This is a genomic window from Arcicella lustrica (assembly GCF_034930985.1).
GTDB classification, from domain to species: domain Bacteria; phylum Bacteroidota; class Bacteroidia; order Cytophagales; family Spirosomataceae; genus Arcicella; species Arcicella lustrica.
On the sequence record NZ_JAYGIM010000009.1, the window covers coordinates 57,672 to 288,357 of the forward strand.

At 34.0% G+C, this 230,686-nt stretch carries 191 protein-coding genes and 1 tRNA gene (2 of these 192 only partly in view); 101 read left to right on the forward strand and 91 right to left on the reverse strand.

Features of this window, described 5'->3' with window-relative positions:
* The 3 genes from VB798_RS12410 to VB798_RS12420 all read left to right on the forward strand — a co-directional run.
* Positions 1–2,236 carry the 3' portion of a hypothetical protein gene (locus tag VB798_RS12410; RefSeq protein WP_323258787.1) on the forward strand. It extends 416 nt beyond the left edge of the window, so the window shows 2,236 of its 2,652 coding nt (coding positions 417–2,652); its start codon lies beyond the left edge, outside the window; the stop codon is at positions 2,234–2,236.
* Position 2,237: 1 nt separating this feature from the next.
* Positions 2,238–3,641, forward strand: coding sequence for an MBOAT family O-acyltransferase (locus VB798_RS12415; protein WP_323258788.1), 1,404 nt, complete (start codon positions 2,238–2,240; stop codon positions 3,639–3,641).
* 176 nt (positions 3,642–3,817) lie between these two features.
* Complete coding sequence (locus tag VB798_RS12420; protein ID WP_323258789.1) at positions 3,818–4,858, forward strand: hypothetical protein; 1,041 nt, start codon at positions 3,818–3,820, stop codon at positions 4,856–4,858.
* Between the two features lie 56 nt (positions 4,859–4,914).
* Here the strand turns inward: VB798_RS12420 and VB798_RS12425 are convergent, their stop codons facing one another.
* Together VB798_RS12425 and VB798_RS12430 are read right to left on the reverse strand one after the other, a co-directional pair.
* A complete protein-coding gene (locus VB798_RS12425; protein ID WP_323258790.1) occupies positions 4,915–5,499 on the reverse strand; it encodes a carboxymuconolactone decarboxylase family protein in 585 nt (194 codons plus the stop codon).
* A 67-nt stretch (positions 5,500–5,566) separates the two neighbouring features.
* On the reverse strand, positions 5,567–6,109 hold the full coding sequence (locus tag VB798_RS12430; RefSeq protein ID WP_309922808.1) for a peroxiredoxin: 543 nt from the start codon (positions 6,107–6,109) through the stop codon (positions 5,567–5,569).
* Positions 6,110–6,303: 194 nt separating this feature from the next.
* On the opposite strand from VB798_RS12430, the gene VB798_RS12435 reads away from it, so the two are divergent.
* On the forward strand, positions 6,304–7,242 hold the full coding sequence (locus tag VB798_RS12435) for a hydrogen peroxide-inducible genes activator (protein ID WP_323258791.1): 939 nt from the start codon (positions 6,304–6,306) through the stop codon (positions 7,240–7,242).
* 228 nt (positions 7,243–7,470) lie between these two features.
* Positions 7,471–9,102 carry a M1 family metallopeptidase gene (locus VB798_RS12440; RefSeq protein ID WP_323258792.1) on the forward strand — a complete coding sequence of 544 codons (1,632 nt, stop codon included), beginning with the start codon at positions 7,471–7,473 and terminating at the stop codon, positions 9,100–9,102.
* Positions 9,103–9,141: 39 nt separating this feature from the next.
* On the opposite strand, the gene VB798_RS12445 is transcribed toward VB798_RS12440, so the two are convergent.
* The 4 genes from VB798_RS12445 to yidD all read right to left on the reverse strand — a co-directional run bounded on the left by VB798_RS12445 (position 9,142) and on the right by yidD (position 13,765).
* Complete coding sequence (locus tag VB798_RS12445; RefSeq protein ID WP_323258793.1) at positions 9,142–9,756, reverse strand: HPP family protein; 615 nt, start codon at positions 9,754–9,756, stop codon at positions 9,142–9,144.
* Positions 9,757–10,015: 259 nt separating this feature from the next.
* A complete protein-coding gene (locus tag VB798_RS12450; RefSeq protein WP_323258794.1) occupies positions 10,016–10,795 on the reverse strand; it encodes a hypothetical protein in 780 nt (259 codons plus the stop codon).
* A gap of 134 nt (positions 10,796–10,929) precedes the next feature.
* Complete coding sequence (locus VB798_RS12455; protein WP_323258795.1) at positions 10,930–13,452, reverse strand: M14 family metallopeptidase; 2,523 nt, start codon at positions 13,450–13,452, stop codon at positions 10,930–10,932.
* Between the two features lie 61 nt (positions 13,453–13,513).
* Complete coding sequence (gene yidD / locus VB798_RS12460) at positions 13,514–13,765, reverse strand: membrane protein insertion efficiency factor YidD (RefSeq protein WP_323258796.1); 252 nt, start codon at positions 13,763–13,765, stop codon at positions 13,514–13,516.
* 162 nt (positions 13,766–13,927) lie between these two features.
* Here yidD and VB798_RS12465 point away from each other — a divergent pair, with 162 nt between their 5' ends.
* From VB798_RS12465 to VB798_RS12480, 4 genes are all read left to right on the forward strand, one after another.
* A complete protein-coding gene (locus tag VB798_RS12465) occupies positions 13,928–15,277 on the forward strand; it encodes an FAD-binding protein (protein WP_323258797.1) in 1,350 nt (449 codons plus the stop codon).
* 276 nt (positions 15,278–15,553) lie between these two features.
* Positions 15,554–17,074: a DUF4394 domain-containing protein gene (locus tag VB798_RS12470; RefSeq protein ID WP_323258798.1), complete on the forward strand. Its 1,521-nt coding sequence runs from the start codon at positions 15,554–15,556 to the stop codon at positions 17,072–17,074.
* Positions 17,075–17,618: 544 nt separating this feature from the next.
* Complete coding sequence (locus tag VB798_RS12475; protein ID WP_323258799.1) at positions 17,619–17,741, forward strand: PD-(D/E)XK nuclease family transposase; 123 nt, start codon at positions 17,619–17,621, stop codon at positions 17,739–17,741.
* Positions 17,742–17,817: 76 nt separating this feature from the next.
* Entirely contained in the window at positions 17,818–18,399 is a 582-nt protein-coding gene (locus VB798_RS12480; protein WP_323258800.1) for an Rpn family recombination-promoting nuclease/putative transposase, read from the forward strand.
* A gap of 66 nt (positions 18,400–18,465) precedes the next feature.
* Here VB798_RS12480 and VB798_RS12485 read toward each other — a convergent pair whose 3' ends face one another.
* A complete protein-coding gene (locus tag VB798_RS12485) occupies positions 18,466–20,859 on the reverse strand; it encodes an alpha-L-rhamnosidase-related protein (protein WP_323258801.1) in 2,394 nt (797 codons plus the stop codon).
* Between the two features lie 212 nt (positions 20,860–21,071).
* Here VB798_RS12485 and VB798_RS12490 point away from each other — a divergent pair, with 212 nt between their 5' ends.
* Positions 21,072–22,169, forward strand: coding sequence for a Fic family protein (locus tag VB798_RS12490; RefSeq protein WP_323258802.1), 1,098 nt, complete (start codon positions 21,072–21,074; stop codon positions 22,167–22,169).
* 78 nt (positions 22,170–22,247) lie between these two features.
* On the opposite strand, the gene VB798_RS12495 is transcribed toward VB798_RS12490, so the two are convergent.
* Both VB798_RS12495 and VB798_RS12500 read right to left on the reverse strand, forming a co-directional pair.
* Positions 22,248–23,552, reverse strand: coding sequence for an amidohydrolase family protein (locus tag VB798_RS12495; protein WP_323258803.1), 1,305 nt, complete (start codon positions 23,550–23,552; stop codon positions 22,248–22,250).
* A 114-nt stretch (positions 23,553–23,666) separates the two neighbouring features.
* On the reverse strand, positions 23,667–26,735 hold the full coding sequence (locus tag VB798_RS12500; protein WP_323258804.1) for an amidohydrolase family protein: 3,069 nt from the start codon (positions 26,733–26,735) through the stop codon (positions 23,667–23,669).
* A gap of 306 nt (positions 26,736–27,041) precedes the next feature.
* Here VB798_RS12500 and VB798_RS12505 point away from each other — a divergent pair, with 306 nt between their 5' ends.
* The 4 genes from VB798_RS12505 to VB798_RS12520 all read left to right on the forward strand — a co-directional run bounded on the left by VB798_RS12505 (position 27,042) and on the right by VB798_RS12520 (position 32,929).
* Positions 27,042–27,623 (forward strand): RNA polymerase sigma factor, encoded by a 582-nt coding sequence (locus tag VB798_RS12505; RefSeq protein ID WP_323258805.1) that lies wholly within the window; start codon positions 27,042–27,044, stop codon positions 27,621–27,623.
* 207 nt (positions 27,624–27,830) lie between these two features.
* A complete protein-coding gene (locus VB798_RS12510) occupies positions 27,831–28,058 on the forward strand; it encodes a hypothetical protein (RefSeq protein ID WP_323258806.1) in 228 nt (75 codons plus the stop codon).
* A gap of 34 nt (positions 28,059–28,092) precedes the next feature.
* Entirely contained in the window at positions 28,093–31,173 is a 3,081-nt protein-coding gene (locus tag VB798_RS12515) for a SusC/RagA family TonB-linked outer membrane protein (RefSeq protein WP_323258807.1), read from the forward strand.
* A 73-nt stretch (positions 31,174–31,246) separates the two neighbouring features.
* Positions 31,247–32,929, forward strand: coding sequence for a RagB/SusD family nutrient uptake outer membrane protein (locus tag VB798_RS12520; protein ID WP_323258808.1), 1,683 nt, complete (start codon positions 31,247–31,249; stop codon positions 32,927–32,929).
* Between the two features lie 85 nt (positions 32,930–33,014).
* On the opposite strand, the gene nspC is transcribed toward VB798_RS12520, so the two are convergent.
* Together nspC and VB798_RS12530 are read right to left on the reverse strand one after the other, a co-directional pair.
* Positions 33,015–34,151 (reverse strand): carboxynorspermidine decarboxylase, encoded by a 1,137-nt coding sequence (nspC, locus tag VB798_RS12525; RefSeq protein WP_323258809.1) that lies wholly within the window; start codon positions 34,149–34,151, stop codon positions 33,015–33,017.
* 149 nt (positions 34,152–34,300) lie between these two features.
* On the reverse strand, positions 34,301–35,515 hold the full coding sequence (locus VB798_RS12530) for a saccharopine dehydrogenase family protein (protein ID WP_323258810.1): 1,215 nt from the start codon (positions 35,513–35,515) through the stop codon (positions 34,301–34,303).
* A 370-nt stretch (positions 35,516–35,885) separates the two neighbouring features.
* On the opposite strand from VB798_RS12530, the gene VB798_RS12535 reads away from it, so the two are divergent.
* Together VB798_RS12535 and VB798_RS12540 are read left to right on the forward strand one after the other, a co-directional pair.
* Positions 35,886–37,010: a hypothetical protein gene (locus VB798_RS12535; protein ID WP_323258811.1), complete on the forward strand. Its 1,125-nt coding sequence runs from the start codon at positions 35,886–35,888 to the stop codon at positions 37,008–37,010.
* A gap of 35 nt (positions 37,011–37,045) precedes the next feature.
* Entirely contained in the window at positions 37,046–37,975 is a 930-nt protein-coding gene (locus tag VB798_RS12540; RefSeq protein WP_323258812.1) for an AEC family transporter, read from the forward strand.
* Here VB798_RS12540 and VB798_RS12545 read toward each other — a convergent pair.
* The 4 genes from VB798_RS12545 to VB798_RS12560 form a co-directional block, all read right to left on the reverse strand.
* A complete protein-coding gene (locus VB798_RS12545) occupies positions 37,972–38,526 on the reverse strand; it encodes a C40 family peptidase (protein WP_323258813.1) in 555 nt (184 codons plus the stop codon). The two genes, VB798_RS12540 and VB798_RS12545, sit on opposite strands and share 4 nt — an antisense overlap.
* Before the next feature lie 23 nt (positions 38,527–38,549).
* Positions 38,550–39,077: a DinB family protein gene (locus tag VB798_RS12550; protein ID WP_323258814.1), complete on the reverse strand. Its 528-nt coding sequence runs from the start codon at positions 39,075–39,077 to the stop codon at positions 38,550–38,552.
* A 163-nt stretch (positions 39,078–39,240) separates the two neighbouring features.
* Positions 39,241–41,358 (reverse strand): Tex family protein, encoded by a 2,118-nt coding sequence (locus VB798_RS12555; RefSeq protein WP_323258815.1) that lies wholly within the window; start codon positions 41,356–41,358, stop codon positions 39,241–39,243.
* Positions 41,359–41,507: 149 nt separating this feature from the next.
* Entirely contained in the window at positions 41,508–41,963 is a 456-nt protein-coding gene (locus tag VB798_RS12560) for a GNAT family N-acetyltransferase (protein WP_323258816.1), read from the reverse strand.
* An 82-nt stretch (positions 41,964–42,045) separates the two neighbouring features.
* On the opposite strand from VB798_RS12560, the gene VB798_RS12565 reads away from it, so the two are divergent.
* The 5 genes from VB798_RS12565 (at position 42,046) to nhaD (ending at position 49,384) form a co-directional block, all read left to right on the forward strand.
* Positions 42,046–43,653, forward strand: coding sequence for an ABC transporter substrate-binding protein (locus VB798_RS12565; RefSeq protein ID WP_323258817.1), 1,608 nt, complete (start codon positions 42,046–42,048; stop codon positions 43,651–43,653).
* 260 nt (positions 43,654–43,913) lie between these two features.
* Positions 43,914–45,197: a glutamate-1-semialdehyde 2,1-aminomutase gene (hemL, locus tag VB798_RS12570; RefSeq protein WP_323258818.1), complete on the forward strand. Its 1,284-nt coding sequence runs from the start codon at positions 43,914–43,916 to the stop codon at positions 45,195–45,197.
* A 475-nt stretch (positions 45,198–45,672) separates the two neighbouring features.
* Positions 45,673–46,365: a response regulator transcription factor gene (locus tag VB798_RS12575; RefSeq protein ID WP_323258819.1), complete on the forward strand. Its 693-nt coding sequence runs from the start codon at positions 45,673–45,675 to the stop codon at positions 46,363–46,365.
* Between the two features lie 93 nt (positions 46,366–46,458).
* Positions 46,459–47,826: a HAMP domain-containing sensor histidine kinase gene (locus tag VB798_RS12580; RefSeq protein ID WP_323258820.1), complete on the forward strand. Its 1,368-nt coding sequence runs from the start codon at positions 46,459–46,461 to the stop codon at positions 47,824–47,826.
* A 280-nt stretch (positions 47,827–48,106) separates the two neighbouring features.
* The gene (gene nhaD, locus VB798_RS12585) at positions 48,107–49,384 is read left to right on the forward strand and encodes a sodium:proton antiporter NhaD (RefSeq protein ID WP_323258821.1); all 1,278 of its coding nucleotides are present in this window, start codon (positions 48,107–48,109) and stop codon (positions 49,382–49,384) included.
* 42 nt (positions 49,385–49,426) lie between these two features.
* On the opposite strand, the gene VB798_RS12590 is transcribed toward nhaD, so the two are convergent.
* The 5 genes from VB798_RS12590 to VB798_RS12610 all read right to left on the reverse strand — a co-directional run bounded on the left by VB798_RS12590 (position 49,427) and on the right by VB798_RS12610 (position 55,944).
* Entirely contained in the window at positions 49,427–50,452 is a 1,026-nt protein-coding gene (locus tag VB798_RS12590; protein WP_323258822.1) for a sensor histidine kinase, read from the reverse strand.
* Positions 50,453–50,507: 55 nt separating this feature from the next.
* Entirely contained in the window at positions 50,508–53,432 is a 2,925-nt protein-coding gene (locus VB798_RS12595) for a BamA/TamA family outer membrane protein (RefSeq protein WP_323258823.1), read from the reverse strand.
* A gap of 74 nt (positions 53,433–53,506) precedes the next feature.
* Positions 53,507–54,274 carry a hypothetical protein gene (locus VB798_RS12600; RefSeq protein WP_323258824.1) on the reverse strand — a complete coding sequence of 256 codons (768 nt, stop codon included), beginning with the start codon at positions 54,272–54,274 and terminating at the stop codon, positions 53,507–53,509.
* A gap of 42 nt (positions 54,275–54,316) precedes the next feature.
* A complete protein-coding gene (locus VB798_RS12605) occupies positions 54,317–55,372 on the reverse strand; it encodes an AMP-binding protein (RefSeq protein ID WP_323258825.1) in 1,056 nt (351 codons plus the stop codon).
* A gap of 77 nt (positions 55,373–55,449) precedes the next feature.
* Positions 55,450–55,944, reverse strand: coding sequence for a QcrA and Rieske domain-containing protein (locus tag VB798_RS12610; RefSeq protein ID WP_323258826.1), 495 nt, complete (start codon positions 55,942–55,944; stop codon positions 55,450–55,452).
* Positions 55,945–56,336: 392 nt separating this feature from the next.
* Between VB798_RS12610 and VB798_RS12615 the strand changes: the two genes are divergently transcribed.
* From VB798_RS12615 to VB798_RS12635, 5 genes are all read left to right on the forward strand, one after another.
* Positions 56,337–56,789, forward strand: a complete 453-nt coding sequence (locus tag VB798_RS12615; RefSeq protein ID WP_323258827.1) for a DUF2452 domain-containing protein — start codon at positions 56,337–56,339, stop codon at positions 56,787–56,789.
* Positions 56,790–56,874: 85 nt separating this feature from the next.
* Positions 56,875–57,687: a 1,4-dihydroxy-2-naphthoyl-CoA synthase gene (gene menB / locus VB798_RS12620; protein WP_262887511.1), complete on the forward strand. Its 813-nt coding sequence runs from the start codon at positions 56,875–56,877 to the stop codon at positions 57,685–57,687.
* Positions 57,688–57,814: 127 nt separating this feature from the next.
* Positions 57,815–58,222, forward strand: coding sequence for an EVE domain-containing protein (locus VB798_RS12625; RefSeq protein ID WP_323258828.1), 408 nt, complete (start codon positions 57,815–57,817; stop codon positions 58,220–58,222).
* A 27-nt stretch (positions 58,223–58,249) separates the two neighbouring features.
* Complete coding sequence (locus VB798_RS12630) at positions 58,250–59,848, forward strand: hypothetical protein (RefSeq protein WP_323258829.1); 1,599 nt, start codon at positions 58,250–58,252, stop codon at positions 59,846–59,848.
* Between the two features lie 97 nt (positions 59,849–59,945).
* Complete coding sequence (locus VB798_RS12635; protein WP_323258830.1) at positions 59,946–60,842, forward strand: class I SAM-dependent methyltransferase; 897 nt, start codon at positions 59,946–59,948, stop codon at positions 60,840–60,842.
* A gap of 217 nt (positions 60,843–61,059) precedes the next feature.
* Here the strand turns inward: VB798_RS12635 and VB798_RS12640 are convergent, their stop codons facing one another.
* The 7 genes from VB798_RS12640 to VB798_RS12670 all read right to left on the reverse strand — a co-directional run bounded on the left by VB798_RS12640 (position 61,060) and on the right by VB798_RS12670 (position 71,157).
* Positions 61,060–64,137: an efflux RND transporter permease subunit gene (locus VB798_RS12640; protein ID WP_323258831.1), complete on the reverse strand. Its 3,078-nt coding sequence runs from the start codon at positions 64,135–64,137 to the stop codon at positions 61,060–61,062.
* A gap of 12 nt (positions 64,138–64,149) precedes the next feature.
* Complete coding sequence (locus VB798_RS12645) at positions 64,150–65,241, reverse strand: efflux RND transporter periplasmic adaptor subunit (RefSeq protein WP_323258832.1); 1,092 nt, start codon at positions 65,239–65,241, stop codon at positions 64,150–64,152.
* 47 nt (positions 65,242–65,288) lie between these two features.
* The gene (locus VB798_RS12650) at positions 65,289–66,542 is read right to left on the reverse strand and encodes a TolC family protein (RefSeq protein WP_323258833.1); all 1,254 of its coding nucleotides are present in this window, start codon (positions 66,540–66,542) and stop codon (positions 65,289–65,291) included.
* 169 nt (positions 66,543–66,711) lie between these two features.
* Positions 66,712–67,083 (reverse strand): hypothetical protein, encoded by a 372-nt coding sequence (locus VB798_RS12655; protein WP_323258834.1) that lies wholly within the window; start codon positions 67,081–67,083, stop codon positions 66,712–66,714.
* A gap of 48 nt (positions 67,084–67,131) precedes the next feature.
* The gene (gene infC, locus VB798_RS12660) at positions 67,132–67,692 is read right to left on the reverse strand and encodes a translation initiation factor IF-3 (protein ID WP_184136626.1); all 561 of its coding nucleotides are present in this window, start codon (positions 67,690–67,692) and stop codon (positions 67,132–67,134) included.
* 177 nt (positions 67,693–67,869) lie between these two features.
* Positions 67,870–69,816 carry a threonine--tRNA ligase gene (thrS, locus tag VB798_RS12665; RefSeq protein ID WP_323258835.1) on the reverse strand — a complete coding sequence of 649 codons (1,947 nt, stop codon included), beginning with the start codon at positions 69,814–69,816 and terminating at the stop codon, positions 67,870–67,872.
* A gap of 168 nt (positions 69,817–69,984) precedes the next feature.
* On the reverse strand, positions 69,985–71,157 hold the full coding sequence (locus VB798_RS12670) for a tetratricopeptide repeat protein (RefSeq protein WP_323258836.1): 1,173 nt from the start codon (positions 71,155–71,157) through the stop codon (positions 69,985–69,987).
* A gap of 175 nt (positions 71,158–71,332) precedes the next feature.
* On the opposite strand from VB798_RS12670, the gene rpmI reads away from it, so the two are divergent.
* Both rpmI and rplT read left to right on the forward strand, forming a co-directional pair.
* A complete protein-coding gene (gene rpmI / locus VB798_RS12675) occupies positions 71,333–71,527 on the forward strand; it encodes a 50S ribosomal protein L35 (RefSeq protein WP_323258837.1) in 195 nt (64 codons plus the stop codon).
* Positions 71,528–71,647: 120 nt separating this feature from the next.
* Positions 71,648–71,992, forward strand: a complete 345-nt coding sequence (gene rplT / locus VB798_RS12680; protein WP_184136617.1) for a 50S ribosomal protein L20 — start codon at positions 71,648–71,650, stop codon at positions 71,990–71,992.
* A gap of 40 nt (positions 71,993–72,032) precedes the next feature.
* Here rplT and VB798_RS12685 read toward each other — a convergent pair whose 3' ends face one another.
* Positions 72,033–72,422, reverse strand: coding sequence for a nuclease A inhibitor family protein (locus VB798_RS12685; protein WP_323258838.1), 390 nt, complete (start codon positions 72,420–72,422; stop codon positions 72,033–72,035).
* A gap of 149 nt (positions 72,423–72,571) precedes the next feature.
* On the opposite strand from VB798_RS12685, the gene VB798_RS12690 reads away from it, so the two are divergent.
* The 3 genes from VB798_RS12690 (at position 72,572) to VB798_RS12700 (ending at position 75,519) form a co-directional block, all read left to right on the forward strand.
* Positions 72,572–73,099 carry a DUF937 domain-containing protein gene (locus VB798_RS12690; protein WP_323258839.1) on the forward strand — a complete coding sequence of 176 codons (528 nt, stop codon included), beginning with the start codon at positions 72,572–72,574 and terminating at the stop codon, positions 73,097–73,099.
* 54 nt (positions 73,100–73,153) lie between these two features.
* Positions 73,154–74,302: a cysteine desulfurase family protein gene (locus VB798_RS12695; RefSeq protein ID WP_323258840.1), complete on the forward strand. Its 1,149-nt coding sequence runs from the start codon at positions 73,154–73,156 to the stop codon at positions 74,300–74,302.
* Between the two features lie 104 nt (positions 74,303–74,406).
* A complete protein-coding gene (locus VB798_RS12700) occupies positions 74,407–75,519 on the forward strand; it encodes an XdhC family protein (protein ID WP_323258841.1) in 1,113 nt (370 codons plus the stop codon).
* A 75-nt stretch (positions 75,520–75,594) separates the two neighbouring features.
* Here VB798_RS12700 and VB798_RS12705 read toward each other — a convergent pair whose 3' ends face one another.
* The 3 genes from VB798_RS12705 to VB798_RS12715 form a co-directional block, all read right to left on the reverse strand.
* A complete protein-coding gene (locus VB798_RS12705; protein ID WP_323258842.1) occupies positions 75,595–76,587 on the reverse strand; it encodes a hypothetical protein in 993 nt (330 codons plus the stop codon).
* Positions 76,588–76,643: 56 nt separating this feature from the next.
* Positions 76,644–77,216: a hypothetical protein gene (locus tag VB798_RS12710; protein WP_323258844.1), complete on the reverse strand. Its 573-nt coding sequence runs from the start codon at positions 77,214–77,216 to the stop codon at positions 76,644–76,646.
* 156 nt (positions 77,217–77,372) lie between these two features.
* Positions 77,373–77,729, reverse strand: coding sequence for a winged helix-turn-helix transcriptional regulator (locus tag VB798_RS12715; RefSeq protein WP_323258846.1), 357 nt, complete (start codon positions 77,727–77,729; stop codon positions 77,373–77,375).
* Between the two features lie 104 nt (positions 77,730–77,833).
* Between VB798_RS12715 and VB798_RS12720 the strand changes: the two genes are divergently transcribed.
* The gene (locus VB798_RS12720; RefSeq protein WP_323258848.1) at positions 77,834–78,466 is read left to right on the forward strand and encodes a nitroreductase family protein; all 633 of its coding nucleotides are present in this window, start codon (positions 77,834–77,836) and stop codon (positions 78,464–78,466) included.
* A gap of 1,503 nt (positions 78,467–79,969) precedes the next feature.
* Complete coding sequence (locus VB798_RS12725) at positions 79,970–80,704, forward strand: hypothetical protein (RefSeq protein WP_323258850.1); 735 nt, start codon at positions 79,970–79,972, stop codon at positions 80,702–80,704.
* Positions 80,705–81,355: 651 nt separating this feature from the next.
* Here the strand turns inward: VB798_RS12725 and VB798_RS12730 are convergent.
* Entirely contained in the window at positions 81,356–83,581 is a 2,226-nt protein-coding gene (locus tag VB798_RS12730; protein WP_323258852.1) for a sodium-translocating pyrophosphatase, read from the reverse strand.
* A gap of 307 nt (positions 83,582–83,888) precedes the next feature.
* Between VB798_RS12730 and leuC the strand changes: the two genes are divergently transcribed.
* The 7 genes from leuC to VB798_RS12765 all read left to right on the forward strand — a co-directional run bounded on the left by leuC (position 83,889) and on the right by VB798_RS12765 (position 92,277).
* The gene (gene leuC, locus VB798_RS12735) at positions 83,889–85,286 is read left to right on the forward strand and encodes a 3-isopropylmalate dehydratase large subunit (RefSeq protein WP_323258854.1); all 1,398 of its coding nucleotides are present in this window, start codon (positions 83,889–83,891) and stop codon (positions 85,284–85,286) included.
* A gap of 135 nt (positions 85,287–85,421) precedes the next feature.
* Entirely contained in the window at positions 85,422–85,781 is a 360-nt protein-coding gene (locus VB798_RS12740; protein WP_323258856.1) for a four helix bundle protein, read from the forward strand.
* 73 nt (positions 85,782–85,854) lie between these two features.
* Entirely contained in the window at positions 85,855–86,451 is a 597-nt protein-coding gene (leuD, locus tag VB798_RS12745; RefSeq protein ID WP_323258859.1) for a 3-isopropylmalate dehydratase small subunit, read from the forward strand.
* 201 nt (positions 86,452–86,652) lie between these two features.
* Complete coding sequence (locus VB798_RS12750; RefSeq protein ID WP_323258860.1) at positions 86,653–88,146, forward strand: alpha-isopropylmalate synthase regulatory domain-containing protein; 1,494 nt, start codon at positions 86,653–86,655, stop codon at positions 88,144–88,146.
* A gap of 242 nt (positions 88,147–88,388) precedes the next feature.
* Positions 88,389–89,450: a 3-isopropylmalate dehydrogenase gene (gene leuB, locus VB798_RS12755; RefSeq protein ID WP_323258862.1), complete on the forward strand. Its 1,062-nt coding sequence runs from the start codon at positions 88,389–88,391 to the stop codon at positions 89,448–89,450.
* A gap of 175 nt (positions 89,451–89,625) precedes the next feature.
* Complete coding sequence (locus tag VB798_RS12760) at positions 89,626–91,047, forward strand: DUF1800 domain-containing protein (RefSeq protein ID WP_323258864.1); 1,422 nt, start codon at positions 89,626–89,628, stop codon at positions 91,045–91,047.
* Positions 91,048–91,074: 27 nt separating this feature from the next.
* Entirely contained in the window at positions 91,075–92,277 is a 1,203-nt protein-coding gene (locus VB798_RS12765; protein WP_323258866.1) for a DUF1501 domain-containing protein, read from the forward strand.
* Between the two features lie 37 nt (positions 92,278–92,314).
* Here the strand turns inward: VB798_RS12765 and VB798_RS12770 are convergent, their stop codons facing one another.
* The gene (locus tag VB798_RS12770) at positions 92,315–92,749 is read right to left on the reverse strand and encodes a KTSC domain-containing protein (protein WP_323258869.1); all 435 of its coding nucleotides are present in this window, start codon (positions 92,747–92,749) and stop codon (positions 92,315–92,317) included.
* A 299-nt stretch (positions 92,750–93,048) separates the two neighbouring features.
* Between VB798_RS12770 and VB798_RS12775 the strand changes: the two genes are divergently transcribed.
* The gene (locus VB798_RS12775) at positions 93,049–93,657 is read left to right on the forward strand and encodes a porin family protein (protein ID WP_323258871.1); all 609 of its coding nucleotides are present in this window, start codon (positions 93,049–93,051) and stop codon (positions 93,655–93,657) included.
* Between the two features lie 71 nt (positions 93,658–93,728).
* On the opposite strand, the gene VB798_RS12780 is transcribed toward VB798_RS12775, so the two are convergent.
* From VB798_RS12780 to dnaK, 5 genes are all read right to left on the reverse strand, one after another.
* On the reverse strand, positions 93,729–94,451 hold the full coding sequence (locus VB798_RS12780) for a DUF3667 domain-containing protein (protein ID WP_323258873.1): 723 nt from the start codon (positions 94,449–94,451) through the stop codon (positions 93,729–93,731).
* Between the two features lie 140 nt (positions 94,452–94,591).
* Entirely contained in the window at positions 94,592–95,467 is an 876-nt protein-coding gene (locus tag VB798_RS12785) for an Rpn family recombination-promoting nuclease/putative transposase (protein ID WP_323258875.1), read from the reverse strand.
* A gap of 619 nt (positions 95,468–96,086) precedes the next feature.
* Entirely contained in the window at positions 96,087–96,899 is an 813-nt protein-coding gene (locus VB798_RS12790; RefSeq protein ID WP_323258877.1) for an RpnC/YadD family protein, read from the reverse strand.
* 454 nt (positions 96,900–97,353) lie between these two features.
* A complete protein-coding gene (locus VB798_RS12795; protein WP_323258879.1) occupies positions 97,354–98,130 on the reverse strand; it encodes a hypothetical protein in 777 nt (258 codons plus the stop codon).
* Between the two features lie 186 nt (positions 98,131–98,316).
* On the reverse strand, positions 98,317–100,224 hold the full coding sequence (gene dnaK, locus VB798_RS12800; RefSeq protein WP_323258881.1) for a molecular chaperone DnaK: 1,908 nt from the start codon (positions 100,222–100,224) through the stop codon (positions 98,317–98,319).
* Positions 100,225–100,513: 289 nt separating this feature from the next.
* On the opposite strand from dnaK, the gene VB798_RS12805 reads away from it, so the two are divergent.
* Entirely contained in the window at positions 100,514–101,431 is a 918-nt protein-coding gene (locus tag VB798_RS12805; protein WP_323258883.1) for a D-2-hydroxyacid dehydrogenase, read from the forward strand.
* A gap of 66 nt (positions 101,432–101,497) precedes the next feature.
* Here VB798_RS12805 and VB798_RS12810 read toward each other — a convergent pair whose 3' ends face one another.
* Positions 101,498–102,403, reverse strand: a complete 906-nt coding sequence (locus VB798_RS12810; protein WP_323258885.1) for a universal stress protein — start codon at positions 102,401–102,403, stop codon at positions 101,498–101,500.
* Between the two features lie 89 nt (positions 102,404–102,492).
* The gene (locus VB798_RS12815; RefSeq protein ID WP_323258887.1) at positions 102,493–103,419 is read right to left on the reverse strand and encodes a universal stress protein; all 927 of its coding nucleotides are present in this window, start codon (positions 103,417–103,419) and stop codon (positions 102,493–102,495) included.
* 367 nt (positions 103,420–103,786) lie between these two features.
* Between VB798_RS12815 and VB798_RS12820 the strand changes: the two genes are divergently transcribed.
* Complete coding sequence (locus VB798_RS12820; protein WP_323258889.1) at positions 103,787–105,082, forward strand: DUF3300 domain-containing protein; 1,296 nt, start codon at positions 103,787–103,789, stop codon at positions 105,080–105,082.
* A gap of 52 nt (positions 105,083–105,134) precedes the next feature.
* Here the strand turns inward: VB798_RS12820 and VB798_RS12825 are convergent, their stop codons facing one another.
* From VB798_RS12825 to VB798_RS12835, 3 genes are all read right to left on the reverse strand, one after another.
* Entirely contained in the window at positions 105,135–106,160 is a 1,026-nt protein-coding gene (locus VB798_RS12825) for a sialidase family protein (RefSeq protein ID WP_323258891.1), read from the reverse strand.
* A gap of 269 nt (positions 106,161–106,429) precedes the next feature.
* Positions 106,430–107,926: an alpha-L-fucosidase gene (locus tag VB798_RS12830; protein WP_323258893.1), complete on the reverse strand. Its 1,497-nt coding sequence runs from the start codon at positions 107,924–107,926 to the stop codon at positions 106,430–106,432.
* Between the two features lie 7 nt (positions 107,927–107,933).
* Entirely contained in the window at positions 107,934–109,361 is a 1,428-nt protein-coding gene (locus VB798_RS12835) for an alpha-L-fucosidase (protein WP_323258895.1), read from the reverse strand.
* Positions 109,362–109,650: 289 nt separating this feature from the next.
* On the opposite strand from VB798_RS12835, the gene VB798_RS12840 reads away from it, so the two are divergent.
* Positions 109,651–110,769, forward strand: coding sequence for a LysM peptidoglycan-binding domain-containing protein (locus VB798_RS12840; protein ID WP_323258896.1), 1,119 nt, complete (start codon positions 109,651–109,653; stop codon positions 110,767–110,769).
* A gap of 64 nt (positions 110,770–110,833) precedes the next feature.
* Positions 110,834–111,706: an Rpn family recombination-promoting nuclease/putative transposase gene (locus tag VB798_RS12845; protein WP_323258898.1), complete on the forward strand. Its 873-nt coding sequence runs from the start codon at positions 110,834–110,836 to the stop codon at positions 111,704–111,706.
* A gap of 14 nt (positions 111,707–111,720) precedes the next feature.
* On the opposite strand, the gene VB798_RS12850 is transcribed toward VB798_RS12845, so the two are convergent.
* Genes VB798_RS12850 through VB798_RS12865 form a run of 4 tightly spaced genes read right to left on the reverse strand, consistent with a single transcriptional unit; the run spans position 111,721 to position 114,523 of the window.
* Positions 111,721–112,992 (reverse strand): Y-family DNA polymerase, encoded by a 1,272-nt coding sequence (locus tag VB798_RS12850; protein ID WP_323258900.1) that lies wholly within the window; start codon positions 112,990–112,992, stop codon positions 111,721–111,723.
* Positions 112,993–112,995: 3 nt separating this feature from the next.
* A complete protein-coding gene (locus VB798_RS12855; RefSeq protein ID WP_323258902.1) occupies positions 112,996–113,445 on the reverse strand; it encodes a LexA family protein in 450 nt (149 codons plus the stop codon).
* 12 nt (positions 113,446–113,457) lie between these two features.
* The gene (locus VB798_RS12860; RefSeq protein WP_323258904.1) at positions 113,458–113,946 is read right to left on the reverse strand and encodes a GNAT family N-acetyltransferase; all 489 of its coding nucleotides are present in this window, start codon (positions 113,944–113,946) and stop codon (positions 113,458–113,460) included.
* Position 113,947: 1 nt separating this feature from the next.
* Positions 113,948–114,523: a 1-acyl-sn-glycerol-3-phosphate acyltransferase gene (locus VB798_RS12865; RefSeq protein ID WP_323258906.1), complete on the reverse strand. Its 576-nt coding sequence runs from the start codon at positions 114,521–114,523 to the stop codon at positions 113,948–113,950.
* A 178-nt stretch (positions 114,524–114,701) separates the two neighbouring features.
* Here VB798_RS12865 and surE point away from each other — a divergent pair, with 178 nt between their 5' ends.
* Positions 114,702–115,469, forward strand: a complete 768-nt coding sequence (surE, locus tag VB798_RS12870) for a 5'/3'-nucleotidase SurE (RefSeq protein WP_323258908.1) — start codon at positions 114,702–114,704, stop codon at positions 115,467–115,469.
* A gap of 37 nt (positions 115,470–115,506) precedes the next feature.
* Positions 115,507–117,045, forward strand: a complete 1,539-nt coding sequence (locus VB798_RS12875) for a GH3 family domain-containing protein (RefSeq protein WP_323258910.1) — start codon at positions 115,507–115,509, stop codon at positions 117,043–117,045.
* A gap of 96 nt (positions 117,046–117,141) precedes the next feature.
* On the opposite strand, the gene VB798_RS12880 is transcribed toward VB798_RS12875, so the two are convergent.
* Both VB798_RS12880 and VB798_RS12885 read right to left on the reverse strand, forming a co-directional pair.
* Positions 117,142–117,753 (reverse strand): LysE family translocator, encoded by a 612-nt coding sequence (locus VB798_RS12880; RefSeq protein ID WP_323258912.1) that lies wholly within the window; start codon positions 117,751–117,753, stop codon positions 117,142–117,144.
* 4 nt (positions 117,754–117,757) lie between these two features.
* The gene (locus VB798_RS12885) at positions 117,758–118,306 is read right to left on the reverse strand and encodes an NUDIX hydrolase (protein WP_323258914.1); all 549 of its coding nucleotides are present in this window, start codon (positions 118,304–118,306) and stop codon (positions 117,758–117,760) included.
* Positions 118,307–118,379: 73 nt separating this feature from the next.
* Here VB798_RS12885 and VB798_RS12890 point away from each other — a divergent pair, with 73 nt between their 5' ends.
* From VB798_RS12890 to VB798_RS12915, 6 genes are all read left to right on the forward strand, one after another.
* A complete protein-coding gene (locus VB798_RS12890; protein ID WP_323258916.1) occupies positions 118,380–119,366 on the forward strand; it encodes a cation diffusion facilitator family transporter in 987 nt (328 codons plus the stop codon).
* Between the two features lie 55 nt (positions 119,367–119,421).
* Positions 119,422–120,177, forward strand: a complete 756-nt coding sequence (locus tag VB798_RS12895; RefSeq protein ID WP_323258918.1) for an alpha/beta fold hydrolase — start codon at positions 119,422–119,424, stop codon at positions 120,175–120,177.
* A 131-nt stretch (positions 120,178–120,308) separates the two neighbouring features.
* Entirely contained in the window at positions 120,309–120,989 is a 681-nt protein-coding gene (locus VB798_RS12900; RefSeq protein ID WP_323258920.1) for a response regulator, read from the forward strand.
* A complete protein-coding gene (locus VB798_RS12905) occupies positions 120,989–122,368 on the forward strand; it encodes a sensor histidine kinase (RefSeq protein ID WP_323258922.1) in 1,380 nt (459 codons plus the stop codon). Before VB798_RS12900 ends, VB798_RS12905 begins: the two co-directional genes overlap by 1 nt.
* 99 nt (positions 122,369–122,467) lie before the next feature.
* Positions 122,468–123,409, forward strand: a complete 942-nt coding sequence (locus VB798_RS12910; protein ID WP_323258924.1) for a hypothetical protein — start codon at positions 122,468–122,470, stop codon at positions 123,407–123,409.
* A gap of 122 nt (positions 123,410–123,531) precedes the next feature.
* The gene (locus tag VB798_RS12915) at positions 123,532–124,692 is read left to right on the forward strand and encodes an endonuclease/exonuclease/phosphatase family protein (protein WP_323258926.1); all 1,161 of its coding nucleotides are present in this window, start codon (positions 123,532–123,534) and stop codon (positions 124,690–124,692) included.
* Position 124,693: 1 nt separating this feature from the next.
* On the opposite strand, the gene VB798_RS12920 is transcribed toward VB798_RS12915, so the two are convergent.
* Positions 124,694–125,377 (reverse strand): DUF2461 domain-containing protein, encoded by a 684-nt coding sequence (locus VB798_RS12920; RefSeq protein ID WP_323258928.1) that lies wholly within the window; start codon positions 125,375–125,377, stop codon positions 124,694–124,696.
* Between the two features lie 171 nt (positions 125,378–125,548).
* Between VB798_RS12920 and trpS the strand changes: the two genes are divergently transcribed.
* The 3 genes from trpS to VB798_RS12935 are packed head-to-tail and all read left to right on the forward strand — an operon-like array spanning position 125,549 to position 127,517.
* On the forward strand, positions 125,549–126,520 hold the full coding sequence (trpS, locus tag VB798_RS12925; RefSeq protein WP_323258930.1) for a tryptophan--tRNA ligase: 972 nt from the start codon (positions 125,549–125,551) through the stop codon (positions 126,518–126,520).
* Between the two features lie 18 nt (positions 126,521–126,538).
* The gene (locus VB798_RS12930; protein WP_323258932.1) at positions 126,539–127,099 is read left to right on the forward strand and encodes a phosphatase PAP2 family protein; all 561 of its coding nucleotides are present in this window, start codon (positions 126,539–126,541) and stop codon (positions 127,097–127,099) included.
* Positions 127,086–127,517 carry a DUF2147 domain-containing protein gene (locus VB798_RS12935; protein ID WP_323258934.1) on the forward strand — a complete coding sequence of 144 codons (432 nt, stop codon included), beginning with the start codon at positions 127,086–127,088 and terminating at the stop codon, positions 127,515–127,517. The genes VB798_RS12930 and VB798_RS12935 overlap by 14 nt, the downstream gene beginning before the upstream one ends.
* A gap of 47 nt (positions 127,518–127,564) precedes the next feature.
* Here VB798_RS12935 and VB798_RS12940 read toward each other — a convergent pair whose 3' ends face one another.
* On the reverse strand, positions 127,565–128,587 hold the full coding sequence (locus VB798_RS12940) for an acyl-CoA reductase (protein ID WP_323258935.1): 1,023 nt from the start codon (positions 128,585–128,587) through the stop codon (positions 127,565–127,567).
* Positions 128,588–128,777: 190 nt separating this feature from the next.
* Between VB798_RS12940 and VB798_RS12945 the strand changes: the two genes are divergently transcribed.
* The 4 genes from VB798_RS12945 to VB798_RS12960 all read left to right on the forward strand — a co-directional run bounded on the left by VB798_RS12945 (position 128,778) and on the right by VB798_RS12960 (position 132,497).
* Positions 128,778–129,125 carry a 4Fe-4S dicluster domain-containing protein gene (locus VB798_RS12945; RefSeq protein ID WP_184137806.1) on the forward strand — a complete coding sequence of 116 codons (348 nt, stop codon included), beginning with the start codon at positions 128,778–128,780 and terminating at the stop codon, positions 129,123–129,125.
* Positions 129,126–129,454: 329 nt separating this feature from the next.
* Positions 129,455–130,582, forward strand: a complete 1,128-nt coding sequence (locus VB798_RS12950) for a porin (RefSeq protein ID WP_323258937.1) — start codon at positions 129,455–129,457, stop codon at positions 130,580–130,582.
* 97 nt (positions 130,583–130,679) lie between these two features.
* Positions 130,680–132,017: an ammonium transporter gene (locus VB798_RS12955; protein ID WP_323258939.1), complete on the forward strand. Its 1,338-nt coding sequence runs from the start codon at positions 130,680–130,682 to the stop codon at positions 132,015–132,017.
* A 270-nt stretch (positions 132,018–132,287) separates the two neighbouring features.
* Entirely contained in the window at positions 132,288–132,497 is a 210-nt protein-coding gene (locus VB798_RS12960; RefSeq protein ID WP_323258941.1) for a hypothetical protein, read from the forward strand.
* 31 nt (positions 132,498–132,528) lie between these two features.
* Here VB798_RS12960 and VB798_RS12965 read toward each other — a convergent pair whose 3' ends face one another.
* The 7 genes from VB798_RS12965 to VB798_RS12995 form a co-directional block, all read right to left on the reverse strand.
* On the reverse strand, positions 132,529–133,551 hold the full coding sequence (locus VB798_RS12965; RefSeq protein ID WP_323258943.1) for a hypothetical protein: 1,023 nt from the start codon (positions 133,549–133,551) through the stop codon (positions 132,529–132,531).
* A 17-nt stretch (positions 133,552–133,568) separates the two neighbouring features.
* Positions 133,569–134,300, reverse strand: coding sequence for a GREB1-related protein (locus tag VB798_RS12970; RefSeq protein WP_323258946.1), 732 nt, complete (start codon positions 134,298–134,300; stop codon positions 133,569–133,571).
* Positions 134,291–134,827: a ParB N-terminal domain-containing protein gene (locus tag VB798_RS12975; RefSeq protein WP_323258948.1), complete on the reverse strand. Its 537-nt coding sequence runs from the start codon at positions 134,825–134,827 to the stop codon at positions 134,291–134,293. The genes VB798_RS12970 and VB798_RS12975 overlap by 10 nt, the downstream gene beginning before the upstream one ends.
* A gap of 99 nt (positions 134,828–134,926) precedes the next feature.
* Positions 134,927–135,820, reverse strand: coding sequence for a hypothetical protein (locus VB798_RS12980; RefSeq protein WP_323258950.1), 894 nt, complete (start codon positions 135,818–135,820; stop codon positions 134,927–134,929).
* A gap of 137 nt (positions 135,821–135,957) precedes the next feature.
* A complete protein-coding gene (locus VB798_RS12985) occupies positions 135,958–136,134 on the reverse strand; it encodes a hypothetical protein (protein ID WP_323258952.1) in 177 nt (58 codons plus the stop codon).
* Entirely contained in the window at positions 136,118–136,420 is a 303-nt protein-coding gene (locus VB798_RS12990) for a hypothetical protein (RefSeq protein WP_323258954.1), read from the reverse strand. The genes VB798_RS12985 and VB798_RS12990 overlap by 17 nt, the downstream gene beginning before the upstream one ends.
* Positions 136,421–136,455: 35 nt before the next feature.
* Entirely contained in the window at positions 136,456–136,827 is a 372-nt protein-coding gene (locus tag VB798_RS12995; protein WP_323258956.1) for a hypothetical protein, read from the reverse strand.
* 322 nt (positions 136,828–137,149) lie between these two features.
* Here VB798_RS12995 and VB798_RS13000 point away from each other — a divergent pair, with 322 nt between their 5' ends.
* Entirely contained in the window at positions 137,150–138,028 is an 879-nt protein-coding gene (locus VB798_RS13000; protein ID WP_323258958.1) for an exonuclease domain-containing protein, read from the forward strand.
* A 71-nt stretch (positions 138,029–138,099) separates the two neighbouring features.
* On the opposite strand, the gene VB798_RS13005 is transcribed toward VB798_RS13000, so the two are convergent.
* Positions 138,100–140,367: an aconitate hydratase gene (locus tag VB798_RS13005; RefSeq protein ID WP_323258960.1), complete on the reverse strand. Its 2,268-nt coding sequence runs from the start codon at positions 140,365–140,367 to the stop codon at positions 138,100–138,102.
* 441 nt (positions 140,368–140,808) lie between these two features.
* Here VB798_RS13005 and VB798_RS13010 point away from each other — a divergent pair, with 441 nt between their 5' ends.
* The 6 genes from VB798_RS13010 (at position 140,809) to VB798_RS13035 (ending at position 150,004) form a co-directional block, all read left to right on the forward strand.
* A complete protein-coding gene (locus VB798_RS13010; protein WP_323258962.1) occupies positions 140,809–143,580 on the forward strand; it encodes a bifunctional aconitate hydratase 2/2-methylisocitrate dehydratase in 2,772 nt (923 codons plus the stop codon).
* Positions 143,581–143,940: 360 nt separating this feature from the next.
* Positions 143,941–146,436 carry a type I DNA topoisomerase gene (topA, locus tag VB798_RS13015; protein ID WP_323258964.1) on the forward strand — a complete coding sequence of 832 codons (2,496 nt, stop codon included), beginning with the start codon at positions 143,941–143,943 and terminating at the stop codon, positions 146,434–146,436.
* A gap of 143 nt (positions 146,437–146,579) precedes the next feature.
* A complete protein-coding gene (locus tag VB798_RS13020) occupies positions 146,580–147,278 on the forward strand; it encodes an SIR2 family NAD-dependent protein deacylase (protein WP_323258966.1) in 699 nt (232 codons plus the stop codon).
* An 87-nt stretch (positions 147,279–147,365) separates the two neighbouring features.
* Positions 147,366–148,247 (forward strand): tetrahydrofolate dehydrogenase/cyclohydrolase catalytic domain-containing protein, encoded by an 882-nt coding sequence (locus tag VB798_RS13025; RefSeq protein WP_323258968.1) that lies wholly within the window; start codon positions 147,366–147,368, stop codon positions 148,245–148,247.
* Positions 148,248–148,416: 169 nt separating this feature from the next.
* Positions 148,417–149,358 carry a ribose-phosphate pyrophosphokinase gene (locus VB798_RS13030; RefSeq protein ID WP_323258971.1) on the forward strand — a complete coding sequence of 314 codons (942 nt, stop codon included), beginning with the start codon at positions 148,417–148,419 and terminating at the stop codon, positions 149,356–149,358.
* Positions 149,359–149,437: 79 nt separating this feature from the next.
* A complete protein-coding gene (locus tag VB798_RS13035; protein ID WP_323258973.1) occupies positions 149,438–150,004 on the forward strand; it encodes a 50S ribosomal protein L25/general stress protein Ctc in 567 nt (188 codons plus the stop codon).
* 79 nt (positions 150,005–150,083) lie between these two features.
* On the opposite strand, the gene VB798_RS13040 is transcribed toward VB798_RS13035, so the two are convergent.
* The 4 genes from VB798_RS13040 to VB798_RS13055 all read right to left on the reverse strand — a co-directional run bounded on the left by VB798_RS13040 (position 150,084) and on the right by VB798_RS13055 (position 154,793).
* Positions 150,084–150,944, reverse strand: coding sequence for a nucleoside phosphorylase (locus VB798_RS13040; RefSeq protein WP_323258975.1), 861 nt, complete (start codon positions 150,942–150,944; stop codon positions 150,084–150,086).
* Positions 150,945–151,029: 85 nt separating this feature from the next.
* Entirely contained in the window at positions 151,030–152,010 is a 981-nt protein-coding gene (gene trhO / locus VB798_RS13045) for an oxygen-dependent tRNA uridine(34) hydroxylase TrhO (RefSeq protein WP_323258978.1), read from the reverse strand.
* A 279-nt stretch (positions 152,011–152,289) separates the two neighbouring features.
* Complete coding sequence (gene mtaB, locus VB798_RS13050) at positions 152,290–153,615, reverse strand: tRNA (N(6)-L-threonylcarbamoyladenosine(37)-C(2))-methylthiotransferase MtaB (protein ID WP_323258980.1); 1,326 nt, start codon at positions 153,613–153,615, stop codon at positions 152,290–152,292.
* 152 nt (positions 153,616–153,767) lie between these two features.
* The gene (locus VB798_RS13055) at positions 153,768–154,793 is read right to left on the reverse strand and encodes a glutamine synthetase beta-grasp domain-containing protein (protein WP_323258982.1); all 1,026 of its coding nucleotides are present in this window, start codon (positions 154,791–154,793) and stop codon (positions 153,768–153,770) included.
* A 548-nt stretch (positions 154,794–155,341) separates the two neighbouring features.
* On the opposite strand from VB798_RS13055, the gene VB798_RS13060 reads away from it, so the two are divergent.
* The 6 genes from VB798_RS13060 (at position 155,342) to VB798_RS13085 (ending at position 161,462) form a co-directional block, all read left to right on the forward strand.
* The gene (locus tag VB798_RS13060) at positions 155,342–157,546 is read left to right on the forward strand and encodes a glutamine synthetase III family protein (protein ID WP_323258984.1); all 2,205 of its coding nucleotides are present in this window, start codon (positions 155,342–155,344) and stop codon (positions 157,544–157,546) included.
* An 88-nt stretch (positions 157,547–157,634) separates the two neighbouring features.
* Entirely contained in the window at positions 157,635–158,198 is a 564-nt protein-coding gene (locus VB798_RS13065) for a hypothetical protein (RefSeq protein WP_323258986.1), read from the forward strand.
* Between the two features lie 11 nt (positions 158,199–158,209).
* Positions 158,210–159,103 (forward strand): CPBP family intramembrane glutamic endopeptidase, encoded by an 894-nt coding sequence (locus tag VB798_RS13070; protein WP_323258988.1) that lies wholly within the window; start codon positions 158,210–158,212, stop codon positions 159,101–159,103.
* Between the two features lie 28 nt (positions 159,104–159,131).
* On the forward strand, positions 159,132–159,833 hold the full coding sequence (locus VB798_RS13075) for a 16S rRNA (uracil(1498)-N(3))-methyltransferase (protein WP_323258990.1): 702 nt from the start codon (positions 159,132–159,134) through the stop codon (positions 159,831–159,833).
* Positions 159,834–159,864: 31 nt separating this feature from the next.
* A complete protein-coding gene (locus VB798_RS13080) occupies positions 159,865–160,542 on the forward strand; it encodes a DUF4159 domain-containing protein (RefSeq protein ID WP_323258992.1) in 678 nt (225 codons plus the stop codon).
* 155 nt (positions 160,543–160,697) lie between these two features.
* On the forward strand, positions 160,698–161,462 hold the full coding sequence (locus tag VB798_RS13085; RefSeq protein ID WP_323258994.1) for an acyl-CoA desaturase: 765 nt from the start codon (positions 160,698–160,700) through the stop codon (positions 161,460–161,462).
* Positions 161,463–161,603: 141 nt separating this feature from the next.
* Here the strand turns inward: VB798_RS13085 and VB798_RS13090 are convergent, their stop codons facing one another.
* Positions 161,604–162,902, reverse strand: a complete 1,299-nt coding sequence (locus VB798_RS13090) for a dihydrolipoamide acetyltransferase family protein (protein ID WP_323258996.1) — start codon at positions 162,900–162,902, stop codon at positions 161,604–161,606.
* A complete protein-coding gene (locus tag VB798_RS13095; protein ID WP_323258997.1) occupies positions 162,893–164,131 on the reverse strand; it encodes a competence/damage-inducible protein A in 1,239 nt (412 codons plus the stop codon). The genes VB798_RS13090 and VB798_RS13095 overlap by 10 nt, the downstream gene beginning before the upstream one ends.
* Before the next feature lie 150 nt (positions 164,132–164,281).
* Between VB798_RS13095 and VB798_RS13100 the strand changes: the two genes are divergently transcribed.
* The 4 genes from VB798_RS13100 (at position 164,282) to VB798_RS13115 (ending at position 169,763) form a co-directional block, all read left to right on the forward strand.
* A complete protein-coding gene (locus VB798_RS13100; RefSeq protein ID WP_323258999.1) occupies positions 164,282–165,004 on the forward strand; it encodes a DUF4197 domain-containing protein in 723 nt (240 codons plus the stop codon).
* 169 nt (positions 165,005–165,173) lie between these two features.
* Positions 165,174–165,521: a gliding motility protein GldC gene (gene gldC / locus VB798_RS13105; RefSeq protein WP_323259002.1), complete on the forward strand. Its 348-nt coding sequence runs from the start codon at positions 165,174–165,176 to the stop codon at positions 165,519–165,521.
* Between the two features lie 87 nt (positions 165,522–165,608).
* Positions 165,609–166,637 (forward strand): thioredoxin family protein, encoded by a 1,029-nt coding sequence (locus VB798_RS13110; protein WP_323259005.1) that lies wholly within the window; start codon positions 165,609–165,611, stop codon positions 166,635–166,637.
* Between the two features lie 213 nt (positions 166,638–166,850).
* A complete protein-coding gene (locus tag VB798_RS13115; RefSeq protein WP_323259007.1) occupies positions 166,851–169,763 on the forward strand; it encodes a leucine-rich repeat domain-containing protein in 2,913 nt (970 codons plus the stop codon).
* 38 nt (positions 169,764–169,801) lie between these two features.
* Here VB798_RS13115 and VB798_RS13120 read toward each other — a convergent pair whose 3' ends face one another.
* From VB798_RS13120 to VB798_RS13140, 5 genes are all read right to left on the reverse strand, one after another.
* Positions 169,802–170,422 (reverse strand): fibronectin type III domain-containing protein, encoded by a 621-nt coding sequence (locus VB798_RS13120; protein ID WP_323259009.1) that lies wholly within the window; start codon positions 170,420–170,422, stop codon positions 169,802–169,804.
* Between the two features lie 883 nt (positions 170,423–171,305).
* Entirely contained in the window at positions 171,306–171,944 is a 639-nt protein-coding gene (locus VB798_RS13125; protein WP_323259011.1) for a hypothetical protein, read from the reverse strand.
* 168 nt (positions 171,945–172,112) lie between these two features.
* Positions 172,113–172,751, reverse strand: coding sequence for a hypothetical protein (locus tag VB798_RS13130; RefSeq protein ID WP_323259012.1), 639 nt, complete (start codon positions 172,749–172,751; stop codon positions 172,113–172,115).
* A gap of 29 nt (positions 172,752–172,780) precedes the next feature.
* Positions 172,781–173,662: a hypothetical protein gene (locus VB798_RS13135; protein ID WP_323259014.1), complete on the reverse strand. Its 882-nt coding sequence runs from the start codon at positions 173,660–173,662 to the stop codon at positions 172,781–172,783.
* A 274-nt stretch (positions 173,663–173,936) separates the two neighbouring features.
* Complete coding sequence (locus tag VB798_RS13140) at positions 173,937–174,869, reverse strand: hypothetical protein (RefSeq protein ID WP_323259016.1); 933 nt, start codon at positions 174,867–174,869, stop codon at positions 173,937–173,939.
* Positions 174,870–175,555: 686 nt separating this feature from the next.
* On the opposite strand from VB798_RS13140, the gene VB798_RS13145 reads away from it, so the two are divergent.
* Positions 175,556–176,206 (forward strand): PAS domain S-box protein, encoded by a 651-nt coding sequence (locus VB798_RS13145; protein ID WP_323259018.1) that lies wholly within the window; start codon positions 175,556–175,558, stop codon positions 176,204–176,206.
* A 163-nt stretch (positions 176,207–176,369) separates the two neighbouring features.
* On the opposite strand, the gene VB798_RS13150 is transcribed toward VB798_RS13145, so the two are convergent.
* Entirely contained in the window at positions 176,370–179,018 is a 2,649-nt protein-coding gene (locus tag VB798_RS13150; RefSeq protein ID WP_323259020.1) for a glycoside hydrolase family 2 protein, read from the reverse strand.
* 432 nt (positions 179,019–179,450) lie between these two features.
* Here VB798_RS13150 and VB798_RS13155 point away from each other — a divergent pair, with 432 nt between their 5' ends.
* Together VB798_RS13155 and VB798_RS13160 are read left to right on the forward strand one after the other, a co-directional pair.
* A complete protein-coding gene (locus VB798_RS13155) occupies positions 179,451–181,943 on the forward strand; it encodes a PIG-L family deacetylase (protein WP_323259021.1) in 2,493 nt (830 codons plus the stop codon).
* Positions 181,944–182,026: 83 nt separating this feature from the next.
* The gene (locus VB798_RS13160; RefSeq protein WP_323259023.1) at positions 182,027–182,461 is read left to right on the forward strand and encodes a CHRD domain-containing protein; all 435 of its coding nucleotides are present in this window, start codon (positions 182,027–182,029) and stop codon (positions 182,459–182,461) included.
* A gap of 162 nt (positions 182,462–182,623) precedes the next feature.
* On the opposite strand, the gene VB798_RS13165 is transcribed toward VB798_RS13160, so the two are convergent.
* A complete protein-coding gene (locus VB798_RS13165; RefSeq protein WP_323259025.1) occupies positions 182,624–185,254 on the reverse strand; it encodes a DUF5686 and carboxypeptidase regulatory-like domain-containing protein in 2,631 nt (876 codons plus the stop codon).
* A gap of 169 nt (positions 185,255–185,423) precedes the next feature.
* On the opposite strand from VB798_RS13165, the gene VB798_RS13170 reads away from it, so the two are divergent.
* A complete protein-coding gene (locus VB798_RS13170) occupies positions 185,424–186,368 on the forward strand; it encodes a glucosaminidase domain-containing protein (RefSeq protein WP_323259027.1) in 945 nt (314 codons plus the stop codon).
* 5 nt (positions 186,369–186,373) lie between these two features.
* Here VB798_RS13170 and VB798_RS13175 read toward each other — a convergent pair whose 3' ends face one another.
* Positions 186,374–187,180, reverse strand: a complete 807-nt coding sequence (locus VB798_RS13175; RefSeq protein WP_323259029.1) for an alpha/beta hydrolase — start codon at positions 187,178–187,180, stop codon at positions 186,374–186,376.
* Positions 187,181–187,440: 260 nt separating this feature from the next.
* Here VB798_RS13175 and VB798_RS13180 point away from each other — a divergent pair, with 260 nt between their 5' ends.
* The 6 genes from VB798_RS13180 (at position 187,441) to VB798_RS13205 (ending at position 193,963) form a co-directional block, all read left to right on the forward strand.
* Entirely contained in the window at positions 187,441–188,145 is a 705-nt protein-coding gene (locus tag VB798_RS13180) for an esterase family protein (RefSeq protein ID WP_323259031.1), read from the forward strand.
* A 74-nt stretch (positions 188,146–188,219) separates the two neighbouring features.
* On the forward strand, positions 188,220–189,203 hold the full coding sequence (locus tag VB798_RS13185) for an ATP-grasp domain-containing protein (RefSeq protein WP_323259033.1): 984 nt from the start codon (positions 188,220–188,222) through the stop codon (positions 189,201–189,203).
* A 58-nt stretch (positions 189,204–189,261) separates the two neighbouring features.
* Positions 189,262–190,359: a carboxylate-amine ligase gene (locus VB798_RS13190; protein ID WP_323259035.1), complete on the forward strand. Its 1,098-nt coding sequence runs from the start codon at positions 189,262–189,264 to the stop codon at positions 190,357–190,359.
* A gap of 139 nt (positions 190,360–190,498) precedes the next feature.
* Positions 190,499–191,371, forward strand: coding sequence for a type 1 glutamine amidotransferase (locus VB798_RS13195; protein WP_323259037.1), 873 nt, complete (start codon positions 190,499–190,501; stop codon positions 191,369–191,371).
* Between the two features lie 23 nt (positions 191,372–191,394).
* Positions 191,395–192,591, forward strand: a complete 1,197-nt coding sequence (locus VB798_RS13200) for a hypothetical protein (RefSeq protein ID WP_323259039.1) — start codon at positions 191,395–191,397, stop codon at positions 192,589–192,591.
* Between the two features lie 142 nt (positions 192,592–192,733).
* Positions 192,734–193,963 carry an exo-beta-N-acetylmuramidase NamZ family protein gene (locus VB798_RS13205; RefSeq protein ID WP_323259041.1) on the forward strand — a complete coding sequence of 410 codons (1,230 nt, stop codon included), beginning with the start codon at positions 192,734–192,736 and terminating at the stop codon, positions 193,961–193,963.
* Between the two features lie 4 nt (positions 193,964–193,967).
* On the opposite strand, the gene VB798_RS13210 is transcribed toward VB798_RS13205, so the two are convergent.
* The 8 genes from VB798_RS13210 to VB798_RS13245 form a co-directional block, all read right to left on the reverse strand.
* Positions 193,968–194,519 (reverse strand): tetratricopeptide repeat protein, encoded by a 552-nt coding sequence (locus VB798_RS13210; protein ID WP_323259043.1) that lies wholly within the window; start codon positions 194,517–194,519, stop codon positions 193,968–193,970.
* A 5-nt stretch (positions 194,520–194,524) separates the two neighbouring features.
* Positions 194,525–194,878: an MmcQ/YjbR family DNA-binding protein gene (locus VB798_RS13215; RefSeq protein WP_323259045.1), complete on the reverse strand. Its 354-nt coding sequence runs from the start codon at positions 194,876–194,878 to the stop codon at positions 194,525–194,527.
* A gap of 81 nt (positions 194,879–194,959) precedes the next feature.
* Positions 194,960–195,148 carry a DUF6728 family protein gene (locus tag VB798_RS13220; RefSeq protein ID WP_323259047.1) on the reverse strand — a complete coding sequence of 63 codons (189 nt, stop codon included), beginning with the start codon at positions 195,146–195,148 and terminating at the stop codon, positions 194,960–194,962.
* A 119-nt stretch (positions 195,149–195,267) separates the two neighbouring features.
* Entirely contained in the window at positions 195,268–197,319 is a 2,052-nt protein-coding gene (gene ispG / locus VB798_RS13225; RefSeq protein WP_323259049.1) for a (E)-4-hydroxy-3-methylbut-2-enyl-diphosphate synthase, read from the reverse strand.
* Between the two features lie 145 nt (positions 197,320–197,464).
* Positions 197,465–197,785, reverse strand: coding sequence for a nucleotidyltransferase family protein (locus tag VB798_RS13230; protein WP_323259051.1), 321 nt, complete (start codon positions 197,783–197,785; stop codon positions 197,465–197,467).
* A gap of 37 nt (positions 197,786–197,822) precedes the next feature.
* A complete protein-coding gene (locus VB798_RS13235) occupies positions 197,823–198,236 on the reverse strand; it encodes a nucleotidyltransferase substrate binding protein (RefSeq protein WP_323259052.1) in 414 nt (137 codons plus the stop codon).
* Positions 198,237–198,424: 188 nt separating this feature from the next.
* A complete protein-coding gene (gene folE / locus VB798_RS13240) occupies positions 198,425–199,129 on the reverse strand; it encodes a GTP cyclohydrolase I FolE (protein ID WP_323259054.1) in 705 nt (234 codons plus the stop codon).
* On the reverse strand, positions 199,089–199,505 hold the full coding sequence (locus VB798_RS13245; protein WP_407654160.1) for a 6-pyruvoyl trahydropterin synthase family protein: 417 nt from the start codon (positions 199,503–199,505) through the stop codon (positions 199,089–199,091). Before VB798_RS13245 ends, folE begins: the two co-directional genes overlap by 41 nt.
* Positions 199,506–199,969: 464 nt before the next feature.
* On the opposite strand from VB798_RS13245, the gene VB798_RS13250 reads away from it, so the two are divergent.
* The 7 genes from VB798_RS13250 to VB798_RS13280 all read left to right on the forward strand — a co-directional run bounded on the left by VB798_RS13250 (position 199,970) and on the right by VB798_RS13280 (position 208,970).
* Positions 199,970–201,322, forward strand: a complete 1,353-nt coding sequence (locus VB798_RS13250) for a Gfo/Idh/MocA family protein (RefSeq protein ID WP_323259058.1) — start codon at positions 199,970–199,972, stop codon at positions 201,320–201,322.
* A 394-nt stretch (positions 201,323–201,716) separates the two neighbouring features.
* Complete coding sequence (locus VB798_RS13255; protein WP_323259060.1) at positions 201,717–202,793, forward strand: GHMP family kinase ATP-binding protein; 1,077 nt, start codon at positions 201,717–201,719, stop codon at positions 202,791–202,793.
* Between the two features lie 27 nt (positions 202,794–202,820).
* Entirely contained in the window at positions 202,821–203,681 is an 861-nt protein-coding gene (locus VB798_RS13260) for a sugar phosphate nucleotidyltransferase (protein WP_323259062.1), read from the forward strand.
* Between the two features lie 507 nt (positions 203,682–204,188).
* The gene (locus VB798_RS13265) at positions 204,189–204,485 is read left to right on the forward strand and encodes a hypothetical protein (RefSeq protein ID WP_323259064.1); all 297 of its coding nucleotides are present in this window, start codon (positions 204,189–204,191) and stop codon (positions 204,483–204,485) included.
* Entirely contained in the window at positions 204,485–204,709 is a 225-nt protein-coding gene (locus VB798_RS13270; protein WP_323259066.1) for a hypothetical protein, read from the forward strand. Before VB798_RS13265 ends, VB798_RS13270 begins: the two co-directional genes overlap by 1 nt.
* Positions 204,710–204,973: 264 nt before the next feature.
* Positions 204,974–205,846 carry a carboxypeptidase-like regulatory domain-containing protein gene (locus VB798_RS13275; RefSeq protein WP_323259068.1) on the forward strand — a complete coding sequence of 291 codons (873 nt, stop codon included), beginning with the start codon at positions 204,974–204,976 and terminating at the stop codon, positions 205,844–205,846.
* A gap of 427 nt (positions 205,847–206,273) precedes the next feature.
* Positions 206,274–208,970 (forward strand): SIR2 family protein, encoded by a 2,697-nt coding sequence (locus tag VB798_RS13280; protein ID WP_323259070.1) that lies wholly within the window; start codon positions 206,274–206,276, stop codon positions 208,968–208,970.
* 699 nt (positions 208,971–209,669) lie between these two features.
* Here VB798_RS13280 and VB798_RS13285 read toward each other — a convergent pair.
* Entirely contained in the window at positions 209,670–211,172 is a 1,503-nt protein-coding gene (locus VB798_RS13285; RefSeq protein ID WP_323259072.1) for a S10 family peptidase, read from the reverse strand.
* 127 nt (positions 211,173–211,299) lie between these two features.
* Here VB798_RS13285 and VB798_RS13290 point away from each other — a divergent pair, with 127 nt between their 5' ends.
* Positions 211,300–212,490 (forward strand): aspartate aminotransferase family protein, encoded by a 1,191-nt coding sequence (locus VB798_RS13290; protein WP_323259155.1) that lies wholly within the window; start codon positions 211,300–211,302, stop codon positions 212,488–212,490.
* Between the two features lie 279 nt (positions 212,491–212,769).
* Here VB798_RS13290 and trxA read toward each other — a convergent pair whose 3' ends face one another.
* From trxA to VB798_RS13315, 5 genes are all read right to left on the reverse strand, one after another.
* Positions 212,770–213,093: a thioredoxin gene (gene trxA / locus VB798_RS13295; RefSeq protein WP_309916624.1), complete on the reverse strand. Its 324-nt coding sequence runs from the start codon at positions 213,091–213,093 to the stop codon at positions 212,770–212,772.
* Between the two features lie 135 nt (positions 213,094–213,228).
* The gene (locus tag VB798_RS13300; protein ID WP_323259074.1) at positions 213,229–214,377 is read right to left on the reverse strand and encodes a hypothetical protein; all 1,149 of its coding nucleotides are present in this window, start codon (positions 214,375–214,377) and stop codon (positions 213,229–213,231) included.
* Positions 214,378–214,475: 98 nt separating this feature from the next.
* Entirely contained in the window at positions 214,476–218,048 is a 3,573-nt protein-coding gene (gene dnaE / locus VB798_RS13305; RefSeq protein WP_323259076.1) for a DNA polymerase III subunit alpha, read from the reverse strand.
* Positions 218,049–218,132: 84 nt separating this feature from the next.
* Entirely contained in the window at positions 218,133–219,089 is a 957-nt protein-coding gene (locus tag VB798_RS13310) for an SPFH domain-containing protein (RefSeq protein WP_323259078.1), read from the reverse strand.
* 124 nt (positions 219,090–219,213) lie between these two features.
* Positions 219,214–219,915, reverse strand: coding sequence for an SDR family NAD(P)-dependent oxidoreductase (locus VB798_RS13315; RefSeq protein WP_323259080.1), 702 nt, complete (start codon positions 219,913–219,915; stop codon positions 219,214–219,216).
* An 880-nt stretch (positions 219,916–220,795) separates the two neighbouring features.
* On the opposite strand from VB798_RS13315, the gene VB798_RS13320 reads away from it, so the two are divergent.
* Positions 220,796–221,707, forward strand: coding sequence for a carboxypeptidase-like regulatory domain-containing protein (locus tag VB798_RS13320; RefSeq protein WP_323259082.1), 912 nt, complete (start codon positions 220,796–220,798; stop codon positions 221,705–221,707).
* A gap of 228 nt (positions 221,708–221,935) precedes the next feature.
* Here the strand turns inward: VB798_RS13320 and VB798_RS13325 are convergent, their stop codons facing one another.
* Both VB798_RS13325 and VB798_RS13330 read right to left on the reverse strand, forming a co-directional pair.
* Complete coding sequence (locus VB798_RS13325) at positions 221,936–223,438, reverse strand: succinate CoA transferase (protein WP_323259084.1); 1,503 nt, start codon at positions 223,436–223,438, stop codon at positions 221,936–221,938.
* A 130-nt stretch (positions 223,439–223,568) separates the two neighbouring features.
* A complete protein-coding gene (locus VB798_RS13330; protein WP_323259086.1) occupies positions 223,569–224,540 on the reverse strand; it encodes a glycoside hydrolase family 43 protein in 972 nt (323 codons plus the stop codon).
* A gap of 181 nt (positions 224,541–224,721) precedes the next feature.
* Between VB798_RS13330 and VB798_RS13335 the strand changes: the two genes are divergently transcribed.
* The 4 genes from VB798_RS13335 (at position 224,722) to VB798_RS13350 (ending at position 228,694) form a co-directional block, all read left to right on the forward strand.
* Complete coding sequence (locus VB798_RS13335; RefSeq protein WP_323259088.1) at positions 224,722–225,492, forward strand: SGNH/GDSL hydrolase family protein; 771 nt, start codon at positions 224,722–224,724, stop codon at positions 225,490–225,492.
* A 153-nt stretch (positions 225,493–225,645) separates the two neighbouring features.
* Entirely contained in the window at positions 225,646–226,311 is a 666-nt protein-coding gene (locus tag VB798_RS13340; RefSeq protein WP_323259090.1) for a deoxynucleoside kinase, read from the forward strand.
* A 154-nt stretch (positions 226,312–226,465) separates the two neighbouring features.
* On the forward strand, positions 226,466–226,834 hold the full coding sequence (locus VB798_RS13345; protein WP_323259157.1) for a BlaI/MecI/CopY family transcriptional regulator: 369 nt from the start codon (positions 226,466–226,468) through the stop codon (positions 226,832–226,834).
* 42 nt (positions 226,835–226,876) lie between these two features.
* The gene (locus VB798_RS13350) at positions 226,877–228,694 is read left to right on the forward strand and encodes a M56 family metallopeptidase (protein WP_323259092.1); all 1,818 of its coding nucleotides are present in this window, start codon (positions 226,877–226,879) and stop codon (positions 228,692–228,694) included.
* A 57-nt stretch (positions 228,695–228,751) separates the two neighbouring features.
* Here the strand turns inward: VB798_RS13350 and VB798_RS13355 are convergent.
* Positions 228,752–228,835: transfer RNA gene (locus VB798_RS13355), tRNA-Leu, on the reverse strand.
* Between the two features lie 139 nt (positions 228,836–228,974).
* Here VB798_RS13355 and VB798_RS13360 point away from each other — a divergent pair.
* Entirely contained in the window at positions 228,975–229,373 is a 399-nt protein-coding gene (locus tag VB798_RS13360; RefSeq protein WP_323259093.1) for a DUF3127 domain-containing protein, read from the forward strand.
* Positions 229,374–229,430: 57 nt separating this feature from the next.
* On the opposite strand, the gene VB798_RS13365 is transcribed toward VB798_RS13360, so the two are convergent.
* On the reverse strand, positions 229,431–230,686 hold the 3' portion of the coding sequence (locus VB798_RS13365; RefSeq protein WP_323259095.1) for an ABC1 kinase family protein. 73 nt of this gene lie beyond the right edge of the window; 1,256 of the gene's 1,329 nt are visible here — the last part of the coding sequence; its start codon lies off the right edge, out of view; the stop codon is at positions 229,431–229,433.

A 230,686-nucleotide genomic window follows, 5' to 3' on the forward strand; every position in this document is an offset into this window, starting at 1 on the left:
TACCACTCGTGGACAAAGAATTGCTGAAGTAATAGATAATTCTACCAAATCGATTTTGTCTTTTTTTATTCAGAACGATATTATCATTTTTAGCTCTTCAAGTATTTTAATAGAAGAGGCAATTTTACCGAGTGAAAATTCATGGATTAATGAAATTTCAGCTACACTTACTCCGCAAACTGATTCAACAATCACTGCAACTCATTTCAACAAACAAGCGATTGCTAGATTTATCAATAAAATTTCAGTTGATAAAAGTAAAATTGCCAAGCAGTTTGTCAATTTACTCTCCGATAATTTTACGGGTTTTCAGGCAGATGAATCTGTTGTTAAGGCGTTTGGCTTGCTGAAAGATGCCCATATTTTTGAAGGACAAAGTCCCAAAAAGCTGGAAAATTTAAGTATGATTCCTAATACTTCTTCTTTTTTACTGCACATTCCTTTTGATAATACTGCCAAACTTGAAGAAAGTCTCCAACAATATTTCTCTAAAAATAAGGAGTTAAATGTTTTAAGAAATACAGTAAAAGCTGCTTTCAAGTTGAATTTTAGTGATATTTATCAAAATCTTGAAGGCGAAATTCTTTTAACAGGTTTTGACGAAGGCGATGAAACTTTCAACGGCAAAGCATTAATTTTAAGAAATAAATTACTCTTCGATATTTTAAAAAAGACTTCTATGGAAGTTTCTAAAGAAAAAAATGCCAATGTTGTAAGTGTTGAATATGGCGGTTATACTATTAAATCTTTAGGAATTAGAGAATTTCCGACGATGCTTTTTGGCGAATATTTTGCTGGATTTGAAGAATGTTATTTTACTGAATATAAAAACTATTTAATCATCACAAATAGTTTGTCGGCAATGCAAAGCTATTTATTGGCAATAAGTAAAGGAGATGTTTGGAGTAATTCTGCCAAAAATCAAGCATTGGCTAAAAAGGCTAAAGCTTCAAATTTAGCCTTAATTTCAGAAACGAATCGTGCTTTATTAGGCTTTAAAAAATCTTTAGTGAATGCTTGGGCAAATAAATTTACGGAGAATGAAAGCCAGTTGAACCGTATTACATTAAGTATTTTTGAAATACTTCAAGGCAAAACTGAACTTAGGTTGTTTAAGAATATCTCTTTGGTAGAATCTTCAAAGAAGTATTCAAATAAATGGATAAAACTGGTAAGTATTCAGGTTGATTCTTCTTCAAAACCTTTTTACTTTACCAATCCTTCAACCAAAAAACAAGAAACTTTTGTCCAAGGAACTGATAATCAAATTCACTATGTGAAAGCTGGTAAAAAAGTTTGGTCGTATCAATTATCGGGAAGAATTGTGGGTGAGATTAAAAATGTTAAAATTTTACCAAATAATCAGCAACAATTGTTGATAGCAAGTGCCAATAAAGTTTATATTCTTAGCAAGAATACTCAAGGATTTGAGGTGAAAACGATTCCAAATAACACGGGATTAGCCATTCATGATTTTATTATTTTTGATGCTGAGAATGATAAAAAGCAAAATCTGACACTTTTTTCTTCTAATTCAGCTTCCTTCAAAATTGATAAAACGTCGCTAACTTTAAGTGTACATTTTAAGCCAAAAAATGGTGCTCCACACATTTTACCGATTACAACTGTCATCATCAAAGGAGTTGAATATGCAATTTTGCTAAATAAAAAGGGAAAACTGACTTTACAAGATGCGAGTGGAAATGTGGCAAATGGTTTCCCGATTACACTAAATCGTACTTTTAATGACCCTGCTTTATTGGAAGGTTCAAATGAAAGAATTCATATCAAATTACTTAGTGAAAATGGTGAATTATTTTCTGTGAACTTATCAGGTAAAATCGTTGAAAAGAAACAATTATTACGTCCAAATTTTGAAAGCAAATTTTTCCTTTGTGCCGACCAACGCAATACTGATTGGGTAATTATGCGAAGTGATGGCAAGGATGTGACAGTAATTGATAAATCAGAAAGAGAAATGTTTACGATTAAAGAGGAAACATTTGGCGTAAAACGTTTGAAATATTATAATTTGGGAGTTGGGGGTAAGTATTTTGCTTTGACGAACAGTTATACTACTTATCGCTTTTTCGATGAAAATGGAAGTTATGTTGGCGGAATGCCAATAATTTCAACCTATCATCCAGTGCTTACTTATTCAGAATCGTATCAAAAATTAATCATTGACATCACAACGCCTGCTGCTTTAGAAAATTGGTCGGTGAAACTTCGTTAATATGCTTTTTAATTCTATTCATTTTTTAATCTTCTTTATCATTGTTACGCTTGGCTATTGGTCTTTGGGTTGGAATGGTCGCTGGCGATTATTACTTTTTGCAAGTTGCTATTTCTACATGGTTTTTATGCCAATCTATATTTTAATACTGTTTTTTACGATTGTCATTGATTATTTTGCTGGAATTTATATAGAACAATCAAAAGGTTCGAACAGAAAATTATTGTTGATAGTTAGTTTAATATCAAATATTGGTATTCTTGGGATTTTCAAATATTATAACTTCTTCAATACCAATATCTCTCATCTTTTGCATCTGATTGATGTTAGAAACCCAGCTCCATACCTCAAGATTTTACTACCAATTGGGCTTTCTTTCCATACTTTTCAGGCGATGAGTTATACTATTGAAGTATATCGTGGAAATCAAAAAGCAGAACGCCATTTTGGGATTTATGCACTTTATGTGATGTTTTACCCGCAATTGGTTGCTGGACCTATCGAAAGACCACAAAATGTTATTCATCAATTTTATGAAAAACATCAATTCAATTGGGAGAAAGCCAAAAGTGGATTGATGATGATGGCCTGGGGTTTATTTAAGAAAGTAGTGATTGCTGATAGATTGGCGATGGTTGTCGATTCGGCTTATAATAATCCTTCCGAAAAAAACGGATTGTCGCTTTTAGTGGCTACTTTTTTCTATACTTTTCAGATTTACTGTGACTTTTCTGGTTATTCAGAAATCGCTTTAGGTTCGGCTAGAGTAATGGGTTTTGAATTGATGGAAAATTTTAAAAGTCCTTATTTTTCAAAATCAATTTCTGAATTTTGGCGTAGATGGCACATTTCACTTTCTACGTGGTTTCGTGACTATTTGTACATTCCTTTGGGTGGAAATAGAGTATCAGAATGGCGAAGATATTTTAACCAATTTATCGTTTTCATGGTCAGTGGTTTGTGGCATGGCGCTCAGTGGACGTTCGTAATTTGGGGTTCATTGCATGGTTTTTACTTGATTGTTGCTGCCGCTAGAAATAAGTATTTTCCAAAATTGACTTTACCCGACAATACTTTAGGAAAAGCGATTAATCTTATTTCAACTTTTATTTTAGTGATGTTGGCTTGGGTATTTTTCAGAGCGAAAGATACCAGAGATGCTTTGTTGATTTTAAGAAAAATATCATTCTTTTCAATCAACGATTCGCTAGAATCACCACTGAATAATATCGAAATACTATTTTCATTGGGATTGATAGGATTATTACTTTGGAAAGAATTAAAATGTTTTTATATCAATACCGAAAGTAATGTTAGATTTTACAGTTTAATCTCTTTGGTAATGATTTTAGTGTATTTCTTTGGAGTATTCAACACAAATAATTTTATCTATTTTCAATTTTAAATAGGCTTTCAGAAATCGGATTTCAGCTTTCGGATGTCTGATTTTGGATTTCAGACTTCTGATGATATAAGAAATAAAACTAAAATCTGACATCCAAAAACCAATAATTTGGACTGAATATCTCCAAATGTTTAAGACCAAAATCAGAAATCCTAAATCCGACATCACATAGTTTTATGTTAAAAAGTGCATTAAAATATACAGTTTTACTTCTTGCCATTTTCTTATGGTTGCAAGCTTACTTTCCTGTTATTTACTTCAATTCCAAATTATTTCCTGACGATTATCGTTTTGGAGATTTGTACCGCCTTTCATATTTACCTCAGTTTAAAGAGAGTACTACCGCTTGTTATGAAGAAGTAAAATCGTTAAAGAATGATACTTCTAATGTCAATTTGTACATCATTGGGGATAGTTTTGCAGAAGAGGCGAGAGTCAATAAAACCGATTTTAATGCCAGTAAATATCTTTATACACACTGGGCAAACGATGCCTATATTCAATTAGATGGTACAAAAAGGAATATTCTGATTTTAGAATCGGTAGAAAGAGCAGCCAAAGAACACCTTTCTGAAGATGTGGATAATTTTAGCATTGAAAAACCAGTAATTAATACAGAAAACCCAAACCTTACTTTTCGTAAAAAGATTGTTCAAGGATGGGAAAAAATCAGTCCAGTATTATTTCCACCCGGAACAGAAGAACGACTAGAACATACGCTTTTCAATTACGATTTTTTTCTATGGTTTAGAGAATTAAAAGCGAAAATGAATTTAATTTTATTTGATAGAATTGAGCCAAAAGTGATTCTTTCAAAAGATAAAAAGCATTTATATTACATGGAGGAAGCCGACAGCACGCATGGACGTTCAGCTTTTTTCCCAGTTACCGATGCACTGATTGATACTTTTGTTACTCATGCAAATAGGAGTAGAGAAAAGTATTTAAAAGCAGGCTTTGATGAAGTTTACCTGTCAATTATTCCGAATAAAGTAAGTGTACAATCGCCAGATTTAGGAAAATATAATCATTTAATTGAGCGAATTCAAACTCATCCAGCCTTAGAAGTGCCGATAATTGATACTTATGATATTTTCAAGAAGACACCAGAAAAGTATTACTTAAAAAGCGATACACATTGGAATTGTACTGGAAGAAATGTTTGGTTAAATATTATTAATCAGCAGATTATCGCTAAAAATAGTCAGAAAAAATAAAGAGTCAAACTTTCGTCTGACTCCCATTTAGCGGTTATATAAAGTGGTTATAGCGATTACAATAAAGTAATAAAGCTCTTGATAACGGCTCCTAATCGAACGGCATCAAATATACGCTGTTCGCTAGCACCATGTGATTTTACTGAGGCTTCGTGTGAAGTAACACACATTTCACAACCATTAATCGCTGAAATGACTAAGCTCAATAATTCAAAGAATTCTTTGCCAAGCACAGGATTCATCATGATTGACATCCTAACGCCCGCAGGAATATTGTTATAAGATTCCTTATCCATAAAATGGCGGAAACGGTACAATACATTGTTTGCATTCATCAAAGACACACAAGAAGCAACTTCTAACAGTTCTTTTTCTTCAGCACCTTTACTTTTTGCAAGCTCTTCCAATGCGCTAACCAAAGTACTTGATTTCTCGTTGATAGCTACAGATAAAGCTAACAAGATTGCTTCTTTTTCTTTCAAAGTTTGCGCTTTCAAAGCATTAGAAACATTGATTTTAAGATCTTTGATATAACGGTGGTCGGCTGCATTTAAGCGATCAAGGAATAGACTTTCAAATGTTGAAGGAAGATTTACTTCTGCCAACAAATTATTTTTAGTTTCACTAACTGTTCCGAACATGATTTTTATTTGGGGAGATGAAAATTAAGAGGCTTTATTTAATCAATAAAGCCTCTTAATCAGGAAATTAAACTGATAAAGTTTCTTCGCCTTGTTTCCAGTTACAAGGACAAAGTTCGTCTGTTTGAAGTGCATCCAAAACTCTTAATACTTCGTCAACGTTACGACCAACTGATAAATCGTTAGCACATACCCAACGGATAATTCCTTGTGGGTCAACAATATAAGTAACACGGTAAGCGATTTTTTCGTTTGCTTCTAAAATACCCAATTCTTCAGCTAAAGATTTAGAAGTATCAGCTAACATTGGGAATTTTAATCCACGAAGATCATCGTGATTGTTTCTCCAAGCTAAGTGAACAAATTCAGAGTCAGTAGAAGCACCGATTAAGATAGCATCACGGTCAGAGAAATCATCATATTTTGCATTGAAAGCAGCAATTTCTGTAGGACAAACAAAAGTAAAATCTTTTGGCCACCAGAACATTACTAACCATTTGTCAGCATTTTTGTGGTCTTCAGAAGTAATATCATAAAATTCTTTGCCTTTTTCAAGAGATACTACTGCTGTTTTTTGGAATTTTGGAAATGTTGAACCTAATGATAACATGATTTTGTTGTTTTCTGTTTAAATTAAATATTGAAATTGTACAATTTTTATTTCTTTTTGAATGAAATTAAGTATTACTGTATTTGAAAAGTAATATTTATTTTTCTTTTACAAAGTTGCTCACTAATCTCTTTGTAAACAAATTGATAATATTGATATTTACATAGAGATTCTTTATAACTTCTTTTAAAAACATGACTATTACCCAATTAGAATATGTAATTGCCGTTGAAAATCATAGAAACTTTGTACAAGCAGCGGACAGTTGTTTTGTGACTCAACCTACTTTGAGTATGCAAATCCAAAAACTAGAGGATGAACTTGGCGTAAAAATCTTTGATAGAAGTCGCCAGCCAGTAGTAACCACTCAAATTGGTTTAGAAATTATTCAACAGGCACGCATTACTATTGCTGAATTTTATAAAATTAAAGATGCCGTAAATTCAGGGAAACATGATGTAACTGGTGAAGTTCGTTTGGGCGTTATTCCTACGATTGCACCGTATTTATTACCACTTTTTCTGGCTAGCTTTCTCGAAAAATATCCAAATGTTGAGCTGAAAATTAAGGAGTTAACGACAGATAGAATTGTTCATGGTTTAAAAAATGATGATTTTGATTTGGGCTTGATTGCTACGCCACTTCAACAACCCAATATTGTGGAATATCCTATTTTTTATGAAGAATTAGTGTTGTATGTCTCTAAAGAAAATGCGATTTATCAGAAAAAATATGCACTTTCAGAAGACATTAATCCTAAAGAATTATGGCTTTTAGAAGAAGGGCATTGTTTGCGCTCGCAAATTGAGAATCTTTGTGAATTAAAACGAAAATCTATTGGGAGAAATCAATTTGAATATCAGGCTGGAAGTTTAGAAACACTTCGAAAAATGGTTGAAAGAAACCAAGGGATTACGATTTTACCTGAATTAGCCACGATGGATTTTGACGAAGATAGATTAAACTTAATTCGTCATTTTAAATCGCCAGCTCCTGTGAGAGAAGTAAGTTTAGTCGCTCACAAAAATTTTGCAAAAATGGGTATTTTAAAAGCGTTAAAAGAAAGTATCCTTGAAGCAATTCCTAAAGAATTAACAGTTGAAAAGAAAAGAAATATAATTGAAGTTGCTTAGATTTACGACTCAAAGACTTTAGGATTTGAGGACTTTAAGATTACTTTTAAGTAGTAAGGTACTTATTTGAATTTCACAAATCATGATACTTTGGTCATTAATTTGCTACTTTTAGTTTTAAATCTCTATGAATTAATCGTGTAAACTATCAATCTAGAAATCCTTTAATCTTAAAGTCCTTTAGTCTCAAAATCCTAAAGTCTCAAAAAAATCAATAAACTAAAAACAATGAAATTTATCATCACATTATGCTTGTGTATCCAAAGTTTTTTTGGAGTATCACAGCTATTCCAACCTAAAAAAGCTTACACTCGTCAAGACACACTTCGTGGAAGTATTACACCAGAAAGAGCTTGGTGGAATCTACAGTATTATCATCTTAGCGTTAAAATTCAACCGAATGATAGCACTATTTCTGGTAATAATTTGATTACTTATAAAGTATTGAAGCCAGCCCAAACAATACAAATTGACTTGCAAAATCCTATGCAAATCACGAAAGTTGAGCAAGATGGACAATCGTTAAATTATAAAAGAGATGGCAATGCTTTTTTTGTTGAGTTACAAAAGAAACAAGTAGTAGGCAAAACAGAGTCTATCAAAGTATTTTATGAAGGAAAGCCAAGAATCGCCCGTCGCCCGCCTTGGGATGGAGGTTTTTCTTGGAAAAAAGATTCAGAAGGGAATTGGTTTATCACTACTTCTTGCCAAGGTTTGGGAGCAAGTGTTTGGTGGCCTTGTAAAGACCACATGTACGATGAAGCCGACAGTATGCTCATTTCGATTACTGTTCCTAAAAAATTGCAAGATATTTCAAACGGCAGATTATTGAGAGTAATTGATAATCCAGATGATACTCGTACTTTCGATTGGTTTGTTTCAAATCCAATCAATAATTATGGCGTTAATATTAACATTGGTAATTATGTACATTTTTCAGAAAAGTATAAAGGTTTAAAAGGCGATTTAGATTGCAATTATTATGTGTTGCCAGAGGATTTAGAAAAGGCTAAAGTGCAGTTCAAACAAGTACCAATGATGTTGAAAGCCTTCGAACATTGGTTTGGTCCTTATCCATTTTATGAAGATGGTTATAAGTTAGTACAAGTATCGTATTTGGGAATGGAACATCAAAGCTCTGTTACTTATGGCAACAAATTTGCCAATGGTTATTTAGGAAGAGATTTATCCGGAACAGGTTGGGGTTTGAAATGGGATTTTATTATTGTTCATGAGTCAGGTCATGAGTGGTTTGCTAATAATATTACCGACAAAGACATTGCCGATATGTGGATTCATGAAAGTTTCACCAATTATTCTGAAAGTCTTTTTACGGAGTATCATTTTGGAAAAGAAGCAGGAGCAGCTTATGTGAGAGGTTGTAGAAAACTTATTGGCAATCAAGAACCAATTATTGGTGATTATGAAGTGAATGAAAGTGGTTCTGGAGATATGTATTACAAAGGTGGAAATATGTTACATACTATTCGTCAGATTATTGATAATGATGAAAAATGGAGACAAATTTTAGTCGGACTCAATAAGGTTTTTTATCATCAAACCGTTGATACGAAACAAATAGAGAATTACATCAGCAAAAAAGCAGGAATTAATTTAAGTAAAGTATTCGACCAATATCTCAGAAATACTAAAATTCCTACATTAGAATATAAAGTAGAAAATGGAGGAATTACTTATCGTTGGACGACCTGTATCGATGGTTTCAGTATGCCAATAAAGATTGAAAATGCCAAAGGGAAATATCAATTCATTCAACCAAGTACAGAATGGAAAAGCCTTAAAGGTGTCACAGAACTAAAGATTGATGAAAACTTTTATGTAAATGTGAAAAAAGATTAAAATAAAAATCCCGTCCAATTTCTTGGGCGGGATTTTTATTTACTCAAAACTTTTCTGCTTTCTAACCTTTTTAATAAACATTCTTTTTAAAGAATTGGTAAACCTTTCGTCAGTAGGATACTTTCTGTTTGGTGTCATATTATTAAAAATAATAGCAACTACAAAGAGTATTAATGAGCCACTGAGAACAGGAGTTAGAACATAAAAATAGCCCAAGCTTTTAATTTGTTCTGAACCAATTACAGCAAGTAAAGCTGTTGCACCGCCGGGAGGATGTAAGGTTTTGGTTACTTGCATCAAAACAATTGATAATGAAACTGCCAAAGGGGCTGTTAACCAAAGGATGTTAGGTAGTAATTGATTAATCGTAACACCAATAATTGCAGAAATAAAAGGTCCGCCGATAAGGTTTCTTGGTTGTGCCAATGGACTTTGAATTGCTCCAAAAATTAATACACTAGATGCACCAAAAGAACCAATTAGAAAGATGTTGTCGTGAGCTGTTAGTTGAAAAGTTTGTAAGAATGAAATGAGACCAATTCCGAGAAAAGCACCAAGAAATGACCAAAAGTTTTCTTGGTAATCTACTAAGGTTTCTCTGTAAATAATGTACCTTGAAATTCTTAAATTTCGTTTTAATTTTTGTCTAACCATTCGTCTGCTCTTAATTTTTAGCCTAAGAAAGCTGATTTAGTTAATTGTCTTATGAGTTTTGTTTCTTTAATTGATTCAAAATTAGTACAAAATTTAATATTTGTGAGTATTTGTACTTAATGTTACACAGAATAAAGTATGTTTAAATATTGATTAGTTGAATTGGTCTCTGTCAGCTTTTAAAAACTATTTTTGTTTACACTAAACTCTCCTGACTATAATGATTGGGTTTGATATTTAGAAGCAAATACATAACTGACTACAAAATTTGCCATAGTTTAAAGCTGTGATATTCCATTAAGAAAACTTTATCGAAACTTGGATCTATATTAATTTCGTAGAGAGAGCCGTCATATTCTAATTTATCACCAATCACGATTAACAACCACTGTATTTCACATTTTGACTTCTTTTTATAATCAGTTACTTTAGTTATTTTCCTACGAATTGCTTCTTCCAACTTGGATTTTTCTAGTGTTTCAATGTAGTAACTGGGACTGTAGTGGAATGAGGTTTCATTAAATATCTCATATCTAATATCTTGAATATAAGTAGGCTTAAAATCTAATGTTTCTTTACTAATATAGTTGAAAATATAATTAGAAATTTCTTCAATTTTTTTTGGTTGTTCTGACTTAGTAAAATTAAGACTGTTATTGACAAATTGGAAATTAACTATGTATTTCAAATCTGGATGTTTTGAAATAAAATGTTGGGCAGCTTTATCCAATAACGATTGAATAGATTCTTCGATTTCTTTACCACTATTCATAAGTCTCTCATGTTCAAGTCCAATGAAATAATTTCCACAAGATATTATGAAATCGGGGCTTTCCCTTTGACAAATTAATGAATATTGATTACCGAATTCTTTCTCATTAAGAAGAGAAAGAAAAGTTTTAACATGGCTGAGTTCAACAGAATGTTTTTTTAGGAGATTATCACTTTTTATGGTTGGAGAGATTTTCTTTATTTTTTCTCTTCTAGCAATAAAATCACTAATGTGTTTCTTTAATTCTTCCATATTGATTGTTTTCATATTTATCTATTTAAAGTTTAATACAATTTTTGTACTTTGGTAAAGATACATTTATCTATGATAGTTTTGGACAAACCAAAAGAGCCTTTATTCGTGAAGAATAAAGGCTCTTTTGATAAATAATCTAACAGATTTTAATTTCCTACTACAAACACTGCATTTCCAAATAACAATTTACCATTTTGCCAGAAACCTCTGAAAATTGGGTCATTTGCTAAGTAAACGATTTGCCCACGACCTAAATCTTGTGTTCCAAAAATCAATGAGTTTTTAAGTTTATCTTGTGCTTTTGCACCAGCATAACCCGCTACTAAATCTTTGGTTTTGGTTACGCCAACATTCCAGCCATCAGCAAGGTATTGGAAGTCTGTCGTTTCAAGCACCAAACTATAATATGTTTTATCATATCCAAAAGCTAAAGGATGCGTATTATCCATCGAAAGTTTGTAAATACTTCCAGGTGTTTCTTCTGAAACTGATTCTCTTTCAGCATTGGCATAAACTTTTAATTTAGGCGCTTCATTTTCCTTTTCTTTATCTTTTTTCTTGTCTTCTTCTTTATGCTTTAATTCAAATCCATCTTTGCCAGCCAAAGCATTTAAAGCACCTTGAACTGCTATTAATTTACCACCAGCACGAACCCAGTCTTTTACTTTTGCAAGGGTTTTATCATCTAAAATTTTATTGTATCTGCCATCTACTAAAATCAATACATCAAATTTTGATAAATCAACTGTTCCTAAAGTATTCTCGCCAATGATGGTAGTAGGATATTCAATTTGCTTATCAAAGAAATGCCAAGTACCGCCAAAAGAAGTTGGAGAAACACCATCGCCTGAAACAATTGCTACTTTCGGAGCATCTAAATAAGCTACATTGTCTGAACCAAAATCAGAACCTTTGGTTGACATACCCGTTGAAACGGAATAAAGATTTACTTGTAGTCTTTCTGCTTCTGCACGTACAATTTTATCAAATGAATCGCCTAAACGCTCATTGCCTGAACGAGTAATTACAAGTGTACCTTCATTGTAAGTTTGATTTTCAATTTCGAAAGCTTTAGCTGCTGAACGTACTTTAATGCCTTTTTTCAGTAATGAAGCCAATAATTTCAATTCACTGAAAGCTTGCCATTTTACCAAATAAGCATAAGGTTTTTCAACTTTAGCAGAGGCTGGAGTAAACTGTGGTTTTGGTGCTGGCGTGATTTTATCTTTTACCGCAAAAGCACTTAAACCATAAGCATAAGGTAACGACCATGAAGTAATATCATACGTCACAGAATCTTCTACCATCGTTTTAGGTTCTAGCAAAATCTTCAAGAAAGTAGAACGTGGTTGGAAAAGGTTAATCACAATATCGTCTGGGTCGATGCTAAAACCTACATTTTTATCATCTTGATAACTATAACCTGCGGCTACTAAGCCTTTTCCTGCAATACCATATTGGAAATTTTCACGGTCAAGGAAATTTAAAAATTCACGGGTTCTACTTTCATTGCCTTTTGTTTTGAAAACGAACGATTTGTATTGTCCAACTGGACTTTTCTGCGCATTTTCAAAGAACTTAATAAATTCTGTTACTGCTTTATCTGCATTGGCAGAAACAGCTTCCAAACAAGCAAATGAAGTACTGAAATGGTGGTCAATTCTTTGTTTTAGCGTAAGTGTATCGCCATCTCTTTTAGTGATTCCTAAACCACCTCTTCCGCCACCGCCTTGCTCGTATGTCATACCGAAAGCACCGTTGTAAGTCGGATAAGTATCGCCATAAGAAGGATAAAGTAAATCAAAACGTTCTTTAGAGAAATATAACCAACCATTTTTATCGAAATCACGTTTGTTGTAATCGCCAAGAATTTTCTGGAATTCTCTTTGCCAGCCAGTAATATCTTCATGATATGGTTTAGCAGAAGGAGCGAAGTAATATGGATTTTCTACACCTTGCTCATGAAAATCTGCATGAAGATGAGGCATCCATTGACGATACATCGCTAATCTTTCTTGTGATTCTTTTTGTGTTTGCCAAGCCCAGTCACGGTTCAAATCAAATAAATAATGGTTGAAACGTCCACCTGGCCAAGGTTCGCTGTGTTCAATTGCAGCAGGATTGGGATTATAAACCGCACCCACTTTTTGATTATAAAAGTTTACATAACGGTCATATCCATCTGGATTAATACTTGGGTCAAGTATCACAACCGTATTCGCCAAAATAGCTTTTGAACGCTCGTTAGAAGCATTCATTAATTCATATAAAGTAAATGGAGAAGTACTTGTTCCGCAAGATTCATTTCCGTGAACATTGTAACTCAACCAAGCAATAGCAGGTTGTTTTTTAGTAGGTTTTCCTTCTAATAAACCAATTGATTTTAAATTATTCGTTCTGATTTCCTCTAATTGAGCAAAATTTTCTGGCGAAGCCAAGATGGCAATCATCAACGGGCGCCCTTCATTGGTTGAACCGTATTGAATTAATTTTACTTGGTTTGGATTCTGACGAGCCACATATTCGTAATAACTCACTACTTGGTGATGTCTAAGGAAACGTTCGCCTTTTTTGAAGTTAAGGAACTCTTCGGGAGATTGTAGCTTACTTTGTGCTGATGCACAGATACTTAACAGCAAAAATGCGTGAAGTAATAGATTTTTGAGCATGATTTTAAGGTTTGATGAATGGATTCAAACCAAAAATAGAAAGAAAAAGCTTCCTAAAAAATCAAATATCCTTTTTTTCGCAACAAGATTTATGTGGTACAGGGTCATGACCACTACCGCCCCAAGGATGGCAAGAAGCAAAACGTTTCATTCCTAAACGAAAGCCTTTCCAAAATCCCCAAATCTGAATAGCTTCTATCATATACTGCGAACAAGTAGGAGTATAGCGACAAGCATTCGGAAAATATGGCGAAATAATTCCTTGATATACTCGTACTAAAATGATAAGAATTTTACTGGGAAGATTGGTCATTGTTGTATTCTTTTCTCAAAGGTAACAAGCTCATTTAAAATAATAATCAGCGATTTGAAAATCATTAAAATGTTGATTTGATTACTTCTTAAATTTATGAAGAAGAATTATAAATAAGTTTTAAATTGCTTTAGTATCCAAAACAAATCAAAACTTATTACTATGAAAAAAAGAACATTTTTAAAAACAACATCAATGTTGGTGGGTGGCGTCGTACTTTCACGATTTGTTGCTTGCCAAACAAAACCCAAAACGAATTTGAAAAACTGGGCAGAAAATTTAGAATACAGTGCTGAAAACGTTTATTATCCTAAAACAGTTGAAGAAGTACAAGAAATTGTAAAGAAATGCGATAGCCTAAAAGCATTAGGTTCTCGCCATTCATTCAATACAATTGCTGATAGTGAAGAAAATCAAATTTCACTGAGAGATTTTAATAAAGTAGTTTCGCTTGATAAAAAAGCCAATACTGTAATGGTAGAAGGAGGGATTAAATACGGAGAATTAGCCCCTTATTTAGAAGAAAACGGCTATGCACTTCATAATTTAGCATCCTTACCACATATTTCTGTGGTGGGTGCTTGTGCTACTGCTACACATGGTTCTGGTGTGAAAAATGGAAATTTATCAACTGCTGTTGTTGCTTTTGAATTTGTCAATGCAGCTGGTGAGCTGGTAAATTTATCCAAAGAAAAAGACGGCGAAAAATTCAATGGAGCTGTTGTTGGTTTGGGTGCTTTTGGTGTGGTGACTAAAATTACTTTGGCACTTCAACCTAGTTTCAAAATGAAGCAAGTGGTTTATCGAAATTTGCCTATGAGCGCCCTAGAAAAGAATTTTGAGACCATCATGTCTAGCGGTTATAGCGTTAGTTTATTTACTGATTGGAAAAATAAAAATATCAACGAAGTTTGGGTGAAAAGTAAAGTGGAAGAAGGTGATACTACTGAAATACCAACTGAATTATTTGGAGCGAAATTAGCCACTCAAAATCTTCACCCAATAGAAGAAATCTCTGCTGAAAACTGTACCGAACAATTAGGCATTCCGAGTGTTTGGTATGAAAGGATGCCACATTTTAAAATGGGCTTTACACCAAGTGCTGGTAAAGAATTGCAATCAGAATACTTTGTTCCTATCGAACACGCTTACGAGGCTATGATGGCGATTGAAAAACTGCATGAAAAAGTTAGTCCGCATATTTTTATTTCAGAAATCCGTGCGATTCAAGCAGATGATTTTTGGATGAGTCCTTGTTATAAAAAAACTTGTGTTGCTTTGCACACTACTTGGAAACAAGAAGTAGAAACGGTCATGAGTATTCTCCCGCTTTTTGAGGAAGCCTTAGCACCATTTAATGCTCGTCCGCACTGGGCAAAACTTTTTACGATGGAAGCATCAGTTTTGCATAGTAGCATCGAAAAACTGAATGACTTTAAAACTTTGGTAAAAGAATACGACCCAGATGGTAAATTCCAAAATGAATTCTTGAAGAAAAATATTTTTTCATAAGTGATTTTACGATAAAGCTGTTTAAACTTTCCTGATTTTACTATTAGCTGGTGAATTAATTCACCAGCTAATAGTAAAATCCATTATCTCAAAAGCTTGTTCCAATAAAAAAGCTTCCAATCCATTCAACCCCGAAAAGATTACTTTTGGGGTTTTGTTTTTTATGCTTATTCAATCCTCAATACACTTTATTCTCATTTTCTTTCATCGCTACAAAACCAAAAGAGAACTACTCACGTATATCTGCTAAAATTTCCACATAAAACTATTAGCGATATGCACACAAATAAACTTAAACTGTTTTTAACAGCCTCCGCCTTTGTTGTAGGGTTTGGACTGTCTTCTTGCAAAGACGATGAAGTAACCATGCCAACAGTTATCAAACCAGACCAAACTTTCTATGTACTAGCAGATGGTAAACAGTTGATGAAAATCAATACCATGAACGCTGAAATGGCAAGTAGTACGACTACCATCACTGGTTTGATGACAAACGATGCCTTATTATCCATCGATTTCAGACCAGCTACTGGCGAATTGTATGGAGTAAGTGCGATGAATAGAATTTATGTTATCAATCAAGAAACTGGAGTGGCTAGAGTAATAGGCACAACTGCTTTAAACCCAATTGTGAATGGTTCTGCCGTTGCTTTGGACTTTAATCCAACGGTTGATAGAATCAGATTAGTAACTAACACGGGTCAAAACTTACGTTTACATCCAGAAACGGGTGCGGTGGCAGCGACTGATGGAAGTATCAATGGCGGAGCAAGTCCAGTCATTGAATCGGTTGCATATACCAATAATTTTGCGGGAGCAAGCTCAACTGTTTTGTATGATATTGATGCCAAATCGGATAAACTATACAAACAAGACCCACCTAACAACGGAACTTTAGTAGAGGTTGGAAATCTAGGTATTGATATTACTGCTTCGGCGGGTTTTGATATTAATCCTGCTGGTGATGTTGCCCTGACAGCGGTGATGGTTTCAGGAAAATGGGAATTGCATCAAGTAGATATTACGACTGGTAAATTAACAAAATTAGGAAATTTACCTGCTGGCAACATCAATGGTTTGGCGATTCCAACGGCACCAGTTGCTTATGCGGTTGATGAAAGTAATAATTTATTAATCTTTAATTACTTGAATATTGGCACACCAGTTTCTAAAGCGATTACTGGTTTACAAATGGGTGAAACCGTTTTAGGCATAGATTTTCGTCCTGCAACGGGTCAATTATTTGCTTTGGGTAGTTCTAGTAGATTATATGTATTGAATACTTCGTCGGGTGTGGCAGCAGTGGTCGGTTCAGCACCATTTGCTACTACTTTAACAGGTACTTCTTTTGGTTTTGACTTTAATCCAACCGTTGATAGAATTCGTTGTATCAGTAATACTGGTCAGAATCTACGTTTACATCCTGAAACAGGTGTTATTGCTGCCGTAGATGGTGCTTTGAATCCGGGAATGCCTTCGGTTACGGCTTCGGCTTATACCAATAATTTTGCAGGAGCAACCTCAACAATTCTGTTCAATATTGATAGCATGACTGATAAATTATACAAGCAAGATCCACCAAATAATGGAACTTTGGTAGAAGTTGGGGCTTTAGGTATTAATGTTGAAACGGTTGGAGGTTTTGACATTAGTAGCCGAGGAGGTATGGCTTATGCAGCCTTGAAAGTAGGAGAGAAGTCTGCGATTTATACTATCAATATCACAACAGGTGCTGCTACGAAATTAGCTGATTTGCCCAATACCGTTCGTGCTTTTACAGTGGGCACGGGATTTTAATAGTTGATTTAATTCCTTATTTGCTAAAACCCAAGAAGAAATTTCTTCTTGGGTTTTTTGTTTTGTTCACAACCGCCTAAATCTATTTGCGGTTTTCTTCATATTTATACGGGAAATTGCGTGAAAAAGATGCGCCAACCTATCTCTGAGATAGGATGTCCTATCTTTTTCACGCAAAAAACCGCAAAAAAGACAGCTTGACCTATCTCAGAGATAGCTCGTTCTATCAATAGGATAGGTTTTCCTATCTCAGAGATGAGTTGATGGATGTTTTAGATGGATTTGCCTGTCTTTGGGATGGAATGGTGGGGGAGTTCTATGAATTGCTCCGACTAGAGTATTCCCCTGAAATTTTTATTAATTCAGTTTGAAACTGAATTTGAAAAAGGCTCTTGACTCAGTTTTGGAGAGATTAGTCTTTGATTAGTTGTTGATTTTCGGGAGTGTTAATGTTACTGAGTTTTTATATGATTTACCTTTAATGAATAAAAAATTAATCTATCAATTTTCCAAAAATTGTATATTTGTTTAAAAATACACACAAATGGCAGAGTTTGTAGAGAAGTATATCAATCCCTTTACCGATTATGGTTTTAAGAAATTGTTTGGCGAAGAGTTGAACAAGGATTTGTTATTGGATTTTCTGAACGAATTATTAAAAGAATAACAAGGACAAATCAAGGAACTAACTTACCTAAAAACCGAACATTTAGGTTTGACTGAACTAGATAGAAAAGCAATTTTTGATTTGTAAACAAGCTAAAAGAGCAGATTGGAATTATGAATTAAAAGCTGTTTATACCATCGCAATTCTTGATTTTGTATTTGAAGCCGATAAAAATGAACCTGATAAGTTTAGGTACGATGTAAAGTTAAAAGACATAGAAACCAATAAAATATTCTATGATAAGTTGACTTTCATTTACTTAGAAATGCCAAAGTTCAAGAAAACAATAGAGCAGTTAGAAACAAGGTTTGATAAGTGGCTTTATGTAATAAGTAATCTGAACAAATTGGATAGAATCCCTGATAGTTTAAGAGAACAAATCTTTGAGAAAGTGTTTGAAACAGCAGAAATAGCCAAATTCACGCCTGCTCAAATATTGTCTTATGAAGATAGTTTGAAATATTACAGAGATTTAAAAAATTCATTAGATACTGCGAGAGAAGAAGGCGAAACAGAAGGAATATTGAAAGGAAAATTAGAAGGCAAAATAGAAGGGAAGATAGAAGTTGCCCAAAATATGCTTGCTATGGGAATGCCGATGGAGACGATTATTCAAGTAACTGGTCTTTCAGAAGAGGAGATTAAGCGTTTGGCATAGCTTATACTGTGACAACTTTTTAAAAGTTGCCACAGTTTCTCAAAAAGTTGACAAAGCTAAAAAAAACTACTCTACATCAACATTTTGTAAGCCACCTTTCAAGGCAATACTTTTTCCATTCCAAACAAATCTTCCTGAAAGGTTAGGAGGAATGCTTACTTCTCCAGAAATACCTGTTTTCCCTTTGCGTTTTAGCTTTACTGTAATTTCTCCAGATGGATGTGGTACTTTTCCTGATACGTTTTCTAAATCGCCTAAGGCTGGTTGAATACGTACTTCTTCAAAGCCCGGAGCATCTGGCATAATCCCACAAATGGTCGATAAAAAATCATAATTGGGTGATGCCGACCAAGCGTGACAGTCTGAACGAGTAGGGTCTGTTTGTTCTGCAAAAGTACTTAAACCAATATTTAACATATCTCGCCAAGGTGATAATGTACTGTAATATAGGGAAGCATTTCCCGATTTCTTCAAGGCTTGTGTTAGATAAAAACGGAAGTAAAATGTGGCTTGGGTCAGACTTTGGTCATTCAAAATCTTATCCATAACTGCTTTTTCGTTGGCTCTTGGTACGGCATTGGCAAGTATCGCAAAAATATTAGCATGCTGACTAAATGCCTTTTTGTCGGGAGTGTCGGCTACTTCGTTTTTACTTTCATCCAAACATTGTTCGTAACTAGATTTTGAGAGTAAATCTGCCAAAGTACGGTAATAAATAGCTTTATCTTTGTCGCCATAAGTTTCAAAAATAGCGGCAGCTTGTCGCAAAGTATAAGCGTATTGGAAAGTAATGATAGACGAATTTCCATCCGTTGCACCGTCAGGAACACCACCAATGTCTGAGATTGGATTCCATTTCCAAGGCTTTGCCCAATCTACAAAAGACCACCATCTCATTGCACCCAACATATTTTTTTGTGGGTCAATTTTTCTTTCGTACCAACCTAATACTTTTTCAATATTGGGTAGAAGTGATTTAACAAAAGCATCATCTTTGCGGTGCATCCAATAATCGTAAGTCATAGAAACCCAAAACAAAGAGAAAGTAGGAATGATTTGAAGCGTATTGCAAGGGTAACGACTTTGCGTTAAGCCTTCAGAAGTCATTGAATTATCATAATCTGTCAAGGCTTTGCGCATCAAGCGGTCATCACCCGAAACATATAATGAAATTAATGCCTGAATTCTGGTATCGCCAGTATATTGTAACTGTTCGTAATAAGGGCAATCGAAATAACTTTCGCCTGCACATAAACGAGCCGTTTGCCAGCCTACTTTCCAAATATTTTGTAAACTTGGGTCGTTACTTGAGAAATTGCCTTTTTCTTCAAAAGGATATCCCGTCTTGATACCATAAAAATCATTGATTGTTAAAGCTTCTTCCTTGGTTTCAATCGTGATTTCTATGTAGCGATAAGTTCTAAACCAAAGCGGTCTGAAACCTCTTTTAGCTTGTCCATCTGGACGAAATATATCTTGAATGCCAATAATATGTTTTCCTTCAATCTCATTTCTATTACCTTTTACCCATTTGTCATCAATCAACGCTTCGGCATAGATAAAGCTAATTTTCGCATCTTTCCCTCCGCTGACAATTATTTCTGGATATGCTACTGTTTCAAAAGTTTGGTCGAGTAAAATAGTAGTTTTACTATTGGCAGGAATGGTTAAAGTACCTTTTCCTTTTAACCAATTATCATTGATTGTTAAAGCTTTAGAATTTTCATATCGTCTGATGCTATTGATATTTTGATGAATTTCTTCCATTTGCGGAATTGTTCTAGGCACTAAATACCATTCAGCTCCTGTACCTGTTCCTGAAATATAACCATGTTCTAAAGTACGTGCATTTGTCCACTGACTATCATCAAATGATGGTTTTTCCCAGTCGGTAGGAAATTTACTAGCTTCTACTTCTTCGCCAGCGCCTACCACAATATAAGTACGAAGTTTCCTGCCATCTACTGGCAAAGGTTTATAAGCTTGATTTTGAAGCACTTTCCATGTTTTGTTGGTATTTACAAGGCTTTCCAGTTCTGTATTCCCTTGCATAATAAAGCCCGTTTTATTACTCATCTGAGCAGCAGGCATATATTCTCCAAAATTCCAAACGACGGCAGCAATGGTGTTTTTACCTTGATTCAAATACTTTGCAATATCATAAGTTTCAAAATTCCAGTGCATTAAATCGCTCCGAGCTGGTCCAGTTCCGATAAAATTTCCATTAACTAAAAGTCTGTAACGATTATCACCAGAAACATTGATGATAAACTGTTCAGGCTTTTGAGCTAATTCAAAATTTTTACGGAAATGAAATACTCCAAAATCTTTCAGATTTACATTTTGTGGAGCAATCCAATCAGCTTGCCAACGCTGTGTTAAAACCTTTTGACTTGCCTGTTGTGCTGAAAGTGGAAGAGAGAAAATTAAAGAAAGGAGCAAGGCTTGAAGTACTTTCATTGTTGTTTTTGATTGATTGTGGATAATAAAACGAAAATACAGATTTAGCTCAGTATTTCTTACATGTTCTCACCTGCTGAGGAATAAATAGCAAAAATCCTTGATTGTCAAAAGACAAATAATTTTACAAGTCTTGCTATGAGCGATAAAAAAAGCTTTTATAACTCATGAAATATAGTATTTTTGAGTTATAAAAATAAAACTTATCGCTCATGCGTTGGATTTGGCAAGATAAAAATTGGGCTCATTTTGAATATGACCCATCAAAGCTACTCATTTATGAGTTAGCATTTGAGCGTAATATAGGCAAAATATGGGGAGTAATTCAGCATATTGAAGCCGAAGGATTAGAAAATTTAAAGGTCGAAATTTTATCACAAGAAGCTGTTTCTACGTCAAGTATTGAGGGAGAAATATTAAATAGAGAATCTGTTCAAAGCTCTATTAGAAAGCACTTAGGCTTGAAAAGTGATTTTCGACAAGTACCGCCTAATGCTGCTGGGGTAGCTGAAATGATGGTGGATTTGTATGTAAATTATGACAAAACGCTCAACCATGAAATGCTTTTTGAATGGCATAAAATGTTAATGAATGGGAGACGTGATATAGAAACTATTGGTAGCTATCGGACACATGAAGAACCGATGCAAATTGTTTCAGGAAATTTATCTGCTCCACGAGTGTTTTATGAAGCACCGCCTTCTGGACAAGTAAAGACTGAAATGGATACTTTCTTGAATTGGTATCAGGAGAATTTAACTAATAATCAAAAAGTTTCAACCTTGATTTTTGCAGGGATTACGCATTTATATTTTGAAATAATTCACCCTTTTGAAGATGGAAATGGACGTATCGGCAGAGCTTTGGTAGATAAAGCGATTTCGCAACGAATGGGTAAGCCAGCACTTACTTCGTTTGCTAAAGTAATCGATTCACAAAAGAAAGCCTATTACCAAGCGATACAATCCTGTAATCATCAATTGAACATAGATGCTTATTTAACTTATTTTGCAGAATTGACGTTGCAAGCACAAGATTATACCATACGAATGGTTAGTTTTCTGATTTTTAAAACAAAGTTTTTTAATCAGTATAAAGACGTGTTGAATGAAAGACAAACGAAAGTTATATTAAGGATATTTGAAGCAGGAATTGAAGGATTCAAAGGTGGATTAAGTGCCAGTAATTATAAAACTATTTCTGGTGCATCCAACGCAACTGTTACTCGTGATTTACAAGAATTAGTAAATATGAAAGCGCTTACTAAGACTGGAACATTGAAGAGTACACGATATTGGTTGAATCAATGATAGGGTAAGTTTGGAAAGTATTAAAAAATAAAGGCTCTTTCTATCATCAGAAAGAGCCTTTATTAGCATTAAGAAATACTACTTTGTACCATATTTCTCAGCATATTTTTTGTACAAACGTTTTTGTTTGTCGTCCAAATCTACCTTGCGACCTTGGATGAAAGCTTGTTCTACTTTCGCAGTACGCATATCCAATACATCACCAGCAGAAACTATCAAAGTAGCGTGTTTGCCTACTTCTAAAGTACCAACATATTTATCAATACCTAAGATTTTTGCATTGTTGGCAGTGATTAATTTTAAAGCATCTTCTTTATCCATTCCGTGACCAGCAACCGTTCCTGCTACGAAAGGTAAATTACGAGTTCTCCAGTTTAAGCCAATATAAGCTAAGCCAACTAAAACACCTTTTTGCTGTAATAATTGTGGCAATTTGTAAGGTAAATCAGTATCGTCATCAACTTTGTTTGGCAAACGGTGCGTTGTGCCAACGATAACTGGAACATTGTTTTCTTTCAAGAAATCAGCTGCTAATAATGATTCTTCACCACCAATGATTACGATTTTCTTTACTCCTTTGGCTTTAGCAAATTGAACAGCTTCGATGATTTCTTTTCCATAATCAGCAGAAATGTAAAGATTTTTTGAACCATCAAAAAGTCCTTTCATGGCTTCCAATTTCACATTAATTACCGCTGGATTTTTTACTTGCGAATATGCAATGGCATCATCAAAAGTTTTGTCTATTTCTCTTAATAATTCATCTCTTTTATCATTTCTTTTAGTCGTTGCTGTGAAAGAAGCAAAATCAAATTCACGTTTGAAATAGCCAATCCAATTGATATGAACGCCATCGTCTTTTTTCAATACTGCATCTTCCCAGTTCCAACCATCCAATTGCATGATTGATGACATACCAGTGATAATATCACCTTGTGGAGTAGCTTGCGTCAACAAAATACCGTTACTTCTTACTGTTGGAATCAATTCTGAATCTGTATTATAAGCAATCAAAGCACGAACGTGTGGGTTGAATGGTCCAATTTCAGCTTGGTCGTCAGTAGCACGAACAGCTTCAATTTCAACCATACCTAATTGGTTAGCGGGTGAAATTAAACCCGGATAAACGCTTTTGCCAGCTACATCAATTACTTCTGTATTCGCTTTGTTGAAAGTAGTATTTGCATCACCAACAGCGGTAATAATTCCTTTGTCAAAAACGATTACTCCGTTCTGAATTACTTTTCCTGAGGCAGTATGAATTGTTGCACCCGTCAAAGCAATGGCTTTGGTTTGTGGTGAGCCTGCTGCCTGATTTTGAGCAAACATTGTATTCGCCAGCAATAGGAATACAAGGCTGTATATGTATTTTATGTTTTTCATTGTATGTTCTTTTGAAAAAATGTTTTAAGTCAGTCTATGAGTTCATGAGTTTAAAGTTGATGAGTAAATGTAATGCGATAAATTATTCATTCGCCATTCACTCAATCACAACTATTAATCATGGTCATGACCTTCAGATTGAGATACACCAGTTTCTTTATAAGCACCAGTTTCCTCAGTTAGGTCACCTTCAGAATTACAAACGAATAATCTTGGTCTTCTAACTTCTGGTTTTACCGTAGCAGCACCGCCCGCTTTAGCATTCAACATTTTTTGAGTAATACGATTACGTTCAGCAGCAATTTTTAAACGTAATTCTTTGTCTTTCTCAAGGTCGAAATAAGTAGCACCGTCTATAATTACTTTTTCAGGTTTAGCGTAAACTGAAAGCGGATTATTATTCCATAACACTACGTCTGCATCTTTTCCAACTTTGATACTTCCCAAACGATTATCTAAATGCAACATTTTTGCTGGATTTAAAGTAACCATTTTCCAAGCTTGTTCTTCTGTCATACCGCCATACATTACTGTTTTGGCAGCTTCTTGGTTCAAACGACGAGCCATTTCTGCATCATCAGAGTTGATAGAAGTATTTACGCCAACTTTCGTCATCAATGCTGCATTGAATGGAATCGCTTCTTTTACTTCCATTTTATAAGCCCACCAGTCAGAGAAAGTAGAAGCATTTGCGCCGTGCTCTTTCATTTTATCCGCTACTTTATAACCTTCCAAAATGTGCGTGAAAGTATTTACTTTAAAGCCCAATGAATCGGCAACTTTCAATAACATATTGATTTCAGATTGAACATAAGAGTGACAAGTAATGAATCTTTTCTTGTTCAAAATTTCTACTAAAGCATCCAATTCTAAATCACGTTTTACTGGTGCTAATGCAGGATTTGCCGCCGCTTCTTTTGTTGCTTTTTCATATTCTTTTGCTCTTAAGAAAGCATCCATCATGATTTGCTCAACACCCATTCTAGTTTGTGGAAAACGGATTCTAGCACGGTCACCCCAGTTAGCTTGTTTTACGTTTTCACCCAAAGCGAATTTGATAAAACCATCTGCATTTGGAATTTTTAATGCATCTGGAGCTTCGCCCCATTTCAATTTGATGATGGCTGATTGTCCACCGATTGAGTTTGCCGAGCCGTGTAATAATTGCGAAGAAGTAACACCACCCGCTAATTGACGATAAATGTTAACGTCTTCTGAATTCACAACGTCTTCCATTCTTACTTCAGAAGTAACAGATTGTGTACCTTCGTTTACTGATAACAAAGCAATGTGTGAGTGTTCATCAAAAATACCGTTGGTTAAATGTTTACCGGTTCCGTCGATTACTTTTGCACCGCTTTCCGAAAGATTTTTACCTACTTTCGCAATTTTACCATTTTGTAAAAGCACGTCAGTATTAGCGATGATACCATCTTTTTCGTTTGTCCAAACCGTCGCATTTTTTACTAAAATCGTTTCAACTTTTGGCTTTTCTTCTGTTCCGTAGCTAGTGAAAGGATATGATAATTTTCCGATTTCTGGAATTACTTTTTTCGCAGTGTCAACTTTGGCAGGTGTTTCTTTCATCGCTTCTTTGAAAGTAGCAGTGAAAACAATCGCTTGTCCGTTGGCATCTAAACCATCACCTTTAAAATTCTTTCCATCAAAGTATGTACTGATACGAGTATCGCCTTTGTCTTTTTTAGGATCAAGTTTAAAGCTTAGAGTAAAGTTTTCGCCAATTCTAGTCACTTTAGGACTTACTTTGATAGAATCTGTTACCACAATTTGAAAATCTGGTTTTTCAACTTTACCAGTAACATTCAATTTCAAGCCAGTTTTGCTACCAACAGTCAAATCATAATTTGCACGAACATCAACAACGTTCATGTTTGAAATCACATAACGTTTTCCTTTTACCCAGTTTTCAAAAATTACGTTTCCATCTTTGAAAAGATTATCAGAAGTAATCAAGAAATTCGCTAACATTCCCACTTTTAATGAACCTACTAAATTATCAACTTTCATTAATTGTGCTGGCGTAGAAGTAATGGCTGCTAAAGCAATTTTTTCATCTAAACCATATTCAATCGCTTTACGAAGATTTGCCATAAAATCTGCTTTCGATTTTAAGTTAGCACTTGTAAAAGCGAAATTCACACCTGCTTTTGATAATAAAGAAGCATTGGCTGGTGCCATTTCCCAATGTTTCATTTCTGCTAAAGAAACTACAGAAGCATCGTAAGGATCTTCAACATCTGGTGTAGTTGGGAAATTCAAAGGTAAAATTAAAGTAGCACCTGTTGCTTTTACTTCATCAAGACGTTGGTACTCATCGCCCATGCCTTTGATGATATATTGAACGCCAAATTCTTTAGCGATTTTGTTAGCACGAAGAATTCCTAATTTATCACCCACTTCAAATACTTGTGGAATACCTTGGTTGGCATTAAAAGCATCTAATGAAATATTAAACTCAACTTTGTTTTTTGATTTTTTGAACCAATCTGCATCATAATAAGTCTGGCGAATTAATGCCACAGAACCCATCATAGAATTTGGATAGTCTTGCGTAGATGTTCCTTTTGAAAAAGAGTAATGAGCAGAGACTTTACTTTTCAATAAAGCATCTTGGTCACGACCATCGCCCAATGCCAATAAAGTAGAAGTACCTCTCACGATTCCGTCTTGCACGTGGCTAATTGCAGCGCCAAATCCAGCTTTACGAAATTCATCTGCAGCAGTTGGGTTGATAGTGAAAAGACTTGCCGCATCTACTTCTGGTAAAATTGCTTGGTTCCAGTTGTAAGCACCTTTTTTCTTAGACTCAAATTGTGGGTCGGCTCTGAAACCTCTTCCACCTTCACTTTTATTTTCGGGTAAACCATAATTTGAATAAGCTTCTACTAAAGAAGGATAAATTCTTTTTCCTTTTAAATCAGTAACGGTAGTTCCTGTAGGAATGCTGATGCCTTTGCCAACTGCTTCAATGACTGAACCACGAATTAATAATGTTGCACCTTCAAGCGTAGTGTTGGCATCCACAACAATCGTTGCATTGGTGAAAGCATAAAGATTAGGTCTTTCGTCCTGAACGCCATTGCGAGGGGAAAATTGGGTTTGCGCATGAACTATTGACCCCAACAGTAATATGTTAATAAGGGTAATAAAAAGTTTTTTCATGTTTTGTTGATTTTTGTGAGTGTGATAAATAATAAGGTCTAAAAATAGAGTCAAAATTAGAAATATCCTATTTCACTTTTATTTTTTCGCTCAAAGAAGCCATTGTAATGATTACTGGTTTGTAAAAGTGATAATTCATAAAGAGTTTCTTTCAGAAATTAACTGATTAGTACTCTTTTTTAAAAAAGTTTTGCTGTAAACGTTTCCGTAAACGTTTACGGAAAAATATTCAAAAAAAACCTTGAAAAGTGATATTTATTTGATATATCTTTAAGAGAAAATTATACAGATACTCTTATTTTATCTATGATAACTACAAAAAAAATAATCGACGAGGTTGCATTATGGAATGAATTTAGAGCAGGAGACCATGCTGCTTTTTCTTCAATTTATCATAACTATGTTAGTTTATTGTACAATTACAGTACAAGTATTACCGCAGATAGAGAATTGATTAAAGATTGCTTGCACGACTTATTTGTAGAATTGTGGAAAAATCATCGGAATTTAGGTGAAACAACTTCTATTCGTTATTACTTGATGGCTTCTATCAAAAGAAAATTGGTACGTCATTTAGAAACTCAACAACGCCATTTCCAGCATCAAGAGGCATATTATCTTGAAAATCCTGATTTTATTACTTCGCACGAAAACCGTTTGGTTGCTTTTGAAGAGGAACAATCTTTTAGTGATACTTTGACGGAATCATTCAAGTATTTGACAAAACGTCAGCGTGAAGCAATTTCACTGAAGTTTTTTCATGATATGGATACTGACCAGATTTCTAGTAAGATGAGTATTAACCCGCAGTCGGTTTATAACCTTATTTTTGGAGCATTAAAAATTTTAAAAGAACATATTTCCTTAGAAAGACTCACAATTGCATGATATAAATTTACTTTTTGTATTCAGAGCCAAAATCACCCGATTTTGGCTCTTTTTTTTGTCTAAATATTAGATTAGTACATTTTTTAAAAAATATATTAATAAATGAGTAGAAACTGTATTTGACCCGTCTTTTGCTGATAATTACAAGTTTTACTTAAAATATTTATAAAATTGTTTGAGCAGCGATTCACAAAGTACAAAGATTTTATGTCTGAAGATTTTATGTCAGACAGTTGCTTTATTGAATGGGTAAAATCAGAAAATCAGTTAGTCGAAAATAATTTTTGGCAAGCATTTTTGAAAAAATACCCTGAAAAGCAAGAAGAAATCGAAATAGCAAAATTTATTCTAAACAGTCATGAAAAGAATATTTTGCCTGAAAATGAAGTAGAATCACTCTGGAGACGTATCAATTTAACCATTTCAATAATTTAACTATCACAATTAAATCAATCAAAAACACATGGGTATGAAATCTCTACTTAAATTAAAAAGTAATGTAGGTTGGGCAATTTGTTTGTTGCTTTTATCTATCACATTCACTGGTTTTGGTCAGGATCGATCAGTAACTGGTAAAATCACTTCTGCCGACGACGGGCAAGGTATTCCGGGTGTTACGGTTGCTGTAAAAGGAACAAACAGAGGAACTACTACAGATGCAAATGGTAGCTACAAAATTGCGGTAGGTACAAATTCAACTTTGATTTTCTCTGCAATCGGTTTCAATACGCAAGAAGTAGCAGTTAGTAATCGCTCAATTATTGATATCAAACTTTCTACTGACATTAAATCAATTGATGAGGTAGTAGTAGTTGGTTATGGTACGCAAAAGAAAAGCCAATTAACTGGTGCTATTTCACAAGTGTCTGCTAAACAAATTTCTGAAATGCCAATTACCAACTTAGGTCAGGCATTACAAGGAAGAACTGCTGGGGTTGACGTTTCCCAATCAGGTTCAAAACCAGGAACAACGCCAAAAATCTTGATTCGTGGTCGTCGTTCATTCAACGCTGGAAATGACCCTTTGTATGTAGTAGATGGTATTCCATTATCTGCTGGTTATGAAGATATGAACCCAAATGATATTCAATCAATTGAAGTATTGAAAGATGCAACTGCAACCGCTATTTATGGTGCTAGAGGTGCAAATGGTGTGGTTTTGGTAACGACAAAAAGAGGTGGTGTTAAAGGTAAAACTACTGTAACGTATGATATGTACGTTGGTCAGTCGGAAGCTTTAAATAAAATGACTCTTTTCAATGGTCCTGAATTTGCTGAATATGTAAGAGAAGCTTATCGTTCAACAGGTATTTATAAAAATGCTGCTGGTGTCATTGTACCAACTGGGCAATCAGATCCTGACGTCGACTCGAAAATAGCCGTATTGGGTGGAGATATTAACGTTAAGGAAGGTATCGCTCAAGGAAGAAGTACAGATTACCAAGATTTAATTCTTAAAAAAGGTTTCCAACAAAACCATACAATTGGTATTCAAGGTGGTAACGATAGAACTCAATTCTATATTTCTGCTGGTTATTTCTTGGATAAAGGGATTACTGAAGGTTTGGATTATACAAGAACAACATTACGTGCTAACATTGACCATGAAATTAACAAATGGTTGAAAATTGGCTTGTCGTCTTACATGATGTTCAGTGATAGAAATGGTGAAAACTTGAACCCTTACAGTTTCACAATTCAACAAAACCCATTAGGTGCTGCTTACAAAGCTGATGGAAGTATCAACTTTACTCCAACAAACGATGCTTTATTGACAAACCCTTTGGCTGAAATTGTTCCGGGTGCTCAGGTAGATAATACAAAAAAATACAGAATTTTCAACAGTATTTATACAGAAGTGAAAATCATGGATGGTTTGAAATACCGTGTTAATTTTGGACCAGATTTTACATTATCTCGTTGGGGTAGATTCATTGGAGCACAAACTAACGCTAGAAAAGGTGGTGATGCACAAGCAAGTAACGAAAACCGTTTTGGATTCAACTGGACGCTTGAGAATATCTTGAACTATTCAAAATCTTATGGAAAACATAATTTGAATGTTACTTTACTTCAGTCTATTCAAAAAGATCGTTTTGAAATTTATGGTGCAAACGTACAAGGTGTTCCTGCTGAAACACAACAATTCTATAACTTAGGTAATGCAAGTACTGTAGTAGGTGTGGGTAGTAGTTTAGTTGATTGGACGATTAACTCTTACATGGGGCGTGTCAATTATGATTACAACGATAAATATTTAGTGACTGTTACAATGCGCCGTGATGGTTCTAGCCGTTTTGGTTTGAACTCTAAATATGGTAATTTCCCAGGAATTGCTTTAGGTTGGAATATGAGTAATGAGGATTTCATGAAAGATATTCAGTGGTTAGATTTACTTAAAGTAAGAGCAGGCTATGGTGCAGTAGGTAACCAAGGGGTGTCTCCATATCAAACTCAAGGTTTGTTAAGCAGAACATCTTATGCTTGGGATAATTCAGGTGCTTTCGGATATCGTCCAAATACAATTGGTAACCCAGATTTAAGATGGGAAAGTTCGGCTACTACTAACGTAGGTTTTGATTTTAGTTTCTGGAAAGGTAAAGTACAAGGTTCTTTGGAATTATACCAAACAAACACAACCGATTTATTATTATCTGACCAATTACCGGGTTCAATCGGTTTTGGAGCTGTAACACGTAACGTGGGTGAAACTAGAAACAGAGGTATTGAATTAGGGCTTACAACTGTGAATATCAATACTGGAAGCGGTTTTAAATGGACAACTGATTTCCAATTTACTAGAAATAAAGAGGCAATCGTTTCGCTTTATAATGGTGCAATAGATGATATTGGTAACAAATGGTTCATTGGTCAACCATTGAACTCATTCTTTGACTACAAAAAAGCAGGTATCTGGCAAATAAGCGAAGCTGAACAAGCTGCTAAATATTATCCGGGTGACAAAGGAAATGCTTTGGGTGCAGGTGTTGGTCAAATCAAAGTGCAAGATACTGATGGTAATGGTGTAATTAACGCATCAGATAGAGTACTTCTTGGTTCTGATGTTCCAGACTTTTCAGCAGGTTTAACTAACCGCTTTACTTATAAGAATTTCGACTTATCGTTCTTCTTCTTTGGTCGCTTCGGACAAATGATTGTAAGTGGTTTCCACCAAAACAACAACGCTTTGGCTGGTCGTTACCAACAAATCAAAGTAGATTACTGGACGCCAAATAACCCAGGTGCGGAGTATCCTCGTCCATTCAGCACACAAGAGTTCCCTCAATATAACACTACTTTAATGTACTTCGACGGTTCATTTATCAAGTTAAGAAACATCAACTTTGGTTATACTTTCAAAGATGGCGTTGCGAAGAAATTAGGCATGGAATCATTGAGACTTTTCTCTAGTATTCAACAACCATTTATTTGGTCGAAATTTATTTCGAAATACAATGGTGTTGACCCAGAAACATCTGGAACTTCAGTAAACAACGGTATTACACCAGCAACAAAAGTGTTTACTGTAGGTATCAACGCTAAATTTTAAGCAAAAAGATGAGGTACAAAAAGTGCCTAGAAACTGTAGCTAAAAAAGTATCAAACATTAAATGAAAAAAAAGATGAATATCAAATATAAAATATTTAAACATGCAAGAATCTTAGGTATTGCCACTTTAATGCTAACTGGGCAATCGTGTTCTGATTTATTGGATGAAAAAGTGATTTCAGGTATTGGTAACGATTATATCAATACTCCTAAAGGTTTTGAAGATGCAGTAAATGCGGCTTATTCAACACTCAGATATTATTATGGTACACAGCAAGGCTTAACCATGACTGAGTACGGTACTGATATTTACGCAACTGGTGCAGATGGTGGTTATAAAGGTTTCCACTTTTATGATACACAGCTTAACCCAACGGTTGACTATCTAGCTAATACTTGGGATGAGCTTTATCGTGGTGTTAACACTTGTAATGCAATTATTGGAAGAGCACCAGCTGCAACAGTAACTGATGCTATTAAAAAAGTAAGAGTAGCTGAAGCTAAGTTTTTGAGAGGACATTACTACTTTATTTTGTTCCAACAGTGGGGTGGTGTTGACTTGAGATTGACAGAAACCTTGAGCCCGACTAAAGTAACAAAAAGAGCAACAGAGGCTGAAATGTATAATGCAATTATTAAAGATTTAACAGAAGCAATTGCAGATTTACCAAATTCGTCAACTCAGTACGGAAGAGCTACTAAGCCTGCGGCTGAAATGGCATTAGCCAAAGTTTATTTAGCAAAAGCATATTCTTCACAAAAAGCTGCTGACGATTTTTCTAAAGCTGCTACTTTGTGTACTAGCGTAGTAAATAATTATGGCTTTAAATTGTTAGATGATTTTGCAAGTGTATTTGATGAAAATAATCAGAAAAATTCTGAAATCGTTTTTGCTGTACAATATACTTCAGATCTTTTAACAAATTTAACAAACAATACAGGTTCAGTAAATGGTGGTAACAACCTACATTTATTCTATGGTATGCAGTATGACGTACAAGCAGGTATGCAACGTGATATCGTGAATGGTCGTCCATTTAAGCGTTTACGTCCTACTACTTATTGTACCGATGTAGTGTTTGGTGAAAGAGTAAACGATTCACGCTATAAGAAAACGTTTAAAGATACTTGGTATTCGAACAAACCGGGAACGTACAATACTGCATTTGATGATTCTAAGACGAGTGTAACTTTTGCATCAGGCGATACAGCAATTTTTATTCCGGGATATGAAATGTCTAAAGCAGATAGAGCTAAGAAGAAATACCAAGTTTTAGTACCAAGTAAATACTCTGAAGCTTTATTCCCAACTTTGCGTAAGTTTTTCGATACAAAACGTCCTGATATGACTTATGAATCTGGTAGCCGTGATTACTTTGTTTTCAGATTAGCGGATACTTATTTGATGTTGGCTGAAGCGCAGTTAGGAGCAGGTAATAAACAAGCTGCAACAGATGCAATCAATATGGTGCGTCGTCGTGCTGCTTGGCCTGGAAAACAAAGTGCTATGGAAGTAACATCTAACGATATGACTTTTGATTTGGTTGTAGAAGAAAGAGCTAGAGAGTTAGTAGGAGAGCAAACTCGTTGGATGGATTTGAAACGTTGGGGTAATCTTGTTGAGCGTGTTCAAAAATACAATCCACAAGCTGCTGCAAACGTGAAAGCTTCAAACTTGGTTCGTCCAATTCCTCAAACTCAAATTGACCGTTCAGAGGGTGGAAATGCAGGTTTTTCTCAGAATCCTGGCTATTAATTTTTGAATTGAATCTACGTAAAAAAACCTGATGTGAAAGCATCAGGTTTTTTTATTGATTTCAGCGATTGAAAGTATATTACTCCTAACTCAATCTATCTTTGAAACTTTCATAACCAAAAGATTTTACCAAATCAAAAGTATCATCTTCTCGCCAAATGCCAATTGAAGGTAAATTTACACCATTAAAGGTTGTCGTTTTTACCATCGTATAATGTATCATATCATCAAAAACGATTGAATCTCCAATTTTTAAAGGCTCATCAAATGAGTAATCTCCATAAAAATCACCCGCCAAACAAGTCATCCCACCAAAACGATAAGTATGTTTCCCCGCTACTGGCTCTTGATGCGCACCTAAAATTTTTGGTTTATAAGGCATTTCTAAAGTATCAGGCATGTGAGCAGCAAAACTTACATCTAAAATTGCCACATTAATCCCTTGAGAATCAATAATATCAAGGACTGTAGAAGTTAAGTAACCTGTTCTCCAACCCACCGCTGAACCCGGCTCTAAAATAATTTTCAGATTCGGAAATCTACTTTTTAATCCTTTTAATACTGAAATTAAATGTTCAGGCTCGTAGTCAGCACGAGTAATCAAATGTCCTCCACCTAAATTCAGCCATTTAGCTTGTTTTAATAAATCGCCGAAACGCTCTTCGATTGCTTTCAAAGTACGCTCCAAAGTATAAGAATCGTTTTCGCATAAAGTATGCGAATGCAATCCTTCAATACCTTCTGGTAAAGTATCTCCTAACTGATTACGAGTAATTCCCAATCGAGAACCCGCAATACATGGATTATACATATCTGTTTCTACTTCTGAATATTGAGGATTGATACGAAGTCCGCAACTAATACCGTTTGCGATTGATTTTTCTTTGAATTTTTCAAATTGATTCAAAGAGTTAAAAGAAATATGTGATGAGTAAGAAAGTAATTCATCAAATTCTTTATCCAAATAAGCAGGTGAATATACATGAGCTTTAGAACCCATTTCTTCAAAAGCTAAACGGGCTTCATGCAGAGAACTTGAGGTTGCCCCAGCCAAATACTGACGAACCATTGGAAAAGTAGAGAACATCGAAAAGCCTTTTAAAGCACAGATGATTTCGATGCCAGCTTGCTGCTGAACATATTGTAATAGCTCTAAATTTTTACGTAATAACCTATCTTCTAATACATAACAAGGAGAAGGTATTTGTGAGAAATCAATCATATTAAATTGAAATTGATTATCAGGAAAGTAATTTACTTGCCGTTGATTGTATAATTCTTAATTATTAAAATTGCCCGCATTTTTCAACACGGGCAATGGATTTTATCATTTTGATGTAATTATAAATTCTTTCAAAAACTTGAGGATTACTAATACTCATGCGGAAGTGTTCCGTTGATTTCTTCGTTCCAAGGCAAACCATGAATATTCAACATCGCCATGAATGGATCTGGATTTAATTCTTCACAATTCCAAACGCCTGGTTTCATCCATTCTCCTGTAATCATCATCATTGCCCCAATCATTGCTGGTACACCTGTTGTATAACTTACGCCTTGTGCTTGTACTTCTTTCCAACAATCTTGGTGTTTACAGTTGTTCCAAACGTAATATGTTTTTTCAACACCATCTTTGATACCTTTGATTTGGCAACCGATTGAAGTTTCGCCAGTGTAGTTTTCTCCTAAAGAACCCGGTTCTGGAAGTACAGCTTTTAAAAATTCAAGTGGTACAATATCAACTCCTTGGAATTTAATTGGAGCAATTGAAGTCATACCAACATTTTCCAATACTTGTAAGTGAGTAATATATTGTTGACCGAAAGTCATCCAGAATCTAGCACGCTTCAATGTAGGGAAGTTTTTAACCAACGATTCTAATTCTTCGTGATATAACACATAAGATTCTTTTGGTCCAATTCCTGGATATTCAATTGGTTTATGGATTGACATAGCGTCAATCTCAACCCATTCGCCATTTTCCCAATAACGACCTTTTTGAGTAATCTCACGAATGTTGATTTCAGGGTTGAAGTTGGTAGCAAAAGCTTTTCCGTGGTCACCAGCATTACAGTCTATAATATCCAAATAGTGCATTTCATCGAAATGGTGTTTATTGGCATAAGCTGTATAAACTTGGGTAACACCTGGATCGAATCCGCAACCTAATAAAGCCATCAACCCTGCTTCTTTAAAGCGTTCTTGATAAGCCCATTGCCATGAATATTCAAATTTAGCAACATCTTTAGGCTCATAATTAGCAGTATCCATATAATGTACTCCTGTTTCCAAACAAGCATCCATAATGGTTAAATCTTGATATGGAAGAGCCACATTGATAACCATAAAAGGTTTTACTTGATTAATCAAAGCAACCAATTCTGGCACATTATCAGCATCTACTTGCGCAGTTTCTACTTTGGTTGGTAAACCTATTTTAGCACATTCTTCAGCAATAGCATCACATTTACGTTTTGTACGGCTTGCTAAAACTACTTCAGAAAATACTTCTGGATTCATGGCACATTTCTTTACTACTACATTTCCTACGCCACCTGCACCAATAATTAAAACTTTCTTACCCATTATTTTTTGATGTTATCTGTTAGATGTTATTCGTAAATACGTTAATGTACTCACGCCAAACAAGAATATATCTGCAAAATTAGTTAAAGCTGAGAAATTATAGGAGATATATAGATTAAATTTGTATTGAGTCATTGCATTTGTATGAATTGCCCTGTAACATTTAAATGTTAATGTTTGGTAAAAAGGGTTGTTTCTAACTAAAAAAGTTTATTTTTGTTAAGAATAGCCTATGTTAGGATTAAAAGTTTTGTACGTGTAAGTTTTTATTTTCTTGATTTTTGTGATTAGAAATTTTAACCTCCTCTACAATATGCTTCCAAATATCAGCATCCTCTTTACTAAATTTAATTATTTTGTCATTAAATATTTGCAAAATAAATACTGGTATGTAGTTATTTGCGTACTGATTTTTCTAGTTTTTTCTTTTATATATTTTCCAGAAATTATCAGGAAAAGGATTAGTAATGATTGGACAAGTATTGACATTTCGGTGCAACAATTTGTTAATAATAAAATAGAAAAACCTTTACAACCCACTTTGGATTTTCCTCCTGAAGACCATTTTCGAAAGCGAGATCTTAGAATTACTCCATATTTGTTGGCAAATGTATTTAGTTTAAATTCTCTTCGATTATTTTATCTTCAGATTTTATTGCTTCCTGTATTTATTTGGTTTTCAATCAAAATAATTAATCGAGTCTCCAAAAATGCAGCCATAAGTTTCTGGGGAACCATTGCGCTACTGTTTTCTTATGTTGGGAATTCGTTTAATTATGATACGCTTTTTTACGATTCTTACGCCTACCTTGGTTTGGTGATTGCCCTGTATTTTTATAAAAGTTCAATAAGTATTGTATTTTTATTAGCAAGCTATTTTGTTGATGAAAGAAGTATCGCTCCCTCTTTGATTATTCCCTTATTTGCTGGATTGACTACTTTTTCTTTGGCTCAAACAACACAAGATTTCAAAACTACTTTCTATAAATTATTTAGCCACAACAAATCATTTTGGACAGTTTTTATCAGTGTGTTGATTTATATTTTTATCAGAATTCTATTTTACAAAAATTATCATTTAGATACGCCCATCGGAAAAGATAGTGGTGTTTCATTAGGATTAGGCTTTATCCATCGCACAAAAATTCCCTTTGCTATTTTCTCTTCATTAAAATTAAATTTATTACTTATTTTATCTACGTCTTTTTACTTAATCAAAAAGAAATATTACATAGTAGCACTTTGGTTTATTGGAATTTTTGTGGCTTGTTTTTTAGTAGGAACAGCCGTGGAAGATGTTACAAGAAGTTTGTCTTATACTTTTTTACTTGTTTTTGTGGTCTATTTATTGGTCGGACAAACGAATGAAAAAGTGAGTAGGTTTATTTATTTCATTGCTTTGGTAAATATTTTAACGCCAACTTATTCATTATTGTCTAGTTTGTATAGAATAGAAGCTTTCAGTTGGTTTGTTCATTTTTCACAGAAATATTAATTCATTAAATACACTTTATTTTCTTTCTTATTTCCATGAATCAAACCAATACCGTTTTTATTACTGCTTTGAGTATCATTTTGGTCGGATATTTTTTGAAGCGCCAAAATATTGTTTCTGAAAAAGAAGGAAAAATTATTTCTAAATTATTAATGCACACTACTTTTCCAGCGTTGATGTTTTTAACGATGAAACGTGTGCATTTTGAATTTAACCTCTTGTTATTACCTGTTATTTCTTTTTGTTTTTCATTGCTTACAATGTTTACTGCTGCAAAATTATTCAAAAATCAATCGCAGAAAATGAAGGCAATTTTGATTATGGGAAGCGGAGGTTTTAATCTTGGGCTTTTTGCTTATCCGTTGATTGAAGGCATTTGGGGACAAGCTGGAATGGTATATGCTGCCATGTTTGATTTTGGAAATTCTTTTGCCGTTTTTGGCTTAGTATATGGCACAGGGGTATTTATGTCGGATAAAAATGAAGGTGTAAGTATTTCACAAAATGCCCAAAAAGCTATCTTGAAAATATTTACTTTATTGCCTTTTCAAGCCATACTTTTGGGTGTTTTTGTAAACTTAGTAAAAATAGAAATTCCCACGATTGTGATTGATGTAATAGACGTGATGGCAAGAGGAAATAAAGTGATTGTATTATTAATCATGGGAATTTATTTGAATATTTCTACTTCTGGAGAGATACTCAAAAAGGTTTCTAAAGTACTTTTAATTCGTTACTTCTGGGGATTTTTGTTAGGTTTTGCTTTCTTTTATTTTCTGCCTGTAGAGCAATTGTACAGAAATGTGTTGTTAATTGTGCTCATTATACCAGTTGGAATGACGATTTTACCTTTTTCTGACGAGCTAAATTATGATACCAAAATCGCAGGAATGTTGGTAAACGTTTCAATGCTGATAAGTTTTGCAATGATGTGGGCTTTGGTGATTGGGTTGAATTTAGCTTAAAACGGCCTACTTGCCTTGGCAAAACAACTCATCCAATATTTACTGTAAAGATTATCTTCTCTGATACCTTTTGAAGAGGAGGAGTGAATAAACATTACTTCTGTTTTGCTTCTCAATTCTGTGATTAGTCCAGCGTGATTAATATTACTTACGTTTCCTTTATTGGTTACGAAAAAAACCCAATCACCAGGGCGAAGGTCATCAATTGATATTTCTTTACCAAAATCTGATTGCTGATAGGAAATTCTAGGAATTTTAAAACCAAATTGATTATAAACACAAAATAACAAACCTGAACAATCCATCCCATTTCTATCTGTTCCCCCAGCTCGATAAGGAACACCTGTATAGCTTCTTGCGGTTGAAATTAGATTGTTGATTGTTTTAGCATTATAAGTTTTAGATGTATTTGTTTCAGGCACTGATTTTGGACGAGTAACCACAACGTTATTATCTTCTTTTTTACGAAATAATTTACAAGAATCTAACAATACAACTACACCAATTAGTACAGAAAAACGATAAAAAGTATTCAAATGGTTTTGTTTCATAAGGAATCAATAATATAAATTTGTTAAAGCTGAATTGTTCCGTTTTGAGCATTTTTTAACATTTTTACGGTAACATAAAGTTGACCAGTATGGCGTTGCGTATGTTCTGCAGCATGAAAAAGTAAGCCTAAAACATTTGTTGGTATTCGTTTTCTTCCAATTCCTCTTGCTTCCAACAATGTTTTTTCGTCTATATTTTTTAACTGTGTCAATGCCTTGTTCACTTGATTGTTAAAACGTGTAAGTAATGACTTTACGTTTACATTGTATTGATTTTTTACTGATTCTAATTGTAATAAATCTAATTGTTCTTCGCTCAACATTTGGTCGTTGGCATAAGTAAAAAGTCTATCTAACACACCTGCTAAATGCTGTAAATGAAAAGCCACAGAAGCACAACCCGCAGGAGACTCCCAAAGTAATTCTTCAGGAAAATCAATCATCATCAGATTTACTTCTTCACGAGCCTGCAAAATTGCATGAGCCACAGGTTGTAATAATGGAGCCAATCCAGCAATTGGTCCACGCATCCATACTTCTAGGTTGTTCATTTTTTGGGGGATTTTTGAAAGAGTAGCAAGATGCAAGATTAAAGATACAAGATGCAAAAGTCAGGATTAATAAAAGCGAGTTAAGTAAGTCGTTTTTATTATTTTTCCAACATCTCTTTTTCTTGCTTCTTCTGTCTTGAATCTTGCTTCTTAAAACCAAATACTAAACTGCCTTCATACTCAAAGCAATTCTTTTTCTGGCGATATCAACTTCCATTACTCTAACTTGTACTTGTTGTTGTAATTTCACAACCTGATTTGGGTCGGAAACGTATTGGTTGGCTAATTGGGAAATATGAACCAAACCATCTTGTTTTACGCCAACATCCACAAAACAACCAAAAGCAGTAATGTTCGTAACGATACCTGGAAGTACCATTCCTTCATATAAATCTTCTACTTTCTTCACATTTGCATCAAATTCAAAAGCTGTTAATTGTTCACGTGGGTCACGAGAAGGCTTTTCTAATTCTTTTAAAATGTCTTGAAGTGTCAGTAAACCAATTTTGTCGTTGGCATAAGCATTCAGATTTAATTGTTTCCTAAGTTCTGCTGAACTCATTAAATCTTTCACAGAACACTTCAAATCCTTTGCCATTTTTTCAACAATTGGATAGGTTTCTGGGTGAACTGCTGAATTATCCAAAGGATTTTCTGCATTATGAATTCTCAAGAAACCAGCACATTGTTCAAATGCTTTTTCACCTAAACGAGCTACTTTTTTAATTTGCTGACGAGATTTAAACTCCCCATTTTCTTGACGATACTTCACAATATTCGCTGCTAAAGATGGTCCCAATCCAGCAACATAACTCAATAAATGTTTTGAAGCGGTGTTCAAATTTACGCCAACGGCATTCACACAACTTTCAACGACTGTATCCAATGTTCCTTTCAGCATCGATTGGTCAACATCGTGTTGATATTGCCCAACGCCAATTGATTTTGGGTCGATTTTTACTAATTCTGCCAAAGGGTCCATCAATCTTCTTCCAATAGAAACTGCTCCACGAACGGTTACATCTTTATCTGGAAATTCTTCACGAGCGATAGGAGAGGCGGAGTAAATGGAAGCGCCTTGTTCTGAAACTACAAATATTTGTGGTACTTTTTTGAAAGCTAATTTCTTGACAAAATCTTCAGTTTCCCTTCCTGCTGTACCATTTCCAATCGCAATAGCATCAATTTGATACTTTTCTGCAATTGTTAAAACAGTATTTTGTGCTTCAATAGACTTGTCGAAAGGATAAATGACTGTATCATGCAATAAATTTCCTTGTGCATCTAATACAACAGTTTTGCAACCAGTACGATAACCGGGGTCGATAGCCAATACTTTTTTCTGACCCAGTGGCGAAGCTAATAATAATTGACGAAGGTTTTGCGCAAAGATTTTAATGGCTTCGGTGTCTGCTTTTTCTTTTGAAAAACCTGCAAATTCATTTTCAATAGAAGGTTTCATCAATCGTTTGTAGCAATCTGTGATTGAATCTTCCACGATTTTTTTTGCATCTGGTAAGCCTTTCAAGAAAATTCTGTCCAATGCACCCAAAGCATTGTCTTCTTCTGGAGAAATACTCACACTTAAAAAACCTTCTTCTTCGCCACGACGCAAAGCCAATAAACGGTGTGAAGGAACTTTTTTCAAGGGTTCGTAGAAATCAAAATAATCTTTGTACTTGATTCCTTCTTCTTCTTTGCCTTTTTTTACTTTGGCATAAACCATTGCTTCACGCTCAAATACTTTTCTAACCGCATTTCTTGCCTCCACATTTTCGTTAATCCATTCTGCAATAATATCTCTTGAACCTTGCAAGGCTTCTTCTACATTTGCTACTTTATCGTTCAAATAAGCTTCGGCTTTTTTTAGCACATTAGCCTCTTTTTGTTCAAAAATCAATTTTGCTAAAGGCTCTAAACCTTTTTCAATTGCAATACTTGCTCTTGTTTTACGCTTTTGTTTGTACGGCAAATAAAGGTCTTCAAGTTCTTGTAAATAATAGGCATTGTTAAGCTTTTCTAACAATTCTGGCGTCATTTTTCCTTGTTCTTCAATGGATTTTATGATGCCTTCTCTGCGTTTATCTGCTTCTTTGAGTTTGCCTAAAAGCTCTTTAATATCAAGAATTTGTACTTCATCTAAACTTCCCGTTGCTTCTTTTCTGTATCGTGCAATGAACGGAACTGTTCCACCTTCCTCTAATAAATTAATTGTATTCTGAACTTGTGTTTGATTTACGCCAACGGTTTTGGCAATAATAGAAAGCTGTGTTTTATTCATGAATTTGTATAAAATATAAACTTGTCGGAACAGTGATTAATACTTATCCAACAAGGTTTGAATCTTGTTTTTGGTCAAATAATAGTTGATTTGAAAGCTTTTTTTCGAAATGTTGTTGCGTTTTTTGTGTGCTAAAATACGGATTTGTTTTATTCATTCCTCAACATTTCGATATGTTCGATGCCGTCTTCTAAATAAATTTCACTAACTTGTTGAAAGCCAAAAGATTCATAAAATTGCTTTAAATATAATTGTGCGCCGATTCTGATTGGACTACCCGCAAATATTTCTTCCATCATTTCAATTGACTTGAGCATTAAAGTTTTTCCAAATCCACCGCCACGAGCCAGAGGAGAAGTAACTACTCTACCAATCGAGGCTTCTTCGTATGAAATACCGGGTGCAATTAGGCGAGTATAGGCTACAATTTTTTGGCTACTGGTATCAAAGCCAATAAAATGAAAAGAAATCAAGTCTTTATCATCTAAATCTTGGAAAGGACAATTTTGTTCAACAATAAAAACCTCATTACGAAGTTGTAGAATTTGGTATAATTCGATTGTAGTTAAGTCTCTGAAATGCTTGAGGTACCAGTGAATGTTCATTATGAAATTAGTTTTGATGAGTAATTGATACAATCGTGAATATACAAAGTTTATTATCTTTGTAAAACTCAAACTTTCAAATATGCTAAATAGATTTATCTGGATTTTATTGCTGCTGTTTACTTTCCAAGTAGGGAAGGCACAAAATTCGCTTCCTGAATACGAGTTAGCTTACAAAAAAGCATTAGAATTATATAAAAACCACGAGTACGAAAAAGCTAAAATTGCCTTCAGTAATCTATCCAATAATCAATTAGGAACTGTCTTAGTACCTAATTCTTTCTATTTTTCAGCATTAAGTGCGATTCATTTGAAAGAATATTCTGTAGCGAAAACTACTTTGAAGAATTTAATGGTGACTCACCCCACTTGGACTGATAAAGCTGAAATTAACTTTTTGTTAACCATGTTAGCTTTTGAAGAGAAAAAGTATGTAGAGGCTTTTACGATTGCTCAGAAAATCCCTGCCGATTCCCTACAAAATGATTTGACGGAAATGAAAACATTTTATGTCCGTCAGATTGACAATTCTAAATTAGTCCAAGAATTATCTAAGAAGTTTCCCAACGAAACTATTTTGTCGGATAAAGTGCAACAAAATATCGTCATTAATACTACTTCAGCAGGTGTTACAAAATCAAGAACAACCAAAGGTTATTTGAATTTTGGATTATTATTGCCCGTTGAAGTTGCTAATATGAGTGCTGATAAAATCAGAAGAAATCAGTATGCTTTGGATTTATATCAAGGTATGAAATTGGCAAAAAATCAATTATTGAAAGAAGGAATTACCTTGAATTGTTTTGTTTATGACATGACAAACGAGCCTGATGAAATGCTTGAATTAGTCAATAATCGTTCTTTTCAGATGATGGATTTATTGGTTGGACCACTTTATACCGAAACCAATAAAATTGCAACAGCTTATTGTGATGCTAATCAGATTCCGATTGTGAACCCGATGTCGAACAATCAAAAGATTTTGAATGATTATAATTTGTCTTTTTTAGCACAACCTTCTTTAGTGATGCAAGCTACCAAAGCGGCAGATTTTGTAAGCAGACAAGCATTTATGGGAAGAAATACCGCTATTTATTATTCAGATGTTCAGAACGATTCTATCATGGCGGTAAGCTATCGTGAACAAATGGAAAAGATTGGTTACGAAGTAGTGAAGTTCGAGAAAATTAAATCTTATTCCGAGGACATCATCAGTAAATTACCTGAAAAGAAAATAAGTCATATTTTTATGTCAACCTCTGATAAAAAAGCGGGACTTTCGATGATTACGGCTTTGAATAAAAAAGAAATAATGGCTCCACTTGTTACTACGGCGGAGGCTTTTAATACCTATAATTTGAGTAACGGTACTTTGTCGGGAAGAGAAATTTATTGTATCAATCCAGAATTTATTGATAATGATAAACCAGAAGTAGATAGTTTTCGTAAAGATTATTTAGCAAAGTATGGTGTAATTCCTTCGTATTATGCTTTTCATGGTTATGATTTAGCACTTTTCTGGGGAAGGTTATTTGGCAAAAATGGTTATAACATTCGTAAAGGCTTGGATACTCCAGCTACTTATAACAATACTTATTCTTTAATGGGTTTTAATTATTTCAAATCACAAGACAATCAAATTTGTCCAATTACTACTTTAGATAATTTTAAGTTTGTATTGGCGAAGTAGGTTTTTTAGAAACAAGATACAAGAAACAAGATTGAAGAAACAAGATTCAAGAAGTAAGAGGAAAGAAGTGAGATATTAGATACAGGAGGTAAGATGCAAGAAACAAGATTTGAGAATTGATGAAATAAAAAGCTATAAAGTAAGATTTATCAATCATAATTTGATTATTAATCTCTAATACATAATCTAAAAATTATGTCTTTTCTCTTAAATCCTGTTTCTTTTCTCTTGCATCTTGCTTCTCCACAAAAACAAAAACAATGACACAATCAGAACAACTTTTTCAAAAAGCTAAAAACTTTATTCCGGGAGGCGTCAATTCGCCAGTGAGAGCATTTCGTGCGGTAGGAGGAAACCCAATTTTTATAAAATCAGCAAAAGGTGCATACTTACATGATGAAGATGGTAATTCATACATAGAATTAATTAATTCGTGGGGGCCAATGATTTTAGGTCATGCCCATGAATTAGTAGAAAAAGCCGTTTCAGATGCGATTCAAAGCGGTTTTTCGTTCGGAGCGCCAACACGTAGAGAAGTAGAAATGGCAGAATTGATTTGCTCAATGGTTCCATCAGTTGAAAAAGTACGCATGGTAAACTCAGGAACAGAAGCAACGATGTCGGCAGTAAGAGTTGCCCGTGGTTATACTGGAAAAGATAAGATGATAAAGTTTGAAGGAAACTATCATGGACACGGAGATTCATTCTTGATTGCCGCAGGCTCAGGTGTAATGACTTTTGGGAGTCCCGATTCACCAGGCGTAACAAAAGGCGTAGCCAACGATACTTTAACAGCTCCATATAATAATTTAGCAGCCGTTCAAACCTTAGTAGATGCCAACAAAGGAAATATTGCTTGTATCATTCTTGAACCCGTAGTCGGAAATATGGGTTTGGTAAAACCCGTTGAAGGTTTCTTGGAAGGTTTAAGAGCAATTTGTGATAAAGAAGGAATCATTTTGATTTTTGATGAAGTAATGACAGGCTTCCGTTTATCAAAAGGAGGTTTCCAAGAACGTTGTGGCGTTATACCAGACATGACGACGATGGGAAAAATCATCGGCGGAGGAATGCCAGTAGGCGCTTATGGCGGAAAAAAAGAAATCATGGATTGTGTTTCACCAGCAGGACCAGTATATCAAGCAGGAACATTGTCAGGAAACCCAATTGCAATGGCAGCCGGTTTAGCAATGTTGAATCACCTAAACGAAACGCCTTCGGTTTATACCCGTTTGGAAGAAGTAGGTACAAAATTGACCGACGGCATGAAAGCAAACATGAGTAAATTAGGCTTGAATTATACCTTAAATCATGTTGGTTCAATGTTTACGCTATTCTTTACCGACCAAGCCGTAAACAATTTTGAAGATGCGAAAACATCCGACACTGTAGCATTCGGAAAATACTTCCAAGCCATGTTGAAAAGAGGAATTTACTTAGCACCATCGCAATATGAAGCCATGTTCCTTTCAACAGCCTTGACAGATGAACATATAGCAAGCATTTTACAAGCCAATTATGAAAGCTTACAAGAAATCCAGTAGCTCGGATTTCCAATCCGAGAAGATTTTACAATCAAAATACTTGATGAAATGGTCATCTAGTAAACTGAAATAGGCATCTAGTAAGATTAAATGAGCATCTAGTAAACTAAAATACTCATCTTGTTAGATTGAATAGACATCTAGTAAACTAAAATACTCATCTTGTTAGATTGGATAGACATCTAGTAAACTGAAATGGTCATTTAGTAAGATTGAATGAGTATCTAGTAAACTGAAATACTCATCTTGTTAGATTGGATAGACATCTAGTAAACTGAAATGGTCATCTAGTAAGATTGAATAGGCATCTAGTAAAATAATAACTGTAGGTCGGGTTTTCAACCCGACTTACCCCAAAACTTTCTAAACAAGAATTTTTTTGGAAATTCATCCTTGTGAACGACCGCAATGTAACTCTTCATCGGCTTAGAAACCCGATTTACGGTTTTGATTATCAACTCGACCTACAGATTTTATGGAAAATAGCAAAAAAATATTACTCATCGAAGATGATAAAAGGGTTTCTGATAGTCTGAGAAATGGATTAGAGAAAAAGAATTATATCATCGAACCCGCCTACGATGGTTTTATGGGTGCTAGTTTGGCTACTAATAATACGTATGATTTGATTTTGTTAGACGTCAATTTGCCTTTAATGAATGGGTTTGAGGTTTGTAAAATTATTCGTCAAAATAATATTCTTACACCGATTCTGATGCTTACGGCGATGGGAGAGGTAGATGATAAAGTAAAAGGCTTAGAAGAAGGTGCTGACGATTATATGGTTAAACCTTTTGAATTTAGAGAGTTAACCGCTAGAATTCAGGCATTGATTCGACGTGCGAACCAACTGCAAGAGGTGAGTACGGAGATTTTACGAGAAGCCAATTTGGCGATGAATCTAAGAAGTAAAACTGTAAGCCGAGACGAGCAAATTATTGAACTAACAGCCAGAGAATTTGAACTGCTGGAATATATGCTCAGAAATAAAGGTAGAGTATTATCCAAAATGGATATTGTAGAAAATGTTTGGGATTTGAATTTTGATACTAGTACCAACATCGTTGAAGTATATATTAATTACCTTCGTAAAAAGATAGACCGAGAGTTTGAACCTAAACTTATTCATACCAAAACAGGCTTAGGATATGTATTAAAAACCCTGTAATTAGCATCTGCAAAATAAACTACGTTCTTGTATGTATAGTGTTGTATTAAACTTCAAAACTCATCACTCAGAATTCATCACTTTAAATAATACATGCAAATTCGTTATAAAATAGCCATTCAGTTTACCATCATTGTAGCGATTATCTTGCTGATTTTCTCTGCCATAGTTTTTCTTCGGGCAGAAAATCAACGCAAAAAAAACTTTTACGACCGTCTCCAAGCTCGTTCAAATACAACCGCTCGTTTGTTGGTTGATGTCCAAGAATTTACACCCAGATTATTGAAATTAATGGATAGTAATTCGTCTTTGCGTTTATCTGACGAAGAAGTATTTGTCTATAATTTTAGAAATGAACTTTTGTATGCCAATGTAGAAAAGCGAGCAGATTATCTCAATAACCATCTATTGGAAATGGTTCGAAAGGAGGGAAGAGTAACTTTTGAAAGTAATCAAAGACAAGTAATTGGGATATTATTTGAAGGGAAATTCGATCGTTTTGTAGTATTAGCTTCTGCGACTGATAGTGTTGGAATTGAACAAAAAGAGAATCTTATCAAAACCTTGGCAATAGGTTTACTGTCGGGAATACTTATCACAATAGCTTTAGGAGTGTTTTTTGCGAGTCAAGCTCTGAAACCGATACAATCGGTAAATGAAGAAATTTCTAGAATTACGGCACATAATCTTAAAAAGAGATTAGATGAAGGCAATGGTAAAGATGAAATTGCAGCCTTGGCGGTAAATTTTAATAGTATGCTTCATCGACTAGAAATGGCATTTATTCAGCAAAAACAATTTGTGTCACAAGCTTCCCACGAACTCAGAACGCCCTTGGCTGCTTTAAAAACTGAAGTACAAGTAGGCTTGGATGAAGAGTATTCTGCAAAGGAATATCAACAAATCTTAAAGAATATTTTGAATGATACCGAAAGACTTATTCAATTATCCAATGGTTTACTACAATTAGCAAAAGCCACAGATGATGGCGAAAAATTTACTTTTGAAGTACTACGGACGGAAGATATTTTATTGAATGCCCAGAAAACTGTACAACAAATTCATCAAGATTATCGCATTACTTTTGATTTTGAAATCATTCCAGAAGAAGATAACCTTACTTTAATTGAAGGAAATCAGGTTTTGTTAGAAAACCTATTCGTCAATCTGTTGGAAAATGCCTGTAAATACTCTGCCAATCAACAAGCTAATATTTTGCTAAGTTTTGATAAAAAGTATTGTATCGTAAAAATTCAAGATAAAGGAATTGGTATTTCAAAAAGCGATTTGCCCAATATTTTTAATCCTTTTTATCGTGCCAGAAATACCAATAATATCAAAGGTTTTGGCGTGGGTTTATCGGTAGCGAAACATATTATTGAACTTCATAATGGCATCATTCAAGTAAAAAGTAAATTGAATTTAGGAACAGAATTTGTCGTGAAAATTCCTCATCAATGATTTTTATACTTTCTAATCAAATTCTAATGTTAGATTAAGCTCTTCTTAAGATTAAAACGAGACCTTTGACGTACAAACAGTGTTCTTCATATTTGAGATAACGATTTAAGATTTGACATACATGAAATAATGATGGGATTTCTGTTATAACGTAGTAGAATAATTTGATCTGTTAAGGAATCACCGTTAGTTATGCTGACGGTGATTTTTGTAAATAACCATACTAAGAAATATTAACTAAGAAATATTAACCAAATTGATATATACTTAAACCACAACGATGCAAACTTTACTGATTCTTACTTTTGTAATTGGCTATTTGGCAATTGCTTTTGAACACACCATTCACCTCAACAAAACGGCAACTGCATTAATCGCAGGGGTATTATGTTGGACTATCTACATTCTTTTCGACCATGAACCTGCTAAAGTTGGCGAAGAATTATCACATCATTTAGGCAGTGTTTCCGAAATACTTTTCTTTCTTTTAGGGGCGATGACTATCGTGGAATTGATTGATTCTCATTATGGTTTCAAGATTATTACCGATAAAATTACCAGTAAAAACAAAGTCACTTTACTTTGGATTATTAGTTTGATTACCTTTTTCTTGTCGGCCGCTTTAGATAATCTTACAACAGCCATTGTGATGGTTTCTGTGTTGAGAAAACTGATTAGAGATAAAGAAACAAGAATGTTTTTTGCAGGAATTGTCATCATCGCTGCCAATGCAGGTGGGGCGTGGTCACCGATTGGAGATGTTACAACTACAATGCTTTGGATTGGTGGACAAATTACGGCAACTGCCATTATCAAAGGATTGCTGATTCCGAGTTTAGTTTCGCTTTTTGTGCCATTGATTTATCTTTCGTTTACGATGAAAGGAAATATTCAAAGTGTTTCATCATCATCCAAAATTCAATCTGAAGAAAGTATCTTTTTAGCTAGAAAGCATTCTATGATTATGCTGGCTACAGGTTTAGGAATGCTTTTATTCGTGCCAATTTTTAAGACGATTACTCATTTACCTCCTTATATGGGCGTATTGTTGGGTTTAGGAATTGTTTGGGTTGTGTCTGAAATACTTCATCACGGCAGAGATGATGCTGAGAAAAAACCTTTCTCAGTTGCTCATGCACTTAGTAAAATTGACTCTTCAAGTATTTTATTTTTCTTGGGGATTTTGTTAGCGATTGGCTCTTTAGAAGCAACACATTTATTGACAGGTCTTGCTACTTGGATGGATAGTAGCATTGGCAATCAAGATGTGATTGTGTTTGCTATAGGTTTGGCTTCGGCAGTGATTGATAATGTACCTTTAGTGGCGGCATCAATGGGCATGTATGATTTGGCAAATTTCCCAACGGATTCAAAACTTTGGGAATTTATGGCTTATTGTGCAGGAACAGGAGGAAGTATTTTAATCATTGGTTCGGCTTCGGGAGTAGCCGTCATGGGAATGGAAAAGATAGATTTTATGTGGTATTTAAAGAAAATTAGTTTACTGGCTTTTGTGGGTTATTTAGCGGGAGCAATTACTTATTTGATTCTTTTTTAATTGACAATAGAATAGCGAGTTGTGAGTTTTATTCACAACTCGCTATACCATAATTGTGATTGTTGCTACCACAGAATCATTTTCTTGCGTTAAAGCAAAAGATGCTTTATCTTGAAAATTCAATAATAAACGTTTTTGTAAATTCTTCATTCCAACGCCTTCATCACTTGCTATACTTGTAATTTTTCCTGTATTGATTACTTTTAAAGTAAAAACATTCTGACTATAATCTGAAACGATTCGCAATTTTCCCCCTAATTTATTCTTACCAATTCCATGTTTAATGGCATTTTCTACCAATAGTTGTACCGACATCGGAGGAATACTTAAACTAAGGGTTTCTGGTTTAATATCGAAAGAATAATCTAAACGCTTTTCATACCTTATTTTTTCTAAGAAAAGATAATCTCTGACTAAAGTCAATTCCATAGACAAAGGCACCAATTGCTGATTGCCCATACTCAAAGACGTTCTCAGTAATTGAGAAAGCTCTGTTAAAGCTTGACGAGCAAGTTCTGGGTCGAAAATCGTAAGTGCTTTAATACTGTTGATAGCATTAAAAAGAAAATGTGGATTAAGCTGATTTTTCAGGTTTTCAAGTTCGGCAGTTTTCAAGGACATTTCAGCATTTGCCAATTGTAATTCCTTTCTTTGTGCTTTTCTGTTACTTAAAAAAAGATGAAAAAACAGAAACCAAATAATAACGTAGCGAACAGATTCTATAAAGAATTGATAATAATCATAAGGTTCTAAAGCAATGCCCATACTTGGTTTTCGGTAACGTTGAAAACCAAAAAAGTAATCAATCAAGAAAAAACCTAAGCCCAAGAGTAAGGAAGAAACCAAAGGGAAAACAATCATTTGTCCATTTTCACGGTCTTTATTAAGATATGTTTTTGCATAAAAGTGCGTAAAAAGAAGACCTACCAAGAAGTTAATCGTTAAGTAGGAACCCAATTGCATGGGCTGTTCAAAGTATTTTGTTGTCGGTTGTCTAAGAACAAGTGTCGTAAAGAGCCACCAAGAAATTTGCATTATCCAGTAAACTCGGTAGGAGAAAAATTTCATATTAGATGTACAATGTTGAACTGATAGATTATTTCTCAAACATAAAGGTTTTTTCTTAAAAACCAATGTCGATTACCAAGGGTTGAAAGATAAATTGTCCTTGATTTGTTAAGTAAATACCTCTACAGCCTGCCTCAAATTGTTGCGAGAAACGTAAAAGATGGAACTGTGCGGTAAAATCAAAACCAAATGAGGTAAAGTTTCCTTTATCTGAACCTTTGTAGATGACGTTTTTCCCATTTTGAGTTTCTGTCCAATTATAATTGGTTTCACCTTGTCCAAAATCTGCGAAAAAATTAGCTTTTAATCTTTTTAGATAAACTAATCTTCCAAAATTCCAGTCGGGGTCAAACAGCGGTAAACGATATTCTACAGAACCAGTACTAAGGTTTTCAAAAGCACGGTAGCTATAACCTCTAGGAAAAAACGTTGGGCTACCAAAAATATATAATTTATTATTAGGTGAACCATTTGGGTTTTTGAAACCACTTTGGTTTTGCAAAGCAGCTCTCAAACGAATGCTATGATGTTTGAAGAATCCCGGTACATACATACTTCCCTGGATAGATGTCAATCCACCATTCAAATCTCCGCCAAAAGGCATATTTCTTGCGTAAAAACTAATACTTTGTCCCCAGCGTGGTGCAACGTCTCTCAAGGCTCTTTTCAATTGTCTTGAATACACAAAAGTATAAATCATTGAGTTGACATTTCCATTGAAACTTTCTGAAAGATAACGGTCTTGTAAATCATAGCCTGATACTTGTGTAATAGCCGTATTTACACCAATTTCCATAGATTGATAATACTTAGAACGAGTAAAATTAAATGGTAAACTTACTCCCAATACCATTTGTTGTTGATTCCATTTATCCGACCTTAAGCTATCTCTAGGGCTACTTTTGTCTATATAAATATCAGTCTGGCGTTGTCCGTTGGTATAGTTCAAATTGATTTTTGGATACCAAGCTTCAAAACTTAAATCAGCGAAAAATTGTCCAGTTTTTTCGTTGGCATTGTATGAATAACCAGTACTTATGGCAGTAGTACTTAATAAATCTTGAGAAGAAAGACCAACATTAAGATTGTTACTGTTTGAACTAAAAACAGCTCCCCAATTATAAATATTGAAAATATTGGCTTTGCTGTAAGGTTTGGTTTCGTAAACTTGATTGGGAATATTTTTAAGTAAGTTTTCTCCAGCTTCTTGTACCAACATTTGTCCAAAAAACTTAACAGGTTTATTCAGAGATTCATCAAAAGCCAAGAAATTTGAAGGATTAAAGGGCATTTCAACGATACGATTACCGTTTTCAGTAAAATCATTGAAGTAAAGCGTTTTTCCATCGGTTGAAATAGCAGGATTAAAAGCACCAAATTTTCGATTGCTTACTTGAAAACGCTTTTGTGTTTTTGTATCAAATGCAAAAATATTATCAATTCCAGTTACACCTGAATTAAACAAAATGTAATCTCCTACTTTTATTGGATGAGCAATGTTTTCCGCAATTGGTGAAAATAATTGTTTTTCAAAACTGTTTTCAGTATTAATCGTAACAATGCTTTTTTTGCCATCAAGTAATTTTACAACAAGAATTTCATTGTTTTCTGTCCAACGTGGATGTAAGTAAAAAGCATTTTTAGGATTTTGAATTCTTGAAATTTCTTGTCCATTTTCAGCATCTAAAATCACTAAACTACATTTGTTTTCAGGACTATTTTCTATGGCTACAATCTTACTCGCATCGTTTGATAAAGCTGGTGCCGTAAATTTTGTTTTGTGAGTGAGTGTTTTTGTTGTTTCTGTATTGAAATCATAGATTTTGATGACAGAAAAATCTTTTTGTCCCCAACGTACATCAAAATTAAATTCAGACCAAACTACTTTTGAACCTGCAGTAGAGAGTACTCCTGCATTGTTGAAAATACCTAATTCAAGTAATTTCTGTTCATTATTTTCTTTGTCCAATAATACAAATTGTTGAATATCAGCCAAGCCAGATTTTAAGGCAATAATTCTGCCATCAGGAATAATTTGTGGAAATTCGTACTGAGTAAAAAACTTATTTTTAGTAGTTTTTAATGGTGAAACAACCGTTTCTTGAATATCTTTTAATTGTTTTTCCCAAGCTTGTTTGGCATCATCAAAAGCATTTTTGTAAAGTTGTTCTGTTTTTAAACCTGTTACTTTTTTGATATTATTCGAGAAAGAAAAAGGATAAAAAGGCATTTTGTATGTTCCTTCCAAAATTTTATCCCAAGCATCGGCTCCGTATTTGGTTTTCATGTACGACGTCATCAAATAACCATTTACATAATGATTAGGAATGAAATTTTTAAATGAACCACTTACTGCTTTGGCATAACTGTAAGCTCCTTTTGTTAGCAATTGTGTACGCAAAGCCATATCGAAAGTTGGAATTTTCCCTCTTCCCGAATGAGTTAATACAGATTCTGTTCCAACGGCATCACCTTCTGCAAACCAATTTGGAACCGCCAAAGAGTTGACGATGCCCCAACCATTACTTCCAAAAAGAGTGTGCATTAATTTGGTACTTCCTGTTAATGCTTTGTCGTATTGAACGATGTGTCGAAATTCGTGAACTGCCAATAAATCTAACCAATTGTTGGTGCCGAGTAAAGTATAGTCTTGCGGAGGAGTAATGTAAAATTCTGAACGACGAGGAAACAAAGTAACAAAGCCATTTGAAACACTCGTTTGATTTTGGAGAACAATGGAAATCGGACGTGGATTTTTTCCAAGCGTTTTACTGACAGGCTGGTAAACGGTTTCTAAAACGTTGGCGGTTCTTTCGCCTAATGACTGAATATTGCTAGGGAAAATTAAGCGAAAGTGAGGTGTTTTAATCTGCGACCATTTTAGTGAAGCAGGGTTTTGAGATAAATTGACAGCGTTTTCTTGAGCAAAAATTTGGCATCCACCAATCATGATGAATAAAAAAAAGAATACTCTTCTCATAGATTTTACACAGTAAAAATTGGTTAGGAAATGGAAATAGTCGCTCCACGAGAACGACTATTTTTAATTTTTTACTATAAATATGCTTCAAATTTTTGATATAAATCTACAATATAAGCTCTGTTTCCATTTGGATTTTTCAGGCTTTTTGTGAATTCATACCAGAAACCATCACCAATTGAAATAAATTTTCCAACCGTTTTTGGTTCAGTCTTTTGTGCTTTATCAGTGATAAAATCACCAATGAAAATGTGCTGTAATAAATCGCTGGCTTCTTCCCAAGAAAGATTTTTGCTTTCTTCAATACCATTCGTAGTGGTTGAAGCAAGTACTTTTCTGTCGGTATAATGTAAATTCAATTCAAAGGTTGAAGTACTTTTATCTTTTTCAATCTTTTTGAAAACCAATTGAAAAGGAGCTTCTTTTCCATAAGTTTCATAAACAGCTTGCGTAAGTTCTTGAAGTAAATATTCCCAAGCTTCTTGGTTGCTTGGATTTCCCTTTATTTTTTGATTGATTGAAATTTCCAGAAAATTCTGCTCTTCTTCCAAGGCTTTGGTATTGAATTTTTCAGAAGTTTTACCAATCAGATTCAGGATGGGTGCTTCCCAAGCTTTTGATAATTCGCCTGCCCAAGCTAAGTCTTCATTGCCAGTAAAACCTTCTTCCAAGATTTCTTCGTCGGTCAATTCATCTCTGTATGTATAGGCAATCTCAAATTTTGTATCAATAAAGTTTTCTTTAAAATCTAAAGTGAGGAGAATTTGGTGTGAAAAAGGAGGAGGCAAAATGTCTGCCGTCTCGAATTTGATTTCTAATTGTGATAATTTTTCTACTTTCATGCTTTCTATTTTCCTTTAGTCATGTTGACTTCGCTATTTTTCTTACAAATTTAATCTTTTTATTGTGGCTTTTTTATCAATTTTTCCAGTTGGTGTTTCTGAAAAAGCAGAAATAGTAAAAATATTTTTAGGAATTTGATACGTATCCGACACGCTTTTTATGTCTTCAATTAATTTGCGTTTTATTTCATCGTCCAGATTTTCAGATTCAAGTACCAAAATCAATTTTTGTCCAAGGCGTTCATCAGCCATGCCATAAGCAAAAAAACGATTGATATGAAGTGATTCCAGCAAGCTTTCAACGGTATTTTCTACTTTCTCTAACTGAATTTTTACGCCACCGCTATTGATAATATTATCAAAACGTCCTAATAATTTAAACTCATCTTCAGCAATTATTTCAACCAAATCGTTGGTTTGCACTAATTCAAAATTGCTGGCTGCTGCCAAAATATTCAAACAATTACGGTCGTCAATGCCAATTTTTACGCCTGTTAAAACTTTGAAATTTTGAGAAGTATCCTCTCCGTTAATCCTACGAATGGCAATGTGTGAAACCGTTTCTGTCATGCCATAAGTACTATAAACTGGAACTGATAATCCTTGAATTTGTTCAACCAGTTGCTGACTAACTGCCGCTCCGCCAACGATAATGGCTTTCATTTGATTTAAAGTATTCAAAAAATGCGTGTTATTACTTTCTAAAATACTTTGCAATTGTAAAGGAACAAAGGCGACAAAATCAATCTTTTGATTTTCAATATTTAACAATGGATTACTTGAAGGAGGAATAATCAACAGTTTCAGATTCAAAACCATACCTCTTACCAACATCATAATGCCAGCGATATACTCTACATTCAAGCAAACTAAGGCTAAATCTTGTTCTTTCAAACCAAAAGTTTTGCCTGTTAATAAAGCACTCGCTTCCATTTGCTTTCTGCTCAATGAAATGGGTTTAGGTTCACCCGTTGAGCCTGAAGTTTTTAGAATAAAGCTTTCTTGTCCATCTAGCCAAATTTTACAGAAGGCTATTACTTTTTCTTCATAGTCCGAATTGGGCTTCGGTAAATTATCATAATCGTCAATCAACATCATTTCTCAAATAAAAAACACTCCTAAAAATACCAAAGTTAGCATTTTTGAGGAGTGTTCTTAATAAAAGCTTAGTTTTTCTAAGATACTCTTAGCGTGTTCTTAGCACTATCAAAAGAAGTAGAGAATTGTGTGAGTGGACTAGCCGCTGGGCCATTAAGTACTTTGCCTGTTAAATCAAAATTTGAACCATGATTTGAACAATTAAAACGGTTGTTATCTGCTTGAAAATCAACAGTTGTACCTTCGTGTGTACATCTTTTAGCAACTGCGATATAATTTCCAGCTTTAGTTCTAGCAACAATTACATCGCCAGTTACGATTGCCTTCCCATCAGTTTTTAAATCAGCAAAACTTGCACTTGTTAAATCTAAAGTGAAATCAATTGTACCTTTTGAGATTGTATTATTGCCTGTTAAACCAGTTGTTGTTCCACCTGTTCCACCAGTATTACCATTGTTGTTATTGTTTGAAGGTGTTGGGTCTGATGAATTTGCACAACCTGACATACAGTTTTGTAAAATTATCGCTCCAACACTCACTCCAACGAGCGATAAGAATTCCTTGCGTTCCATAGGATTTTGAATTTAGATTAAATGAGAAGATTTACTTTTTTACCCATACGCCAAAAACTTTGGCAGGGTTGCGTTTGTTATGATTATTAAATGATTGAAAAAATAATTAAAAGGTTTTCTGTATAAAATAATAGCCTGAATAAGCTTTTATTTGTAGGAAAAATGTCTTTTTAAGAATCTATTTGATAATGTTTTTAAAGGAATAATCTTTTGATTTTTTATTTTGTAGATTTATTATCTTCATTTTTATGGAAAAGCAATTATATTATCTTTATTTGTTAATTTTGGTAGATACTTGTGAGTGTTATGTTTAGGAAATTTGTTTTTAAGTTAAAGACAAACACTAATCAAAGTTCAAATCATTTCATCATTCAATTAATTAAAAGCTCGTTATGGCAGCATCTGAAGATAAATTTTTAAATCCTATCAATAAAGATAAAGTAGCCGAAAATCCTGGTTTACTTCCTTACGCTCACACGGCTGGTAGCGCCGTTATTAAACCTGAAGATTTAGGTAAATCAAAAGGTCGTTCAGTATTAGCAATGCGTCAACAAACTGATAGACAAATGAATCAGTTGTACGAACAAATGGAAACTTTGGCTCGTCAGGCAAAATTATTAGCCCAACGCAAAGAGATTTCAGAAAGAATTTATGACGCTGCCATTGGTTTTGAACCAATTATTAATGAAACCTACTACATGTACGAGAAAGAAGATGGTACGGATTTACTTTCACTAATTGCACCAAATGAATGGGGGCGTTCGTTTAAATACAGTCGATATTTAGCGAAGTGTTTATTATTGGCAGACCATACTTGGGATGTACAGTATAATGAAGAAGCTTGAAAAGAATAATTGGAGCTTTGTAAATGAGTGATTAATTTTGAAGTCATTTACTTTAAAAAGCACAAACATTATAATATACAATAATATGAAGTGGGAAACCCTTAAAGAATACAAAGAGATTTTATTTACTTTTCATGAAGGAATTGCAAAAATCTCAATCAACCGTCCTCAAGTGCATAATGCTTTTACACCATTGACGGTGAAAGAAATGATTGATGCAATGAACATTTGCCGTGACACAGAAGAAATTGGAGTAATCATTTTGACAGGTGAAGGCGGAAAAGCATTTTGTTCTGGCGGTGACCAATCAGTTCGTGGACATGGAGGTTATGTTGGTGAAGATACAGTGCCAAGATTAAACGTGTTAGATTTACAAAGACAAATTCGTTCGATTCCTAAACCTGTTGTGGCAATGGTAGCTGGCTGGGCAATTGGCGGAGGTCACGTTTTACACGTTGTTTGTGATTTATCAATTGCGGCTGAAAATGCACGTTTCGGACAAACGGGTCCAAATGTTGGTTCTTTTGATGGCGGTTTTGGTGCATCATATTTGGCTAGAGTAGTTGGTCAGAAAAAAGCTCGTGAAATCTGGTTTTTATGCGATCAATACAATGCAGAAGAAGCACTTGATATGGGCTTGGTCAACAAAGTAGTGCCTTTGGATAAATTAGAAGAAACAACTGTAGCTTGGTGTAAAAAGATTTTAGAGAAAAGCCCATTGGCTTTAAGAATGCTGAAATCATCATTCAATGCTGAATTAGACGGACAAGCAGGTATTCAGGAATTGGCAGGTAATGCTACTTTATTATATTACTTGTCTGAAGAAGCAAAAGAAGGCAAGAATGCTTTCTTAGAAAAACGCAAACCAGATTTTAGCAAATTCCCTAAATTTCCTTGATATTAACTTCCGAAAGTTTAAACGCTTTCGGATTTTTTTATTCCATTAATGGAGTAAAAATTAATGAAAAAGAGTAATTTCATTCTCATCAATTAAAAAATTCTCAAAAAATAAAATTTAGAAAAGCATGAATTATTGGCTCGTAAAATCAGAACCTTTCAAATATTCTTGGGATGATTTCGTTAATCAAGGCACAGGCATGTGGGATGGTGTGCGAAATTTTCAGGCACGGAATAATTTAAAGGCCATGAAAGTGGATGATTTGGTTTTGTTCTATCATTCAAATGAAGGCATGGAAGTAGTAGGAATTGCCAAAATTGTAAAAGAGGCTTATCAAGATCCAACTACTGAGGATAAAAATTGGGTAGTTGTAGATCTTGTTCCTGTTGAAAAGCTTCCTAAAACGGTTACTTTAAAGCAAATGAAAGCCGAAGAACGATTGAAGGATTTATCTTTAATCAAACAATCTCGCCTTTCGGTTGCACATATCAAACCTGAAGAGTTTGACATCATCATTGGTCTTGCTCATGAATAAACAAGCTCAAACATTTAATTTTAAAATATGAAAACCGTCGTTAAAAGTATTACTTTTTTTGTATTGATGACATGCTGTTTTCAATTCTCTCAAGCTCAAAGCGTGAAAAGAGTTGAAATCCCTTTGCCTTCAAGCAATTCCGAACTTTTCACCATTCCAATCAATGACCAAGGCGTTTTGGTACTTACTCAGTTAAGTAAAACCAATTTTACACTTACTAGATTTGATACAAATTTAGACCAAATTTGGTCGATAAATGGTACTATTGATGGAAGTTTGGATTATGTAAAACATTGTTATGATGGTAAAAATTTGTACCTACTTTTTAGCCGCTACAGGAGTAATGTTTATGAAGTTGTTAAAGTAAATATTGGGCCGGGTTTTATTGAGAAATACCAAATCATGTCAGTTGATAGAATGGAAGTTTCTGATTTTCAGGCAATCAATGCTTCCATTTTTATTGCAGGAATGGTGAATAATCAACCTGTGATTTTGTTTACAAATCTTGTAGAGCGCAAAACAAAAGTATTGCCAAGTGCTTTGAAGAGCCAAGCAGAGATTCAATCAATGGAATTGGATACCAGTACAGCCATCGTAAATGTTACTTATGCAGTAGGAACAAGAGGTAAAAACTATCAATTGGTTGTAAAATCGTTTGATGAAGACGGCAAGCAGATTTCGCAAGTAGTGATGAATCCAGAAAATGAATTTGCCATGATGAATGGTAAATTGAATCTTGTTTCAGATTCTACAGAAGTAATGTTTGGTACTTATGGACATAAAAATTCAATAGGTTCATCACGTGGACCAACTTCTCAAGGAATTTACTTTTCTAAGTTGCTCGACAATGAAATTACTGATTTAAAATTCCATAGTTTTACTGAATTCAAGAACTTCTTCAATTTTATGGGCGAACGCCAAAAGGAAAAGCAAGAAAAGAAAATTCAGGATAAGAAAGAAAAGGGAGAAGATTTACGTTTAGATTATCGTTTGTTGGTACACGACATCATCAAACAAGACGATAAGTATATCATGGTTGCTGAGGCTTTTTATGCCGATTATCGTTATAATAATTATAGCCCATTTGGTACTTATAATGGTTTTGGTAGTCCATATAGCTCGTTTTATAATCCTTATCGTTGGGGCTATGGTTATTATGGTTTGTATTCGCCATTTAGTTCATATTATAGTCCGTGGGGTTGGGGAAACAGATATTATGGAAACCAACAGACTTTTGATGGTTGGATTTATACACATGCTATTGTAGCCGCTTTTGATGAAAAAGGGAATTTACTTTGGGATAACAGCATCGAAATGAAGGATGTAAAAGAACAAAAGCTAAGTGAAAAAGTAAAAGCATCTGTAAAAGGAGATGAAATTACACTTTCATACAGTAACAAAGGGCAAATTTTCACTAAAATTATCAAAGGCGACAAAGTACTTGAAGATACACAAAGTGCTAAAGTAGCCACTCAGTTAGAAGGAGATAAGGTAAAACAAACAACTTCTGATGCAATTGATTATTGGTATAAAAACTATTTCATTGCTTCTGGTTATCAGCGAATTACGAATGATAATGAAGGCGGAAGAAGAAATGTATTTTACATGAATAAGATTTCATTTTAGTTCAAACAAAGGCTTTTGAGTAACTTGCAGCGGTATCTACGGATACCGCTTTTTTTATGGATGAAAAAATCATTACAGATTTCATAGACATTACATTATGCAACAAGAAATTATTAAACTTGAAACCCCACAAAACTGGAAAGAATACCAATTGATAGATTCTGGAGGTTTTGAGAAATTAGAGAAATTTGGTAAATACATTTTGCGCCGTCCAGAGCCACAAGCTGCTTGGGATAAATCGATGCCAGAAGCAGAGTGGGAGAGAACCGCAAACGCTACTTTTAAAAAAGATAAAGGTTCGCAGGAAAAAGGAGAGTGGATTTTGAAAAAAGGAATGGAAGAGCGTTGGTTTATGCCTTATAAAACGGATGCTTTAGATTTGAATTTTAAGTTAGCACTTTCTTCTTTCAAACATGTTGGTATTTTTCCAGAACAAGCTTCAAATTGGGAATTTATCATGGATAAAGTGAAGAAACTTCCTGTTAAAAACCCGAAAGTACTCAATATATTTGCTTACACGGGAGGTGCTTCAATTGCTGCTAAACAAGCTGGAGCAGATATTACTCATGTTGATTCTATTAAACAAGTAATTTCATGGTCGAGAGAAAACATGGAAGCTAGTAACTTAGAGAATATACGTTGGGTTGTTGAAGATGCGCTTAAATTCGTAAAGCGTGAAGCCAAACGTGGTAATATTTATCAAGGAATTATTTTAGATCCACCCGCTTATGGTCGTGGCCCAGATGGAGAAAAGTGGATTTTAGAAGAACAAATCAATGAATTATTGAAAACTGTAGCACAAATTCTTGATAAAGAAAATTACTTCTTAATCTTGAATATGTACTCGATGGGTTTCTCTTCACTAATTGTTGAAAATTTAGTCAAATGTTCTTTTAGCCAAACTCAAAATCATGAATTTGGTGAATTATATCTACAAGATGATTTCAACAAAAAACTTCCTTTAGGAGTGTTTTACAGATTTGCTAGCGTTTAGTGGGCTAATACTTCGATAGCTTTTAATAGAATTAAAAAAAGCACGAAATAGTACATTTTTTTCATTGGTATGTTTTATTTTTTAGTGGTTAATTATTTGATACAAAAGTAGTTATATTCTATTCGTTTTTCAAAAGAAAATATTTCAAAAAAACAGTTTTTATAGAAAAATAATATTGTAGCAGAATAATTAACCACCAAATTTTTACCAAGCAATTCTATTTATTACGATATACTCTTTCGTAAAATAATGGAAAGATAAATAATGTTAGAATCGTTGCTCCAATCATTCCGCCGATTACCACAATCGCTAAAGGTTTTTGTGATTCAGAACCAATTCCTGAAGAAGTAGCGGCTGGCAACATCCCAAAAATTCCCATCAAAGCAGTCATCATTACTGGTCTTACTCTCGACTGGACTCCTTGCATTATGGATTCATGAAGTGATAATTTTCGATGAAGATTATCCTTAAATACTTCAATCATAATTACGCCATTCTGAATACAAATACCGAAGAGTGCAATAAAGCCAATTCCTGCCGAAATACTAAAATTTGTACCAGTAATTAAAAGTGCTAAAGAACCACCAATGATGGCAAAAGGTACGTTCGTAAACACCAAACCGGCATCTTTCAAACTACCAAACATTAAATAAAGGATAAAGAAAATGGTAAGCATTGAAATTGGAACTACTTGAGCCAAACGTTTTGAGGCTCTTTGTTGATTTTCAAAATCACCTTTCCATTTCATTTCATAACCTTTAGGTAAGGAATGTACTACCTTGTTCACTTCTTTTTGTGCTTCTTCGATAGTACTTCCCATATCACGACCTCGTACTGAGAATTTTACGGCGATAAAACGTTTTGTATCTTCTCTGAAAATCAAACTTGGTCCAGTCAAAGTACGAATGGTGGCAATTTCTTTGATTGGAATTTTTGTTCCGTTCATTGTCGGTACCATCAAGTCGCCAATTTCAGCTTCTGATTTACGATATTCTGGTTGAAAACGAATTCTAATATCAAATTTACGTTCGCCTTCAAATAATTGACTTGCCGTTTGTCCACCAATTGCCATTGACACAACCGCCTCTGCATCTGCGGCTTGAACACCGTATAAGTCCATTTTTTGTTGGTCAAGTTCGATGCGCAATTCTGGCTGTCCTAAGTTTTTGATGATTCCTAAATCTTCAATACCTTCAATTTTTTTCAAAACATCATTTACTTTCTCTGCTTCTTTTTCTAAGTACTCAAAATCTTGACCATAGATTTTTACTGCAATAGAGCCTTTTACACCAGAAACTGCTTCTTCAACATTGTCCATAATTGGCTGAGAAAAACCAAGACTTACTCCTTGGAATACGTCTAATTTCTTTTGCATTTGCTCAATTAATTGGGCTTTTGTTAAACCGCTTTTCCATTCTTTTTGCGGATAAATATCAACGTGAAATTCAACATTATAAAAACCTGTTGGGTCAGTACCATCATTTGGTCGCCCAGCTTGTGACATTACTTGTCGTACCTCTGGAAAACCTTCAAATACTTTACGCATATCGTTTGCATAACGAACAGATTCATTCAAACTGATACTTCTTGGCATGGTGGCTCTTACATAAATAGAGCCTTCGTTCAATTGTGGAAGGAACTCCGTTCCATGAATTGTGAGTGTCCATAAACCAACTATGGTTGTGAGTGCTGTAATAATAAAGGTTTTCTTTTGATGAGAAAAACAGTAATTAAACAGTTTCATTGAGTATTTCAGAATAGCATCCACAAAGAAATTAGATTTTTCTTTGACGTTTTTATTCATCAAAATACTCACCATTAAAGGAACAAGTGTCAGCGTAAAAATCAAAGCACCCAACAAGGCAGCACCCAATGTCCAAGCCAAAGGTGTAAACATTTTTCCTTCTACTTTTTGAAAAGCAAAAATCGGCAAAAGGGCAACCAAAATAATTACTTTAGAAGTAAAAATAGCTTTACCCATTGAAGTACCAGTACGTTTAATTAGCGATAATTTGGCTAATTTGTTAAAACGTTCCATACCAACTTCGTGGGCTTTATGGGAAAGTACCACAATCAATCCTTCTACAACGACGACTGTTCCATCAATGATAATCCCGAAATCGACGGCTCCCAGCGAAAGTAAATTCACCGACATTCCCATTAATTTCAAACAAGTAAAGGCAAAAAGTAATGCTAATGGAATAATCATCGCCACAATCAAGGATGCTCGCCAGTCAGCCAAGAAGATAAGTACCATTAAAGTAACTAGAACAATTCCTTCCATTAAATTATGAGAAACTGTTTCAATACAGAAATCAAGTAAGGTTTGACGATTGTAAAAAGCCTTGATATTGATGTCAACAGGAAGAATTTTGGTATTCAATTCTTCAACTTTTTCATTCAAACTTTTAATAACTGCCGAAGGGTCTTCGCCTTTTCGCATGACAACAATTCCTTCAACGGCATCATTATTTTGTCCACGTCCTACTTGTCCTAATTTGGGTAAAGCTGATTCGTTAACAGTCGCAACAGTTTTTACATAAACTGGAACACCGTTAATATTTTCAACCAAGATATTTTCGATGTCAGAGATTTTGGCTAGTAAACCAATTCCACGGACAACATAAGCTTGATTGTTTTTAGTGATAACATCGCCACCAACGTTAATATTACTTTTTTGAACCGCCTGAAAAACATCTAACGGAGTGATATTATACGCTTGTAATAGATTCGGATTTACACTGATTTCATAAGTTTTTACTTCTCCACCAAAACTTACAATATCGGCAACACCCGGAACTGACCTTAAATTTCTATCAACTACCCAGTCCTGAATTTCTTTCAGTTTTCTGGCACTCAAGGATTTGGAATCTAATGTATATCTGAAAATTTCACCCGTTGGTCCATAAGGAGGTTGAATTTCAGGTTCGACGCCATCAGGAAGGCTTAATCCTTGTAAGGCATTATTGATTTGAATTCTAGCGAAATTATTATCAACGCCATCATCAAACATTACAACGACAACCGATAAACCGAAAAGTGTTGTTGAGCGAACAGTCGTTTTTTTCTGTACTCCATTCATTGAAATTTCGAGTGGAGCAGTTACAAACTTTTCTATTTCCTCAGCACTTCGCCCTTGCCACTGAGTAATGATAGTTACTTGGGTGTTGGTAACATCAGGAAAAGCATCTATAGGAGTATTGATAAAACTAAAAATACCCCCAACAACGATAACAGCCGTGAAAAAAAATACGGCAAATTTGAATTTAAGCGATAAAGCCAATAGTGTCTTCATTGTATCGATTCCTTAATTATTTAAGGCATTATAGATCATTAATTGATTTTTTACTACTACTTTTTCTCCTTCAGCTAAGCCGTTGAATACAAAAGCTTTGTTGTCTAATACTTTTGCTACTTGTACTCTTCTGGCTTCTACCTCTTTAGCATTTTTATAGACGATTACAAAATTTCTATCTTTATCGAAAATGATAGATTCGGAAGGAATTGATACAATTTTTTGATTGTCAGAATAGCTCACAGTTACTTTTGCGAACATTTCTGGTTTTAGGATTTTTTCAGGGTTGGGTAAGTTGATTCGTACTTGCATCGTTCTTGTTTGTGGGTCAAGAACATTGTTGATTTTATCAATTTTTCCTTGAAAAACTCTGTCTGGATAAGCTACTAATCTAATGGCTGCTTGATAACCCACTTTGATTTTAGCAATATCAGATTCATAGACATTGGCAATAATTTGTACAGTAGAAAGGTCAGCCACCGAAAAGAATGGACCAATGTCGCCTTCACGATATGCCATTTTTTCCGAAATATTTCTGTTCACATCTACGATATAACCATCTATTGGAGCTTTTACAGTATAAAATGAATTTTTTACACCATAGATACCTGAGATTTCGTTGGCTCTTCTCAAGGTTCCTTCTGCTTTTAAAAGTTCATTTTGAGCGATAGTGATGTCTTTTTCAGACGCTAAACCTGATTTATACAAGTCTTGTTGTACTTGTAAGTTTTTCTGTGCTGTCAGAAAATCAGACTTTGCGCCTACAATTTGGTTTTCAACATCAGCAACTTCCGAACTATGAATAATTGCCATTGATTGTCCTTTTCTAACATAATCGCCGAGTGTAACAGAAATTTTTTCAATTACACCATCTACCAAAGGTGAAACTTTTACTTGTTTTTCCTCAAATGGCGCAAGCTTTCCAGTCAATTGTAATTCACTTGAAATATTTTCAACAATGGCTGGTGCTAGAACCAATTCCTTACGAAGTTTATCCGAAAGAACGAATTCCTCTGAATTATCTGTCTTTGTCTCTTCTTTTTTTGATTGACAAGCTAGGCAAGTAGCCAAGAGAAAGCCTATAATGATTTTATTCTTTTTCATGATGTACGTGAAATAGTGTTTTAATTTTAGCAAAAAAATAGTGGTTCTTAAAGTACTTTTTTCCCAACAACGAAGTTGAGTTCTTCGATTGAGCGCATTCTATCACTTTTTAAAGAATTGAGCTCTACAACCGAAGTTTTGTATGATTCAACAAAATCTACAAATTCAATTAAAGAAATATTTCTTTTCTGATAACTAGCTACAGCCCCTTCAATCAATGTATCGAAACTTCCAATGAATTTACTATCAATACTTTGTGCCAAGCGATTATTCTCTTGTACTTTCATAAAAGCCCTGAGTACATCATTTTGTAAACTTGTTTGCGCTTGTTCCAACGTTTTTTGAGCAGCCTCAATCCTGAAAGATGAAGTTTTGATATTTCCTTGATTTTTATTGAAAACAGGAAGGTCTATCTGTAAAGTAATAGCGTGATAGTTTGGAATGAAACTTCCGTTGCGGTCATAAGAATAGCCAAGTCTAAGATCAGGCGTAGCCATCGCTTTTTGTAAAAGCAAATTTTCTTTTTCGTAGCGTACAGAAGCATCTTGCATTTTCAAATCGTAACGATTTTCAAAAGCCGTTGCTGTTAATTGTTCTAGTTTTAAATGATTAATGCCAAGACTATCTAATGCTTTTTCATCAATTTTTGGAGCAATAAAAGAAGTCTCTTTCGTATTGAGCAATGTCCTTAAAATACCTTGTTTTTCGATAATCTGTTGACGAAGCTCATTTTGTTCTTTTTTCAATGAGAATAAAAAGGCTTTTAAACGAATTACTTCTTTCAAAGGAATATTGCCTTTGCTATATTGTTCTTCATAAGCAACTAGCAGTTTCTGAAATGTCAGAATTTCCTCATCATACATCGCTACAGATTTTATAATGAAGAAAGTATCATAAAAATTAGTTCTTAATTCAATCGCTAAAGTTCTCAGTAAATCATAATAATTGTATTCACTTGCTTCAGTATTGATTTTCGCTAACTCAATCTGCCTGTTACGTTTCCCTGCTAACAAAAAAAGCTGCTGAATTTGAAATGCTCTTTGTCCCATATTTCCGAGTGGGAGAGGCGTTTTTGTTTCTTGATTATAGATTTGCTGTTCTCCCGAAAAAGTTGGGTTGTCCCACAACTTAGCTTGAATAATTTGGGCTTTAGAGGCTTCGATATTATACTTTTGAGCCAGTAAAAGTGCGTTGTTTTTTAAGAAAATTGCCTCTACATCGTTTAAAGCAAGTTTCAAAGTATCCTGCGAGAATGTCTTGAAGCAAGTCAAAGACAGCAGAATAATCCATAAACGTTTCATTTTAGTGATATTATAATGAGAGAAAAAGAGAATACAACACAGTATTGTGCATTAGAAGTACATTTAGCTTCTAATAAAATTGATAAAATAATACGCATAAGATTAGGCAAGACAGTAATTAGACTATCCTACAAAATCATTATATTATTTTTAAAATAAAGGAAGGAAATCAAAGACGAAGTACTCTGATTTGTAAATATATTTTAGGAAGATAATTGAGTATTAATTGATGGCTGAATACATAGTTTTCACTGATGTGATTAATGTAAACATGATGTGCATCTTTACTTGTTTTCGAGAACCATAAGGTGTAAAAATCTTCATCATCATTATCATCAGATTCCTCAGAATTAAAATGATTAGTGGCTACAAAATCATCAACTACATCTGGAGAATCAGAATGTGTACTTCGGGTAGGAAGTTTAAATTTAGTAACTTTTGAAGAACTAGCTTGTTGGAATTCCTTAGAACATAAAATTCCCTTTAATCCTAAACTTAGGAAAATAAAGGGAATTAGATATTTGATGAATTTAAATTTCACAAGATGTAAGCGGTACTTAATTGAGTTTGTAACGCCTATTGGTCAATTTTATTTCTTCTTTTCTTTTGGAGAAAACATAATTGACATTCTTTTTCCTTCTAAACGAGGTAGTTCATCGGCTTTTCCTACTTCTTCCAAACCTTTTGCAAAGTTTAGTAATAAGATTTCTCCTCTTTCTTTGAATACGATTGAACGACCAACAAAGTGTACATAAGCTTTTACTTTTGCACCTTCTTTCAAGAAGTTGATGGCATGTTTTAATTTGAAATTAAAATCGTGGTCATCAGTATTAGGCGAGAAACGAATTTCTTTCAATACTGTTTTTGCAGCGTTTGCTTTAATTTCTTTTTGTTTTTTCTTTTGTTCGTATTTGAACTTAGCGTAATCTGTAACACGACAAACGGGAGGATCTGCTTTTGGTGAGATTTCTACCAAATCCAAACCTTGCTGAACAGCGATAGCCAAGGCTTGCTTTATGTCCATGATGCCTTGCTCAACGTTTTCACCAACTAAACGTACATTTTGTACTCCTTTGATGAGACCATTTATTCTGTAAGGCTCTTCTTCTCTACGATTATTTCTAAAATTGTTATTCGGGCGTAACGCCATATTATCTAAATGATTTGTTTTAAAATGATACAATAGCAGGTTTGAGAACTCAAAATTGAACTGCCAATGCTAATTTAACGGAAAATTCGTATAAAAGGTTACAAATTAACCCTTTAATTACGAATCTTCCGAAAGCTAATTCAAAAAATAAAAAAATGCAAGTTTAATTTTTAGTTCTTATTCCTTGAATCGTACAATATTTTTATTTATTTCTCCTTGCATGAGGCTAATAAACTGGTCGATTGGCATCATTCCTAAATCACCTTCACCTTTTTTGCGGACAGAAACCATCCCTTGTTCCGATTCTTTTTCACCAACAATCAGCATGAATGGTAATTTATTAACTTCTGCATCACGGATTTTACGACCAATCTTTTCATCTCTATGGTCAATATAGCCACGCAAATCGTTTTCTTGCAAACGTAAGAAAATTTCATTGGCATAGTCCTCGTATTTTTCAGAGATGGGCAATACTGCCAATTGCTCTGGTGATAACCAAAGAGGGAAGTTTCCAGCAGTGTTTTCAATTAAAATTGCTACAAAACGTTCTAATGAACCAAATGGTGCTCTGTGAATCATCACTGGGCGGTGTTTTTGGTTGTCTGAACCTGTATATTCTAATTCAAAACGTTGTGGTAATTGATAATCGACTTGAATTGTACCTAACTGCCATTTACGTCCTAAAGCATCTTTTACCATGAAGTCTAATTTCGGACCATAGAATGCAGCTTCGCCTAATTCTACTACCGTTGGTAAACCTTTTGCAGCCGCAGATTTGATGATGGCAGCTTCGGCTTTATCCCAATCTTCGTCTTTACCGATGTACTTTTCTTTATTTTCTGGGTCACGTAATGAAATTTGTGCCGAGTAATTATCAAAACCTAAAGCTTTGAATACATACAAAACCAAATCAATTACTTTCATGAACTCGTCTTCTACTTGATCTGGACGACAGAAAATATGTGCATCATCTTGCGTAAAGCCACGAACACGAGTTAAACCATGTAATTCTCCAGATTGTTCGTAACGATAAACAGTTCCAAATTCTGCTAAACGCAAAGGCAAATCTCTGTAACTACGAGGTTTTGTCTTATAAATTTCACAGTGATGAGGGCAGTTCATTGGTTTCAAGAAAAATTCTTCACCTTCATCTGGAGTAAGAATGGGTTGGAATGAATCCGCACCATACTTCGCATAGTGCCCCGAAGTAATATATAATTCTTTAGAAGCAATATGTGGCGTAATTACGGGCGAATAACCTGCACGCACTTGGGCTCTACGCAAGAAATTCTCTAAACGTTCACGTAACATTGTGCCTTTTGGTAACCACAAAGGTAAACCCATACCTACTTTTTCAGAAAAAGCGAAAAGTTCTAATTCTTTTCCCAATTTACGGTGGTCACGTCGTTTGGCTTCTTCTAATAATGTTAAGTATTCTTCTAATTCTTTTTGTTTAGGGAAAGTAACCGCATAAACACGTGTCATTTGTTTACGAGAAGTATCACCTCTCCAATAGGCACCTGCTACCGACATTAACTTTACCGCTTTGATAAAACCAGTGTTCGGAATGTGTGGCCCACGGCATAAATCTGTAAAATTCCCTTGCTGATAAAAAGTGATTGAACCATCTTCCAAACCTTCTAACAATTCAAGTTTGTATTCATCGCCTTTTTCAGTGAAGTATTGAATGGCATCAGCCTTAGAAACTTCATAACGTTGATATTGGTTTTTCTGACGAGCCAATTCCAACATTTTATCTTCAATTTTCTTAAACTCATCAGCACTAAGTGCTTTTTCACCCATGTCAATATCGTAATAAAAACCAGTTTCGATGGCTGGCCCGATACCGAATTTTGTTCTAGGGTGTAAGGCTTCGATTGCCTCGGCTAATAAGTGCGCTGAGGAATGCCAGAAAGTAGATTTACCATCGGCATCATTCCATGTCAGTAATTGAAAATCGCAGTCATCATTGATAGGCAAAGAAGCATCAACTACTTTACCATTTACTTTTGCTGCTAAAACATTTCTGGCTAATCCTTCTGAAATGCTGAGGGCAATGTCCATCCCAGTTGTTCCCTGAGCATACTCTCTGACATTACCGTCGGGTAATTTAATTTTAATCATGGGGTTTGTGTTTGTTTTGAGCCTTGTTTTGGAAGAAAATGTTCTACAAATAACATTTCTCGTCAGAACTGAATCTCAAACGGCTTGTTTTAATTATGTTGAGTAATATTTTGGCAATATTGGGTCAAAAGTATCTCTTTCATCTACAAAATACAAGATAATGTATTTTTAGTTATTCAGAATTCCTTTGGGTTTTAATGGTCGAATACTGGTTGTATCAACTTTTCTAGCGGGTGTTTCAAAGCTTGGATAAGAAGTTGTGTCAAACTTTGTATCTAAATCTGTTGGATAAGCACCATACTTTTGTTTGTGTTGTGTTCTATATACTCCGTTCAATGCTCTGTAATCTTGACTATTGCTGGCTAATAATTCACTATAATAAGTTTCTGCTTTGGCAAAATTGCCAGTATATTCTAAACATTGAGCATATAAAAATTTTACTTCTGGATATTTTGCATTTTGATGAAATGCTTTTTCAATAAATGGAAGGGCAAAACGATAAGCTCTTGATTTAAAGTAAATCATTCCTGTGTTAAAATTAGCTTCAATCAATGAACTATCTAATGTGATTGCTTTATTATAACAAAGAATGGCGCTATCTAATTTCCAAGATTTTTGATAAGTATTTCCTTTCTGTAAAAATAAGTTTCCGTTTTTAGGATGAAACCTTAAGCCTTTGTTGGCATAAAGTAAAGCCAAATCATATTCACGAAGGTTTGTGTGAATTTGAGCCAATTTCAAGTAAACAGGTAAAAAGCTAGGTTTCAAACTTAATGTTTGCTGAAAATATCCTAAAGCAGTAGCCGTATCAGCCATTTTGGCTGAAATTTCTCCTTGTACAAAATATGTTTCACCATTATTGGGAGAAATTTGTAAGGACTTTCTTAAATAAGCTTTCGCCTTCTCAAACATATTTAATTGCTGATACAAATCGCCTAAAAGCGTATAAAGTTCTGGCGATTCAGCATTCAATACTTCTGCTTTGGATGCTGCTTCAAGAGCCAACCCCGGTTGATTGGATGCCCTAAGAATCAGCGCTTTTGCTTGAAAATAAGTACCAACGTTGGGTTTGATACTGATTGCAGTATTGATGTCGTCGAGGGCGTCACTTATTTTTTCATTTTCCAAATAGAGTAATGAACGCTTATAATAGTTTTCTGAACTACTTGGCGATGCTTCAATAGCATCTGTTAAAAAAGCAATGGCGGCTTCCCTACGAGCTTTTTCTGTTACTTCTGGAACTGGAGGAATGTTGATTCCTTTTTTTGATTCAGAAATACAGGCACTTACTAACAATAAAATAGATAGAAAATAAAGAGATATGTTTCGATTTTTTTTCATTAATCAAAATTACAAACTTAGGCTTTGAATTTATACCTTAAATGATAAAATCTTTCAAATAAAATACTCTCATGCTTCATTTTATTTGAATTAGGAGTATGGTCTATCATATTTTTCCGTATCTTTGCAACCTATTTTACAAAAAATATATTTTTCATTTAAAACGTTTAATAAAATGCCAAAAATTAAAACCAAATCTGGAGCGAAAAAACGCTTTAAGGTTACAGGATCAGGCAAAATCAAGCGTAAGCACGCTTTCCACAGCCACATTCTTACAAAAAAATCTACTAAACGTAAGCGTAATTTAGTTCACGATACATTAGTAAGTTCAGCTGACATGGACAGAGTAACGTTGATGTTAGTATTGTAATTCCCGTTTCTTGCGATTTATTCAATTGAAACAAATTAAAATTTAGTTATTGTTCAACCAGAAAATTGGCTCATTAAGTGTTAAGCATTAACCGCCATATTTCAAAAAACAACCAAGATTATGCCACGTAGCGTCAATCACGTAGCGTCGAGAGCAAGACGTAAAAAGGTGCTCAAATTAGCTAAAGGTTTTTACGGAAGAGGTAAAAACGTTTGGACGGTAGCGAAGAACAAAATTGAAAAAGGTCTTCAATATGCTTACCGTGACCGTAAGGTTAAGAAAAGAGATTTCCGTGCTTTATGGATTCAGCGTATTAATGCTGCTGCACGTCAAGAAGGTTTATCTTACTCAGCTTTAATGGGTAAATTAAACAAACAAGGTATCGAGTTAAACAGAAAAGTATTAGCTGACTTAGCAATGAACCACCCAGAGGCGTTCAAAGCGGTAGTAGCGAAAGTAAAATAGAAAGATTAGAGCGATTCACTGAATCGCTCTTTTTTTGTTTCTATGTTTCTATCAAAATTGTTTTTACGCCAATCCATTTGTTTTCTTCATATATTCCAAACAGAAAAACGTCAATTTCTACTGCTCCGATTTTTAGTACTTGTATGTCTGTTAATTTTTCAGTGAGTAATGCTTGTAATTTTATGGCATTGTCAACATACTTTTTTTCTTCTTCGCCAAACCAATCTTCTACTCTGGTTAATGGTTCGAAGAAATCTTCGATAGCAATCGCTTCAATTTCTTTGTCTGGTTCAATTCCATTAAACATTTTAAACTCTTGTACAGAAATACTTTCAGCAGTAGTGTATTCCATTTCAAAGTATTCAACAGCTTCGTCAGATTCACTTGGGTATCGTAAATCTTCAATTAGTGGTAGAATTTGTTCTTTCATAGTGTTCACTTCGTTTTGATCTGTGCTTGTGTCGAGCATTGTATTGATTAATTTAGAATTTCCTGATTCTTTTTGAATAATTCTTGAAATTAGAAAAATCTGTCTATACTTTTACTCAAAATCATAAAAACTCACAAAAACAATTCCAGATGTTAGAACAATTAATGGGTCTTATTCAAGACCATTCTCAACAAGCTATTGTAAAAAATCCAGCTATACCAAACGAAAAAAATCAAGATGCGATGCAAACTATTATGAGTGCAGTAACTAATGGTTTGAAAGGTCAAGCACAAAATGGTGCTGGTGGTTTAGGAGCTTTAACAAGTTTATTAGGCGGACAAACGGGCTTAAATGCAAGTACTTTGATGTCGAACCCAATTGTAGCCAATATCGCACAACAAGCTATTACAAGTTTAATGCAAAAATTTGGCTTAGATAAAACGGCGGCGGCTGGCATTGTATCACAGGTTTTACCAAATGTCATGAATTCTTTAATTACTAAAACCAACGACCCAAACGATACTTCATTTAATTTGAATGATATTACTGGTGCTTTTGCTGATGGTCAGTTTGATATGAATGATGTAAAAAAAATTGCTGGCAAATTCATGAGTGGAAATTCAGGTGCAAGTGAAGGGATTGGTGGAATGTTAGGAGGATTGTTTGGCGGGAAATAATTCCATAAGATTTTGTATCTTTCGGGGTAAGCTTTTGGCTTACCTTTTTTTGTTATGAAATATCCAATTTACTTAGATTATAACGCTACTAGCCCTGTTGACCCACGGGTTTTAGAAGCCATGCTTCCATATTTTACTGAACATTTTGGGAATGCGGCTTCTCGTTCGCATTTATTGGGTTGGACTGCCAAAGATGCTGTTGAAACTGCTCGTGAACAAATTGCTGAATTACTTCAAGCCAATGCTAAAGAAATCGTTTTTACAAGTGGAGCTACCGAAGCCAACAATTTGGCTTTGAAAGGAGTATTTGAAAGTACTTTCCCCCAAAAAAATCACATCATCACAGTTTTAACTGAGCATAAAGCAGTATTGGATGTTTGTTTACATCTTGAAAAACTCGGTGCTGAAATTACTTATTTACAACCTGATGAATTTGGTAGTGTAACGATTGAACAAATAGAAAATGCGATTCGTCCTGAAACTTTTTTGATTTCAATCATGTATGCCAATAATGAAATTGGTACAATTCAAGAGATTGAGGCAATTGGAACTTCAGCCCAAAAACACAAAATACTTTTCCATTCAGATGCCACTCAAGCAGTTGGAAAAGTACAGATTAATGTAAAATCTGCTAAGATTGATTTATTGAGTATGTCAGGACATAAACTTTATGGTCCAAAAGGCATTGGTGCTTTGTACATCAATCGAAACTTAAAGAATCAAGATTTGGTTGCTCAAATGGATGGCGGAAAACATGAAAGAGGTTTCCGTTCAGGTACTTTAAATGTGCCTGCTATCGTTGGTTTAGGCAAAGCTTGTGAAATTGCCGATGCTGAATTATTGACTGAAAATACTGTTTTATTGAAACTAAGAGATTGTTTAGAACAAGGAATTTTATCACAAATAAAAGGAACTAAAGTAAATGGCAATACGAATAATCGTTTGCCAAACGTTACAAATATTTCTTTTGAAGGAGTAGATGGCGAATTATTACTTTCTTCGTTCCGTGATATTGCCGTTTCTAGCGGTTCAGCCTGTACTTCTGCTTCGGTGGAGCCTTCTCATGTTTTAAAAGCAATTGGTATTTCTGATAAATTAGCCTATTCTTCTATTCGTTTTAGTTTGGGAAGATTTACCAATCAGGAAGAAATTGATTTTACAATAAAATATGTAAAAGAGGTGGTAGAGACATTGAGAGCTTAAATAGCTCTAGGCGATAGACTGTATACTTTAAGCTAAAATAGTTAGATAGAAAATAAATCCGATAGCTGTAGACTGAATGCTAATAGCTATATTCTCAATGAACAATGAAAGAAATAAAAACAATTCTTGAAGCGTATCAACAAATAGATTTTAATACCAATAAAGCTGCTTTAGCTACAGTGGTAAGAGTTGAAGGTTCGTCTTACCGAAGAACAGGAGCAAGAATGTTGGTTGCGGATACTGGTGAATTTGTAGGTGGAATTAGTGGAGGTTGTTTAGAAGGAGATGCCTTGAAGCGTGCAAGATTGGCGATGGCTCAAAACAAAGCGACGATTGTTACTTATGATACTTCAGACGATGACCCCTATCAAATCGGAGTAGGTTTGGGTTGTAATGGCATTATTGATGTTTTATTAAAACCTTTAGATAGCACGAATGCTGTGAATCCAGTTCAAATCCTAACGCAATGTGTAGATGCACGTAAAAAAAATGTTTTATTCACCTTTACAAAATTAAAAGGGAATCAGCCTTTGGTTAATTTGGGTGATACTTTCTTGTTTAATTCTCCAGCATATTTTACTGAAAATTTCCCCATTCCAGAGCTTTTAAAATCGCTTATTGCTGATGCCGAAACTTGTTTAAGCATTGGCAAATCGCAAAGTAATACTTATCAAACTGAAAATGGAGAGGTTCAGATTTTTTTAGAAGTATTATTGCCAGCTGTTCATTTGATTGTTTACGGAGGAAATTATGATATTTATCCAATGGTGAAATTGGCGAAAGAGATAGGATGGAAGGTAAGCGTAGTTTGTAATCCTTTAAAAGTACAGAAAAAACTTTTTGATTGGGCAGATACAGTGATTGAAAAAGAAAAAGGAACGGAAGTAAGTATTGATGAATACACCGTTGCCTTATTGATGGCGCATGATTATAATACAGACTTTAATAATTTACAACATTTGTTAACAACCGAAATACCTTACATTGGTTTACTTGGTCCTAAAAAACGAAGTGAAAAGATGTATAAAGCATTAGATGAAGAAGGAAAAGCCATCTCAGAAATTGATGCTGCTAGAATTGCTTCGCCAGTAGGTTTAGATATTGGTGCAAGTACTCCTGAGGAAATAGCCATTTCTATCATTGCTGAAATAAAAACTGTATTTTCAAAAAGAAGTGGAGATAGATTGAAGTTTAGAGATAGACCGATTTATGAGTAAAAAACATGAAGTTCTCAAGAAAATTGTTTCTTGAGAACTTTTACAGGTAGTAAATATCTATTGATAAAGTATTACTTACAAACCTTGTAAATACTTCAAAAACTCTTCTTTGGTAGTTTTTTCTAATTGTATTTCAATGGATTGGTCAACTGCTACATTAAAATCTTTAAAAAATGAATAGAGATTTTCATCTTCACTGACGGCATAACAAACTAATTTAATGTGTTCTCCCACTGGAATTTCTTTTGCAGAACCATTATAAACTTCCATTACAGATTTAATTTTATCAAAATAAAGGAAGATAAATATTGAACCAATTGCTGGTGTTTTAGAAGTAAATTTCAATACGGTTTTCTCTACTGGTGAATTCATGAATTTATCTACATTAATCCAACCAATTTGTGTAGGAAAAATTTTATAATGTCCTTCCTCAAAATACATTTTTGTAACGATAGAATCTTTCTTGGTAGTGTCGGCAGGTTGCTGTTGTTCTTGTTGCATTACTGCTGGTTGCCAATCTACAGTTCCATTATTTTGCTCATTGCCATAAAATACTTTCATGGTAGGGTCAGCATAACCAGGCGTTGGAATATTAACTGAGAATGTGTTGTTGTATGGATTTAAAACTAAAGGTTTTCCATCTTTACTTACCGAAATATTTACTTGTCCACCAGTTATGAGCATTTTACCATTTGATACCGTAGAAACCCTGTTTAATATCATATCAGCGGGTGTATATAATTCTTGAATCTCAATATCTACAGGATAGTCAACCCAATCGCCATTGGGAAGCATAAAATCATATTTATTCGCTTTAATCGTAGTTCCTTTTTTAGTGGTGAACGAAAAATCACCAGCGCTATTTACTTTCTTTTTTGTAGTTTCTACAGGAACAATAGAAGTCTTTTTTGCTTGTTCATCTACGGCAGGGAAAACTTCAACTTTAACCACAGGCGGAGGAATTACTTCATCTTTCTTGATGGCGTCGAATCTTTCTTTTGAACATCCTGAAAGAATTACCAAGAGGGTAGCAATGATAGTCGTTAATCTAAAGGTATGTGTTTTCATTTTAGGTATTTTTTAGAATAATCGTTTGTGTAAAAAATATTTGATGTTTATAAGGATTAATAAATGGGACAGCTTGCTTTTCTTTTACTCTTGATATAGGCAGGGCAAATAAGTAAACCTATTTCTCCATAACTTTCTTGCCAACGAATATTATATTTTATTTCTCCGAAAAGTCTAACACTATAATTTCCAACCGAAGTACCAATACCAACTTCTGGAAGAAAATTATTTTGTTTTGAGTTTTGTTGCTGGGTTTCTATATAGTTTATCCAACGGTTATATTCTACGCCACCTGTTAAATAAATAGTTGGCTTTTCTACTTCCATTCCTTTCTTAAAACCATTGCGTCTGACATTCCCTTTGAAGACAATGTAATTGATATTTAGACCTGCCAATAATTCATGAATTGTATTGAAAGGAGGAGCGTATTTAAACTGTGGCACCAATTGAACTCTTGGAATAACAGGAATCTGTGCCCTTAAACCAATACCTACGCTATTAAGTGGAAAATTATACATGCCAGAAACTCCAAGTGCAATTTTATCTTGAGAAAATGAGGTTGTCCTAAAGCAAAGCAGAAAGCATGTTAATACTGATAATTTGTAGTAAAACTTTGATGAAGCAATCATTATAGTGTATTTATGTTGTGTAAAGCCAAATCATTAGAAAATAAGGCGGTTTATATGTTACAAAAATAAAGGTTTTTAGAGGAAATAAATATACGTTCACTTACAATTACATAAGTGCTTGAATCTTTAATATGAAAGAGCTAAAAGCCAAGTAAGCTATCCACCAATTATCCTCTTACGATGTTCAATACCCCAATCGGCAATTACATCTGTCACTTGTCTTAATGTTGCACCGTATTCTGTAATTTCATATTCAACAGTAATTGGTTGAGTATTTTGTACTGTCCTTGTAATCAATTGATTCATCTCCAAATCTTTCAATTCTCTACTTAGTACTTTCCCCGAAATTCCATTGATTTCTTTTAATAAATCAGTATATCTTCTTTTCTGATAACACAAACAAGCGATAATAGATACCTTCCATTTTCCGCTTAATATATCCATTACATCATGTATTGCCATAATGGTTTTAGCACATTCTTTCTTCGTTGGTCTTTCAGCAATTTCCATCATTTGTCATTTAGTTACTTTTTTGTCACGTTACTTTTGGTAACAAAGTTACAAATGTTCATGTTGTAGATTAAGTAATACAACATAAATTTTAAGGAAAAACCAAAATGGAATTATTAAAAGCTTTAGAGTGGCGTTATGCAACGAAGAAAATGAACGGGAATGTTGTTCCTCAAGAAAAAGTAGATTATATCATTGAAGCAGCAAGGTTAGCGCCATCTTCATCTGGATTACAACCTTACGAAATCTTTGTGATTAGTGATAAAGCACTATTAGAAAAAATACAAGCGATTGCTTTCAATCAAAGTCAGATTACTGATGCTTCACATCTATTGGTTTTTGCTGCTTGGGATGGTTATTCATTAGAAAAAATCGAGAAAGTATTTGCCAGAACAGTAGCAGAAAGAGGTTTGCCTACTGATAAAATGGATGATTATAAAAAAATGTTATGGGGAATGTATGAGCCACTTGGTAAAGAATGGCACGCTACTCATGCAGCAAAACAAGCATACATTGCATTCGGTTTGGCAATTGCTGCTGCGGCAGAGCAGAAAGTAGATACTACACCAATGGAAGGATTTGTTCCTGCGGAATTAGATAAATTATTGGGTTTAGAAGCATTAGGTTTAAAAAGTGTAGTGATTTTACCATTAGGATACCGTGATGAAGCCAATGATTGGTTATTGAATCTTAAAAAAGTAAGAACACCGAAAGAAGCTTTTGTGACTGAGATTAAATAAGTGATGGATTGATATTTAGCTTTGTCAACTTTTGAAAGTTGACAAAGCTTTTTTTTTGCAATTTATTAATCCCGAAGGGATGTCAGAATTATAGCGAAGAGCATAATATTATTCCCAAAACCCTGAAAGGGTGATACAAGGCTAACTCATTGTATCACCCTTTCAGGGTTTTTGTTTTTGCATTTTTCCTATTCTATCATCCTTTCATCCCTTCGGGATTTTGATTTTACTTTTAGGATTGTTTCAATTAATAAAACATTAACTCTTTAGAGTCTTTTCGTTTGTTTTGGGCAATAGATTCATTTTCAATTGGATTTAAACTTAATTAAAGAAAGAATCCAATCCCGAAGGGATGAAATATTTATAGCCATAAAAAAACACAAGAACTATTCGACCCTGTAGGGGTCATATAAATTGATGGTTTATTTGTTGAAAGTGTTTTATTTCTTCTCTGCTTTTTCCTTTAAAAACAATAACTACCCTCTGACAGACCTTACTTTTCTTTTCTTGATACAAGAAAAGTAACCGCAGCGGCGGCCGCAAAAGAAAATCAAGAATTCCTAAACTCGCTTCGCTCAAACAGTAGAATTTCGTAAGATTGCTTTCGCATAATGGAATGAGTCATTTTTGAGAAATCTATTAATCCCGAAGGGATGTCAGAATTATAGCGAAGAGCATAATATTATTCCCAAAACCCTGAAAGGGTGATACAATGGGTTAGCCTTGTATCACCCTTTCAGGGTTTTAGTTTTTTTGTAATTTTCTTATTTTATAATCCTTTCATCCCTTCGGGATTTTGATTTTACTTTTAGGATTGTTTCTATTGATAAAACATTAACACTTTTTAATTAATCTTTTGTAGCCTTTTCATTTATTCTGGGAAATAATTTCATTTTCAATAGGATCGGGTTTTACCCCAATCTTGTTGAGAAAAAGGATAAAAAAAACTCCAATCCCGAAGGGATGTCAGAATTATAGCAAAGAGCATAATATTATTCCCAAAACCCTGAAAGGGTGATACAAGGCTAACCCATTGTATCACCCTTTCAGGGTTTTTGTTTTTGCATTTTCCTATTCTATAATCCTTTCATCCCTTCGGGATTTTGATTTTACTTTTAGGGTTGTTTCAATTGGAAAAACATTAATCCTTTTGAGCCTTTTGTTTGTTCTGGGAAATATATTTTTTTCAATAGGATTGGGTTTAAACCCAATCCTATTGAAAAAAATATAACGAACACCAAATCAAGGTGTCTTAAAATAGATTTACTAAATCCTGATTTTGCAAAGTCAGCCTACCATATACCCAATAAAATTTTCTTGAGCAAAGTTGTATTTTTTTAAAATTTCTTTATTAATTTTAATTACCTAACATTCAAAATCAACAGTCTGTTGTTCAGGCTGATACACCACTGATATAAGTTCAACAACTTATTAATTGCTTGTGCTAATGGGCAATTATAAGATATTTACTCAATAGTTTTTTCAAACCTAAACAATAAAATCATGTCAACACTACAAGACACAGGCAATGCTGTTAACATTGCAAACTTCCAAAACCTTATTTCTTATTGTTCTAATTTTGGGGAGGCTTATAATCCTTCCAGAGATGCTTTGAAGCTTGGTCAATTGCAAGCTTTATTGGCGGAGGCTAAAAGTATCATGCTTGTTATTCATGATTTAACTACCGAACATGATGATGCGGTGAATCACCGAAAGAAATTGTTTGCTGATTTACGTCCTTTAAGCACTAAAGTTTGTGGGGCTTTTTCGATTTGTGATGTGGAGGATGCCGTTGTTGAAGATGCAAAAGGGATTAATCGTAAAATTCAAGGTCAAAGAGCTTCGGCAAAGCCTGTGCCTGTGATGGTAGATGGTGTATTAACTACGCCCAAAACGAATTCTTCTTCGCAACAGAGTTTTGATTATATGATAGAGCATTTGAACGCATTGATTTCTTTGTTGTCTTTTCATTCAGCGTATAATCCTAACGAAACCGATTTGAAAGTTACTACTTTAAAGGCTTTGGCGACTGATTTGAACAATGCCAATAATGCGGTGATTAATAGTCATACGCCTTTGGACATTGCTCGTGGTAATAGAAATACTTTGTTGTATGCTCCTAAGACTGGTTTAGTAGATATTGCTTTGGATGTTAAGACTTATATCAAAGTGACTTTTGGAACAGGTAGTATGGAGTATGGGAAGGTTAAAGGGATTCTATTTAAACGCATTGTATAATCTACTATTAGCTTTATATAAATAGCCAATGCCATGATACTTGTTACATGACATTGGCTATTTTTTTATCTTCCTTTTTGTGTTTATACTATTAGCTCCTGCACTGACGGGATGAGCGACTGCATTTATACTATTAGCTCCTGCACTGACGGGATAAGCGACTGCGTTTATACTATTAGCTCCTGCACTGACGGGATAAGCGACTGCATTTATACTATTAGCTCCTTCACTGACGGGATAAGCGACTGCATTTATACTATTCGTTCCTGCATTGACGGGATAGACAACTGCATTTATACTATTAGCTCCTGCACTGACGGGATAAGCGACTGCATTTATACTATTAGCTCCTGCATTGACGGGATAGACAACTGCATTGATGTTATCAGCCGTATAACCTCATCCCCCAGCCCCTTCTCCTGTAGAGAAGGGGAGCTGTTTGTTGGGTTTAATAATTGATTATCAAATATTTAATTTATTGTTTGTGAAACTATATCTTTTTAGAAAAAGATTAGATGCTAACTGATAAATATTAGACAAAAAAAGCCCCCTCTCGACAGGAGAGGGGGTTGGGGGTGAGGTTTTTAGCCTATTATATGAGCCATTATTCAAAATAATAATTACATATAGTTTAAAACAAATATAAAGATTCTATTCAACACGCTTCGTAACCACTGTAATCTTCGCATCAACAGGAATATTCTTAATCGTTTTTACAATTGGGATAATCTGTTTTTCTAGTTTTGCCCCAACATCGGTAGTATGAACCGCAATGTATGGTGCAATTACTAATGAAACGATAGACATTAGCTTTATCAAGATATTCATTGATGGTCCAGAAGTATCTTTGAATGGATCACCCACGGTATCACCTGTTACAGAAGCTTTATGTGGTTCTGATTTTTTATAATACATTTCACCACCAATTAAAACACCTTTTTCAAAAGACTTTTTAGCATTATCCCAAGCACCACCAGCGTTAGATTGGAAAATACCCATCAAAACACCCGAAACAGTAACACCTGCTAATAAACCACCCAGTACTTCTGGACCCATTGTGAAGCCAACGATAACTGGAGTGATTAATGCAATAGCTCCCGGCAAAATCATTTGCTTGATAGATGCTTCGGTAGAAATAGCAACGCATTTTTCATATTCTGGTTCAGCCTTATATTCCATAATACCCGGAATTTCACGGAACTGACGACGAACTTCATTCACCATTTCCATCGCTGCTTTTCCAACAGCCGAAATACATAAGGCACTAAAGATAAATGGAATCATACCACCCACAAACAAACCTGCTAATACATCGGCTTTATAAATATCAATGGCTTTGATGCCCGCAATACCCACAAATGCGGCAAACAATGCCAATGAAGTAAGAGCCGCAGAGGCAATTGCAAAACCTTTACCCGTTGCCGCAGTAGTATTACCTACAGCATCTAAATTATCAGTACGCTCACGAACTTCTGGAGGCAATTGCGACATTTCGGCAATACCTCCCGCATTATCAGCAATAGGTCCAAAAGCATCAATAGCCAACTGCATAGCCGTTGTAGCCATCATCCCAGCGGCAGCAATTGATACTCCGTAAAGTCCAGCGAATTTGTAAGAAAGAATAATCCCTGCTGCTAAGACTAAAATTGGCAATACTGTTGATTCCATCCCGACCGCTAAACCACCAATGATGTTGGTAGCGTGTCCAGTACCAGATTTTTCGATGATAGACAAAACAGGACGTTTGCCCATAGCAGTATAATATTCAGTAATCATCGACATCAATGCACCAACCACTAAGCCAACCACAATAGCTAAGAATACACCATTAGCAGTAAATTCAAAACCACGAAGATTTAGGTTTTCAGGCAAGATATTTTTTACCAAGAAATACGAAGTAATAAAAGTAATGATGATAGAAACCCAGTTACCCAAGTTTAAAGCATTTTGAACAGAAGAAGTTTCACTTTTAATCTTCACAAAGAAAGTTGAAACCAAAGAAGCCAGTAAACCAACGCCCGCAATAAGCATCGGTAATAAAACAGGAGAGAAGCCTCCGTAATTATCACTTACTTCAATTTCTTGTCCGAGTACCATTGTTGCTAAAATCGTTGCCACATACGAACCAAATAAATCAGCACCCATACCAGCCACGTCGCCTACGTTATCACCCACGTTGTCGGCAATAGTAGCAGGGTTACGCACATCATCTTCTGGGATTCCAGCTTCTACTTTACCTACTAAATCTGCACCGACATCGGCTGCTTTGGTATAAATACCACCACCTACTCTGGCAAAAAGCGCAATAGATTCAGCACCCAAAGAGAAACCTGCAAGAACTTCGATTGCAGTTTTCATTTCATCAGAAGTAAGTGCTTGACCCTGTGCGAAGATATTATAAAAGGCAATAAATAAGCCACCAAGTCCTAAAATAGCTAAACCAGCTACGCCCATACCCATTACAGAACCACCAGTAAAGGAAACATCAAGTGCTTTAGAAAGCGAAGTACGAGCTGCTTCGGCAGTACGAACGTTTGCTTTGGTAGCAATTTTCATTCCGATGTAACCAGCCGTTGCCGATAGTAAAGCACCAATTAAAAAAGATACAGCAATTAATGGAGAAGAATGAATAGGGTGTTCTGGTGTGCCTGTATCTGAGCCCAACCAGAATAATAATAAGGCAGTTGGGATGGCAAAGTATGCTAATACTTTCCATTCAGCTTTTAGGAATGCAATGGCACCATCTGCTATGTATCCAGAGAGCTTTTGCATTTCGGCATTTCCTGCAGGTTGTTTAGAAACCCAACTAAAACGCCATGCAGTGTAGAGTAATCCTACTATTCCGAAGGCAGGTACTAAGTAAATAATGTCATTCATAATGGTAATTGAAGGGTTTTAGATTAAAATTAATGATTAAAATTCATAGCTACTGTTACAAATATACATTTTTAAGTTTCTTATAAAAAAACTATTTCAAGAAAAAATTGGACTATAAATATCAATGTAACAATTAAATAATGCTTAATTCTAATTAATTTCGGTCTTTGAAAGAATCTAAGATGCTTTTTTACGACCAATAATTAACATTGAACTAAAAACGGCATTTTTTGAACTTAATTCGTTAATACTTTGTCTTCAATTCTTCTCAAATTTGTATCATAGAAATTTAATTATTAAAAACAATATGCAACCAACAACATTATTCGACAAAGTATGGGATGCCCACGTTGTTCGTAAAATCGAAGACGGCCCTGATGTATTCTTCATTGACCGTCATTTTATTCATGAAGTTACCAGTCCAGTTGCTTTCTTAGGCTTAGAAACAAGAGGTATCGGGGTGATGTTCTCGAATCGTACTTTTGCTACGGCAGACCATAATACTCCTACGATCAATCAACACCTTCCAGTAGCTGACCCACTTTCTGCTAATCAGTTGAAAGCCTTAGAAACGAATACTGCGAAATATGGTATTTCTCACTGGGGTTTGAATAATCCTAAAAACGGTATTGTACACGTAGTTGGACCAGAAAATGGTATCACTCTTCCGGGTATGACAATCGTTTGTGGTGACTCACATACTTCTACGCATGGTGCTTTTGGTGCAATTGCTTTCGGTATTGGTACTTCTGAGGTTGAAATGGTACTTTCATCTCAGTGTATTATGCAACCTAAGCCAAAGAAAATGCGTGTAAACGTAAATGGTCCACTTGGCAAAGGTGTTACGCCAAAAGACGTTACTTTATATATCATCTCTAAATTAACTACTGCTGGTGCAACTGGTTATTTTGTAGAATATGCAGGTGATGTATTTGAAAATATGTCAATGGAAGGTCGTATGACGGTTTGTAACATGAGTATCGAAATGGGTGCTCGTGGAGGTATGATTGCTCCAGACCAAACTACTTTCGATTATCTTGAAGGTCGTGAACAAAGTCCAAAAGGCGAAGCTTGGGATAAAGCATTAGCTTATTGGAAAACATTGAAAACTGATGCAGATGCCGTATTTGATAAAGAATATACTTTTGATGCAGCTGATATTGAACCAATGATTACTTATGGTACAAACCCGGGTATGGGTATTGGTATCTCTAAAAATATTCCAACGGCTGAATCTGTAGAAGGAGGAAAAGCTACTTATGATAAATCGTTGAACTACATGGGTTTTGGCGAGCAAGAAAGTATGCTTGGCAAGAAAGTAGATTATGTTTTCATCGGAAGTTGTACAAACGGACGTATCGAAGATTTCCGTGCTTTTGCTTCTATCGTAAAAGGACGCAAGAAAGCTGATAATGTTACTGCTTGGATTGTTCCGGGTTCACACATTGTGGAGGCACAAATTCGTGAAGAAGGTATTTATGACATTCTTACAGAAGCAGGTTTCTTATTGCGTCAGCCAGGTTGTTCAGCTTGTTTAGCAATGAATGATGATAAAATTCCAGCTGGGAAATATGCGGTAAGTACTTCAAACAGAAACTTTGAAGGTCGTCAAGGCCCAGGCTCTCGTACATTATTGGCAAGTCCATTAGTTGCTGCTGCTGCGGCGGTTACTGGGGTTGTTACAGATCCGAGAGAGTTGTTGTAGGATTTCGGTCGTCGGCTATCGGATTTCGGTTTTAATTTAAGTCTAAGTAAAGTAATAATAGATTTAAAATCAATTATTTTAGTATTACAAAAATTACTATCGAAACCTTCAACGAAAGCAAACGATTTATGTCCTATGAGAGATTTCAGAAAATTGAGAGTTTGGGAGCAAAGTCACCACTTGACATTATTACTTTATTCCCAAACAAAAACATTTCCTAATGAAGAGAAATATGGAATTACTTCTCAAATAAGGAGAGCTGTTGCATCCATTCCAACAAATATTGCAGAGGGATGCGGAAAAATTGGAGATAAAGATTTTGCGAGATATTTGAATATTTCATTTGGTTCTGCTTCAGAACTTGAATATTTAATGATTTTGTCAAAAGACTTAGATTATCTTTCAAGCGATATGTTTTTAACAATCTCAACAGAAATTATTGCTATCAAAAAACAATTATATCATTTGATTATAAAATTAAACGCTGGAAGCTAAAGCCATTTCGTATTAAGGTAAAATATTTTAAAAAGCCGAAGTCCGAAATCCGAAAGCTGAGAGCTCTAACACAATGGCATACGATAAATTCACTATATTAAAATCAACGGCCGTTCCAATGCCAATTGAGAACGTTGATACAGACCAAATTATCCCTGCACGTTTCTTAAAAGCTACTAAACGTGAAGGCTTTGGTGATAACTTATTCCGTGATTGGCGTTATAATACCGACGGTTCACCGAAACAAGATTTCGTATTAAACAACCCAACTTATACAGGAAAAATCCTTGTAGGTGGACATAACTTCGGAAGTGGTTCAAGCCGTGAGCACGCTGCTTGGGCAATTTACGATTATGGTTTCCGTTGTGTCGTATCTAGCTTCTTTGCTGATATTTTCAAAGGAAATGCTATTAATGTGGGTATTCTTCCAGTACAAGTAAGTCCAGCATTTTTGGATAAAATCTTCTTGGCAATCGAAGCAAATCCTGCAGCTGAAGTAGAAGTAGATTTACCAGCACAAACAATTACTATTGTTGCAACTGGCGAACAAGAAAGCTTTGCAATCAATGGTTATAAGAAAAACAACCTACTAAATGGCTTTGATGATATTGATTATCTTCAAGCGATGAAAGAAGAAATAGGTGGTTTTGCTAGTAAAAGTATTTATTAAGCTATTGGCTTTCAGCTATCGGTCATCGGTTATTGGACTTTTGCACTCGGATTTAGGATTTCAGCTTTCGATTTATAAAAATTAAAAACTTCTATAAATTCGATGACTGATAGTCTAAAATCTGATAGCCGAAGTCTGATAACCGAAATCCGATAGCCGAAAGCAGCAAATAGCAAAAAGTATATGCGACACATAGAAATAATGGATACGACACTCCGTGATGGTGAACAAACCAGTGGAGTGTCTTTTTCGGCTACTGAGAAATTAGCAATCGCTCAATTATTATTAAAAGAAGTAAAAGTTGATCGTTTGGAAGTAGCTTCTGCAAGAGTATCCGACGGTGAATTTCAGGCAGTAAAAAAAATTACTGCTTGGGCAAGCGAAAACGGATTGATTGATAAAATCGAAGTATTAACTTTTGTTGATGGCGAAACCTCGGTGAATTGGATGATTGAAGCGGGTGCAAAAGTGATGAATCTTCTTACAAAAGGTTCGATGAATCATTTAACGCATCAACTCAAGAAAACTGCTGAACAACATTTTTCAGAAATTGCTGAGGTAATTGCACTGGCTCGTTCTAAAGATATTCAATGTAATGTCTATTTAGAAGACTGGAGTAATGGTATGCGTAATTCGCCTGATTATGTGTTTCAGTTTTTGGATTTCTTGACTACGCAACCTATCAAACGAGTACTTTTACCTGATACTTTGGGGGTATTAACGCCTCGTGAATGTTTCGACTTTTTATCTCAGATTGTTCAGCGTTATCCAAATCAACATTTTGATTTTCATGCGCATAACGATTATGATTTAAGTATCGCTAACGTGATGGAAGGTGTTCGTGCTGGCGTTCATGGACTTCATTTAACGGTAAATGGTATGGGTGAAAGAGCAGGAAATGCACCTTTGGCAAGTACTATTGCTGTCTTGAAAGACTTTATGCCAGAAGTAGAAACCTCTGTTGTTGAAGCTTCGCTTTACTCTGTAAGTAAACTGGTTGAAACATTTTCTGGGTTTAGAATTCCAGCGAATAAACCTGTAGTTGGTGAAAACGTTTTTACACAAACCGCAGGTATTCATGCTGATGGAGATAATAAAAACAATTTATATTTTAACGATTTAATGCCAGAACGTTTTGGCAGAGAACGTAAATATGCTTTGGGTAAAACTTCGGGAAAAGCTAATATTGAGAAGAATCTTCAAAAATTAGGTATTAAATTATCGCAAACTGATTTAAAGCGAGTAACTCAAAGAATTATTGAATTGGGTGACCGTAAAGAAGTCGTTACTCAGGAAGATTTACCATATATTATCTCTGATGTAATTGATACCAATATCGTTGAAGAGAAAGTAGAAGTAATCAATTATGTTTTGACTCACTCTAAAAACCTTCGTCCATCGGCTACTTTAAGAGTGAAAGTTGATGGTCATATTTTTGAAGAGAATGCACAGGGAGATGGTCAGTACGATGCTTTTATGAATGCTTTGAAAAAAGTATATCTTAAAAAAGAAGTATTGCTTCCGATGTTGACCGATTATGCTGTAAGGATTCCACCAGGAGGAAATACAGATGCACTTTGTGAAACCATCATTACTTGGGAACATAAAGGAAAAGAATTTAAAACCAGAGGACTAGATTCAGACCAAACCGTTTCAGCGATTAAAGCAACACAAAAAATGCTAAACCTGATTTAGTTTTGAATTAGTGATTTTTTAAAATTTAGTGAATTGTGATTTAGTGATTACTCACTGAGTTATCTGATTTACAAAAAAACTAAAGTCTTAAAAGTCAAAAATTCTCAAGTCTTGAATCTTGCTTCTTGTATCTTGAATCTATCTTAAAATCTAATAACAAAAAACCCTTGAGTACTAAAGTCCAGAATCCTAAAGTCTTGAATCTTGTGTCTTCTGTCTCAAAGTCTAAATAAAAAAAATAAATGAAATTAAATATTGCAGTTTTAGCCGGTGACGGTATCGGTCCAGAAGTAATTGAACAAGCATTAAAAGTAGTTAATGCAATTGGTAAAAAATATAACCACGAAATCAATCTTACTCACGCTTTAACAGGTGCTGTAGCGATTGATGCTACTGGAAATCCATATCCAGACAAAACGCACGAAGTTTGTATGCAAGCTGATGCAGTTTTGTTTGGTGCAATTGGTCATCCACGTTTTGATAATGACCCTTCTGCAAAAGTTCGTCCAGAACAAGGTTTATTAGCAATGCGTAAGAAATTGGGATTGTATGCCAATATTCGTCCTACTTTAGTATTCCCTTCATTATTGCACAAATCTCCATTAAGAAGAGAATTAATCGAAAATGCAGACTTCGTTTGTATTCGTGAATTAACTGGCGGTATTTATTTCGGCGATAAAGGCAGAAACGAAACACGTGACAAAGCTTGGGATGTATGCGAATATACGAAACCAGAAGTTGACAGAATTGTTCGCTTAGCTTACGAATACGCAATGAAGCGTCGTAAAAAAGTATGTATCGTTGACAAAGCAAACGTATTAGAAACCTCAAGACTTTGGAGAGAAGTAGCGCAAGGAATCGAAAAAGAATATCCAGAAGTAGAAACTGAATACTTATTCGTAGATGCAGCTGCCATGCGTATTATCCAATGGCCAGAAGGTTTCGATGTAATGGTTACTGAAAATATGTTCGGTGATATTTTAACAGACGAAGCTTCAGTAATTTCTGGTTCAATGGGCTTAATGCCTTCAGCTTCTATTGGTTTACATACTTCTGTATTTGAACCAATCCACGGAAGTTACCCACAAGCGGCTGGCAAAAACATTGCTAACCCACTTGGAACAGTACTTTCAGCAGCCATGATGTTTGAATATGCTTTCAAATTGATGGACGAAGCTAACGAAATTAAAGACATCGTTAACAAATCATTAGCGGAAGGCGTTGTTACAGTTGATATTGCTGATGGCGGAAAAGCATTCTCTACTTCAGAAGTAGGTGACTGGTTAGCTGCACAGATTGCATAAAAATATTTTGCATAATTTATTGAAACAGAATCCGCTTCAAAAGAGCGGATTTTTGTTTTTAGAGGTTTTTCTTACAAGAATATAAATTAAATAATATTGATTATAATTTTAATAATTAAACCTTTCCGCACGTTCTATACTCTAAGAGTCATTAAATTTTAAACTCGACAAAATTATGGCTAAGGAAAAACTCATCCAACATCTTCTATGGCGAGCGGGCTTTAGCGAAAAGCCTGAAATCATTAACCAGTACAGCCGACAGTCAATCAAGAAAAATGTTAAGCAATTATTGAAAGACTCAGAGAATTTTGAGCCGATTGATATTGTCGATAAAACGGATATTTATTCGGAGCTACAAGCGATGAAAAAAGATACTCTTCTGACGACAGAAGAGCGTAGAAAGCAATTGAATAAAATGATTAAAGAGGAGGAAGGTGCACTCAATATCGCTTGGATTGATAAAATGGTTCAATCGAAAGCTGTTTTGCGTGAAAAAATGACTCTTTTCTGGCATGGTCATTTTGCTTGTAGAACTCGCAATCCTCTTTTTGCACAACACTACTTAAATACCATTCGTCAATACTCTTTGGGGAAATTTGGGGATTTATTGATGGCAGTTTCCAAAGAGCCAGCCATGTTACAGTTCTTGAATAATCAGCAAAATAAAAAACGTAGTCCAAACGAAAACTTTGCTCGTGAAGTAATGGAATTATTTACATTAGGACGTGGGAATTATACTGAACATGATGTAAAAGAAGCCGCAAGAGCTTTTACAGGTTGGGAATTTGATAGACGAGAAAATGGCTTCTTTTTTAATACTCGTCAACATGATTTTGAAACAAAGGAATTTCTTGGAAAAACGGGAAAATTTGATGGAGAGGACATTATTAAAATGATTTTAGCCAAAAAAGAAACTGCTAATTTTATCGTTACCAAAATCTATAAAAACTTCGTCAACGAACAAATTGATGCTAAAATCATTGAAGAATTATCTGAGCATTTCTACAAAAGCGATTATGATATTGCTTATTTAATGGAGACAATCTTCACGAGTTCTTGGTTTTATGATGCCAAAAATATCGGTTCACATATCAAATCTCCCGTAGAATTGTTGGTCGGCTTACAAAGAAGTACTGGCTCTTATTTTGTTGAAAAACAATCTTTATTATTTATTCAAAGAGTATTAGGACAAGTAATTTTATATCCGCCCAATGTGGCAGGATGGGCTGGCGGAAAAAATTGGATTGATAGTTCTAGTTTACTTTTCAGGATGCAATTGCCTTATTTGGCTTTTAATAATACAATTGTTAGAACGGTAGCCAAATCCGACGGCGATGTCAATACGGATTTTCAAACCAAAAAAGGAAAGAAAAATACCCTTGAAACAAGCATGAATTGGGAAGTATTTTCAAAACAGTTTACCCAAGAAAATCGTAAAGAATTACTGGATGAATTAGAAGAGTATTTTTTACAAGTTGCTATCAGCCAAGAACTAAAGAAAGGATTTATAGCCAAAATGGAAAAGGAAAGTCAGCCAGAAGCCATCAAAAAAATGGTTTTAGCTTTAATGATGCTTCCTGAATATCAATTGTGTTAAATATTCATCCTAACAACTCAAAACAAGATGGTTAATCGTAGAGAATTTATCAAACGTTCGGCATTGGCAACCGCTGGTGGCTTAATGATTCCGAATTTCTTGAAAGCCTTTGAACAACAACATTTAGGCATAAATGGTACTTCTGATAAAATATTAGTCATTATCCAATTGTCTGGTGGAAATGACGGACTCAATACTGTAATTCCTTTTAGAAATGATATTTATTACCGTGAACGTCCGACAATTGCTATCAGCCGAGATAAAGTACTGAATTTGAATGATGAAATTGGCTTAAATCCTGCTTTAGAAAAATTGCGTTCTTGGTACGACAACGGTTTTATGCGTATTATCAATAACGTTGGCTATCCAAATCCAGACCGTTCTCATTTTCGTTCAATGGATATTTGGCAGACGGCTTCTAATGCAGAGCAATACTTACAAACGGGTTGGTTGGGGCGTTATTTAGATGCTAATTGTTCAGGAAATTGTGCTTCTTATAAAGCTTTGGAAATTGACGATACTTTAAGTTTAGCCATGAAAGGAGAGAAGCTTAAAGCACTTTCGGTATTAGAACCTGAAAAGTTATATCGACAAGTTCATGGTGATTTCATCTCCAAAATTGCGAAATCTCAACCATCAGAGCATTCCGATAATGTAAGTTATCTTTATAAAACCTTGGCAGAAACAGCTTCTTCGGCAGAATACTTACATACAAAATCAAAAGTTTATCAATCAAAAGCGAGTTTCCCGAATGGAGAATTAGGACAAAGACTAAAAACTATTTCGGAATTGATACTTTCAGGAATGCCAACCAATGTGTATTATGTCAGTATTTCTGGTTTTGACACACACGTTAACCAAGTTGGTCAGCAAGAACGTTTGTTGCGTAATTATGCTGAAACTATGGATGTATTTTTGAATGAACTGAAACAAAATAATAAGTTAGATGATGTTTTGCTGATGACTTTCTCTGAATTCGGAAGAAGAGTAAAACAAAATGCCAGCGGAGGAACAGACCACGGAACAGCCAACAATGTGTTTTTGATGGGAGGAAAATTAAAATCTGATAAAGTATTAAATGAAGCCCCTAATCTGACTGATTTAGATGAAGGAGATTTAAAATATTCTGTAGATTTTCGTAAAATTTATGCTACACTTTTACGAAATTGGTTGGGAGTAAATGACGAACTAGTGCTCGGCAAACGTTTTGATACTTTAGGTTTTGTTTAAAATGTTACTTGGGGAGCTACAAACTCCCCAAGTAATATTATTTACTTACATTTCTATACGTAAACGAATGATAAATATGTCTTTTGGCAAATCTTGGCAAAGACGGAGCATTTACCAATTTCACATAAGTATTTTTAGGTACACCAAAGTACTCATACACCACATTATCTTGAAAAATGATTTTCAACGTTTCATCTTTATAATCAAAATCTTCAATGATTGAAGTCGTAGTGATACGAGTATATTCTTCCAAATTAGCCGCTTGCGTTTCAGGTGCAATAGCCACCAAAAGATTATAAGCTTCGATGATTACTTTACTTTTAATAGCTGCCTGAGCTTGAAGCTCCTCATTGTCTTGAATTTTATCAGGATGCCACTCTTTGATTAAATTTCTATATGTTTTTTTTAATTCGGAAAGCTCAGTTGTTTTTGTTGCACCAAATAAAGTTCTATAAGAATTGATTTTTTTCATGAATTTGTCAAAATGTGAATAACCGTATTAAACACCTGTTAATACTTTGCAAAATATTATTCGGGTGCAAAATTAAGGATTAAAATTCAATCTGTTGCTTTACTTGTCTATCAATCTGCGAGATAATCAAAAAATGAACTAGTCGTAACAGATAAAATGAGCATACACTTTGGGGAAATTTGAGGAAAAATTTCGAATTTCTATGTCTTTTACTCAACAAAAAACAAGTTTTAAAGAATGGAATGATATTTTGAAGAATCAAATCGTAATCAATTACAATAAAAATTATTCTTTAATTTATGAACAAGAAATCAGGTTTATTCATCGTAGCTATTTTATTAGTTGCTAGCTTATCAAAAGCTCAAAATTTATCTTTCGGTCCTTCGGCTGGTGTAAATTTTTCTAATTTATCTTCCAACTCAAATACTTCTACGAAAACAGGTTTAGCCACAGGAGTATTTTTTAACTATAGTAGTAAGAATTGGTTTGGTGTAGGTGTACAGGTATTATATAGTGAATTGGGTGCGAAACTCAAAAACACTGATAATTCTATCAACTTAAATTACATACAAGTACCTGTTTTGTTTACTTATTATTTCAATGGCAACAATACAGTAGGTTCTTTCCGTCCAAAATTATTCGCAGGACCTCATGTAGATTTTTTGATGAATGCGAAAGATAAAAATGGGATTGATTTGAATCCTAACGGACAATTTTATTCAAGTACAGATTTGGGTGTAACGGTAGGAGCTGGGTTTAATTATGCTTTAGCTGAAAAAATTTGGTTGAATGTAGATGCTCGTTACGGCTTAGGTTTGACAGACGCTACTAAATCAACGACTAGCAATAGTATGAACAGAAATATTGGTATCAATGTAGGAGTAAGCTTCCCGATTGGAAGTATTTAGTTTACAGTGATATAATAAAAAATCCCATTTTACTTTTGATTGAGTAAAATGGGATTTTTTATTTTCTGTAATTATGATTTTTTAGCAATTAAATCCATCGCCACGCCTATTAGTATCGCTACGATTTCAAATGAGACAAAGCCCAACAAATAGGCAATAAGTGCTTTGAAGTAATTTTTGAAACCTCCACCAAAAAACTGCCCAATAGCCCAAGCAACATATAATAATATAGCAATGTAAAGGAGTGTATCTAAAATAGTATTATTGATAAATTTGGCAATAATTGGATGCACCGAAAACCATAACATACCTTCACCCATGATAAAACACAACAAAACACCGATTTCGTAAATATTATAGGAATACTTTTTGAAAAAAACCTTCGTCCAGAATGCTATAAAAATTAACATTAAAATATTGGCATATCCATAATTATTCTGTACCCAAAGCATTATATTATTTACTCCAGAAGCACCATACTGTTTTTTCAGTTGTTCTTCACTGAGTACATCAACTTCTAAATAGCTCGTAATCAAACTATAAACTACCGAACAAAGAATCAAAAAAGTGACAGGCTTGGTGCAAGCATTTCTATCAGTATTCAAAAAATGGTGAATCATTTTACCGGGACGAAGCAACAATTCACGAACAGTAAACAACAAACCTCGTTCATAGCCAATCAGATTTAGAAACTCCTCTACAGCATATTTTTTATCGACTCTTTCTAATAAAATTTCTTGTTCGTTGTTGGTATTATTAGCTTGATTAGCATGGTGTAAATGTTCATTCTTCATATTAACCTAGAGTTTTTTAGTTTGTGCGATTTACTTATCTATTTGATTTACTCAAAAATAGAGAAAAATAGGCAATAAAAAATCTCCCATCTTGCCATATTGATATGGTAAAATGGGAGATTTGTGATTTATTTAAAAAATTACTTTTCGGAATTGAGTTTTTGTTGAATGTTCTTTACAAAGTCTAAAGTGACTGCATTATCTTCTGCAATTTCTTCAATACTTAATTTTCCTCTGATAAGCATTTTTCTAATAGTTTCTATCTTATTATTTACAATTGCATCTTTTATCTTTTTATTTTCAGCTTTCACAGCCTCAGCATTTCGAGCCACTAATATCTCAAATGAAGCTCTTTCATCTGGTGTCATTTTACGACTATCTAATTCATCTATGGCAACTTTTAGCCATTCTTCGTTCCAAAACTGTGGAAACTGTATTGGTTGAGTAACAGTATGTATGGTTTTCATCGTATAAATCAGTTTTTCTAAATCTGTTTGACAATCAAATTCTTGCAGTTCAAATTTATTCAATTCTACTGTAACAAACGTCATCTGCTTATCAAAAAGTTCACCCTGCTCATTTCTAAGATTGGCAAGTGTGTGATATTGCTTGTAAGGTAAAATTGTATTCGCTAAAATAGCTACGCAGTAAATCTTAGTTAGTGTACCATAATCAAATTTACCTTTTTTTACCATTGCATTGAATTTGTGCAAAGAGTAAAATTTCATCCGTTGGACAAAATATGGCTCTTCACCATATTGCATTTCTACAATAAAATGATTATCATTTTCATCTGTACAAGCTAAATCATAAACACCGCTTCTGCTATCTTGAGTTAGCCCTTCGAAAGTATTTTTATCAAATTTTACTTCTTTAATAGGCGTTTCTGTTTTGATGAGTGCTTGTAAGGCTTTTCGTAAAAAAAGCGTATTCGTTTCATTTCCAAAAGTGGCTTTGAAACCATAATCAGAAATGATTGGAATAAATATTTGGTCGTCAGTGTATAATGTATTCATAAAGTAAAGCTAAAATATTTTGGAATCTTTTCAAATGTCAATAAACAAAAAACTCTCATTTTACCATGCCAAAGTAGTAAAATGAGAGTTTAAATTAGGCATTTTCCTTGTCCTTTTTTAGGCTAATTAATCTTCAAAACCATTTACATTTTCCTCAGAAGGTTTTATATTTTACACAATCTAAAAATATTTTTTCGCAGAGCTATTTTACTTTTCCGCAATTCAAATTTAATCTTACACAATTCAAAAATAATCTTCCACAGAGCCATTTACATTTTCCACAGAAGGCTTTACATTTAACACAATCCATAAATATTTTTCCGCAGCGCTATTTTATTTTTCCTCAGAAGCTCGTTCAAGACTGTGTCTTGGACGTTTGTTTAATTCAGTTTCAAACTGAATTAAAGTTTAGCACAAGTGACGCTTTACTAACACTTGCGCCAGTTAGGGATTAGAATGGTGTAAATGTTCATTCTTCATATTAACCTAGTGTTTTTTAGTTTGTGCGATTTACTTATCTATTTGATTTACTCAAAAATAGAGAAAAATAGGCAATAAAAATCTCCCATCTTGCCATATTGGTTTGGTAAAATGGGAGATTGTATTTTATTTGTAAAAATTACTTTTCAGAATTGAGTTTTTGTTGAATGTTCTTTACAAAGTCTAAAGTGACTTTTGCCATTTTTGCAATTTTGTCAACTGACAGACCACTTTCTCGTAAAAGATTCTCAACTATTTCCTTTTTGGTATTGATGACAAGATAATCGTTTTCTGCATCAATATATTTGGCTATGTTCTGTATCATGTCGTCAAATTTTAGGTCTAATTTACGAAGTTTAGATAACACTCGCAATTGTCGTAAATACTTTTGAAAAGTTCTTTGTTCTGAAGTGGTTTCTTCAAGTCTATGAATTATTTCGTTTAAAGCATTTTCAGGTTTTTCTTCACCAAAATTACTTAAAACAGCTAAAATTATTTCTTCTGGATTATTTGAAACTAAAAAGCGTTTATAGTCAAATTCAGTAATATTAATCATTTTAAATTCAAAATAATTCCCATCTTCTGACAAAATAGATTGCATTTTAGGTTTGCTACTTCCAATAAAAATCACATATTGTCTTACAGGTAAATGATATTTATATTTGAGTAAACCCCAATAATCAATCATTCTATAAATTATTTTTGCATAATCATCTACTTGAAATTCAAGATGTAATATAAACCTCTGACCATTAGGGTCAGTTACAATCCTTAACGCATCTGCTTCTTTTTCTTTTGTTTGTTGAAGCTTTTCTTTTATCACTTCTGCTTTACTAACCTTAAAACCCAAAACACTATTCATCAAAGCAGGTATGATGCTCTCAATATTCTCCTTTACGATTTTATCGTACTGATTACCTTCTTGTTTTGTAGAATTCTTTTCCATATTCAAAACTAACAATATTTCAATAAATCGCAATAAAAATTTCCCATTCTACCTGATGGAAAAGGTAAAATGGGAGATTGGTGATTTTTAATAAATTAGCCGTTTACCAAATGCTGTTTTAGGCTAAATTAAAGTTCAAAACCATTTACATTTTCCTCAGAAGGCTTTATATTTTACACAATCTAAAAATATTTTTCCGCAGAGCTATTTTACTTTTCCGCAATTCAAATTTAATCTTACACAATTCAAAAATAATCTTCCGCAAAGCCATTTACATTTTCCTCAGAAGGCTTTGCATTTTACACAATCCAAAAATATTTTTCCGCAGAGCTATTTTATTTTTCCTCAGAGGCTCGTTCGTTTGTTTAGTTTCAAACTGAATTAAAGTTTAGCACAAGTGACGCTTGTTTGACACTTGTGCTAGTTGGTGATTTTTTTAGGAATATCACAAATAGGTAAGCTATTTTTTAGTTCCTTTAGGAAGATGATTACTATTACCTTTATTTGTGGGTAAATTAGTATTTTCCTTAATCATTACCGGTTGCCTAACTATAACCTTTGATGGGTCAACCTTTGCAGGCTCATTCCTCGGAGGTTGGTTAGTTGGGGCATTTTGATTTGGTTGTTCATTTGCCATTTTTAACTTTATTAAATTTTGTTGTTTTATTAAAGAATCAGTAATTATACTTTTAACTAGTTCAACTTTTTGTATTGGATCTTTATCTGAAGAAATTTTGAATGCAATACATATAATGTAAGGAAATAATCCAAACAAACAGTAAATTATGGATCGATAATTATGGTTACTTTTTTTATTGTTTACCGTAAAATTGTGTTCAACACTTTTTTCTAATTGAATCTTGTAAGATTCCTTTAAATATAAGTTTACCTCGTTTTCAGCAATTCCTTGTCTTATGTAATCTTCTCTTAATACTGTATAAAAAATTTTGGGCATCTCATTATATGCAATTTCTACAGGTATCAATAGTTTAATTGAATTATAGATTGATAACGCCAATGAAAGAATGAATGAAAGAAAAAAAAATGAATACCAACTTATTATGGATGATACACTAATTAAATATTGAATTAATTGAATTAAATATGCTGCATAAACTGTGTAGAAAAGCATAATGTATCCTATCCGAGATATAATCTGATTGTAACGTGAATATTCTTCATCTAATCTTTTTTGATTAAGTTCTATTTGATAATCTACATTTTCAAAGTCATTCATTTGTCGGTATATTATTAATTTATTTGCTTTTAATGTTGTGTTTTTGAAAGACAAATTTAAAAGAGTATTTCAAAAAAAAGTGCTACAAAATCTCCTTTCAACGAATTGAAAGAATTCCTAAAAGGAGATTTTATAACACTTATAATATATTTCTCAGCCGAAGACTGAAAGCCGATAGCCGACTACTTACTTCACTTCCTCAAAAGGAACATCTTCTGCTTGTGAAGAAGAGCCTGAATCAGCAGTTTGTTGTCCTGCATCTCCTGTTGGTTGAGCTCCTTCTGGGCTTCCTTGTGCATACATTTCTTGCGAAGCTGCTGCCCAAGCGTTGTTCAATTTTTCAAGTGCAGAATCAATAGAAGCTGCATCACGTGAAGCGTGTGCTGTTCTTAATTCTTCTAAAGCACCTTCAATCGCTGATTTGTTACCTGCTGATAATTTCTCACCGTACTCTTTCAATTGTTTTTCTGTTTGGAAAATCAATGAATCAGCCTGGTTAATTTTTTCGATTTTTTCACGTTCAGCTTTATCTTCTGCTTCGTTAGCTTTCGCTTCTTGACGCATTTTTTCGATTTCAGCATCTGTCAAACCGCTTGAAGCTTCGATACGGATATTGCTTTCTTTTCCTGTTCCTTTATCTTTTGCAGATACATGAAGGATACCGTTAGCATCAATATCAAAAGTTACTTCTACTTGAGGAACGCCACGTGGTGCTGGTGGAATACCATCTAAGTGGAAACGTCCTAATGAACGGTTTTGAGTTGCTAATGGACGCTCACCTTGCAATACGTTCAATTCTACTGAAGGTTGGTTGTCTGAAGCAGTCGAGAATGTTTCAGATTTCTTCGTAGGGATTGTAGTGTTAGCTTCGATTAATTTAGTGAAAACTCCACCCATTGTTTCGATACCTAACGATAAAGGAATAACGTCTAATAATAATACGTCTTTTACTTCACCAGTTAAAACACCACCTTGAACAGCCGCACCGATTGCTACAGCTTCGTCAGGGTTAACACCTTTTGAAGGTTTTCTTCCGAAGAATTTCTCTACTTCTTCTACTACTCTTGGAATACGAGTTGAACCACCTACCAAGATAACTTCGTTGATATCTGAATTTGTAAAGCCCGAATTTTTCATCGCACGTTTACAAGGCTCAAGCATTCTTTGAATTAATGAATCTGCCAATTGCTCAAATTTAGCACGAGATAAAGTACGTACTAAGTGTTTAGGCATACCGTCCACAGGGAAGATATATGGCAAGTTGATTTCTGTAGAAGCACTTGAAGATAATTCTACTTTTGCTTTTTCAGCAGCTTCTTTCAAACGTTGAAGAGCCATTGCATCTTTACGCAAATCAACACCTTCGTCGTTTTTAAATTCGTTTGCTAACCATTCGATGATTACTTGGTCGAAGTCGTCACCACCTAAGTGAGTATCACCGTCAGTTGACTTTACTTCAAATACGCCATCACCCAATTCTAACACTGAAATATCGAAAGTACCACCACCTAAGTCGAATACAGCGATTTTCATATCTTTACCGCCTTTGTCAAGACCGTAAGCTAAAGCTGCCGCAGTAGGTTCGTTGATGATACGTTTTACTTCTAAACCTGCAATTTGTCCAGCTTCTTTCGTAGCCTGACGTTCTGCATCATTAAAATATGCTGGAACAGTAATAACGGCTTCAGTAACAGTCTGTCCAAGATAATCTTCGGCAGTTTGTTTCATTTTTGTTAAAATCTGAGCCGAAATTTCTTGTGGCGTATAAAGACGGTCGCCGATGCGAACACGTGGAGTATCGTTTGAACCTTGCTCAACAGTATAAGCAATTGTTTTTAGTTCGCTTCCTACTTCTGTATAACGTTTACCCATGAAACGTTTGATAGAAGAAACTGTGTTTTTAGGATTAGTGATAGCCTGGCGTTTGGCAGCGTCACCTACTTTACGTTCACCGTTACCATTATCTAAGAATGCAACGATTGAAGGTGTAGTACGACGACCTTCTGAGTTAGCGATTACGACTGGCTCGTTACCTTCCATTACAGCTACGCAAGAGTTGGTTGTTCCTAAGTCAATACCGATAATTTTTCCCATTTTTAATTTTAATTAAGTATATGAATAAGATTTTTAATTTTACAATAAAGAGGCTTACAAGAATGTTTACCTATTTTTGTTCTTCTGTTTAAGTATTGATTCTTTAAAATCATTGCATCAACAGATAGAGATTTCCTTACTTTCAACAATCTTAATGCCAGTAGTTTTTTTAGCGATTTTTTGTGCCATAATGGCAGAACTGCTTTTTTTATTGTCATACTAGCAGATAATATTTTTTAAAACTGACAAAATACCATTTAAAACAGCAATAATATTTAAGAGATTTACCATGAAAATATACATCCATACCAAATTTGAAACCAGTGAAGTTTTGGTCATTAAAGAACAATTAGCTGGAAAATACGAATTACTAATCGGAGAAGAAATTTTGCCAGAAAATAGAGAAGAACAATTTCTAAGTGCAGACATTTGTTTGGGAAATGTGCCTTTGGCTTGGGCTCAAAAAACTAGTAAATTACAATGGCTTCAATTACATTCTGCTGGACTTGACCCTTACCAACAATTAGAAAATTATACTTTTAAAATCACGAATTTGAAAGGATTTTTTGGACAATCTGTAGCGGAAACAGCTGTAGCTGGGATTTTAGCAATGTATCGTGGTGTAGCATATTTATCCAAGCTTCAAACCGAAGCTAAATGGATTGGTACTCCTTTGCGATCAAGTTTACATTTATTGAATAATGCCAAAGTACTGGTTTTGGGTGCTGGGGCTATCGGACAAAAAGTAAAGGATTTATTAGTCGGTTTTAATTGCGAAACCACCGTGTTGGATTCTAAAACGGTCGTGAATTTGGATGCGTACTTGCCTACAACTGATATTTTAGTAGCTACTTTGCCCGAAACGCCCGAAACCATTGGCTTACTGAGCAAAACCAGATTACAAATGCTAAAACCGTCTGCGCTTTTTGTGAATGTGGGAAGAGGTTCGGCGGTGGATGAAGAAGCTTTGATTGAAATATTGAAAAATAATCAAATTTACGGAGCTGTTTTAGATGTAACAGCAAAAGAACCGATTCCTGTTGAACATCCACTTTGGCAAATGCATAATGTTTTGCTAACACAACATACTTCTGGAGGCTGGGCTGAGGAAAATCTTGATAAAATTAAGTTTTTTATTGATAACCTTGAAAGATTTGAGAAAGGTGAAACTTTGGTAAATATTGCTAATTTAGCACGTGGGTATTAATGAAAAATAAACAAGAGTCATCCCGAATTTTAAAATCACAAAATTCGGGATGACTCTTGTTTTTATTTACTGTTTATCATGATTCTCATTGACCAATTCTTTCTCTGTTACTAAAGTACTTTCTTGTGGTCTTATCGACAAAATAGGAATTTTAGCATGATTTAGTACTTGTTGAGCGAAAGGACCAACAAAATAATCTTCGATAGAGTAATTGAAATCTGCTGTAATAATCATTAAATCGACTTCTAATTCATCCGATTTCTTCAGTGCCGTGTAAGCAAGTGAATCCGTGTAAGAAAAAATAGAATAACCTTTGATGTTGTCTTCTATCAATTTTTCATTCAAAGTCTTTAATTCTTGGTCTAAATAATTTGTTTTTTTCGCACTGTCGTTATCCAATAAAGCCAGAATGACGAGTTCGGATTGATGTTTCGCAATAATTTTTTTGGCGAATTCATACTTGTGCAAAGCATTCGGAATTGTACGCACTGGGAAAAGTACTTTTTCAAAATTTCTCCATTTTTTACCAGTCGGAATTGTGAGTACTGGGCAAGATGATTTTTTACTTACCTCAAAGGCATTCGTTCCCATAAAAAATGATTTGAAACCAGAAATGCCATGCGTGCCCATCACTATCATATCAGCCGAAATTTGTTCAGCGATGTGGATGATTTCTCTGACTACTTCTCCAACAACACAATGGAAATAAACATTTAATTGCTCTTTTTCAGCAATTGAATCAGCTAATTTTGCCAATTTCCTTTTTTCTCGTTGAATAATACTTTCTCGACTTAAATCCAGTTCTAATCCATTTTCACTGATACTCAAATAAGTATCAGGGTCGATGATATGCAATAAATGAAGTGTTGATTGATAATTGTGACTCAAATTGACAACATAATCCAGTGCATTTAATGATGTTTTACTGTAGTCAATAGGAACTAAAATGTTGTTGATACTAAGATTTTCCATGACTTTAGAAATTTAAGGTGGTATTAATCACTCTGAGGATAATTTGATAATTAAATTATAACTAATTAATGGTTCTTATGCATATTTTATTATATAATTCCAAGCATTGATGCAGGATAATGATTATCATGACTATCCACTGAACTAATATCGGTATTTTTTGAAGATTTCGAACGAATTGACAAAACGGGTACTCTTGCATAATGCAGGATTTGCTTTGCAAATGGGCCTATTACATAATCTTGAATCTGACGGTCGATTGTAGCAGTGATAATCAGTAAATCAGCCATGAAATCACTTGTTTTTTCAAGTACTTTTTCTGCTACAGAATTACAGTAATAATAGTAGGTCTGTGCTTCCATTTTATCTTCTTTGAGTTTTTTATTAAGTTGTGCCGTTTCTGAATTGAGCATTTCAAAGCTTTTTTTATCGGCATTATCTAATAAACCTATCACCACTAATTCGGCATTGTTTTCACGAACAATATTTCTGGCTAAATCATATTTTTCTAAAGCGCCTTCTACAGGACGAATTGGGTAAACCACTGTTTTGAAAGCTTCAAATTTTTGATGAGATGGAATGGTAAGTACTGGACAAAAAGCATTTTTCAGTACATTAAATGTATTTGAGCCAATCAAAAATTCACTAATACCTGATAAACCATGTTTTCCCATAATGATTAAATCTGCATAAAAATCAACAGCCGCTCTTACTATTTCTGAATGCACCAAGCCAGTTCTGATAAATGCTCTGCAATCAATAAATTCTTCGTGGGTTATTTTATCTGCTAATTTTCTAAGATTGGTATGATGAGTATCGAGGTGATCTTGCAAATTAGCATCATTAATCATCTTACCATCATCAATATCTAACAATGGATTAATATTGACAATGTGCAACAAAATTAATTGTGCTTGTTGACCTTTCGCTACTTCAATAGCGGTGTGAAGGGCATTCATAGATGAATCGCTAAAGTCAATCGGAACAAGTATTTTCTGAACTGCTAATGTATCCATAATTGTATGAGTTTTAGGTTGGAAAATAATTAAACGATGAGGTAAAAACCGTTTTGACAATGCAAATTTGAAACTCGCAACTTAATGACAGCTTAATCTAAGATTAGAATTTGCTTAGAAAATAATTTTATTACGATTTCAAAATAAAGCAGATAGAATGTCCGTTTTTTATTTGATTAACCACTTAATAAGCATTAATTCATACTCTTTCATCTTTGAAAAAACGTTTCCTTTTAACATCAAAATTTTTCTAAAATCCTTCTGAATACATAGCATTATATGCAAAAGTATTATTTACAAGATGGTCGGATTGAAGAAAATAGCATTGCAGTATTCGATTTAAAACAACGTTTAATAAAGAAAGAGTATGAAAACTAACATGATTTTTGGTGGCATAGCCACTAGAAGAATCGCACAATTGCGTTGGATTCTTCCTACTTCATTATTAATGGCAATTATATTATCCATTAATATCAATGCTTTTAGCCAGACCAATCAACTTGAAACTGATAAAGGAATGCAAAATTCTGTAGCATCCTATGATTCAGATGTGCGTCAGGCAATTTTATTGGTGAGTCAATTTCCACAAACACTTTCACAATTACAGCAAGAGAAAAACCAAACACAAGCTTCTTTTCAAGGACTCATCAGTGATTTCAGTCAGAAAAAACAAGGCTGGTTTTATGAGCTTACTCGTTTCCCTGAATTAGCGCATACTTTAGCTACATTGCCAGCTGGACAAAGCAGAGATGACATCAAAAAACTATTACCTAATAATGACGAAAACCTAGAAACTGCCGCTTGGCGTTTGTATCGTCATCACAAAGAGGATTTAATTGAAGCTGATAAATTAAATCTTCAAGCCCAAGAAAGTTTTAATAAAGCGATTCAAAATTTGGATAGTCCAACCCAAGGTGCTTTCAAAAAACTGTTTCAATATCCAGATGTATTGGCTTTATTGACAGATAATCTTGATTTGACGACTAAATTAGGGCAACAATATCTAGCTGATAAAGAAGGTTTGACAAGCCAATTGGCAAGTTTGCACGATAGTTTGATGATACAAAATCAAGCGCAAATGGCAGCTTATAAAAAAGAATTGGAAAACAATCCTCAAGCAAAACAAGAGTTGAATCAAGCTGCGAAAGATTTTGCAAGAAGTAACGGCTATATTTTACCAAACGGACAAGTAGTTTATAATGGTAATTATGGCTACGCTAATCCATATTCTTATTGGTTTGGTTATCCATATTGGTATGGTTCAGCACTTTGGTATCCAGGTGCTTATTGGGGAAGTTTCGGTTTGTCTTATGGTTTTGGCGGTTTTGGTTTTAGTGCTTTCCCTGCCTATGGTTTTTCTAACTGGTTTTATAATGGAGGATATTACATGAACTACCCATATTTATATAACCATTTTGGAAATTATTATCGTAACGTAATCGTTCGCCAGCCACGATATGTGAATAATGGTATGGTAGCTGGCTCACGTAATTATTATGATGCTTATAGAAGCAATGGAAATTATAATCGTGGTAATCAAAACTACCGACAAAGTAATAATTCTTACAATAGTTTTCAGAACAGAAGCTATAGTGGAGGAAATAGAAGTAGCTTTGGAGGTGGCGGAGGAAGAAGTTTTAGTGGTGGGGGACGTCGTCGCTAAAAACAAAAAAGGTGTTGCTGAATTCGGCAACACCTTTTTTGTTGAAATACTATTAATTGATTTTTAAAACGATATGTTTAATGTTTTTTCGATTAGCCGTATAAGTAATATGTACCAATCCGTCTGCACTTTGAATAATGGCTGGATAGCTAAATTCGCCTTCTTTTTCATCTTCTAAAGTATAAACTTCTTGCCAATCTGTACCATTTTTTGAAATAGCTACATTTAATTTATAGCGACCATTAAACCAATCTGCTCCTTTTTTAAGTGGATTATACACTAATACTTGTAAACCATTTTTTAAAGTAGTAGCATCTGTTCCAGAATTGGGATTGGGCAAATTTGTAAGCGTTAATGGCGACCAAGTATTTCCATTGTCACTCGACCAAGTTTGTACAATGGCATTTTGGCGTGAGCGACAAAGTAACTGTAATTTATTGCCTGAGTACTGTAAAATACTTGGTTGAATTACACCAAAAGTATCGCAAGCGATGTTGATTTTTTTGAAGGTTTTGGCATTTTTATCTGACTTTTCAAGATGAATATTCCATACTTTTTCATCCAAACTTTCAGTACTTGAAGGAAATAAAATTTCTCCGTTGGCTAATTGAAAAGGCTTGTTTTTGATTGGCCCTAATATTCCTTCTGGAAGCTTTTCTGCTTTGGTCCAATGTTTGCCATTGTCGTCAGAAGTCATTTTCATTCCCCACCATTCTCTTGGGTTTTTGCCTACTTTATAAAAAAGTAAAAGTTTACCTGCTTTGGTTTTGAACAAAACTGGATTCCAACAAGGGTATCTTAGTGTATCGTTGATAATGCCATTTGCAATTTGTTTGGCTTCGCTCCATTTGCCTTTTTCGTTGGTAGCAATCCAAATGCCAACGTCGGGGCTACTTTCATACTTTCCGCCAAACCATGAAGCCATAAAGGTATTTTTAGATAACTCAACAATTGTGGAAGCATGACAAGCAGGAGTAGGAGGGACAGCAAAAATATTTTCAGTCTTCACCAATGTTGCTTTCGGTTGCGAAAACATACTGAACGAAAAACATAAGAAAAGTAAGGTTAGGGGTTTCATATATAATTGTTAATGAGTGAGTTAGTGATTGAGTGATTTTAAATAGTTGTGAATTAGTGAGTTAGTGATTGAGTGATTATTTTATTAAGAGTGATTTTTTATATCATTGACAAAGAATACAATAACTCTGTGAAACTCTTAAAACTCCGCTAAACTCTGTGTAATCAATTTATTCACTGAACATCATTTTGTAGCTTTGGGCAATTAGCCTTGAGCTTTGAGCAAAATAAAAAAGCTCAAAGCTCATTGCTCAAGGCTCAAAGCTAACCTTAATAAACCGCCACATTAGAAATCACAGGACAAGCCTTTGCATCTTTGATGTTGATTCTAACTTTACTGGTTTCAACGCCATCTAATTTCAAGATTCTTTTATAACCAATTGTTGTCGCTGAGGCAACTTCTTGCCAAGTGTTATTTTTCCAAACTTCAATAGTAAAGCTTTTTACTCTTTGTCCAAGTTTGATGTATTCTTGCAAGAGTACATATTTTACGGCTTTATTTGCGCCTAAATTAATTTCTAAACTGCCAGATTTCTGTTCGTCATCGGTTGTCCAGTAGGTTTCTTTATTGCCATCAACTACATTTTTTGCTGAAAATTGAGGAGCATTCCCACGTACTGCACTTGCTCTTGCAGGAGCTTTTAAAGCCAAATTAGTTTTAAATTCTTTGTCTAAAATTGCTTTAAAACCTTTCAAGGCTTTTACATCGTTTTCATGGAAAAGTCCACGGCGATCTGGTGGAATGTTCAGTAACAAGTTTGAACCTCTACCTACTGAACTCAAATAAATTTCAAATAATCGCTCCGCAGATTTTACTTTATCATCTTCTGAGGCATGATAAAACCAACCCGGACGAATAGAAACATCAATTTCACTCGGAATCCAAACAGTACCATTTTCTGAGCCTGTATTCAACAATTGTTCAATCCCAGCTTTTCCTGCATACAAACTATCAGGCGTAATATTATTCCAATTGGTTTCGCCTGCAATACCTCTTTCATTGCCACACCAACGTATTTCTGGCCCCGCATCACTAAAAAAGATAACATCAGGTTGCATTTTTCTCACCATCGGAATCGTATTTTGCCAATCGTAATAGGTTTTTCCGTCGATTTTGCGTGCTTCTCTTGCTCCACCATAATAGCCAGTTCCGCCGTTTGCACCATCAAACCATAATTCAAAAACGGGTTTGTAATTACTAAACAATTCCTTCAACTGGTTTCGGTAATAAGTAATGTATTCTGGTTTGCCATAATCAGCATGGTTTCTATCCCACGGTGATAAGTAAACGCCAAATTTTACGCCGAATTTCTTACAAGCTTCTGCCGTTTCTTTTACTACATCGCCTTTTCCACCTTTGTAAGGACTGTTTTTGATAGAATGCTCTGTGTACTTACTCGGCCAAAGCGTAAAACCATCGTGATGCTTACAAGTAAGAATCGCTCCTTTAAAACCAGTTTCTTTCAAAGTACTTATCCATTGGTTGGCATCCAAAGCCGTTGGATTAAATATCGCTGGACTTTCGTCTCCATTTCCCCATTCCAAATCTGTAAAAGTATTGGTTGTAAAATGGATAAAAGCATTGGTTTCCATTTCCTGATAGGACAATTGGTCTTTTGTAGGAATTGGATATACTGGTTTTGGAGCTGAAACCACTTTTTTACTTGTTTTCTTTACCACTGGCTCGCTTAACTTTGGAAAAGTAGAAGCGTGGTTTTGCTGAGAAAATAGTAAAAAAGGAATGGATAAAATCAGAGCATTTTTCATAATATTATTAGTATTTAAAAGCCAAACTTGGATAATTTTTATACTTTTTCAAGAAAGAAGCAGGTAAAGTAACGCTTACTTTATCGCCTTCGGCTTTCCATTTTACGGCTACTTTTTCGCTTAATAAAATTACTTTTGCGCCTTTTGCTGGTACATTGCCCGTCCAAGTAATGGTTGGGTTAATGGCTTGGTCTTCTGGCAATCTTACTAAAGCATAAATTGAATTATCTTTTCCTTTCGTGAAAAATGTTTCCCCATCTCTGTAAATATCCGTAGTTCTGGTATTGTAAATGGCTTCTCCGTTGGCATTCAACCAAGTACCAATTTCTTTCAAACGAGCAATTTGAATGTCGTTCAAAGTACCATCAGCTCCAGGTCCAACACCCAACAATAAACTTCCGCCTTTGGCAACGACTTCAATCAAAGTATGTACTACTTTGGTGGCTGATTTAAAATTATCATTTGGTACATAACCCCAAGCACCGCCTAAAGTAATACAACTTTCCCAAGGAGTGTCTGATTTTGTGGCAGGAATACTTTGTTCTGGCGTTCTGTAATTTTCAAATTCTCCATGAACAGTTCTATCAACGACTAATAAACCAGGTTGATTTTTACGAGCCATCGAAGCAATTTTTGGCATATCAATTTCTTGGCTAAATGCTGGAATGGCAGCTCCCCAAGCTCTTACTTCATCCGTAACTGTATCTAAAGGACGCACCCAACCGCCATCAAGCCAAAGAATATCCATTTTTCCGTAGCCAGTCATTAATTCCTGAATTTGGTTATAAGAAAACTCTTTGAATTTGTTCCAACGCCAAGGATTTTTACGAATATCATAATTGGCATTGCGGTCTGGCGTTGCATAACGATTCCACCAGAAGTACTCTGAATGCCAATCTGGTTTCGAGAAGTAGGCACCAATCATAAAATTCTGTTTTCTGAAAGCCTCAAATACATATTTGGCAACGTCTGCTTTAGGATTTTGTGCAAAAGGTCCGTTTGAAATTTTAAAATCAGAATATTTGGTATCAAACATTGAAAAACCATCGTGGTGTTTCGTCGTAAAAACCACATATTTCATTCCCGCATCTTTGGCAGCACCAGCCCATTGGTCTGGGTTGAAATTGGTTGGATTAAACTTCTTGTTCAAACCCCAATACCATTTTTTATAGTCATCATAAGTTTGCGTACTGTCACGACTAATCCAGTCTTCCGAACATAATTCCCAAGATTCAATAATGCCCGGAACGGCATATAAACCCCAGTGAATAATCATTCCGAATTTTTGGTCTCGCCAAGTTTCTAATTTTTCTCTCACCAATGGGTCTGTTGGATATTGGTACTCAGTGGAGGCTTGATGAATATTTCCTTGCGCTGATGTTTGGAAATGAATGGAAAAAGAAAGACTAAGTAAAATACTTATTTTTTTTAACATAACGATAGATTTTATAAAGGATAATAAGACAAAAGTTGTACTCGTATTTTGTCATTAATCAATAAACTCTTTAACTAAAGAGTATTTGCTAATATTATACCTGTTTTGATTTACTAAATTACGAAAATATTTGATTTATTTTTAAAATCGGAAATATATTGCATTTTAAGTAAAAATAAATAAAGGTTTTGTCGTCTTGTTACCGCTTAATAATTATTTTGAACTTAGAACCATTGAAAATTTTATTTTAGTTAATTTTAGATACAATCTTAAAACTAACTATGACAAAATGACACACACAGTCCAGCCCAAGGAAACACTTTACAGTATCTCAAAAAAATACGGAATTTCAGTAGATCAACTTACAGCATTGAATGGTTTAGTTTCAACTAATTTATCTATCGGACAGGTTTTAGTGGTTGATTCTGATTCTTTTTCAGAGAACAATTCCTCAAATGATGAACCTTTTAATGCTGTAGCAGATTATGGAAACTCAGTTTTCCAACGCCGACAAGTATTTCAAGTACAGCAAGAAAACAAAGGTTCTTACAGTACTTATGTAATTAGTTTTCCTAGTCCAGATGGCTTTATGCAAACGGGAACAATGCGTGATGTATATCCTTCGCCCAATCAAGTAAATCCGAGAGGAGTAAGTTATGCAGGAAAATCTAGCTTTGATGAAAATAAAAATATGTTTCTGGATATTTGTCAAGAACCTTTTTATGCAGATATTCTGAAATATATTTCTAAAAATGAAGGCTGTTTTGATGCCGTCAATAGCTATGACAAAGCCATTTTTTCATTTGGTTTTATTCAGTTTACAGGTGCAGTGGCTAGTGGTTCGATGCTTACCAGAGTATTAGCACGATTGAAAGAAAGAGATGAAGACGTTTTTAATGAATGTTTCTCGCAATATGGAATGGACATTAAAAGTTTCGGAACGCCGATTTTTCAAGTAGAAACCAATGGCGGTACGAAAGAAGGCGATGCCGCATATTTAGAAGTAGCCAACGATTTAAGATTGACAGGCGCATTTATTGCCAGTGCTTTCAGACCAACTATGATTTGCGTACAAGTAGAAATTGCTTTAGAAGAATATGTTTTCAAAGCAGTTTCATCTTCGGTAATGATTTCAATTTTTGGGAATGCTTATTCTTTAAATCAAATTATGAGTACTGAAGGCGGAATTGCTTTCAGAGTAGATTTAGCCGTAAATCGTGGTCTGAGCGGTTCTTTAGCAGTATTAAAAAAGGCGATTGAACAAGTTTTATCTGAATCTGGAAGTTCAGATATTTCAAGTTTAGACGAAAGAAATATCGTTGAAAAAGTAGCAATGAACGACGCAGAAGCATGGAAAAAGCAAAGAGTATTGAAAATTTTGGATAGTGGATTTAGTTTTGAGAAGTAGATTAATTAGAATAGACAAATTCTTATTTACCAATTGAAATTGACACTTTTTGAATTTTAAGCTAATGGAAATTTATAACGATAATAGCCGATTTATTTCAATTTTATCTGATTACGGTTTTAAGGTAACTTTTGGAAATGAAGAAGATACTACTTTTCTAAAAAAAGCTTTACAAGCCCTAATTGATTCACCTATACCAATTAAAACAATAGAGTTTATTAAAAATGAAATGAATGCCATAACAATTGATAGCCGTAGTGGTATTTATGACATCGCTTGTATTGATGAAAACAATAATCATTTTATTGTAGAAATGCAATTGAGTGATTATCCAGAATTTATTCAACGAATGAAATTTTATGCCTTACATCGCTTTAATACAATGGTCAAGAAAGGGGCATATAAATTTGAAGATTTGACTAAAATTTATTGTATAGGGATTTTGGCTGTCAATATTTTTCCTTCAATAAAACAATTTCATAATATTGCTGTATTGAGAAATGATAAAAATGAAATTATTGATGACCAAATGACGTTTATAACAATAGAATTAGCTAAGTTTACTAAGCAAATAGCTGATATTCAAACAGATTTAGAGAAATTAATTTATACAATGAAAACTTTGCACACAGTTACAGAGACATCGCAGTTTCCAGCATTTTGGGATGAGGAGTGGCTTAAAAAAGCTATTCATGAAGTCGATTTAAGAGCTATGACAGTTGAGCAAAAATTAGCTTTTGAAATGGCAATTTCAGCAAATGCTTTAGCTGTTAAAAATGAAAATAAAAAGATTGAAGAGATAAGATTAGTTGACAAAACAGAAACAGTTACCAATGCTTTGAATATGGGGCTCACTCTTGAGCAATGTTCAATACTTGCAAACGTCTCACTAGACTTCGTAAAAAACATTCAAGAAAAACTCCATAAAGAAAAGTGATTAAGCAAGAGAAATTAAAAATCTAGAGCCTTTACTTTAATTGCATCGGCAATTTTAGTGGTGTATTTGGGTGATAATTTCTCTTGTTTCATTTTCCAAGTACGTTTTAAATCTTGTGTAGCTAATTTTACTTTAATTGCGCCCATTTTTCTGTTAATTTTATCAACAGTTTCCATTAGCTTTTTGTGTTTTGGATTGCTGTTTTCAAAGAGATTCATTTGTTGAGAGCCTTCCGGGCTAAAATCTGTTAGAATTACTCCAGCTTTTTTATATTCAAAACCTTTTTTGAAAATCTTATCTAAGGCTTCTGTCGCAAATTTGGCTAATTCTATGTTGGAATTCGTTGGAAACGGTAATGCAAGAAAATGGCTTCTGTTATATTGTGCTAATTCTTTTCTATGACTGTTGGTACGAAGAAAAACTACAATCGCATTGCAACAAGCTTTTTGTTTTCTTAATTTCTCAGCACAGCTTACTGTAAAAGTGACTATTCTTTCTTTGATAAGTTCGTAGTCTTTATAATTGGTTTCAAAACTTCTGGTGGTTGCGATGTTCCTTTTGTCAGCTACTTCGTCGAGGTCTAAACAATTTATTCCTTGTAATTCTTTGTATAAACGAAGTCCAACAACTCCCATTTCTTTTTTTACCCATTCTTCTTTACAATTTACAAAATCAAAAGCGGTTTGTATTTCTACAGCTTTCAAACGTTTCGCAAGTTTATAGCCAATTCCCCAAACAGCTTCTATCGCCAACCATTTTAAGGCTTTGATACGTTTTTCATCTGTATCAATTACATAAACGTTGCCTGTTTTTTCTGGAAATTTTTTAGCAATATTATTCGCTACTTTTGAAAGGGCTTTGGTAGGAGCAATGCCAACACTGATAGGAATTCCTGTGCCTTTGGTTACTCTGTAACGAATCTGTTTGCCATATTCCTGCAAATCAAAGTATTTTTCAAAGCCTTCAAATTTTAGAAAAGCTTCGTCGATACTGTAAATCTCAATGTCAGGTGTAAACTCTGCTAGTAGATTCATTACACGATTACTCATATCTCCATAAAGTGCATAATTGGAAGAAAGTACATGAATCTTCTTTTTCTCGAAAAAATCTTGGAATTTATAAGCTGGCGCACCCATTGGCACTCCTGCATTTTTGGCTTCGTTACTTCTGGAAATCACACAACCATCATTGTTCGAAAGTATAGCAATAGGCTGGTTTCTCAGTTTAGGCTGAAAAACTCTTTCGCAGGATGCGTAAAAATTATTACAATCAACTAAAGCAAACATATTTTAATGCTTTTGAATGGAAAAAGTAACAATTCCCCAAATTTCAAAATCGTGATATTCTGTAATTTTTGTAGGCTTATAATTTTCGTTGGCAGGCATCAGCCAAATGCCGTCTTTGTCAACTTTCAAGCGTTTCAAAACAAATTCACCATTCAAAATGCAAACTGCAATTTTACCGTCTGATGGTTCAAGTGATTTATCTACAATTAGCAAATCTTTATCAGCAATGCCAGCGTCTGTCATAGAAACGCCATCTGTAATAGCAATAAAAGTAGTAGAAGGATGTTTGATTAAGTACTTATTGAGGTCGATAGTGGAATCTAAAAAATCTGCTGCAGGCGAAGGGAAACCAGCACTGATACCTCCTTCGATGAGCGGTAAAGCTAAAGAAGTTTCATTCGAAAGGGCATAAATTCTTAATTTACCTTTAGTATTAATGGCTTTTAGATTCATTGACTTGGCTTATTAAACGGGTTTACGCATTACATAATCGTTCATCCAGAAATCATTTCCAATATTAACATCTACTTCTTTAAATACTTCAAAACCCAATTTTTCATAGAAATTTCTTGCTTTGTTGTTTCTGTTAACGTTCAGTTCAATGAATTCACAATTTTCGTTTTGCGCTATTTTTACAATTTCTGCAATCATGATTTTTCCAAAACCTTTTCCTTGTGTTTCTGGCAAGAAGTAAATCTTGTGTAATTTTATCATTTGCCCAATTTTCTCAATGCCTGAAAATCCTACAGGTTTTTCGTTATCAGTGAAAATATAAAAATGATTAGTCTCGAATTGTTTGGTTAATGATGCAGTACTGTACATCATTTCTAGCATAAATAAAGTTTGTTCTTCCGTTAAAATACTTCCGTAAGTGGGTCTCCAAGTTTCATTCGCAATTTGTTGAATGATGGACAAATCTTGTAATTGAGCTTTTTCAATGTTATAATTACTCATTTTAATCAAATTTTTGGTCTTTTAATGAAAATAGCGCAGGATATTTTGGTGTAATATTCAAGTAATATTTTTGAATTTCAACCAAATCTGTTGCATAATTTCCTGTTGGATAGAATACATCTAAAAAGCCAGCTTCTTTTTTCTTGAAATCTAAAAAACCTAATACAATGGGTACTTGTGCTTTTACTGCAATATGGTAAAATCCTGATTTCCATTCGCTTGTGTATGAGCGTGTTCCTTCCGCAGGAACAATCAAATGTGCGTTTTTGTTTGAATCGCTCAATAATTTAGCCATTTCGTCCACCAAATTGTTTTTTTGCTTTCTATTGACAGGAATGCCGCCTAAAGCACGCATAAGTATTCCTAAAGGAAATTTAAAGAGCGAATCTTTTGCTAAATACCGAATGGGAAGTTCTACAGAATAGATAGCTGCCATGCAGTAGAGATAGTCCCAATTGGAAGTATGAGGTGCTGCGATGATGACCGCACGTGGGTAAGATTTTACGCCATTAGGTGTATTATCAATAGCTTTCCAGCCTGAAAATTGTAGAATGAGTTGACCTATGAATTTTAACATGAATGATTATTGTAATTTCGTCACCACAACAAAACTACCTATATTTGATTTGAGATTCAAAAGTAAAGATATTTTAGTATTATTATTGGATATTTAATGATAATAATTAGAATGTTAGAAAGTCAAAATTTAAATTTGATTCAGCAAGTATAGAAATTAAAAATACTGTTTATAAACAATGCAAAAACCACTCATATTGATTGCTAATGATGATTCAATAGCGGCGAAAGGGATAAAAACATTAGCAGAAATTATGTCGAAAATCGGGGAGGTTGTCGTAGTAGCACCCGATAGCCACCAATCTGGCATGGGGCACGCCATTACGTTAGACAGACCGCTCAGAGTGAATCCAGTAAAAGATTTTTTACCAAATGTAGAAGCTTATCAATGCAGTGGTACTCCTGCTGATTGTATCAAATTTGGGAAACACTTTTTGTTGAAAGGTAGAAAGATAGATTTAGTTGTTTCTGGCATTAATCATGGTTCAAATTCTTCAATTTCAGTAATTTATAGTGGAACAATGTCGGCGGCGATTGAAGCGGCAATTGAAGGAATTCCAGCTATTGGTTTTTCATTATGTGATTTTGGTGCGGATGCAGATTTCTCTCATACAGAAGAATACATCGTTCAGATTGCCAAGAAAGTACTTCAAAATGGTTTACCGAAAGGCATTGCTTTGAATGTGAATTTCCCGAAAAAATCAGAAGAAGCCATCAAAGGAATTAAAATTTGTCGTCAAACGGATGCTTTGTATCGTGAGACTTTCCAAGAAAGACAAGACCCTTATGGCAAAAAATATTATTGGATGGACGGATTCCTTCAAAATGACGATACAGCAGGTGGAAATGACGAAGATGCTTTGGCAGAAAACTATGTGTCGATTGTTCCCGCAAAATTTGATTTGACAGATTATCAAGCACTTGACACCATTAAAGAATGGTTTTAACAACAATTTTAAATTTGTAGCAATTAATTCCTGAACAATGGCAATAGTCGGAAATATTTTAAAAAGAGGTATTGGGTTAACGAGTTTGATGAAACGCCCAAAATCTAATTTAGCGAAACTTCAGCGTAAAACACTTGTGAAATTATTGAACAAAGGACGTTTTACTCAGTTCGGAGAAAAGTATCATTTTGAGGAAATCATGAATGCTGCTTTGTTTTCAGACGATAAAGAATTCTATACAAAATATAAAAAACTTGTCCCTGTTTACGATTACAATAAAATGTTTGCGGAATGGTGGCATAAAACTTTAGCAGGCGAAAAGAACGTTTCTTGGGTTGGGAACGTAAAGTATTTTGCTTTAAGTTCTGGTACTTCCGAAGCTTCTTCAAAGCATATTCCTGTGACGAAAGATATGGTAAAAGCCATTCATAGAACTTCTATTCGTCAGATTTTAGCATTGGCAACTTATAAAAATTTGCCTTCTCAATTGTACGAAAAAGGCTATTTGATGTTAGGAGGAAGTACAAAACTGCAAGACAAAGGCGATTATTTTGAAGGAGATTTAAGCGGTATAACCGCAGGGAAAATCCCTTTTTGGTTTGAACGATTCTATAAACCGGGCAAAACAATTGCAGAAACGGCTGATTGGAGTGAAAAACTAGATAAAATCACGAAGAAAGCTAAAGATTGGGATATTGGTTTTATCGTAGGAGTACCCGCATGGATTCAGATTTTGATGGAAAAAATCATTAAAGAATATAATGTAAAAAACATTCATGAAATCTGGCCAAATTTAGAAATTTACTGTCACGGTGGCGTAAGTTTTGAACCTTATAAAAAAGGATTTGAAAAATTATTGGGTCGCCCGATTACTTATATTGAAACATATTTGGCTTCCGAAGGATTTTTGGCATATCAAACGCATCCGAATAGTGATATGCAATTGGTGTTAAATAATGGAATTTTCTTTGAATTTATTCCATTTAATGATCGCAATTTCGATGAAGATGGAAGTATGGTTCAATATCCAGAAACATTGATGATTGATGAAGTAGAAGAAGGCAAAGAATATGCTTTGTTGATTTCTACAGTTTCGGGTGCTTGGCGTTATTTGATTGGTGATACCATTAAATTTACCAATAAGAAAAATGCAGAAATTATCATTACTGGAAGAACAAAGCACTTTTTAAGTCTTTGTGGAGAACACCTTTCGGTAGATAATATGAATAAAGCCATTGAATTGGCTTGTAAAAATTTCAATATTGACGTCAGAGAATTTACCGTTGTTGGTAAAAGATTAGAAGAAACTTTCGGTCATCATTGGTATGTTGGTACAGACGATAAAGTTGATGCTCAGGACTTACTAAAATTCATTGATGAAACACTTTGTAAAATCAATGATGATTATCCTGTAGAAAGAAAACATGCCTTAAAAGGATTAGAAATTACGGTTTTACCAGTAAAAACATTTTATGATTTTATGGAATCAAAAGGTAAAACTGGTGGGCAACATAAATTCCCAAGAGTATTGAAAAAGAAAGAATTAATCGCTGAATGGGAAGCGTATATTAAGTAATAGTTTGAAGGTTTTACTTGCTAATTTTCGCAGACAATTATATCTGCGAAAATCAGTAAGTAAAAAATATCATTAACCAATTTTTCTGCTGAATTCCTACCAAAACTGTTTCCAAAGTATCAGAATTCCAGAAATAATAAAGATAATGCCTGCAACTTGATTGATTCTTTTTAAGATGTTGGCAGTTAAAATTCTCTTCATTTTTTGTGCATAGAATGCGATAAGCGATTCCGCTAACATCGTGGCAAATAAACTTGCTATAAAAAAAACGATGGTTTCATTGATTGAAAAGCCTTCTACGTTACTGAGATAGGTAGAAGTGGCAAAAACAGCAATATAATTGGAAGGATTTAGTAAATTTAAAAGGATACCCGAAGTAAAATAATATAGAAACGAACCCAATTTTGATTTAGGATATACCAATTGCGTTTGCTGTTTGAATAAGCTATTGAAACCTAAAATAAACAAAATAGATGCACCAACTAAGGCAATACCGAGATTAAAATATTGAAGTTTTGGTAAGAAACTTGTTCCAAATACTGCACAAAACATCAAAATGGCATCGGCTACTGTTACTCCTCCAGCAATCAAAACACCTCTTTTAAAACCATTGTCAATACTTGTCTGTATTAACCTGAAAAAAGCCGGACCAAAAGTAAAGCATAACAGGAATCCATAAAGGAAACCAAAAACAACTGCATTTATCATAAAATTAGACTCCTTTCAAACGTGCCACTTTCAGAATTGTCGCAATACTTAATGAGTCTGTGATTTCAGAATCCATTACCATTCTAACTGCTTCTTCTAAACTTACTTTTTTTAACACTAAAATTTCGGTGTCGTCTGGTTCTGATTCGCCAAAAGTTAAATCTTCTGCCAAAAACATAAAGCCAACTTCGTCAGTTACAGAATTTGAAGTATGAAGTCTTCCTAAATCAGTCCATTTTTTAGCTTCTATTCCTGTTTCTTCTTTCAATTCACGGCGAGCCGATTCTTGAATATCTTCCTCAAAAGAACCTCCACCCATAGGAATTTCCCAAGAGTATTCGTTCAATGTATATCTGTATTGACCAACTAGCCAAGTGTTATTGTTTTCGTCGAGCGGTAAAATTGCAGCAGCTCTTGTTTTAAAATGAGCTACACCGTAAATACCTGCTTCGCCGTTAGGTTTTATTACCTCTTCGTGGCGAATATTTACCCACGGATTATCATATACTTCACGAGACGAAACCGTCTTCCAAGGATTTTCAAAATTTGTCATTTTGCAAAGGTATAATAGTAAGTTCTAAAATTAAAATTTGAATTTCGTACCTTTGTGCTTAAATATTTGAATAATGTCCACTAAATATAGATTAATCCTTACATCATTTGTAGTTAGTACAATATTGATGATTGTAAAATTTATTGCTTATTACTTAACATATTCTAGTGCTATTTTAACGGATGCCTTAGAATCAATTATTAATGTAGTAGCCAGTGGTTTTGCTTTTTATGCTGTTTTTTTAGCATCGTTACCGAAAGACTTGAATCATCCTTATGGTCATGGAAAAATTGAGTTTTTTTCAGCTGGATTAGAAGGCGTACTGATTACTTTGGCAAGTATTTTTATCATTTTTCACTCGGTACAAGGTTTTGTCAATCCTTTGCCTTTGAACGACCTTAATATAGGTATTGTCATCATTTCAGCTGGGGCAATTATTAACTTTTATTTAGGATATGTGATAGAAAAAGAAGGAGAAAAACAAAATTCTCCGACATTGATTGCCGATGGAAAACACTTGAAGTTAGATGCTTTGAGTGGAATTATTTTAATTGTTGCTATTGGCTTAATTATTCTGACGGGTGCTTTATGGATTGATGGTGTTGCTTCGATTATTTTTGCCATTTTTATGGGAATCAGTGGCATTAAAATCATGAGGAAATCTATCGGTGGTTTAATGGACGAAACGAATGATAGTACACTTCACAGCATGGTTGAAATCCTAAAAAATAATCAAAAAGCTGAATGGATTGATGTTCACAACCTTAGAATACAACAATATGGTGCTGATTTGCATATTGATTGCCATCTTACGCTTCCTAATTATTGGGTTTTAGATAGAGTACATGATACTGTGCATGAATTTGAAGAGATTTTAGGAAAAGAATTTGATTCAAATGTTGAGTTTTTCATTCATGCAGACCCTTGTTTGCCAGAATGTTGTCATCATTGTAAAATTCAAGATTGTGCCATCAGACAGTTTCCACAAACCAAAACAATAGAGTGGAACAAAATAAATTTATCATTAAATCAGAAACATTTTCTTGAAGACATTTCATAAATTCTGTATATCTATCTTATTGTTAAGTTGTTTTTCATGTTTGAAAGGTTTCAAAATGAATGATAAGGCTGTCGATAAGTATTATATTGAACATCCGCCCAAACCTCAATTTTCATACTTAAATTTTGCAGGAAAAAAATATTTTTACGCTTCTGCTGGTGATAGCACCAAACCGATGCTTTTTTTGATTCATGGCGCACCCGGTGCTTGGTTTGGTTATAAAGAATTTTTATCGGATAGTTTGTTGCTGAAAAAATATCAAATTGTTGTTCCCGACCGTGCTGGTTATAACAAATCAGGCAAAACGGTTACTTCTATTGAAGAGCAAGCCAAAATATTGTATGAAATCATCAAACATAAAAATCCAACGAAAGTAGTATTGTTTGGGCGTTCGTATGGCGCAGGAATTGCGGCAAGAATGGCAGCCGATTACCCTAAACTAATAAAAGAATTAATCGTAGTTTCTCCCGCTTGTGACCCATCCACTGAAAAGTTTTGGTGGTTTTCTAAGCCTGTTAATACCAAGTTTTCAAGGCTATTTTTACCCCAATATATTAATACTGCCAGTAGCGAAAAATTTAGCCACGTAGCTGAATTAGAGAAATTGTTGCCATCTTGGGAGAAAATTACTTGTCCTGTAACCATTTTACAAGGCGGAAAAGACTGGGTTATTGAAACAACCAATGGACAATTTGTATCTGATGCTTTAAAAAATGCTCCGAGGCGGTTAATTTATTTGCCAGAAAATGGACATTTATTAACGATAGAAAGGTTTGATATTGTAAAATCTATTTTGCTGGAAATTAAATAAATGGCGAATTCTTCTATTTGATAAATCTTCATTAAACATTAAAATTCCCTTAAAATCCACTCTTTACCGTTTTTAGAGTAGTTCTTTCTGCTTAATATTCCTTAATTTTGATTAAAGCAAAATAACATCGTATGAGAATATTAGTAATAGAGGACGAAATAAAGACGGTGCAGCTCATCAAACAAGGGCTTGAAGAACAGCAATGTGAAGTAGATGTTGCCTATGATGGATTGATGGGTTTTCAATTGGCTTCACGCAATCATTATAATTTAATCATTTCTGATATAATCTTGCCGGGTATCAATGGCTTGGAGCTTTGTAAAAAGCTACGAGCAAACGGCATTTCTTTCCCAATTCTTCTGCTTACAGCACTTGGCACAACCGACGATAAAATTATTGGATTAGACAGCGGAGCGGATGATTATCTCGTAAAACCTTTTGAATTTAAAGAGTTAATGGCAAGAATTCGTGCCCTTACTCGTAGAAGTATTGGGGCAATTCAAACAGCAAATGTGTTGAAAATTGCTGACTTAGAAATGGATTTAGATACCAAAAGTGTTTCGAGAGCAGGCAAAGAAATCATATTAACTGCCAAAGAATTTTCATTATTAGAATACTTTATCAGACATCAGGGAAGAGTAATTTCTAAAGCCGAATTAGCTGAAAAAATCTGGGACGTAACTTTTGATACAGGAACGAATGTCATAGAAGTATATGTGAATTTTGTCCGTAAAAAAATTGATAAAGATTTCGATACCAAACTATTACATACGCAAATTGGAATGGGTTACGTACTGAAAATGCCAAATTGATGATTAATATTCGCTCAAGACTTACTTACCAATTCATGGCATTGGTAACTGCTATTTTGCTACTTTTTTCGATAGGAGTTTATTTTTTTAGTAAACTTTATCTTGAAAAACGTTTCTTCAAACGTCTTCAAGACCGTGCTATTACTACCACTACTTTACTTTTTGATTTACAAGCAACTGACTCTACGGTATTAAAATTGGTCAATATTTCGGATAAAGAATTATTGATTGATGAAAGTATTTCTGTGTATGATGAAAATGCTAAAACCATTATTTTTTCTTCTAATAATGGTAAAATGTTTTCACATCAACAGCTTTTGCCTTTGATGAAATCTGACCAAATAACTACTTTCACTGAAATTGGCGATTATAAAGTATTAGGAATTCATCTTAAAAAAGGAAGTGCTGATAATTGGGTAATCGTCAGTGCGATTGACAAAAATGGAACAGAAGCACTTGATGATTTAAGGAGAATACTTTTAATCATGATTTTGGCGGGTATTTTATTGTTAGGTTTATCGGGTTGGTTTTTTGCAGGAAGGGCACTCGCTCCGATGTCTGGCATTATTAAACAAGTAAATGGAATTTTTCCAGAATATGTTGCCAAAAGAGTAGAACATCCAAACCGTTCTGACGAAATCGGTTTATTGGTCGCTACTTTTAATCAATTATTGGATAGAATTGAAGATGCTTTGGTGATGCAAAAAATGTTTATTGCCAATGTTTCGCATGAATTGAAGAATCCGCTCACAAAAATCTATTCTCAAATTGATATTGCTTTGATGCAAAAGCGTAGTCCAGAAGTATATGAACAAAGTTTAAACTCTTTAAAAGAAGATACTACAACTTTGATTCAACTGACGAATACGCTTTTGAATTTAGCCAATACGATTGTCAGTTCTGAAAGTGTTCAAAAAACACCTATCAGAATTGATGAATTACTTTGGGAAACCAAAGGACAGCTTCAAAAATGGCATGAAGATTACAACGTTCAAATTAATTTCTTAGACTTTCCAGATGATGAAGAAGCTTTAATACTTCAAGGAAATGAAGCTTCATTAAAGGTTGTTCTGATAAATTTAATGGATAATGCTTGTAAATTTTCTGACGATAATACTGTAGTCGTTAATTTTTTGGCAAATGAGAGCGGCATTAAAATCTCTTTTATGAATAAAGGTCCTATCATTCCTGCGGCAGATTTGCCTTTTATTTTCCATCCATTCTATCGGAGTAATGCTACAGCGCAAGCTACTAAAGGTCACGGCGTTGGTTTGGCAATTGTTTCACAGGTTACTCGTCTCCACAAAGGAGAAGTAGAAGTAATTTCTGATGAAAACGGAACGGTCTTCACTTTATGGTTCCCAAAAGTCACTGAATAATTTTAAGGTAAATTTAAGGTGAGTTTAATTCTTGTTTAAGTTAAGGGTAGTTAGTTTGTATCATCAAAACAACAACAATTACTTAAATCAGAAACAATCATGGAATCAAACAACAATCAAGGTGTATTTAAAATTGCCATCGGTGTTTTAATCGGAGTTGTAGCTTTATTGAGTTACTTATTTATGGGAGCAAGAAATGAAACTTTTGAGCTTCAACAATCAATTACTTCAAAAGTTGAACAGTTATCAAGTACTCAAATTAAGCTAGATTCTATTTCTATCGTTTTGAATGAAAAGATTGCTGAAATTCAAAAACTAGGTGGAAATGTTACAGAATTAGAAAACGTAAAAGCTCAATTAGAAAGCGATAAAAAGAAATTAAAATCTGATTTTAACTTTTCTGTTCAGAAATATGACGCTAAAATTAAGGAGTACGAAAACTTCTTAGTTGTAAAAGACGAAGACATTCGCAAATTACAAGAAGAGAATGGTACTTTGTTAGCTCGTACAAAAACACTTGAAGAGGAAAAACAACAAGTAGTAACTGAAAATACTGGTTTAAAAACTGAAAAAGCTAATTTGGTTCAAACAGTTTCTGAATATACTTCACAAAATGATGACTTGAAACGTAAAGTAACTTTAGCAAGTGCTATGAAAGCAATCAACGTTCAAGTTGCAGCTTTAGCATCAAATGGTAAAGTTCGTGAGGGTGGTTTATACAAAGCATCGAAAATCAATAAATTAAAGATTTCATTTATCATGCCTTCAAATCCTGTGGCTGAGAAAAATAACAAAGAGATTTTTGTTAGAATTCTTGACCAAAACGGAGCTGTTGTTAGTGAAGACGGTTCTGCAGGCACGGTTAGCAATGATGGAAAAGAGATAGGGTACAGCTTCAAACAAAGTGTTCCATTTGAAAACAATGACCAAAAAGTGGACATCATTTACGGAAAAAGCGCTCCTTATCAATCAGGTAAGTATAGCATTGAGCTATATTCTGAAGGGTTCAAAATCGGAAATGGTTCATTTCAAGTAAAGTAATCAATGGAATGAGTAAAACTAAAAGACGATGTTGAACAAACATCGTCTTTGTTTTTAATAAGAGTATAGTTATTCGTTGTTCGACACATTTTTCAAGAACACACCCAAAACCCACTAATACCATGATATTATACATCAGATTCTTCCAAATACTTTTCGTGTTGCCAAGTTTAATATTTTCAATAATTATTGATTGGTTACGAATTACTTATCAGAAATTCAGCGAATTTCCAATTGCTTACACATCATTACTGTACTTGTTCACTACAATGGCATTTTGTCATTATCCCATTTTCGACCATTGGGCAGCTGGCTTTATCATGATGAGTTTACCCTTGGCTATTGTTTTTGGTTTAGGCGGAAGTAGCTATTTGTTGTATAAAAATCAGAAAGTAGTGGCAACAATTGGTTTTATTTGGGTGCTGATGGCTTTTCCAATTATTAAACGTTTTGTTGGGATTAATCAAAACGCCGAACAACTTACTTCTTTAAATACGCTAAAAGTATTGAGTTTTAATGGTGAATGTTTTGCTGAAAATGATGAAAGTAAAGATAAATGGGCAGTTTTAAAATCTGATATTGCTTGTTTTCAAGAGTATTCTCCTAATCAGAATGTCGAGATTCAATTCAAAAATAAAATTGAAAAATTGACTGAATTTGAAGAATGCCGTTCTGTAGGTTTGGCTTTATTTTCACAATATCCAATTGTTAATCAGTACAGCAAAATTTGGGATAAAGCTTATGGACCTAAAATCAATGGATTTATTTGTGCTGATATCGCTTATGGAAATGATACGGTAAGAGTCGTAAACGCCCATTTATGGTCTATGGGAGTGAGGATTAACCAAAGTATCGATGCTTTGAAAAATGGAGAATTCAAACAATTTGCTTTTGAAATTGTGGACACTTTCCAGAAAATGAAAGAAGGTTTTGAATATCGCAATGAACAATTGAAAGAAATAGAGTCGTATGTTTCGGGAAGTAAATATCCAGTAATTATTTGTGGAGATTTCAATGAAACACCTTTTGGATATGCTTATGGAAAATTAAGTTTAAGTTTCAAAAATGCCTTTGAAGAAGTAGGAAAAGGTCTGGGCTTTACGCTTAACAGACAACCATATTGTGTAAGAATAGACCAACAATTCTTTAGTTCAGAATGGCAAGTGAAATCTTGTTATACGATGTCGGATATTAATATGTCAGACCATTTCCCTGTGATGGCAGAATACGTATTAAAGAAACCGAATAAAGTTTCAAATAATGTGTTAGCCACAATTCTATAAACTATAACTTTATTTCAGGTTCTTGGTCATCAAAGAAAACATAGTTCAAAAAGTCTAAGTAAGGTTTTAAGGTAAAACATGCTTCAGTGACTTTTTGAACAAAATTATCAGCACTTACTTCTTCATTTGAAAATTGATGCCAAAAGAATAATTGCTTTTTTCGAAGTAATTCAATTTCTGGATGCTCTTTTGAATAACCTTTTGGCGCAGATTTTACCGATTCTCCTTCTGCTTCTCCAAATACTTTTACAAATTCAGGATTATAAATAATGGACTTTAATTCCTGCGCATTATAATCAATTTCTTGTCGGAGTTTTGCTAATTGTTCTGGGGTTGGCGAGTACATTCCACCGCCAAGAAAAGACTTATTGTCTTCAATATGAAGATAATAATCCATTCTGCCAGATTTTCTTCCACCTGCCGAAAAACTAGCAGACAACCACGTTTTATAAGGCGCTTTGTCTTTAGTAAAACGAACATCTCTTGCTATTCTGTAATTGCAGTCTTTTACTTCAACGCCAGTCATGTCTTCAAAAGCGGCGATTGAGCCAATCAATTCTTTAATAGTAACTTCAAAATTAGCTTTTACGCCATCGTAAGTTTTTTTGTTGGCATGAAACCATTCACGAGTATTGTTTTCTTTAAGTTGATTCAGGTAATTGAAAGTGGAAGAAGGAACAGACATTGTTTAGAATTTTAAAACGTTGAAATGATAATTTGTACAAATAAAAATACTTAATTCATGATTTCCGTTAAATCGAGTAAGCTTGATTTGATGGATTCATGGATTTTAATCAATTTTGTAGAATAATAACAATAATTACACAAAACAGTTTACGATTATACCCTTTTTAAAATGCGAATTCTAACAGGCATACAAGCATCAGGCAGACCACATTTAGGGAATGTTCTGGGTGCCATTCGTCCAGCCATCGAATTATCAAAAAATCCAGCCAATGAATCTTTTTTGTTCATTGCTGATTTGCATACGCTTACTTCATTAAAAGATGGCAAGCAACTTCGTGAAAATACTTATGCTATTGCTGCAGCTTGGTTAGCTTGCGGTTTTGATGCCGATAAGAATTTTTTCTATCGTCAATCAAAATTAGCAGGTTATCACACAGAGTTAATGTGGTATTTAAGCTGTTTTACGCCATTTCCGATGTTGGCAAATGGACATAGTTTCAAAGAAAAATCTGAAAAATTAGCCAATGTAAATGCTGGTTTATTTACTTATCCAGTTTTACAAGCTGCTGATATAATGCTTTATGATGCTCATTTGGTTCCAGTGGGTCGTGACCAACGTCAACATCTTGAAATGACAAGAGATTTGGGCGGGGCTTTCAATAACCAATACGGCGAAAATACACTGGTAATTCCTGAAGCAAAAATTGACGAAACAGTGATGGTGATTCCAGGAACTGATGGACAAAAAATGTCAAAATCTTATGGGAATTACATTGATATTTTCTTATATGAAAAAGAATTGTTGAAATCTGTGAAGAAGATTGTTACTGATGCTACTCCGTTGGAAGAACCTAAAAATCCTGAAACAGATAATGTTTTCAAACTTTATTCTTTAGTAGCAACTAACGATGAAATTGAAGAAATGAAAGCAAATTACTTAGCAGGAGGTTACGGTTATGGACATGCAAAACAAGCTTTGCATCAAGTATTAGTACGTGAATTTGCGAAGGAAAGAGAATTGTTTAATTATTATATGAACAATACGAATGAGCTAGAACAAAAATTGCAAGAAGGAGAAGCCAAAGCTGCAATAATTGCTAAAGCAACAATGGAAAGAGTTCGTGAAAAAATGAATTTTTAAAGGCATAAAATAATTCTGATGAATCAACTTGACACAGAAGTATTTTTATGGCTTAATTCATTGCATAACAATACCTTCGACCCAATAATGGCTTGGATTTCAGGACGAAACTCTTGGATTCCGCTTTATTTAGCAATCATTGGTCTAATTATTTGGCGATATAAAAAGCAATCTTTGTCCATGTTACTTACTATTATTGTAAGCGTAGCGTTGGCAGACCAGATTTGTTCATCGTTTTTTAAACCATTTGTCGAAAGACTTCGTCCTTGTCATGAACCAGCCATTCAACATTTAGTACATGTTGTTGGCAATTGTGGTGGACAATTTGGCTTTTGTTCATCACACGCTGCCAATTCTTTTACTTTGGCAATGAGCCTTTTATTATTAGTTGGCAAAGAATATACTTGGGTTAAATATCTTTTTGTATGGGCAATAATTGTTTCGTATAGTCGTATTTATGTTGGTGTTCATTATCCGCTTGATGTATTAGCTGGTGCTGGAGTAGGCGTTTTGTCGGCATTTATTTCTTTTAAAATTTACCAATTCTATTTATCTAAAAATGTTCATGAAGTTTCATAAATTATTGCCTTTACTTTTTTTGTTGTGTTCCTTTAAAAGTAATGACGGTTCAGAAGAAATAGTAGGAATGTGGTTTACGCAGGATAAAGCATCTAAAATTCAAATTTTCAAACACGATAATCAGTATTTTGGAAAAATTGTATGGCTGAAATCTCCTCTTATCAATGGGAAAGCAATTGTAGATGGAAAAAATCCAGAAGAAAAACTTCGTTCAAGAGCAGTTTTAGGCTTGTCAATTTTTAACAGATTTGTTTTTGAAGGAAATAACAGCTGGACGAAGGGAGAAATTTACGATGTGAGAACTGGAAGAACTGTTTCTGGAAAACTATCACTGAAAAATAAAAATACTTTAGATGTTAGAGGATTTCTGGGGAATCCAATTTTTGGAAAAACTGTAACACTAATAAGAGCAGAGTAAAAATAAAAAAGAGTACTCATTGATTTTGAAATGAGTACTCTTTTTATTTAATTATTTAACGATAATAAGAACAACATCGTATCTACACCATCTGCATAATCCCAAAGTTTGGGTTTTTGCGTTTCTCCGAAAGGAATACTTCCTTCAAACCAAGCTTCTTTTGAAACAATACATTGAATTTTATCTGTATTTGCGCTGATTTTTTGTGATAAATCTTCCTTGTTTTGATACACTTCATAAAAAATAACAGAAATAGGAGAGACCAAAGAATCATTTTCTGTTAAAATCAAAAAGCCATTATCGTAATGATGCACTTGGTTGACCAAATAAATAGATTTATTATAGTCGTAATTATTTTTGTACTTATTATGATAGAAAATATCACCAAGCGATTCAATACTATCATAGAAATTTACGAAATCGTAATCTTGCGGTACGTAAAATTTAGAAATGTTTCTACAACCTAAACCATAATAGTCAGTAATGTCTTTACCAAGATTTAAAAAATCATCTTCCGTTTCATTACTATTTAATATGGCTACAGAACTTCTATTTTGTCTGATGATATGTGGCTTATTCCTGAAGTAATATTCAAAATAACGAGCTGAATTATCAGAACCTGTAGCAATTAAAGCATCGACTTCGTTCATTTTCTCGCTAATTCTAATTCCTAAAGCTGGATTAGTTTCCAATAATTTTTCAATCAAAGCCAACATTAAAACAGAATCCTGCGAACTTACTTTAGCCACACATTCATGTCCTGAAATAACCACGGTCAACAAATCATGAAATCCGACTGCTGGAATGTTTCCAGCCATTATTACTCCAATGCTTTTAATAATTTGTGGTCTGTCTGGGATTTCGTATAAACCTGCCCAACTTTCCAACAAATTCCTATCCAAATAAAAATCAGCAATTGATTGAATAGATTTTCTGGTATTTTCTAGTGTAAACCAATTGTTTTGATGCGAAGCCCTATCTGCCCATTCCTCAATTACTGATTGATTGTCTTCGTTTTTTAGAAAATCTCCTAAGTTTACGAATGCGTCAATTCTTGCTTGTAAATCCATTTTTTGTAATTTTTTACAAATTTACAGAAATCCTTTGAAATATTTTTTTTCAATAGTCTTTAAACTTTATAGGCTATTCAAGGTTTAACTGTTAATTTTGTGAATGATTTAAGGAAATTCAATGTTTTGGATTCTAACAGAGGTATTAAATCAATTTTAAGAAAGCATATACAATTAAAAAGAAGTTTTTATGGCAATTATCATAACCGAAGAATGCATCAATTGCGGTGCTTGCGAGCCAGAATGCCCTAATACAGCAATTTATGAAGGTGGTGTTGAATGGACTTGGGCTGGAGGAACCAAATTAGTGGACGTTGAGTTAGAAGACGGTTCTGTTATTGGAGGGAAAGACCCAATGACACCCATTTCAGATGAATTTTATTACATCGTTTCAGATAAATGTACTGAATGTATGGGCTTCCATGAAGAGCCTCAATGTGCTGCTGTTTGTCCAGTAGATTGTTGCGTTCCTGATCCAGACCATGAAGAAGACGAAGAAACACTTTATGCGAAAAAGGCATGGTTACACGCTGAATAGTTAATTTTTCAATCATTTCAAAGCCCTGATTTAGTAATAAGTCAGGGCTTTTTTATTGGAAAAATTATATTTTTTCTGGATATTTTACTTTAAGAATATTTGGTTTTTGGTCGATATTTCAGAATATGTTAAAAATGAACTTGTTGATTAAAAATATTGACTTTATTTTGAGATATATGGTTTAAATTATGCCTGTTTTGTACTATTTTTTGAAAAAAAGCCCAAAATAGGTTAAAAATTTGCACATAAAATTTGGAATAGTAAATATTACCTATAATATTTGCAATGTAATCAAGCATTAATATTTAAACATTCAACCAAAGATTATTATGAAAAAAACCTTAATCACGTTATTTTCTTTGTTTTTAGCAGTTCCTGCATTTTCTCAAGATAAGGAGGAAGACAAAGGTAAGTTTACTTTCTCTGGGTACATTGATTCTTACTACTTAGCAAACTTCAATAACCCTAGAGATATGAAAAACACAGGTGCATCTGGAACAGCTAGAGCATTTGATCAAAAAACTGGATTTTCATTGGGTCTTGTTCAAACTAAAATTGGATATGCAACAGCTAAGTCTGATGTAGTTGTTGACTTGGCATTCGGTCCAAACGCTGACTTAGGTAACTACGGTAACGCATTGGGTCCATTAGGAAATGGTTCTTCTTTAGTTATCAAACAAGCTTATTTCAACTGGAAGGCTACAGATAAATTAACATTGACTGCTGGTCAGTTTGGTACACACATCGGTTATGAAGTAATTGATGCTCCAGTAAACTATCACTACTCACTTTCAAACTTGTTCAACAATGGTCCATTCTACCATGTTGGTGTTAAGGCAGCTTACGCAGTATCTGATAAATTTGCTTTAATGGGCGGTATTGTAAATGGTGTTGACCAACTTTACAGCAACAACGAGAAACCAGGTTTAATTGCTCAAGTATTTGTTCAACCTGTTAGTGGATGGAACGTATATGTAAACGGAATCACTGCAAACCGTAATACTAAAGATGCAACTACTGGTACTACAGATGCTGGAACATACAATTTGTTAGATTTGTCAACTACTTATCAAGTAACTGAGAAATTCTTATTAGGTTTAAACGCAGCAACTGGTAAGCAAAACTACGCTGCTGGTGATGGCAAAACTTGGGGAGGATTTGCAGTATATCCAAAATATGATTTTACAAGTACATTCAGCTTAGGTGCTAGATATGAATCTTTCTCTAACACAAATGCTGTTACTGGTCTTGTAATAACAAATACAGATGGTTCTAAAACAGGTGTAACAGTAAATTCATTCACTATCACTCCATCTTTCACTGTAGCTGACGGACATTTGTTATTGAAACCAGAATTCAGAGTTGATTCTTTCGACAAAAACTTCTTCGTAGATGGTGATGGTAAAGATACTAAATCTCAATCTACCTTTACTTGGGCAATGATTTATAAGTTTTAATGATAATTTTACTCATAGTCAGCTATATCGTAGCTGATTATGAGTAGTTTAGTTTCTGTAAACAATTCCATAATAAACCCCTAAAACACTAATCACAATGACACAAAAACCAACATTTATTCCAATTCTTATTTTGCTTATTATCGCTATTGCAGCGGCTTTTGTTCCTGCTCCGGGTGCTGCAGTAACAGAAGGCATTGATACAGGTGATACTGCTTGGATGCTAGTATCTTCTGGTTTAGTATTATTAATGACACCAGGTTTGGCTTACTTCTACGGAGGTATGGTTAACCACAAAAACGTAATTTCAACGATGTTGCAATCTTTCATTGCAATGGGTGTTATTACTGTAATCTGGGTAGTATTTGGTTTCAGTTTAGCTTTCGGTGATACTATCGGTGGTTTTGTTGGTAACCCAACTACTTTCTTCATGTTCCAAGGAGTATTTGATGGTAAGCCTTGGCCATTAGCAGCTACAATTCCATTTGCATTGTTTGCATTTTTCCAAATGAAATTCGCTGTAATTACACCAGCGCTTATTTCTGGTGCTTTAGCAGAACGTATTAACTTCCGTGCATTTGTATTGTTTATGGTGCTTTTCTGTGTAGTAGTTTATGCTCCATTAGCACACTGGACTTGGCATCCAGAAGGTTGGTTGTTCAAATATGGTGTTCTTGACTTCGCTGGTGGTACTGTTGTACACATGAGTGCTGGTTGGGCTGCTTTAGCTGGTGCATTATACTTGAAACGTCGTAAATCACATGTTGAAGCGAACATTCTTCCTCCAGCAAATATTCCTTACGTATTATTAGGTACTGGTTTACTTTGGTTCGGTTGGTTTGGTTTCAATGCTGGTTCAGCAGTAGGTGCTAGTCCATTAGCAGTATCAGCTTTCGCAACTACTCACGTAGCGGCAGCTTCTGCAGGTCTTTCTTGGATTTTATTTGATGTAACTCGTGGTCGTAAAGTATCTGCTTTAGGTTTCAGCATTGGTGCGGTTGTAGGTTTAGTAGCTATTACTCCTGCTTCTGGTTTTGTTTCTGTAACAGCAGCTATTACTATCGGTACTATTGCAGCGATTATTTCAAACATTGCAGCACACTGGAGAGCAAACTCTAAATTAGATGATACTCTAGATGTATTCCCTTGCCATGGTGTAGGTGGTATGGTAGGTATGGTAATGACAGGTTTGTTTGCTTCTAAAGCTGTTAACGGAGCTGTAGTTGATACTGAACAAGGTTTGTTTATTACTGGAGACCCTGCTTTATTTATCAAGCACTTAGTAGCTCTTGTAGTTGTTTCAGCTTTCGCATTTGGTCTTTCATATTTCTTATTATTCATTACAGATAAAATTATTCCATTACGTGTAACTGAAGAAGAAGAAAGAGTTGGTTTAGATATTTCTCAACACGATGAATTCATTGCTGAAGCATAAAATATTAAAACTTTACCACAAGTAATGGTTCTTGTGGTTTTGTTTCAGAAGGAAAGTTGTCTGCTTATGGCGGGCAACTTTTTATATTTTATAGGGTACCATATTATTTCTTATCCCAATTTTTTATTAGCAACAATTCGCTAACGGCTTTTGTAAGAAATATTCAATATCTTTGTGAACCACAAGTTTGGTTTCTTGTGGTTTTGTTTTGTTATAAGAAAGCCCTCAGATAATATTTGAGGGCTTTTTACTCTTTAATAGCCCTAAAAAATGGCAATGGCAGTAAAATGGCACTTAGATTTACAAAAAATGATTGAGGATGATAACCCAGAAAAGAAAAGTCACCTATTAGTACCACCATCATTAGTGAAATCCAGCGGAAAATCTAGATGGTACATCAAATTTTGGGCTTACAATATGGATACTAAGGAAAAAAGTAGAGTCCGTATAAAAGCAAATTTCTCCCAACAGAACGGATAACAGAAAAAAAAATCCTGCTGATATGGCAGGATTAAGCAGTTATTTTGGCAGTAGAATTATTGTATAACCAAAGATTTTTTATCCATTTTTCAAATTTGCCCTTCGGTCCAATAAATATTTGAGCTTCAGAATTATTGTTAATTATTTTTATAAAAACCTCTCTCACAACGTCATCAGTCTTCGAGCTTACTATCAGAATTTCATTCGAAGTATATTTACCTAAATTCGCATGCACAAACCTTGAGCGTATATCATAACTTTTTTTCAATAATTCATATAAAGTTTTTTCTTCATCCCCACTCTTGTTTAGGTACTTGCACACTCTTTTTGCAATAGATTCTGATACCATTTTATTATTGATTGTAAAAAGAGCCTCAAAAAATGACATATAGCTGAATATTTTATGTGGGACAAAGTTTGAAGACCTTGCAATATTAAGAAATCTAAAGGCTACATCAATTCTATTTTCTTTAGTAAAATCAATATAATTAAATGAGTTAGGTTGACTTCTTATCCCTTCTTTAAAAACTTGATTGAATATAACTTCCTTTTTATTTAAGAGTTCATATAGTTTTTTACGAAAGTAAAGTGCTTTTTTGATTTGATGTAAACTAAATTCTGTTTCTTTAAGCTCACCATTAGAATTATAAAATAAGTCCTGTGATATTGCTGAACTCAAATTTTGTAATTCTATTGATCCAGCCAAAATTAGATGTATGTTGACTGAACTATCTTTTATAAACCAAAGAAAGTTACATATATTTTGGTACTCATTAAGATAACAATTGCAAACTTTTTCCATAAATAGTCTACTATCTTCACTAACTTCTTTCTCTTCAATTATATTAAACACTAAGTGATTATTTTGATATAAATTATTAGCAAAATAACTACCCATATGTATTTTAAATTGCTGCATATGTTCTTGTCCAAGAAAATTGGATATGTCTTGCACATTTTTTGATAATAATAATATTTTATCATTTAAAATACTCACATCATTAATAATTTTAAATCCATGAATGAGACAATAAACTGTTATATGTGATTTCATATGGCATCAATTTTTGGTCAAAACGGCAATCTCAAGCTTTTCTGAAACTCATGAGCCTTGCCTTGATTTTTCCTCAAGGTAATAATTTCTTTGCCAAAAACTTTCTGTAAATACTCAAAATCTTTTTGCTCAGCTTCAATATTTCTAAACTCAGCTAGTCCCCCACGGTTTACAAACGTATCTTTCTGGGCAAAGTAAAAGCGTGTATCTTTCCAACCGCCTCGGTGGTGATGGGCGTTTAAGCACGAAATCCAATAATCCTCATTACAGATAATCTCAGGATTATACCAAAGCTTCGAACCTTTCAGAACCCCATGCGCACAACCAGTGAAGTACCCCGAGAGTTCGATAGGATTAAGAGAGTTAAAGGCAATCGGGTTTGGTGCCGAAGAGAAACCGAACAAAAAGAAGCCCGCATCCTTGCAAGCCTGTGCCGTCATCCTGATAATCTCCGAAGCCATTTCAGCATCCACCGCCGCTTCTTCACCTTTTTCTGTATAAACCCTCTGCATATTCGATATATCATCATCCAGCATAAACACATCGCCAAAATGCTTAATAATCCAATCACGTTTCAACGCCAATCCTTTGATGGAATCAGGATGCGTCACCACTTCAATATCAGGATTACACGCACGGTAAAGTTTCGCTTGCGATTCCTCTACACACAAAATAGCACCAGCTACAGCACTGGTGGTTCGCACACGGTCAAAACGTTTATGTGATGGTATCACTATTTTCATTTCCATCTTTCTATCACATTTTTAGCGTCCAACACATGCGTAACCCCAAGGTTACTACTCTTGTAGCACTTCATTCTATCAATCCCCAATTTCTCAGCCAAATGGTTTTCGTCGATTTCGTTTCTACACACTATCACAAACGACGTATATTTCTCCGACATCTTCTGTACAATCGGCATTTCGGGTTCATCTTTCAGTATGGCTTCTTTGTTGTGTATTTTATCTAGTTCGTCTAAATTCAAACCATATTCGTCTAATTCCACCACACTCGCAAAGTGCTCCGCCAATAGCTCACCCACAAAATCACCCTTCAAAGCGTTAGAAATAATATTATATTCCTTATACTCCTGTTCCGTAAGTTTTCGATTGGGTTTGCGTACATCTGCCAGCTCATCGCCAAAGCCACTAGCCATTTTAACAGACTGTCGTTGGTGACCAGCGATAATCATATTGTCGAAATCCAGTACAGGAATTTCCACATCGCCAAATTTTTGATAGGACTCTCTAAGCTTCTGCTTAGTCTTAGCATTCATCTTTCTAGGATTATGCTCAAAAGGAATCATGTCACGCCAAGCAATCTGCTCAACGTGCCACTCTAGGTGTTGGTTCATAGGGGTAGTTAAATTAGATAATTAAAACCTGCCAATGTTATATATGCGTATTTCACTAATTAGTTGTTCCTTGGTTAAAAAGATACTTTTATTATTAAGTTCTATTAGTATTTCATTCAACACTTCTTCGTTCTTTTCCCACCCTGAAATTGTTAATTCTTTATCTACTTTATTTATTACGTAGTCCTCAAACAATAAAAAATCTTCTCTATTAAGTATTGATTTACTTGAAAATAAATCAAAAGAACTAGCTTTAGTAATTGTTCGATTAAGAATTGAAGATTCAATTCTAGAAACTTTAGAGCTTAACTTGTCAATTTTATTGATGATATATTCATTTAAAGGAAGTTCAGTACTAGTTAACTTGCTTGGAGTAAGAGGAATTGTTCTTGAGAAGCTCTTCAAGAAAGGCGAATACTCATTATTATCTATCGACTTTTTATATGTAGCTATTACTCTCTTCTTTAATTCAACTTTAAAAGATTCAATATTATAATGTCGAAGACTGGACTGGTAATTCAAGTGTTCAATTACACTTGTATCGAAAGAGTATCCTGTAGTTTCATCTTTAATTATGATTGTTGGTTTATCGAAAGCTAATCTCATCCCAAGTTCAAACATTACATTTGGGTTTTTAGAGCTAACATCACAAATTACAATATCGTTTGTATAAATGTTTGTAACAATTCTTTCATGAATAAGCCCAATTTCAATATTATCGCTCACTAATTTAACTTCAAATTCTGTCTCAGAAAGTGAGTCCTTTATTATTTGTAAAACCTCCTTCCAATGCCCCATAGGATAATCAGAATGGTCAGCGATTGGCATAATAATACCACAGGTCTTTTTTGATAAAACTGGAGATACGTTTGCTTCCTTTTCTTTATTTGGCTCAATTGTAGATTGTTTTGACATAGTTATGTTGTTTAGTTATCTTAAAGATAAAATCTATACTTTCAATTTGACTCTATTTGATTCATTAATTATATCACACCAAGCAATCTGCTCAATGTGCCCTTCTAGGTGTTGGTTCATAGGGGTAGTATAATTTATTATTTATGACAATAAAATGCTTTTATTATTTCTATAATGTAATAAATAGCAGCAATTGATGTTCCAATAACTAACCATAATGTAAGTTTATTTAATCGCCTTGCATTTTCTAGGGCTTCATCTTGTAATTTAATTGTTTTGCTTTCTAACTCTTTAATTTTATCTTTTTTCTTCATTTTCCTTTTTTTGTTGATGCACGTATCCCAAAAAAGTTAAACCTTTTAAAGTAACATTGTATATTGTAAAACTATCAGTAGATTTAGTTACACGACGGATGTAGCCATCTTCTAATAGCTTATTAATAATTTCTTCAAATAAAATTCTATTTATATCATTATCTGTTTGATTTTTTGTTACTAAGTCCCAAAGCTTTTCTTTTTCTACGCTCAGATTATTAACATAAAGAATTCTTAAAATAAAAAATACACTATCAATCTTTTGTTCTAGACTTAACTCTTCCATTTTGATATTTATAGATTATATTTAGAATAATATTACTACACCTGCAATTTCAAATTAATCTCACTCAATTCCTCCTGACAAATCATCAAAGCCTTCCGCCACTCATTCACTTTCTCTTCAGCTTTTTGGTAACGTACATGTTTGGTGGGGTCAGCAATTTTTTTCTCCAGTTTACCTATTTGGTCTTTTATTAGCTTACGCTGTTGTTGGAGTGCCATCCGCTTCAATCTGCTCTCTTCGCTCTCAACCTGCTCGCTTTCCGTTGCTAAGCTGGTATCAGGTGGTAACGAGCCATTTCTTTGCAAATACTTCTTTTTGTCCCAAATATTCTCAATCTGGTTTATTAGTACTATCGCCTGTTTCATCAAGCCACCAGCGCTCACCGCTTTAGCCTGATACGCTGCCACTATTTGGGGAAAGATTTAACCAAGAATCACTTATATGATAATAATTCATTTTTATATTAAAACGGCAATCTCAAGTTTTCCAAAACCCATAACCCTTGCCTTGATTTTTTCTTAAAGTAACTATTTCTTTCCCAAAATTTCCTGCAAATACTCAAAATCTTTTTGTTCAGCATCAATATTTGCAAATTCTTTGAGGTCTTTTCAATCATAAATCTGATACTTTTATGATTATGTGATCCTAAAAAAGGCTTTTTATGTTTTAATTAGTAAATTAGTCCTGACTAAAATCATTAGACCTATCAATAAATATAAATATCATAAAATGAATTTTGTTGCAATAGATTTTGAAACTGCTAATAACGCTCAAAGTAGTGCTTGTGCTTTAGGGCTTGTGAAAGTGGAAAGTGGCGTTATTGTTGAAAGAAGAGAATGGTTAATAAAACCAACGCCTTTTGAAATGGGTTTTTATCAAAATAAGGTCCATAAAATTGAATTAATGGATTTGGTAGATAAACCTACTTTTGATGAAATATGGGATGAATTAAAGCCACTTTTGGAGGACCAAGTAGTCATTGCGCATAATGCGAGTTTCGATTTTGGAGTACTGAATAGTGTTTGTTCGCATTATAATATTAAGCCAATAAAGTTTACAAGGATGTGTTCGATTGCTTTGTCAAGAATGGCTTGGCACAACGAGAGGGGTTATGGTTTAAGTACTTTGGTGAAGTCTAAACTTGATAATTATAGTTTTAATCATCATGATGCTTTAGCCGATGCTGAAGCTTGTGCTCAATTGGTGCTTAAAGTGTTAAACGTACTTTCTTTATCAAGTATTCAAGAAATTCAATATTATAAATCTAGCAGGCTACAAATTAAACGTTCGTCTAGGGTAAAGACAGTCAAGAAGGTTTTTGAAGGAATTATCAATGAGGGCTTAAACAATCCTTTTAGAAAAAAAGAAGTAGTTTTTACTGGAACATTAGAGTATTTTGTCAGAAAAGAAGCTGAGGCTTTGGTGAAAAAAATAGGAGGGTTTCCTGCTCAATTTGTCAGTAGTAGAACAAAATATCTTGTGGTTGGTCAGTACGAGATTAATAGAACTAAGTCTTCGAAAATTCAAAAAGCTGAACAACTGGCATTAGAAGGATATAATGTTAAAATAATTGGAGAAAAAGAGTTTATTGAAATGATGTCGGTATAAAATTAATCAAAACAAAAACAGTCTTCAACAATTTTACTTGATGAAGGCTGTTTTGCATATTGATGTAATAATTATTTCCCTACATTAGCACGAATGATATTCAATGCACCACCCGCTTTAAACCATTCAATTTGTTGGTCGTTATAAGAGTGATTTACTGCAATCGTATCGCTTGAACCATCGGCATGGTTCAAAACTACTTGTAATTGTACGCCCGGAGCAAATGTTGTTAAACCAATGATGTCGATAGAATCGTCTTCTTGGATTAAGTCATAATCTGCTTCATTGGCAAAAGTAATCGCCAACATCCCTTGTTTCTTCAAGTTAGTTTCGTGAATACGAGCAAAAGATTTTACTAATACTACACGAACCCCTAGGTGGCGAGGTTCCATCGCTGCATGTTCACGAGAAGAACCTTCACCGTAATTTGAATCACCCACTACGATTGTTCCGATACCAGCCGCTTTATAAGCACGTTGCGTTGCTGGAACTGGACCGTATTCACCGATTAATTGGTTCTTAACGTTGTCTGTTTTTTCGTTGAAGTAATTCAACGCACCAATTAACATGTTGTTAGAAATATTATCTAAGTGTCCACGATACTTCAACCAAGGACCAGCCATTGAGATATGGTCAGTAGTACATTTTCCTTTCGCTTTAATCAATAATTTCAAGCCTTTAAGGTCTGTACCTTCCCAAGCTTTGAATGGGTCTAACAATTGAAGACGGTCAGAAGTTGGTGAAACTTTTACTTCTACTGAAGAACCATCTTCAGCAGGAGCTTGGTAACCAGCATCTTCTACGGCGAATCCTTTTGTTGGTAATTCATCACCAGTTGGAGCGTCTAATTTTACTTGCTCGCCAGCTTCATTAGTTAAATAATCTGTTAAAGGATTGAAAGTTAAATCACCTGCAATCGCCAAAGCAGTTACTAATTCAGGAGAACCTACGAAAGCATAAGTATTCGGGTTTCCATCCGCACGTTTAGCGAAGTTACGGTTGAAAGAGTGAACGATTGTGTTTTTCTCGCCTTTCTCAGCACCCGGACGAGCCCACTGACCAATACAAGGACCACAAGCATTAGAGAATACTTTACCGCCAATACTCTCGAAAGTATCAATAAAACCATCACGTTCAATAGTATAACGTACTTGTTCAGAACCCGGCGTGATAGTATATTCTGCTTTAGTTTTTAAGCCTTTTGCCGCTACTTGTCTTGCTAAAGATGCTGCACGAGAAATATCTTCATAAGATGAGTTCGTACAAGAACCAATCAAACCAACTTCTACTTTGGTTGGCCAGCCGTTTTTCTCGGCTAATTCTTTCATTTTAGAAATAGGCGTTGCTAAATCTGGCGTGAAAGGACCATTCAAATGCGGTTCTAAAGTATCTAAATCAATTTCAATTACTTGGTCGAAATAAGTAGCTGGGTCAGCATAAACTTCTGGGTCAGCAGTTAAATGTTCTTTTACGGTGTCAGCTAAAGCAGCCACATCAGCACGACCTGTTGAAGCTAAGTAGCGAGCCATAGATTCATCATAACCAAAAGTTGAAGTAGTAGCACCGATTTCAGCACCCATGTTAGCAATTGTACCCTTTCCTGTACACGACATTGAAGTAACGCCTTCGCCAAAATATTCTACCACAGCACCAGTTCCGCCTTTTACTGTAAGGATACCTGCTACTTTCAAGATTACGTCTTTTGCAGAAGTCCAACCGTTTAATTTACCCGTTAACTTAACACCGATAAGTTTAGGGAATTTCAATTCCCAAGCTAAGCCAGCCATTACGTCACAAGCATCAGCACCACCCACACCGATGGCAATCATACCCAAACCACCAGCATTTACCGTATGTGAGTCAGTACCAATCATCATACCGCCTGGGAAAGCGTAATTTTCTAATACTACTTGGTGAATAATACCTGCACCGGGTTTCCAGAAACCTAAACCATATTTATCTGAAACTGAAGAAAGGAAGTCATAAACTTCTTTATTTTTATTAACTGCAACTGAAAGGTCAGTTTTTGATTCTACTTTAGCTTCAATTAAGTGATCGCAGTGAACAGTAGAAGGAACTGCTACTTTTGGGCGACCAGCCTGCATAAATTGTAAAAGAGCCATTTGTGCAGTGGCATCTTGCATGGCTACACGGTCTGGAGCAAAATCAACATAAGAAACCCCTCTTTTAAAAGTACTTGTAGGAGTACCTTCCCACAAGTGAGAATAAAGGATTTTCTCAGTTAAAGTAAGCGGTCTGCCGACAAGTTTACGGGCTGCCTCAACACGAGCTGGCATACGTTCGTAAACTGCTTTAATCATTTCAATGTCAAAAGCCATAGTATGTTTTTTTTTAAGAATTCTTGAAACTTTAAGATTAAAGAATAAGGATTTATTTATAAATCTAAATAATCTAATTACTATTTTCAATATAAGAGAAACAAATTTCAAATATTTTAAGTTCTTTGCAACCTGTGAGCATACTGACAACGGCAAAAAAAGTAGATTATAACATAATAAGGTTTTATTCTTGATTAGGATTTAGGATGAATCTTATGCTAATCCTCTTAATTATCTAATAAAACAAATAAAAATTATACAAATCAAAGAAAATATATGTTAAAAACGCCTATTCGATAAAAAATTTTTAATTCGAAGTAGCTTTTTATAAATTTGTGAGACAGATTTTCACAGAAAAACGCTATTTTACCTTCTGACGAGAAGTTTGTTAATATAAAAATACTCAAGGATAAATACTATAATAACTGTAAATAATTCAATATGAACTTTTATAACGATTACCTTAAAGAAATCGAGGAAAGAAAAACACAAGGACTTCATCCTAAGCCAATTGATAGTGCTGAATTGGTAAGCGAAATCATTGAACAAATTAAAGTTTTGGGCAACGAACACCGTGCTGATTCACTTCAGTTTTTCATTTATAACACTTTGCCAGGAACTACTCCTGCGGCTGGTGTAAAGGCTAAGTTTTTAAAAGAGATTATACTTGGTCAGTCTGTTGTAGAAGAAATAACACCTGATTTTGCTTTCGAATTGTTGTCACACATGAAAGGTGGCTCTTCAATTGAAGTATTATTAGATTTGGCTTTAGGAGATGACGTTGCTATTGCAAAACAAGCTGGGGATGTATTGAAAACGCAAGTTTACTTATACGACGCAGATTTAAAACGTCTAAAAGATGCTTTTGAAAGTGGTAATACAACAGCAAAAGAAATCATCGAAAGTTATGCTAAAGCAGAGTTTTTTACGAAACTTCCAGAAATACCTGAAGAAATTAAAGTAGTTACGTTTATCGCAGGCGAAGGCGATATTTCAACAGATTTACTTTCTCCCGGAAACCAAGCTCACTCACGTTCTGACCGTGAATTGCACGGAAAATGTATGATTTCGCCTGCTGCTCAAGATGAAATCGAAGCATTGAAAGCTCAGCACCCAGATAAATCTGTGATGTTAATTGCTGAGAAAGGAACAATGGGTGTAGGTTCATCAAGAATGTCTGGCGTAAATAACGTGGCACTTTGGACAGGTAAGCAAGCAAGCCCTTACATTCCTTTTGTGAACTTTGCTCCAATTGTAGGTGGTACAAATGGTATTTCTCCAATTTTCCTTACAACAGTTGATGTAACTGGTGGTATCGGAATTGACCTTAAAAACTGGGTTAAAAAAGTAGATGCAGACGGTAAAGTTGTTCGTAACGAAAATAACGAACCTATTCTTGAACAAGCTTATTCTGTGGCTACAGGCACTGTACTTACGATTAATACAAAAACGAAAAAATTATACAATGGCGAGCAAGAGTTGATTGATATTTCAAGATCTTTCACTCCTCAAAAATTGGAATTTATCAAAGCAGGTGGTTCTTATGCCATTGTATTTGGTAAGAAAATCCAAACATTCGCTTCTCAATTATTAGGTATTGCTATTGCGCCAGTATTTGCTCCTTCTAAAGAAGTTTCTCATGAAGGACAAGGGCTTACAGCGGTTGAAAAAATCTTCAACAGAAACGCAGTAGGTTCTACACCGGGTAAAGTTTTACATGCAGGTTCTGATGTTCGTGTGTTGGTAAATATCGTAGGTTCTCAAGATACTACTGGTTTAATGACAGCTCAAGAATTAGAGTCAATGGCAGCAACTGTTATTTCTACTACGGTTGATGGTGCTTATCAATCTGGTTGTCATACAGCTTCAGTTTGGGATAAAAAAGCGCAAGCTAACATTCCAAAATTGATGAAATTCATGAATGACTTTGGTTTGATTACTGCTCGTGACCCTAAAGGTGTTTATCACTCAATGACGGACGTAATTCACAAAGTATTGAATGATATTACTGTTGACGATTGGGCAATTATCATCGGTGGTGACTCGCATACTCGTATGTCGAAAGGAGTTGCTTTTGGTGCTGACTCTGGAACGGTTGCATTGGCTCTTGCTACGGGTGAGGCTTCTATGCCAATTCCTGATTCTGTAAAAGTTACTTTTAAGGGTAGCATGAAAGAATATATGGACTTCCGTGATGTTGTTCACGCTACTCAATCACAAATGCTTCAACAGTTTGGTGGAGAAAACGTGTTCCAAGGTAGAATTATTGAGGTTCATATTGGTACGCTTACTGCTGACCAAGCCTTTACATTTACAGACTGGTCTGCGGAAATGAAAGCAAAAGCTTCTATCTGTATTTCTGAAGATGCTACTTTGATTGAATCATTGGAAATTGCAAAAAGCAGAATCCAAATCATGATTGATAAGGGCATGGACAACAAAAACCAAGTACTTCAAGGATTGATTGATAAAGCGAATAAGAGAATTGCTGAAATTCAATCGGGTGAAAAACCAGCGCTTAGACCTGATGCTAATGCAAAATATTATGCTGAGGTAGTTGTTGACTTAGACCTAATCGCTGAACCAATGATTGCTGACCCAGATGTAAACAATGCAGATGTTTCAAAGAGATATACTCACGATACCATCAGACCATTGTCTTATTATGGTGGCGACAAAAAAGTAGATCTTGGCTTTATTGGTTCTTGTATGGTTCACAAAGGCGATATGAAAATTTTGGCGCAAATGCTTAAAAACATTGAAGCTCAAAATGGTAAAGTAGAATTCCAAGCACCACTTGTTGTTGCTCCTCCAACTTACAATATTGTAGATGAATTGAAAGCAGAAGGCGACTGGGAAGTATTACAAAAATACTCAGGTTTTGAGTTTGATGATAATGCCCCTAAAGCAGCAGCACGTACTTCTTACGAAAAAATGTTATACTTAGAGCGCCCTGGTTGTAACCTTTGTATGGGTAACCAAGAAAAAGCGGCTAAAGGCGATACCGTAATGGCTACTTCTACTCGTTTGTTCCAAGGTAGAGTTGTGGAAGATACAGATGCTAAAAAAGGTGAATCTTTACTTTCATCAACACCAGTAGTAGTTCTTTCTACAGTTCTTGGCAGAACTCCAACTATCGAAGAATATGTAAAAGCAGTTGAAGGTATCAATTTGACTAAATTTTCTCCATCACACATTAAATTGGTGAAATAATAGCACAGCATATATTAAAAAAGCCTGAGCAACAACTCAGGCTTTTTTGTTGTTTAGATAAAGGAGAAAAAAAATGAAGCTTTCTAAAACTTATTTCATATAACCTGTCAAATGAATATAGCCTGTTGTCTAATTTTCATTTCGAATAAATAATAGAATTCTGCAATTTTATGACTGTTATCAAAAAAATGGACTACATTTTGAAATGAAGTTTATATATTTGGCAAAATATAAAAGGTAGTGGTCTTCTTATCAAGCATTTTATACCCCATAGGGCATCAAAATTGAAGGTTTTTAGCCCTAAAGAATAAATATTTCGTAAATAATTTCGATTGTTTACTCCACCAATCAAAATAATTAATGTCGAAAAACTTAGTAATAGTAGAGTCTCCAGCAAAGGCAAAGACCATTGAGGGATATTTAGGAAAAGATTTTACCGTAAAATCTTCATTTGGTCATGTCCGAGACTTACCTAAAGAAAATGATGCCATCGACATAAAAAATGGTTTCAAACCTACTTATATTATCTCACCAGAAAAGATAAAAGTAGTAAACGAACTTAAATCAGCCGTTAAATCAGCAGATGAAGTATGGCTGGCAACGGATGATGACCGTGAAGGTGAATCTATCTCATGGCACTTAAAAGAAGCTCTTGGGCTTGCAGACAGTACTAAAAGAATCGTTTTCCGTGAAATCACGAAAAAGGCTATTCAAAATGCCATTCAAAATCCAAGAACGATTGATGTAGATTTGGTAAATGCACAGCAGGCTCGTCGTGTATTGGATAGATTAATTGGTTTTGAACTTTCACCAGTACTTTGGTCGAAAGTGAAAAAAGGTTTATCAGCAGGTAGAGTTCAATCGGTAGCAGTAAGAATTGTGGTTGAAAGAGAAAGAGATATTGAAAATTTTGATTCAAAATCTTCTTTCAAAATCGTTGCTTTATTTCCCTTAGCAGGCGGAAGAGTCTTACAGGCTGAATTACCAAAGAACTTTGAAACAGAAGCCTTGGCGAAAGCATTTTTAGAGAAATGTATTGGTGCTGAATTCAAGATTAAGAATTTAGAAACAAAACCTGCTAAAAAATCTCCAACGGCTCCTTTTACCACTTCTACTTTACAACAAGAAGCTTCTCGTAAATTAGGTTATTCCGTGGCATCAACGATGATGTATGCTCAGAAACTGTACGAGGCAGGTAAGATTTCTTACATGAGAACTGACTCAACCAGTCTTTCTGATGAAGCAATAGGCAAAGCAAAAGAAGCTATCACCAATGCGTATGGTGTTGATTATGTACAAACACGTCAGTATAAAACCAAAGATGAATCGGCTCAGGAAGCTCACGAAGCCATTCGTCCGACAGATTTTGCAGAGAGTACTATCGTTGGCGATGCCAAAGAAAGACGTTTGTATGAATTGATTTGGAAACGTGCTATCGCTTCACAAATGGCAGATGCACAATTAGAAAGAACTACGGCTACTGTCGGAATTTCAACTACTGCGGAAGAATTAATTGCTCAAGGCGAAGTAATTAAATTCGATGGTTTCTTGAAAGTATATTTAGAAAGTAAAGACGATGAAGAAGATGAGGATAATTCAAAAATGTTACCTCCTTTAAATATCGGTCAAATTCTGAATTTAGATACTTTAAAAGCAACAGAGCGTTTTTCTCGTCCTCCAGCACGTTACACAGAAGCGAGTTTGGTAAAGGCTTTAGAAGACAAAGGCGTAGGTCGTCCTTCTACTTATGCTCCTACGATTTCAACAATTATCAAGCGTGAATATGTTGTAAAAGAAGACCGTGAAGGCAAAGAGCGTTCTTTCAAAGAAATTGTTTTAAAAGACAACAAAATTTCTGAAAAGACAAGTAAAGAAACTTACGGTACAGAAAAAGCTAAACTTTTTCCTACTTCTGTAGGAATGGTGGTAAATGATTTCTTAGTCGAGAACTTCAAAGAAGTAGTAGATTTTAAATTTACTGCTGATATGGAAGATGAATTCGATGAGATTGCCAAAGGAAAAGTAGAATGGTCGAAAATGATTGATAATTTTTATCAAGGTTTCCACCAAACGATAGAAGACAGTAAAAGTGTTGATAGAAATACAGTAGGTTCATCTCGTGATTTAGGAATTGACCCAAAAACAGGAAAGCCTGTTTCTGTAAGATTAGGTAAATTTGGACCTTATGTTCAATTAGGCGAAGCGAAAACCAAAGACGATGAAAAACCTGTTTACTTCAACCTTAAGAAAGACCAATTAGTAACTACGATTACTTTAGAAGAGGCTTTGGCGCTGATGGAATTGCCAAAACTACCAAGAGAAGTAGGTTTCTTTGAAGATAAACCAATGGTAATTGGTGCAGGTAAAATGGGACCATATATTCGTCATGATGATAAATATACCAGTTTGCCTGCCACTGAAGACCCTTTTACAGTTACTGAAGAAAGAGCGATTGAGTTGATTTTAGAAAAACGTCAAGTAGATGTAGGTAGTGCAATCGGTACTTTTGAAGGCGAGCCAATTACAACTGGAAAAGGTAGATTTGGTCCTTATGTAAAACATAATGGTAAATTCTATTCGCTAGGAAGAGGCGAAAATATTGATACTATTACGAGCGAAAGAGCGATAGAAATCATTCTTAAAAAACGTGATAGCGAAGCCAATAAATACTTGAAAGAATTCCCTGAAAATGATTCAATTAAAGTAGTCAATGGAATGTATGGTCCATACATTCAAATTGGTAAACGAAATATCAAAATTCCAAAAGATACTAAGCCTGAAGATTTGACTTTGGAAGATTGTATCAAACTAGGCGAAGAAGCACCAGCTCCTTCTGCTAGAGGAAAGAAAAAGTAAATTTAATAATTGAGTGATTTGTGATTATTCTTTTTGAAAGTCATTTATACGAATGTCATTTAATCTTAAATATTTTAAAGAAAGGTTGTCGATTTTTGATTGGCGACCTTTTTTTGATTTGAAAATTAAATTTAAAATCAAAGATGAAATCTACCCAAAAGAAATTAGTCGTATTAACTGGTGCTGGTATTTCAGCAGAAAGTGGCATTCCTACTTTCAGAGCATCGGATGGACTTTGGGAAAACCATGCCATTGAAGATGTGGCTACTCCGCAAGGCTTTAAAAAAGACCCAGAACTTGTACTCCGCTTTTATAACGAACGAAGAGCTAAATTAGACCATGTTGAACCGAATGAAGGACATGAAATTTTGGCTCGTTTAGAAAAATATTATGATGTACAAATCATTACACAAAATGTAGATAATCTTCATGAACGTGCCGGTTCAAGCAATGTGCTTCATCTTCATGGCGAATTAACGAAAGCTCGTTCTAGCATTGATGAAAATTTGGTCTATGAAATCGGCACTAAAGCAATTAATTTAGGTGATAAATGTGAAAAAGGTTCTCAGCTTCGTCCACATATTGTTTGGTTTCACGAAGATGTCCCTTTAATACATGATGCCATTGAAATTGTTGAAAGTGCCGATATTTTTGTGGTTGTTGGTACTTCTTTACAAGTATATCCTGCGGCTGGCTTGGTAAATTATGTGGCTGGTTTTGTGCCTATTTATATTATCGACCCGAAAAAACCAGAAACAGCCACCCGAAAAAACATGGCTTTTATTGAATATATAGGTAGTGTTGGCTTGGCTAAATTGTGGGATATTCTGGTAAATGATTGAGATGTAGCGTACAGATAAACCAAATTCTTTTGCTTAACCAAAAACTAGCCGTAATTTTGTGGCTTCAAAATTACAAAAAATAGAACCATGCAAATTATAGACGGGAAAGCAGTTGCTGACGAAATCAAGAAAGAAATCGCATTGGAAGTAGCTGAAATCAAAGCATCTGGTGGTAAAACACCACATTTAGTAGCCATTTTGGTTGGAAATAATGGTGCTTCTGAAACCTATGTTGCCAACAAAGTAAAATCTTGTCAAGAATTAGGATTTAATTCAACATTACTTCGTTTCGACCCAAGTATTACTGAAGCTGAATTATTGGCTGAAGTACAAAAAGTAAATGATAATGATGATATGGATGGATTGATTGTTCAATTACCACTTCCAGACCATATCAATCCCGATAAAGTAATGGAAACGATTGCGCCAAGTAAAGATGTTGATGGTTTTCATCCAATCAATATTGGTAGAATGGCAAAAGGTCTTCCTGCTTATATTTCTGCGACGCCTCAAGGAGTATTAGACTTATTGGCGTATTATAATATTGAAACTTCTGGAAAACATTGTGTTGTGGTGGGTCGTAGCCAGATTGTAGGCTTACCGATGTCTATTTTGATGCAACGCAACACTAAAATTGGTAATTGTACAGTAACACTTACGCATTCAAAAACGAAAGATTTACCAGCTGTTTGTGCTAGTGCGGATATTTTAATTGCAGCTTTGGGTCGTGCAGAGTTTATCACAGCTGAATATGTTAAAGATGGCGCTGTAGTAATTGATGTAGGTTTGACTAGAGTAGAAGACCCAACTAAGAAGTCTGGCTTTGCATTGAAAGGAGATGTGAAATTTGATGAAGTTGCTCCGAAGTGCTCTTTCATCACGCCAGTTCCTAAAGGAGTAGGCCCAATGACGATTGTTTCCCTGATGAAAAATACTTTGCTTTCAGCAAAAAAGGTGATTTACCAATAAAATGTAGTACTTTATTTGGGTGTTTAAGGCTTAATTATTTATTGTTTGAAAAATCGACTGTTCAGTGCTGTTTAAGCGAATGATTTTTTGTACTTTTGCGGTAAATTTCAGAAAAAGTATTTCCAAGATAATTTTGAATTAAGAGAGCCTTACAAAACTCTCCAAAAAAATGGCTGCTATCAATCAAGTTAAGATTTTCACAGGATCATCTTCCGAATATTTAGCAAAAGAAATTGCTCGCTTTTACGGAAAAGATTTAGGTTTGTCTTCTGTTCAACGTTTCTCAGATGGTGAAATGTCACCAAGTTTTAACGAATCTATCAGAGGATGTGATGTATTCATCATTCAATCAACCTTCCCACCAGCTGATAACATGCTGGAGCTTTTGTTAATGATTGACGGTGCTCGTCGTGCTTCTGCTCACTATGTTACGGTTGTTATTCCTTATTTCGGGTATTCTCGTCAGGATAGAAAAGACAAACCAAGAGTAGGTATCGGAGCAAAATTAGTAGCTAATTTATTAACAGCTGCTGGTGCTGATAGATTAATGACTTTAGATTTACATGCTGGACAAATCCAAGGTTTTTTCGATTTTCCTGTAGATCATTTAGAAGGAACAGCCATTTTCGTTCCTTACTTAAAATCATTAGGATTAGATAATTTACTTTTTGCTTCTCCTGATGTTGGTGGTGTGGTTCGTACTCGTAATGTTGCCAAGTTCTTCAATGCTGAAATGGTAATTTGCGATAAGCAACGTAAACGTGCTAACGAAGTAGCAACAATGCAATTAATTGGTGATGTTACTGGTGCAGACGTAGTTTTAGTCGATGACTTAATTGATACTGGTGGTACTATGTGTAAAGCTGCTCAGTTAATCATGGACAAAGGTGCAAAATCTGTAAGAGCCATCGTAACACACCCAGTACTTTCTGGAAAAGCGTATGAAAACATCAATAATTCAGTATTAACTGAGTTGGTTGTAACAGACACAATTCCATTAAGAGAAGCTAGTGATAAAATTAAAGTATTATCAGTAGCAGAATTATTCGCCAAAGCAATTGGCAGAATTCGTGATCATGAATCTATCAGTTCATTATTTATAAAAAATTAATTTAAACGGTTGATTGAAGATAGTGCTCAAGGAATAATTTCCTTGAAATCGACAGGCCTTCAACACAAATCACTCAAAAATGAGAAAGATTGAAATCGTAGGGTATAACAGAGAAACCCTTGGAACAAAATCAGCAAAAGATCTTCGTAACGAATCTTTAGCTCCATGTGTATTATACGGTGGTGAAAAACAAATTCACTTTGCTGTACCAATGATTCTTTTCCGTGAATTATTATATACTCCAGAAGTATCAGAAGTAATCTTAAACATCGAAGGTGAAATCCACCACGCTATCGTTCAAGATTCACAATTCCACCCAGTATCAGAAGTTCTTCTTCATGTCGATTTCTTAGAAATCGTTGAAGGTAAAGAAATCAAAATTGACGTTCCTGTGAAAGTTATTGGTGATGCACCAGGCGTTCGTAAAGGGGGTAAAATGGTTCAAAAATTACGTAAAGTAACTTTGAAAGGTTTATCAGACAATATTCCTGATTTTATCGAAGCTGACATTACTGGCTTAGATTTAGGACAAACATTGAAAGTGGCTAAATTGAAGGCTGAAAACGTTGCGATTTTAAATAATCCTTCGGCTCCAGTTGCTACAATTGACATCCCACGTGCTTTAAGAGGAAAAATTAACTCATAGTAGTTAATTTACAATTTCACTGATAGGTTTTATAAAAAAGCTGTTTCTTCAATTATTGAAAGAAACAGCTTTTTTTATGTTATTTTGAGAGCTTTTCTAAAGCTAGTTTAATTAAATTATCAACCGCCCTTTCAGGATTTTTAGCAAAATCGTTCGTCATTCTACTGGCAAGAATAGCACTGATTGATAATACTTCATGACCTAGCACTTTCCCCATTAAATAATAGCCTGCCGTTTCCATTTCAAGATTAGTCAATAATAAATTATCATGTCTGAATGAATTAAATTTTTCTAACAGATTTTCAATTTTAGGACTATATCTTAAAATTCTACCTTGAGGAGCATAAAATCCTGGACAAGTAACGGTATTGCCTTCAAACCAATCGACTGGAGAATCTTCCATAAACAGGTTGTACAAAGGCTTACTTCCAGCATTAGCATAAGGCATAAAATCTAAAGCAAAATACTTTTTGATAGATTCTGCGATAGAATTGTTTTGAGAAGTATAAAAATAGCCTAGTGCATCAAAGCCAATACCTAGTTTAGAAACTACGATGCTTTCCATAGGAATCTCTTTTTGTAAGCTGCCAGAGGTGCCTAGCCTAATAATATTTAAGGATTTATGTTGATCAAATGGTGTTCTCGTTGCTAAATCGATGTTGGCTAAAGCATCAAGTTCATTCATTAAAATTTCTATGTTATCGGTGCCAATTCCACTTGAAATTACACTAAGACGTTTTTTTCCAAGATAGCCAGTATGAGTAACAAACTCTCGTTTATTAATTTTTATTTCAACGCTATCGAAATATTTAGAAACTTTTTCTACTCTTTCGGGGTCACCAACGGTAATGATAGTATCAGCAATATCGTCTGGACGAAGATTCAAATGATAGATACTTCCATCAGCATTTGTAATTAAATCGGTTGATGAAATGGTCATAGTCTGTATGATTTTAAATGAAAAAACTAGAGGCATTGTAATTGCTACAATACCTCTAGTTGAATATACTCGTCAAATATATAAATTATGCGTTTTGTTCCAAAGGGCTTTTTGTTAATTTTCTACTTTTGAAACCAAATTCAGGAGTATAGTTATCCGACTGCTTAGAGTAATATCCTTTTACATTATAAGGGCGTTTGCGTGGATGATTTTTACATGCTACAGAACAAGCTCCATCCATTTCTAACAAACAAGTAGCACAAATAGGTAAATGCTCATTGCATTCTGGATTAGCACAGTTTACCATATCTTCTGTATCAGTTTTACAAATATGGCATTTTGAAATGATGACAGGGTTTACAGTATTTACTTCTGTTTTTACTCTGTTATCAAATACATAACATTTTCCTTCAAAGTCTTCACCACCTTCTTCTAAACCATATTTAATAATTCCGCCATGTAATTGATAAACATTTTCGAAACCACGCTCAATTAAATAAGCAGAAGCTTTTTCACATTTTATCCCTCCAGTGCAATAAGTAATGATTTTTTTATCTTTCAAATGTTCAATCTCTTGCACGTGTTCAGGCAATTCACGAAGCGTTTCCATATCAAATGTTACTGCTCCTTTGAATTTTCCTATGCTGTGTTCATAATTAGAACGCATATCAACTAAAACAACATCAGGGTCATTCTTCAACATTTCTTTGAAATCTGCTGGCTCTAAATGCTTTCCTGTTCTTACTCTTGGGTCAACTGGTAAATCAGAATTGACAATTTCTTCTTTTACTCTTACATGGAGTTTAGCAAAAGCGTGTTCTTCGTGCTCTTCAACTTTAAAGTCGAAATTAGAACCTGCAAAAATTGGGTCATTTTCTAACCAATGCATGTAACGTACACAGTCTTCAGTCAAACCAGAAACTGTACCGTTTAGTCCTTCAGAAGCAACAATGATACGACCTAATAAACGATTTTCTAAACAAAATAGATGATGCTTTTCTCGATAAGTATCCGCATCAGGGATAGGAGTGTAATTATAATAAAGAATTACTCTGTATGGCTTCATCTTCAACATGAGTTTACAGCGTGAATGTATTCTTATCAAAAAAACTTATTCGTGACCTAAAATATTTGATAAGAGATACTAAAACGAATAAGCGAGTACAAAGATACGAAAAAGGGGAGTTTTGACGTAGAAATTTCTAATTTCCAAAAATGCTTTTTGTCATTTTTTATGTGGTAAGAACAATTATAGGCTTTGTTTTTCAGCAGTTTAGGAGTAAAATGAGAACGAGACCATCATTTTCAGAATAGCCTCGTTAAAATATTGCAATACCAATGAATCTTAATGTGTTTCATAAACCTCAACTTCTTCAACTTCCACAAGCATATTTTCATTGATGGTCGAAAGCTTTACTTTTTTAGTTTCATTAATCAAAATTGGGTCATATTTGGCAGTTACTCTGATATAATTTTCAGTGAAACCCTGCATTTGTCCATTTTCAACATCTTCTTCAAAAAGTACTGTAAATGAATCTTCTAAATGTTCTTCGTAAAAAAATCTTCTTTTTTTATCAGATAAGATATGAAGCATTTTTGAGCGTTCTGATCTTTTACTCATTGGTACCACAGGTTTGATAGCCAATGCTGAAGTATTTTCTCTTTCTGAGTAAGTAAAAACGTGCAAATAACTGATTGGTAATTCGTTCAAGAAATTATAAGTTTCTAAAAACTCTTCGTCTGTTTCTCCTGGATGACCTACAATTACATCAACGCCAATGCAACAATTAGGCATTAATTCTTTGATTTTTGTAACTCTATCTACATAAAGCTCTCTTTTGTAGCGTCTTTTCATCAAGGCCAATACTTTATTTGAACCCGACTGTAATGGAATATGAAAATGAGGAACAAAGCGTTTTGAGCTTGCTACGAAAGCTATAATTTCATCAGTCAATAAATTAGGCTCAATTGAAGAAATTCTAAAACGTTCAATTCCTTCAACTTCGTCCAAGGCTTTTACTAACTCTAAAAAAGTATTTTCTCTTTTTCCGTTTTGAAGACCAAAATCTCCAATATTTACGCCTGTTAAAACGATTTCTTTTACGCCACTTTCAGCAATTTCACGAGCTGCTTTTAATACATTTGCTATGGTATCTGAACGACTTCCCCCTCTAGCCAAAGGAATCGTACAATAAGCGCAAGGATAATCACAGCCATCTTGTACTTTCAAGAAAGTACGAGTTCTATCGTTCAATGAATATGAAGTATGATATTCTACAGCTTCTTCAATATTTTGATTATAGACTTTAGCTTTATTGCCCGAAGGTTCTTTTACAAAACCATCTAATAAATCTATCAATTGGAATTTTTCTGCTGCACCCAATACCGCATCTACTCCTTCAATATCAGCAATTTCCTGTGGTTTCAATTGTGCATAACAACCAATGATTGTTACGTAACCATCAGGATTTATTTTATTGGCTTCTTTTACAATTTTCTTACACTTCTTGTCAGCATTTTCGGTCACTGAACAAGTATTGATGATGAATATGTCTGGCTTTTGATTAAACTCAACTTTTTGATAACCTTTTTGCTCAAACATTCTTGAGATGGTTGAGGTCTCAGAATAGTTAAGTTTACAGCCTAATGTATAAAATGCTACTTTTTTCATACTGCAAAGATAGTTATCAAGATTGAAATTTATAGCTAAAAAAGTAAAAGTAGCTGGATATTAGATTCATAATTAGCTGATTATCTGATATAATAATAAAGAAGCTCGACTAAATTAGCCGAGCTTCTTTATTATTATATGTTGTATCAAAATTAGATAACTGCAGTTTTAACAGTTTTAATGATACGAGCAGCCACTTTGTATGGATCAGCAGCAGAGTTTGGACGACGGTCTTCTAACCATCCTTTCCATCCTTTTTGAACTGCAGCGATTGGAATACGGATTGATGCACCACGGTCAGATACTCCATAAGAGAATTGATCGATAGATTGAGTTTCGTGTTTACCAGTCAAACGTAAGTGGTTATCAGCACCATATACTTCGATATGTTCTTTCACGAAAGGAGCGAATGCTTGACAGATAATGTCGTAAGTTTCTTTCTTACCAGCTGTTCTAAGAGCAGTGTTAGAGAAGTTAGCGTGCATACCTGAACCATTCCAGTCAGTATTACCAAGAGGTTTACAGTGATAGTTAACCCAAACACCGTATTTCTCACAAGTTCTTTCCAATAAATAACGAGCTACCCAGATTTCATCACCAGCTTGTTTAGCGCCTTTAGAGAAACATTGGAATTCCCATTGACCAGCAGCAACTTCAGCATTGATACCTTCAACGTTCAAACCAGCTTGAAGACAATATTCTAAATGCTCTTCAACGATATTACGTCCATAAGCATTTTTAGCTCCAACTGAACAATAATATGGTCCTTGTGGACGAGGATAACCGTTTGAAGGGAAACCTAAAGGAAGATTTGTAGCTAAATCGTATAAGAAGTATTCTTGTTCAAAACCAAACCAGAAATCATTGTCATCATCTTCAATCGTAGCACGACCGTTAGACTCGTGTGGATTACCTTCAGAATCTAAAACTTCGCACATTACAAGATATGATGGAGTTCCCAATAAAGAACGCTCAGGATCTTTGCAAATGAAAACAGGTTTCAATTGACAGTCAGAAGAACCACCTGGAGCTTGTTCTGTTGATGAACCATCAAATGACCACATGTCGCAATCCTCTAATTTACCGCTAAAATTATTTTCAATTTTAGTTTTACTACGAAGGCTCTGAGTTGGTTTGTAACCGTCCAACCAAATGTACTCAAGTTTAGCTTTTGCCATGATTTTGTTATTGGATTTTTATTTATTTGGTTAATTTCCTTATTTCTTGCTACAAATTTATACTTCAAAAGTTGAATTTCACAAGAAAAAAATGATTTTTATGAAATTTTTAAACATGGCTCTGTTTTTTCGATTGATTTGAACTATTCTAATGCGTCAAACAATTGCCATATTTCAATTGATGAAATTATATTTTGTTATTATCAAAATTACAATACTTTATTTTGTAAATCAAAATTTTTGCAGAATAAAATGTAAAGTTCTTGAAATAGTTAAATTTTTTCTTTAGTTATTTTAATGTTGATAAAATTGTGATATTTGAAGGTTATTCATTTTTGATAAAAAAGTTGATTTTTGGCTATTTTTTTAAATTTTAAGAGGGATTAATTAATAAAAAATAAATTTCAATTACATTTATGCGTGAGTTTATTATTTAGTGGAATTAAAAGGTAGAGATTGAAATGTAATCAGTAGTTTGCTTGAGGCTTCAGTCAAAACCCTGAGTGAAATATCCATTAACATTAAAAAAAAAATCTGAAAAATTTTATATGGCAATTGCAAGATTTAAAGCACTTGAGTTAGCTCAGTCTCGTCCGACTGTACCGGTTAAAATACCGACAGAAAAAGTAACCGATTATTACGGAAGTAATACTTTTAATGATGAAGTAATGCGTTCCTTATTAAGTCCAGAAGCTTATCTGAAAATTACAAATGCGATTGAGGATGGTAAGAAAATTGATAGAGAAGCCGCTGATGAAGTTGCAGCTGCGATGAAATCATGGGCTTTGTCGAAAGGAGTAACACATTATACACATTGGTTTCAACCATTAACGGGTACTACTGCTGAAAAGCATGATGCTTTTTTTGACATTACAAGTAAAGGTAAAGCTGTTGAAAAATTCAAAGGTTCAGCATTAGTTCAACAAGAACCTGATGCTTCATCTTTCCCAAATGGCGGCATTCGTTCTACTTTTGAAGCCCGTGGTTATACAGCTTGGGATCCTTCTTCTCCAGCCTTTATTATGGAAAACGTAGCAGGCACTGCTACTTTATGTATTCCTTCAGTTTTTGTTTCTTATACTGGCGAAGCATTAGATTACAAAACACCTTTATTAAAATCAAGTGAATTGATTGATAAAGCTGCAACTAAAGTAATGAATGAATACTTTAGTCGTGAAGTATCAAAGGTTTCTGCTTCTGTTGGTATTGAACAAGAGTATTTCTTGGTAGATGAAGCATTGTACAATGCTCGTCCAGATTTGATGATGTCTGGAAGAACAGTTTTTGGACATTCGCCAGCTAAAGGACAGCAATTAGAAGACCATTACTTTGGGTCAATTCCTTCAAGAGTAAATGCTTTTATGGTTGATTTTGAATTGGAAGCTTTGAAATTAGGTATGCCAGTTCGTACTCGTCACAACGAAGTTGCTCCAGCACAATTTGAGGTTGCCCCAACTTTTGAAGAAGCAAATTTAGCTTGTGACCACAATGCTCTTTTGATGGATTTGATGAATAAAGTAGCTGCAAAACATAAAATGCGTGTGCTTTTTCATGAAAAACCATTTTCAGGTATCAACGGTTCTGGTAAACACAATAACTGGTCTTTGGCTACAGATACTGGTGTCAACCTTTTAGGTCCATCAACTAAACCAAAAGAAAACCTTCGTTTCCTTACTTTCTTTGTAAACACAATCAAGGCTGTTCACGATTATGCTGATTTATTGCGTGCTTCTATCGCAACAGCAGGGAACGAACATCGTTTAGGCGCTAATGAAGCTCCTCCAGCGATTGTTTCAATCTTCATTGGAACAGAAATGACTCGTGTATTGAACGATTTAGAAAATCTTTCAGAAATGCACGATATTAAATTAGAAAAAGGAGATAATGTTTATTTAAGATTGGGAATCAATAAAATTCCAGCACTTTTATTAGATAACACTGATAGAAATAGAACATCACCTTTTGCTTTTACAGGTAATAAATTTGAGTTTAGAGCAGTTGGTTCTTCTGCCAATTCTGCCGCACCTATGACAATCCTTAACACGATTGTGGCTAACCAATTATTACAATTCCGTGAGGAAGTGGATGTTTACTTAGAAAAAGGCATCAAAAAAGAATTAGCAATTGTTGAAGTATTGAAAAAGTATGTAAAACAATCAAGAAAAATTCTTTTTGAAGGAAATGGTTATTCAGAGGAGTGGACAGAAGAAGCTGCAAAAAGAGGATTGTCAAATCTAAAAACTGCTCCTGAAGCACTTAGAAAATATTTGGATAAATCAGCGATTGATTTGTTCTCGAAACATGGTATTTTTAATGAAATTGAAATGCACGCACGCTATGAAATCGAGATTGAAAATTATATCAAGAAAATCCAAATTGAATCAAGAGTTGTTGGTGATTTAGCTATCAACCATATCGTTTCAACTTCTTTAAAGTATCAAACACAATTAGTTGATAACGTTCGTGGACAAAAAGAAATTGGTATTGATCCTCAATATTATGCTCCTACGATTGAAATCATCAAGAAAATTTCTATTTACACTGCCAAAATCAACAATTTAGTTGATGAAATGACAGAAGCTAGAAAAGAAGCCAATAATGTAGAAGATACTGCTGAAAGAGCTAGACTTTACAGTACAAAAGTGAAGAATTACTTAGAGGAAATTCGTTATTGCGTAGATAAATTAGAACTTATCGTTGATGATGATGAATGGCCTTTACCAAAATACAGAGAATTATTATTGATTAGATAAGTAAACAATAAGCCTGAAAATGCCCACAGCACTTTTGTGTTAGTGGGCATTTTTGTTATCTTTGACTCATAAATTAATCTATTGTAATATGTCATTAAAATCGAATCCGGGACTAGACCCTAAAGAAATTGAACAGTTAAAAAAGGAATGCAAAGAAGCAGGAAAGAAGTTTGTTTATTTTGAAGACGAACTGAATGATGAACCTGATAACGTTGAAGAATTTGTTCACGTTCAGTTTGTAGGTGAATACAAAGGTCAAGAAGCAATTTTTGATGCTGTTATTTACTCTCTTCGTTTGCATTACAACAGTATTGTTTATGAAACTGCCGAGCGTCAAGCGATGAAGTCGTTTCCTTTGTATGTTCCTGTAGAGAACCGTGATGAGACTTATACGTCAAATGAGGCAATGGATGAAGAAGTAGAATTATTCATTACTGAATTGATTGAAGAAATTGAAGAAAACGAAGAAATTAAACTTTCTGAGCATTTGGAAATTGATGAAGATTTTGAATTCGGAATCGGATTAGAAGTATGCTTGAATGTTGATGAAGTAAATGATAAAGTAGTTACTAAATTTGTGGACGATTACTTATCTGGTAACTTCAAATTAAACCCAACTTTGTTTTCTTTCAAAACAGAGGCTGAAGACTAATTTCTTTATAAATGTTTAGTAATTATCCCATTTGGTTAAAGTCACTTATTAAAGTCTTTGGATTTGTGTTGTTCTTCATCTTTTTTGTTGGACTTGGAAGAAGTTTCACAGTATTTCTGTTGACTTTCGTATATCAAATCGACTTCGACAAGCTTTATGAAATAATTACTTTACCTAAGCACTACGACAAATTACTGGTGTATGAAATAGGGGGACTATTCTTTGAAATATTAGCCGTTTGGCTTTATCCAAAGATGCTTGGAAAAAGTATTTCACTCAAAAGTTTAGGGTTAGATTGGAAAAACAAAAGTAAGGATTTTGCCTTTGGATGTATTATTGGCATCTTTTTAATAAGCACTGGATTTATCATATTGAAAATTATGGGATACGTTCAAGTCATAAAACTTGAATTTAATCCCATAATTTTCGTTTCGTATATCTTCTTTTTTTTAGCAGTTGCCATTTCAGAAGAACTTATGGCACGTGGATATGTGCTGAGTACTTTAATGGAAGGCATGAATAAATACGCAGCCCTGAGTACTTCTGCGTTTATTTTTGCAGGTTTACATTTGATGAACAATCACATTGGCCTCATTCCTCTTGTCAATCTTACTTTAGCAGGTTATTTATTGGGAATTTATTTTATTTTCCGAAAAAATTTAATGTTTCCGATTGGACTACATTTTACTTGGAATTTCTTTCAAGGAGCAGTTTTTGGCTTTGAAGTATCAGGACATGACGTCCAGGGCATTATTACACAAAATGTAATTGGAGATATTTTATGGACTGGTGGAGCTTTTGGTCTTGAAGGCTCAATTGTTTCTTTACCCATTGTGATACTTGGTATTGCATTTATTTACTTTTTTTATTGTAAATCAAACATTTCTTCAGCAGAATCTAATTGATTTTTTGCTTGTAAAGAAGACAAATTTCATGAATATATTTTACGAACCAAATATCAAGCAAACTTTACTGTTGAATGAAGAAGAGTCTCGTCATGCCATAAAAGTACTTCGTTTGTCGGTCGGAAGTAAATTGTATGTTGTAGATGGTAAAGGTGGTTTTTATACTTGTGAAATTAAGGTTGCACATGAAAAAAAGTGTGAAGTAAAAATTGTAGAAGAACAACAAGATTATGAACGTCACGATTTTTATATTCATTTAATCATTGCTCCAACCAAGAACATGGATAGAATTGAATGGATGGTTGAAAAATGTGTAGAAATGGGCATTCATGAAATTTCTTTTATTCAAACTCGTTATTCAGAACGCAAGGAAATAAAAACGGCTAGAATTGAAAAAATTGCGATAGGAGCAATGAAGCAATCTTTAAAAGCATTTTTGCCAAAAATCAATGAAATGATTACTTGGAAAGCTTTTTTACAGAAAGAAGTGGCTGAATCTCAGAAAATGATTGCTCATTTGGAAGAAGGTGATAGGAAATTAATCAAAGATTTAGCTATTCCAAAAGGAAATTACGCCGTATTAATTGGACCAGAAGGCGATTTTAATCCAGATGAAATAGAACAAGCTTTGAAAAAAGGTTTCCAGCCTGTTACTTTAGGAAAAAGTAGATTAAGAACAGAAACCGCTGGTTTGGCAGCTTGTTTTACTTTGAATTTAATTAATCAATAATGAAGTAAGTAAACAATCAAGTAATTCAACAATGAAGAATATCCGTAAAAGTATTGCTAGTATTTTATTGTTAACTTTTTTCTTGTTTTTTAATCATCAAAGCTTTGCTCAATATTCATTTAAAATTGCCAAAATGAAATATGGAGGAGGAGGCGATTGGTATTGTAACAAGACTTCATTAACGAATCTAATCAAATTTTGTAACAGTAATCTCAGAACAAATATTGCTCCAGAAGAAGACATTGTAGAACCTTCAAGTCCAGAATTATTTACTTATCCATTTGTGCATTTAACAGGACATGGGAATGTTGTTTTTAGCGATGGAGATGTGGCTAATCTTAGAAAATATTTAGTAGGCGGAGGCTTTTTGCATGTTGATGATAATTATGGTTTAGATAAATTTATTCGTAGAGAAATGAAAAAGGTTTTTCCAGAATTAAGTTTTGTTGAATTGTCATTTAATCATCCTATTTATAATCAGAAATTCAAATTCCCGAATGGTTTACCCAAGATACACGAACATGACAATAAACCACCACAAGGTTTTGGTTTGATTTACGAAGGTAGATTAGTCTGTTTTTATAGCTTTGAATGCGATTTAGGCAATGGTTGGGAAGATCAAAGTGTTTATAAAGACCCAGAAACGATTCGTTTGAAAGCTTTACAGATGGGTGCAAACTTATTGGCTTACTCGCTTACTTCTTTTTAAAGCTTGCAAATGTCAGAATAAAAAATATTTAAACCCTTTTTAATAAACATTCGGTAACTTTGTTGACGGTTTACTGTTAAAGTTTTAAAGAACTTAGATAGTAGCTGTCTTTTAAATTCTCAATCACAAGAACAAATTAAAATAATAATATAATCATGCAGTTGGTATTGCCCGCTTTTATCATTCATTGGTACTTATCTTTATTTAGCCAAACGTTTTTTTTACACCGTTATTCGGCACACAAGATGTTTACCATGAATAAGTTTTGGGAGAAATTTTTCTATTTCCTCACTTACGTTTCTCAAGGTTCATCTTATTTAAGTCCACGTGCTTACGCAATTTTACACCGTATGCACCATGCTTTCAGCGATACCGAGAAAGACCCACATTCACCACATTTTTCTGATAATGTATTCGCAATGATGTGGAAAACAAAAGATATTTATAACGCATTGTTGAACAATAAAGCTAAAATTGAAGAGCGTTTCGATCATAACTATCCTTTTTCAAAAACGATTGAAAAATTAGGTGATCATTGGATTTCAAGAATTGGTTGGGGCGTTTCTTACATTGTTATGTATGTAGTAGCTTTTGTTTATTTTGATATGCACTGGGCATTCTTCTTTTTATTGCCTATCCACTTTTTGATGGGTCCTGTTCATGGAGCAATTGTAAACTGGTCGGGTCATAAATATGGTTATCAAAATCATGACAATAAAGATAAATCTAGAAACTCTTTAGTATTTGACTTTTTGATGATGGGAGAGTTATTCCAAAACAATCATCACAAATTGCCAAACAGCATGAATTTCGCTTCAAAATGGTATGAATTTGACCCAACTTACCCAATGATTAAATTATTAATCTGGTTAAGAATCATCAAGCCAAATTTAAGTAAACCTGCTGATGCAGAGTTTTAGTTATTGATATTGAGTGAATTAATGAATGATTTAGTGATTCTCAATATCTGATATAATCAATAAAAAAGTCCTGATTGAATTTCAATCAGGACTTTTTTATTGATTATGGCTCAAAGCTCAAAACTGGTAGCTGAAAACTTACTACAATTTTCTGTCAATTTCAAAAGCCTCCAAGTAATCAGATACTCTCTTTACAAATTGTCCGCCCAATGAACCATCAACGATTCTATGGTCATAAGAATGAGAAATAAACATTTTGTGACGAATACCTAATAAATCTCCTTGAGGCGTTTCAATCACAGCAGGTTTTTTCTGAATAGCCCCAAATGCCATAATCGCTACTTGTGGTTGAACAATAATAGGAGTACCCATAATGTTTCCGAAAGTACCGATGTTAGAGAAAGTGTAAGTTCCACCTTCTAAATCTTCTGGTTTTAGTTTATTTTCTCTTGCTCTTTTGGTTAAATCATTAATTTTCTTTGTCAGACCAATCAAATTATAAGAATCTGCATTGTGAATCACCGGAACAATTAAATTGCCATTTGGCAAAGCAACTGCCATTCCGACGTTGATGTTCTTTTTGTAAATAATTTTATCACCATTTACAGAAGCATTGATTTGTGGAAAATCTTTAATTGCATTAACGATTGCTTCTACTAAAATTGGCGTGTAAGTAATGTTTTCGCCATATTGTTTTTTGAAAGCATCTTTAGCGTTGTTTCTCCAAATCGCCACATTAGTCATATCAGTTTCAACGAATGAAGTAACGTGTGGAGCAACCCTTTTAGATTCTATCATACGCTCTGCAATCATTTTGCGCATTCTGTCCATCTGAATAATTTCATCAGTACCAGAAGTGAAAACAGGAGTGGAGCTTGAAACGATTTTCTCAGGAGTTTTTACTACTGGGATACTTACTTTAGCTGTTTTTCTATTTTCTAAATAAGCTAAAATATCATGTTTTGTTACTCTTCCTTCTGCTCCAGAACCTACAATTGCATCTAGTTCAGCGGTTGAAATGTTTTCTTCTTTTGAAATACTTAATACCAAAGGCGAATAAAATCTTGCACCAGCATTTGAAACTGTTTCTTGTGCTGTAGGGTCAAGATTAATGCCTGTTAATGTTTTGATTTCTTCAATTTCTTGAGCAAGTTTTTCAGAAATAACTTCTGCTTTTGGTGAAGAATCTGCTTCTTCTCCATCTGTATCAATGATACATATTGGTTTTCCGATTTCTGCAATTTCTCCTTCTTGAATCAAAATTTCTGTTAAAATTCCCGACTCGGTACAAGGTACTTCTGTATCAATTTTATCAGTAGCTACTTCTAATAAATATTCATCGGCTTCAATTTTTTCGCCTATGCCTTTAAGCCACTTTAAAATAGTAGCTTCCATGATACTCTCGCCCATTTTGGGCATAATTACTTCGATTAAAGCCATGTTGTTCTTAATAAATTCAGGATGTTGATTGCTGTAAGATGAATGTTTTGTTCACGAAATCCACCCAATTGCAATTTCTTTGTGATTGTTTGTTTTTCTGAAGCGATGGCAATCCAGATAGTGCCTACTGGTTTGTCTGCTGTTCCTCCATCTGGTCCTGCGATGCCACTTGTTGCCAAACCAAATGTTGTTTGGCATAATTTGCGAATATTTTCTGACATTTCGATGACTGTTTGCTCTGAAACTGCTCCGAATTGTGTTAATGTTTCAGCTTTTACACCTAATTGATTGATTTTAACAGTGTTGTCATACGATATAATTCCACCCATAAAATAGGCTGAACTTCCTGCTACTTTCGTGAATTGATGACCTAAATAACCGCCAGTGCAACTTTCAGCAGTGGCAACAGTAAAGCCTTTTTCTTTCAATAAACGACCGATGGCTTCTTCTAGTTCTTCGTTCCCAAAACCATATACATAGTCTTTGATGATAGGCAATACTTTTTCAAATTCATCTTCTACTTCTTTTTCAAGTGCTTTAATGTCTTCTCCAAAACCTGTCAGCCGTAACTTTACACTTCCCATTGATGGTAAGTAAGCTAATTTGATATGCGGAGGAAGTGCATCTTCCCAAGCATCAATGATTTCTGCTAATAGTGATTCACCAATACCAACAGTACGAATTACTTTATGGAAAATGACAGGCGTTTTAAAATACTCTTGAATTTTAGGGAGTAATGAAATCGTCATTAATCCTTTCATTTCGAAAGGTACACCTGGCATTGAAATATAGACTACACCATTTTGTTCAAACCACATACCGGGTGCAGTTCCCATTGTGTTTTTGATATAAGTAGCATTGGCAGGTAATTCTGCCTGACCAAGATTTAAGCCTGTTACTTCTCTTCCTCTTTTTCTAAAGAATTCCGTTAAATCACTTAAAGCTTCTGGATGTACTTCTAATGTTGTATTGAAGTATTTGCAGAATGTCTTTTTGGTAATATCATCTTTGGTGGGACCTAATCCACCCGTTACAATCACTAAATCTGCTCTTTCTGTCGCTTCTTGAAAGATTTGTAAAATGGCTTCTTCTGTATCGCCAACGGATGATTTTCTAACGGTGCGAATCCCTATTTTATCAAGTTCAGCACTAATCCACTGTGTATTAGTATCGGTAATTTGTCCATATAATATTTCGTCACCAATGGTAATTATCTCTGCTCGAATCATTTTTATTTTTACCTTTTAGCTAAAGGCTTAGTCCTAATTGATTATTTTTGTTCAAAATTACACAAATTCAAGTGTTTTGGCGTTTAAATGGCAATGACTTTCCATAAAATTTGTCAGTTTTCATATTGTTAAACATTGAAATTTAAAAAAATGAAAAGAATTTTCTTAGGCCTATCCTTAATGTTTTCTGTGAGTAGTTGTAATTCACAGAATATTGGTAATATCCTCAAACAAGCGAATGACGTTTTGAGTGGTACACCCGGTGCTTTGACAACGGATGAAATCGGGAAAGGTTTGAAAGAAGCTTTAACGGTTGGTATTAAAAACAGTTCATCAAAGGCTTCTGCTTTAGATGGTTATCTTGGCAACCAAACCATTAAATTGTTATTTCCGCCAGAAGCACAGAATGTAGAACAAAAACTTCGTCAGATTGGCTTGGGTGCGCAATGCGATAAATTTATTACTGCTTTGAACCGTGGAGCAGAAAAAGCCGCAGAGAAAGCAGTTCCTATTTTTGTGGATGCTATTACTAAAATGACGATTCAAGATGCTTTGAGTATTTTGAAAGGTGATAAAGATGCCGCTACAAATTATTTAAAAAGAACATCTTCGGTGGCTTTAACCAATGCTTTTGCGCCAGTAATGGAAGAATCTATCAATTCTACAGGTGCTACTAAATTGTATGGAGATATTGCTACAACATACAATAAAATTCCTTTTACGAAAAAAGTAAACCCAGATTTGAAACAATATGCAACTCAAAAAGCAATTGATGGGTTATTCCTTTTAGTCGCTCAAGAAGAACAGAAAATCAGAGAGAATCCTGCTGCTCGTGTATCGGATTTATTGAAAAAAGTTTTTGCAAATCAATAGCATTATGTAGTGATTAGTAAATAGTGATTGGTGATTAGTACTTCAAGTTACTAATTGTCAGTTTTTTACAATAAACAAAAATGTTGCTTGAATTGTATTGATCACTTGGCTATCAGTTTTTTGCGATTCAATTAAAAAACAATTATATAAAAAGTACCCATCTTTTATAATGAAACATTCTGAAATTAATTTTAAAGTAACATTAGACGAACAAAGTATCCCAGAACAAATTCAATGGTCTGCAACAGACAATCCAAACGAAGGTATTGAAGAAACAAAATCAATCTTTGTAGGTGTTTGGGATCATTATCACAAAGGAACTTTAGCTTTACCGCTTTGGACAAAAGATATGGACGTTTTAGAAATGAAACGTTTTTATATTGAAGTAATCGGAAGTATTGGAAATACCTTAGTAGATGCCACTGGCGACCAAAAGATGTCCACTTTAATTGATAACCTTTGTAGAACTTTAACTAAAAATCTGCAAGAAGAAATTAAAGCCGCTGAACAACAGTAATAATGTTAACGATTGTTAATGCCAATTTCTTTCAAAGGAGATTGGCATATTTTTGTGATACTCATTCGCAATAATCCATTTTTAACCATGAAAAAATTCTTTACTCTTTCTCTCTTTTTATTCCTCACGCATTTAGTTACTGCACAAAAAGGAACAGCTTTTTTACAAAGCGGAAACCTTAGAACAGTTTTCGATTTAGCTAAAGCACAAAACAAACCTGTACATTTAGAAGTATATGCACCAACATGTCATGTTTGTAATGCTTTTAAACCTACTTTTGAAAATGCCCAAGTAGGAAGTCTTTACAATCAAAACTTCATAAACTACAAGTTAGATATTACTTCGCCAGAAGGAGCAGCTTTCTTGAACAAACAAGGTATTTGGATTCCTTCTACTCCAACGCTTTTGTTTTTTGATAAAGATGTAAAATTAATGCATATCACTGTTTTGGGCGAAAACTATAATACCCCACAAGCATTAATTGAAGCTGCCAATAAAGCTATCGACCCTAAACAACGCACCAGTAATTACAAAGCAAGCTATCGTTCTGGGAATCGTGATGCTAGCTTCTTAATTGAATACGGGTTTATGGCGAGAATCATGCGTGATACGCTTGATAATATCAATGTGATGAATAATTATGCGAAAATCGTTCCTGCAACACAATACAGCAATAATACGAGCTTTTTGCTATTGCAAAAAGTCATCATGGACGATGAGAATAATATCTTTGAATACATGATTAGCCATTTAGGAGAATTCAATGCCAAATATGATAAAAACTTGGTGAAGCAAACGGCTGAAAATATTATTATGTATTCTTTGTACAGTAGTCGTGGAATGAAATACTCTGTGGCAAAAATCAATCAGGTAAGAGCAAACTTGGCTAAACTAGGCGTAGATAAAAAATCTATTAATGGCAGAGTTTGGAGAGAAGAATCAACAGCTTATTTCCGAGAAGGACAAGTACCGAAAGCTCTTGCTGTGTTAGATAGTTTAGTGGATGCAACAACAGATAAGAAATCATACAAATTCTTAAGCAACTGGATTAAAGCTAGAAGTTCCGATAAAGCTGCTTTAGCAAAAGCTGCTCTTTGGGATGCAAAGAGTAAATAAGTTAGAACATAAACACATAAAAAAGCGTCTTGAAAATTCAATTTCAAGACGCTTTTTTATTGTATCAATAAATTCATAACTATAATAATCCTATAAGGTTTTTAAAACCTTATAGGATTGAAGGCAATAAATGTGCTTTTAATCTTTAAAAGATGTTTGTTTAAGCGAATCTAAATATCTTTGATAAGCGATAAAAAATTAGAAGATAAAGCAATGGAGCAAGAACAAGTAAAACCACAAGTGATATTGGAGTTGGAAAAGGCCTTCGGGGCTAGAGTATGGAATTTTGAGTTGAATAACGAAGGTGAAATTACTATGCTTGATTTTAGTCATAACCGAATTAATAACCTATACCCTTTATTAAATCTAGTAGATTTAGAAATACTTATATTAGCTTATAATCAAATCAGCGAGCTTTTGCCTTTATCAAATTTAGCGAAGTTAAAAAAACTTGATTTGACTAAGAATCAAATTAGCGATTTATCACCTTTGTCAAACTTATTGCAGTTGAAAGATCTTGATTTGGAATTTAATCAAATTAGCGATTTATCGCCTTTAACTAAGTTAATAGATTTAGAGATACTTGATTTGCGTTTAAACCCAATTAGCGATTTATCGCCTTTGTCAAATCTAATTAATATAAAAAGTCTTATTTTGGTGAATAATCAAATTAGCGATTTATCACCTTTGGCAGACTTAGTGAATTTAAATGCACTTCATTTATGGATAAATAAAATTAGAGACTTATCGCCTTTGTCAAACTTATTAAAGTTAAAAATACTTAATTTGGCGGATAATCAAATTAGAGACTTATCGCCTTTATCAAACTTATTGGAGTTAAAAATACTTTACTTGTCGAATAATCAAATTAGTGATTTATTGCCTTTAGCTACTTTGGAAAATTTACAAGGACTTGGATTAAACGATAATCAAATTAGTGATTTATCACCATTGTCTAACTTGGTGATTATGAAAAAGCTTTTTTTATCGAATAATCGAATCAGTGATTTATTACCGCTCAGTAACTTGATTGATTTAGAAGAAATTGACTTGAGAAACAACAATATTCAACATCTAAAAAAGAATGATATTATTAATTTTAAATCTTTAGAAGTTGTTTTAAAAGATGCAAATGTACCTTCTTCATTGAACCTCTACGGCAATCCTCTTCCCTCTGAAATGATTGAAGCCATCAAAAGCGGAGGAGAAGCTTTATTTCAATATTTTGAAGCCCAAGAAAAAGGCACTGTAAAAATCGAAGAAGCTAAAATGGTTTTACTGGGCGAGCCTCGTGCTGGTAAAACTACTTTGCAAAAATATTTGATGGGTTTGCCCATTGATGAGAATGAAATTTCTACACCTGATATTGCTATCTCTTCATGGAAACCTTTTGAAAATGATAAAGCTCCTGATGAAGGGGGTAATATCAAAATCAATCTTTGGGATTTTGGCGGACAAGAAATACAATACAGTTTGCATAAACTATTTATGACGACCGATACACTTTATATCATCGTTTTAGATAGTACTAAAGACCAAAACCCTGAAAAATATATTGCCTTTTTAGAAAACTATGCTCCTAAAGCTCCCTTTATCATCATTAATAATTATGCAGACGTTTTAACGAGTAGTCATCTAAAAATTGATGCCAACCAATTAAGAGAACGCTATAATGGAAAAGATGAGAAACGTCCTGTCTTGAAAGCCATTTTTAATAGAGTATCGGTGCTAAAAGCTGCCCAAATTGAACCTTCTTGGCGAAAAATTATGGATGAAGTAGAGCAAACGATAAAATCAGAATTATTACAATTAGAAAATCTTAACAAAGAATTTCCCATAGAATATCAGAACGTAAAAGAAGCTATTGAAAAGGAGTATAATAAACCCAACAAACATTATATTACGATGAGTTATTTCCGTGAATTATGTAAAAGCTTGGACGTAACTGATACAGAAGATAGACGAATAGCCATTTTAAAGTATCTGAATGAAATTGGGGTTTTACGCTATTTTAATGATTCTCCTTTGATGGATAGACATATTCTGAACCCAAAATGGCTAATCGATGGAGCTTACTCATTGATTATTAATCAAAGAACGATTGAAAGTCAGGGTGTTTTAAGGAAAGAACAGGCTTGTAAAATTTTAGAGCGTTCCAATAAATTTCAATTTTATGAAGAAGAAGCCACTTTTATCTTTAAAACCATGAATTTTTATGGGCTTTTGCATTTTGAAGAAAGTGAACAAAAACTATACATTCCTATTCGTTTTGGGAGTAATCAGCCCATTGCTTTGAGTGAGTTTTATGAAGCAGGCAAGCATTTTTACTTTGATTTTAAGGCAGATATTCCAGAAGATATTATGCCTTATTTGATAGTAAAGCATTTTTCGGAAATTAAAAATAAGCAATATTGGAGCAAAGGAGCAGTATTTATCAAAGATGATATTCGTGTCTTAGCCAAAGTAGAAGATAGAACCATACATTTTTATATCATTGGCAAATACCATCAATCTTATTTTGATACAATTCGTAGTACTTTGAAAAAAACCTTAGAGAAATTACCCGGTTTAGAATATGAGGAAATGGTAGAATTTGAATATGAAGATAAAAAGATAAAAGCTAAATATACTTCTCTGATTAACTGTTTAAAAAAGAACAGAAGAGAGTATGTAGATTATGACAATGATGTAGAAGTTCCCTTAGCTAATATTGTAGAAATATTAGGAGGTTATTTTTCTCAAGCTGAAATCAATAAAGCTAACCACAATTATTTTTACGGTGGTAGTCATTATCATGGGGATGTAACAAATAATGATAATCGTTATCAACAAACCCATATTTTTAATGAATTAGAACGGTTAGTGAAAACCAGTCAAGAGCCAAACGACCAAAAAGAGCTAAAGGAACTGATTGAAGAATTAAAGGCTTTTAAGAATGAAAAGAAAGATGAGAAAAAAGAGAGTTTAGGTAAAAGTGTTTTAGGTAAAATTAAGAAAATGTCTTCGGAAGTAGCAGAAGAGGGCATTAAAGATAAACTAAAGGATTTATTCCCTGCTGTTTTACAAATGGGTATTGAAGCTATAAAACGTATTGATTTACAACAAATTGAGAATTTACTTTTTTGAAAATGTTATTAATAAATTCTCAAGAAAGTAAATCATCCTTATAAAACATAACTAAACACCACATCCGAATAAACCAAAATAGGTTCTTTACCTACTGCGGCTACTTTGATGGCGTATTCTGTGCCTGATTGTAAGTTTTCAAATACAATTTTTTTGCGACTGGAGACATGCGTTTCCCAAATACTTGTTTCAGTTAGGGGGGAAGTTGTAATTTGATAAATATAGCTTTTGGCTCTGTGTATTCTATCTATATTGGCGATTAAAGTACCTTTTACTGGGCCGTTAACTACTGTCAAATTGCGGGGTTTGGCTAAAATACCAACGGGTTTTCCTTTCTTTTTAACATCAAATCCTGAACTTTGGGCTATTGCTTCATTATCAAAACAATTCATATTTACATACAAGCCCAACAATTCTAATTGTTTTTCTAAAATACTTCTACATTCTTTTTTAAGAAGAGTTGCTTGTTTGCTTCCAGTTCTTGAAGCGACCAAAGCATCCAAGAAAGCGATTCTGCTTTGATTAATTTCTTCTAAACTGGATTGCGGAGTAGGAAAATGAGGGTTTCCTGTTAGGCTTTGAATAATTGTCGAAGTCTTGATGTTTAATTCATCTTCTCTGTATCTTTTAAAACTTCTGAGGATAGTAATTTTAGGCATATTAATGGGTGTTTTAAATGTTGAACATGTATGGAATAAAGTAGATGATTAAAGCATTGATTTATAATGACTTAATCTTTGATTTTTTATTTAAAGATAAGTTTTTTTTGAATAATAAGCTTAAATATTTCTTTAGAAAATTGATTAATAGTCTCTCAGAATATCTTTATTTATGAGTAATTTCTCTTTTTTTCTTGTTTAAAAGACTATATTTTAGTGTAACAATGGCTAATTGTAATACGCAAAAATTATATTGTAGTATTACAATGATTCATTGTAATACGTAAAAATTATACAGTAGTATAACAATGACTAATTGTAACACGTAAAAATTATATAGTAGTATAACAATGACTAATTGTAACACGTAAAAATTTCATTGTAGTATAACAGTGACTAATTGTAACACGTAAAAATTATATAGTAGTATAGCAATGATTAATTGTAACACGTAAAAATTATATAGTAATGTAACAATAGTTGATTATAACATGCAAAACTATAAAATAGACTTACAATGGATTACTATAGCTCGTATAAAATATTTCTTACGTCTTTGTTGATATTTATTTAACAACAAGCTTTGCGTCAGGTACTGTCTGAAATGGGAAGGATGATAGAGAAATTATAAAATAGGCTATTATAATTGAAAATTAATACAAATTAGCTAAAGGAATATCAGAGGAGGAAATAAACTAGCATTTATGATTTTTATTGAATTATCATAAAATGATAAGGTTGGGGTTTTTAGGGTAATAATCAATGTAATTTATTGTTTTTTAGGTGTTTATCTATAAACCTATAAGGTTTTTAAAACCTTATAGGTTTAATGCCCACGCTTGGCGGAGTGTTTTTCACTACACCAAGCAAAGGTCTTTAACGTCTATCTTCTTACCGCTCTACCTTTTATAGATTTATCAACTTTTGAATAATCTACCCCACACTTCACAAAATACTTTTGGTCTTCTATATAAATGTATTGACGCTCTTCTTCCATTTTGTATTTTTCATAATCCAACCCTAAATACTTAATCCACTCAAGCGTTATGCGATGTCTCATATATCGTAAATTTGTAAAAACAATTATACTTAAATGCTTAACATCATCATAATTAAATGTAATATCTGGAAATCGAGAACCAACAGATGTATCAGAATAAACAAGCCATTCGCTATCCTCTGGTTTTGGATGACTCTCGTAATTAAAAGGAGATGTAAACTCTGGGCAAGTCAAATCTTCTTGACTCAAAGGAAAGTAATCTAGTTTTCTCCATTTATGGTCTCCTCTCTGTGGCGGTGGATTTATTCCTAAAATCGGTGTTGACAAAAAATCAAATTGCTCAAAAAAGGTTGTTGTTTTTTCTTTACGTGGTTTATCGCTTCGATAGTTAAGTACTTTTACAACTGTACCTATATGTCCAAACTCTGCCAAACAAATTGTTTGTACATAAGCATAGCCTAGATTCTGAGTCATGGGCACTTCCCAAAGCATACCATGATGACTATCAACTAATTTTTTCATGTTAAAAGAACTATGATGTTTATTAACCGTTGTTGATTTTTTTCAAATAACTAATACATGAATAACACACTAATGACAATTAAGAAAAACTATTATTGTAAGGTTGGTGCGTTGTTGATGCCTATCTTGTTGGAAATAATTCCAACAAGGGCAAAATGCTAAACGATATTATTCAAATCTAAACATATATCCTTCTTTTAATTCTCCATCTTCATTTTTCTCTTGTGTCAGACTACATATCTTTTTAAAATCTTCATCGACTAAAAAACATTGTAACTTTTTTTGTGTGTTCAATAATTTATATTTATCAATTTGCTTCAAACAAGACAAAATAAATTTATCTAAATTCTTTCCTGTTACATCTTCATCTAAAAGGTAAGTAGCAGTAATAGCATGAGCATCTTCTTTATAAATTGGCTTTATCCGAGAGAAGCCTTCTTTAGCTTTACTACCAAAAAATACTCGTGTGAAATTTATATTATTCACCTCTTCAGGAAAATAATAATGTACTCTACTCATTTTAAACAATCCCATTAGGTCTTCATCATCAATTTCACCTGTATTAACTTCTCCAAAATGAAAGGAATCAATATTTGTATTTAATAGTAGTTCATTCATCTGCTTCTGTAATATATTCTTTGCAAGTGAATCTATTTGCTTATACCACATTAAATCGTCTTGGAAATAATTTACTTGATAATAATAGCACGTAACTATTTGTTTTCCTGCATATATCTTGATTTTTTCCGATTGATTTCCACAGCAAGAAAAAATTAGACCAAGTATTACAATCTTTAGTTTATTCATAATCCTTCTATCATTATTTTATTAACTTTTCAATCCGCTCTCCAATTTTGTCCCCATTCTGCTTTAGTGCTTCCAATAGGGATGCGCATTCCAAAATGTTCCAAACAATATTTATATATGCTCTCAATATCAATAGTTTCATTAAATTTTTGCTGAATTTCTCTATTGTTTGGTTCATTTGACTCAAAAGGATTATCATATAATTCTATAAACCGTACCCCATTTTCAAGCAAAATATTCTGAATACCTTCTTCGAATCCTTCTACTTTCTCCCTTTTTATCATTTCATAAGCTTGTTCCCCAAACCACATTCGCCAACAAGACCTCAGCATCATATTACACACTTGTCGTTTTCTTCCCGGGTTTCCATCAATATTTATTCGCTTTTCACCATCAATGCGTAAAACTTTCCTTTTGTCAATCGGTATCTCTTTTTTTTCATAGTTTCTTACAAATGTTTCATTTTGTAAAAACTCATCTAATTCCCAAAAAGAGTAAGCACAAACAAAACCTTTATGAGTAAAAAAAGGCTCGAATACTGACAGGTTAAATTTTTCAATACTTCCTCTCCATATTATTCGCCTTAATCCTGGACTAACAATAGGTACAATATTTGCAACGCTTAATCTATGTTTATTCTCTACATCATAAAAAAGATGGCTATAATAGAAAAATCGTTCTTTTTTCATTTTGGGAAAAAAGGTATTCCCTTTTTCTATTGAAAAATCTTTATATCCTGTCCAACGTTTAAGGATATAACCCATATTTGGATTATTGACAAGGTCAATAATTTCAGATACTTCTAGGGTATCTAGTTTAAAACACATCTCAAAAGTAATGTCAGGATATTTTTCTGCTAATGCTTGTGTATCAAGTGGCTTAGGTCTAAAAAACCATTCTAGTATTTTCATAGAGCATTACGTTGTTTCTATCTAGTTTGTGTTGTAATTATAATTCTATAAGGTTTTTAAAACCTTATAGAATTAATGCCTTTATTAGTGTTCCGTCTTTGTTGGTGTTTTTTCACCAACAAGCTTTGCGTCAGCAACACGTTAATTTCAATTAAGAAAATCAATTATAGTAGAAATGATGCATTGCTGACGCCTGTCTTGTTGGAAATAATTCCAACAAGGGCAAAAGAATTTATCTATGTTGACAAGAGATTTTTAAGTCAGCTTATCCATTTCAAATAATTTCATTCCTTACTTCAATACCTTTTATGTTTAATTGTTCTTTTAATTGTAGCCAAGTAGTATCGCTCAATGTTGATGCTTTGTATGAGGTGGATTTAAAGTCTTTAGTGATGACTCTGATAGCATTAGGGTTTTTTCTGGCAGTTTCAAAGACTATTTCTTTGATGTCTTTTAAAGCATAAATATTTTGCCAAAACCAGATGTTATGATTTTTGATGACCAAATAATCGTTGGCAATAATGATGTAATTCATCATCCAAGAAAAAAATAAAATGCCTGCTATTAAAAAAAGGAAAATGTATACTATTGAAGGTGAGTAAGAATAGTTCGTCATTGAAGAGATTGTATAAACAAAATAGGCAACAAAAAACCAAAGTAAGATTCCTCTATAACTTGTAAATTGATTTCCATCAAAAACCTTCGTTTCTGTTGTTGTTAAATCAATAGATTCATATTGATTTACTTCAAATGCTTGGTAGGCTTGTTGTTGTTGCACTACTTGATAAAGGAAAGATTTTATTTCCCATAAATTCTCATACAAATCATCATAAAGTACTTTTTCTATACCGTTTTCAAACTGAATAATCATCCCTTCCAGTTCATTTCTATAAGTTTTATTAAAAGGTATTTTTGTGGAGAAAGTAATGTCTGTAATGTCTTTGATAAGGAATGATTCACTATCGCCAAAAGTAATAGTATCATTTTTGATAGTAACCGAAGGCGTTTTTTTGAAATAGGTAAATGCTTGATAAAGACCGTATGTAATTAAACCTAATCCGAAGAGAAATCTAATCCAATTTCTCCTAACTAGCTCATTATTTGTGGATAATAAGATTGTTGAACCATAGAACAGAAAGAAAGCACAGGTTATCGTAAGGATGATGTAAAATCTATACAGATGTCTTTGTGTTGAAATTGTTGTCATTGTTTTGTGCAGTTTATTGATTTGTATGTAATTGATAAAGATAATTATTTGGCTTTAATTTCTTTATCGTTTTACATATTTTAGAAGTAGTTAGTTTGTTGTAGAGGCAAAATCTGTAGAGGCAATCCCTTGCGGTTGCCTTTATTGGTTGGAATAGAAAACGGTAATTGTAAGAGTTACTGCTACAATGATTTTATTAAACATTCCGCCTTTGTTAAAGATAATCAACAAGCCTAAAAAGCAAACAACCTCTATACAATACGATGGCGGTCGTAACTGTATGAGGTTGTTTTATTAAGAGATAGTGGTTATTTCATTAGTGGCGGATTTAATCTTATGTTTAACAAGTAATGAGTAATACTTGGCGGTAATAAATATTACTTGAAATGTTCATGACCTTGATTGTTAATGCTTTATTAAATTTCATATTCAAAATTATAACTTTTGTTAAGGCTAGTGAATGACTATCAACATATTGTTTCATGAGTGTTATTGCCCAATAAATGACAAATATCATTTATTAAAATGACGAGTTATAAAATGCTTTTAGCGTAACTTAACAAGTTTATAAATTGCTGAGGATAAAACTCGTCAACTCAAAAAACTGCTTTTTGTCAGTTTTTTATGCTTTAAAATGCAAATGCTTATTTTTGCTATTTGAATCTATTAAAAAGTGATACACATTTATGGCAGAGAACTATACTTTTAAAGATAAGTCGAAACTGGAGTTATTAAGGTTTCTGGAGGCTTATCAAATGGCGATTGACGAAAGTATCATTTGTTCTGTTACTGACACAAAGGGAGTAATTGTTTATGTCAACAAGAAATTTTGTGAGGTTAGTAAATATCAAGAGGAGGAATTGATAGGTGAAAATCATAGAATTTTAAATGCTAATTATCATGCTGGAACATTCTTTAAAGAAATGTGGCAAACGATTTCAGCAGGAGAAATGTGGCGAAACGAAGTGAAAAGTATTGCAAAAGATGGTACTTATTTCTGGCAGGATAGTATCATTCTTCCAGTTTTTGATGAAAATCGTAATATCATTCAATATTTCTCTATCAGAATTCCTATTGATGAGCGTAAAAAGGCAGAAGAGGAAAGAGAACGGCGTATTAAGGATTTAGAAGGGCTTTTATTTAAGATTTCGCATGAGGTGCGTCATCCAGTTACTTTGATGTTGGGAATTTGTAATCTGTTTGATGATGTTTCACTTTCGCAAGAAGAGCTTGCTACTTTTATCAATGGCATTAAACATGCTGCGGAAAGATTAGATATTTATACCAGAGAAATTACTGAAGTACTTAGTAAACTTAGGGATAAGGAAGATGCTTAGGAGTTTATTTTGAGTTTATGAGTGCATGAGTTTAGGGTTTATGAGAATAATGTTACAATGATAAAATCGCCGTTGTTCGTGAGACACGAACAACGGCGGAAGAATACTTAACATCAAACAAAAAACTCTTCTCATCAACATTAAACTCATCAACTCATAGACTTTAATTAACATTAAAATACTTCAAAGCGTAATTCCAGCCTTCAATAGATACTTGTGATTTTGTTTGTAAAGGAACGTTGTCGATGATAATAGTTTTTTCTGCACCCGGAGCGATAGAAACATAATTATCATTATAAAATACTGGTAAGATTCTCTCTTTGCTAGTGGCATCTACTAATGATACTCTATTAAAGAAAGCGATTGGATTATTTGCTGGGTTTGTTAATGTGACTTGTACTTTGCCCGATGCAATACTTTTTACTGAAACTTTTAAATTTTCAGCAGCTTTCATTTTTTGTAAACCAGTATATTCTCCTTTTACGTTCGGATACCAATACATATTATCACTTACGATTTGTTTGTTTTCATCTAATAATTGTAAAGACAAAAACGAACCATCTTCTGCACCGATTTCATCTAAAATCTTTTTCACCGAAAGAATCTTTTTCACAGAACTTGATTCGATATAAGTAAACACTTGGGTGATTTCTTTAACAGTACCGTCTATCTTATACGCTTTGGCAACCAACATCAAATTTCTACGAGCTTTGAAATCATTGTTTACCATCATTAACATACCATCTACAGGATTAGCCATGATGTGTACCAATTCACTTCCATTTCTTAAACCATATAAACAAGCGTTAGGGTCTAAATAGTAATCATACATTTGTCCACGCATGGCAGTCCAAGGATTTTGTGTTTTCCAGATGATTACGCCTGTGTACCAATCCCAAATATGTGAAGAGAAACCTTCAATCAAGCCACGATATTGATCATAATTTACTAATTGTGCTTTCAAACCAAAATCTTTGATGTCTTTAGGTTTTCCATAAGGATTAATAAATTCATTATAACCAACGCCTGTATAAGTATGATATGTCCAAACAGAATCAGGCTTTTGGTTAGCATCATGGTATGGAACAACAAGGTTTTCTTTAGGAATAAAGCGTTTTAATGATTCATAATCACCAGTACCTACTGAACCAACTTCTGAATTGAAAGGGAAAGTGCGTTGATTCCAGAAAACATCAAGGGGTTGAATACCATAAGGACCGTCGCCATTACCACCTAATGAATTAAATGACATTTCATCAGAATTGGAATAATCAATAAACCAACGAGTACCATCTAATTTAGGCAAAATCTCATCTCTTAAAGGAACAAGTATGTCTTCTGGAGGAGTAATCTCGTTTCCGCCACACCATATTGCTAAAGAAGCGTGATTTCTCACCATTTTAATCATGTCGGCAGCAGATTCTAAGAATAATTTGTGATTATCAGGATAATTTCTTCTAGTCCATTGGTCTTCCTTCTTCATTGGGTCAACCCAACGACCATTGCAATCGCCCGACATCCAGAAATCTTGGAAAACCAACATTCCATATTTATCACAAGCTGCATAAAACTCAGGACGTTCTACCAAAGCACCGCCCCAAATACGAATAAGGTTCAAATTCATATCACGATGAAAACGAATTTCTGCATCATAACGCTCGTCGGTAAAACGTAACATGGCATCAGAGATAATCCAGTTACCACCTTTGATAAATACTTTTTGTCCATTTACATAAATCTGGCGACTAGCCGTATGTGCATTCCAATCCGTTTGGATTTCACGGACACCAACCTTTACAGCTTCTTGGTCGGATACTTTATCATTGACGATAAATTCAAATTTAGTATCATACAATTCTTGTTTTCCATAACCAGCAGGCCACCATAAACGGGGATTCTTTAAAGATAAATCAGCTAAAGAAACAGTAGTTGTGCTATTCGGAGGAAGAATTACTTTTTTCGATACCTTAATGCCATCTATGGTATAAACTAAAGTGCCTTCCACTTTCTGGCTAGAAGGATTCTCTAAATCGGCAGAAGCTTTGATAATTGCAGGTTTTTGAATAGCATCAGGCATTCTTTTTTCAGGAACTAGCGTAATGATATGCGGGTCTTTTAAATTTACTTTTCCTGTTTTTTCGATATAAACTTTATCCCAGATACCTGTATTTCTATCACGGATTGGACGAATCCAGTCCCAACCAGCAGTATATTGTAATGAAACGTTTTTAGCGATAGTTCCATCACCGCCTTGTCCACCATTGGCATTTCCAACAGTATAAGGAGGATAGACAATCACCGCTAAACGATTGTTATCATCTTTTGCCAAGAATTTAGTGATGTTGAAAGACTGACGTAAAAACATTCCTTCAAATACTTTCTGGTTTACTTTTTTACCATTCAAGAAAACATCACAGCTATAATTGATACCTCTGAATTTTAACCAAACTTCTGAGCCATCAGCAGGAATACTTTCTTTAAAATCTTTGGCAAACCAATAAGTATAATACTCTCTGCCAGTATTATAAATATCTGGAATTTTCTCGTTGTTCATGCCATAAAAAGGGTCAGGCACTTCTTTATTAGCCAACATTGTTGTTAGCACTGTACCCGGAACAACGGCGGGTTTCCAATTATTTAGCGAAAAGCTAGGAGAGGAGATGAGTTCACCACTTTCTTTGGTGCTTTTAATGGGATTACATTTCCAAGCACTATTCAGTTCGTACTGATTTTGTGCTTGGATTTGTTGTACAAACAATAGCATCAATATAAGATGAAATTGCTTGAGATTTAGTTTTAAAAAATTGGACATAGTAAGATTGAAAATTATTAATATTTTTAGAAGTACTCAGTTGCCTGACGTTCACAAGGAAAGCCAAGCCTTCTTCATTGCTGATGAATGATAGGCTAAATTTAATACATAATATTTGGGATTATTGTACTTCTTTGTATGATTTGATTCAAAAATAAGCAAGAATACTTAATTTTTATTTTGTAATCGGTAATATATGTAAAATGTTAAAATATTTTCAGTGAAATAAGAGATGCTGTTAAATTGGAGTATTGATGTTGAATAATTGTAAAATATTGAGAATAAAGATTTATTGTGTTTTCTACCTTTTTCAATGCGTTTAACGTCATTCAGCGAATTAATTTTATTCCTGCTATTAAATCCATTATTTTTCTCTCTTTAATATTCTTAATGTTTTCCATTAATTTCACGTTGAACTATAAAATTTCTCAGATGAATATCAAATCGAACAAAACCATTTTTCTATTCTTAATACTGCTTGGTTCATTGTTCAACATTACTGCTCAACCCATTAAACCAATGCCTGCTGGCGAGCTTTTGTTGAACCTTAAAAAATTGAATGTACTTGGTACTGCCATGTACATAGCTGCTCACCCAGACGATGAAAATACTGTAATGCTTTCGTGGCTTGCCAAAGAACGTAAAGTAAGAACAGCGTATTTATCAATTACCCGTGGAGACGGCGGTCAGAATTTAATTGGTTCAGAATTAGGCGATTTATTAGGCTTGATTCGTACCCAAGAATTATTGGCGGCTCGTGCAATTGATGGTCCAGAACAATATTTTACTCGTGCCAACGACTTTGGTTTTTCTAAAAATACAGAAGAAACACTTCAGATTTGGGGAAAAGATGCGGTTTTAGCTGATGTGGTATGGAGAATCAGAAACCTTCGTCCAGATGTAATTATTTGTCGTTTTCCACCTGACGCTCGTGCAGGGCATGGAAATCACTCTGCTTCGGCAGCATTGGCAGAAGAGGCTTTTAAAATTTCAGGAGACCCAACAAAGTTTCCAGAACAACTGAAATATGTAAAACCTTGGCAAGCAAAAAGAGTAGTTTGGAATACTTTCAATTTCGGAGCAGTATCACAAAAGCCCGCAGAAGGTACTTTTATTCAAGTGGAAATTGGCGGATATAATCCTTTGTTGGGAAAAGCCTATTCTGAAATTGCAGCAGAAAGTAGATCACAACATAAATCTCAAGGTTTTGGTGTTCCTCGTACTCGTGGTTTACGTCCAGAATATTTTGTCCATAAATTCGGTGAACTTGCTCAAAAAGATGTTTTTGATGGTGTTGATTTAACTTGGAGCAGAGTAAAAGGTGGCAAAGAAGTAGAATCTTGGATTAATCTTGCGATTAATAGTTTTAATCCAGAAAATCCTTCAACGATTGTTCCGTCTTTGTTAGAAGCCTACAAAACACTTGATAAAATTGGTGATGAGTATTGGAAAACCCAGAAGAAAAAAGAAATTGAAAACCTAATTATTGCTTGTACAGGTTTGTATTTTGAAGCGAATCCAAATGAGTATTCAGCTTCTTCTGGAGAGAAAATCAATATTCTTGCTACAGCCGTAAAACGTTCTGATTTTGGCGTAAACTTACAGAAAATCAAATTAGTCGGTTTAGGGAAAGACAGTACTTTCAATGTTAGTTTAGCCAATAATGAATTGCAACGCATTAATTTCTCAGTAGAAATTCCTAAAAATCAACCATTGACACAACCTTTTTGGTTGGCTGAAAAGAAAATGGGAAAAGGAATGTATCGTGTTGATGACCAAACTTTGATTGGTTTACCTGAAAAACCAGCAGATTTACAAGCAGAATTAACTTTCGTGATTGATAATCAGTCTTTTACTTTTAGCACACCAGTGATTTATAAATATACTGATGAAACTCGTGGAGAACTTTATCGCACTTTTGAAATTCGTCCAGAAGTAACTGCGAATATTTCAGATAAAGTATATGTGTTTGCAAACGACCAAGCCAAAGAAGTAGAAGTGACCTTGAAATCTGGAAAGAGCAAAACTTCTGGTTCGGTAAGTTTAGATTTACCAACAGGTTGGAAAGCAAATCCTGCAAGTATTGATTTTAACTTAGCAAATAAATACCAAGAATTGAAATTGGTATTTAAAGTTACTCCTTCAAGTACAACACCTGAAGGAACAGTAAAAGCCATTGTAAAAACAGCCAATGGGACTTATGACAGAGGGATTTTAACCGTTGCTTATGACCATATTCCTCCGCAAACACTTTTCCCAGTAGCAGAAGCCAAAGTGGTGAAATTGGATATTAAAACGAAAGGTAAAAATATTGGTTACATCGTAGGAGCAGGCGATGACGTGCCAATGGCTTTGCGCCAGATTGGTTATAATGTCACGATTTTAACGGAGAAAGAATTAAACGAAGATTTATCGAGGTTTGATGCTATCGTTGTTGGTGTAAGAGCTTACAATACCGAAGAACGTATTACTTATTATCAGAAGAAATTGATGGACTACGTTGAAAAAGGTGGAAACATGGTTGTTCAATATCAAGTAAATAGCAATTTGCAAAAACTAGAGATGGGTATTGGTCCTTATCCTTTTAAATTATCAAGAGATAGAGTAACGGTTGAAGAAGCAGAAGTTCGTTTTTTGAAACCAGAAAGTATTTTATTGAATAGTCCGAATAAGATTACTTCAAAAGATTTTGATGGTTGGATTCAAGAAAGAGGTTTGTATTTCTCGAACGAATGGGATGGAAAATATGATGCTATTCTGTCATCAAACGACCCAAACGAAGCACCAGCGAATGGCGGTTTATTATATGCTAAATACGGAAAGGGAAATTATATTTTTACAGGATATGCTTTCTTTCGTCAATTGCCAGCGGGTGTATCGGGTGCATACCGATTATTTGCTAATCTTATTTCAGCAGGAAAATAATTGTTGAAACGCAACCAAAGTAGAGGAAGAGCCGTAAGTGTGTGTAAGGCGCAAGTCTTACATTCACTTAAACAAAAAATATTATGAAAAAAACGCTCTTTACGCTCTTAATCTCTGCTTTGTTATTGGCTACTTCTTGCAAAAAAGATGAAGAAGTAGTTTCTCCAGAAGTAAAATTCAATGTTAGCCTCAATGGCTCATTAGAAGTACCCACCAATACTTCTACAGCTACAGGTTCGTTTGTTGGTACTTATAATAAGACAACGAAAGTTATTTCTTACACCATCAACTACAATGGAATTACGCCAACAGCTTGGCATATTCATAAAGGTGCGGTTGGTGTAAATGGTGCAGTAATCTTTCCTTTGGGAACAACATTCAATACTGCTTTTAGTAGTACAACAGCCGCATTAACAGCAGAACAAGAAACAGATTTAATGGCTGGAAATTACTATGTTAATATCCACAGTGCTTCAAAACCAGGAGGCGAAATTCGTGGACAGTTGATTTTGCAATAGCTTTTAGCTGTGAGTTGTAAGCAATGAGATTTAATAATCTTTATGCTAATAAAAAAGCGGTCAAAATTAATTTTTTGACCGCTTTTTTGTGATTTTTAGATTAAAGATGACTCATATTGCATTTAAGTAATCTCAAAGCTAGTAGCTCATTGCTCAAAGTTATTATCGATTAAACTTAATTCTCAACACCGTAGCATCATATTTTCCATTCACAAAATTACCGACTACTTCTAAGCCAAATAATTTTCCAAGACCTAACAAGCCGTAACCAACTTCTAGGTATTCAAATTGCTGATTAGGTACTTTTAAATAATTAGCAAAGATTGATTCTTTCAAACCGTAAATTCTTAAAGGAGTAATTTGCGTTAGCAATAATTTATTGAAATCTTGTTGAGCAAATACTTCTAAATAATTGCCTGTTGTGCTGTGTAAATAATAATCTAAGTTTCTATAAGCATCAAATCTGAATGAACGAAGAATAGTTTGATTACCATTAAAATGACGATAATCAATAAAATATGTCGGCTTTTGCAAGTATCCTCCGTAATTGGTAAGGATATGTAAATTTCCTAATTTTTCTAAATCAAAAAACTGTTCATAAGAACCTTGTAAACGTGAAAATTTACTTTCAGACAATAATCCATTGCTTGATTTTACTCTAAAAATAGGATTTCCTTCATTAATTGTGTACTCTCTGTCATTGAATTTGCGTTTCTTAGCAAAAGGTCTCCAAGCAATTAATGCTTCTGCTAAAAAGCTTTTATGGGTGTTAAAAGCAGTATTGGCTAATTCACTATTCATAGGGTTATTCGGACTGAAATCTCTATCTTTTACATCAATCCAAGGTTTGAAAGTACTTAGGTTTTCTAAAGCCTTTCTTTCTGCATATTCCCCACTGGCTACGATGGTTATTTTTTCAGAAAGTCGATTTCTGTATTCTGCACTGATATAATCTTTTTGGTAAATTTTCTGATAATTTCTTTCTGCCAACATCGTATAAATGGTATTTGCGGGCGTAGAAATAGGGTTTTCATTATTGAATTGTTGAATGTATCTACCCGTTTTGATTTCGATAGCATGTTGATTTTTTAAATAATAATAACCCAAATTCCAATTCAAGGCTTTTCTACCCAAAGCATATCTTAAATCACCAAAAAAGGCTTCTCTTCTGGTCAGTTTTTCACGAATTTCATATCGCAAAGAACCTTGCAGGAAATATCCATCAACAGTATTCACAAAATCTAAAGCAGGAAGTTGACTTAATGGAGAACTATAAGTAAGCGATTTCTGATGAAATCCGAATAGATTATCTCTTTTGCCATAATTATAAGTTTTTCCGAAAATCAAATGAGAAAATTTGAAAGCAGGCAAATTTCGAACAGAATCTTTTTTGAATTGCTCTTCATTGGTTTGTGCAATGCTATCAGCCTGAGCGTAGCCTTTTATTTCTAATGGAGTAAGCGGTATTTGTCTTTCTTCATTCCAAAAATCAGCATTTCGTTTATTATGAAGACTATCAATTTCAATGTTATAAGAACGAACCAAATCAACATCTTCGCCCTTTTTCTTTCTATCTTTTTTGTCTTCTTTCTCTGCTTCTTTCAAGAATTTATTCAGTTGCTTCCGAGTTACTTGTTTTTGGCTGAGTGCTATTTTACTATTTACTTTTTCACCTTTTAACGATTTTGCTTCGGCTTTGTCTATTTTCTCATCAATTACAACGGGTCTTTGATGGTACTTCTCATTGACTGATACCGTATAATTCCTAACGTTGGTTACATAATTAAAGAAACCTTTAAACCCAAAAGCATCAAAATCTGAACGAAAAGTATAATTGATGGGCAACCAAATTTCTTTGTTTGGCGCATAAATCATTTTTACACTGTTAGAAGTATTATCATCACTAAAGCGTAAATCTAAACTATGGATGTACCAAGAATCTTCGATGATATTAATAATTCCTTCAAAAACATTTCCATTTCTTGATTTAGGTGTTACTCTTATTTTATTAACCGTTTGCCCATTTTCAGTAAAAAAACCTTCGTATTTGAATTTATAATAAGCCAATGCTACAGGTGAAAGTGGCGAAACCATATCGCCAAAAGGTTTTGGATTATAGAAATTGGTACGTGAAACAGGAATAAAGTTTGTACCCTGACTTTGTAATTGCTTCGGTAAGTTATTTCTGGTAGAAATTACTTTTTCCTTCACTACAGAAGGTTGTTTTACATTAATTTCATTGATTGATTCCAAAACATATACTTGTCCAATTTTCAATCCTGATTCTTTTTCAATTTTTTTTCCTGCAATAGCTTTCATCAAAGCAGAAACTTCACTTACTTGTCCAGTACCTTTTACATAAGTTCTGGCAGAAAATTCGTTGATTTCTAAGATTTTGAAACGAGCCATCGAAATGGCTTTTCGCATAATAGTATAAGCTGGATCTTCGCTTTTGGCTGAGAATTCTACTTCTTTTAGACTGATAGATTGTTCCTCTAAAACGGCATCGACATTAATAATTTCATTGGCAACAGTTACTTTCTTTTCAAGTGTTTTGTGTCCTAAAAATTGGTAGATGATGGTGTATGTGCCAGCAGCTAAAGTAAGTTCGTACTTGCCATCTTCATTTGCCATTGTGCCTTTCCCAGATTCTTTAATAATGATTGAAGCAAAGGAAAGTAATTCATTTTTTGTATTTTTAACGGTTCCTTTGATTCCAGTACTCCAAGCAAAGGAGCTAAAGAAGAGCGTAAACAATAAAGTAGTTGAGAGGTTTTTAATAAACTTGTTCATAATCAGCAATTTGAGGTGAATTAATCATGTTTTAAAAGTGCAAGTTAAAAGAAAAGCGTGTCTAAGGTGTGATATGTTTTCTTAAAAAATCTTAAATCCTTGTTTTATCGTAGTTAAACCCAGAATTATTTAAATGTTATTTCATGGGTTGATTTTAAATTTAAACATAATGCGTGCAAAAATCTTAGTTTATACTTCATTGAGTTTATTATTGGGTTTATTGATACAGAGTTGCCATCGGCATACAATAGTAAAACACTCGAGTGAAAATAGTGATTTCAAGGTAAATTATAAAGATGTTGTAAGTCTGGGTGACTCTGCCCAATTTCAGTTTGAAGCTTTTGAAAAAGTAAACCAAGTGAAAGTCCTTTCTGATAATGTTGTGTTAGGAACTGCCAAGTTTGTCAATAAAAAAGCGATTGTGAAAATTAAGTTTGCAACAAAAGGAGAGAAGGAATTGGTTTTTATTGGGGAGAAAGATGGGAACAAACAAACGAAAAAAATCAAAGGTTTAGTGGTAGTTGTGATTCCTCAAAAAAGTATTCCAACACCAGTGGCAAAAAAGTCAGTGGTGAAAAGTAAAAAAGTAGTAAAACCAACTCAACCTGTGATTTCGGATGCGCAAATTTTTATCAATGAAATTTCATTATACCTTGTTGAGCGATGTAAAAAGAACAATCTTCCAACCAGTGTGGTGATTGCGATGGCAGCTTTAGAAAGTGGTTATGGAAAAAGTGAATTGGCGATGAATGCCAATAACTTTTTTGGCTTAAAAGATTGGACAAAAGACCGTACACAAGCTTATCAATATACTCGACAAGCTTATGCTGGTGAAATTGGAAATTGGTACAAAAAATTTAATTCAAGAGAAGAGTGTTTTGATTTTTTTATGGAAGAATTGTTGATGCACAAAACTGGAAAATGGCGAAATGATTATTCGCCATCAGTAAGAACTTATCAAGAAAACATGAAAAAAGGAATGGAAGAAGCTGAGGCTGTTGAAAAATTTATGGGACATTTAGTCGATTTAGGTTACACAACATTACCCAAATCTCAATACATCAGCCGTTTGAAAAAAATCATCAGTACTTATCATATTGATGATTTAGACTAATGATTTTATTTTCCGATTGCCCAAGTAAGAAATTCGGGCATTACTTTACTCCAAGTTTGTTGATTATGCTCACCGCCTTCTACTTGTCTGTAAATAATGTCTTTATTTTTCTGATAACCGTGTTTTTCTAACTCTTTCACCAAATCTAAAGTATCGTCGATAGCGTCAATAATACCATTATGATTTCTGTCTGAAGTTTCATCGTTGGTACCAGCTTCAAACCAAAATTGTTGATTTTGGTGATAATTCCCTTTTCTGACGATATTATGAATAATTCTATCATTTTCGTCTGTATAACCATCTTCTTCAGATTTTTGTCTCCACCACAAAGCACCCGAAAATACGCCTACTTTGGTAAATACTTTTGGCGAATTCCAAGCAATATCCATTGCCGAAAGTCCGCCTAAAGAAAAGCCAGCCATTACTTTATTTTCAGGAGAAAGTAAAAAAGTATTTTCCAAATAAGGTAACAATTCTTTCAAAACGAAGTTTGAATGTTGATGAGCTTTGTTTCCTCTGTTTTTATAATCTGCTTGCGAAGCCGTTCCATATTCTTGTAATCTTTCTTCGTTGGCATGAATTCCCACACAAAGAATCGGAGAGATTTTGTTTTCATCGCTTAATGAGGCAATCCATTGTCTGATTTTTAAAGATTCAAAATCTTGACCATCGTTAAAAATAACAAGTTGAAGAGAATTATTTTTTTTAGGATATATCAAAGTGAGCTTAACAGTTCTATTTAAATAGGCAGAATAAATATTATCTTCGATTTGAATGATTTCAGGGGAAGTATTTTGTGAATATATCGTCATTTCTGGATTGCCAATTTTAGGATTATTCTCGAAAATAAACAAATTGTTAAATATTTCACAGAGAAATTATTCTAATTTTTGTTTTGAAAGTTAAAAACAGTTTCTATTTTAGAGTAAAGATTCTACATAAAGATGGAAATCTTTGTAAAATGCCGAAACGGATATAATTTTTGACAAATGGTAATTTTATAGCTATACGAAAATACTCTAAATCTAGCTGTGAATATTTTTTAACATCATGCAAAACCCTCACCATCAAAATGCAAGAACGTTATATCAAGTATTACTCTCATCATCTCGGAGCAGATAATGAATTATTGATTTTTGGCAATTGGGGCTATCCGGTAATCGTCTTTCCTACCACAATGGGACGATATTACGAAGCAAAAGATTTTAAATTGATAGAATCGGCAAGAAGGCAAATAGAAGAAGGGAAAGTAAAAATTTATTGTCCAGACAGTATCGATAAATACTCTTGGTATGGCAAACATCTGCATCCTTCAGAGCGTATTCAAAATCACATTTATTATGATCAATATTTAAATGATGAATTGATTCCTGCCATTATGCGTGAATGTAATACTTCAAAAGTAGCAGTTGCGGGTTGTAGTTTTGGTGGTTTTCATGCTGCAAATTTTGCTTTTCGTCATCCAGATAAAGTTTCTCATCTTTTTACGATGGGAGCTGCTTTTGATATTCGCTCATTTTTAAATGGCTTTTATAACGAAAATGTATATTTCAACAATCCGCCTGATTATTTGCCCAATGCTACTCAAGCAGATTTATGGCAAATGAACATCGTTTTAGGAACTTGCAATGCAGATTTTTGTAAACCTGAAACAGAACGCCTTTCTAAAATTTTGAGTAATAAGAAAATTAATCATTGGTTGGATATTCGTTGGCATGGCACACACGATTGGGATATTTGGCGTGAAATGTTTCCAGAATATTTAAACAGAATTTAATTAATAATTATTAGCGTGATGAAATCGCTCAACTAATTTCATTCATCAAACCTGTAAAATTGAATTTAAACATTATGAAAAAAATTGGTATCCTTCACGGAATGGAATCTTCATTTCCAGAAGCGTTTGTGGAAAGAGTCAATCAAATTGCACCTACGGGCATTACAGCAGAGCGAATGGTGGTAGAAAAAGTAATACAAGGGGAATCTAGCGGATATGATGTAATTATAGATCGTATTTCTCAAGACGTTCCTTTTTATAGAGCAATGCTTAAAAATACAGCCTTGACTGGTACAGCGGTTATCAATAATCCTTTCTGGTGGTCGGCAGATGAGAAGTTTTTCAATAATGCTTTGGCATTGAGTGTAGGTGTTCCTGTTCCTAAAACAGTATTGTTGCCTTCAAAAGAACGTCCGACGGATACTGCTGAATCCTCATTTAGAAACTTGAAATTCCCTTTGCCTTGGGGCGAAATGTTTGATTATATCGGTTTCCCTGCCTACATGAAACCACATTCTGGCGGAGGTTGGAAAAGTGTTTACAAAGTAAGAAATCCAGATGAATTGTTTTCCGCTTATGACGAAACCGACCAATTAGTCATGCTTTTGCAAGAAGAAATTACTTTTACTGACTACTTCCGTTGCTATTGCATTGGTGGAAAAGAAGTAAGAATAATGCCTTATGAACCCAGAAATCCACATCATTTACGCTATGTAGCCGAAATGCCAACAGGACCAGCTGCTAAGAAATTATTGGCAACTGTGAAAGATTATGTGATTCGACTAAACAAAGCTTTAGGTTATGATTTCAACACGGTAGAATTTGCGATAAAAGACGGAATTCCTTATGCCATTGATTTTTGTAATCCTGCTCCAGATGCAGATATTAATTCTGTTGGACAAGAAAACTTTGATTGGGTTGTAGAAACCGCTGCAAAAGTAGCGATTGACCGTGCCAAAAAACATAAACCCGGTAAGGATAATCTTACTTGGGGAACATTTCTCACTTCGTCGATTGCAGGAAGTCCAAGAACTGGTATTATTGAAAGTAAAAAATAATCATGTTGAAGAAGGGAATCATTACGATTCCCTTTAAAGCCCTTAAACCTTCTAAATTATGCCTTTATTTACCATTGGAATTGAAGAGGAGTTTCAAACGATTGACCCTGTAACTCGTGAATTGCGATCGCACATGAGTAAGATTGTTGAGGGCGGTCAGATTATCCTACAAGAAAGAGTAAAAGCAGAAATGCACCAAGCTGTTGTGGAGGTTGGAACGAATATTTGTCATAATATTCAGGAGGCGAGGGCAGAAGTAACAGAATTAAGACGACATATTATCGATCTCGCAGACCAAAACAATCTTCTAGTTGCAGCTGCAGGAACACATCCATTTTCAGATTGGCAAGACCAGCTCATTACTCCAAGTCCACATTATGATTCATTGATTGATGAAATGCGAGATGTTGCTCGTGGAAATTTGATTTTTGGTTTGCACGTTCATGTGGGTATTCAAACTCGTAACGAAGGCATTCAAATATTGAACGCTGTTCGTTATTTTTTACCGCATATTTATGCACTTTCTACGAATTCGCCTTTTTGGTGTGGTAGAAATACTGGTTTTAAATCATATCGGTCGAAAGTATTTGATAAATTTCCAAGAACGGGTATTCCTGAATTTTTTGCTTCTGCTAATGAGTACGACGAATATATTGACTTGTTAGTGAAAACAAAATGTATTGATAGTGGCAAGAAAATCTGGTGGGATATTCGCTTACATCCATATTATAATACGATTGAATTTAGGATTTGTGATATTCCGATGCGAGTAGATGAAACCATTTGTTTGGCAGCTCTGATGCAAGCCTTGGTCGCTAAGATTTACAAATTGATGAAGCAAAACTTGAATTTTAGGTCGTACCGTAAAGTATTAATTAATGAAAATAAATGGCGAGCTGCTCGTTATGGAATTCAAGCGAAATTGATTGATTTCGGAAAACAAGAAGAAGTACCGTACAGTGATTTATGCGATGAATTATTAGACTTTGTGGATGATGTACTGGATGAATTAGGCAGTCGTCAAGAAGTGGCATATATCAAAGAAATCTTAAAAAATGGCACTGGTGCCGACCGACAATTAGCTGTATTTGAAGAAACCAATGATTTGAAAAGTGTAGTGGATTATATCGTACAAGAAACAAAATTTGGCATTTAATGAATGAAAGTTTCAATGTTAAATTTATCGTTGTTTTCTGTAATTGATTGATTTTAAGGCTGTTTTTCGTAAATTGCGTTGTTTTTATGATTAATTAAAGATTAAATCTTTGATAAATTTCCACATCAACAAATTTACGATGCAAAATATTTCGCTTGAAAAACCACTAAAAATAGCCGTTTTAGATATGTACGACAACGTAGCCGGAGAAGGTATGCGTTGTATCATTAATTTGATTAACGAATTCAGAACGCAAAAAAATATTGAAGTAATTACGGAGGTTTTTAATGTTCGTGCTAATACTGAAATTCCAAATTTAGAACACGATATTTATATTTCTTCAGGAGGACCGGGAAGTCCGCTTCCTTCGGATGAAGCTTGGGAAAAACCATATTTTGTCTTGATTGATTCAATTTTTGAGCATAATAAATCAGAAGAGGTTTTAAATGGCGAAAGTACTCCTAAATTTATGTTCTTGATTTGTCATTCGTTTCAATTAGTGGCTCGTCATTTAGAAATTGGGAAAGTAACGAAACGAAAAAGTACTTCATTTGGTGTTTTCCCTGTGAATCCAATTGATAAAACCATCAAGGAATCATTGTTTGAAGGATTACCAGAACCATTTTTTGTAGTAGATTCTCGTGATTATCAATTGGTTAGTCCTAACTTGAAAATTATTAAAGAATTGGGAGTACAGATTTTACGCATGGAAAAAGAACGTCCACACGTAAATTTAGAGCGTGCCATTATGGCAATTCGTTTTTCAAAAGAAGTATTTGGTACGCAATTTCATCCAGAAGCTGACGCACAAGGAATGCTAAAATTGCTGTCATCTGATGAAAAACGCAAAGCAGTGATAAAAACGCATGGAATTGAGAAGTATAATGACATGATTACAAAGCTTGATGACCCAGATAAAATCATGTTGACAGAATCTATCATCATTCCAACATTTCTTGAAAAAGCCTATTCAACCATTAGCCAACAATTAATTCTGGGAGAAATGGCATAAATTGTTTTAAACATACTCTTTTTATGCAAAAAGACATTAGAGCTTCATTTAACCAATCTTTTTCTCAAGAAAAATATCAAGATTTTTTGGCAGATTTGAATAAAGCGACTCAAGATTCAATTGAATTTAGAGTCGCTGAAACGCCAGTTTTTGTGCCTAAAAGTCTGAAAGATAAGCTTATTAGTACTTGTGAAAGTATTATAGATGTGATTTCACAAGATGATTTTAAGGCTAAAACTGAGAAAGCGATTCCTGTTCATCAAAATGTTCCTAATGAAAATAATCATACTTCTTTTTTGGCGATAGATTTTGCTGTTTGTCAAAATGAGCAAGGTGATTTCGTTCCCCAATTAATTGAATTACAAGGTTTTCCTTCACTTTTTGGTTTTCAATATTTACTTTCAGAAACTTTTCAAAAGCATTATCAACTTCCTGAAAACTATGACTTTATGTTCAATAGTTTTGATAGGAAAGCTTACATAGAAGAATTTTATCAATTGATTATTGGCGATTCAAAACCTGAAAATGTAATCATTTTAGAGATTTATCCTGAAAAACAAAAAACAAGAGTTGATTTTGAAGTAACAGAAAAATTGATTGGAGTAAAAGCCGTTTGTCTTACTAAAATTATCAAGGAGGGTAAAAAGCTTTTTTATCTCAATGAAGGTGTAAAAACGCCAATTGATAGAATTTACAATCGTTTGATATTTGATGATTTAACAAATTTTCCAAATTTAAAAACAGATTTTAATTTAACAGACGATGTTGAAGTAGAATGGATTGGTCACCCGAATTGGTTTTTTAGAATTAGTAAATACACCATGCCATTTTTGAAAAATCCTTACATCCCAACATGTAAATTTTTGAGTGATTATAATGGAGAATTTCCTGAAAATTTATCCGAATATGTACTAAAACCTTTATTCTCTTTTGCAGGAACAGGCGTGAAAATCAATATTGACAAAAGTGATTTAACATCAATTCCCGACCCTGAAAACTATATTTTACAGAAAAAAGTAAAGTATGAACCTGTGATACAAACAACTGATGGAAGTTCAGTAAAATGCGAAATCAGGATGTTATATATATGGCAAAAAGACGAACCCAGACCCATATTATTAAGTAATTTAGCCCGACTTTCAAGAGGAGAAATGATTGGAGTTCGCTTCAATAAAGATTTTGATTGGGTGGGAGGAAGCGTTTGTTTTATGGAAAGGTAATTAAGAGTTGAGAATTGCGAGTGCTGAGTTTTGATATATGAATTTAACTTACATCTCAACGTCGTCTATTTTACATGTACTACTTAGTTAGCTCTTAGTAAAACTCAATTTTTCATTTTACTTCAAACCTTCATCAAAAACTATGAAAATATTTCAATTGATAGCCCTTATCGTAACACTTAGTATTTTTGGGATAAAGAGTAATTCCATTCAGAAAGATAATGTTTCTTTGGTATTTAAACCCAAACCAGTCCAAACAGCTGCGGAGCAAACCAATCAATATTTTCCTTATCTAAAGCATAAAAGAATAGCGATTTTGGCTAACCCAACAAGTATTATTGGTGAAAAGCATTTGGTGGATAGTTTGTTAGCTTCTGGAATTAATGTGGTAAAAGTATTTGGACCTGAACATGGTTTTAGAGGCAATGCAAGTGCTGGGGCTAAAATAAGTGATGAGAAAGACCCAAATACAGGTATTAAAGTAATTTCATTGTACGGTTCCAAAAGAAAACCTTCAGCTGATGATTTAAAAGATGTCGATTTTATGATTTTTGATATTCAAGATGTGGGTTGCAGATTTTATACTTATATCAACGTTTTGAGGGATGTAATGGAGGCTTGTGCTGAAAACAACAAAGAGTTATTGATTTTAGATAGACCGAACCCAAACGGTTATTTAGTGGATGGGCCAGTTTTAGATATGCGTTTAAAATCTGGAGTCGGAAAATTCCCGATTCCAATTGCACATGGAATGACAATCGGAGAATTTGCACAGATGATTAATGGTGAAGGTTGGTTGCCTAATAAGATGGTTTGCAAGATTAAAATCATTCCTGTGAAGAATTATACGCATGATACTCCTTATACTTTGCCCGTAAAACCTTCGCCAAATTTGAATACACAACAAAGTGTGATGTTGTATCCAATTACTTGTTTGTTTGAAGGAACGATAATTAGTCAGGGGAGAGGTACGTATTTTCCTTTTACTGTTTTGGGAAGTCCAGCTTTGAAAGGTATTTATCCTTTTTCGTTTACGCCAAAAAGTATAAAAGGAATGAGTGAAACCCCTTTGCATTTGAATCAAGAATGTTTCGGGATAGATTTCAGAAATTACGATATTGAAATACTGAGAAAGAGTAAAAGAATCAATATTCAATGGATGATTGATTTTTATCAAACTTATCCTTTCAAAGATAAATTCTTTGATAAAACCCAAAGTGACCAAATGCTTAATATTGATGTTTTGGTAGGGAATTCTGAATTCAGAAAGCAAATTATTGAAGGGAAATCGGTAAAAGAAATTCAAGATTCTTGGGAACCTCAATTATCTGAATACAAAGAAATGAGAAAGAAGTATTTAATCTATCGCTGATAGATTAATACTTCTTTTTTAAATATTCGAATTTGGTTCTGAGAATATAATCAGCATCTTCATCTCCTAAATCAACGGCTCTGTTGAAATCATTGATGGCATTTTCTATTTGACCAATGCAATAACGAGCCATTCCCCTCCAACGTAAAGTTTCCGGATTTTCACTTCTAAAATACCAATCCGCTTTATCGAACTCTAAAAAGGCTTTGTCATATTCTTTTAATTGATAAAGTACTTTTCCTTTAATTACATAAGCTTCTCCAATGGTATTATCAAATGAAATTGATTGTTCAATGTCATACAATGCCGAGAAGTAATTTTTAAGCATAAAGTTAGCTTTACTTCTATAAAAATAGGCTTTGGCTGATTTGGGGAAATGCTTTAGTTTTTCAGTAAAGAATGCTTGTGCTTCAACAAATTTATTTTCGTGAAGTAATCTTTCGCCTTCTCCTAATTTTTCACGGTCACGAAAGTTAAATAGCTTTTCTTCTAACCAATTGAAAAACATCATGGTCAGCACAAATGGTAGGAAGAAAAACAATAATATCCATTCCATAACACTTATAAATTTTGAAATTCTACTTGTACTTTTTTAGGGAAGCTTGAAACTACTAGTTGATAAGAATGTTCTGTTAATTCTTTTACTTGTGCTGTTGAAGCAATATCGGCATTGACAGTATTCCAATGCTTTTTGTTCATGTGATAGCCCGGAATAATGTAATGAAATTCTTCTCGTAATTGAATTGCTCTATCTGGGTCACATTTTAGATTAATCGTGAATACTTCTGAATCAAGACCTGTTAAAGCAAACATTTTGCCCATTACTTTATAAACCAAAGTATCAGGGCCAAAAGGTAATTCTTCTGTTACTCCTTTCATCGAAAGACAAAAATCTCTAAATTCTTCAATATTCATTGTATTAAATCATAAGGTTTTAGTTTTGCTTATGTTATAGATTTGACAACTTTTTTGAAAGTTGTCAAATCTGAAATGCGTTTATCTAAAGAATGCTCTATAAATCATTACAATCAAACACATTAAAAACATCAAAATTGATATTTTATTGATAATGTGCATGGTTTTGATGTTAAAATTAGTTGGCTTTGATGGATCTGGTTTGCTGAATATTCTAAAGAAGTATCCAAAAGCTTCTCCTAATTTAAACTGGTCTTTCAATTTTGACATGGTTGTATTTGTTTATAATTGATGGCTTTGAGCTTTTTTATTTATATGGTTTGTTATACTTAGAAGAAACCCATTTTAAGCAATGACAATTAATCACTAATAATTCATATTTCATAATTCTAAATCACTTCCTCTAAAGCATTAACTGGTTCAAACCAAACGCCATCTTCTTTAATGATTTCAATTAATTCATTTACGGCATTATCAGCGTGAACAGATTTCTTTACTACATTTTGTCCACGATATAAAGCAATTTTATCTTTTCCAACACCAACATAACCATAATCTGCATCAGCCATTTCACCTGGTCCGTTTACGATACAACCCATGATTCCGATTTTTACTCCTTTCAAATGTTCGGTTCGTTTGCGAATCAAAGCGGTGGTTTCTTGCAAATCAAATAAAGTTCTGCCACACGAAGGACAAGAAATATATTCAGTTTTACTCATACGAATACGAGCGGCTTGCAAAATACCAAAGGCTGTTGAATTGTAACTTTTTGATTTAGTGATTAGTTCAGCTTTTGCTGATAAATCAGGCAATTGCAAAAGTATTCCATCACCAAAACCATCAATTAATAATCCTCCACAATCAGTCGCTGAAAATAACTGAAAATCACTTTCTGATAGATTTTTATATTTTCTTACCAAAACTGCTGGAGTACTTATTTCTTGATTAATCAATTCAAAAAATAATCTACGCAATGCTGGCATAGCGTGTTCATTACTTGTTTCTACTGCTAATACTAATGTTTTATCAGCTTTAATTTGTCGAATTAACTCTTCAGTCAAATCCGTTAAGCTGATACTTAAAAAATTTAAAGTAGTATGTTTTTCAGTGTTTGCTTGATAAGCCTCAATGCTAAACAATGGGAATTTATTGAGCTTATCATTTTGCTCTGCCCAAACAGATGCGTCTAAAATTTCTTTTAAACCCATTGGCAACATATATTTTGCTGGATTTTTAGCGGTATAAATATAATCTGCTCCCAAATCATTCATCGTCCATTTATCTGGCAAAGGCAAATAAAAATGACCAATTGGTTTTAAATCATCATGTTCCGAAACTTCAATCTGAGAATAATCAGCAATTACTCTTGGTACATTATGTCCTCCGAAATTAGCCACTTCATACGTATTTCTTCTAAAATACTGGAATGGATTGATGGGAGAATCGAATGAGTTTTGAGTGCTGAGTGCTGAGTGCTGAGTTGATGTAAATGCTGGAATTATTTTTGATTTCTCTTTTCTATTTGAATATCTATCAATCAAAGCTTTAGCTACTGGTGCTTCAAATTCTGGGTCTTCTGTTAGTGATACTCTTACAGTATCGCCCAAACCATCTTCTAATAAAGTACCAATGCCTACGGCTGATTTTATTCTTCCGTCTTCTCCTTCACCAGCTTCTGTTACACCTAAATGTAAAGGATAGGCTTTTAAACCTTCTTCATTGAGTTTTTTACATAACAGTCTGTAAGCTTCTACCATTACTTGTGTATTGGAAGCTTTCATAGAAAGTACGATATTGAAATAATTTTCGTCTTCGCAAATTCTTAAAAACTCTAAAGCAGATTCCACCATGCCCAGTGGAGTATCACCGTATCTACTTAAAATTCTATCACTCAAAGACCCATGATTTGTACCAATACGCATTGCCGTTCCGTACTCTTTACAGATATTTACTAAAGGCAAAAACTTATCTCTGATTCTATCTAATTCTACTTGATAACCAATTTCTGTATAATCAATCGTTTCAAAACGCTTTTTATCTGCATAATTTCCAGGATTAATTCTTACTTTTTCAACTAATCTTGCTGCTAATTCTGCTGCATTAGGTGTAAAGTGAATATCTGCTACTAAGGGAACACTATAGCCTCTTACTCTTAATTCTTTACGGATATTATCTAAATTCTGAGCTTCCTTCACTGATGGTGCAGTAATGCGCACATATTCGCAACCAGATTCAACCATTCTAATGGTTTGTTCTACTGAGCCTATTGTATCTAAAGTATCAATAGTTGTCATAGATTGTACTCTGATTGGATAATCAGAACCCATCGGTACATCGCCAACATTGACAGTAATAGTTTTTCTACGAGAATATTCAGTTAAAGAATTGGCATAACGATTGCCATTTTCAATCAGGTTATTTAAAGTTTGAGTAGTTGACATGGATTTGTGAATTGTTCAATGCAAAGATAAGTGATTCTATCATTGAATTATAGTTTGCATAAAAAAGCCCGATAAACTTAAAACGTTTATCGGGTCTGAATGTTCTTTTATTTTTGAATAAAGACTCATTAAATATTAATTGTATTTATTCGTGTTGTATCTCTGCCTTTTTTAAAATATCAATACCTACTCTGTTAATATGTTCAATAACATCTGGGTCATTAATATGACGATACAGAATAATATCAAAAGTATAAGGCAAATAAGTATCATCAAGTTGGTTATCAATATGCAAAACATCTGTTAATGTTAAATTTTCTCCTTTTAGAGCAATATCAACATCACTTCCTTTTCTGTAATTCCCTTTTGCTCTTGAACCAAATAATATCGCTTCTTCAACAGCAGGATTTGCAGTAATGATATCTAATATTTCATTAAGCTGTTTATCTGTAAGTCCGTATTGCATATTGATAAGAGTTTTGTCGTCTTATTATTTCACAAATTTAATTGGTTGTATCTATCTCTGTTTGCATTCGCTCCTGAAATACTTTGAATAAGAAATAATAAGTATTTTGAATTGAGTCTTGGATTTCCTCAGCTGTCTCTTTATTGTAAGTATGCGAACTTAAATTACGGCTCTTAATCATATTCATCCAGTTATCTCCATCTTCAATTAAACCTACTTTATAAGCTAATCTAATTGTATCTTTTGAACCAACTAAATCAACATAACCACCTTCTACAAGAAAATCTTTTAAAGTATTCCATGCTAGTTCATAAGTAAATTCAAATGCTTTAATCAGGCCCTGACGTTCAAGTTCGCTATAATCACCTTTTTCAACAGCATTTTCCAACTGAGCAAAAGCCTTATTGAAATTATTAAATCTTTGTATCCAGCGAATATCTGTATTTTCCATGTTTTTAGATGATAGCATTAGAGATTTATTGCATTAGGTTAAAATGAGATCATACTATTTAATGATTCTCTTTCACAAATATCATTTAAAGCTTTATTTAAACCTAAAAAAAGCTTTTTAACCTATCCTTAAAACAAAAAATCCACTCAAAAACTGAGTGGATTTTAATTAAGATCAACTATTTAAACCTACAATGCAATATATTTTAAAAATTCTGCTTTTGTAGATTCTTCTAAAAATTTTCCACCATAAAAACTTGTCACAGTTGATGAAGTATCATCTTTTACACCTCTTGAAGCAACACAAAGGTGTTTGGCATCAATCATAATAGCCACGTCTTCAGTTCCTAAAAGCTTTTGTATTTCTTTGGCAATTTGCATTGTAAGTCTTTCTTGTACTTGCGGACGCTTCGCAAAGTGTTGAACAATACGATTTAATTTAGATAAACCAATTACTTGTCCGTTTGCAATATAGGCAACGTGTGCTTTTCCGAATATTGGTACAAAGTGATGTTCACAATTTGAATAGAATGAAATGTTTTTTTCTACCAACATCTCATTGTATTGATATTTATTCTCAAAAAGAGCAACTGAAGGCATATTTTTAGGGTCAAGACCACTGAAAATTTCCTTTACATACATTTTTGCTACTCTTTTAGGCGTACCTTTTAGTGAATCATCTGTCAAATCTAGCCCCAATGTTTCCATAATTTGCTTGAAATGATATTCAATCTGAGCCATTTTTTCATCATCACTCAAATCAAAAGCATCTTCACGCATAGGAGTATCCACCGAAGTCATAATATGCTCATCACCGATTTCATCATCCGTAAACCTAATCTTATTATTGTTATCAACTAACAGGGTATTCAACAAAGTTTCGTTCGGTTTCATATAATCTAATTTTAAGGTCAAAATTTGAGTTGATTTTGGTTTTTAGTTTGTCATGAATCACAATTGCGATATTCTCAGCAGAAGGATTGAGGTCTTTAAATTCCTCAGTATCAAGATTTAAGTTCTTATGATCAAACCTATCTAGAATTTCTATCTTAATAAGTTCGCTCAATACCTTCATATCAATCACATAACCAGTCTCAACATCTATTTCTCCCGTTACTTGTACGATTAATTCATAATTATGACCGTGATAATTGAAATTATTACATTTTCCATACACACGTTCATTTTTTTCATCCGACCAATTCGGATTATTCAGTCGATGTGCGGCATTGAAATGCTCTTTTCTAAACACCGACACTTTTTTTGGCATCATGCTTTTTTTGATTAATTAAAATACAACTTCAGATTAGTAATAAAGTTCAACTAATCTTTAAAAGTTGGAGACAATCATGCGGAATTTAGTCTCAAAGTTTAAAAGCCGTCTGAAAGGTTGTCAGCAACACTCTTAAACTAAATCAGCGTTTTCTTACTCTTTACTATCAAACACTCAGAATAGAATGATTGTTTAAGTTTTAAATTAAAATAATTAAACAAATCCCTCTGTGTGTTGTCTTATCATGCTTCATCAATAAGAAAAACAAAATTAATCAGTAATCAATTACTTATTAAGGCTGATTTGTTAAATATTATTGACAAACTTAATTGAATAAAGAAATTATGATTATTTTTCTCGAAATAATTTCTTAGGTTAGAACATCATTTCAGCTTTCTAGGTTCAAAAAACTAGATAGGATGTTAATAATTCTTTCAAAAACAGCATCATCAAACACAAAAATGCAAAGACGTCAATTTATCCAATCAACTGCGCTGGCAGGTACTGCCGCACTCACTATTCCTAATTTCGTATTTGGAGCTAAACAAGAAGACAAAAAGGTACGCCTTGGTTTTATTGGCGTTGGTCTTCGTGGAAGAAATCATTTAGAAATGGCAATGTATCGTGACGATGTAGAAATTAATGCAATTTGTGACATCGACCCTAATGCCATTGCAATTTCTTTGAAAATGCTGAAAGATAAAGGAAGAAAAGAACCTGCTATTTATCAAAAGAACGACCATGACTTTGAAAACATGGTAAAACGTGATGATTTAGACGGAATTATTATCGCTACGCCTTGGGAATGGCACGTTCCGATGTCGGTTGCTACGATGAAAGCAGGAAAATATGCTGGTGTTGAAGTATCTGCAACGGTTACTTTGCAAGAATCTTGGGATTTGGTGAATACTTTCGAGAAAACAGGTTCGCATTGTATGATTCTGGAAAACGTTTGTTATCGTCGTGATGTGTTGGCGGTCTTAAACATGGTGCGTCAGAATCTTTTTGGAGAATTAGTGCATTTACAATGTGGCTATCAGCATGATTTGCGTGGTGTAAAGTTCAATGATGGTAAACAAGCTTATGGAGGAGGAGTAGAATTTGGCGAAAAAGGTTTCTCAGAAGCTAAATGGCGGACACAACATTCTATTGATAGAAATGGAGATGTCTATCCAACACATGGATTAGGACCTGTGGCTGAAATGATTGACATTAACCGTGGAAATAGATTCCTTTCGCTTACTTCAACAGCCACAAAAGCAAGAGGTTTACATGATTATATCGTTAAAAAAGGCGGAGCCGACCACCCAAATGCCAAAGTGAAGTTTAAATTAGGGGATGTAGTGACGACAGTGATAAAATGTGCTAATGGAGAAAGCATTCTGATTACGCATGATACCAATTTACCTCGTCCATACTCTTTAGGTTTCAGAGTACAAGGCACAGAAGGAATCTGGACAGAAGATAATAAATCAATTTACTTAGAAAGTTTGGCGAAAAACCATGATCGTTGGGAGCCATTCAAAGAATATCAAGATAAATACGACCATCCACTTTGGAAAGCCCACGCCAAAGACGCAGAAAACGCTGGTCATGGCGGAATTGACTATTTTGTATTGAGAGCTTTTGTAGAATCTATCAAAAGAAAAGTAGCACCACCAATTGATGTATATGATGCAGCAGTTTGGTCGGCAATTAGTCCATTATCAGAGCTTTCAATCGCTAAAAACTCCGCATCAGTAGAAATCCCAGACTTTACCAGAGGAAAATGGAAAACCAACAAACGTATTTTTGGATTAACAGATGAGTATTAGGTTCTAATTTGAAAATTTGTTTAAATAGAATTTGAAGATTTGAAAATTTAGAAATTTGAAAATGCTTTTAAGTGTTTTAGATAATGGAGAATAGAGGATATTCTTAGCTCAGAACCTCATCCCCCAGTCCCTTCTCCTGTAGAGAAGGGGAGCAATTGGAGAGAATTTCTTATCAATTATCAGACACTTATACCTTAGTTTTAAGATTTTTCCAGTTTAGAAAATGGAAGCCAACTTTGGAGCTTAAAGCTCCCCTCTCTGACGGAGAGGGGCTGGGGGTGAGGTCTTTTTTCGCAGATACTTTCAAATTTTCAACCCAAATCATATTTTCAAATCAAAAAACCTCACTTTCAAATCAATTCACTAAATTTGCAGTAATTAATTACCGACATTAATGAGTAATAAAATTAAAGTATCAACGCCAGGAAGAATTTGTCTTTTTGGCGAACATCAAGATTATCTAGGATTACCAGTAATTGCAGCAGCCATTTCTAAAAGAGTAACCATTACTGGAGAAAACAGAAATGATGGAAAAGCGATTATACATTTACCCGATATAGAGGAGGAAATCAGTTTCGATATCTATCCAGAATTACCTTATTTACATAAAAGAGATTATTTTCGTTCGGCTTTAAATATTTTACAAAGGCAAGGCTATACTTTTAAAAAAGGTTTAGAATGTACAGTTCAAGGAAATATTCCCATTAATTCAGGAACATCAAGTTCTTCTGCATTATTAGCGAACTGGATTCATTTTTTATCAAGAATTGCTGATGAACCCAATCCTCTTTCAGCCAATGATATTGCTGAAATTGCCTATAGAGCTGAAGTAGTAGAGTTTAACGAAGCAGGAGGAATGATGGATCATTACTCAACCGCAGTTGGGAATGTTATTTATCTGGAATCAACGCCAGCAATTAAGGTTGAGACCCTAAAACCAGCATTTGGTAGCTTTGTTTTAGGCGATTCACTTGAACCAAAAGATACAGTAGGTATTTTAAAAAGAGTAAAATATGGTGTTTTAGAAGCTGTAGAGAAAATTAAAATAGCCTATCCCGAATTTTCTTTATTTAGCGTTCAGCAAGAAGACACTAAAGTATTTGCTTCTTTAATTACGAAAGAAGAACTAGATTTAATAAAAGCCAATATTGATAATAGAGAGATTTTGATTGAAGCATTGGCACTATTAAAAGCTAAAACATTGAATCATCAAAGATTTGGTGAATTATTAAATCAACATCAGTTAAATTTACAAGCATTATTAAAAATATCAACTCCTAAAATTGATAGCATGTTAGCAGCAGCAAAGGCATCAGGAGCATTTGGAGGTAAAATAAATGGTTCTGGTGGTGGTGGATGTATGTTTGTGTATGCACCAGAAAACCCTGAAGAAGTTGCTAAAAGTATTGAAAAAGAAGGAGGCAAGGCTTATGTTATTCAAATAGACGAAGGCACAAGCTTTGAAAATTAACCCAACTAGCAAAACGAAAATCTTTAAATGGCAAAATTATTAATCATGGCGGGCGGAATGTCGTCAAGAATGAAAAAAGCAGAAGGCACAGAGACTTTAGATTCTACATTAGTTGAACAAGCAAATACACTTCCGAAAGGAATGATTGGTGTAGGAAAAGATGGTCGCCCATTTATGGATTATTTAATTTATAACGCTCATCGTGCAGGTTATACAGAAGTTTTGATTTTAAAGAACCCAAAAGACCACGTTACCAAGCCTTATTACGATCAATTGGTTGCTGAAAATAAAGCTTGGGGAATTACTTTTAAATATGCTACTCAGCAAATCGCTCCCGACCGTGAGAAACCCGCTGGTACTGCCGATGCTATCCAACAAGCTTTAGAGCAAACGCCTGAATGGAAAGGAGAAAGGTTTACCGTTTGTAATTCAGATAATCTTTATTCTGTAAAAGTACTTACGCTATTAAGAGAAAACCCTGTTCAAAATGCAGTAGTATCTTATGAAAGTATCGCTTTAGGCGTAGCACCAGAAAGAGTAAAAGCATTTGCAGTAATTAAAGCCGATGAAGAAGGCTATTTGGTAGAAATCATTGAAAAACCAAATGATGAACAAATAGAATCTGCTAGAGATAAAAATGGAAAGATTGGTGTAAACATGAATGTATTCCATTTTAATTATGATGATATTTTGGAATATGTAAGTAAAGAACCTTTTAACCCAGTACGTAACGAACGTGAATTGCCAAGTGCAGTAATGAAAATGGCAAGAGAAAATCAGAAGAAAGTAATCACTGTTCCCGTTGAAGAAAACGTACCAGATTTAACATCAAAAGGGGATATTACCATCGTTCAACAATATCTAGTGGAGGAATTTGGAGATTTTTAATAAAATTCCTTACTTAAAGTATCAATTAAATAAAAATTAATATTGAATAGCTCAGAAAGCATTATCTCTTATCAATATCCTGTTATAACTATTGCCCTTCTCTGTTTGAGAAGGGTATTTTTTTGTTGAAAAATTAAACCTCATCCCCAGCCCTTCTCCTGTTGAGAAGGGAGCTTTCGACCCCAAAGTATGCTCCCCTTCTCAACAGGAGAAGGGGCTGGGGGATGAGGTTTTTTTCCTATCCCCCAAAAACCAATTCTAGGACTAATTCCCCCGAAAAATTTACCGTTTAATAAGTTTTCTGAGTATTACTTTGAGTTTATCTGTCTATTAATTAAGTTTGAAATAGATAAAATTTTAATAGTCATCCATCAGAACTTATACCTTAAAAAGAGAATGTGGAAAAGCCTATTTAATAACCCAATAAAGCCAAAAGATTAAGAAACAAGTACACAAAAGTACCTTGTAAAGCCCGCTAATGATGAAGCAAAGGCAGGAAATAATCTTGTGAAGTTCGCTAGTGATGAAGCAAGAGCGGGAAATAATTTTGTGAAACCCGCTAATGATGAAGCAAGAGCGGGAAATAATTTTGTGAAGCCCGCTAATGATGAAGCAAAGGCGGGAGATAATCTTGTGAAGCCCGCTAATGATAAAGCAAAAGCGGGAGATAATCTTGTGAAGCCCGCTAATGATGAAGCAAAGACGGGAAATAATCTTGAAATGCCCGCTAATGATGAAGCAAGAGCGGGAAATGATTTTGTGAAACCCGCTAATAATGGAGCAAAGCATCAAATGATTGTGTAATGATGGGAAAATATTTTGTGAAGCCCTCAGATGATTGTGCAAATGCGGGAAAATATTTTGTGAAGCCCTCAGATGATTGTGTAATGATGGGAAAATATTTTGCGAAGTCCTCAAATGATTGTGTAATGATGGAAAAGTATTTTGTGAAGTCCTCAAATGATTGTGTAATGATGGGAAAGTGTTTTGTGAAGCCCTCAAATGATGGAGCAAAGAGTAAAGAATAATCTGCAAGAACCTTAAAGAACTATGCTAAAACCACTTAAAAATTAGTGAAACAAATAGCTTTTTTGAATAACAGCGCTAATGAGATACAACAGTTTTACCTTTTAATGAAATAAACAGGCTACATAAAGAAATGAAGGGATTGAAAGAAATTAACGCTACAAAATTTTTAAAAAGATAAATAATCAATAACAATAAAGACTACAATTTTTTAAACATTTAAACCCCCATTTCTTATGACCTCGTTACAAGAATCCAAATTAAGCATGTACCAAAGCGTACAATTGTTGTGCTCAAACAACCCTACAATTACTTCAAGCAATGCAGCCTTTACAGAAGGTCTCAACGAATTAAATGCTAAAATTAGCGACATCCTCAATTTTGTCTCCACTGATATAAAACATACCAGTGGAATTACAAACGACAAAACGGTAACCAAACATAATCTTTGTACTGTTGCCTCGGAAATCGCAGGATTTGTTTTTGCTTATGCCAATGTTGTTAAAAATGAAGTACTAAAACAAGAGGTAAATTATACTTATAATGAGATTAGGAGACTCAGAGAAGATTTAATTATCCCAACCGTCAAAATTATCTTCAATGCCACACAGGCAAATCTAGCGTCTTTGGGTAGTTATGGCATAGATGCCATCAAATTACAAGAATTTGCCGATGCCATTAGTGCTTATACAAATGCACTGCCCTCAACGAAGATGACAAAGTCAGAAAAATCAAGTGTGGTTATTTCGCTAAACAATCTCTTCAAAGAAACCGACGAATTATTGAAAAATCGACTGGATAAATTGTTGGCACTTTTCACCAAAGCCCATCCTGAGTTTGTAAATGCCTACAAAAGTATCAGACATGTAGATGCTCCTACCAAGACAACCACACAAATTAAAGGAAATATTAGTAGCGCAAAAGACGGAACAGTCATTGAAGGAGCCAATATCATTCTTACAGGCAAAACTAACTACTCAGCCATAAGCGACACCGAAGGAAACTTTAACTTCAAGCCCATTAGCTACGGCAAATATCAAGTAAACGTACAAGCAACAGGTTATCAAAGTCACACAGAACTGAATTACCTAGTAAAAAGAGGAGTTGTGAATAAGCTTGTTGTAGCGCTAAAAGAGTAAATCAGAAGTGTAATTATATAACCTTTTCCAAAGCTAGCGATTTCAATCGCTGGCTTTGAGGAATTGGTGTGGGTTGGGTTTGTTTTTTGTCTTTTGGTAATTGTTGTTTTTGGTAAATAGTTTATTATTAATTGATTAAGCTTTAATTTTTACCGTATAATAAAAAAAGGAAAAGTTTGTTGGGTGAAATTTTGATTATTGTTGGGGAAATTGAAGATTTGTAGAATGAAGGAAGTTCATAACTTCTAAAAGTTAACCCTTAGCTTATAAATGTAAAGTTGTTTTTACTAAGTTAAGACAGTGTTATTGATGAAGTTTAAGAAAATATATATAACATAATTTCACGCTTTAATATGGATCAAAAGAAGAAAAAAGTGAAAAGTTTAAGAATGCACTAAAAGATGATGTTTTAACTCCAATCGAAATTTTGAATAAAATAAATCATCTAAAGACAGAGTCTATTGAAGTATTTTACCAAGAATTGATTAAATATGCTAATTGTAAGCCAACAATAATTCACAAAAAAATTGGTGAATTATCCAATAGAATTATTACTACCAACTATGATGAATTATTAGAAAAAGCCCTTCCAGATTTTGAAAAAATTGTTTACACTAATACTTTTAAAGTTGCAAAATTGTCTGATTATGATAAATATATTTATAAAATACATGGAGATATAAATGAACCTGATAAATGTATATTATTTCCTTCTGAATATGAAAATTTATATTCAACTGTGGAAAAATCTTCTATTTTTGAGTTTAAGAAAATAGTATCAGACAAATCAATTTTATTTTTAGGTTTTAGCTTAAATGATCCATACATAAATTATGTATTAGATTATATAAGTAATATATACTCAGGTTTTAATCCTGAGCATTTTATTATTACTACTCAAAAGAATAAAAGTTGGCCCAATAAAATTACACCAATAATCATAGAAGATTATAATAAACTTGATGAGCTTCTAGATAAATTAATCAAAATTAAAGTAGATCAAACAACTTATTTTGAAGAGATTGAAAGCGAACTAAAAGGTAACAGCAGCAACTCTCCAAATCAAATTATCAAACTTTCAAAAACAACTGATTTTGATTCTCCCCCAAGTAATAAATATTGGGTTGGCAGAAGCAAAGAGTTAAGAAATATAGGCAATGATAATTTTAAAGTAATTTTTATAACAGGTATTGGGGGGCAAGGAAAATCAGCTTTAGCAGCTCATTATTTAAGAAATCATTTTGATTCAAGCAAATTTGAATTTGCTGATTGGCGAGATTTCAAAGAGGAAACAAATAGATTTCAGACCAAATTATTATCTATTATTCAAAGACTAACTGATAAGTTTGATATTGCTACTTTTGAAACTATTAGTAATCATGATTTAGTTGATGTTTTTTTTGAGTATTTAGGTGATAGAAAAATAATTTTTGTTTTTGATAATGTCGATAGTTATATAGATTTGGTAACATTCAAACCAACTGGAAGTTTAAGTTATTTTTTTGAACAAATTTTGAATAAAAATCATAATTCAAAATTTATTTTTACATGTAGACCATTTATAAGAGAAGCAGGTATTAATTTTTATCAAATTTCATTATCAGGTATTTTAGAAACTGAATGCGAGAAGTTATTTGAATTTTATAAAATTCCAATATCAAAATCTGAAATGGTAACTTTAAGCTCAAGAGCTCATAAGTTAACTAAAGGTCACCCACTTTGGTTAAATTTGATTGCAGGTCAAGCAATAAGAGGAATTCAAACAGTAAATAATTTTATTAATTCAATTGAAAATAAATCAAATTTTAACGAGGATAATTTTTCAGCAATTTTGTCTGAAAAGATATTGAATGAGGTTTGGAATTCCCTAAATGATAAACAAAAACTATTAATTAGGGGTTTGTCTGAAACTGTTAAGCCTGAGAATGAAGAAAACTTAAGGAATATATTAGATAGCGAATTGAATGGAAATCAGTTCATTAAATCTTTACGAGTTTTAAAAAATTTAAATTTAATTGAGACATTGAGCGATGGAGAAATAGAGCTTCATCCTTTAGTTAAAGAATTTGTTCTTACAAAATATCATAGGAATGAAAGGGCTAAGTTTATAACATTGTTTGTTAAATTTTACGATAAATTCATATACATATTAAAGCCAAAACTAAATTCAAATTTAACCATAAGTGAATTTCAAAATTGGACTTTAAAAATTGAATTGCAAATAAATAAAAATGATTTTAAATCTGCATTAATCTCTTTGGAGGAAGTTAGGCATGCAATCATAACTGCTGGTTTTTTAGAAGAATATCTGAGAGTTGCAGAACTATTGTATAATAAATTAAACTGGAATGATGCAATAAGTCAAGAATATCCTTACTTTCATTCTCAATTTATAACCTTAACAACTATACAAACACAAATTGGAAAATTTGATTTATGTAGTACAAACTTGAATAAATATTCAAAGATCATAGCAGGTAAAAGTATACACTACTTAGCATTTTGTAGTCAAAAGTGTTATTTTTTTTGGTATCAAGGATTATTTAATGAAGCAATTGCCATAGCAGAAGAAGGGGTGTTCTTACTTGAAGAATCTAGTTTAACAGACAATTTTAGTTTAAGACATAATCTAGCATTGTCATTAAGAGACTCTAAAAATGAAAATGATATAAAAAAAGCACTTGATTATTTTCTGCAAAATGAAAGTCTAGATAAAGTGATAAATAGAGATCAAATAAACTTTGAATTTAGCAGTCAATTGTATGGAAATGTAGGGAAGTGTTTAGAGTTAATCGGAAGATATGATGATGCTTTATACTGTTATTGTATTTCTTTTAAAAAATTACTAAATGAAAACTATGATGATTCAACATTAAATAACGGTTATGCAAGCTTTTGGATTGCTGAAATATTATTTAGATATAAAAAATTTAAAGATGGTTTTTATTTCTTAAAATACGCAGAAATATGTTGGGAAAAAACATCTCCACCAAGATTAAAACTTTTAAAAAAAACATGGTCGGATTGTGTCTTTGATAAAGTTACCAAAGATACTATTCAAAATATGACAACATGGCAAGTTGAAAGTTATTGTAAAAGTTTTATAAATCAGGAGTTAATTTGAATTAGGATTAAAGTGTAAGTGGTCTTTATCTATATTGAAAAGCTATTCTGTAAGACCCACTTCGGGTCTGATTTGTGGTGTAGATTTAATTTTTTGCTATAAACATATCATCCCTTCTGGATTTTAAATTAAAGAGCAATTATTTGGGATTGTGATTTGCTGAGAAGATTTAATTTATTACTATAATCCTTTCATCCCTTCGGGATTTTAAATTAAAGAGCAATTATTTGGGATTGTGATTTGCTGAGAAGATTTAATTTATTACTATAATCCTTTCATCCCTTCGGGATTTTAAATTAAAGAGCAATTATTTGGGATTGAGATTTGCTGAGAAAATTTAATTTATTGCTATAATCCTTTCATTCCTTCGGAATTGGGAAATGAAAACATAAAAGAAAGTATTATTTATTATAAACATGAATCATCCCGAATTTTAAAATTACAAAAAAGCGGTCGAAAAACTAATTTTGACCGCTTTTTTGTTTGATTATAGTTCCGTTAGGAACACTATATCGGTAGATATATCTTGTTTTAACTCCTTCAAGCCCCATCGGGGCGAAATATCCCGCCCCGATGGGGCTTGAAGGAGATGTTTTACCATAAATGCTTCTACTACCGATATTTCACCTCTCCGAGGCTATCTTGTTTTAATTTTATATAAGTCTCTATTCTAAGAAAAATTCAGAATGACTCTTGTTTTTACTTTAAAGTCTCATCATAAAACTCATCGGCTTCTTTTTTGAGTTTAATCAATGAAGCTTTATGAATATACATCATGTGTCCAGATTCAAAGTAAGTAAACTTAACGTTTTTACGTTGTTCTGGTCGCAAACCCATGTGTGAAACTACATATTCGGCCGCAAAATAGGGCGTTGCCAAATCGTAATAAGCCGAAGGAATCCATACTTTTAAATAAGGGTTTTTTGCCATCGCTTGTCTTAACGTTTCTGCTACATTTAAGTACTTGTTTTGTACATTATTATAATTCCAAGGCTGAACACGTCCCGTCAACATCAAATAAGGCAAATCGTTTTCATACTTCAAGTCCTGACGTAAATAGTTATTCACCGTCGTAGAATATGGGCCAGAGATAGTAGCATCTAAACTTGGGTCGAATTCATAGCGTTCACCCACATTATCAAAATCAATACCCGTAAAACGACCGTCTAAACGTCCAGCAGTTTTGCCTTCATCACGCAATAATTCCTTTGTGAATCGACTAATTTCAATACGAAGGTTTGCATTTTTAATAAAGGTGTCTGAAATACCCGTAAGTTTACTTAGTTTCTGTACAATCTTTTGTTTTTCGTCTTCTGGCAATAAATCTCCTTTCATTAAAGCGGTAGCATATTCATTTAAAGCAAAATGTTCTGCCTCACGCAAAGTTTTTTGTAAGTCTCCTTGATATTCTTTAGCGATTTTCTTGTGATACCAAGCCATTGCGGTATAAGTAGGCACATAAAGAATGTTGGGTAAATCATTTCCTTTATCGAAAAGTATCGTTTGGAAATTCAACACCGAAGAAATCAAAGAAATACCATTGATATACATATTGAATTTATCTTGTAAGTAACCCGAAAGTCCCGCAGAGCGAGTAGTACCATAACTTTCGCCAGCTAAAAACTTAGGAGATGACCAACGACCGTTCTTTACAGTGTATAATCTAATGAATTCACCGACAGATTCAATGTCTTCTACATATCCTAAAAACTGTTTCGGGTCTTCGCCTTGTACTGCACGGCTGTAACCAGTATTAATTGGGTCGATAAAGACCAAATCAGTTTTATCTAACCAAGAATATTCGTTATTAATGTATTTATAAGGAGGTGCTAAAGCATCACCTTTGTCGGACATTAAGATTCTTTTAGGACCAATCGCACCCATGTGCAACCAAACCGAAGCAGAACCTGGCCCACCATTGAAAGTATAAGTGATAGGTCGTTTAGTAATGTCAGTAACGCCATCTTTGGTATAAGCAATAAAGAATACATTGCCTTTAGCTTTGCCAGCTTCATCTTTTAAAACCATATAACCAGTAGTGGCAGTATATGAAATCGCTTGACCGTTAATAATAGTTTGATGTTTTGTAACAACTGGAGCAGGAGGAGGGAGAACAGGAGTATTAAGTTTTGATTCAGTCTTTTCTTGGGCAAAAGAACTGATTGAACAGAGCATTAATAAAAGTAAGAAATGTTTTTTCATTGATTTATTAGTTAAATGATGATGAATGAATTGTAATTTTGTGTTTACTGAAATCTAAAATCTCATAGCTCAAGGCTCATTGCTTAAAGCTATGAGAAGCTAATATCAATTAAATTACAAAAACTTGATTACACATAGAGAATTATTCTTAAAAAATGTTGCCCAAACTTCTGATTTTCCACTGGGTTTGGAAATTGAGAAAGCAGAAGGCGTTTATATGTACGGAAAAGACGGAAAACAATACATGGATTTGATTTCAGGTATTGGTGTTTCGAATGTAGGGCATCGTCATCCGAAAGTAGTAGAAGCGATTAAAAATCAAGTAGATAAGTACTTGCATTTAATGGTTTATGGTGAATATGTACAAAGTCCACAAGTGGAATTGGCGGAGGCTTTAGTAAAAACACTTATTCCTCAATTTGAAAATGTTCAACCTTTGGATAATGTTTACTTTACGAACTCAGGAACTGAAGCCGTGGAAGGAGCAATGAAATTAGCAAAACGTTATACTGGTCGTCAGGAAATCATTTCATGTTTTAATGCTTATCATGGAGCTACACAAGGAGCATTATCTTTATCAGGAAGCGAGAATTTTAAAAGAAATTTTCGTCCACTGTTGCCAGAAATTAGAAATATTCGTCATGGAGTAATAGAAGATATAGCTTTTATTACAGAAAAAACGGCAGCGATTATTATAGAAATCGTTGGGGGAGAAGCAGGAGTAAGAATTCCGAGCAAAGACTATTTCTTGGCTTTAAGAAAACGCTGTGACGAAACCAAAACATTGTTGATTGTAGATGAAATTCAAAGTGGATTTGGTAGAACAGGCACTTTCTGGGCTTTTGAACAATTTGGGATTTATCCAGATGTATTATTATGTGCCAAAGGAATGGGCGGAGGAATGCCAATTGGTGCTTTTATTGCCAATCATGAAGTGATGGGTGTGTTTAAAAATAATCCAATCCTAGGTCATATCACTACTTTTGGTGGACATCCAGTTAGTGCTGCCGCTTCTTTGGCAACATTAAAAATTATTTTGGAAGAAAATCTTTTAGCAGAAGTAAAAGCTAAAGCAGAGCTGTTTAAATCTTTATTGATTCACGATAAAATCAAAGAAGTTAGAAATCAAGGTTTGATGATGGCGGTAGAGTTTGAAGATTTTGATACTTTAAAACCTATTATTGACCGAGCGATTGAAAAAGGTGTTGTAACAGATTGGTTTTTGTTTTGTGATAATTCTATGAGAATCGCACCACCTTTGATTATTACAGAAGAAGAAATCAGAAAAGCTTGTGAAGTGATTTTGGAAAGTGTCTAAGATTCTATGAGTTTAAGGTTTATGAGAATATGTGTTATGGAGTTAATGAGTCTATGGTTTATGAGAATATATGTTTTGGAGCTGATGATTCTATAAGTTTAAGGTTTATTAGAATGTGGATTTAGAGAAGGTAAGCGTAATTGTTTATTAGTTTATGTGTTTAGAGTTTTTAATCACGATAGACATAAAAAAAAGTCGGTCAAATTGATTATCGATTTGACCGACTTTTAAAGTTATGAACTCTAAACTCATAAACTTTAAGCTCATGAACTCAAAGTATTAAGCGTGTTTCAAAAGTGTTTGTGATAAAACAGCTTTTGGAATATTTCCACCTACTAATCTTTCTTTCAATTCACCATTTTTGAAAATCAATAATGTAGGAATAGAACGAATTCCTAAAGTTGAAGGAACAGTTGAATTAGCATCAACGTCCATTTTAGCAACGATTGCTTGTCCTTCTACATCACCAGCTAATTCTTCAACGATTGGTCCAATCATTTTACATGGTCCACACCATTCTGCCCAAAAATCCACTAAAACTGGTTTATCTGAATTGATTAATTCTTGAAAATTATCATCGGTTGCTACTACGTATTTTCCCATTTTATTTTTTAATTAAGTTAATTTCTTTTTTCAAAGTTAGAACAAAATGTCGTAATATCTTAGTTCCTGTGTTTTATTGAAACAAGAGAGAATTACAGTTTTGTCTTGATATTCAATTATTTAATACTATAAATTTCAGTAATTTTCATAGTATTTTTTTATTTTACGGGTAATTTGGTCGTAAATAGGCTTGGTAAATTCCGTAAATAATTGCTGAGGAGGCGGAGGTAAAAGCTCTTTGTTTCTGGTAAGACTAAGCTGCTGTTTGGTTAAAGCTCTTTCATCACCGTTAAAATTTCCCCATTCATTCACCCAAACGAACTCACCACCGATTTTATCTTGATAGATTTTCTGTTTGGTTTTAAAATCAATCACTTGGAAATCTAAAATTCCTTTAGAAGTAACTGCTTTTCTGGATTGTGTTAATTTAGCCGTTACTTTATTGAACACAGCAATTTTCTTTCCATTCACTGTTGTTTCACCAACTTTTACGCTGTCTTTACTGGTAACAGTATTCGTATTGGTTTCAACATAAGTTTGTCCAACAATAAAATCATCAAATTGTAAGCGAATAATTTGGTCAGGTTTTAGCTTGTTTTGTTCAGCCATTTCAGGAGAATGAAAACGGACGAATTGATTTAACTTTGGATTAGTACGAAGAAATTCATTGATTTTCCCTTGAAAATACTCATTGCTTAACGCATAAGTTGGAGAATGTACACTTACTTGTTCGACTACAATATCTATACTGGCTAATTCATAAGATTCATCAAGTTTAGATTTGATGTCTTTATAAGTAGGAATTAATTCTTCTACGACTGAGAAATTATAAAAAGCATCTTTTGCCGCTTGGCGGTTATCATAAGCTTGCTTTAAAGCAGATTGCCCAACAGCATAACGTTCATCAGCCGCTAAAATCCTAGCAGTTTGCAAATCGTCAAAGTATCTTCTGGGAGTACCTGTTACTTTTAAACAAGCTTGGCAATTCACCAATTCGTCTGTTAAAGCATGAATTTGTTTGTATTCAGCCACAACACGTTCCCAACGGAATTGTTCTTGAGAATTTTTCCAGTTCTCTACTTTTGAAAGATGAAAGTTTACGGCAGCAGGAAATGCTTCTTTTAATACTTTTTGAGCTTTGGTATTCGTCGGACTTTTCTGTAATCTTCCAATAGCTGTTTCTACCGCAGCATCATAATTTCCTTGTTCTAAAGCCTTTTTTCCAGAACTACAAGCAAAAGAAAAATAGCCTAATAAAGCAATAGCAAAAAATCTTTTAATCATATTGATTTTGAGGTTTATGAGAGTAATTGTGAATGAGTGAATTGTGATTTAGTGATTGTGTCAAAAAAATCACTAACTCACAATTCACTAACTCACAACTAATTTAATTTATAAGTAAGTCCTTGAATTAATTGTAATTCATTCAAGAATTCATTGCTTGGTGAAATTTTATTTTTTCTCGATAACATGGTTACTTCCACTTTGTCTTCGGGGTCGTAAACTGTCAAAGTCAAATTACAAGTACCTTGGTTTAAGGTTATCAATTTGTTGAGATGCTCAATAAAGACAGCATTAACTTGTTGTAACCCTATGTTGATTTTTAATTCTTTAGAAAACTGATTTCTAATTTCTGATAGCAATCGAATCGAAACAGGTTTAAATTCCCATTCATCTTGTCGTCCCCAACGGTTTTTGATTTGCCCTTTGATGTAAAGAAAACGGTCAGTAGCAATATATTTAGAAAGATTTACAAAATCTTCGCCAAACAAAGCAAATTCATAACTTCCATTATAATCTTCTAAAGTGAAAAGCATAAATGGATTTCCATTTTTAGAATATCTTTCAATCGCTTTTGTAACAATGCCACCTACAGAAACTTCTTTACCTCTAAAAATCGGTTCCATAACTCTGTCTAAAGTACAAGTACAGAAACTTTCTAATTCCAGACGATACTCATCTAATGGATGTCCGGAAATATAAATTCCTACAACTTCTTTTTCAAATTTAAGCTTCTCCATTTGTCCCCATTTCTCAATGTTGGGAATTTTAGGTGTTGCAATTTCGCCACCACCACCTTCGCCAAGCATACCAAAAAGCGAACCTTGAGCAGAAGCCGCTACTTCAACTGCTTTGTTGGCATAACGAATGATTTTTTCGATGAAGTTACTTCCTTCAACATCAGCAAAATAAATTGCACGGTGAATATCTTCGAAACAATCAAATCCTCCGCCATAAGCCAAACTTTCTAAAGTCTTTTTGTTAACGGTTCTGAGGTTTACTCTTTTTACGAAATCAAAAATATCTTTATATGCACCATTTTTATCTCTTTCTTCAATGATACTTTCAACCGCAGCATCGCCAGTTCCTTTGATAGCTCCCAAACCAAAACGAATTTCTCCTTTTTTATTTACCGCAAAAGAACGATAAGATTCATTAATATCTGGTCCTAATACTGGCAAGCCCATTCTCCTACATTCTTCCATGAAGAAAGTAATCTTTTCAATGTTCCCCAAAGAGTTTGACATTACTGCCGCCATGTACTCTGATGGATAATGGGCTTTTAAATAACCAGTTTGATACGCTACAAAAGCATAACAAGTAGAGTGAGATTTGTTGAAAGCATACTGAGCAAATGCTTCCCAGTCAGTCCAGATTTTATTGAGTTTGTCTTCGGGATGTCCTTTGGCTTTTGCACCGTCCACAAACTTACTTTTCATTTTATCAAGTGTGTAGCGGTCTTTTTTACCCATTGCTTTTCTCAGAACGTCGGCATCACCTTTCGAGAAACCTGCTAATTTCTGAGACAAAAGCATTACTTGCTCTTGATAAACCGTAATACCATAAGTATCAGCCAAGTACTCTTCCATGTCGGGCAAATCGTAAGTGATTTCCTCACGACCATGTTTACGAGCAATAAAGTTTGGAATATAAGCAATTGGCCCGGGACGATACAGGGCGTTCATGGCAATTAAATCCGAAAATTGGTCAGGCTTTAAGTCCAATAAGTGCTTTTGCATCCCAGCAGATTCAAACTGGAAAGTAGCGTTTGTTTCACCTCTCTGATATAATTCATAGGTTTTTACATCATCGAGCGGAATATTGTCTAAATCAATTTCTACACCGTAGTTTTGCTTGATGAGTCTGAGTGCTTCTTTAAGAATGGAAAGGGTTTTCAAACCCAAAAAGTCCATTTTAATAACACCTGCATCTTCAATAATTCTTCCTTCAAATTGTGTAATCAAAAGGTTTACTTCTTTTGAAGTAGCCACAGGAAGAATTTCTGTTAAATCTTTTGGAGCGATGATAATCCCAGCGGCGTGAATACCTGTACCACGCACAGAACCCTCTAAAACCAAAGCTTCCTCTAATACTTTTGAACGCAAAGAACCTTCCCGACGAATTTCACGAAGTTTTTTTACATTTTCTATATCTTCTGCTTGGAACTGTTCTTTTTCAGCAAGCGATTTTTCACCCACTAATGGGGCATTCATTACTCTGTTTAAATTCGTACCGGGTTTATCAGGCACTAATTTGGCTAATTCGTTGGATTCATTCAAAGGTAAATCCATCACACGGGCAACGTCTTTGATAGACATTTTTGCCGCCATTGTGCCATAAGTAACAATGTGTGCTACTTGCTGTTTTCCGTACTTTTCTACCACATAATCAATCACTTTTTGGCGACCTTCATCGTCAAAATCCGTATCAATATCGGGCATTGATTTACGGTCTGGATTCAAGAAACGCTCGAAAAGTAAATTGTACTTAATCGGGTCGATATTAGTAATGCCAATACAATAAGCAACCACAGAACCCGCCGCAGAACCACGACCAGGCCCTACAAAAACGCCCAATTCACGACCAGCACGGATAAAATCGGATACAATCAAGAAGTAACCTGCAAAACCCATCGTGCGAATGGTATGTAATTCAAAACTCAAACGGTCTTTTACTTCTATACTTTCCCAAGCTTCGCCATAGCGTTTTCTTGCTCCTTCCCAAGTAAGATGTTCCAAGTAATCATCTTGACTAACAAAACCAACAGGGATTTCATAATTAGGCAACATGATGTCTTGTTTCAAACGAAGTGTATCAATTTTGCCTACAATTTCATTCGTATTATCAATGGCTTCAGGAATATGCGACCAAAGTTTGGTCATTTCTTGCGTATTCTTGAAGTAAAATTCATCATTATAAAAGGCAAAACGCTTTCCTTTTACCGACTCGCCATCGTCAACATCTTTGTAAGTAGGTGTTGCTTGTTTTTCGCCTGTGTTGATACACAATAAAATATCGTGTGCGTTGGCATCTTTTTGGTCTAAATAATGTGAATCGTTCGAAGCAATTACTTTTACATTATACTTCTTCGCAAATTTTAGTAATACTTCATTACACTTTAATTGGTCGGGAATTTGGTGATTTTGTACTTCTACGTAATAATCTTCCCCAAAAATATCCAGCCACCATTTGAATTCTTTTTCTGCTTCTTCTTCACTTCCACGCAGAATTGCTTGAGGAACAGACGCTCCAATACAACAAGTAGTAGCAATAAGTCCTTTGTGATATTGTAAAATCAGAGATTTATCAATACGAGGATATTTTCCATAAAGTCCTTCGATATAACCCAAAGAACAAAGTTTTACCAAATTGGCATATCCTTCGGCATTTTTGGCTAACATCAATTGATGATAGCGTTTATCTTTTTGGTCTTTTGAAAATTGCTTTTTAAAACGGTCTTCTACCACATAAAACTCACAACCTACGATTGGTTTTACGCCTTCATGTTTCCCTGCTTCTGCCACAAACTGAAAAGCACCAAACATATTTCCGTGGTCGGTAATGGCTACGGCAGGCATATTGTCGGCTTTGGCTTTGGCAAAAAGTCCAGAAATTTTAGAAGCTCCGTCTAAGAGAGAGTATTGCGTATGACAGTGTAAATGAGAGAATTGCATTAATTTGGGGTTTTAACTTCTACAAATTAAACAAAAAAGCGACATTTTATTGTCGCTTTTCGGTAAAAATATATAATCATGTTGTTATTTCTTCCCACTAGCCGAAGCAGGTGCAACATAATCTCCTCCTTCTTTCAATTGTTGAATGCCCATGATTTGTTTCATTGTTTTGTCCATTCCTTCAGTTGAACCATCTAAGAAAATAACATTGCCTTGTCCTTGTTCTGCGAAGTGTTTTACGGCTTCTGTCCACATTGAGAAGAGTATCAACGAAGCATCTAAATTTGCTTCATTCATTACTTTCGCAGATTCTGCCATACCTCTCGCTACTTCTTCACGGAAAAGGGCAACGCCTTGTCCACGTAACTGTGCGGCAATTTTTTCTGCCTCAGCCGAAATCCTAATCGCATTACCTTCTGCCTCAGCCGACTTAGTTTTGGTGATTAATAAGGCTTGTCCTTCGTTTTCAGCCGCAGCTTTTAAATTATTTGATGCTACTACTTGTGCCATCGAACGCATGATTGCTTCATCAAAAGCTATATCATTCAATTGTAAGTCTATTAAATGATAACCCCATTGTTCTAGTGTTTCATCTAATTCATTTTTTACATTTAATACAATTTCGCCACGTAAAAGGAGTACTTCTGCTTGTTTTTTAGTTGCCACAAATGCACGAATTGTTCCTTCAACAGTACGAATAAGGGCTTGCATAAAAGAACGTTCGTCCATGTACTTGAAAGCTACGTTTTTAATCGTCTGTTCTTCCTGATTCAGTACTGCATAGACCAACATCGCTTTGAAATTTACATTGGCTTGGTCAGAAGTGATGGCTTGGAATTCTAATTCCATCGAACGGTTTTGAATGGAGATTCTTTTGAAGATAAATTCTACAAATGGAATTTTAAAATTCAAACCAGGTGTCATTACTCTTTGGTATTTTCCAAAAATTGTAATAACTGCTACTGTGCCTTGGTTGACAATGACAATGGAAAAGAAAATAACAAGAATGGCAAAAACCACTATAAAAATTAAAGCACTCATAGTTTTGGGGTTTAAGAATGTATGTTTTAGTTAATAATATAGAAACAGCACCAAAGTACGGAAAACTTTGGTGCTGTTGGTAATAATTATAAGAAAAGACGCTTTTCTGATTTGAAAGGCAAAATTACATCGTTTTAATTGAGCTCATCCCACCATCAATGTTTAGTACTTGTCCTGTAATCCAGCTTGCATCATCTGAAATTAAGAATGATGTCATGCTTGCGATGTCTGATACGTTGCCAAAGCGCCCTATCGGATGGCGTTTGTTGGATGCCTCTTTCTTTTCTTCGCTTGATAATAAGTTTTTTGCCAAAGGGGTTTCTGTTAACGAGGGTGCGATGCAATTTACTCTGATTTTATTAGGAGCAAACTCTGCTGCCAAGGAGCGAGTTAATCCTTCTATCGCACCTTTTGAACTTGCTACAGAAGCATGGAAACCCATTCCAACTTTAACAGCAACAGTACTGTATAAAACGATGGAAGCACTATTGCTTTTTTTGAGACGAGGCAAAACAGCTTGAATAACAGCAACAGCACCTAATACATTGATTTGAAAATCGTTCTTGAAATCTTCTTGACTAAGTCTTGCAAAGGGTTTTAAGTTAATTGTACCCGCACAATAGATAAGTCCATCTAAAACATCTGGTAGTTCATTAAAAACTGTATTATCAGGATTAAGAGCATCCCAAGTGAAATGCTTTACTGTTGCTACTGATGGTTCTGTACGAGAGGCATCGTAAACATTAAAGCCTTGTTTGTTTAATATTTGTGCAGTAGCTTCTCCAATTCCTGAACTTGCACCTATAATTAAGATATTTTTTGACATCCGATTGTATATTTATAAATAGAAATTATAGCTAGAACATCCTTGATACTGAAATGTTTTAAGGAATAAATAAATCTATAATGGCATATACTTTTATTGAAACTTTTTACACATATTATTGATAATTACTAAGAGTTAATTTATTTTTAATAATAAATTGAATAATCATTCATTATTGTTTTTCTATTGAAAATCAGTGTATTATATACCGTTTAATAAGTTTTGAATAAAAAAATGGATTTTTATATAAAGATTATTTATGTTTGATTTTAGAAGAACAAAATTGATTCTTATTCAAGAATGAATAGATTAAACAAATACAGATTACGAACAATTTTATAAAGAAGACAGTAAAACAAAGCTTAATTCTATTCAAACAATACAGATATTTAATTAAGCATGAGATAATTAAAAGAAGGTATTGACAAAGTATAGTTAAACAAAGAGCAATTACATTAAAGCAATAAAACAGTACAATGAAACAAATAATATTGATACTAAAGCATTTGAAAGGTATAACCTAACAGTGAAAAATTACCTAGAATCATTAGAATAGTGCAGTCAAGCAAAGAGTAATTACATCAAATCAAGAAAATGGTGCAATCAAACAAAGTGTAATTACACAAAAGCAATGAAAGGGTTTCTTTAAACAAAACATAATTGCACATAAGCAATGCTATAGTATTACAAAGCAATTTTTAATTCTATTATCATAAATAATAGGTACTACCAAGCCAAAAGCAATTCAATACAAACAAAGTAAAATTGTATGTAAGTATGTGTAAGTTGCTTTATATTAAATAGTTAAATTGTTTTGAAACAAGTAATGATAGTTCATTAATTAAGAATTACATCAAATTTTAATATAAATCAAACACTTATGAAAGCACGTCAAGAGTCCAAATTAAGTATGTACCAAGGTGTACAATTATTGTGTAAAAGCAATTTAACTATCGTATCAAGTAATTTAGCTTTTATGGAAAGTTTAGCACTGTTCAACTCAAAAATTGAGGAAATTCAATTCTATTTAGGACAACAAATTAAAGAAACTACTGGTATTACGAATGATAAGCAATTAGTTAAGGAGAATCTCTGTAGAATGGCTTCGGATATTGCAGGTATTATTTATGCTTTTGCTTCTACTCAGAAAAAAATAGTATTAATGGAAGAGGTAAATTATTCTTACACTAAACTATTTAGGTTAAGAGAGGATTTGATTTTACCTACAATGCAAAATATTTATGTAGCTGCTGAAGCAAATCGTGAAGCAATTGTTGATTATGGTATTGATGCTGAAAAAATTGAAGCCTTTGAACAAGCAATTCTTCATTTTAAAGCAGTATTGCCTAAAATCAGAATTATAAGGTCTGAAAAATCTATTTATTTAGATAAAATATCAGCAATAATGGTAGAAGTAGATGCTTTATTAAGTAATCGTTTAGATAAATTGGCGGTTCTTTTTCAGAAATCTAATCCTGACTTTTATAATGCCTATAAACATATTAGAAAAATTGATGCACCCAATAGCACAAGTACTCAAGTAAAAGGAAATATTAGTACAGTGCTTGATGGAAATGTAATTGTAGGAGCAACAATTACATTTAATGGTAAAACAAAAACTAATACTCAAAGTGATAAAGAAGGAAACTTTATCATAAAACCTATTGCTTTGGGTATGTATCGGGTAAACATTGAAGCAAAAGGTTTTAAACCTCAAACTATTGAAAACTTTAGGGTAAAATTAGGGAAGGTTAATAGATTAAATGTAGTGATGAAGGAAGGAGAGGAATAAAAGCAGAAATTTATTGTATCAATAGGTGTGCAACAACCAATTATTATTCTGCGTTCAACCTCACCCCCAACCCCTCTCCTGCAAAGAGGGGGCTTTTTAGCTCCCAAAGCTCCCCTCTCAACAGGAGAGGGGTCGGGGGTGAGGTTGAACGCAGAATAATAATTAGTCTCAAAAACTTTTTGGACAGCCTTTTGATAATAAATCATTAATTCTATTGATAATAAGCCATTAATCTTCAGTTTTTATCTTCATACTTCCAGTTTCAATCAATCTTGCTTGCCAAGAAAGGGCTTCATTGAGTAAATGTGGAGTATGTCCTCCTTGAAGACAGGCACGTTGGAAATAATCTAATAAATAAGGTCTGTAATCTGGATGTGAACAGTTTTGAATAATTCTTACAGCTCTCTCACGAGGAGCTAAACCTCTTAAATCTGCCAAACCATAGTCGGTAACAATAATATCTACATCGTGTTCGGAATGATCTACATGTGAAACCATCGGAACAATATGAGAAATATTATCACCTTTAGAAGCAGCCTGTGTTACAAAAATGCAGAGATAGGAATTTCTTGCAAAATCGCCAGAACCACCGATGCCATTCATCATTTTAGTACCGTAAACATGTGTTGAATTCACATTTCCATAAATATCACATTCAATAGCCGTATTAATAGCAATGATTCCTAAACGTCGAATCACTTCAGCGGCATTACTGATGTTCTGAGGACGCAAGAGAATTTTGTTTTTATAGTTATCAAAGTTTTGAAAGATACGCTGATAACATTTTTCGGAAACAGTAATAGAAGAAGCAGAAGCAAAAGTTAAATTACCAGCATCTATCAAATCAAAAGTACTGTCTTGAAGAACTTCTGAATACATCGTAAGATTATTAAACTCACTGTTGACGAAACCTTCGAGAATGGCATTGGCAACTTTGCCAATACCTGCTTGTAAAGGCAATAATGAAGTAGTTAATCGCCCGTGCTTAACTTCATTTCTGAGGAAATCTAATAAAAAATTGGCTATGGCAATGGTTTTTGTATCAGGTTCAGCTATACTAGCGGGACTATCCGCCACATTCGTATAAACAATACCGATAACTTTAGAAACATCTACCGGAATACTGGTAGTACCAATTAAAGAATTGGCTTGGGTGATAGGAATAATGGCACGATGAGGGTAATCTCCAGTATAAAATATATCATGAATACCTTCAATGTTGGTAGGAATAGTAAGATTTACTTCAAGGATAATCTTCTTTGCTTTTTGGATAAAGGTAGCCGAATTTCCGATAGAAGTAGTTGGCACAACACTGCCATCGGCTTTAATCATTGCCACCTCTACAACGGCAATATCAATTTCAGGAAGATGATGGTTATTGATAAGTTCGGCAATTTCACCTAAATGTTGGTCGATAAACATTACTTCACCCGCATTAATATGTTTCCTTAAAATAGCATCAGATTGAAAAGGCATTCTTTTAGCAAGCATATCAGTATCTGCCAGAATACCATCAATATCATGTCCTAACGAAGCCCCAGTAATTAAAGTGATTTTTAATTGAGCCTCTTTTCCTCTATCGGCTAAAGCCTTTAAAACAGCTTTACTATCACCAGCACGAGTAAAGCCACTTGAGCCAACCACCATTCCATTTTCAAAAAATAAAGCAGCCTCATTGGCAGTAATAACTTTGTCTAATAAATCAGTATTTTGAATTCTTTCTAGGTTCATACATTTAAACTTTTGTTGAAAAGCTCGAAATTCGACCGAAAGGACTTGAATAACTATGACTATTATTAGTTTTCGGGTTAAAACACCGATTAAAATATTTTAAATTGATATTCTAATCGGTGTTAACAACTTACTTAATCAATTTCCCATCAACACCTTCGTTGGTAATGATGACAGGTTTAATCAAACCATTTTCATCAAAATACATTTTATCAATACAAGTAACTCTTGAATTACCATCTTTCTCAGTTAATGGTCTTCTATGATAAACAATGTACCAATCATCTGTTTTAGGATTTTTTATCACTGAATGATGCCCCGCACCTGTGGCAATCTTTGGGTCTTGTTGTAAAATTTTACCAATTCGTTTAAAAGGACCAAAAGGAGAATCAGCAATGGCATAAGCCACAGAATAATCTGGCCCAGTCCAACCACCTTCCGACCACATAAAGTAATATTTTCCATTCTTTTTAAACATAAATGGACCTTCAACATAGTTTTCTGGTGTAATTTCTTTGAAAATGCTTCCGTCTTCATAAGGAATGAAGCCTGTAAAATCCTTTTTCAAATGAGCAATATTACAATGTCTCCAACCGCCATAAATTAAATAATACTCGTCTTTATCTTTAAAAACAAATTGGTCGATTGGCTGAGCACCATTATGAAATTTATCAATTAAAGGTTTTTTAAGGTAATCTTTAAAAGGCCCCGAAGGTTCATCGGCAACAGCTACGCCAATGCCACCATATTCTTTATCGCTCTGGATATCGTTTGCTCCAAAGAAAATAAAATACTTTCCACCTTTTTCAATGATTGAGGGAGCCCAAACGGCACGTTTCGCCCATTTTACGTTAGAAGTATCTAAAATTTTGGAATGCTTTGTCCAAGTAACTAAATCTTTGGATGAAAAAGCATCGAAGAATACTTGTTTGTCGTAAGGGGCTGAATAGGTTGGGTAAATCCAGTAAGTTTTGTCGAAAATTATTCCTTCTGGGTCGGCATACCAACCTTGAAAAACAGGATTGCCAGCACTCGTTTTTTTCTGAGCATGGATTGCCTGGGTAATCAAAATAAAGAGTAATACGGATAGTAATTTTTTCATGATTTGAAATGAAAATGTTTTTATAGATAATTGGATAATTGAGCCTCAAACATAGCATTTGAGTACAACAAAGAAATCATAAAAACCTTTTGAAAGAAAACAAAAAACAAAATCTTTGATTGATAAGTACATTTTACTGAAATTGTATTTTAAAGTAAATAAAGATTTTAAACCATTATTTATGAAAAACATTTTTTCAAGAAGAGTTTTTTTACAATCCTCAGCCATATCTGCCTTTTTGATGGGTTTGAAAATTAATTCAGTTGCTGCAAGCAATCTTGAGATGGAAACAAAACTTACTTTTCTTTTTCAGGGAGATTCTATTACGGATGGAAACAGAGGTAGAAATACCGACCCCAATCATATTATGGGACATGGTTATGCTTATGGAGTAGCAAGTAGGATAGGAGCTGATTTTCCTGAAGCGGGATTTACTTTTTATAATAGAGGTATCAGTGGAAATAGAATTCCAGATTTACAAAAACGTTGGAAAGAAGAAACACTTGATTTAAAACCTGATGTATTGAGTTTGTTAATCGGTATTAATGATGTAAATGCTTTAATTCGTAAACCAGAGGAGGCACCCAATCTTGAACAATTTGAAATTGGTTACAGAGATTTACTTGATCAGTGTAAACAAAACAACCCGGATATTCTATTTGTATTGGGTATTCCATTTGTTTATGCAATTAAGGGTAGAAAAGATAATTGGGACATTTGGCAAAAAGAAACGAACACTAGAGCCGAGGTTGTCAAAAAACTTGCAAAAGAATATGATGCAGTTTTGATTGATTATCCTTCAATGTTTGAAAAAGCTTTTAAAAATGCACCAGATGAATACTGGGTTTGGGATGGGATTCATCCAACTGTTTTTGGACATGAATTGATGGCTCGTGAATGGATTAAAGCAGTAAGTAAAAGATTGAAGTTTCTGAAAAAGTATAAATATTAAATGAATTGTAGCCTTCGGATATGAAGGCTATTTTTTTGATTTTACCGCAAGGCTTTATTTAATACTCAGAAGAGTAGTCCGTTTTTTGATTTTGATGCTAAAAAGCCCGAAATTTGCGAATAAAATCAAATTCATCAATTTAATAAAAATACAATGCACATTGCCGTAACTGGAAATATCGGAGCTGGAAAAACATCACTAGCTAAAAAATTAGCAGATCATTTTGGATGGGAAGTATTATTTGAAGCTGTGGAGGGAAATCCGTATTTGGCTGATTTTTATGGAGATATGCCACGTTGGGCTTTCCATTTGCAATTGTATTTTTTGAAAAGTAGATACGAACAAGTCTTACAAATTCAACAATCGAATAAACGAATTATTCAGGATAGAACGATTTATGAAGATGCTTACATCTTTGCTCAGAATTTATACGAAGGCGGAATCATGTCAGAAAACGATTATCTTACTTATAAAGGAATCTTCGATTTGATGATGACTTCTGTAAAGGCACCCGATTTAACGATTTATTTAAAAGCGGATATGCCAAAATTAGTTTCTCAAATTAAAAAAAGAGGAAGAGATTTTGAAGCAAATATTTCTATTGATTATCTACAAGATTTGAACAGACACTATGATAACTTTACCGAAAGCTATACTTATGGTAAATTATTGATTTTAGATGTTAATGAGTTAGATTACTTAAATAATGCGGAAGATTTGGCTTTTGTCATCAACCAAGTGGACAAAGCTTTACTTTATGAAACGCCTCCACGTCCCAAGCCGCTGACAATCCCTTCTTTATTCGATAAATCTGAATAAATTTCAGCCTGAATATTTACCGTTTAAAGTAAATAAATGACATTTTAAATTTATTTACGAAAATATTCGTAGATAAATTTGTTTGTACGAATGTTTTCGTAGTATATTTGTTACGAAATTATTCGTAACAAATATTATTATTGAAATGGAACCTATCAAACCTACAGAATCAGAATTACAAATTCTTCAAGTACTTTGGTCATTGGGTCAAGCCAGTGTCAGACAAGTAAATGATGAACTTTCGAAAGTAAGAGACATTGGCTATACAACAACTTTGAAGTTACTTCAAATCATGTTTGAAAAGAAAATTGTTTCACGTATAGAGGAGGGGCGTTATCACTTGTATGAAGCAGCAATTACTGAAGAAGCCACGCAACAATTTTTAGTTGACAAATTTGTAGATACTGCTTTTCGTGGTTCTGCCATGAAATTAGTGATGCAAACTTTGGGAAATCATCAAGCTTCGAAAGAAGAATTAGATGAAATCAAAAAACTCATTGCTCAAATGGAACAAAATGCCTAAACCTAATTTAACAAACCTCATATTTAACCCCTTTCTAAATCAATGAACTCAATTTTGAATTTTTTCCCAGAAAATGTAATGTCAGCCGTTGGTTGGACATTACTTCACTCAGTTTGGCAATTAATGGCACTTGCCATTGTTTTAAAAGCAGTTTTCTTGTTTACAAAGAACTCGGCCATTAAGAAATATTGGTTTGGTTTTGCGAGTTTACTTTTTCAAGTTTTTGCAAGTATCGTTACTTTTTTAATTGTTTTTGAAGAAAACTCAGTTTCATCAATCACCCAAACTAATTTTACTTTCGATAAAATAGCTCAGACCAATTTAAGTACATCAACAACAATTGCTTCAAATACAAGTATTTGGATGGATTTTCAGGTATTGTTTTCAGAAAATGTAAATGTATTAGTAACAGCTTGGATGATTGGAATGTTATTTTTGTCAGTCAGGTTGATGGGTGGTTATTTTTATACAGAACAATTACGTTGGAAATACACCAAAACCATTCAAGGCGATACGCTAGTACTTTTTAATCAGCTTTTAGAAAAAGTAAATATTAAAAAAGGAATTAACTTGTTAGAATCTTCTTTGGCAACTAGTCCAATGACGATTGGTTTCTTGCAACCCGTTATTTTATTACCAATTGGTTTGATTACAGGTTTGTCAAACAAAGAACTTGAAGCAGTTTTAGCGCATGAATTGGCGCATATCAAACGTCATGATTATTTGGTAAACATCATACAGTCATTGGTTGAAATTATATTTTTCTTTCATCCAGCTACTTGGTGGATTTCTGCGAATATTCGTGAAGAAAGAGAAAATTGCTGTGATGATTTAGCGATTGAGTTATGCGGAAATAAAGTTCATTTAGCGAAAGCATTAACCAAAGTTGAGATTTTCCAACAGCAAACTAATATGTCTTTAGCGATGGGTTTTGCTGGTAAGAAACAAACTTTGTTAGGAAGAGTACATAGAATTTTAGGTGTAAAGAAAACAAATTCAGTGAATTATGCTGGTATTATTGTAATGTCTTTATTTGCATTGACTACTTTGGTATTTATGAATTTGCCTAATAATGCTGATGCACAAACGATTCCACAAGCGCCCAAACCACCTAAGAAAGCCGATGCACCGAAACCACCTAAAAAACTAAATAAGACTGTGAGAATTGACCATAGCTTTGATAATAACCTTAATATCTCTAAGGGAAATATCTATATTAATGGAGAAAAGGTGCATCTTTCTCAAGTAGATAGTATCAAAGTATCGAAAGAATTAGTAGCCATTGAAATTCTTGAAAAGAAAATGGAACCTCACCAAAAGAAAATAGAGGAACTTTCTAAACAGATTTCTATTTATAGCCAGAAAATAAATGAGCATAGCCAGCCAATGAATAACTTTTCAATCAAAATTTCAGAATTGAGTAATAAGTTATCTAAGTTAGGTGAAAAGCAAGGGAGTATTGCTGAAAAGATGATTTCTTACAAAGAGGACTCACAAGCTAGGAAAAATGCTGAACAAAATATGAATCAGATTGAAAAAGAAATGAAGATGATTGAGCAGCAAATGGAAAAGTATGGTGATGAAATGGAAAAAATAGGAGAGAGGATGAATTTCAACAGCGCTCCAATTGACAGCCTGAGTAAATTAATTGAATTAGAAGCGAAACCAATAGAAGCTTTGGGAAAAGAGATTGAATTACGTGCTAAAGAAATTCATAAAGTACTCCCAGCCTCAGTAAGAGCAAAAATTAATAGTGCATTTAATGCTTTACCTGATGCACCAGAGCCACCAAGTCCACCGACACCTCCATCACCTGCTGCAGCGCCAACACCGCCACCAGCACCAAGTATTAAGCCATAATTAGGATTAACAATAACAAAAAAGCATCTCTGGAAATTTCCAAAGATGCTTTTTTTGTGACAATGAGGAGACTCGAACTCCTACAGGATAACTCCCACTACCACCTCAAAGTAGCGTGTCTACCAATTCCACCACATTGCCTAATGATGGTGCGAAATTAAAGAAAATTTGCTTAATTGCAAAGGTTTTCAAAAGGTGAAGGGGCAAGTTAGCTTTTGTCTTTTTTAAACCTTTGAGAATCAAGTATAACAAACAAAGTAAAAAATAAAAAAATATTACAATGGCATTAGAATTTGAAGGTAATTTGATAAAAGTACTCAATGAAGTAACCGGTCAAGGAAAAAATGGAGCTTGGGTTAAACAAGATTTTGTACTTGAAACTGAAGACCAATATCCTAAAAAAGCTTGTTTCACTGCTTGGGGAGACAAATCAGCAGATTTAAAAACTTTCTCTTTAGGTGATAAACTTAGAGTTACTTTCAGTGTAGAATCTCGTGAATATAATGAAAGATGGTACACTGATTTAAGAGCTTACAGAATTGATTTGGCAAGTGATGCTCCAAGTGCATCTGCTCCAGTGGCTTCTTCAAGACCATCTTCAGCACCAGCTAGTAAGCCTGCAACTCCTGCAGCAGACCTTCCATCTTTCAGTGAAGACGATCAAGACTTACCATTTTAAGTATGAATTTTAGGTGTTATTATATGATTTTTATGACTATAATAACACCTAAAAAAATTAGTAAACCTTCAATGCGTTTGATCTGAGCCATTCTGGGCGTGTTGTCGTTACTTTGGCTTTTAATTCGTTAAGAATAGAATATAAGCCAAAATAAGTACGATTAATATACAAACCATGTTGTGAACCTCTGGCTACTTTAGAGCTTTTTAGTTCATCTAAGTTTTGTAATTTCTCTGCATATAAATATACACTTTCAAAATATTCGTCATCTGCAAAATCAAATTCTTCTACAGCGAAAGGCTTTCCAAGTAAAAAAATCATTTCTTTAAAAAGCTCAGTAAAAAATATTGCTTCTTTTTCAGAATCGGATTTTGTGATGAAATCCAAGGTTTTGAAAATTCTTGTTGTTTTATCATTATCATCCAAAGTATCAAAATTGATTAAAGCGAAGTAATTATCATAAAATTCATCATTAATTACTTTAATGCAACCAAAATCAATAATTCCCATTGTCCCATCTTTTCTCATTAAGAAATTTCCGGGATGCGGGTCTGCATGAACTTTGCGAAGTGTATGTATCTGAAAATCATAAAAATCCCAAAGTGCTTGACCGATTTTATTTCGAATTTCTTGTGAAGGATTTGTTTTCAGAAATTCATTTAAATGAAATCCTTCCAGCCAATCCATTGTCAGAATTTTTTCACAAGATAAATCAGCGTAATATTTTGGAAAAAATAAACACTCGATGTGTGCGCAAGCCTCTGAGATTTCGACAGAGCGTTTTAATTCTAATAAATAATCAGTTTCTTCAATGAGCTTTTCTGCAACTTCACCCATGTACCTATCAACATCATTCTCATTTAAGCCAAACATTGCGATTGCAATTGGACGAATCATTTTTAAATCACTACCAATACTTTCTGAAACACCTGGATATTGTACTTTAACTGCTAACGGTTTACCATTTTTAGTAGCCTTGTGTACTTGTCCAATTGAGGCAGCATTGCTTGCATTTATGTCAAAAGTGTCATAAAGTTCTTGTGGCGATTTACCAAAATGTTTCCTAAAAGTTTTCATTACTAAAGGTCCAGAAAGGGGCGGAGCAGAGTATTGAGACATAGCAAATTTTTCTCTGTAAGCTCTTGGCAACATTCCTTTGTCCATACTTAACATTTGTGTAACTTTGAGGGCAGAACCTTTCATCTCGCTCAAAGAGGAGTAGATGTCAGCAGCATTGTCTTGATGTAATTCGTCACGACTAATATTGGGGTCAATAATTTTTTTAACATTATGTTTTAAATAATTACCACCAA

What these genes read in the sequence shown, in the direction of transcription:
- VB798_RS12415 (WP_323258788.1), top strand. Translation starts at nt 2,238, where the DNA reads ATGCTTTTTAATTCTATTCATTTTTTAATCTTCTTTATCATTGTTACG.
- VB798_RS12420 (WP_323258789.1), top strand. Translation starts at nt 3,818, where the DNA reads ATGTTAAAAAGTGCATTAAAATATACAGTTTTACTTCTTGCCATTTTC.
- VB798_RS12425 (WP_323258790.1), bottom strand. Translation starts at nt 5,499, where the DNA reads ATGTTCGGAACAGTTAGTGAAACTAAAAATAATTTGTTGGCAGAAGTA.
- VB798_RS12430 (WP_309922808.1), bottom strand. Translation starts at nt 6,109, where the DNA reads ATGTTATCATTAGGTTCAACATTTCCAAAATTCCAAAAAACAGCAGTA.
- VB798_RS12435 (WP_323258791.1), top strand. Translation starts at nt 6,304, where the DNA reads ATGACTATTACCCAATTAGAATATGTAATTGCCGTTGAAAATCATAGA.
- VB798_RS12440 (WP_323258792.1), top strand. Translation starts at nt 7,471, where the DNA reads ATGAAATTTATCATCACATTATGCTTGTGTATCCAAAGTTTTTTTGGA.
- VB798_RS12445 (WP_323258793.1), bottom strand. Translation starts at nt 9,756, where the DNA reads ATGGTTAGACAAAAATTAAAACGAAATTTAAGAATTTCAAGGTACATT.
- VB798_RS12450 (WP_323258794.1), bottom strand. Translation starts at nt 10,795, where the DNA reads ATGAAAACAATCAATATGGAAGAATTAAAGAAACACATTAGTGATTTT.
- VB798_RS12455 (WP_323258795.1), bottom strand. Translation starts at nt 13,452, where the DNA reads ATGCTCAAAAATCTATTACTTCACGCATTTTTGCTGTTAAGTATCTGT.
- yidD (WP_323258796.1), bottom strand. Translation starts at nt 13,765, where the DNA reads ATGACCAATCTTCCCAGTAAAATTCTTATCATTTTAGTACGAGTATAT.
- VB798_RS12465 (WP_323258797.1), top strand. Translation starts at nt 13,928, where the DNA reads ATGAAAAAAAGAACATTTTTAAAAACAACATCAATGTTGGTGGGTGGC.
- VB798_RS12470 (WP_323258798.1), top strand. Translation starts at nt 15,554, where the DNA reads ATGCACACAAATAAACTTAAACTGTTTTTAACAGCCTCCGCCTTTGTT.
- VB798_RS12475 (WP_323258799.1), top strand. Translation starts at nt 17,619, where the DNA reads ATGGCAGAGTTTGTAGAGAAGTATATCAATCCCTTTACCGATTATGGT.
- VB798_RS12485 (WP_323258801.1), bottom strand. Translation starts at nt 20,859, where the DNA reads ATGAAAGTACTTCAAGCCTTGCTCCTTTCTTTAATTTTCTCTCTTCCA.
- VB798_RS12490 (WP_323258802.1), top strand. Translation starts at nt 21,072, where the DNA reads ATGCGTTGGATTTGGCAAGATAAAAATTGGGCTCATTTTGAATATGAC.
- VB798_RS12495 (WP_323258803.1), bottom strand. Translation starts at nt 23,552, where the DNA reads ATGAAAAACATAAAATACATATACAGCCTTGTATTCCTATTGCTGGCG.
- VB798_RS12500 (WP_323258804.1), bottom strand. Translation starts at nt 26,735, where the DNA reads ATGAAAAAACTTTTTATTACCCTTATTAACATATTACTGTTGGGGTCA.
- VB798_RS12505 (WP_323258805.1), top strand. Translation starts at nt 27,042, where the DNA reads ATGATAACTACAAAAAAAATAATCGACGAGGTTGCATTATGGAATGAA.
- VB798_RS12510 (WP_323258806.1), top strand. Translation starts at nt 27,831, where the DNA reads ATGTCTGAAGATTTTATGTCAGACAGTTGCTTTATTGAATGGGTAAAA.
- VB798_RS12515 (WP_323258807.1), top strand. Translation starts at nt 28,093, where the DNA reads ATGAAATCTCTACTTAAATTAAAAAGTAATGTAGGTTGGGCAATTTGT.
- VB798_RS12520 (WP_323258808.1), top strand. Translation starts at nt 31,247, where the DNA reads ATGAATATCAAATATAAAATATTTAAACATGCAAGAATCTTAGGTATT.
- nspC (WP_323258809.1), bottom strand. Translation starts at nt 34,151, where the DNA reads ATGATTGATTTCTCACAAATACCTTCTCCTTGTTATGTATTAGAAGAT.
- VB798_RS12530 (WP_323258810.1), bottom strand. Translation starts at nt 35,515, where the DNA reads ATGGGTAAGAAAGTTTTAATTATTGGTGCAGGTGGCGTAGGAAATGTA.
- VB798_RS12540 (WP_323258812.1), top strand. Translation starts at nt 37,046, where the DNA reads ATGAATCAAACCAATACCGTTTTTATTACTGCTTTGAGTATCATTTTG.
- VB798_RS12545 (WP_323258813.1), bottom strand. Translation starts at nt 38,526, where the DNA reads ATGAAACAAAACCATTTGAATACTTTTTATCGTTTTTCTGTACTAATT.
- VB798_RS12550 (WP_323258814.1), bottom strand. Translation starts at nt 39,077, where the DNA reads ATGAACAACCTAGAAGTATGGATGCGTGGACCAATTGCTGGATTGGCT.
- VB798_RS12555 (WP_323258815.1), bottom strand. Translation starts at nt 41,358, where the DNA reads ATGAATAAAACACAGCTTTCTATTATTGCCAAAACCGTTGGCGTAAAT.
- VB798_RS12560 (WP_323258816.1), bottom strand. Translation starts at nt 41,963, where the DNA reads ATGAACATTCACTGGTACCTCAAGCATTTCAGAGACTTAACTACAATC.
- VB798_RS12565 (WP_323258817.1), top strand. Translation starts at nt 42,046, where the DNA reads ATGCTAAATAGATTTATCTGGATTTTATTGCTGCTGTTTACTTTCCAA.
- hemL (WP_323258818.1), top strand. Translation starts at nt 43,914, where the DNA reads ATGACACAATCAGAACAACTTTTTCAAAAAGCTAAAAACTTTATTCCG.
- VB798_RS12575 (WP_323258819.1), top strand. Translation starts at nt 45,673, where the DNA reads ATGGAAAATAGCAAAAAAATATTACTCATCGAAGATGATAAAAGGGTT.
- VB798_RS12580 (WP_323258820.1), top strand. Translation starts at nt 46,459, where the DNA reads ATGCAAATTCGTTATAAAATAGCCATTCAGTTTACCATCATTGTAGCG.
- nhaD (WP_323258821.1), top strand. Translation starts at nt 48,107, where the DNA reads ATGCAAACTTTACTGATTCTTACTTTTGTAATTGGCTATTTGGCAATT.
- VB798_RS12590 (WP_323258822.1), bottom strand. Translation starts at nt 50,452, where the DNA reads ATGAAATTTTTCTCCTACCGAGTTTACTGGATAATGCAAATTTCTTGG.
- VB798_RS12595 (WP_323258823.1), bottom strand. Translation starts at nt 53,432, where the DNA reads ATGAGAAGAGTATTCTTTTTTTTATTCATCATGATTGGTGGATGCCAA.
- VB798_RS12600 (WP_323258824.1), bottom strand. Translation starts at nt 54,274, where the DNA reads ATGAAAGTAGAAAAATTATCACAATTAGAAATCAAATTCGAGACGGCA.
- VB798_RS12605 (WP_323258825.1), bottom strand. Translation starts at nt 55,372, where the DNA reads ATGATGTTGATTGACGATTATGATAATTTACCGAAGCCCAATTCGGAC.
- VB798_RS12610 (WP_323258826.1), bottom strand. Translation starts at nt 55,944, where the DNA reads ATGGAACGCAAGGAATTCTTATCGCTCGTTGGAGTGAGTGTTGGAGCG.
- VB798_RS12615 (WP_323258827.1), top strand. Translation starts at nt 56,337, where the DNA reads ATGGCAGCATCTGAAGATAAATTTTTAAATCCTATCAATAAAGATAAA.
- menB (WP_262887511.1), top strand. Translation starts at nt 56,875, where the DNA reads ATGAAGTGGGAAACCCTTAAAGAATACAAAGAGATTTTATTTACTTTT.
- VB798_RS12625 (WP_323258828.1), top strand. Translation starts at nt 57,815, where the DNA reads ATGAATTATTGGCTCGTAAAATCAGAACCTTTCAAATATTCTTGGGAT.
- VB798_RS12630 (WP_323258829.1), top strand. Translation starts at nt 58,250, where the DNA reads ATGAAAACCGTCGTTAAAAGTATTACTTTTTTTGTATTGATGACATGC.
- VB798_RS12635 (WP_323258830.1), top strand. Translation starts at nt 59,946, where the DNA reads ATGCAACAAGAAATTATTAAACTTGAAACCCCACAAAACTGGAAAGAA.
- VB798_RS12640 (WP_323258831.1), bottom strand. Translation starts at nt 64,137, where the DNA reads ATGAAGACACTATTGGCTTTATCGCTTAAATTCAAATTTGCCGTATTT.
- VB798_RS12645 (WP_323258832.1), bottom strand. Translation starts at nt 65,241, where the DNA reads ATGAAAAAGAATAAAATCATTATAGGCTTTCTCTTGGCTACTTGCCTA.
- VB798_RS12650 (WP_323258833.1), bottom strand. Translation starts at nt 66,542, where the DNA reads ATGAAACGTTTATGGATTATTCTGCTGTCTTTGACTTGCTTCAAGACA.
- infC (WP_184136626.1), bottom strand. Translation starts at nt 67,692, where the DNA reads ATGGCGTTACGCCCGAATAACAATTTTAGAAATAATCGTAGAGAAGAA.
- thrS (WP_323258835.1), bottom strand. Translation starts at nt 69,816, where the DNA reads ATGATTAAAATTAAATTACCCGACGGTAATGTCAGAGAGTATGCTCAG.
- VB798_RS12670 (WP_323258836.1), bottom strand. Translation starts at nt 71,157, where the DNA reads ATGAAAAAAAATCGAAACATATCTCTTTATTTTCTATCTATTTTATTG.
- rpmI (WP_323258837.1), top strand. Translation starts at nt 71,333, where the DNA reads ATGCCAAAAATTAAAACCAAATCTGGAGCGAAAAAACGCTTTAAGGTT.
- rplT (WP_184136617.1), top strand. Translation starts at nt 71,648, where the DNA reads ATGCCACGTAGCGTCAATCACGTAGCGTCGAGAGCAAGACGTAAAAAG.
- VB798_RS12685 (WP_323258838.1), bottom strand. Translation starts at nt 72,422, where the DNA reads ATGAAAGAACAAATTCTACCACTAATTGAAGATTTACGATACCCAAGT.
- VB798_RS12690 (WP_323258839.1), top strand. Translation starts at nt 72,572, where the DNA reads ATGTTAGAACAATTAATGGGTCTTATTCAAGACCATTCTCAACAAGCT.
- VB798_RS12695 (WP_323258840.1), top strand. Translation starts at nt 73,154, where the DNA reads ATGAAATATCCAATTTACTTAGATTATAACGCTACTAGCCCTGTTGAC.
- VB798_RS12700 (WP_323258841.1), top strand. Translation starts at nt 74,407, where the DNA reads ATGAAAGAAATAAAAACAATTCTTGAAGCGTATCAACAAATAGATTTT.
- VB798_RS12705 (WP_323258842.1), bottom strand. Translation starts at nt 76,587, where the DNA reads ATGAAAACACATACCTTTAGATTAACGACTATCATTGCTACCCTCTTG.
- VB798_RS12710 (WP_323258844.1), bottom strand. Translation starts at nt 77,216, where the DNA reads ATGATTGCTTCATCAAAGTTTTACTACAAATTATCAGTATTAACATGC.
- VB798_RS12715 (WP_323258846.1), bottom strand. Translation starts at nt 77,729, where the DNA reads ATGATGGAAATTGCTGAAAGACCAACGAAGAAAGAATGTGCTAAAACC.
- VB798_RS12720 (WP_323258848.1), top strand. Translation starts at nt 77,834, where the DNA reads ATGGAATTATTAAAAGCTTTAGAGTGGCGTTATGCAACGAAGAAAATG.
- VB798_RS12725 (WP_323258850.1), top strand. Translation starts at nt 79,970, where the DNA reads ATGTCAACACTACAAGACACAGGCAATGCTGTTAACATTGCAAACTTC.
- VB798_RS12730 (WP_323258852.1), bottom strand. Translation starts at nt 83,581, where the DNA reads ATGAATGACATTATTTACTTAGTACCTGCCTTCGGAATAGTAGGATTA.
- leuC (WP_323258854.1), top strand. Translation starts at nt 83,889, where the DNA reads ATGCAACCAACAACATTATTCGACAAAGTATGGGATGCCCACGTTGTT.
- VB798_RS12740 (WP_323258856.1), top strand. Translation starts at nt 85,422, where the DNA reads ATGAGAGATTTCAGAAAATTGAGAGTTTGGGAGCAAAGTCACCACTTG.
- leuD (WP_323258859.1), top strand. Translation starts at nt 85,855, where the DNA reads ATGGCATACGATAAATTCACTATATTAAAATCAACGGCCGTTCCAATG.
- VB798_RS12750 (WP_323258860.1), top strand. Translation starts at nt 86,653, where the DNA reads ATGGATACGACACTCCGTGATGGTGAACAAACCAGTGGAGTGTCTTTT.
- leuB (WP_323258862.1), top strand. Translation starts at nt 88,389, where the DNA reads ATGAAATTAAATATTGCAGTTTTAGCCGGTGACGGTATCGGTCCAGAA.
- VB798_RS12760 (WP_323258864.1), top strand. Translation starts at nt 89,626, where the DNA reads ATGGCTAAGGAAAAACTCATCCAACATCTTCTATGGCGAGCGGGCTTT.
- VB798_RS12765 (WP_323258866.1), top strand. Translation starts at nt 91,075, where the DNA reads ATGGTTAATCGTAGAGAATTTATCAAACGTTCGGCATTGGCAACCGCT.
- VB798_RS12770 (WP_323258869.1), bottom strand. Translation starts at nt 92,749, where the DNA reads ATGAAAAAAATCAATTCTTATAGAACTTTATTTGGTGCAACAAAAACA.
- VB798_RS12775 (WP_323258871.1), top strand. Translation starts at nt 93,049, where the DNA reads ATGAACAAGAAATCAGGTTTATTCATCGTAGCTATTTTATTAGTTGCT.
- VB798_RS12780 (WP_323258873.1), bottom strand. Translation starts at nt 94,451, where the DNA reads ATGAAGAATGAACATTTACACCATGCTAATCAAGCTAATAATACCAAC.
- VB798_RS12785 (WP_323258875.1), bottom strand. Translation starts at nt 95,467, where the DNA reads ATGAATACATTATACACTGACGACCAAATATTTATTCCAATCATTTCT.
- VB798_RS12795 (WP_323258879.1), bottom strand. Translation starts at nt 98,130, where the DNA reads ATGAATGACTTTGAAAATGTAGATTATCAAATAGAACTTAATCAAAAA.
- dnaK (WP_323258881.1), bottom strand. Translation starts at nt 100,224, where the DNA reads ATGGGAAAAATTATCGGTATTGACTTAGGAACAACCAACTCTTGCGTA.
- VB798_RS12805 (WP_323258883.1), top strand. Translation starts at nt 100,514, where the DNA reads ATGAAAATATACATCCATACCAAATTTGAAACCAGTGAAGTTTTGGTC.
- VB798_RS12810 (WP_323258885.1), bottom strand. Translation starts at nt 102,403, where the DNA reads ATGGAAAATCTTAGTATCAACAACATTTTAGTTCCTATTGACTACAGT.
- VB798_RS12815 (WP_323258887.1), bottom strand. Translation starts at nt 103,419, where the DNA reads ATGGATACATTAGCAGTTCAGAAAATACTTGTTCCGATTGACTTTAGC.
- VB798_RS12820 (WP_323258889.1), top strand. Translation starts at nt 103,787, where the DNA reads ATGAAAACTAACATGATTTTTGGTGGCATAGCCACTAGAAGAATCGCA.
- VB798_RS12825 (WP_323258891.1), bottom strand. Translation starts at nt 106,160, where the DNA reads ATGAAACCCCTAACCTTACTTTTCTTATGTTTTTCGTTCAGTATGTTT.
- VB798_RS12830 (WP_323258893.1), bottom strand. Translation starts at nt 107,926, where the DNA reads ATGAAAAATGCTCTGATTTTATCCATTCCTTTTTTACTATTTTCTCAG.
- VB798_RS12835 (WP_323258895.1), bottom strand. Translation starts at nt 109,361, where the DNA reads ATGTTAAAAAAAATAAGTATTTTACTTAGTCTTTCTTTTTCCATTCAT.
- VB798_RS12840 (WP_323258896.1), top strand. Translation starts at nt 109,651, where the DNA reads ATGACACACACAGTCCAGCCCAAGGAAACACTTTACAGTATCTCAAAA.
- VB798_RS12845 (WP_323258898.1), top strand. Translation starts at nt 110,834, where the DNA reads ATGGAAATTTATAACGATAATAGCCGATTTATTTCAATTTTATCTGAT.
- VB798_RS12850 (WP_323258900.1), bottom strand. Translation starts at nt 112,992, where the DNA reads ATGTTTGCTTTAGTTGATTGTAATAATTTTTACGCATCCTGCGAAAGA.
- VB798_RS12855 (WP_323258902.1), bottom strand. Translation starts at nt 113,445, where the DNA reads ATGAATCTAAAAGCCATTAATACTAAAGGTAAATTAAGAATTTATGCC.
- VB798_RS12860 (WP_323258904.1), bottom strand. Translation starts at nt 113,946, where the DNA reads ATGAGTAATTATAACATTGAAAAAGCTCAATTACAAGATTTGTCCATC.
- VB798_RS12865 (WP_323258906.1), bottom strand. Translation starts at nt 114,523, where the DNA reads ATGTTAAAATTCATAGGTCAACTCATTCTACAATTTTCAGGCTGGAAA.
- surE (WP_323258908.1), top strand. Translation starts at nt 114,702, where the DNA reads ATGCAAAAACCACTCATATTGATTGCTAATGATGATTCAATAGCGGCG.
- VB798_RS12875 (WP_323258910.1), top strand. Translation starts at nt 115,507, where the DNA reads ATGGCAATAGTCGGAAATATTTTAAAAAGAGGTATTGGGTTAACGAGT.
- VB798_RS12880 (WP_323258912.1), bottom strand. Translation starts at nt 117,753, where the DNA reads ATGATAAATGCAGTTGTTTTTGGTTTCCTTTATGGATTCCTGTTATGC.
- VB798_RS12885 (WP_323258914.1), bottom strand. Translation starts at nt 118,306, where the DNA reads ATGACAAATTTTGAAAATCCTTGGAAGACGGTTTCGTCTCGTGAAGTA.
- VB798_RS12890 (WP_323258916.1), top strand. Translation starts at nt 118,380, where the DNA reads ATGTCCACTAAATATAGATTAATCCTTACATCATTTGTAGTTAGTACA.
- VB798_RS12895 (WP_323258918.1), top strand. Translation starts at nt 119,422, where the DNA reads ATGAATGATAAGGCTGTCGATAAGTATTATATTGAACATCCGCCCAAA.
- VB798_RS12900 (WP_323258920.1), top strand. Translation starts at nt 120,309, where the DNA reads ATGAGAATATTAGTAATAGAGGACGAAATAAAGACGGTGCAGCTCATC.
- VB798_RS12905 (WP_323258922.1), top strand. Translation starts at nt 120,989, where the DNA reads ATGATTAATATTCGCTCAAGACTTACTTACCAATTCATGGCATTGGTA.
- VB798_RS12910 (WP_323258924.1), top strand. Translation starts at nt 122,468, where the DNA reads ATGGAATCAAACAACAATCAAGGTGTATTTAAAATTGCCATCGGTGTT.
- VB798_RS12915 (WP_323258926.1), top strand. Translation starts at nt 123,532, where the DNA reads ATGATATTATACATCAGATTCTTCCAAATACTTTTCGTGTTGCCAAGT.
- VB798_RS12920 (WP_323258928.1), bottom strand. Translation starts at nt 125,377, where the DNA reads ATGTCTGTTCCTTCTTCCACTTTCAATTACCTGAATCAACTTAAAGAA.
- trpS (WP_323258930.1), top strand. Translation starts at nt 125,549, where the DNA reads ATGCGAATTCTAACAGGCATACAAGCATCAGGCAGACCACATTTAGGG.
- VB798_RS12930 (WP_323258932.1), top strand. Translation starts at nt 126,539, where the DNA reads ATGAATCAACTTGACACAGAAGTATTTTTATGGCTTAATTCATTGCAT.
- VB798_RS12935 (WP_323258934.1), top strand. Translation starts at nt 127,086, where the DNA reads ATGAAGTTTCATAAATTATTGCCTTTACTTTTTTTGTTGTGTTCCTTT.
- VB798_RS12940 (WP_323258935.1), bottom strand. Translation starts at nt 128,587, where the DNA reads ATGGATTTACAAGCAAGAATTGACGCATTCGTAAACTTAGGAGATTTT.
- VB798_RS12945 (WP_184137806.1), top strand. Translation starts at nt 128,778, where the DNA reads ATGGCAATTATCATAACCGAAGAATGCATCAATTGCGGTGCTTGCGAG.
- VB798_RS12950 (WP_323258937.1), top strand. Translation starts at nt 129,455, where the DNA reads ATGAAAAAAACCTTAATCACGTTATTTTCTTTGTTTTTAGCAGTTCCT.
- VB798_RS12955 (WP_323258939.1), top strand. Translation starts at nt 130,680, where the DNA reads ATGACACAAAAACCAACATTTATTCCAATTCTTATTTTGCTTATTATC.
- VB798_RS12960 (WP_323258941.1), top strand. Translation starts at nt 132,288, where the DNA reads ATGGCAATGGCAGTAAAATGGCACTTAGATTTACAAAAAATGATTGAG.
- VB798_RS12965 (WP_323258943.1), bottom strand. Translation starts at nt 133,551, where the DNA reads ATGAAATCACATATAACAGTTTATTGTCTCATTCATGGATTTAAAATT.
- VB798_RS12970 (WP_323258946.1), bottom strand. Translation starts at nt 134,300, where the DNA reads ATGGAAATGAAAATAGTGATACCATCACATAAACGTTTTGACCGTGTG.
- VB798_RS12975 (WP_323258948.1), bottom strand. Translation starts at nt 134,827, where the DNA reads ATGAATGCTAAGACTAAGCAGAAGCTTAGAGAGTCCTATCAAAAATTT.
- VB798_RS12980 (WP_323258950.1), bottom strand. Translation starts at nt 135,820, where the DNA reads ATGTCAAAACAATCTACAATTGAGCCAAATAAAGAAAAGGAAGCAAAC.
- VB798_RS12985 (WP_323258952.1), bottom strand. Translation starts at nt 136,134, where the DNA reads ATGAAGAAAAAAGATAAAATTAAAGAGTTAGAAAGCAAAACAATTAAA.
- VB798_RS12990 (WP_323258954.1), bottom strand. Translation starts at nt 136,420, where the DNA reads ATGGAAGAGTTAAGTCTAGAACAAAAGATTGATAGTGTATTTTTTATT.
- VB798_RS13000 (WP_323258958.1), top strand. Translation starts at nt 137,150, where the DNA reads ATGAATTTTGTTGCAATAGATTTTGAAACTGCTAATAACGCTCAAAGT.
- VB798_RS13005 (WP_323258960.1), bottom strand. Translation starts at nt 140,367, where the DNA reads ATGGCTTTTGACATTGAAATGATTAAAGCAGTTTACGAACGTATGCCA.
- VB798_RS13010 (WP_323258962.1), top strand. Translation starts at nt 140,809, where the DNA reads ATGAACTTTTATAACGATTACCTTAAAGAAATCGAGGAAAGAAAAACA.
- topA (WP_323258964.1), top strand. Translation starts at nt 143,941, where the DNA reads ATGTCGAAAAACTTAGTAATAGTAGAGTCTCCAGCAAAGGCAAAGACC.
- VB798_RS13020 (WP_323258966.1), top strand. Translation starts at nt 146,580, where the DNA reads ATGAAATCTACCCAAAAGAAATTAGTCGTATTAACTGGTGCTGGTATT.
- VB798_RS13025 (WP_323258968.1), top strand. Translation starts at nt 147,366, where the DNA reads ATGCAAATTATAGACGGGAAAGCAGTTGCTGACGAAATCAAGAAAGAA.
- VB798_RS13030 (WP_323258971.1), top strand. Translation starts at nt 148,417, where the DNA reads ATGGCTGCTATCAATCAAGTTAAGATTTTCACAGGATCATCTTCCGAA.
- VB798_RS13035 (WP_323258973.1), top strand. Translation starts at nt 149,438, where the DNA reads ATGAGAAAGATTGAAATCGTAGGGTATAACAGAGAAACCCTTGGAACA.
- VB798_RS13040 (WP_323258975.1), bottom strand. Translation starts at nt 150,944, where the DNA reads ATGACCATTTCATCAACCGATTTAATTACAAATGCTGATGGAAGTATC.
- trhO (WP_323258978.1), bottom strand. Translation starts at nt 152,010, where the DNA reads ATGAAGCCATACAGAGTAATTCTTTATTATAATTACACTCCTATCCCT.
- mtaB (WP_323258980.1), bottom strand. Translation starts at nt 153,615, where the DNA reads ATGAAAAAAGTAGCATTTTATACATTAGGCTGTAAACTTAACTATTCT.
- VB798_RS13055 (WP_323258982.1), bottom strand. Translation starts at nt 154,793, where the DNA reads ATGGCAAAAGCTAAACTTGAGTACATTTGGTTGGACGGTTACAAACCA.
- VB798_RS13060 (WP_323258984.1), top strand. Translation starts at nt 155,342, where the DNA reads ATGGCAATTGCAAGATTTAAAGCACTTGAGTTAGCTCAGTCTCGTCCG.
- VB798_RS13065 (WP_323258986.1), top strand. Translation starts at nt 157,635, where the DNA reads ATGTCATTAAAATCGAATCCGGGACTAGACCCTAAAGAAATTGAACAG.
- VB798_RS13070 (WP_323258988.1), top strand. Translation starts at nt 158,210, where the DNA reads ATGTTTAGTAATTATCCCATTTGGTTAAAGTCACTTATTAAAGTCTTT.
- VB798_RS13075 (WP_323258990.1), top strand. Translation starts at nt 159,132, where the DNA reads ATGAATATATTTTACGAACCAAATATCAAGCAAACTTTACTGTTGAAT.
- VB798_RS13080 (WP_323258992.1), top strand. Translation starts at nt 159,865, where the DNA reads ATGAAGAATATCCGTAAAAGTATTGCTAGTATTTTATTGTTAACTTTT.
- VB798_RS13085 (WP_323258994.1), top strand. Translation starts at nt 160,698, where the DNA reads ATGCAGTTGGTATTGCCCGCTTTTATCATTCATTGGTACTTATCTTTA.
- VB798_RS13090 (WP_323258996.1), bottom strand. Translation starts at nt 162,902, where the DNA reads ATGGCTTTAATCGAAGTAATTATGCCCAAAATGGGCGAGAGTATCATG.
- VB798_RS13095 (WP_323258997.1), bottom strand. Translation starts at nt 164,131, where the DNA reads ATGATTCGAGCAGAGATAATTACCATTGGTGACGAAATATTATATGGA.
- VB798_RS13100 (WP_323258999.1), top strand. Translation starts at nt 164,282, where the DNA reads ATGAAAAGAATTTTCTTAGGCCTATCCTTAATGTTTTCTGTGAGTAGT.
- gldC (WP_323259002.1), top strand. Translation starts at nt 165,174, where the DNA reads ATGAAACATTCTGAAATTAATTTTAAAGTAACATTAGACGAACAAAGT.
- VB798_RS13110 (WP_323259005.1), top strand. Translation starts at nt 165,609, where the DNA reads ATGAAAAAATTCTTTACTCTTTCTCTCTTTTTATTCCTCACGCATTTA.
- VB798_RS13115 (WP_323259007.1), top strand. Translation starts at nt 166,851, where the DNA reads ATGGAGCAAGAACAAGTAAAACCACAAGTGATATTGGAGTTGGAAAAG.
- VB798_RS13120 (WP_323259009.1), bottom strand. Translation starts at nt 170,422, where the DNA reads ATGCCTAAAATTACTATCCTCAGAAGTTTTAAAAGATACAGAGAAGAT.
- VB798_RS13125 (WP_323259011.1), bottom strand. Translation starts at nt 171,944, where the DNA reads ATGAAAAAATTAGTTGATAGTCATCATGGTATGCTTTGGGAAGTGCCC.
- VB798_RS13130 (WP_323259012.1), bottom strand. Translation starts at nt 172,751, where the DNA reads ATGAATAAACTAAAGATTGTAATACTTGGTCTAATTTTTTCTTGCTGT.
- VB798_RS13135 (WP_323259014.1), bottom strand. Translation starts at nt 173,662, where the DNA reads ATGAAAATACTAGAATGGTTTTTTAGACCTAAGCCACTTGATACACAA.
- VB798_RS13140 (WP_323259016.1), bottom strand. Translation starts at nt 174,869, where the DNA reads ATGACAACAATTTCAACACAAAGACATCTGTATAGATTTTACATCATC.
- VB798_RS13145 (WP_323259018.1), top strand. Translation starts at nt 175,556, where the DNA reads ATGGCAGAGAACTATACTTTTAAAGATAAGTCGAAACTGGAGTTATTA.
- VB798_RS13150 (WP_323259020.1), bottom strand. Translation starts at nt 179,018, where the DNA reads ATGTCCAATTTTTTAAAACTAAATCTCAAGCAATTTCATCTTATATTG.
- VB798_RS13155 (WP_323259021.1), top strand. Translation starts at nt 179,451, where the DNA reads ATGAATATCAAATCGAACAAAACCATTTTTCTATTCTTAATACTGCTT.
- VB798_RS13160 (WP_323259023.1), top strand. Translation starts at nt 182,027, where the DNA reads ATGAAAAAAACGCTCTTTACGCTCTTAATCTCTGCTTTGTTATTGGCT.
- VB798_RS13165 (WP_323259025.1), bottom strand. Translation starts at nt 185,254, where the DNA reads ATGAACAAGTTTATTAAAAACCTCTCAACTACTTTATTGTTTACGCTC.
- VB798_RS13170 (WP_323259027.1), top strand. Translation starts at nt 185,424, where the DNA reads ATGCGTGCAAAAATCTTAGTTTATACTTCATTGAGTTTATTATTGGGT.
- VB798_RS13175 (WP_323259029.1), bottom strand. Translation starts at nt 187,180, where the DNA reads ATGACGATATATTCACAAAATACTTCCCCTGAAATCATTCAAATCGAA.
- VB798_RS13180 (WP_323259031.1), top strand. Translation starts at nt 187,441, where the DNA reads ATGCAAGAACGTTATATCAAGTATTACTCTCATCATCTCGGAGCAGAT.
- VB798_RS13185 (WP_323259033.1), top strand. Translation starts at nt 188,220, where the DNA reads ATGAAAAAAATTGGTATCCTTCACGGAATGGAATCTTCATTTCCAGAA.
- VB798_RS13190 (WP_323259035.1), top strand. Translation starts at nt 189,262, where the DNA reads ATGCCTTTATTTACCATTGGAATTGAAGAGGAGTTTCAAACGATTGAC.
- VB798_RS13195 (WP_323259037.1), top strand. Translation starts at nt 190,499, where the DNA reads ATGCAAAATATTTCGCTTGAAAAACCACTAAAAATAGCCGTTTTAGAT.
- VB798_RS13200 (WP_323259039.1), top strand. Translation starts at nt 191,395, where the DNA reads ATGCAAAAAGACATTAGAGCTTCATTTAACCAATCTTTTTCTCAAGAA.
- VB798_RS13205 (WP_323259041.1), top strand. Translation starts at nt 192,734, where the DNA reads ATGAAAATATTTCAATTGATAGCCCTTATCGTAACACTTAGTATTTTT.
- VB798_RS13210 (WP_323259043.1), bottom strand. Translation starts at nt 194,519, where the DNA reads ATGGAATGGATATTATTGTTTTTCTTCCTACCATTTGTGCTGACCATG.
- VB798_RS13215 (WP_323259045.1), bottom strand. Translation starts at nt 194,878, where the DNA reads ATGAATATTGAAGAATTTAGAGATTTTTGTCTTTCGATGAAAGGAGTA.
- VB798_RS13220 (WP_323259047.1), bottom strand. Translation starts at nt 195,148, where the DNA reads ATGTCAAAATTGAAAGACCAGTTTAAATTAGGAGAAGCTTTTGGATAC.
- ispG (WP_323259049.1), bottom strand. Translation starts at nt 197,319, where the DNA reads ATGTCAACTACTCAAACTTTAAATAACCTGATTGAAAATGGCAATCGT.
- VB798_RS13230 (WP_323259051.1), bottom strand. Translation starts at nt 197,785, where the DNA reads ATGCAATACGGACTTACAGATAAACAGCTTAATGAAATATTAGATATC.
- VB798_RS13235 (WP_323259052.1), bottom strand. Translation starts at nt 198,236, where the DNA reads ATGGAAAATACAGATATTCGCTGGATACAAAGATTTAATAATTTCAAT.
- folE (WP_323259054.1), bottom strand. Translation starts at nt 199,129, where the DNA reads ATGAAACCGAACGAAACTTTGTTGAATACCCTGTTAGTTGATAACAAT.
- VB798_RS13245 (WP_407654160.1), bottom strand. Translation starts at nt 199,505, where the DNA reads ATGCCAAAAAAAGTGTCGGTGTTTAGAAAAGAGCATTTCAATGCCGCA.
- VB798_RS13250 (WP_323259058.1), top strand. Translation starts at nt 199,970, where the DNA reads ATGCAAAGACGTCAATTTATCCAATCAACTGCGCTGGCAGGTACTGCC.
- VB798_RS13255 (WP_323259060.1), top strand. Translation starts at nt 201,717, where the DNA reads ATGAGTAATAAAATTAAAGTATCAACGCCAGGAAGAATTTGTCTTTTT.
- VB798_RS13260 (WP_323259062.1), top strand. Translation starts at nt 202,821, where the DNA reads ATGGCAAAATTATTAATCATGGCGGGCGGAATGTCGTCAAGAATGAAA.
- VB798_RS13270 (WP_323259066.1), top strand. Translation starts at nt 204,485, where the DNA reads ATGATGGGAAAATATTTTGTGAAGCCCTCAGATGATTGTGCAAATGCG.
- VB798_RS13275 (WP_323259068.1), top strand. Translation starts at nt 204,974, where the DNA reads ATGTACCAAAGCGTACAATTGTTGTGCTCAAACAACCCTACAATTACT.
- VB798_RS13285 (WP_323259072.1), bottom strand. Translation starts at nt 211,172, where the DNA reads ATGAAAAAACATTTCTTACTTTTATTAATGCTCTGTTCAATCAGTTCT.
- trxA (WP_309916624.1), bottom strand. Translation starts at nt 213,093, where the DNA reads ATGGGAAAATACGTAGTAGCAACCGATGATAATTTTCAAGAATTAATC.
- VB798_RS13300 (WP_323259074.1), bottom strand. Translation starts at nt 214,377, where the DNA reads ATGATTAAAAGATTTTTTGCTATTGCTTTATTAGGCTATTTTTCTTTT.
- dnaE (WP_323259076.1), bottom strand. Translation starts at nt 218,048, where the DNA reads ATGCAATTCTCTCATTTACACTGTCATACGCAATACTCTCTCTTAGAC.
- VB798_RS13310 (WP_323259078.1), bottom strand. Translation starts at nt 219,089, where the DNA reads ATGAGTGCTTTAATTTTTATAGTGGTTTTTGCCATTCTTGTTATTTTC.
- VB798_RS13315 (WP_323259080.1), bottom strand. Translation starts at nt 219,915, where the DNA reads ATGTCAAAAAATATCTTAATTATAGGTGCAAGTTCAGGAATTGGAGAA.
- VB798_RS13320 (WP_323259082.1), top strand. Translation starts at nt 220,796, where the DNA reads ATGAAAGCACGTCAAGAGTCCAAATTAAGTATGTACCAAGGTGTACAA.
- VB798_RS13325 (WP_323259084.1), bottom strand. Translation starts at nt 223,438, where the DNA reads ATGAACCTAGAAAGAATTCAAAATACTGATTTATTAGACAAAGTTATT.
- VB798_RS13330 (WP_323259086.1), bottom strand. Translation starts at nt 224,540, where the DNA reads ATGAAAAAATTACTATCCGTATTACTCTTTATTTTGATTACCCAGGCA.
- VB798_RS13335 (WP_323259088.1), top strand. Translation starts at nt 224,722, where the DNA reads ATGAAAAACATTTTTTCAAGAAGAGTTTTTTTACAATCCTCAGCCATA.
- VB798_RS13340 (WP_323259090.1), top strand. Translation starts at nt 225,646, where the DNA reads ATGCACATTGCCGTAACTGGAAATATCGGAGCTGGAAAAACATCACTA.
- VB798_RS13350 (WP_323259092.1), top strand. Translation starts at nt 226,877, where the DNA reads ATGAACTCAATTTTGAATTTTTTCCCAGAAAATGTAATGTCAGCCGTT.
- VB798_RS13360 (WP_323259093.1), top strand. Translation starts at nt 228,975, where the DNA reads ATGGCATTAGAATTTGAAGGTAATTTGATAAAAGTACTCAATGAAGTA.